Origin of the sequence: Oceanibacterium hippocampi, from assembly GCF_900172325.1 — a bacterium.
Taxonomy (GTDB): Bacteria; Pseudomonadota; Alphaproteobacteria; order Sneathiellales; family Sneathiellaceae; genus Oceanibacterium; species Oceanibacterium hippocampi.
Window position 1 is genome coordinate 514,238 of record NZ_FWFR01000003.1, and the last position, 222,283, is coordinate 736,520.

Below are 222,283 nucleotides of genomic sequence, written 5' to 3' on the forward strand. Positions count from 1 at the left end.
GCCGGCCAGACCGCAGCGCAGTTGTCCGCCCCGGCCCGAGGCCTGGAAAGCCACGAGTTCGGTCTTGCCGAGACGTTCCGCCCAGTAGGGCGTGAGCGCACAATGGGCGGAGCCGGTCACCGGGTCTTCGTCGATGCCGTCGCCGGGGGCGAAGAAGCGGGAGACAAAATCGAATTCCGGCTCGCCTGGCGCGGTCGCGATCACCGCCTGCTTCGTCGCCGCCAGCAAGGCCCGGAAATCGGGCCGGAGGGCGCGGACTGCCGTGGCATTGTCATAGACGGCCATGAGGTCGCGGCCGCAGTCGCGGACCTCGCGCGGCGCGATGCCGAGCGCCGCGGCAAGGCCTTCGGGCGCTTCAATCGCGCGCCCCGGCCAGGCCGGGAAGTCCATTCGCAGCCAGTCGCCATCGCGACTCACGACCAGTCGCCCGCTCTGCGTCTCGAAGCGGATTTCCTGCGCCGCATGGCCGAGTTCGGTGAACAGGATGAAGGCCGAGGCAAGCGTCGCATGTCCGCAAAGATCGATCTCGCAGGCCGGGGTGAACCAGCGCAGCCGGAAGCCCGCGCCTTCGGGCGCGAAATAGGCGGTTTCCGATAGATTGTTCTCGGCCGCGATCGCCTGCAGAACCGAGTCCGCCGGCCACGCGTCGAGCGGGCAGACGGCGGCCGGGTTGCCGCTGAACAGCCGATCGGTGAAGGCATCGACCTGATAGATCGGGATGGTCATCGCGAACACTCCATCAGGCTTGCCAGAAGGGCTTTCTCGCCTCGCGCTCCACGTCGGCGGCGGACAGCCCGATATCGCGCAAGGCACGCGCATCGAGGCTGCTCAGATGAACCCGTTCCGAGGCCCGGGTCTGCCAGAGATAGAACAGCGAGAAGAGGCCGGCCACAACACGGCGAACACTCCCGGGATGGAAGACCGGACGACCCAGCGGGGACATTGACCCCCTCAAACGCCATGCATCGAACATGATTGAACCCCTTTTGGATAGTGTCGCGGCCAATTGAACGATGACATTGACAATTGACCCTCCACTATGGGAATAAGATTGGAACTCATAAGTTTCAATCGGTATATTGTCACAATGACAATTTGGCAGCCCACGCACATCCCCGACATCTCGCCCCGCTATCGCGCAATCGCCGAGGCGGTCATCGATGCCGTCGCACGCGGCGAACTGCCGGGCGGCAGCCAGTTGCCGCCGCAACGCCAGCTTGCGTGGAAACTCGGGGTAACGGTCGGCACGATCAGCCGGGCCTATTCACTGCTGCAGGAACTCGGCATGCTGAGCGGCGAGGTCGGCCGCGGCAGTTTCATCCGCGACGAAGCCGCACGAGCCGAGAGCGCCCGCCTGGCGCCAGCCGAGGACGGCCTGATCGACCTTACCCGCGCCGTGCCCATTCTCGAACAGCAAGGCCCGCTGTTGGCCAAGACCCTTCGGCGGATTGCCGACCAGCCCGACCTGGCCGCCATGCTTGCCTATCCGCCCGGCGACGGGCATCGGCCCTTCCGCGAGGCCGGTGCTGCCTGGATGAAACGGGTCGGCGTCGATGCCGAGCCCGATCTGATGGCGCTCGCCAACGGCAACCAGCAGGGCTTCTCCGTTGCGATCGGCATGCTGGCGCGTCCCGGCGACACGATTCTCAGTGAAGGCATGACCTGGCCGGGCTTCGCCGGTGCGGCACGGATGTTCGGTGTCCGCCTTGGCGGCGTCGATTTCGACGAACATGGCATGCGCCCGGATGCGCTGGAACGTGCCGTATCGCGGACCGGCGCCCGTGTCGTCGTCGTCGTCCCGGCCCTGCATAACCCCACCTCGGCCGTGATGCCGGAAGAGCGTCGCCGCGCCATCGTCGAGGTTGCCCGCCGTCATGACCTGATGCTGATCGAGGACGCGGTCTATGCCCACCAGATCGCCGAGCCGGTGGTCGCCCTGGCCTCCCTGGCCCCGGAGCGGACGGTCTACCTGTCATCGCTTTCCAAATCGATCAGCGGCGGTCTGCGGGTGGCCTGGGTCAAGGCGCCGGAGCAACTGCGCGGCGCCCTGACCGACGCCGTCCATTCGCTCTACATCCAGCCACCCCCGCTGACCTTCCAGGTCGCCCGCCAGTGGATCGACGACGGCACGGCCGACCGGCTCTGCGCCGACCAGCGACGCGCCGCCGAACGACGCCAGCGGATCGCCCGCGAACTCCTCGACGGGCTCGACTATCTCGCCCATCCGCAAAGCTTCAACATACTGCTGTCGCTGCCGCAGGCCTGGCGGGCCGAGGACTTCGTTCGCGCCGCGCGGTCGCGCGGCGTTTCCATCCTGGCGGCGGAGGAATTCGTCGTCGGAGGCTATCGCCCCCCGGAAGCGGTCCGGATCTCGGTCAGCGGCGCCCGCGACGACATGCTGGCCCGGCGTGGGATCGGCATCGTCGCCGGCCTTGCCCGCGAGATACCGCCGTCCCGCGGCACGGTGATCTGAGCCGTCCCCTCGGTCAGGCCCTGCGGACGGCCAGCCGATCGGTCCGGGGATAGGGCGGTATCGCGTGGCCGTGGGCAAGCGGCCCGTGCCCCTTGCCGAGCGCCGGCGCCTGGCGGATGCCCTCGGTCACATACTCGATGCCGCGCAGCACCGCGTCGCGCAGCGTCAGGCCCTGGGCGATCCCGGTGGCGATCGCCGAGGCAAGCGTGCAGCCGGTGCCGTGCGTGTTGCCGTGGCTGAAGCGCTCATGCTCGATCAATTCCATGCCATCATGGTCGAACAGCATGTCGACGACATGTTCGTCCGCCATGTGGCCGCCCTTGAGCAGCACCGCCTCCGGCCCGAGATCGAGCAGGATACCTGCCGCGACCTTCATGCTGTCGAGATCGGTGATCCGCATCCCCGTCAGCATCTCGGCCTCCGGGATGTTCGGCGTCAGCACGGTCGCGAGGCCGGGCAGCAGGCGGGTCTTGAGCGCCTCGTTGGCCTCGGGCGAGAGCAGCGCCGAGCCACCCTTCGAGACCATCACCGGGTCGACGACCAGCGGCGCCCGCGGGTGCGCCTCCTCGAGCACCTCGACGACCGCCTCGATGACACGGCCGTTGCTGAGCATCCCGGTCTTCACGCAATCGACACCGATATCGTCGATGCAAACCCGCATCTGCTGCTGGATGAAGTCGAGGGGTACCTCGTGGATGGCATGTACCCGGACGGTATCCTGCGCGGTCAGCGCGGTGATCGCCGTCATCGCATAGCCGCCCAGGGCGGTAACCGTCTTGATGTCCGCCTGAATGCCGGCGCCGCCGCCGGAATCCGAACCGGCGACGATCAGTACTCTTCCTGCCACGTCGAACTCCGTCGCTGGGGTCTCAGATCGCCGCGACCCGCGCGATCTCGCCGGCAATATCGCCCACCACCTGGTTGACCAGTCCCGAATCCAGGCCCTCGCCCATCACCCGGATCAGCGGCTCGGTTCCGGACGGGCGTATGACCAGCCGCCCCTCCTTGCCAAGACGAATGCGGCCGTCCTCGATGATCTGGCGGACGGTCGGCTGTTCGAGCGGCGAACCGTTGCTGTAGCGGACATTCTGCAGGACCTGCGGGTAGGGCTCGAAGCAGCGGCAGACCTCGCTGACCGGCTTTCCCGTCTCGACGATGACGGCGAGGACCTGCAGCGCCGCGATCAGCCCGTCACCGGTCGTGACATAGTCGCTCAGGATCACGTGACCGGACTGCTCGCCGCCGACATTGAAGCCGTGCTGGCGCATGTGCTCAAGCACGTAGCGGTCGCCGACACTGGTCCGCGCCAGCGACAGCCCCTGGCCCTCGAGATAGCGCTCCAGGCCGAGGTTGGACATCACCGTCGCGACGATCCCGTCGCCGCGCAACCGACCCTGGCGTTTCCAGCTCTGCCCGATCAGGGCCATCAGCTGGTCACCGTCGACGATCTGCCCCTTCTCGTCGCAGATCAGCACCCGGTCGGCGTCGCCATCCAGCGCAATGCCGAGATCGGCGCCCTGCTTCACGACTTCCCGGCGGAGCGTGTCCGTCGCGGTCGAGCCGCAATCCTTATTGATGTTGAAGCCATCCGGCGTGACCCCGATCGGGATCACTTCGGCTTCGAGTTCCCACAGGACCGTCGGCGCCACCTGGTAGGCGGCACCATTGGCGCAATCGATGACGATCTTGAGCCCGCCGAGACGCAGATGCTTCGGGAAGGTACTCTTGGCCGCTTCGATATAGCGGCCCCGGGCATCCTCGAAGCGTTTCGCGCGGCCGAGCTTCGCCGGCCCGGCGAGCGGGACGTCGTCATGCTCCAGCAGGGCCTCTATGTCATGCTCGACGCTGTCGGACAGCTTGAAGCCATCCGGGCCGAACAGCTTGATGCCGTTGTCCTCGAAATGATTGTGCGACGCCGAGATCATCACGCCGAGGTCGGCGCGCAGCGAGCGCGTCAGCATGGCCACCGCCGGCGTCGGCATCGGCCCGACCAGCATCACGTCCATGCCGACCGAGAGGAACCCGGCGGTGAGCGCGTTCTCGATCATGTAGCCGGACAGGCGCGTATCCTTGCCGATGACGACACGGTGCCGATGGTTGCCGCGCGTGAAGATATGACCGGCGGCCTTGCCGACCTTGAGCGCCGTGCCGGCCGTCATCGGCTCGGAATTCGCGGCGCCCCGTATGCCATCTGTCCCGAAATACTTGCGGGTCATCCCGTTCCCTCAATGACTGCCATGTAGCGTGCCGGAATTCTAAACCCGGCTCCCTTTCCGTGATCCTAACATATGCGCCCGCCTGTCCGCTGCTCTCACGCATCGGCCGGGCGGGCGGCGTCGACCGCCCGCCAGACCTGCAATGCCTGGCGGGTTTCCGAAACGTCATGCACACGAATGACGCGGGCGCCGTGAGCGGCACACCACAAGGCCCCGGCGAGCGAGCCCCCGAGGCGCTCGCCGGCGTCGGTCGCGCCGGAGAGCCGGCCGATGAACGACTTTCGCGAGAGCCCGACGAGTATCGGGACGCCCAGCCCGGCGAAAGCGTCGAGCCGTGCCAGCAGTTCCAGGTTGTGGGCGACGGTCTTGCCGAAGCCGATTCCCGGATCGGCGATCAGGCGGTCACGCGCGATGCCGGCAGCCACCGCCACATCGATCCGGGCGGCGAGATAATCGCGCACCTCGGCAACGACATCGTCATAGGCCGGGGCATCCTGCATCGTCCGCGGATCGCCAAGGGCATGCATCAGCACCACGGGCACGCCGAGACCGGCGGCGGTCGCGAGGCTGTCCGGGGAATGGGAAAGCGCGCTGATATCGTTGATCCAGGCCGCCCCGGCGGCGACGGCCGCCCGCATCACCTCCGGGTTGCGGGTGTCGATCGAGATCGTCGCGCCGGAATCCGCCAGCGCCTCGATGACCGGCAGGACGCGATCCAGTTCTTCCGCGACCGACACCGGCTCGGCCCCCGGCCGGGTCGATTCCCCACCGATATCGAGGATGTCCGCCCCGGCATCGACCAGACGCCGGCCGTGGGCAAGCGCATCCGCGAGCCGGAAATGCCGGCCGCCGTCGGAAAAGCTGTCGGGGGTGGTGTTGAGGATTCCCATGATCGCCGGGCGATCCGCCGGCAGGCCAAGGGGCGGCCCGAGAGCCGCCCCTGTGTCCATGTCGGATTCTGGCGTCACCATCATCGTCCGGGCCCTGCGGCCGGCCGTTCGGGCACCCGGATCAGGCGCCCGGCTGCGGTTCCGGTTCGATACCGCCGGCGGACGGCCCACCCTTGGGCTTGCGCCCGTCGGTCGTCGGCACGGCCGAGGTCGGGCCGCTGTTGGTCGGCGGCTCTTCCGTCGGACGATGGATCGCCTCGCCACGCAGGATCGCCTTGATCTCCTCGCCGGAGAGCGTCTCGTATTCGAGCAGCGCGGCGGCAAGCTTGTGCAGGCCGTCGATATTCTCGGTGATGATCCGCCGTGCCTCGGCCTCGGCGCCCTCGACGATGCGGCGGATCTCCTGGTCGATCATCTGCGCCGTCGATTCGGACATGTTCTTCTGCTGCGAGACTGAATGCCCGAGGAAGACTTCCTCCTGATTGGATTCGTAGGCGAGCGGACCGAGTTTCTCGCTCAGACCCCATTGCGTGACCATGCGGCGCGCAAGCTGGGTCGCCTGCTGGATATCGTTGGACGCGCCGGTCGTCACGGCGTCATGGCCGAAGACCTCCTCTTCCGCGACCCGGCCGCCCATGGCAACCGCCAGATGGGCGTCGATCTGGTCACGACGGAGCGACAGCTGGTCCCGCTCCGGCAGGCGCATCACCATGCCGAGCGCGCGACCGCGCGGTATGATCGTCGCCTTGTGGATCGGATCCGAGGCAGCCATGTGCAAGGCGACAAGCGCGTGCCCGCCCTCGTGATAGGCGGTCAGACGCTTCTCGTCCTCGCTCATCACCATGGATCGCCGCTCGGCGCCCATCATGACCTTGTCCTTGGCGGCCTCGAACTCGGTCATGCTCACGACCCGGCGCGACATGCGCGCGGCGAGCAGGGCAGCTTCGTTCACCAGGTTGGCGAGATCCGCGCCGGAGAAGCCGGGAGTCCCGCGGGCCAGCACCCGGACGTCGACGTCGGGACCGAGCGGGATCTTCCGCATATGGACCTTCAGGATCCGCTCGCGGCCGACGATATCGGGATTCGGCACCACGACCTGGCGGTCGAAGCGGCCGGGCCGGAGCAGCGCCGGATCAAGCACGTCGGGACGGTTCGTCGCGGCGATCAGGATCACGCCTTCGTTCGCCTCGAAGCCGTCCATCTCGACCAGCAACTGGTTCAGAGTCTGCTCGCGCTCATCGTTGCCGCCGCCGAGGCCGGCGCCACGGTGACGGCCAACCGCGTCGATTTCATCGATGAAGATGATGCAGGGCGCATTCTTCTTGCCCTGCTCGAACATGTCACGCACCCGGCTGGCGCCCACGCCGACGAACATCTCGACGAAGTCCGAGCCGGAAATCGTGAAGAAGGGAACGTTCGCCTCGCCGGCGATCGCCCGCGCCAGCAAGGTCTTGCCGGTACCCGGGGGGCCGACGAGCAGAACGCCCTTCGGAATCTTGCCGCCAAGGCGCTGGTATTTCTGCGGGTCGCGCAGGAATTCGACGACTTCCTGCAGCTCTTCCTTCGCCTCGTCGACGCCGGCGACGTCCTCGAACGTGACGCGGCCCTGACGCTCGGTCAGCAGCTTTGCCTTCGACTTGCCGAACCCCATCGCCTTGCCGCCACCGGACTGCATCTGGCGCATGAAGAAGATCCAGACGCCGATCAGCAGCAGCATCGGGAACCACGAGACGAAGATGCTGAACAGCGGATTGCCCTCGTCCTCGGGCGCGGCGATGATGCGCACGCCGCGCTGGCGCAGCAACTCGACCAGATTCACATCGTCAGGCGCATAGGTCGAGAAGCTCGATCCGTCGATCTTGCTGCCGGCAATGTCCTTGCCCTTGATCGTGACGCTCGAAATCTGCCCGGAATCGACCTCCGACAGGAACTCCGAATAGGCGAGCGTGGTGCCCCCTCCCCGCTGCGACGGGGTCTGGAACAGATTGAAGAGCGCCACCACCAGCAATGCGATGATGACCCACAGGGCAATATTTCTGCCAAACAAGTTCACTGATCAGCCTCTCTCGAGCTTCCGGTCCGGGCGCAGCAGCAACAGGCGGAGCGCGCACCGTCCGACCATCGTTCGCCTTGCTCTTTAAGATAGTGTCAACTTGCGGTGAAGCAACGCGCAAAAAGCGGCGTTTTCCGCGGCGTATCCGAATTCGGGCATGTAGATTGCGCGAATTCCGCTCGTCGCGCGAAAACCGGGGAGCACGGGAACCTCGACAAGCCGCCCGGCCCGCCAGATCCCGGGAAGGCCCTGGCCGACGACCGCCGGGAGGCCGCGCGCCGCCCGGTCGTCCGTCCCCCGACGGGCCTCTGCCCAGCCTGCGCGCCCCAGGCGTCGAACGGTCCATTGGTCCCGTTCGCCCGGCGCCGTAGCGAAGCCAGGCGGAATCGCGATCCGGAAACGGCCGTCCCAGCGGAGCGCCCGTTCCCGGTCATCCTTCTCGCCGCCGACCGGATCGCCGGCCGCGGCCGTACAATCGATCTCGTCGGTAATCCGGCCCGCTTCCCGGCAGAGCATGAGACGGCCGCGCCACGGCACGAGCCGGGCGCCCCCGATGGTCGCGCCACGGAACGCGGGCCAGTCCGCGAGTCCGCCCAGCAAGGCCTCGACCTGCCCGGCCGCCGACGGATAGGTGGCCCCGGAAACGATCTGCAGAAGGCGGCGAAGCGTCAGCAGCGTCGCCGGCGGCGGCGCGGAAAGCAGGGCCCCGGGGCGGACGATCAGCCAGCCCTCCGGCCGGGCCGTGACCGAACTGGCGATCAGCAGGGCCGCCGCCCGGTAGAGCGCGGCGCGCGCGACAACGGCCCGGCCCGCCAGCGCCGTCAGCGGTTCGTCAAGCGGAGCCCCGGCCGGCCCGAGCAGGGCAGCCTCCGCCCAGGTCCGGCTGAATGCCTCCGAACGGTTGCTCGGATCCTCGATCCACGCCTGCCCGCGAGCCCGCAGGAAGTCGCGGAGCCGGGCCGGGTCGACATCGAGAAGGGGGCGGAGCAGACGCAGGCCGTGAACGCTCGCGACCGGGGCGAGTGCCGCCAGTCCCTCCACTCCGCTCCGGCGGGCATGGCGCATGACGGCTGTCGCCGCGACATCGCCCCGATGATGGGCGACCAGCAGATGCAACGCCCCCTCGGCGCGGGCCGCCCGGGCCAGCAGCCGGTAACGGGCTCGGCGCGCCTGGGCCTGGAGATTGCCGCGGCCCGGGCCTGCCGTCCAACGGAGTGTGCGATGCGCGATGCCCTGCGCGGCGCACCAGCGAGCGACCGTGCGGGCCTCGTCGGCCGCTTCTGCGCGCAGGCCGTGATCGACCGTGAGCGCGAACGCCGCGCCGCCACGTTGCCGGGCCCAGCGATCGGCGAGTATCAGCAGCGCCATGCTGTCCGGCCCGCCGGAAACCGCCACGGCCAGCAGCGGCTCGGGCTCGAACGGCCCGAGCGGCGACATCAGGTCCGCGAATTCCCCCGCCTGCAACGGGGTGTCCTCAGGAGCAGCCAGCCTTGCCGCGCTCGCGGGTCGCCAGTTGCTTCAGCCCGCCGGGGGCATCGGGGAACTCGGCGCGGAACTGGTCAAAGACGACGCAGGACTGTTCGCGCTCGCCCATCAGATTGAGCGTCATCGCCAGCTTCAGCAGGCTTGCAGACGCCTTCGGGCTGTCCGGATAGTTCTGGTGCCCGGCCAGGAACGCGGCGGCGGCGTTCGGATAGTCCTGCCGCACATAATAGGTTTCGCCGAGCCAGTATTGCGCGTTGCCGGCCAGTTCGCCCTCCCGGTTGTTCGCCAGGAAATCGTTGAGCGCGACCTCCGCCCGGTCGTAATCGCCGCGCTTGAGCAGCGAAAGCGCCTGCTGATACTGCTCTTCGGGCGTGCCACCGGAAAGATTGGCGACCGTCGACTGGGCGCCCGACAACGGCGTGCTCTCGGCAGATTCACGCGGCGCGGCCCGGCCGGCATCCGGGTTTTCGAGCTGTCCCGGCGAAATCGTGCCGAGCGTTCCCGGCGCCGAGCCTTGCTGGCCGCTGGCGGTACCGCCCACAGCGCCCATGCCGCCACCGCCACCGGCCGCCATGTTCCGTTCGATCGCCGTCAGCCGGAAATCGACGTCCTCGACCAGCTTGTCGACCCGCGTCGTCACCTGTGACAGCCGGAAGCTGTTCTCCTCGACGCGCCCGGTCAGGTCGCGGATCAGTTGCTCGAGCACGTCGAGCCGCTGGGAAAGCATCGCCCCCGCCGGCAATTGCCCGCCGCCGCTCGCGGTCAGACCGCTGGGCGCCGGGGCCGTTACCTGCGACGAGGCCGGCGGCGGATTGCCGCCATACAGCTGCCGCTGCACGTCGGCCAGATCGCGGTCAAGCCGGTTCAGTCGATCGGTCAGCGCCCGCAACTCGCTCGACTGCGCAGCGGCCGGACTGATCTGGCCGTCGACGACGACGGCCAGCGCGAAGGCCAGTAGAAGTGCAAGAATCCGGATCGGGCGATTTCGTGCCGACAAGGTGCGACAAGGCATCGGCAGGCTCCTTCACGGCGTCAGGGACGTGTTGGCGGTGGCTCGGCATCCTTGGCCGGGAAGGTGGCGGAAATATGATGGCGACCACCCCGCCCGGCGGAAAAGGAAAAGCCGCCCGCAGTTACGCCGGAGAATATCCGGCGGCTGAACGGGCGGCTTCCGGCCTCGGGTAACGTAATCGTGTTTAGTTGACGACCGCCACGCCACGACGGTTCTGGGCCCAGGCGGCTTCGTTCGAGCCCAGCGCCACCGGACGCTCCTTACCGTAGGAGATCGTCGAGAGACGGGCCGGGTCGACGCCCAGGTTCACGAGGTAGTTCTTGACAGACGTGGCCCGGCGATCACCCAGCGCGAGGTTGTACTCGCGCGTGCCGCGCTCGTCGGCATGGCCTTCGACAGTCAGCGTGACCTGCGGGTTGGCAGCAAGCCAGGCAGCCTGCCGCTGAAGCGTGTCGCGTGCTTCCGGCGTCAGGTCGTAACGGTCGAGATCGAAGAAAACACGATCGCCGACGTTCAGAACCAGATCTTCCTGGGTGCCCGGCCGCGGGCCAGCCGGCTCGGTCGCCGTGGTAGTGGTGGACTGCGTCGCGGTACCCGAACCTTGCGTCGAGGCCCCCTCGCCCGATGCACCGGCGGAGTCCGTCGGAGCGGTTTCGCAGGCAGCCACAAGTAGCAGCGCTGCGACCGCCCCAATGATTTTGATGCCTAAGTCGAGGCGCATAAACTTGACTCCCATTTGCGGAGAACTTTCATCTTGAGGCGTAACTAGACGCCGCTCTTTGACTTGCCATAGTGTCCGGCAAAGTATTGCCGAAACTCGCCCGGATCACCCGTTTTTTAACGCGTGGGAATATACTGGCCTTACTATTGCAATTCAAGGGCTTCGCGGAGACCACGCGGGGTCCGACGCGTCCATCGGCGTCACCATCATCCGTTCGTTGTGCCCGGTGAGGTCGACTGACCACAGGCGCGCGTCGCCGCCCTTGCCCCCCGCGGTGAAGGGTGTCTGGCGGAAGAACATCAGCACCCGGCCGTTCGGCGCCCAGGTCGGCCCCTCGTCCAGGTAGCTCTCGGTGAGCAGTCTTTCACCCGACCCGTCGGGTCGCACCACGCCGATGTAGAACTTGCCTTTCCAGATCTTCGTGAAAGCGATCAGGTCGCCGCGCGGCGACCAGACCGGGGTCGCGTAACGTCCCTCGCCGAAGCTGATACGGCGCACGTTTCCGCCATCGGCGTCCATCACATAGAGCTGCTGGGTGCCGCCCCTGTCCGAGTTGAAAACGATGGAACGGCCGTCGGGAGAAAAGCAGGGCGAGGTGTCGATCGCCGGGTGATCGGTGAGCCGCTTGCTGACCCGGGTCCGCAGATCGAGCACGTAGACATCGCTGTTCCCGTTCGTGGCCAGGCTCATCGCGACCCGGTTCCCGGTTGGCGAGAAGCGCGGCGCGAAAGTCATGCCGGGGAATTCGCCGAGCACTTCCTGCTGTCCGGTATCGATGTTGTAGAGATAGACCCTGGGCTTGTCGTTGAAGTAGGAGAGATAGGTGATTTCCTGCTGCGTCGGCGAGAAGCGCGGCGTCAGCACGAGACTGGACCCGTTCGTCAGGAACCGGTGATTGGCGCCGTCCTGGTCCATGATCGCCAGCCGCTTGACGCGCCGGTCACCCGGTCCGGATTCGGCGATATAGACGATCCGGGTATCGAAATAACCCTCCTCGCCGGTCATCCGCTTGTAGATCGCGTCGGCAATCTTGTGCGCGATCCGGCGCCAGTTGTCGGGCGTCGTGGTGATCCGCAGACCGACCATGTGCTGTTCGGCGAAGACGTCCCAGAGCCGGAAGTTGGCCTGCAGGCGGCCATCCGGCAGCAGCGAGGTCTGGCCGCTGACCAGCGCCTGGGCATCGAGAATCCGCCAGTCGCCGAAACGGGGAATGTTGACCAAATCGGCCGGCTTCTGGATGAAGGCGCGCGGATCGATCGGCCGGAACAGGCCGGAGCGCTCCAGATCCGCCCGGATCACGCCGGCGATCTCCTGCCCGGTCTGGCGCATTGTGTCGCTGTCGCCGTGAAAATCGGAAACGGCGATCGGCAACGGGTCCACATTACCCTGGGTGATATCGATTTCCAGCACCGCATGGGCCGGAATCGCGGAAACGGCGACGGCCAGGAAGGCGATGAGCCCGCCCAGCGCGCGCGTAACGCCACTGAATCGCTTCTCGGTCATCCGCCAAGCATCTCCTTTGGGTTGAACGTCATCTCGATGTCCCGCCAGCGGTCGTATTTTTCCGCCGGCAGTTTGAATGGCTGGCATTTCAATACCGCGCGCAGCGCGCTCTCGGCCGCGATGCGGTGGAACTCGTCCTGCAGATCGCCCAGGTTCGCGATGGACGGCGAACCGCGCACGCTGCCGTCCGGGTTGAGCGAGAAGCGGATCTTCACGATCAGATTCTCCGCATCGCGGGCCCCGGCGGGGACGATCCAGCAGCGCTGCACCTGCTGGCGCAGGGCATCGATCTCGCTGATCGTCATGCGCTGCGGCATCTGGTTCGACTGAGAGGAACTCGCCTCCAGATGCTTTTGCACGGTGTCCTCGACCGAGCGCTTCTTCGGCTGCTCCTTGAGCTTCTTGTCGAGCAGCGCGGCAAGCTGGCCGGGATCGAATTTCTTCTTGTCCGGCACCGGCTTCGGCGCGGGCTGCGGCTTTGCTGCCGGCTTCGGCTTCGGCGCGGGCAGCGGCGCGGGCTTCGGCGGCACCGCGGCAACCTCGGGCTTCTCCGGCTCGGCCGGCTTCGATTCGACGGTCTCGGGCTTCAGCGCGGGCGCCGGAACCGGGACGGGCGGCGGAGCTTCGGCGGCCGGCACGGGCTCGGGCGGCGTTTCCGGCTGAACGGCGGGCTTCGCGGCAGGGACCGGTTCGGACGGCGGCTCGGGCGGCAGGGCGGCGACAGTCGTCGGTGCCGGGTCCGGCTCGGCCGGTGCCGGCTCGCTCGGCGCGGGCTCGACCTGGGTCGGCTCGGGCTGGGTCGCGGCCTCGGGCGCGGAGGCGGTTTCCGCCGGCGCGACTTCCTCCTCGGACTGCTCGGGCGGCGGCAGGTTGGTGACGTCCTCGATCGGCACGACGATGTCGAGCTGGATCACCGGCGGAGATTCGAGAAGCTCGGGGTCGGAAAAGATCGGCAGCCCCGAATAGAGCAGCACCACGACAGCGGCGTGCAGCACCCCGGACAACAGCAATGGCAGCCGCATTCCGTGCACGCCACTTCCCCTTAGCGAGCCGCCGCGGCGGGCGACTTGGCGTCCGGGTCGCGGGCAACCAGCGCGACGCGCGTATAGCCGGCGGCGGTGATCAGGCCCATCACGTCGAGAACCCGGCCATAATTGATCTGGGAATCGCCGCGAACGAAGATCCGCGCCGTCGTCGAGGCCTGGGTGATCGCCTGCAGTCGCGGAACCAGTTCCTCGCGCGTCACCGGCGTGTCCTGGATATACAGCCCGCCTGCCTTGTCGATGGTGATCGCAAGCGGCTCGTCGGTGCCGGGCAGCGCCGGCGCCTTGCTCTTCGGCAAGTCGACCTGCACGCCGACCGTCAGGAGCGGTGCCGTGACCATGAACACGATGAGCAGCACCAGCATGACGTCGACGAACGGCGTCACGTTGATTTCAGCCATACGGGCGTAGCGGGCCTTGACCCCGCTCCGATAGTTGCCGCCTGCCTTGATGGCCATGATCAGTCATCCTCGAGCTGGCGGGACATGATCGCCGAGAACTCGTTGGCGAAGCCTTCCAGCCGGGTCGCGTAGCGTCCCAGATCGTTGGAGAACTTGTTGTAGGCGACGACCGCCGGGATCGCCGCGACAAGGCCGAGCGCGGTCGCGAACAGCGCCTCGGCGATGCCGGGCGCGACCACGGCAAGGCTGGTGCTCTTGGTCGCGGCAATCGACTGGAAGCTGTTCATGATGCCCCAGACCGTGCCGAACAGGCCGACGAACGGCGCGGTCGAGCCGACCGTCGCGAGGAACCCCATGTAACGCTCGAGACGCTCGAGCTCGCGGTCGATGGTAACCCGCATGACCTGGTTGATCCGGGTCTGCAGGCCGGCGAACCCGCCGCGGCGGACACCCTTGTCAGTCGACCGGCGCCATTCGCGCATCGCCGAGGAGAACAGCAGCGCCATCGGATGGGTCGGTTCCAGCGAAACCGATTCATAGAGATCGTCGAGATTGCCGCCCGACCAGAACTCGTTCTCGAAATCGTCCGCCTGGGCGGTGAGCCGGCGGAATCGCCGCAGCTTCTCGATGATGATCGCCCAGCACCACAACGATGCCACCAGAAGCGCGATCATGACGAGCTGCACGACGATGTCGGCGCGCAGGAAAAGGCTCAACATCGACAGATCGTGCACGCCTGTCCCGAGCGTTTCGGCAATCACTTGGCTTTGCTGTTCCATTTCAGGCAGTCCCGACCCTCTTCGGTTGCATCAGTCCGCTCAGACCGTCGCGGATGGCATCTGGTAGCCGGCGCGGTCGTCCCCCACGATCGACGCAGGCGATCCGTACCTGGCTGCGAACGAGTTCCTCGGCCCCGCGCCGGACGATCTGCTCCGCCCGGACCGTGGCGCCGCCGACCTCGAGAACGCGGGAATGCACCGCAATCCCGTCGTCGAGCCGGGCCGGCTTCAGATATTCGATCGCGCAGTCACGGACAACGAGCGCGAGCCCGGTTCGTTCCAGCATTTCCCGCTGGTCGATCCCCAGCCCGCGCAGCAGGTCGCTCCGGCCACGCTCGCAGAACTTTAGATAGTTGGCGAAATAGACGATGCCACCGCCATCGGTGTCTTCCCAGTAGACAACGAGAGGCAAGACATGGACGTCGCCGCATATTTCGCCCTGCATGCCGGCAATCCCGCTCATGCGTCGTCGCCCTCGTCGAACAGCGGCACCTCGCCCGAAGTTGCCGGGCGAACGAGACCGATATGATCGAACGCGGCGCCGGTCAGCATGCGGCCGCGCGGGGTCCGCTGAAGCAGTCCCTGCTGTATCAGGAACGGCTCGATGATGTCCTCGATCGCGTCACGCGGCTCCGACAGGGCGGCCGCCATGGTCTCGACGCCGACCGGGCCGCCACCGTAATTCCGGGCGATGCAATCGAGATAGCGCCGGTCCATGGCATCGAGACCCAGGCCGTCGACTTCCAGCCGCTGCAAGGCCGCGTCGGCCTGGATACGGTCCACGGTCGTCGCGCCCGCGACCGCCGCGAAGTCGCGTACGCGGCGGAGCAGACGGCCCGCGACGCGCGGCGTCCCCCGGCTGCGACGGGCGATTTCGAAGGCGCCGTCGGCGGTCAGCGCGAAGTCGAACAGCCGGGCGCCGCGGCGGACCACCTCGACCAGTTCCTCGGCCGCGTAGAAATTGAGCCGCAGCGGAATGCCGAAGCGATCGCGAAGCGGCGTCGTGATCAGTCCGGAACGGGTTGTCGCCCCGATCAGTGTGAAGGGCGGAAGGTCGATACGGACCGAACGGGCGGCCGGTCCCTCGCCGATGATCAGGTCGAGCTGGAAATCCTCCATCGCCGGATAGAGGATTTCCTCGACCGCCGGGTTCAGGCGATGGATCTCGTCGATAAACAGGACGTCGCGGGGTTCCAGGTTGGTCAGCAACGCGGCCAGATCGCCGGCCTTCGCGACCACCGGTCCCGACGTGGCCCGAAAGCCGACGCCGAGTTCGCGGGAAACGATCTGCGCCAGCGTCGTCTTGCCGAGCCCCGGGGGACCGAACAGCAGCACGTGATCGAGCGCCTCGCCGCGCCGGCTTGCCGCCTTCACGAAAACCTCGAGGTTCTCGCAGACCTGGCGCTGGCCGATGAAATCGGCGAGGCGTTGCGGCCGGAGCTGGTTCTCGATCATGTCGCCGACGGCGAGGTCGGCTGCGACCACCCGCTCGTGCCCGGTGCCGCTCATCGGGCAAGCTCCTTCAGGCTGCGGGTGATCAGCGCCTCAACCGTGGCGTTGCTGCCGAGAGCGCGGGCGGCGGCGGCAACCGCACCATGCGCGTCAGTCGGGCGATAGCCGAGATTGCCGAGCGCCGACAGCGCATCCTGAACCGCGCCGCCGGTTTGCCAGTCGGCGGAAAGTGGCGCCTCGGCGCCGGCCGCCCCGACCCGGCCGAGAGCCAGCGCGCCGGCCTTGTCCTTCAGTTCGCTCGCGATCCGCGTGGCGAGACGCGGGCCGACGCCGTTGGCACGACCGAGCGCCGCCTTGTCGCCGGCAGCCAGCACCGCGATCAGTTCGTCGGGCGCGAGGATCGAGAGGATGGCCAGAGCGACCCGCGCGCCGACCCCCTGCACGCCCTGAAGGATGCGGAACCATTCGCGTTCCGACCCGTCGCCGAAGCCGTAGAGATGGATATGATCCTCGCGGACATGGGTATCGACGAGCAGCGACGCATCGCCGCCCCGCTCGGGGAGCGAGCGCAGCGTCCGGCTCGAACAGAAAACCAGGTACCCGACGCCGCCGACATCCAGCACCACGTGGTCGTCCCCGATCCCGTCGACGATGCCGCGAAGCTTGGCGATCATCGGAGCGCCGCCGCGAGACCGGCCGCAGCCACCTGGCGCGGGCCGCGATGATGGGCATGGCAGATCGCGACCGCGAGCGCGTCGGCCGCGTGTTCGTTGTCGATCCGCGCGCCGGGCAGGAGGACCGCCATCATCGCGCGGATCTGCTCCTTGCCGGCGTGACCGCTGCCGACCACGGTCTTCTTGATGAGGTTCGGCGCATACTCGGCGACCGGCAGGCCGGCAGCCGCCGGCACCAGGAGGGCGATGCCGCGCGCCTGGCCGAGTTTCAGCGTCGATACCGGGTTCTTGTTCACGAACGTCTCTTCCACCGCCGCCTGGTCGGGGGACCAAGCCTCCACAACCTCGACCAGGCCCCGGTAAAGCTGCAGGAGGCGCTGGGCGAGTTCATCGTTGCCGTCCGAACCGACGACCCCGTGCCCGAGATGCCGCAGACGATAACCGTCCGTCTCGATCACGCCCCAGCCGGTATGGCGAAGGCCCGGGTCGAGGCCCAGTACACGCTGCACTCCTGCCATTCGGCCTTGGCTCCCGCCGGTGCTAGAGGTCGAGCTGCTGCATGATGTCGTCGGCGATGTCGAAATTCGCCGACACCCGCTGCACATCGTCATTGTCGTCGAGGGCGTCGAGCAGCTTGAGAAGCGAACCCGCCTTGTCGGCGTCGTCGACCGCGACGGTGTTCTGCGGTTTCCAGACGAGGCCGGAGGAACGCGGCTCGCCGAAACGCTCCTCGAGCGCCTCGCGGACCTCGTGGAACGATTCGACCGCACAGGTGATCTCGTGCGTCTCGTCGCCGGATTCGACATTCTCCGCACCGGCCTCCAGCGCCGCCTCGAACATGTCGCCCTCGTCCGCAACGGAGGCTTCGTAGATGATCTGGCCGACGCGATCGAACATGAAGGCGACCGAGCCGGTTTCGCCGAGCGATCCGCCGTGCTTGGTGAAGGCCGAACGGATGTCGCCCGCGGTCCGGTTGCGATTGTCGGTCAGTGTCTCCACGATCACCGCAATGCCGCTCGGCCCGTAGCCCTCGTAACGGATCTCCTCGAAGTTGGCCGCGCCGTCGGCACCGGTCGCCCGCTTGATCGCCCGGTCGATATTGTCCTTCGGCATGTTCGCCTGGCGTGCCGCCGCGATGGCGCTGCGCAGGCGCGGATTCATGGCCGGGTCGGGCAAGCCGCTGCGTGCCGCGACCATCAGTTCCTTGATCAGCTTCGTGAAGACCTTGGCCCGCTTGGCGTCCTGTGCGCCCTTGCGGTACATGATGTTCTTGAATTGTGAATGGCCCGCCATAGACGCGTCTCTTGTCTTCCCTAGTGACTGCAATTAGAAGTAGGTACCACATCTTGTGGTAGGCCGCAGCCTATATCGCTAACCTGCAATTACGGCGATATTTTGGCGCGGCCGGTCGCTCGCGCGGCTTTATAACGCCAGAGGCAGGCAGGGGGAAACCCCCGTCGGGCGGGGGATGCAATCAGGCGGCGGAATCCGGCCCGATCGGGCGTCAGGAGGCGTCGATCTTGGCGGCGGCCAGCAGGCCCTGGAATTCCTTCAGGCCCTGGGCCATTGCCGCCTCGCCGTCGTAGCTGCCCATCAGGCCAGACAGGAAGCCCGGTTTCTTCAGATAGACGAGCGTGCGCTGCTTGGCCATCCGCTTGGCATTGCCGTCGGTCAACAGGCCGGAGGCGCAGAACCGGAGCAGCGCGAGCCCGGTCTCGACGAAATTGTCGCCCTTGCCCTCGAGCCGCGCGAGCAGCTTCTCGCTTGCGAGGATCTTGACGGCGATCTCGTCGAGCCGATCGCACAGATGGCGACGGTTCAGTTCGTCGAAACCGGAATCGACCACCGCGGCCTCGGCCCGGCACAGCCAACGCAGCCGGTCGAAAACGTTGCCGTTCTCCTTGACGAAGAAGATCTCGTTGTCGGCCGAACCGATCAGCGGCTTGATATAGCCCGCCAGCGTCCGCTTGTTCGTGCCGCCGACGATCCCGGGCTCGATCTGCAGCAGGCGCTCGGCCCGCTGCGCCGGATTCTCGCATTCGCCGAGCAGCCGTTCGATGGCGAAAGCGGTGATCAGCCGTTCGGAGCGCTCCTTGAGCACCTCCATGAGCTTCTCGCCGCCGGCATACTCGCCGTCGTCGAGGCGGAGGCGGTCGAGCATCTCGGAATTGAACAGGATGTCGTCGACGACGCCGGCGCGCATTTCCTTTTTGCCCCGGAGAGCCGCATAGACGCGCCCGAGCAGGGCATCACGGGTATGGTTCATGCCGCCATCGGCGATCCGCTCGGCGAGCTGGGTGATGCCGGGAAGCATCTCACCGCCACCCTCGTCGGTCCGCCCCTTGCCGATCGCGATATCCGCCAGGCCAAGGACCGCGGTACCGAGTTCCCCTTCCTGGCCGAACAGTTCCGACAGGTTCGACATGCCGTCGAAGAACTCGGCCAGCAACATGTCGAAGAACGGATAGGCTTCCTTCCGGTCACACCGGGCGAAGAGGGAGAGCACCCGGTTCAGCTTCGTCCTGACGCCCTTGATCTCGAACAGCTCGATCGCCATCGCGCACTGGAACAGGTAGCCGCGCCGGCTGTCGCCCGCCAGGGCATCGACGAGGCCGTTGATGTCGTCGCCCTGGAGCTTCTTCAGGTCGCCCTTCTTGAAATCCTTGCGCAGGATGTCGGCGGCCGCGTTGATGAGATTGTAGATCTCGAGCATGCGCTTGCGCAGATCCTGGCCCGACTCGCGGGCCTGAGCGATCGCCGCCCGCTGTACGGCGCCCTGCATGATGGTGCCGGTATCCTCGAGACGTTCGAAATGCTCGATATGATGCAGCAGCTCGAGCGGGATGATGCCCCAGCGGTCGAGCGACTCCTTCAGGTAGCGGCGGATCGAATCGCGGCCGGTGATGGAATAGAAGTCGTCGGGCTTCCAGCAGGCGACGCCGGCATCCTCATCGTCGTGCTTGGAGGCCTTGCGCTTGTCGCCCTCGAAGAAGACCTCGGTCTCCTTGAAGATGTTCTCGGTCTCGTCGAAACTCGTCTTGACGACCCGGACGGCCTTGAAACGGCCCTGGGTACGGCGCGCCTTCGCGTCGGCGATCGCCGCTTCCTTGTCTCGTAGCGTATTGACGAGCGTCCAGTTCGTACCGCTCTGCGCCAACACCTCGAAGCTGAATTTCTGACTCGACAATGCTACCACCGTTTTCGTGCGTCGACATTCGGGCTGCTGGTCCGAAACTAGGGCGAAAACGGTTAAAAATGTATGCACCCGGGCGCGCCGCGCCGCAGACGCGCGCCATTACAAGAATTGCGCGAACTCTTCGGTAACGATGCAATCCAGCGCGATATCGTGGGATTCCGCCGGCAGCGCGGGGAACATCTGGGCGCTGTAGGCGAGACCGACCGCCATGACAGGGGCGGTCGCCCGTAGGTGTTCGAGCGTGCGATCGTAGAAGCCGCCGCCATAGCCGAGACGATGTCCCGCCGGATCGAATGCCAGCAGCGGCAACACAACGATCGCGGGTATCACTTCGGGGGCGGATGGCGGCGGTTCGAGAATCCCCCAGCGTCCCGGCATCATCCCGGTTTCCGGCGACCAGCGACGGAACACCAGGGGCGCCTGCGGGGCGACGACAACCGGCAGGGCGACCACCGCCCCCGCAGCCAGCAACGCGTCGCGAAGCGGGCCGGTATCGAGTTCACCCCGGAAACTGGAAAAGACCGAGACCACCGTCCCGGGCGGAATGGCGATCGCCGCCATGAAATTCCGCGCCGCCGCTTCCGCGGCAGCCCGTGCGGCCGCCGGGTCGCCGCCGGCAATCGCATCCCGTCGCGCCCGCGCTTCGGCGCGGAGCATCGCCTTGTTCGGCGCGGCTGTCATGACGCAGGTCGGACGGCGTTCGCGGTCCGGTCTGTCGGGGTCTTGAGGGGGAAGTTGGCGGGACCACCAGAGCCGTGGAAATGAAATGAACCTCTGTGGCCTGACAAAGTCAGGTGGGCACCGTGTGTCCGGAACCAGGGTTCCGGCCAGGGACAGCTCCCTAGGTTCTCTTTATTGGCCCCAGGGTCATGATTTCTCACGCGATCGGCAGTACCCGCCAGCCCTATAGTTAGGCGCGCTCGAGCCGGGCCGCAATAGCGTCGATGCGCCGGGCGACATCGTCGATGAGCGCCGCGTCGAACGGTTCGGCCGTGATCGGGTCGGGATCGTTCGCCCGGCTCTTCTCGAGTTCTTCGTAGGCGTCGGCCAGATCGTCCGAGACCAGCAACGCCGCCATCAGCAGGAGTTGCGCCTCGCCCACGTTGCCGACCCCGCGGGCCAGACTCGTCACACGCTCGTCGAGATAACGCGCGAGATAGGAGACATGCTCCTCCTCGCCATCGTCACAGCCAAGCGTGTAGCTCCGGTTATTGATGGAAACGGTGACGCGCGCCATTTATTGCCCCATCGCGAGCTTGATTCTGTCGATCGTCCCGTCCAGCCGGTCGGACACGACCTCGGTGGCGGCACGCAGACGGGCGATTTCCTCGTCGCGCTCCCTGACCCGACGTTCGAGTTCCCGCCGCGCCAGGCGCTGCATCTCGACTTCCTCGGTCAGCTCGTCGCGCTCGCGTCGCAACTCCTCGAGCTCGGCGATGTCATCGTCTTCGACACCGGCCGATGCCCGGCTTTCCACCGCACGCTCCAGGCGCCGCAATGCAGCGGTCAACCTTTCGCGGGCCGATTCCCCATCCGTCATGCGTTCACTGTTCCTCGACGCTACACGCCGGTTCTCTGTTCGCCAAACCGGGACAGTATGGCGGGCGGTAAAAATCCGTCAACCGCAACCTGATCGCCCGCCCAACGCCCTCAATAGACCATTTCGGCGTAAAGAAGCGGTTGACGTTCAGGGGATTGACCGGCATTTTCCGCCCCGGATCGGCCAGCGTCCTCGGGTTCGATATCCAAGCAGCATTGCGCCAGCAACCCTGATCCAGGGGCCGGCCCCGTCGGGCGACGGCCAAGGGGCGCCAGCGCGCATGTCCGGTTACGGCGCGCGGGACCGACAAGACGATGTCGGCACCGGAGGGCGCGGCCAGCATTCTAAGTGAGTTGAAGTCATGAACGACACTGGCGTCGCGGCCGTGGCCGACGAGATCACCGAGCAGGATATGGCCAACGCCATCCGGGCCCTGGCCATGGACGCGGTCCAGAAGGCCAACTCCGGCCATCCCGGCATGCCGATGGGCATGGCGGACGTGGCCACGGTCCTGTTCAACCGGTTCCTGAAATTCGACCCGGCGGAGCCCGGCTGGGCCGACCGCGACCGTTTCGTGCTCTCCGCCGGGCACGGCTCGATGCTGCTCTACAGCCTGCTGCACCTGACCGGCTACGAGGCGGTGACGCTCGACCAGCTCCGGAATTTCCGCCAACTCGGCAGCCTCACCCCCGGCCATCCGGAATACGGCCATACGCCGGGCGTCGAGACCACGACCGGCCCGCTCGGCCAGGGTCTCACGACCGCGGTCGGCATGGCGCTCGGCGAGCGGCTGCTCAACGCCCGCTTCGGCGACCTCGTCGATCACCGCACCTATGTGATTGCCGGCGACGGCTGCCTGATGGAAGGGATCAGCCACGAGGCGATCTCGCTCGCCGGGCATCTCAGGCTCGGCAAGCTGATCGTCCTCTGGGACGACAACGAGATTACCATCGACGGCGGCACCGACCTCTCGGTCTCCGACAACCAGGGCGACCGCTTCGCGGCCCAGGGCTGGCATGTCCAGCGCGTCGACGGCCATGATCCGGAAGCGATCGCGGTCGCGATCGAACTGGCCCAGGCGAGCGAGGAGCCGTCGCTGATCGCCTGCCGCACGGTGATCGGCTACGGCGCCCCCAACAAGCAGGGCACCTCGGCGACCCACGGCGCGCCGCTCGGCGATGCCGAGATCGCCGCCGCCCGCGAGACGCTCGGCTGGCCCTACCCGCCGTTCGAGATTCCGCAGCCGATCCGCAAGCTCTGGCTGAAAGCCGGCCGCAAGGGTGCCAGGGCACGGGCGGCCTGGGAGAAGGCCCTCGGCGAGGCGCCGGCGGCGACCCGCACCGCCTTCGAGGCCGCGCTCTCCGGCAAGCTTCCGGCAGCCTTCGCCGAACAGATGGCCGCCTACAAGGCCGAACTCGCGGCCAAGGCGCCGCGAGTGGCGACCCGCAAGGCCTCGCAGATGGCGCTCGAGGTAATCAACGGCGCAATCGTCGAAACCGTCGGCGGCTCGGCCGACCTGACCGGCTCGAACAACACCAAGACCTCGCAGACCCTGCCCGTCACGGCCGACGACTTCAGCGGCCGCTACATTTACTACGGCGTGCGCGAGCATGGCATGGCGGCGGTCATGAACGGGCTGGCGCTGCACGGCGGCGTCATTCCCTACGGCGGCACCTTCCTGGTCTTTACCGACTATGCCCGGCCGGCGATCCGGCTGTCGGCGCTGATGGGCCTGCGCGTGATCTACGTGATGACGCACGATTCGATCGGTCTCGGCGAGGACGGCCCGACCCACCAGCCGGTCGAGCATCTTGCCGCGCTCCGCGCCATCCCCAACCTCGCGGTCTACCGTCCGGCCGACGCGATGGAGACCGCGGAATGCTGGGAAGCGGCATTGCAGAGCGATTCCATGCCGTCGGTGATCGCGCTCAGCCGCCAGGACCTGACCGCCTACCGTACCGAGGTCCCGACCGAGAATCTCTGCGCCCGCGGCGCCTATGAACTGCGCGCCGCCGACGGCGACGCGAAGGTGACGCTGATCGCCAGCGGCTCGGAAGTCGAACTGGTCTGCGAAGCCCGTGATCGCCTGCAGCAGGCCGGGATCCCGACGCGCGTCGTCTCGATGCCGTCCTGGGAGGCGTTCGAGCGGCAGAGCGACGCCTATCGTCGCGACACGCTCCGTCCCGACACCCTGCGGATCGCGGTCGAGGCTGCAACCATGCTGGGCTGGGAGCGTTATGTGGGTGACACGGGCGTGACCATCGGCATGACCGCTTTCGGTGCCTCGGCACCCTATAAGGAACTCTATAACCATTTCGGCCTGACTGTGGAGGCGATCGTCGAAGCGGCGAAATCGCGCCTCGGCTGAGTCGGAAAACAAGCAACAGGGCCGCACGGGCGGCCGCAGGATAGGAGTTTGACGAGATGACGGTTCGCGTTGCCATCAACGGTTTTGGTCGGATCGGGCGGTTGGTGCTGCGCGCCATTCACGAGCAGGGGCGCGACGACATCGAGGTCGTGGCTATCAACGACCTCGGCTCGGTCGAAACCAACGCCCACCTGCTGCGCTACGATTCGGTCCATGGTCGCTTCAACGGCACCGTCACCGTCGGAGACAACAGCATGGATATCGGCCGCGGCCCGATGCGGGTCACCGCCGAGCGCGATCCTGCGAAACTGCCCTGGCGCGAACTGAACGTCGATGTCGCGCTCGAATGCACCGGCTTCTTCGCCAGCAAGGAAGCCGCGTCGAAGCATCTCGAAGCGGGCGCCAAACGCGTCCTGGTCTCGGCCCCGGCGAGCGGCGCCGACATGACCGTCGTCTTTGGCGTCAACCACGACAAGCTGACGGCCGATCACAGGGTGGTCTCGAACGCCTCCTGCACGACCAACTGCCTGGCGCCGGTCGCCAAGGTGCTGAACGACGCGATCGGCATCGATCGCGGTTTCATGACCACGGTGCATTCCTATACCGGCGACCAGCCGGTGCTGGACACGCTGCACAAGGACCTGCGCCGAGCCCGCGCCGCGGCGACCTCGATGATCCCGACCTCGACGGGCGCCGCCCGCGCCGTCGCCCTCGTCCTGCCGGAACTCGACGGCAAGCTCGACGGCACGTCGATCCGGGTCCCGACCCCGAACGTCTCGCTGATCGACCTCACCTTCTCGGCCAAGCGCGCGACCACGGTCGAGGAAGTGAACGAGGCGATCAGGAAGGCCAGCCAGGGCAACAGCCCGCTGGCCGGCATCTTGATGACCAACGACCAGCCGCTGGTTTCCACCGACTTTAACCACAATGCCGCCAGCTCGACCTTCGACCTCACCCAGACCCAGGTGATCGACGGCACCTTCGTCCGCGTGCTCTCGTGGTACGATAACGAATGGGGCTTCTCGAACAGGATGTCGGATACGGCGGTGGCGATGGGCAAGCTCGGCTGAGCGGCCGGGGTTCCCGTCACAATGGCTGACTTCCGGACTCTCGACGACGCGGCGGTCAAGGGCCGCCGCGTTCTCGTCCGCGTCGATCTGAACGTTCCCATGAAGGACGGCCGCGTCACCGACGCGACCCGGATCGACCGCATCCTGCCGACCCTGCGGGAACTTGCCGCCTCTGGCGCGCGGATCGGCATTCTTGCCCATTTCGGCCGCCCGAAGGGCGAGCCCGTGCCGGAGATGTCGCTTCGGCCGGTGGTCGGACCGCTCGCCGAACGGCTCGGCGTGCCGGTCGCCTTCGCCGACGATTGCATCGGCGACGAGGCCGAGGCCGCGATGGCGGCGCTCGGCGACGGCCAGGCAGTGCTTCTCGAGAATACCCGCTTCCACAAGGGAGAGGAGAGGAACGACCCGGATTTCGTCGCCCGACTGGCGAAACTCGGCGAGATCTACGTCAACGACGCCTTTTCCTGCGCCCACCGCGCGCACGCCTCGTCCGAGGGGCTGGCCCACCGGTTGCCGGCCTACGCGGGTCGGAACATGGAAGCCGAACTGAAGGCGCTCGGCAACGCGCTCGAACGGCCTGAACGGCCGCTCACGGCAATCGTCGGCGGCGCCAAAGTCTCGACCAAGCTGGCGCTGCTCGGTAATCTCGTGACCAGGGTCGACAACCTGATCATCGGCGGCGGAATGGCCAATACCTTCCTGCACGCGCAGGGCATCAAGGTCGGCGCCTCGCTCTGCGAACCCGACCTGGCCGACACGGCACGCGAAATCCTCGCCAAGGCCGACAAGGCGGGGTGCCGGATCGTGCTGCCGACGGACGCCATCGTCGCCCGGGAGTTCGCCGCCAACGCGGCCCACCGCGCGGTCTCGATCGACGCCGTTGCCGACGACGACATGATTCTCGATGTCGGACCGGAGAGCGTCATGGCGGTGAACACGCTGCTCGAGGTCAGCAAGACCCTGGTCTGGAACGGCCCGCTCGGCGCCTTCGAGACGCCGCCCTTCGAGGCCGGGACCGTTGCCGTCGCCGATCATGCGGCAAATCTCTGCGCGGACGGCCGTCTGCTCGCCGTTGGCGGCGGAGGCGATACGGTCGCGGCGCTGGCGATGGCCAACGCGGCCGACCGCTTCACCTATGTATCGACCGCCGGCGGTGCCTTTCTCGAATGGATCGAGGGACGCGAACTGCCCGGGGTCAAGGCATTGTCAACAACTGTCTGTTAGAGAGCCTCGACCCTGGAGAGGTTTTCACGAACTGGAGATGAGAAATATGGCGTCGCACGACATGGCTAGCATCGCGCAGGCGTTGGTCGCGAAGAGCAAGGGCATCCTGGCCGCCGACGAAAGCACGGGCACGATCGCCAAGCGCCTGACACTGATCGGCATGCCCTCGACCGAGGAGAATCGCCGCGACTGGCGGGAGCTTCTGTTCACCGCCGACGGCTTCGCCGACTATATCAGCGGCGTGATCCTCTACGACGAGACGATCCGCCAGAAAGCGAAGGACGGCACGCCGTTCGTCGACCTCCTGAACAAGGCCGGCGTCATCCCGGGCATCAAGGTCGACATGGGCGCGAAGCCGCTTGCCGGTTCCCCGGACGAGAAGGTCACCGAAGGCCTGGACGGGTTGCGCGAAAGGCTGGCCGAGTACCGCAAGATCGGCGCCCGCTTCGCGAAATGGCGGGCGGTCATCGACATCGCCGCCGACCAGCCGAGTAACTATTGCCTCGACGTCAACGCCCATGCGCTGGCCCGCTACGCGGCGCTCTGCCAGGAAGCGGACATCGTGCCGATCGTCGAGCCGGAAGTGCTGATGGACGGCGACCACGACATCGACCGCTGCTACGAGGTCACGAGTGCCGCGCTCAGGACCGTCTTCGCGGCCCTCGATACCCAGCGCGTCGTTCTGGAAGAGATGCTGCTGAAGCCGAACATGGTGATTTCCGGGAAGAAGTGCCCGACCCAGGCGAGCGCCGCCGAGATCGCCGAGAAGACCGTCCGCTGCTTCCGCAATACCGTTCCAGCGGCGGTGCCCGGCATCGTCTTCCTGTCGGGCGGGCAGTCGGACGAGGACGCGACGGCCAATCTCGACGCCATCAACCGGATCGGCAACCTGCCATGGGAAGTGAGCTATTCCTACGGCCGGGCGCTGCAGCATGGCGCCCTGATGGCCTGGGGCGGCAAGCCGGGGAATGTCGGCGCCGGCCAGCGTGCCTTCGCCCATCGTGCGCGGCTTGTTTCCGCCGCCCGCGACGGCCGTTACAGCGCGAAGATGGAAAGCGAGGCCGCCTGAAGCCGAAGGCGATGACGACGGCGCCTGCCCCACCGGGGTGCGCCGTCGTCTTCCACGATCTAGACGAGGCCCGGACGATCCTCGCTGCCGGCCTCCGGGCCGACCGCCCGGTCCTCCTGGTGACGCCGAAGAACGCCACCGCTATGGTCGGCGCGCTGCCGTTCCAGGAGATCTTCGCCGAGGCCAGCAGGACGCATCCCGGGGCCCGGGCGCGCCTGCTGATCGATTGCGGCGACGATGCCGCATTGGCGCACGCGCTCATTGCCAACGACGCCACGGACATCGTATTCAGCGGACCGGACGGCCAGTTGCGGCGGCTGCGGAACCTTGCCGCCGCGCGCGGCGACGCCACGTCGATCGCGACCTGCCGGCCCGCGGCCTGGTCGGCGGCGGCCGGCGCGCTCGACGAGGAAAGACTGGTCCGCCGCTTTGCCGCGACGCCGGCCTGAGATCATGGAACAATCCGGACCGCCCGCCCCGGCGCGCGGCCACTTTCGAGGATGACGACCCCAGCATGAGCAACGACAAGGGCAAGAACGACACGCAGCCGCGCTGCCGCGTCTATCTGTTGACGCCGCCGGCAATCTCGCTCGACCGGTTCGGCGACGATCTTGCCCGCGCGCTCGACGGCGGCGATGTCGCCTGCATGCAGCTCCGCCTGAAGGACGCGCCGGACGACGACGTCCGTCGCGCCTGCGAGACCCTGATGCCCATCGCCATCGCGCGCGACGTCGCTTTCCTGGTCAACGACCGGCCCGACCTGGCGCATGAAATGGGCGCCGACGGCTGCCACGTGGGGCAGGACGATATGCCCTATCGCCAGGCCCGGGCCCTGATGGGACCGGAGGCGATCGTCGGCGTGACCTGCCATGCCTCCCGCCATCTCGCCATGACGGCGGCGGATGCCGGCGCGGACTATGTCGCTTTCGGTGCCTTCTACGACACCGCGACCAAGACGCCGAAGGACCGCGCCGAACCGGAGATACTGGAATGGTGGTCCGGCCTGATGGAGATTCCCTGTGTCGCGATCGGCGGCATCAACGCCGCGAATGCCGCCCCGCTGGTCGCCGCGGGCGCCGATTTCATCTGCGTTTCGGCCGGCATCTGGTCCGCCCCGGAAGGGCCGGCGGCGGCGGTCGCGGCATTGAACGAGGCGATTGATCGCGCCGGATCAAGCTGCTAGGTTCCGCGCGCGTTTGCGAACCATCCCAACAATGCAGTTCAGATCATGAAAATCAGCGGTAACGCCATCCGCCCGGGGAACGTGGTGGAGCACAAGGGCGGCCTTTGGGTCGCGGTGCGAATCCAGCATACCCAGCCCGGCAAGGGCGGCGCCTATCTTCAGGTCGAACTGAAGAATCTGCGCGACGGCTCGAAACTCAACGAACGCTTCCGGTCGGCGGAAACCGTCGAACGCGTTCGCCTGGAACAGAAGCCGTACCAGTTCCTGTTCGACAATGACGGCCTGCTCACCTTCATGAACAACGAGAATTACGAGCAGGTCGAGATCAACCGCGAGCTTGTTGGCGACCAGGCGATCTTCCTGCAGGACGGCATGGAAGTAACGATCGAGTTCCACGAGGAGTCGCCGCTCGCCGTGGTCCTGCCGGAGCACGTGACCCTCGAGGTCGTCGAGACCGAGCCGACCGTGAAGGGCCAGACCGCCTCGTCGTCCTACAAACCGGCAACCATGAGCAACGGCATGCGGCTGATGGTCCCGCCGTTCATTTCGTCCGGCGAGAAGGTCGTCGTCTCGACGGCCGAATCAACCTATGTGAAGCGTACCGACTGACCCGGCCCGACCGGATCGATCAGCGCAGCCGTAACCCGCAAGGCCGCCCGTGCAAACGGACGGAGCCAGGTCATGAACAGAAAGTCCGCCCTCATCAATGTCATGGAAGCGGCGGCGCGCCGTGCGTCGCGCGCCCTGCTTCGCGACTTTAACGAGGTCGAACATCTCCAGGTCTCCCGGAAGGGGCCGGCCGATTTCGTGAGCGCCGCCGATCTCCGGGCCGAGGAGACGCTGCGCCGCGAGCTCGGTAAGGCGCGCCCGTCGTTCGGCTTCCGCGGCGAGGAAGGCGAGGACGTCGCGGCGCCGGACGGCCAGAGCTACTGGATCGTCGATCCCCTCGACGGCACGACCAACTTCCTGCACGGCATCCCCCATTTCGCGATCTCGATCGGTGTCGAGGTCCGGGGCGAGATCGTCGCCGGCCTGATCCTCGAGCCGACGCGGGACGAACTGTTCTTCGCCGAAAAGGGCCAAGGCGCCTTCATGAACGGCCGCCGGCTGCGGGTTTCGGCCCGCGCCAAGCTGCCGGAGGCCCTGCTCGCCACAGGCATCCCCTTTCTCGGCCGCGACGGTCATGACCGCTTTTCCGCCGAACTGAACCACGTCATGGACAAGGTCGCCGGCATTCGCCGCTTCGGCTCCGCCGCGCTCGACCTCGCCTATGTCGCGGCCGGACGCTACGAGGCATTCTGGGAGCGCGGCCTGTCCCCTTGGGACATCGCCGCCGGCATCATCCTGGTACGCGAGGCGGGCGGCATGGTGAGCCAGCTCGACGGCGGCGAGAAGATGATGGAAAAGGGCGACATCCTCGCCGCCAATTCCGAACTCTACGATTCCGTCGCCCGCCTGCTCCGGGAAGCACGGAAGTCGTGACCCGCGGGCCTGGGGCGCGCGCCCGCGGGCTTGTTCGCGTTCCACCCGTTGGTTATTGTGAGCGCCGAAAAACCATCTGGTTCGTAAACCCTGATACAGCGAGGTTCGCCGGCGTGGCGACACGGCTTGGCAACGCAATCGGCATACTCCGAATCGCCGGATATTCGGTTCTTTCGCTCGGGGTTTTGTCCGCCGTGGCGGTCGAGCGGGCATCGGCCCAGGACACCGTGGTCATCGGCGGCAGCGGACAGCCGTCCGTCGAGGTGAATCTCGACGCCGTCGAACACTCAGGATCGCTGGGCCGTGGCCCGGGCCTGCCCGGCGGCTCGGGTGTCGGACCGATCAACGATCCCGCCGGCGGGATCACGCTGCGTCCGCCCGCCGGCGTCGCCGGCAACCCGGTCGCGATCCCGGGTACGGCGCCGTCACCGGCCGCCGTTGGCACGCTGAGGCCGCCCGTACCGGCGCAACGCCCGATGGTCGCGACGACACCGGCGCCCGCCCCGGCACCTGTCGCAACGGCGAAGACGACCCCGACGGCAACACCCACCGGCACGGTAGCAACCGCCCGTCCGGCGGTTCCGGTTCCCCCGGCGCCGAAGATACCCGCCAAGCCCAGCGAGAATGCGACCGTCGCGCCGAAGCCGCCGGCCCCGAAGCCCGCCACCGGGATGTCCGCTCCCGCGACCGGCACCGGAACGGCGCCCACGCCCACTGCCCCGCCGGCGCCGACACCGGCCCCCGTCGTTACGGCGCCGTCCGCCCCCGAACCGGCCCCGGCACCGGCCAGGCCCGAGACCGCCCCGGCCACCTTGGCGAAAGCCGATCCCGGCTCCGCCGCAATCGCCAGCGCGCGGCCAGCGGCGCCGATCGGCGAGGCGGTCACGATTGCCTTCGCGGGCGACGCGGTCGAACTCGGCTCTGACGCCCGTGCCGCACTGGATGGTGTCGTCGGCGCGCTCAAGGACAACGACCAGCGTGTCCAGCTCAAGGCCTTCGCCGCCGACACCGGCGAGGGCGCGAATTCCGCCCGCCGGGTCTCGCTCAGCCGCGCGCTCGCGGTCCGCGCCTACATGATCGACGGCGGCGTCCGCTCGACCCGGATCGACGTCCGCGCCCTCGGCGATGCCGACGACGGCGGCGATGCCGACCGCGTCGATATCGTGATGTTGCAGCAATGAGGGCGGAAGCGCAGGGAGAAGGCCGCCGCAGCGCCGCGTCCGAGATGACGCGGCCGAGGCGCTATATCGTCCGGATGTCGCTGTTCGTCGCCGCGGTGCTGATCGTCGCCGGGGTTCTTGCCGGGCCGATCCAGATGGCGTTCATGAGCAATCCCTGGCTCAACGGGATCATCATCGGCGTCGCCCTGATCGGCTGCCTCTACACCTTCCGCCAGGTCCTCATCCTCGGCCCGGAAGTGCGCTGGATGGAAAGCATGCGGCGGAACGATCCGTCGCTCTCGGTACAGCGGCCGCCGATCCTGCTTGCCCCGATCGCCAAGATCCTCGGTGACCGCAGCAAGCCACTCCGGCTATCGACCCTGTCGCTCAGTTCGCTGCTCGATTCGATCAGCCTGCGGCTCGACGAGGGGCACGAGATCTCCCGTTACATGATCAACCTGCTGATCTTTCTCGGGCTGCTCGGAACCTTTTACGGCCTGCTCATCACGATCGGCTCGGTCGGCGCCGCGATCAACGCGCTCAGCGTCGCGAGCGGCGATTTCACGACTATCTTCGACGACCTGAAGACCGGTCTCGAGGGGCCGCTCGACGGCATGGGCACGGCCTTTTCCTCGTCATTGTTCGGCCTCGCCGGCTCACTCGTCCTCGGCTTCCTCGACCTGCAGGCCAACCAGGCGCAGAACCGCTTCTATCGCGACCTCGAGGAATGGCTGACCTCGGTCACCAAGTTCTCGTCCGGCTCGGCCATGGGCGACGGCGACCAGTCGGTCCCCGCTTACGTCCAGGCCCTGCTGGAACAGACTGCCGACAGTCTCGACAACCTGCAGCGCACGCTGTCGCGTTCCGAGGAGGGGCGCGGCTCCGCCCAGGCCGGCATGTACCGGCTGATCGAGCGGCTGACGACCCTGACCGACCAGATGCGGAGCGAGCAGGAGCTGATGGTGAAACTGGCGGAGAACCAGATGGAGCTCCGGCCGGTCCTGCAACGGCTGAACAGCAGCCTGGACGAGATGGGCCTCGATCAGGCCTCGCGCAACCATATCCGCAATCTCGACGTCTACGTGATGCGCATCCTGGAAGAATCCGCGGCCGGCCGTGAGCAGTTGGTGCAGGAAGTGCGGAGCGAGATCAAGCTCCTCGCCCGCACCATCGCCGCGATCGCCGAGGACGACCGGCGCGGCTGAGGGGCCCGCCGATGGCTCGGAAGCGCGCCCGCAATTCGCACAGTTCGAGCGAGATCTGGCCGGGCTTCGTCGATGCGCTGTCCTCGCTCCTGCTCGTCATCATCTTCCTGCTCGTCGTCTTCGTCCTGGCGCAGTTCTTCCTGTCGCAGGCGCTGTCCGGCCGTGACGAGGCGCTCGCCCGGCTCAGCCAGCAGGTTGACGAGCTTGCCGATCTGCTGGCGCTCGAACGACGCGCCAATTCGGAACTGCGCGGCAATGTCGCCGAACTGTCGGCCTCGCTCCAGACATCCAACCGGGAACGCGATTCGCTGATCATCCGGCTCGACGAGCTGAGCCAGCGCGTCGAGGTGGCGGAGAGCGAACGCGACAGGCTTGTCCTGCAATTGCAGCGGGCCGACGCCGACCGGAAGGAACTGGAAGAGAAGATCGCCGCCGCGGAGAATGCCGCCGAGGCCGACAAGGAGACGATCCGCGTCTACCTCTCCGAGGCGGAGAGCCTGCGCCGCGACATCGCGACGCTCAAGGAAACCCGGGCCAGGCTCGAAAGCGATCTCGCCGACCTGCTCGCCACGCTCAAGGCGGCGCAGGAGAAGGTCGCGGATCTCGATCGGCAATACAGCGAGAGCGAGAAGGCCCGCGCCGCGCTCAGCGAAACCCTGGCGAGGCGCGAGGCCCGGATCGAGGATCTCGCCGCCGCCCTGCTGGCAGAGCAGGAGAAGGCCGGCAAGCAGGAAGCGGACATCGCCGAACTCCTCGACGACGCGGAGAAGCGCAAGGCGCTGCTGGCCGAGCTGCGGGCCAGCCTCGCCGACAGGGAGAACGATCTCGGGGCGCTTCGCGACCGCTCGAAGGAGCTCGAGGCGAAGCTCGCGGACGAGCAGGAGCGGACACAGCTCGCGCAGAAGGAGATCGCCGACCGGAAGGTCGAGCTTTCGGAACTGCAGGCGCTTTATTTCCAGACCGAGGAATCGCTGAACCGCGAGGAGAAGGCGAGCGCCGCGGCGAACGCGCAGGTGACCGCACTGAACGTCCAGATCGCGGCCTTGCGCGGGCAACTCGCCAGCCTGCAGGAGGCCCTCGACGCGGCCGAGGCGCGCGACAAGGACCAGAAGGTCCAGATTGCCGACCTCGGCAAGCGGCTCAACCAGGCGCTCGCCCAGAAGGTCCAGGAACTGCAGCGCTACCGTTCCGAATTCTTCGGCCGCCTGCGCGCCGTTCTGCAGAATCGCCCCGGCATTACCGTGGTCGGCGACCGTTTCGTCTTCCAGTCCGAGATCCTGTTCGCCCAGGGCAGCGCGGTGCTCGGCGAACTGGGCCAGGACCAGATGCAGCGCTTCGCCGAAACCCTGCTCGAGATCGCCGCCGACATTCCGCCGGATATCGACTGGATCCTGCGTGTCGATGGCCATACCGACGCCTTGCCGATCTCGACGGCGCAATTCCCCTCCAACTGGGAACTGTCGACCGCGCGCGCCGTCTCGGTAGTCAAGTTCCTGGTCGCACAGGGCGTGCCGGCGCGCCGCCTCGCGGCCACCGGATTCGGCCAGTTCCAGCCGCTCGATTCCGGATCGGACGAGATCGCCTTCCGCCGCAACCGGCGGATCGAGCTCAAGCTTACCGAACGCTAGGGCGACATCCGACCGGGCCGAACCGCCCGCTCAGGGCAGACGACAGTCGAGGAACCGCGTTTCGAAGACCGCGCCGACCAGCAGCCGCGTCCCGTCGCGGACCGCGACCGAGGCGCCGGAAAGCCGGTCGCCGGCATCGAGGAAGACCTGGTCCCTGACGAAGGCGCCGCTTGCCCCCTTCTTCAGTTCCAGGATCTCGCTCGGCGACAGCTTGTTGCCGTTGAAGGAATGGCCGACGAAGCTCAGCAACTGCGGATGACCGGCGACCCAGAGCGCACCGTCCGAATCGACGCTGATATTGTCGACGCCGGTGCCAGCGTCATATTCGCGGGCGGGCCGCAGGCCGCCATCGGCAAGGCGCCGGTAGACGTTGATCTTGCGCCCGACGGTGGCCGCCACGTAAACCTCTGCCCCGTCCTTCGACAGCGCGATGCCGTTCGCGTAGGCAAGGTCGTCTGCGACGATCCGGAAGGTGCCGTGGTCATAACGCACGACGTTCGACAGGGGCAGCTGCAGATACTCCTCCGCCAGCCGCAGCAGCCCCATTGGGTTGCCATGGTCGTTGGTCGCGTAGAAGCTCTCCGGCCCGGTTGCGGCAATGTCGTTGGGGCTGATCAGGGACGGCCCGGTGATCGTCTTCAGATGGCGAAGCTTCCGGTCCTCGAAGGCAAACAGCTCGACCGTATGGCGATAACCGGTGCCTTCGGCGCCGGCCTCGGGATGGTTGACCACGAACAGCCGGGCCTTGCCGTCGGGTCCGACCCAGAGGTCGATGCCATGCGGATGGAAGTCGTCGCCGAGCCCGTCGTCCAGCCGTATCGGCTCGGCATTCGGCTGGTCGAGGGCATAGAGATAGAGACCGCCCTTGATCGCCTCGCCGCGCATCTGCGCGCGGCGATCGTCACCGGAAATGATCGCGACCTCGCCGCCCGGCGCGATGACGATATCCTCGGCCCCGGTTATGCCCTGGACCGCCCGGCAGACACCGGCGAAATGCGGTTCGATGGTGCGGAACTGGCCGGCCGACCAGAAGGTGTAGATCACGAAGCCGACCGCCAGAGCGATCAGGGTGACGCAAATGACGAACAGCGAGCGGATCAAGCCCCGCCTCCTTCAGCGACGGGGCCGGATCATTGCGCGGCCTCCCCGGACAGTCCCGCCATGCCGTTCTCGAACTGCAGCTTGGCCAGCCGGGCATAGAGGCCGCCGCCGCGCATCAGCTCGTCATGCCTGCCGAGCGCGACAACGCGACCATTCTCAATCACCGCGATCCGGTCGGCCTTGAGCACGGTCGCCAGCCGGTGGGCGATGACGAGCGTCGTGCGGCCCTCGCGGAGCCGGTCGAGGGCGCCCTGCACCAGCCTCTCGCTTTCCGCGTCGAGCGCCGAGGTCGCCTCGTCGAGCAGCAGGACCGAGGGATTCCGCAGAACCGCCCTGGCGATCGCCACGCGCTGCTTCTGGCCGCCGGACAGGCGCACGCCGCGCTCGCCGAGCTCGCTCTGGAACCCCTCCGGCATGGCGTCGATGAAATCCGCCGCGGCAGCCGCATCGGCGGCCGCGCGCACGGCCCGGTCGTCGGCCTCGGGCCGCCCGTAGCGAATGTTCTCCAGCGCCGTCGCGGCGAACATCACCGGCTCCTGCGGCACCAGTCCGAAGACCTGCCGCAGCGCTTCCGGTTCCGTCTCGTCGATCGGCACGTCGTCGAGCGTGATCCGCCCCGACTGCGGATCGTAGAAGCGGAGCAGGGTCTGGAACACCGTCGTCTTGCCGGCGCCCGACGGGCCGACCAGGGCAACCGTCTCGCCGGGCTCGACGGTCAGAGAGAAGCCGTTCAGCGCGGCGACGTCCGGGCGTGTCGGATAGTGAAAGGTGACGTTGTCGAAGACGATCCGGCCGGCGGTCGGACTGGGCAGCGCGGCCGGCACCTCCGGCGCGCGAATGTCCGGCTCGGCCGCGAGCAGTTCGAGCAGCCGTTCTGCGGCGCCCGCCGCGCGTTGCAACTCGCCCCAGACCTCGCTCAGCGCGCCGACCGCGCCGGCGACGAAGACCGCGTAGAGCACGAAGGCACTCAGCACGCCTCCCGACATCTCGCCCGCGACCACCGCACGCGCGCCGATCCAGAGAACCAGCACGACGGATCCGAAGATCAGGCTGATGACGATCCCGGTCAGCCAAGAGCGGGCACGGATCCGCAGCAGCGCCGCCTCGAAGGCCGCCTCGACGGTTCCGCCGAAACGGCTTTGTTCGAATCGCTCGTGGGTGAATGCCTGGACCGTCTGGATGGCGCCCAGTACCTCGCCGGCTCGCGCGCTCAGGTCGGCGACCCGGTCCTGGCTGTCGCGGCTCAGGCGACGGACCCGGCGGCCGAAAAAGACGATCGGGACGACGACGAAAGGGACCACCAGGCAGACAGTGCCGGCAAGCTTCGGGCTCGTCACCACCATCATTGCCAGCCCGCCGATCAGCAGCAGGATGTTGCGGAGCGCGATCGAGATCGACGAGCCGACCACCGTCTGGATCACCGTCGTGTCGGTGGTCAGGCGGGAAAGCACCTCGCCGGTCCGGGTCGTCTCGAAAAATGCCGGGTTCAGCGTGACGATATGGTCGAACACCGCCTTGCGGATATCGGCGATGACCCGTTCGCCAAGCCAGGTGACAAGGTAGAAGCGGGCGACCGTCGCCGCGGCCAGAATCAGCGCGACACCGAGCAAGGCGAGGAAATAGAGGTCGACGAATCCGCCGTCGTCGCCGGAAAACCCGTGGTCGATCACCCGGCGAAGCGCCTGCGGAATGGCGAGCGTCGCCCCTGCCGCGACTACCAGCGCCACGCCGGCGCCGGCGATCACCCCGCGATAGGGCAAGGCGAAAATCATGAGTCGGCGCAGCTTCGCCAGGTCGCGGCTTTTCGGCCGTTCGTCCGTCGCGCCCGCCCCGGCGTTGCTGTTTTTCTCGCTCACCCCGATCGACCCGTCTCGCCTACAATGACACCCTGCTCGACGCGTTTGCGCGAGAGCCGGGTATAACAGGCGGCCCGATCCACAACAAGGCCGAGGGGCGCCGCCGGAAGGTCAGGCCCGCGCTGGCGATTCCCGACTTGCGCCGCGACCGGCAAATGACTATAAGACCGGCTCGCCGACTAGGAGATGCGAGATGAAGAAGGACATTCACCCCGACTATCACGAGATCGTCGTCGAGATGACCGACGGCACGACCTACAAGACGCGGTCGACGTGGGGCAAGGAGGGCGACGTTCTGAAGCTGGATATCGACAGCAAGAGCCACCCGGCATGGACCGGCGGGTCGCAGCGCGTCCGCGACGCTGGTCAGGTCGCGAAGTTCAACAAGCGTTTCGCCAGTTTCGGCCTCAAGTAATCGCTGCACCCGTCCGCTTCGGCGGATCGGAAAAAGGCGCCCGTACGGGCGCCTTTTTTGTTGGCCGGATGCTGTGCCGCGCGCGGACTAGCCGGGCATCGTATAGAGATCGGCCTCTTCACGGATCATCGCGTCGAGACGGGCAAGCCGGCGATAGAGCAACTCGCTCCGACGCAGCAGCTCGCGCATCTGGCGCGGCAGCTTCTCATGGTCGATCAGGGGCTCGGCAAGACACGTCTCGTCGTTGCCCAGCCGGTATTCCTCGGTGAACAGGAATTCCGCGTCGAGCGTGCCCTCGTGCCGGGCCCGAAGTATCGTCAGCCAGGCCATCGCCTCGGTCAGAAGCGTGGTCAGCTTCAACGTCTCGGCGCTGTAGGCCAGGCTGTCGACCGGTTCTAGCGTAGCCGTGAAGCCAGCGCCGGGGCCTTCGAAATACTCGCGCGCATCCTCGACCAGGCTGACCGCTTCGTCATAGGTCTTCGTGAAAAATACTGAGCCTTGCACCACACACCTCTGTCCGCCCCGCCGGGCGGGATGATCGATCCCTCCCGCTACAAATCGGGATGACCGACCCTAGATCCAAGATGCTAAGAATTGGTGAGGGCGAACTGTCGGCGCATGTTTCGTTATCGCTCAGCCATCCTGCAACGCCCGTTGCTCGAACGCCTCGATCCGGCGCACCAGTCCGGCCGGCACCGGCACCGTCTTGCGGGTCGTCTGGTCGGTGTTCACCCAGACGATCTCTCCCGTGGCCAGCAGCGTCTCGCCGCCCTTCGGATAGACGCCGAGCAGGAACTGGATCGACGAGCGGCCGATCCGCCCGGTCCGGCAGCAGCAGTCGATTTCGTCATCGAAGCGGATCGGTGCCTTGTACTCGACAAGCGAGCGGACGAGGTGGAAATCCGTTCCCGTCTCCTCCGGCATCGTCTGGTAGGAAAAGCCGAGCGCCCGGAGATACTCGGTGATCGCGGTATCGTAATAGGTCAGGTAGTGGGCATTGAAGACCACGCCCTGGCCGTCGATCTCGGAATAGCGGACGCGAAGCGGAAACGAGAAGCGGTAGTCGGACCTCGACATTTTTCCCCCTGGGACAATCACGGGCGGTGCAGCAGACCTTCCAGATAGCGGCCATAGGCGGAGTTCGCCATCGCGCGTGCCAGTGTGGCAAGCGCCGCGTCATCGACATAGCCGAGGCGCCAGGCGATTTCTTCCGGGCAGGCGATCTTGAGACCCTGGCGAACCTCGACGGTCTCGATGAACTCGGCCGCCCGCAGCAGGCTTTCCGGCGTTCCCGTATCGAGCCAGGCGACGCCGCGCCCGAGGATCTCGACCGTCAGCCCGCGCTCCGCCAGGTAGGCGTTGTTGACGTCGGTGATCTCGAGTTCCCCGCGGGCCGAAGGCTTCAGGCCGCGGGCGATCCCGACGACCGATGAATCGTAGAAATAGAGCCCGGTGACCGCATAGTTCGACGGCGGTTTCTTCGCCTTCTCGACGATCCCCCGCACGCTGCCGTCGGCGGCGAAATCGACGACGCCGTATCGCTCCGGGTCGGCGACCCAGTAGGCGAAGATGCGGGCGCCCTTGCCGGTAAAATCGGCGACGGAAAAATCCGGACCATGAAAGACATTGTCGCCGAGCACGAGGGCGACCGGCTCGTCAGCGATGAAGTCCTCGGCAATCAGGAAGGCCTGCGCGATCCCTTCCGGCGCCGGCTGGACGTCGTAGCGGAGCGTGAGCCCCCATTGCCCGCCATCGCCGAGCAGCGCCTCGAAAAGCGGCCGGTCGCCCGGCGTCGAGATCACCAGGATCTCGCGGATCCCGGCCGCCATGAGCGTCGCCAGCGGGTAATAGATCAGCGGCTTGTCGTAGACCGGCAGGAGCTGCTTGCTGACCACGCGGGTCATCGGATGCATCCGGGTGCCGGTCCCGCCGGCCAGAATGATGCCCTTCATGCGCCGTTGTCCGCCCCTGCCCCGCCGCCGATCGCCTGCTGCGCGAGGAGCGCCGCAAGGGCCACCCGCCAGTCGGGACGGACGATACCAAAGACCTCCCGGATATGCGAGCAGTCGAGCCGCGAATTGGCCGGCCGGGCCGCCGCCGAGGGCCATTCCGCGCTGCCGATCGGACGGATCCGGGGGCCGGCGACATGGCGGAAGATCTCGCGCGCGAAACCGCACCAGGTAACGTCCGGCGCGCCGGAGAAATGATAGATGCCGAAATCGGCGAAGTCAGCCGCCGCCGCCTGCCGGGCCATCGCGACCAGCACCTCGCCGAGCGCGGCGGCCGGCGTCGGCCCGCCGGTCTGATCATCGACGACGCCGATCTCCCCGCGCCAGCGCAGGCTCAGCATCGCGGACAGGAAATTGCCCTCGCCGGGACCGAAAAGCCAGGAACTGCGCACGATCAGGTGACGCCGCGCGATTGTCGCGACTGCCGCCTCTCCGGCCGCCTTGCTTTCGCCGTAGCGATTGACCGGGGCGACCGGGTCGCCCTCGACATAGGGCCCGGCCTCGACGCCGTCGAACACGTAATCGGTCGAGAGGTGCAGCAGGAGTGCATTCCCGGCGGCGGCCGCGCGGGCGACATTCGCCGCTCCGTCCCGATTCACCGCGAAGGCGCGTCCGGGATCCGCCTCGGCCCCGTCGACGTCCGCATCGGCGGCAGCGTTGACGATCGCCGCGGGCTTCAGCCGGGCGACCGCGGCCGTCAGCCGGTCGGCATCGGTGATGTCGAGCGTCCGCCGGTCGAAGGCCCGGCAGGGCACGCCGGCTGCAGCGGCGGCACGGACCGTCGCCCGGCCGACCTGTCCGCCCGCCCCCAGCACCATCAGCGTCACGAGGAGGCCCGCTGCGCGAGACCGAGCCGCTCCTGCCGGTAGCGCCGCTGGGCGCCGGCAATCCATTCGTCCCGATCGAGGTACCAATCGACGGTGGCGGCGAGCCCCGTCGCGAGATCGTGGCGGGGCCGCCAGCCGAGCTCGCGTTCCAGCGCGTCGGGCGCCAGCGCATAGCGGCGGTCGTGGCCCGGCCGGTCGGCGACGAACTCGATCAGCTTCTCGTGCGGCGCCCCGGCCGGCAGACGCGCGTCGAGCAGCCGGCAGATCGCCCCGACAATGTCGCGGTTGCTTCGTTCGGTCCGGCTGCCGACCAGGTAGCGCCGGCCCGGCTCCCCCGCTTCGGCGATCCGCCGCAGGGCGGCCGCATGATCGTCGACATGGATCCAGTCCCGCACGTTGGCGCCGTCGCCATAGACCGGCAGGGGCCTTCCGGCGGCGCCGCGCAGGATCATCAGGGGAATGAGCTTCTCGGGAAACTGGTAGGGGCCGTAGGTGTTCGAGCCGTTGCTGACCAGCACCGGCAGCCCGTAGGTCCGGTGGAAGGCGCGGGCCAGATGATCGCCCGCCGCCTTGCTGGCGGCATAGGGCGACGAGGGATCGCTCGGGCTGTCCTCCGTGAAGGTCCCGTCGGGACCGAGCGAGCCGAACACCTCGTCGGTCGAGACCTGCAGGAAGCGGAACCGTGCCGCCGCGGCAAAGTCGAGCGCCCGCCAGTATTCGAGGGCCGCCTCCAGAAGCACCTCCGTGCCGACGACATTCGTCCGGACGAAGACCGCCGGGCCGTCGATCGAGCGGTCCACATGGCTCTCCGCCGCCAGGTGATAGACCACGGATGGCCGTTCCTCGGCGAACAGCGCGGCCATCGCTGCGCTGTCGGTGATGTCGGCGACCGCCAGCCGATGGCGCGGGTTGCCCTCGACCGCTGCCAGGTTGGCCGGGTTGCCCGCATAGGTCAGGCTGTCGATGGTGACCACCCGTCCGGCCCCATCGTCGATCAAGGAACGGACCAGCGCCGAGCCGATGAAGCCGGCCCCGCCGGTAACGAATGCCGTCATCAGGTCGGGCCCGGTTCGAATAGTCGCGTCTGTTCGGCCAGTGGCGGCAATGCCCGGTCACGGCCGGAGATCTCGGCCCAGGCCGCGCCGACCGGCCAGTCGATGGCGAGCGCCGCGTCGTTCCAGAGAATCCCGGCCTCGTCGTCGGGGCTGTAGAAGTCGGTCACCTTGTAGAGCAACTCGCAATCATCCTCGAGCGTGCAATAGCCATGCGCGAAACCGGGCGGGATCCAGAGCTGGTTTCCCTCCGCGGCGTCGAGCGTCGCGGCCACGTGGCGGCCGAAATCGGGCGAGCCCCGTCGGACATCGACGGCAACATCGTAGACCCGGCCGCGCACGACCCGGACCAGTTTTCCCTGGGCGCGCGGCGGCAACTGGTAATGCAGGCCGCGCACCGTGCCGGCGCGTCGGCTGAGCGCATGATTGTCCTGCACGAAGGGTCCGGGAATGCCGGCCTCGGCGAACCGGTCCTGGCGCCAGACCTCGGCGAAATAGCCGCGCTCGTCCTCGTGCCGCTGGGGCGTCAGGATCTTGATCCCGGGAATGGCGGTGTCGGCGATACGCATCGCCCGCGAGCATATCCAGACTACCGATCACCAACAAGTCGCGACACTGGCGGCGACCGGACGGCCCGCCTATAGTGGCCACGTTCCCGGGGCCGCTGGCCCGCGTCGCTTATCCGGTTGCTCCGTGACTTTCCGAACCCAGACTCACTGGCCCACCGTCGTCCTCGCCGTCGGCGCCGGCATCGTCGCCTCGATGCAGGTCGGCAAGGTTGCCGCGGCACTCCCCCAGATTCGCCCGGAACTCGGCGTTTCGCTGGTCGTCGCAGGCCTGATCGCCTCGATCTTCAACGCCAACAGCGCCGCGCTCGGCGTCGCGACGGGGATCGTCACCGATCGCGCGGGCCATGTCCGCATGATCACCGCCGGTCTGATCCTGATGGCGGCCGGCGGTCTGGCCGGGGCGTTTGCCGCCGATGGCGCCGTGCTGCTGGCGTGCCGTTTCGTCGAGGGGCTCGGTTTCGTCGCCACGGTGATCGCCGCGCCCTCGATCATCGCCGGCGCGACGGCGACCGGCGACCTCCGCCTCGCGCTCGGTCTCTGGAGCACCTACATGCCGACCGGCTTCGCGATCATGCTGGTGGCGAGCGCGCCGCTGCTCTCGCTGATCGGCTGGCGCGGAATCTGGATCGCCAACGGCCTGTTGACGCTTGTACTGGCCGCCTTCTTCGTTGCCTTCCGTCAACGGCTCGACGTCCATGCGATCGCCGGCCAACGCTCCTGGGCCGGCATGCGCCGGGCGCTCGCCCTGCCCGGCCCGTGGCTGCTCGCAGCCTGCTTCGCCACCTATACCGTGCAGTGGTTCGCGGTGATGGCGTGGCTCCCGACCTTCCTGACCGAGGCGCTCGGCTACAGCGCCGCGGCCGCGGTCACCATCGCCGGGCTCGTCGTCTTCGCCAATGCGCCGGGCAACATGTTCGGCGGCTGGCTACTCCATCGGGGTGCGCCGCGCTGGCTGTTGATGGCGACCGCGCAGGCCTCGATGGCGATCTTCGGCCTCGGGATCTTCGCCGCCGGCGTGCCCGATCTCGCCAAGATAGCACTCGCGATCTGCTTCTCGCTGGTCGCCGGGTTGCTGCCCTCATCGGCGCTGGCCGGCGCCCCGGCACACAGCCCGAGCCCGGGCGAGATCGGCATCGTCAACGGCATTATCGTGCAGGGTTCGAACCTCGGCGTCCTGGTCGGCCCGCCGCTGGTCGCCGCCTCCATCGCGGTTCACGGCGACTGGCAGGATGCGACGCCGATCCTGCTCGCCGCCGCCATCGCCGGCATCGCCATCGCCTTCGGCATCCGCTGGGTCGAGCGCCATCGCCTCACGGGCGGGGCACAATGAAGAAACTCAAGGTCGACCCCGGCGATTTCCTGCTGTTCGTGACCACTGTCGTCTGGGGCGTGAGCTTCCCTCTCGGCAAGATCGTGCTCGCCGAGATGGGGCCGCTCGGCTACAGCTCGAGCCGTTTCCTGATCGCCGGGCTGCTCCTGGCGCTCTGGTCTCGACTCCGGGAGGGACCGATCCGCCTGCCCCGCAAGGATCTCCTGACGACCATCGGCCTCGGAATCATGGGCTATTTCTTCTTCACCGGGATCTGGGCGGTCGGCCTGACGATGACGACCTCGGCGAAGGCCTCGATCCTGATCTCGACCTCGCCCGTCTTCGCGCTGCTGATGTCGGCGATCATCGGAAAGAGCCCCAAGCCGCTTGCCTGGCTCGGCGTCGGCATCTCGTTTCTCGGCACCTACCTGCTGATCACCGGCGCGGCTGCGGCGGAAGGGCTTTCCGGCGGCTCGCTGATCGGCGACCTGATATTCCTCGTCGCGGCGCTTTGCTGGGCGCTCTACAACATGATTTCGGTGCCGCTGATCGCCCGCCACGGCCCGCTCAAACCGACCGCGGTTGCGATGATCATCGGATCGACGCTGCTGCTCATACCGGGATTTGGCGAGATCGTCGCCGTTCCCTACGCGGATCTCGACGCGGAGATTTACGGGGCCTATTTCATCACCGCCGTCATCGGAGGCACCTTCGGCTTCGTCTGGTGGCTCGCCGGCATCGGCCGGCTCGGCGTTGCCCGGGCAATCCCCTACATGTACCTGGTTCCGGTTTTCGGCGTGCTCGGCGGGATCTATCTGCTCGACGAGCACCTGACCCTGGTGCAACTCGGCGGTGCGGCGATCACGCTGGTCGGCGTCGCATTGGCGAGGCGCGGATGACGAAAAGCCGCTATTTCGAGGATTTCACCCTCGGCGACCGCTTCGAGACGGTCGCCATGACGGTGACGGAGGCGGAGATCCTCGGCTTCGCCCTGAAATACGATCCGCAATACTTCCATCTCGACGCCGCGCGCGCCGCCGATGGCCCGTTCGGCGGGCTGATCGCCTCCGGCTTCCAGACGCTGTCGCTTTCCTTCAGCCTGTTCCTGCGCCAGGGCTGGGTCGAGGAGGCCAATCTCGGTTCGCCCGGCCTCGACGCGACACGCTGGCTGCGCCCGCTGCGACCCGGCGACACCATCCGTGTGACGGCAACGGTGACCGAACTGAAACCCAGCGTCTCGAAGCCGGACCGCGGCATCGTCCGCATGCTGCACGAGACCTGGAACCAGCATCAGGCGGTCATCATGACCGTCGACTGCATGCATATGCTCAGGCGTCGTCCGGACTCGGCGGGCTGAACCGCTGAATGGCGGCCGCGAACTCGTCCGCGCGGGCGTCGAGCGGGTTGAGCGCGATGTTGATCCGTGACTGCCCGCGCCGGGCGTTCGCGCGATAGAACATCCGGTCGATGAAGCCCGGCTCGACGAGGAAGCGCTCCGGCTGCTCGACATCGAGACCGATGAAGGCGTCCCGCTTGACGTGATGCAGATCGATGCCGTCGATCGCCGCCCAGGGAATCGTCGCCGGCCCGAGGCGGCGGTCGGAGATCCCCTCCGGACCGATCCGGACGACCGGACGTTGATCGCGAAGCTCGCCGATCCCCTTCAGCGCCACGGCGCCGAACAGCGCCGCGAGCGCGGCACCGATCAGGCGCGCCGCGATCGGCTGGCTGGCCTCGACCGGCTGGCCGACCAGCAGCACCACCCCGACCCCGGCGAAGACAAGGGCGCCCGCCGTGACGAACAGCATCCGGCCGCGGCGATAGCGGAACAACGCCTCGCCGTCGTCGCCGTGCCGGTCGCTGGAGGCCTCGGCCATGCGCGTCCTCAGCGGCTGATCGGCTTGTAGCGGATGCGATGAGGCTCGGTCGCCTCGGCGCCCAGCCGGCGACGCTTGTCTTCCTCGTAGTCCTGGAAGTTGCCCTCGAACCATTCGACGTGGCTGTCGCCCTCGAAGGACAGGATATGGGTCGCGATCCGGTCGAGGAACCAGCGGTCATGGCTGATCACCACGGCGCAGCCGGCAAAGTCGAGCAGGGCCTCCTCGAGCGCGCGCAGGGTATCGACGTCCAGATCGTTGGTCGGTTCGTCGAGCAGCAGCACGTTGGCGCCGGATTTCAGCAGCTTGGCCAGGTTGACCCGGTTCCGCTCGCCACCGGAAAGCTGGCCGACGCGCTTCTGCTGGTCCGCGCCCTTGAAGTTGAAGTCCGAGACATAGGCCCGGCTCGGCACTTCGCGCTTGCCCAGCAGGATGACCTCGTTGCCCTCGGAGATCTCCTCCCAGACGGTCTTCTTCGGATCGAGCGTCTCGCGCGACTGGTCGACATGGCCGATCTGCACCGTCGGGCCGATCTTGAGGCTGCCGGCGTCGGGCGTCTCGTCACCGGTCAGCATGCGGAACAGCGTCGTCTTGCCGGCGCCGTTCGGGCCGATCACGCCGACGATGCCGCCGGGCGGCAGGCGGAAGTTGAGATCGTCGATCAGCAGCCGCTCGCCGAACCCCTTGCTCAGATGCTCGGCCTCGATCACCAGGTCGCCGAGCCGCTGCCCGGCCGGAATGACGATCTGGGCCCGTTCGTCTCGCTTCTCCGCATCCTGGGAGAGCAGGTCCTCGTAAGCCGAGATGCGCGCCTTCGACTTGGCCTGGCGGGCTCGCGGCGACTGCTGGATCCATTCAAGCTCGCGCTTGAGGGTCCGGCGCCGCGCGTCTTCCTGGCGTCCCTCCGCCTCGAGCCGCTTCTCCTTCTGGTCCAGCCAGGACGAGTAATTGCCCTTCCACGGAATGCCGTGGCCGCGGTCGAGTTCGAGAATCCAGCCGGCAACATTGTCGAGGAAGTAGCGGTCATGGGTGACCGCCACGACCGTGCCCTTGTAGTCGCGCAGGAAGCGTTCGAGCCAGGCGACGCTTTCCGCGTCGAGATGGTTGGTCGGTTCGTCGAGCAGCAGCATGTCCGGCTGTTCGAGGAGCAGGCGGCAGAGCGCCACCCGACGCTTCTCGCCGCCCGACAGCTTGGCGACCTCGGCATCGCCGGGCGGGCAGCGGAGCGCGTCCATGGCGATTTCCACTTTGCGGTCGAGATCCCAGAGATCCTGGTTGTCGATCTGCTCCTGCAACTCGCCTTGCTCGGCGATCAGCTCGTTCATCTCGTCGTCGGTCAGTTCCTCGCCGAAACGGGCCGAGACCTCGTTGAACCGGTCGAGGATCGCCTTCTTCTTGCCCACGCCGAGCACGACGTTGCCGAACACGTCGAGCGAGGGATCGAGTTCCGGCTCCTGCGACAGGTAGCCGACGCGGACGCCCGGCGCGGCGAAGGCCTCGCCGTTGTATTCCGTCACCTCGCCCGCCATGACCCGGAGCAGCGTCGACTTGCCGGCCCCATTCAGGCCGAGCACGCCGATCTTGGCGCCGGGCAGGAAATGCAGCGTGATGTCCTTCAGGACCTGCTTGCCACCGGGATAAACCTTGTTCAACCCGATCATCGAATAGATGTATTCGGCCATGACCTGCTTCATTGTTGATGGAGACACACACACGAGCGGGGCCTTTGTAGCCAATGCACAGCGGCGCCGCAATGGCGCTCCGGCGGGGCCGGGCGCGCATAGCAGCGATGCCGGTCGCGGACTGGCGCAACCGCCCAGCCGCCCCTAGACTGCCGGCCTGATCGAACGGGGAATTCGGGGTCCGGAATGCCGACAGCGGCGATGATACTGGCGGTCTTCTTCTGGGCCTCGTCGCTCAACGCCAACAAGGCGCTGGTCGCCACCCTCTCGGTCACCGAGGTCGCCGGCACCCGCTTCGCGCTCGGCGCCCTGGTCATTTGGTCGCTGGTGCTGATCACCCGGCAGCGGGTCAACATCCGCAGCCTCGACAAACGGATCCTGCTGATGGGCTTTCTCGAGCCCGGCCTGGTCTCGGTGCTGGTGATCTGGGGCGTGACGCTGACCACGGCGACGCACGCCATCATCCTCTGGAGCATGATGCCGATCATCCAGCCGGTGCTCGGCAGGCTGGTCCTCGGCGAGCCGATGAGCCGGGTCGTGGTCATCGCCTCGCTGATCGCGCTGGCCGGCAGCCTGATCCTGGTGAGCGGCAGCCTGTCAAGCCCGGCCGCCAGCATCGAGGGCGACCTGCTCTGCCTCGCCGGCGTGCTGTGCGCCTGCCTGAACCAGCTTGCCGCCCGGCGGGTCGCGACCGGCGGCACGTCCAATCCGTTCGTCATCACCGCCTTCCAGCTCACGCTGGCACTGATCTTCATTCTCGGCGTGATGGTCTTCATCGAGCGCCCGGACATCACCCTCGACCAGCAGGGCGATACCGCCTACATGCTGCTCGCCTATGCCGGGCTGGCCGGCAGCGCCGGGCCGTTCCTGCTCTACAACTACGCGCTCCGGCACATGACGGTCGGACGGATCAGCCTGTTCATCCCGCTGACCGCGCCGATCGGCGCCGCCATCGCCTGGGCGCTGCTCGGCGAGGAGCTGCAATGGTTCGAGTTCGTCGGCCTTGCCGTGATCGTCACCGCAGTCTTCCTGCCGCTGCTGTCCGAGCAGCGCCGGCGGCAGGCAAGGCGGCTTGCCTAGGGCGCGCTATTCCGCCGCCGCACGGGCTTCACCGGTCTCGCCGCGGAAGGCGGCGCGCAGCGCCGCTTCCTTCTCCGCCGCTTTGGCGATCGCCGCTTCCTTGACATGGCCGAAGCCGCGGATCTCCAGCGGCAACGAGGCGAGCGCCACCGCCGCGCCGTGGTTGCCGGCATCGAGGCCGCCGACCAGTTCGCCAACGAGGGCCTCGTAGTCGCGGATCGCCCGGCGCTCGGCCCGGCGCTCGTCGGTCCGGCCGAACGGGTCGAGGAAGGTTCCGCGCAACCCGCGCAGGCGGGCGAGCAGTCGGAAGGCACGCATCATCGAGGGGCCGAATTCCTGCTTCACCAGGTGCCCGGTCAGCGGATCGCGCTTGGCGAACAGCGGCGGGGCAAGGTGGAATTTCAGCTTGTAGTCGCCCTCGAAGGTGGCGCCGAGGCGCTTCTCGAACTCGCCCGAGGCATAGAGCCGGGCGACCTCGTACTCGTCCTTGTAGGCGAGAAGCTTGTGATAGCCCCTGGCAACCGCCTCGGCGAGACCGTTCCTGCCGGGCGTGCGCTCCGCCTCGGCGGCGCGCACCTTCTCGACCAGTGCCGCGTAGCGGCGGCCGAGCCGGGCATTCTGGTAGCCGGTGAGGAAGTCCCGCCGGCGGGCGACGATGTCGTCGAGCGTCTCGGCGAAGGCCGGCGCCTCGACCGCTTTCAGGGCCGGACGCGCGGCGCTCTCGACGGCCTCCAGGTCGGCGGCCGCCCGCCGGCCCCAGTCGAAGGTCTTGCGGTTGGCCTCGACGGCGACGCCGTTGAGCGCGATCGCCTCCTCGAAGGCGGCGACGGATAGCGGGATCAGGCCCCTCTGGAAGGCGAAGCCGACAAGGAAAAGGTTGGCGGCGATGGAATTGCCGAGCAGCGCTGTCGCAAGCCGTGTCGCGTTGACGAAATCGGCCTGCTCGCCACCGACCGCCTCGGCGATCAGGGCCTCGACCTCGGCCGCGTCCAGCTTCATGTCCGGCTGCAGCGCGAACGAGGCGACCGGCACCAGGTGGCGGTTGATCACCGCGCGCGTCCGTCCGGGCGCGTAGGTTGCCAGCGCCTCGGCCCCGGCGGCGACCACCATGTCGCAGCCGAGCACCAGGTCGGCCTGGCGGCTCGGAATCCGCGTCGAGCCGGCGGCGCCGCCCTCGCTCATGATCCGCACATGACTGGTCACGGCGCCGTTCTTCTGGGCGAGACCGGTCTGGTCGAGCACGGTGACGCCCTTGCCCTCGATATGGGCCGCCATGCCGAGCAGCGCGCCGACGGTAACAACGCCGGTCCCGCCGATGCCGGTGACCAGGATGTTGAAGCTCTGGCCGATCGGCGCGGGCGTCGGCTCCGGCAGGCCGGCGGCCGGCTCGGTCTGCGCCGTGGCGGCGGCGGGCTCGGGCCTGGCCGGCTTCTTCAGCGCGCCGCCCTCGACCGTCACGAAGCTCGGGCAGAAGCCCTTCACGCAGGAGAAGTCCTTGTTGCAGTTCGACTGGTCGATCTGCCGCTTGCGGCCGAACTCGGTCTCCAGCGGCAGCACCGCGACGCAGTTCGAGACGACGCCGCAATCGCCGCAGCCCTCGCAGACCGCCTCGTTGATGAAGGCCCGCTTGGCCGGGTCCGGGAAGGTGCCGCGCTTCCGCCGGCGGCGCTTCTCGGCGGCGCAGGTCTGGTCGTAAATCAGGATGGTGACGCCCTCGACCTCGCGCAACTCGCGCTGAACCTGCTCCAGTTCATCGCGGTGCCGGATCGTTGTGCCCGGCGCCCAGTCGGTGCCGGCGACGTATTTCTCCGGCTCGTCGGTGACGACGACGATGCGCTTGACGCCCTCGGCATGGACCTGGCGCGAGATTTGCCAGGGGGTGAGCTGGCCGTCGTGGCGCTGTCCGCCGGTCATGGCGACGGCATCGTTGAAGAGGATCTTGTAGGTGATGTTCACGCCGGACGCGGCGGCTGCCCGGATCGCCATCTTGCCGGAATGGAAATAGGTCCCGTCGCCGAGATTCTGGAAGACGTGCTTTTCCTTCGCGAACGGCGCCTGGCCGATCCAGTTGGCGCCCTCGCCGCCCATGTGGGTATAGGTCGCGGTGCGCCGGTTCGGCATGTAGACCGCCATGGTGTGGCAGCCGATGCCGGCCATGGCGCGGCTTCCCTCCGGCACCTTGGTCGAGCTGTTGTGCGGGCAGCCGGCGCAGAACCACGGCGCCCGGTTGAGCGTCGAGGCAGGCATCCGGTTGCCGTCCTCGCGCCGGTCGGCGAGCGCCAGCTGGTCCCGGATGTCGGTCGGGATGTCGAGCGCGGCGAGGCGGGCGGCAAGCGCATGGCCGACCGAGCGCGCCGACAGGTCGCCGTCCTCGGACAGCAGCGGGCTGCCGTCCGGCGCGGTCTTGCCGACCAGTCGCGGCCGGCGCTCCATGTCGAACAGGATCCGGGCGATCTGGTCCTCCATGACCGCGCGCTTCTCCTCGACCACGATGATTTCCTCGAGCCCCTCGGCAAAGGCGCGCAGGCCCTCGGGCTCCATCGGCCAGGGCATGCCGACCTTGTAGACCGTGATGCCGAGCGACGCGCAGGTCGCCTCGTCGAGGCCGAGTTCATGCAGCGCCTGGCAGACGTCGAGCCAGGCCTTGCCGGTCGAGACGATGCCGAAGCGCGGCTTCGGCGCCGCGTGGCTGACCCGGTCGATGCGATTGGCCTTCGCGAAGGCGCGCACCGCCGGCAGCTTGTAGCGCAGCAGGCGCTCTTCCTGCGGGCGGGCGGAATCCGGCCAGCGGATATGCACGCCGTCGTCCGGCATCGGCGCATCGGTCGGAATGACGATCTCGGGGCGCATCGGATCGACCGCGACCGAGGCCGTGCTCTCGATCGTGTCGGTGAGGCACTTCATCGCGACCCAGCAGCCGGAATAGCGGCTCATGGCGAAGCCGATCAGGCCGAAATCGAGATATTCCTGCACCGTCGAGGGGTTCAGAACCGGGATCATGGCGGCGATCAGCGCCTGCTCCGACTGGTGCGCCGTGGTCGAGGATTTCGCCGTGTGATCGTCGCCGGCGAGCACCAGCACGCCGCCGTTCGGCGCGGTGCCGGCCAGGTTGCCGTGCTTCAGCGCGTCGCCGGACCGATCGACGCCCGGGCCCTTGCCGTACCAGATGCCGAAGACGCCGTCATAGTCGCTGCCGCCGAACAGGTTGAGCTGCTGGGTGCCCCAGACGGAGGTCGCCGCGAGGTCCTCGTTCACACCGGGCTGGAAGTGGATGTCGTTGTTGCCGAGGAAAGGTGCCGCCTGCCAGAGCGCCTGGTCGTAGCCGCCGAGCGGCGAGCCGCGATAGCCGGAGATGAAGCCGCCGGTGCGGAGGCCCGCCGCCGCGTCGCGCTGGCGCTGCATGATCGGCAGGCGGACCAGTGCCTGCGTTCCGGTCACATAGATGCGCCCACTTTCGAGGACATACTTGTCCTCCAGCGAAATCCTGGCCACGGCCATGGCTACCACTCCTCAACGTTACGGCGTCAGACCTCGAGCCATTCCCGGCGGATCTGCTCGTTCGCGCGCAATTCGTCCGGCGTTCCCTCGTAGACGATGCGCCCGTGCCCCATAACGTATACGCGATGAGAGATACTGAGGGCGATGGCCAGTTTTTGCTCCACCAGCAAAATAGATATGCCCCTGGCCGCGATCGCCTCGAGCAGCGTGCCGACCTGGGTCACGACGCGCGGCGCCAGCCCTTCGGTGGGCTCGTCGACGATCACCAGGTCGGGATCGCCCATCAGCGTCCGGCACATGGTCAGCATCTGCTGCTCCCCGCCCGACAGGACCCCGCCCGGCACGTCGGCCCGCTCGCGCAGGTTCGGGAACAGGTCGAACATGTCCTCCATGCTCCAGCGTCCGCTCTTGCCGGCCTTCTTCTGGCCGAGCAGCAGGTTCTGCCGGGCCGTGAGCGCCGGGAAGATGTCGCGGTTCTCGGGCACGTAACCGAGCCCGCGCTGGGCGATCTGGTGCGGCTTGAGACCGGCTATCTCCTCGCCCTTGAAGACGATCGACCCGTTCGGCGGGACATCGCCCATGATCGCCTTCGCCGTCGTCGACCGGCCGACGCCGTTGCGCCCGAGCAGGCTGACGATCTCGCCGTCGCCGATCTCGAAATTGACGCCCTGGAGAATATGACTCTTGCCGTAATAGGCGTGCAGGTCGCGTACCTCAAGCATCCGCCATTTCCTCCGCTTCCTCGGCGGTGCCGAGATAGGCCTCCTGCACGGCCTTGTTGCCGCGGATCCGCTCCGGCGTGTCGGTGGCGATCAGTTCGCCGTAGACCAGCACCGAGATCTTGTCGGCAAGGTCGAAGACGACGCCCATGTCATGTTCGACCATGACCAGCGTCTTGCCCTCCGAAATGCGGCGGATGAGTTCGACCGCCTGGTCGGTTTCGCTCCTGCTCATGCCCGCAGTCGGCTCGTCGAGCATGATCACGTCGGCGCCGCCGGCGATCGTGATGCCGATTTCCAGCGCCCGCTGCTCGGCATAGGTCAGCACGCCGGCCGGGATGTCCCGCCGGTCGGCGAGGCCGATCTCCTCGAGGATCCGCTCGCTTTCCTCGGTCAGGTCCCGGAGCTGGTCGACAAGACGCCAGAAGGCGTAGCGGTAGCCCGCCGACCACAGCATGCCGCAGCGGACATTCTCGAACACGCTCATGCGCGGGAAGATGTTGGTGACCTGGAAGCTGCGGCTCAGCCCCTGGCGGTTGATCTCGAAAGGCAGCTTCCCGGAAATATCCTCGCCATGCAGGAAGATCTGCCCGCCGGACGGCTCGTACTTGCCGCTGATCAGGTGGAACAGGGTCGATTTCCCGGCGCCGTTCGGGCCGATGATGGCATGGCGGGTGCCCTTGCCGATCTCCAGGTCGACACCCCGGATGATCTCGGTGCGACCGAAATTCTTCCGCAGATCGCGAAGGCGGATGGCCGGCTCGGTCATGCTGAACTCCCCTTCGCGTCATAACTGGTCGCCGCCTGGAAGCTGGCGGCGACGGCCGGCGCCAGGCGCCGCGTCAGGTACCCGCCGGCGAGTGTCAGGGCCGTGAACACCGCCCATGGCAGCGGCGAGGTGAAGTCGACGGTGACGTAGAAGACCGTCATCTCGACCTCGCCGGTCGGCGCGCCGTTCCGGTAATGGAACATCTCGAGCAGGCCGACCAGGCCGCAGAACAGCATCGCGACCGGGATCACCATCGTCAGGTAGGGCACCACGAGGCTTCGCAGCCGGCCGAGGCGCCAGGCCGGCACATGCATCATCATGATGCCGGTCAGGCCGGTCGGGACGTAAAGCACCGTGGCCAGGAAGACGAGGCCGACATAGAGCACCCAGAGATCCGTGTAGCCGCTCAGCACGGTCTGCAGCAGGGTGAAGATCACGGCCCCCACGATCGGCCCGATGAAGTAGCCGATGCCGCCGATATAGGCCATCAGGAGCACGCCGCCCGAGGTCGTCGCGTTCAGGTTCTGCTCGGTCAGGATCTCGTAGTTGATGGCGAACAGCCCGCCGGCGATGCCGGCGAAGAAGCCGGCCGCGCAGAACGAGATCAGCCGCACCGTGCGCTGGCTGTAGCCGACGAACTCGGCCCGCTCCGGATTGTCGCGCACGGCGTTCGCCATCCGCCCGGCCGGGGTGCGCGAGAACAGGTACATGAACAGCACCGCCACCAGGACCCAGACGGCGATCAGGTAATAGACCTCGATGTCCTGCAGGAAATTGAAGCCGAAGATGCCGGGCCCGGTGGTCCGGTCGCCGCTCACCCCTTCCTCGCCGCCGAAGAAGACGACAAGGATCAGCGACAGTGCCGCGACCAGTTCGCCGATGCCGAGCGAGATCATGGCGAAGACGGTGCCGGCGCGGCGGGTCGAGAAACTGCCGATCACCAGCGCCATGAACAGGCCGAACAGGCCGCCCATGAACGGCGTCAGGTAAATCGGAAAGACGAAGAGCTGCTGGTCGACCCAGTCGATCATGTGCATGGCGAAGAAACCGCCGAGACCGAAATAGACCGCGTGGCCGAAGGACAGCATGCCGCCCTGCCCGAGCATCATGTTGTAGGAGAGCGCGAAGACGATCGCGATCCCCATCTGGTTCATCACGGTGACGGCCAGCCCCGAGGTGAAGATCTGCGGCAGGATCAGCAGGACCGCCGCCGAGACGAGCCAGACGGCGAGCCGGCGAAAGGTCGCGCGCCTCGTCGTCGCGGCCCCTGTTGTCGCGATCACGCTCATGACTCACGTTTCCCCATGAGGCCCTGCGGGCGGAAAATCAGCATCAGCACCAGCATCAGGTACGGAATGATCGGCGCGATCTGCGGCAGGGTGATGGTCCACACGTCGACCAGGAAATCGTCCGGACTGAAGCTCATTCCGAAGAGCCCGAAGAAATCCGATACCGAAACGTCGAGGGCGACGGCGACGGTCTGGATCAGTCCGATCATGATCGAGGCGACGAAGGCGCCGGACAGCGATCCGAGCCCGCCGAAAACGACGACAACGAAGACGATCGTGCCCAGTTCGAAGGCCATCGCCGGACCCGTGCCGAGAACCGGCCCGGCGATCACGCCGGCGATCGCGGCAAGCGCCGAGCCGACCCCGAAGGTCGCCATGAAGATGAACGGCACGTTGTGGCCGAGCATGGCGACGATGTTCGGGTGGGTGATCGCCGCCTGGATGATCATGCCGACACGGGACCGGGTGAGGACCGCGAAGAGGAGCACGAAGATCGCGATCGAGACCAGCAGCATGAACGCCTTGTAGGCCGGGAAGGCGTTGCCGAACATCTCGAAGAAAGTGAAGTCGAGCACCTCCGGCACGCGGTAGTCCTGGAGCTGTTTGCCCCAGAAGAACTGGACGACCTCCTCGATCAGGAAAGCAAGGCCGAAGGTGAAGATCAGTTCCGCCACGTGGCCGTAGCGATGCACGTGGCGGAGGCCGTAGCGTTCGACGAGGGCGCCGAGCAGGCCGGCGATGATCGGCGCGATGATCAGGGCCGGGAAGAAGCCGATGTAGCCGCTCATCGTGAAGGCGAAATAGGCCCCGAGCATGTAGAAGCTCGCATGGGCGAAATTGAGCACGCCCATCATGCTGAAGATCAGCGTGAGCCCGCTCGAGAGCATGAACAGGAGCAGTCCGTAAACCAGCCCGTTCAGGATCGAAAACAGAATGAGTTCAAACATGATCCGCCTGACATTGCCGCCGGCCGGGACCGTTGACCGGGCAGGGAAAGGACGGCGACAACCGTTCGCCACGCCTCATTCGGGCGACGCCGCAGCAGAAACGGACATCAACGCGGGCAATCCGGTTGTCGCGGATGGCCCCGCCGGCGACACGGTCACCGGCGGGACGTCCGTCTGTCAGCGCCCTGTCGTCAGGACGGCCTTTTCATCTTGCAGGTCGTCGGAAGCTCGACGGCCGACACTGGCACTGCACGTTCCTCGACGAGACCGAAGCCGGAATTGTCCATGTCGAACTCAACATTCTCGTCGGTATGGACGAAGATCCGGATCGGCATCGCGAGCTGGTGGTCGGAGGCCCGCATGATCACGCGGTCGCCGGCGATGGTGGTGAATTCCATGCCTTCCAGGGCCCGGGCGATATCGTCGACGTTGGTGTTGCCGGCCTTGTCGATCGCCCTGGCGAGCATCTGGACGGTATTGATGATCCGGAACTGGGTGATGTTCTCGTTCTCGTACTTCGCCTCGTAGGCCGTCGTGTAGGCCCGGAAAGCATCCGTGTGGGCCGGGTTGGCCGCGCCCTCGGTGACCAGCATGATCCGGCCCTTGCCGGCGGCGCCGAGCGTCGCGGTGATACCGTTACCTGCCGCGTAATAGGTGTAGAACGGAACATCGAGGCCGATGTCGTTCGCCGCCTTGGCGAGGTTCACCATGTCCGCGCCCCAGTTGCCGGTGATCACGGCCTTCGCGCCGGAAGCCTTGATCTTGGTGACGTAGGGGGTGAAGTCCTTGACCTTGCCGATCGGGTGCAGCTCGTTGCCGACGATCTCGAGATCGGGGCGCTTCTTCCCGAGCATGTCGACCGCGGCGGCCGCGACCGCCTTGCCGAACGAGTAGTCCTGGCCGATGACGTAGACCTTGTCGATGTCGGCGCGGGCTTTGATGTCGTCCGTCAGCGCCTCCATCTTCATGTCGGCGTTGGCGTCGAAGCGGAAATGCCAGAAATTGCATTTCTCGTTGGTCAGCGCCGGGTCGACGGCCGAGTAGTTGAGATAGAGAATCCGCTGGTCCGGGTTGCGGGTGTTGTGCTTCTCGACCGCATCGGTAAGCGCGTTGGCCACGCCCGAACTGTTGCCCTGGACGATCACCTTGACGCCGTCGCCGATCGCCTTCTTGAGCTGGATGAGGGCTTCCTTGGCGCTGACCTGGTTGTCGTACCCGGTGACCTCCAGCATCGTGCCGCCGAGCACCCCGCCTTTCTTGTTGACGAGTTCGTCGGCTGCGAAGGTGAACTGCTTGAGGCCGCTCTGGCCGACCGCAGCAAAGGGTCCCGACAGCGGGTCGATGAAACCGATCTTGATGGTGTCGGCGGCCTGCGCCTGGCCGACAGCGATCCCGGCGGTCATTGCCAACGCAACGACGAGCCCGGCAAATCTGGATGTTTGCATCATCACTCCCTTGTGCCTCGTGGCGCATGCAATGCAATGCACCTATTGATTGTTGGTTTTTCCCTGTAGGCGCATGATGGCGGAGGCTCGGTCAACTGTCCATATTTTATGGGGAGCGCCAAGCAACCGGCGGGACATGCTCAGCGCCAGCAGCCGACCCGCACGATAAAGGGCCGCGACTCGCCGAATACACTGTCCCGGGTCCGTTCCGCCCGCTCCGTCCCGGCCTGCAGACGATGCGCCGAGACGCCGTTCTCGGCGAGGAACTCGAGGACCGGCCGGGCGGCGATCGCGATCCCGACATCGGTCACCAGATTGCCGGACTTTCGATAGATCTCGGGCGTGTTCGCTTTCGCGAAGACGACCCCGACGACTGCCCCCCGGGCGTCGAGTACCGGGCCCCCGCTGTTGCCCGGACGGACATCGCCGCGCACCAGGAAGAAGGCCGGCAGTACGTCGCCCGGCATGACCGGCCGGAGCACCACCGCATTCGTCATGCTCGGCAGGATCGGCGCGACCCCCTGGGTCGGATAGCCGATGAGGTCGGCCCTGCCGCTCGCCTGCAGGACCGCACCCGGATCGAAGACAGCTACAGCCGGCGCCGCTGCGTCGGTCGTCAGCAGGGCGAGGTCGAGGGTCATGTGGCTGGCGACAAGGTGAGCCGTACGGCGTTCGCCGCCGGTCGTCTCCACCGACAGCGCGGAGCAGTTGCGCACGACATGGACGTTGGTGAGCACCTGTCCGCCGTCGGCGACGAAGAAGCCGGTGCCGATCCCGGTCAGCCGTCGACCGGGTTCGACCGGCTTCGGGCCGGAAAATCCCTGCTGCATGCGCTCGATCCGCCGCTGGCGCACCGTCTCCGCCATCTCGTCGCTGACGATCTCGCCCGCGCATTTGGCGGCGAAGGTACGGCTGACCATCTCGCGCGCCTTGTCGTAGCAGTTGACCACCGCGGCTTGTTCGGCGCGCACGGCCGACGCACCGGCGCTTGCCGCGACCGACAGGATGATGGCGAACAGTATTCCCCGGGTCATGCAAGTCCTTTCCGCCTGTCCCGGCACGACTCAGGAGCGCCACGGCGACAGGCGGAAACCAGTCTAGCGGCGCGCCCGGACATTGTCCCCTCCTTCGCTGGGCCGCCCCGTCACAACCGCCGCCCGCCACGCGTCCTCAGTCGGGATAGCAGGCGAAACCGAACTGACGGACCTCGAGCCAATGGCGAAAACAGCACGGATCCTGTCCATCGACGGCGGGGGCATCCGGGGGATCATCCCGGCACTCGTCCTGAAGAAACTGGAAGGCCAACTCGGCCATGGCATCGCGGAATCCTTCCACATGATCGCCGGCACCTCGACCGGCGCCCTGATCGCCGCCGGATTGTCACGCCCGCGGCCGGAGCCGCTGAGCGCGAACGAACTCGCCCGGCTCTACGTGGAGGACGGTCCGAAGATCTTTCAGCGCTCGCTCTGGCACGGGGTTTCCTCGCTCGGCGGCCTGACCGACCAGCGCTACGACGCCGCGCCGCTCGAGCGGATACTCGATATGACCTTCGGCAACACGCTGATGTCGGAGGCCGCGACCGACCTGCTGGTTCCGGCCTACGAGATCGAACGCAGCAGCGGCGGCCGGCGCGAGAAGGGTCCGCATTTCTTCAAGAGCTGGCACGCCCGCGGACACCGCAATGAAAAGCCAGACTCGCACGACTTCTATGTCCGCGACGTGGTGCGCGCCTCGACCGCGGCGCCGACCTATTTCGAGGCGGCCGACATCCTCGACCGGGCTGGCGACGAGCGCTACCTGATCGACGGCGGCGTCGTGGCGAACAACCCGGCGCTCTGCGCGCTCGCCTCGGCGCGCCGTCTCTATCCGGCCGCGGATTCCTTTCTGCTCGTCTCGCTCGGAACCGGCGACCTCGGCCGCCCGATCGAGTTCGACGCGGCCCGGCACTGGGGAATCTCCGGCTGGGCGCGGCCGTTGCTGAGCGTGATTTTCGGCGGCGGGTCCGAAAGCGTCGACTATCAGCTCGGCCAGTTGCTGACGCCGGGGCGCTCCTTTTTCCGCTTCCAGACCGACCTGCTGCCGTTCGCCGACGGGCTGCAGGGGCCGAACGACGACTTCGACGACGCCTCGCCCGACAACCTGCTGAAGCTGCAACGGAAAGCCACCGAGCTGGTCGAGGCCCGCGCCGACGACATCGTTGCCCTGGTCAAGCTGCTGCAATCCGACATGGCGCCGCGCGAGGCGCTCACCGGCGAGGACCGGCCCGCCGCGCCGCCGCGCCCGGCCGCGCGGCCGGAGCCGCGACCGGTATCCGCCACCCCGTCGGTCCCGCCGCAGGCCAGGCCGCCGATCGTCGAGCTTGACGAGGAGGATGGCGGGAAAGCGGACACGGCCCCGGGAGAGCCGGCGGCGCCCGCCGAGGCAGTCGCCGGGCCGGCGGAGGGCGACGTCGGCCGGCCGAACGAAGCCGGCGACGACGCGCCCGGGGGCGTCGGCGCGCCGTCGACCCAGGTGACGATGGACCCGGCGCAACCGGCGACCCCGGACGACACGGCGGAAGGGCCCGACGAGGATACGGCGAGCGCCGACACCGGCGGCGGGGACCCGGCCGGCCCCCAGGGTTAGACCGGATCGGATGACGCCGCGTCGCCGAAGCGTTCGGCGAGCCAGTCCCGAAACGGCGCAACACGCGGATCGTCCCCTGCCCCAGCGGAGGTGACGAAGAAATAGGCCAGCGGCTCGTCGAGCGCCGGCTGAAACAGGATGCGAAGACGGCCGGTCGCCAAGTCATCGCGTGCCAGCGCCGTCTTGCCGAGCGCCACGCCGGCGCCTGCGACCGCTGCGTTCAGGACGTCGGCCGAACTGTCGAAATGCAGCCCGGATCGCAGATCGATGGTATCCCCGCCGCCCGCCGCGCCAAGGTAGCGCGCCCAGTCATAGAGGCCGCTTTCGGCTTCAAGCGCGCCGGAATCATGCAGCAGGGTGAGACCCGCTAGATCGCGGATACTGTCGATCCTGCCGTGACGGGCGATGAAGTCCGGGCTTGCCATCGGCGCCACCTGGTTGCCCGCGAGGCGGACAGAGAGGCATCCCGGCACCATGCCGAGGCCATAGTGAATCGCGCAGGCCGCCGCGCCGGCGCCGAGATCCGGCACCTCGCGGTCGGTCCTTATCGCGATCGGAATCGCGGGATAGGCGGCGCGGAACTCGTCGAGATGGGGCACCAGCCACTTGACCACGACCGACGGTGACGCGGAAACGACGAATGGATCGCCCGGAAGCGGCGTCGGCCGGAGCGCATCGAGGCCGGCATGAAAGCTTGCCAGCCCATCGGCCACCGCGGGCGCCAGCCGTCGTCCCGCCTCGGTCAGCCCGACGCCCTTGCCTTCGCGGCGGAACAGCGCGATGCCGAGCGCTTCCTCCAGCGCGCGGATCCGGTGGCTGACCGCAGACGGGGTGACGCCCAGTTCGGCCGCCGCGGCGGCGAAGTGGCGGTGCCGGGCAGCCGCCTCGAAAACCCTCAGGAAATCCAGTGGCGGCAACCGGCCGGCGCCAGCCGGGTGATGAGGTCCACTCATTGCATTATTGAGAAAGATTCACTGGTTGTCGCAGCCGGGTTCCGAGAATATTGAACAACACCAGCCGACGGAAAGAGTTCTTTTCATCAATCGGACGATCATGGCCGATCTCTGGATCCCGATAACCCTGTTCGCCGCGCTGATGCAGGCGGTCCGCACGGCGTTGCAGAAGCACATGACGGCATCGCTGTCGACGGCGGCGGTCAGCCTCGCGCGCTATCTCTACGGACTGCCCTTCGCGCTCGCCTATCTCGCGCTGCTCGCCGTATGGAGCAGCGACGGCGGCCCGCGGCTGACGCCGGCCTTCCTCGTCGACGGCGCCGTGGCCGGTGCCGCCCAGGTCATCGCGAGCGCCCTGATGGTCGCCCTGTTCCGGTACCGGAATTTCGCCGTCGGCATCACCTATTCCAAGACCGAGGCAATCCAGACGGCGGTCCTGTCGAGCCTGCTGCTGGGTGAATCCCTCGACGCGGTCGCCTCCTTCTCGGTCGCGATCGGCGCCGTCGGCATCATGGTGATCTCGACCACCGGCCAGCAGTACGGCGTCGGCGCGCTGGCCAAGGCGCTGACTGCCCGTCCGGCCCTCATGGGCCTGGCCTCCGGCCTCGGTTTCGCCGTCGCCTCGGTCTATATCCGCTCGGCAGCCCATGCCCTCGACGGCGGCGACGACATCATTCGCGCCGCCGCGACGCTTGCCTATGTCGTATCGCTGCAGACGATCATGCTCGCCGCCTACATGGCCGTCCGGGAACGCGCCGCGCTGGCGGCCCTGATCCGCGCCTGGCGGCCGGCCGGACTGGTCGGCCTGACCTCCGTGCTCGGCTCGGCCGGCTGGTTCACCGCGATGACCCTGCAGCACGCCGCGCTCGTCAAGACGCTCGGACAAATAGAGATCGTCGCCACGTTGGCAATATCTCACTATATTTTTCGCGAACCGCCGACAAAACGTGAATTGTTCGGAATGGCGCTGGTTTTCGCGGCTGTCATCACGTTATTTCGACGGTAATGACGTTATCCTATTTTTCAACACGTTGTTTTTATTGAATTATTTACTCCCTCTAATCCTATTTTTGCATATTTGGGAAGCACTCGCGCGCAGAGTCGCGAAACAAAAGGAATTGTCAGCCCCACGATTCCGTCCCATTATTATCGGACAAGAAACAAGGGCAACGGCGACCGTGCCTGTCACGGCGACCGAGACCGCAGGGAGAGATATGTCGGGGCGCAGGTGTTATTCCGCCCCGCAGTTGCCAGGCCGGATAGCGGCGTTGGCAGCGGGCGGGTGCGTGCATGTCCGGTAGTTTGGCCGAACGAAGCGAACCGGATCCGCGCACGGCGTCGGGACCGCTTCTCGACGTCAGTGGCATCAAGTTGAGTTTCGGCGGCATCAAGGCGCTGGACGATGTCAGTTTTACCGTCGACAGCGGGCAGATCGTCGGCCTCATCGGGCCGAACGGCGCCGGCAAGACCACGATGTTCAACTGCCTGAGCCGGGTCTATGTGCCGAACGAGGGCCAGATCCGCTTCAAGGGCCAGCCGATCCTCAAGGAACCGACGCACCGGATCGCCGATATCGGCATCGGTCGCACCTTCCAGAACCTGGCGCTGTTCAAGACCATGACCGTTCTGCAGAACGTCATGGTCGGCGGACATTGCACGACCGCCAGCGGCTTCATCGGCAATGCCCTGAGGCTGCCGTCGGTCCGCCGGGAGGAAGACGAACTGGTCGGCCGGGCGTGGAGCCTGATCAGCTATCTCGGTCTGGAAAGCGTTGCCCACGCACGGGTCTCCGACCTCCCTTTCGGCACCCAGAAGCGGGTCGAGATCGGCCGCGCACTGGCCAGCAAGCCGACCCTGCTGCTGATGGACGAACCGGCCGGGGGCCTCAACCATGAGGAAATCGGCGGCCTGGGCGACCTGATCCGCCAGATCCGAGACGAACGCGACATAACGGTGCTGATCGTGGAACATCACATGAGCCTCGTGATGGCGATATCCGACAAGGTCGTCGCCCTCGATTTCGGGCGCAAGCTTGCCGAGGGCACGCCGGCGGAGGTCCAGAAGGACCCTGAAGTCATTCGCGCCTATCTCGGGACCAACGACTGATGGCGACACTTCTCGAAGTCCGCAATCTCGAAGCCTTCTACGGCCAGACGCAGGCCCTGCACGGCATCGACTTCTCGCTCGAGGACGGCGGCATCACAACGCTTCTCGGGGCCAACGGCGCCGGCAAGACGACGACCCTCCGGGCCATCTGCGGCATGATCACGACCAGCGGGGAAGTCAATTTCGCCGGCACCCCCGTCATGGGCCGCAAGACCGAGGACATCGTCCGCCAGGGCATCGCGCATGTCCCGGAGGGGCGCGGCACCTTCGATCGCATCACGACCGAGGAAAACCTCCGCCTCGGCGCCTATACCCGGCGGGACTCGGCGGCGGTGGCCGAGGATATGGAGACGGTCTTCAGCTATTTCCCGCGCCTGCGGGAACGGCGCAACCAGCAGGCGGGCACGATGTCCGGCGGCGAGCAGCAGATGCTCGCGGTCGGGCGCGCCCTGATGCTGCGGCCGCGCCTGATGCTGCTGGACGAGCCCTCCTTCGGTCTCGCCCCGCTGATCGTGCAGGAACTGTTCGAGATCCTGCGCACGATCAACCGCGAGCAGAATGTCAGCATGTTGCTGGTCGAACAGAATGCCTCGCTGGCGCTCAGTCTCGCCGATCACGCATATCTTCTGGAGACCGGCCGGGTCGTCATGTCGGGCACCTCGGAGGAAATTGCCTCGGACGAGAGCGTCCGCCAGGCGTATCTCGGTTACTAGGGAGCAGCCGGCATGGATCTCTTCCTGCAGCAACTATTCGGCGGACTGGCGACCGGCGCGATCTACGCCAGCATCGCGCTCGCCGTGGTCATGATCTACCAGGCCATCGACCACTTCAATTTCGCCCAGGGCGAGATGGCGATGTTCTCGACCTTCATCGCCTGGCAGCTCCTCGACTGGGGTTTTCCCTACTGGGCCGCCTTCTTCGCCTGCATCGTGATCTCCTTCCTCGGCGGCGTGGCGATCGAGCGGATCGTCTTCAAGCCGATCCACAACGCGCCGGTGCTCAGCCATATCATCGTCTTCATCGCGCTGTTCTCGATCTTCAACAGCGTCGCCGGGTTCATCTGGGACTACACGATCAAGGCCTACCCGAGCCCCTTCCCGTCCGAGACGCCGTTCGAGACGACGCTGATCGGCATGCACCAGCTCGGCATGATCGCGATCGTCCTGGCCATGCTGGGGGCAATTTACGTCTTCTTCCGCTTCACATCGGTCGGACTGGCCATGCGGGCGGCGGCCGCCAACCCGGTGTCGGCACGGCTCGTCGGGGTCAGCGTCGACTGGATGCTGGCGCTCGGCTGGGGTCTCGCGGCCGCCATCGGCGCCGTCGCGGGCATGCTGATCGCGCCGATCGTCTTCCTCGAGCCCAACATGATGCTCGGCATCCTGCTCTACGGTTTCGCCGGCGCCGTGGTCGGCGGCCTGACCAGCCCCGGCGGTGCGGTCGTCGGCGGCTTCCTGGTGGGCGTGATCGAGAATCTCGCGAGCCTGGTGCCGTTCATCGGCAGCGAGCTCAAGCTGACGGTCGCCCTGGTGCTGATCGTCGGCGTGCTGTTGGTACGTCCGTTCGGCCTGTTCGGCCGCGTCGTCGTGAACCGGGTATAGCGCAATGGCAACCGATACAGACCGATACGCCGGCGCGCCGCGCGCCATGCCGACCCGGAACCCGGCCGACATGCTCCAGATCGCCGGGATCGAGATGGTCTCCTGGCGACGGATCTGGCTTGTCGCCGGCCTCGTGATCGCAATCGCCCTGCCCTTCCTGTTCGAAGGCTTCACCGTCTTCCAGCTGACCCGGGCGCTGATCTACGCGATCGCGATCCTCGGCCTCAACCTGCTGACCGGCTTCAACGGCCAGTTCTCGCTCGGCCACAGCGCCTTCTTCGCGATCGGCGCCTATACGACCGCGATCATGATGGACCGCTGGGAGGTCGCCTATTACTGGACCATCCTGCCGGCCGCGGCGGTCTGTTTCGTGGCGGGCTTCCTGTTCGGCCTGCCGGCGCTCCGCCTGGAAGGGCTCTATCTGGCCCTGGCCACCTTCGCGCTCGCCACGGCGACCCCGCAGATCCTGAAATACGAGCCGGTCGCCAAGTTCACCGGCGGCGTGCAGGGTCTTGACGTGTTTCCCGACGATTCACCGGTTTCGTTCCTCTCGAACGATCAGTGGTGGTACTATTTCACACTCGTCGTCGCGCTGATCGCCTTCCTGGTCGCCTGGAACCTGGTGCGGGGCCGTACCGGCCGGGCGATGATCGCGATCCGCGACAATCCCATTGCCTCGAAAACGATGGGCATCAACACCGCGCTCTACAAGTCGCTCACTTTCGGCGTCAGCGCCGCCTTCACCGGCGTCGCCGGCGCGCTGGAGGCGATCGTGATCCAGTTCGTTGCACCGGACAGCTTCACCTTCCTGCTCGCGGTGAGCTTCCTCGTCGGCCTCGTGGTCGGCGGCATCGGCTCGATCCCGGGCGCGATCTTCGGCGGCCTGTTCATCCTCTTGATACCGAACTGGGCCGACCAGATTTCCCAGGGCCTGTCCTGGGCGATTTACGGACTGTTCCTGATCGGGGCAGTCTACGTGATGCCTGCCGGGGCGGCAGGTCTCGTCCGACTGGTGACGATGCGGCTCGCCAAGAAGCCATCCGGTTGAAGCGGCACGGGCGGACGACAGGGAACAAGTAAGGGATAAAACTGGAGATCGAACTCCACAACGCAAGGAGGAAAGCGTCATGAGTACCTACTCGAAATATCTGGCCCTCGCCGCGGCTGCGGCGCTGGGTGGCATGGTGGCCAGTCAGGCCATCGCCGCCGACAAGATGTACGGCCCGGGCGTGACCGACACCTCGATCAAGATCGGCCACATCAATCCATACAGCGGCCCGGCATCGGCCTACGGCACGATCGGCAAGGCGATTGCCGCCTACTTCAAGAAGGTCAACGACGAGGGCGGCGTGAACGGCCGCATGATCGACCTGGTCTCGGTCGACGACGGCTACAGCCCGCCGAAGACCAAGGAGCAGGCCCGCAAGCTCATCGAGAGCGACGGCGTCCTGCTGATCTTCCAGTCGCTCGGCACGCCGACCAATTCGGCCATCCACACCTACATGAACAAGAAGGAAGTGCCGCAGCTCTTCGTCGCCACCGGCGCCGCGAAATGGGGCGATCCGCAGAACTTCCCCTGGACCATGGGCTGGCAGCCGAACTACCAGACCGAAGGCGCGATCTACGCCAACTGGCTGCTGAAGAACCACCCGGACTCCAAGGTCGCGATCCTTTTCCAGAACGACGATTACGGTAAGGATTACCTGCACGGCTTCGAGGCCGCGCTCGGCGACAAGGCGAAGACGATGATCGTCGCCAAGGAGAGCTACGAGGTCACCGATCCGACGATCGATTCACAGGTCGTGGCCCTGAAGGCGAGCGGCGCCGACACCTTCTTCAACGTCACGACCCCGAAGTTCGCAGCCCAGGCGATCAAGAAGGTCGCGGAAATCGGCTGGAAGCCGATCCATCTCCTGAACAACGTCTCGGCCTCGGTTTCCGCCGTTCTGAAGCCGGCCGGTCTTGAAAACAGCGTCGGTGTCATCACCACGCAGTACCACATGGATCCGACCGATCCGACGTGGAAGGACAATGCCGAGATGAAGGAATGGAACGCCTGGATGGACAAGTACCAGCCGGACGGAGACAAGGCGAGCAGCTTCAACGCCTATGGCTACGCGGTCGCGCAGACCATGGAGCAGGTCCTGAAGCAGGCCGGCGACAACCTGACGCGCGAGAACGTCATGAAGGAAGCCGCCAACCTCCGCCAGTTCCACGCCAAGCTGCTTCTGCCAGGCGTCGAGATCACCACCAGCCCGACGGACTTCTTCCCGATCGAGTCGATGCAGATGGTGCGTTTCAACGGCACGACGTGGGAGCTCTTCGGCGACGTGGTGAAGGCCGAGAGCAGCTGACCCTTCGCGTCTCCTGATACAGGCGGCCGCCGGTTCCGACCGGCGGCCGTTCCTTTTACCCCGACCAAGGCCAACGCGACCGAGAGAGCCCGATCATGGACGTTCGCACCCTGATGCGCCGCGCCGCGCTCTACAATGCCGACCGCGAGGCGATCGTCTGGCGCGACCGGCGCCTGACCTTCCGTGACGCCTGGGCGCGCGGTCTCCGCCTTGCCAATGCCCTGCGATCGCTCGGCCTGCAACCCGGCGACCGCATCGCCTCGCTGGAGGACAACACGGTCGAAGCCGCCGACCTGCTGCTCGGCGCGGCCGCCGCCAACCTCGTCCGGGTACCGCTTTATCCGCGCAATGCACGCGCCTCCCATCTCCACATGATCGGCAATACCGGCTGCCGGGCGATCGTCGTCGCCGCCCGCTACGTGCACGAGATCGAGGGCCTGCGGGACGAGCTTCCGGCGCTCGAACATGTGCTGATCCGCGATGACGGCTACGAGGACTGGCTCGCATCCTGGCCGGCCGACGATCCCGACGTCGCGATCGCGCCGGACGACTATTTCATCATCCGCCATACCGGCGGCACGACCGGCCTGCCGAAGGGCGTCGCCTACACGCACCGCGCCTGGCTCGCCGCCGGACGGGACTGGTTCTATCTCTACCCGCCGCTGGAACCGGGCGACAAATGCCTGCATTGCGGGCCGATCAGCCACGGCGCCGGTTACCTGTTCGTGCCGACCTGGCTCGGCGGCGGCTGCAACGTGCTGCTCGACCAGTTCGATCCGAAGGGTACGGTCGAGCTGATCGAACGCGAGGGCATCGGCTACACCTTCATGGTGCCGACGATGCTGAACGCGATCCTGCACGAGCCGTCCGCCGCCGGGCGCGACTGGTCACGGCTGAAATGCCTGCTGATCTCGGCCGCGCCGATCGCCGACGACACCGCCCGCCGCGCGCACGAGTTGCTCGGCGACGTGCTCTACCAGGGCTACGGCCAGACCGAGGTCCTGCCGGTCGCGATGATGGGGCCGCGCCAGTGGTTCGCGGAAATCGAGGGCTCGAAGCCTCTGCGTGCCTGCGGCATCCCCCTGCCCTTTGCCGAACTGCAGATCTGGGATGCCGAGAACCGTCCGCTGCCGACCGGCGAGGCCGGCGAGATCGTCGCCCGGACAGACGGCCAGATGACCGGTTTCTGGAACGACCCGGTCGGCACCGCCGAGCGGATCGTCGACGGCTGGGTCAAGACCGGCGATGTCGGGATGATGGACGAGAACGGCTATCTCTACCTGCTCGACCGGGCCGGCGACATGATCATCTCGGGCGGCTATAACATCTACCCGGCCGAGCTCGAGAACGTGCTCAACGACCACCCGGCGGTGATCGAGGCGGCGGTTTTCGGCATCCCCCACGACCGCTGGGGCGAGACTCCGATGGCGGTCGTCGTGACCGCGGAACCGGGGGCGGTGAGCGAGGACGAGCTGATCCGGCTCTGCGGCGACCGCCTCGGCTCCTACAAGAAACCCTCCGCCATCGTCGTCCGGCAGGAGCCGCTGCCCAAGAGTCCGGTCGGCAAGATCAAGCGCAAGGATCTCCGCGAACCCTACTGGGAAGGCCGCGACCGCCGGGTCGGCGGCGGCTGACGCCCGGCTTTCGTCCCATACGATAATTCGCTATTGTAGTCTTTCCTAATCTATGGAGGGGACTGCCATGGCGGGAGTGGGGGCGGCTGGCGCGACCGGCGGCGGGATCTTCCATTTCGTGATGATCAAGCCGACGCATTACCATTCCGACGGTTATCCCATCATGTGGTACCGCTCGGCGATCCCGTCCAACACGCTGGCGGTGATCAACGCGCTGGCGCTCGAGGCCCGGGACCAGAAGATCCTCGGCCCGGATGTCGATATCCGGCTCCATACCTTCGACGAGACCAACCAGCGGATCCCGGTCAGGAAACTCGTCCGGATGATCGAACGCGACGGCGGCAAGGGCCTGATCGCGCTTCTCGGCGTGCAGTCGAACCAGTTCCCGCGCAGCATGGATCTCGCCCGCCGCTTCCGCGCCGCCGCCATCGACGTGGCGATCGGCGGCTTCCATGTCTCCGGCTGTCTCGCCATGCTGAAAGACATCCCGCCCGACATCCAGGAAGCGATCGACCTGGGCTGCAGCCTGTTTGCCGGCGAGGCCGAGGACGGCCGTCTCGGCCGCGTCATCCGCGATGCCTGGGATGGCCGGCTGGAGTCCGTCTACAACTACATGAACGACCTGCCGGGCCTTGACGGTGCACCGGTGCCCTATCTGCCGGCCGAGCACCTGAAACGAACGGCCGGCACCCATTCGTCGTTCGATTGCGGGCGCGGCTGCCCCTATCAATGCTCGTTCTGCACGATCATCAACGTGCAGGGGCGAAAATCCCGTTCGCGCACACCGGAGGATATCGAACGCCTGATCCGCGAGAATTACGCCCAGGGCGTCGACCGCTTCATCCTGACCGACGACAATTTCGCCCGCAACAAGGACTGGGAACCGATCCTCGACCGGATCATCCATCTGCGCGAGGTCGAGAAATACGACCTGAAATTCTTCATCCAGGTCGACACACTCTGCCACCGCATCCCGGGCTTCATCGAGAAATGCGGCCGCGCTGGCATCCGCCGCGTCTATATCGGTCTGGAAAACATCAATCCCGACAATCTCGCGGTAGTGAAGAAGCGCCAGAACCGGATCGTCGAATACCGGACGATGCTGCAGGAATGGAAGAAGATCGGGGCGCTGATCTATGTCGGCTACATCATCGGCTTCCCGAACGACACGCCGGAACGGATCCTGCACGACATCGAGATCGTGAAGCGCGAGCTGCCGGTCGATCTCATGGAGATCATGATGCTGACGCCCCTGCCCGGCTCGGAGGACCACAAGGTCCTGCACGAGAAGGGCGTCTGGATGCATCCCGACATGAATCGCTACGACCTCTATCACTGGACGGTCGAACATCCGCTGATGTCGCGCGCCGACTACGAGGCGGTCTACTGGGAGGCCTGGAAGGCGTTCCACACCCAGGAGCAGATGGAGACGATCATGCGGCGGAACGCCGCCTACGGGATCAGTCTCGGCAAGACGCTGCTGCTGCTGATGTGGTTCTACACCTCGGCCCTGATCGAGGACGTCCACCCGGTGGAAAGCGGCTATCTCCGCCTCAAGTACCGGACCGAACGGCGCCCGGACATGCCGCGCGAGAGCATGCTCGCCTTCTACCCGAAGTACGCCTGGGAAACCCTCTCGAAACATGTCCGGCTGGTCGCCATGATTGCCCGCATGGGGCTGATCTACCGGCGGCTGAAGCGCGACCCGAACCGCAGGGCTTACAGCGACATGGCGATCACGCCTGCAACCGACGCCGAACTGGACGAATTGGGGCTGTTCCACGAGACCCGTGGCGGCGAGGCGGCGGTGGCGAAGAAGCGCAAGGCGGACAAGGCCCGCGATGCGACGCATCCGGCGGTCGCCGCGGAGTAGCCTGGCGCGAAAGGCCGCTCAGACCCGTCCGGGATCCGGCCGGCGTTGCCGCAGGGCGAGCACGAGAATGAGTGCGGCGAAGCCGAACAGCCCGCCGAGGGCCGGTTCCGGAACCGCCGCATTCATCTGGTAACTGATCGCCGCGATGGCAAAGCTGTCCTTCTTGGTACTCCCGGTCCCGTCGGAGAAGGTGAACACCGATCCGGTGCCGAGCGCCGACAGGTCGACCTCGCATTCCTTCTTGCCGCAATCGCCGATCGACCGGAAACGATCCGAACCGAACAGCGCGAACAGGTCCTTCTCGACCCCGTCAACGAAGACAGAAAAGGACTCTTCGTCCTTCTTGATATCGCTGAAGACCCAGGAACCGAGCGTCACCGGTACCGAAAATGAAAAGAGCAGGAACTCCGACCGCTCGCTGCCGTTCTTGCCGGTCTTGTCGTCAAGCACGTTGTCCTTGACGCCCAGGCCATATGACTTCGACTGGTTGACTTCCTCGGCCGAGCCGAACCGTGTCGCGGTGATCGTCAGATCCGCCAGCGACAACGACTGGACCTTCTGGTTCCGGTCGTTCCGGAAATCGGTCATCACCGTCGCCTCGGCGGGCGGCGCGGCGACCAGCAGGCCGGCGGCGAATCCGGCCAGGATGGCAATCAGGACGACGGATCGGGACATCACAACCACTGCTTCCATTTGCTCCGGAAGCTGATGTCACGCCCCGACGCGGGGCATGCCTCCCGGATCATCGGCCGATCCTGCGCGCGCAATGATGAAGATTGCCTGAGCAAGCGTGGTTAACGCGCGCTCCGCCCGGCGCCCGAACAGGCGTTAGCAACACCCCGGGTGGAACCATTCGCCGCTGGACTGCGTTTTCTCTCAAACCGGCGCGCGAAACCGTTCCCGAAAAGAATTCCCGCCGCGCCGACGTTCGGCCGCTGGTAGTAGCCGCTGCCCGGCCCATTTCACTGATCACTTCACCCGCCGGGAACACGGCCCCCAGGCCTGACGGCATATCCGCCGACACCCGGCGCCGCACAAGGAGAGACCGACATGGCCGACGCAGCCGCGCGCAAGGATACCGAGGAACTGAGGGAGCAGATGGAAGCGCTTCGCGCCGATGTCAGCGCGCTGACCGAGAGCCTCGTGCGGGTCACCGGCAACCGCGCCCATGACGGCGCCGAGGCGGTCAGGAACGCCGCGCATGAAGGCGCCGACGCGGTCAGGAACGCCGCCCGGGCCGGCCAGGCGCGCGCCGAGGATGCCGCCGCCACCGCGCAGGATTATGTCCGCGAGCGGCCGCTGGCCAGCGTGCTCGTGGCGCTCGCCGTCGGTTTCACCATCGGCAAGCTGCTGGAGCGGCGCTAGGGCCGGCCGAGGGGGCGCAGCGCGATGGACAGGATCTTTCGCCTGCTCGCCATGCGCGCCTCGCTGGCGCTCGGCACGGTCATCGTTGCCGCGGTCACGGCGGTTGTCGGCGTCTGTTTTCTGCTCGCCGCCGGCTACATGTTCCTCTGCACGTTGATGGAACCGGCCCTTGCTGCCCTGTCGATCGGCATCGCGACGTTGGTCATTTCCTTCGTGACCGCGACGATCGGCTGGCGCCTCGCGGCCGGCCCGGACCCGGCGCTTGCCCCGTCGGAAAGCGGGGGTACCGCCCCGCCGCCGGGAGCACGCCCCACGCCCGACCCGATGCAACTGGCCGACGCGGCGAGCCGCTTCACCCGGGAGAATCCGGGTATGGCGACCTTCGGCGCCCTGGCTGTCGGGGTCATGCTCGGCATCAGCCGGACGTCGCGCCGGGCAGCGAGCGACCTGCTGCACGAGGTGAGCACGACCAGGCAGCCGCCGCGCTGATTCCCTGAACCACGAGGAAGGCGAATGGCCGACCCGGAACGCCCATCGGCAGCCGCCGCCCGACCGCCGGTGCGGGCCGGCCTGTTGCGGAACGACAGTCGAGCGATCGCCCTGTCGCTCCTCGTGCTGGCGACGCTGGCCTGCTTCGCCGCGCTCTATTTCGCCGCCGACCTGTTCCGCCCGCTGGCGATGGCGTTGATGCTGAACGTGCTGTTGTCGCCGCTGGTCCGTGGCCTTGGGCGATGGCGCGTGCCAAGTGGCGTCTCGGCCGCGCTGATCGTCTTCATGCTGCTCGGCGGCGCAGCGGGAACGATCGCCTTGCTGTCGGAACCGGCGGCCCAGTGGATCGACGAGGCGCCGTCGATCAGTCGCGAGATCAAGCAGAAGGCCGGCGCCCTGCTGCGCCCGGTCCGGAACGTGAAGGAAGCGTCGGAGGAGGTCGAGAAGCTCGCCGACACGACCCCCGGCAAGAGCCCCGAGAAGGTCGTCGTCAAGTCGGCCGGCCCGCTGGAGCGGCTGATCGCGTCGCTACAGGATATCGGCGTCGAACTCGCGATCGCCCTCGTGCTGCTCTTCTTCCTGCTCTCCTCGGGCGACGCGATGGCGGAGCGCGTCGTCGCGATGACATCGGATAACGAGCGACGGGCCCGGTATCTCAACGCGTTGCGGACAATCCAGCGCGATGCCTCCACCTATTTCCTGACCATCTCGGCGATCAATCTCGGCCTCGGCGTGGCGGTCGGCGCCGCGCTCTATCTCGTCGGCCTGCCGAACGCGATCCTCTGGGGCGCGCTCGCGACGGTGCTGAACTACATGCCCTATCTCGGCGCGGCGATCGGAATCGGGCTGGTCGCCATCGTTGCCCTGATCACCCAGGAGACGATCGGCGCAGCAATGCTGGCGCCGGCTGTCTACGCGGCGCTGACCATTCTGGAGGGCCAGTTCATCACGCCGTCGATCCTCGGCCGGCGGCTGACGATGAGCCCGATCAATGTCTTCCTCGCCGTGGTTTTCTGGGGCTGGCTGTGGGGCATTCCCGGCGCGCTGATGGCGGTGCCGATCCTGGTGATCGTCCGGGCGCTCGCCGACAATGTGGCGCCCCTGCACCCGCTGTCAGAGCTGCTCAGGCCGCTAGGCGACCGGGGCGGGCCTGGCCGAGGTCCGGTCGAAGACAATCCGCGGAACAAGCAAAGGAGCGCATGATGGATTTTTCCCTCTCTGAAATGCTGAACCTGCGCGAGATGGTCATTCCGCTGCATGAGGTCGCGTTCAGACTCACCCTTGCCCTTCTTTTCGGCATGATCATCGGCCTCGATCGCGAATTCCGGAAGCGGCCAGCCGGGCTCCGGACGCACATGCTGGTCGCCCTCGCCGCCTCGGTCTTCACCGTCATCACCTTCGAGCTGTTCCACGAGGTCAGCGAGATGACCGGGTCGGTCAATGCCGACCCGATCCGCGTCATCGAGGCGGTCACCGCGGGTGTCGCCTTTCTCGCCGCCGGAACGATCGTCCAGTCGCGCGGCAACGTGCGCGGCCTGACGACCGGGGCCAGCATGTGGCTGGCCGGCGCCACCGGCATGGCCTGCGGCGGCGGCTATTACGCGATCGCTGTGCTGATTGTCGCCCTCACCCTGCCGACGCTGCTTCTGCTCGGCATCGCCGAGCACCGTCTCGGGAAGTCGAAATCCGACGACTGACCGGCGGATGATGGCGGACAGCAGAACGGGCGCTGCATCGCAGCGCCCGTTCTCCCGAAGGCAGTCGCATCAATCAGATCGAGGCGACCGGTATCACTTCGGACCGGCGACCAGCCAAGCGATCAGACCGATCACCGGCAGGAGCAGGATGACGAGGATCCAGATGACTTTCGCACCGGTCGAGGCGGAACTTCCAAGGACCTTGACGATCGCCCAGATGTCCGCGATCAGGATTATGAGGCCAAAAATGCCCCCCACTTCGACGCCCATTGTTCTCTCCCTCTCTTGCGACGCCAAGGGCGCCCGATGCGAGGTAAACGGAGTGGTACGCCTTTTGGTTCCCCTTCGCCGGCAGAGCCTGCGAGCCGGCAGTCGTCAGCCGCCCGCCTGCTCGGCGATCAGCCTGGCGATGCGCGACGCCTCGTTCTCGGGCAGCGTCGAGACGAGCACGAAGAAATGCGTCCCCGTCTGCCACAGGACGGCCCTGGTGTTGCCACGCACGATCGAATAGCCGTCGAAATCCTCGGCCCTGGCCATCGGAAAACCCGGAACATCCGGCGGTTGCGCAGGCCTGTCCGCGCGGCGGGCGAAAAGCATCAGCCGCCGCCCGGCCGTATCGGCGTAATCCGCCTCGAAAGCGTCGCCGGCGATACCGCTCATGCGGCGCCCGCCCCTGAAGGCGAAGCCCGCCGAGTCGAGCCGGGGCGGCACGATCGCGATCGAGCCGTCCCTGCCGCCGAGACCCCGGATCGAACCCGGCAGGCGGGCGGTAACGCCGTCCGAAAAGGACGCGATCGCCTGCCCCACGAACTGACGCTGGGCCAACCGTTCCCAGTTCGCCGCCTCGATCTCACCGCGCACCAGCCAGGCAGCGAGCGCGCTCACCGCGGCAATGGCGAATGCCGCCGCGAGGAGCGCAATGGAATGCAGCGTCGAATACGGCCAGTAGCGGGAAATCGGCAGAAGCCCGGAGCGCCGGGACGCGGCCGGATCGTCTTCGCTCGCCCCGTCGCCATTGTTCCCGGCTGACTTCGCCTCGCCGGCGCGCCTGAGCGCCTCCAAGAAACGCTCGGGAACGGCCTCGTTCAGTACATCGTCGTCCAGTTCCGACAGGGCCGCGTTCTGCCGCCGATAGGACGCCACGATCGCGGCGTCATTGGCGTCGGTCAGCAAGTGACGCTCGACCTCCAGACGCGCTCGCGTATCAAGCCTGCCATCGACATAATCCTGCAGGGTCTTCAGATCGTAGTTCGAACGCCAGTTGAACTTCATAACAACCACTCACGGTACGGCTTCGGTTCAGGCTTCTTTCCTGTCTGATCGCGGATCCCGGAGATCGGGCTGTGACAGAAACGAGGCAGACCCGCCATCGGGATGTCGCTCCCTTGGCCAGTTCCCCGCGTATCGGCTGCCGCCCGGCCAGCCGGATGACAACGCCTTTTCATCGATCATCCCCGGCGGCCCCCGGCCGCAATCCGGACAAAACATCCATCGCGGACGCAACCCGTGCCCATCCGTGGACGTTGTCTCGATGGATCTCGCGTCTGCTCACCATTCTCCCGGGTCCTGCACTGGAACGCCTGAACAGAAGGTAAGTTCCCATCCGGTAACGCTTATTCGGCCAGTCGAGTGGCCAAGCCCGAGCCACCGGACAAGCCCTATGAGTAAGTTACTAAGTTTGCGCACCAGTCTCAACAAACGTCAAATGAACAACAAACAGAATAGACGTTTCATGTACACATTGACCTATTTGACGCAGTTCGGCAATAGCCACCCAATCATCAACACCCACATTATCTGTGTCCTTTGTATGACACGTAAGCCATTCATGAAATTTCGTTTGAAATCGTCGTAATCAATTCTCATTCTCTTGTCATCGTAACCGACAACCTTTGGGGGGTTACCGTGACAATTAATACCGATGAGCTCATTCAGTACATCCCGCACCTCCGGCGCTTCGCTCGCGCGCTGACGCGCAGCGCAACGGAAGCCGACGACCTCGTGCAGGATTGCCTGGAACGGGCCGTTGCGCGGATCGAGCAATTTCAGGACGGCACCAATCTCCGGGCATGGCTGTTCAAGATCATGCACAGCATCCACATCAACGGCTGCCGTCGCCGCGCCCGGCGCGGCACCGAGGTCGAGCTGGAGGAATGGCGGGACGGCGACCAGTGCGCCCCCGTGCAGGAACTTCGCCTCGAGATCCGCGACTTCCAGCGCGCACTGAAGCAATTGCCGCGTGACAGCCAGGTCATCCTCATCCTGGTCGGCGCCCAGGGCGCGACTTACGAGGAGGCATCGGAAATCCTCGACCTGCCGATCGGGACCGTCCGTTCGCGACTGTCCCGGGCTCGCGAGAGCCTGCGCAAGTTGCAGGAGCAGACTTCCGCCGCCCCCTCCGCCAGGAAAGAGAAGCGGCGGCGGGCCCCTGCCACCGCGACCAGTTTCGCCTGAACGGGAGGTGCATCATGCGCATCGTTGCCAGGCTCATGTCCCGCGACATTCTCCGCGCCTATGACGCCGGGGAACTCACGGAGGCTGAATGCGAGGGGGTCGAGGCCTATCTTCTCGACCATCCGGAAACACGGGCGCAAATCGCCGATGATCGGCGACACGCGCCGGCGAATTCGAACCAGCGGCGGGACAACGTCAATAACCGCTGACCCTGATCGGATTCCGTCTTTCACTATTCACGACAGAACCGCGAACAGGTTTTCCTCGTAACACGACAGTTCTTTCCATTTCTCTTTCATGGCGCGGGTCATTTCGCGGAACTGTTCAGTGACGACAGCGTTTCCTGTTCGCACTTCAACGAAAGTAAGGAAAAGCCATGCTGAAGCACATTCTGATGACCACCGCCCTGACCGCTGCGATCGCCACGCCGGCGTTCGCCGATTCGGCAACCCCGACGACGAAAGCCAACGATGACAGCGCCGTCGTTGGCGCGGTCACGATCGACTATGTCCTGAGCGCGGACCGGATCATCGGAGAGGATGTCCGCAATGCCCAGGGCGAGACGCTCGGTTCCGTCGAGGACCTGATCGTCACCCGCGACGACCGCGTCGCCATGGCGATCCTGTCTGTCGGCGGCTTCCTCGGCATCGGCGACAAGCTGGTCGCGGTACGCTACGACGAACTGCGCCCGACCAAGGACGGCTTCATCATGTATGACGTCTCCAAGGACCAGCTCGAGAAGGCCGCCAGCTTCAGCTACGAGGAAGACGCGACTGCTGCCCGCGATCGTTATCTCCGTTCCGTCGACCGGCAGATGGACGAGTGGAACGAACGGGTGGACCGTTATTACGATCAGGCCAAGGACAGCGCCAAGGACACCACGGCCGAGGCGAAGGGCGACCTGAAGGAGACCTGGATCGCCACCAAGCAGAAGTTCGCGGAGATGAAGAACGCGACCGGCGAGGCCTGGGACGATGCCCGAGCCTCCTTCGAGGAGGCGATGGAGGATCTGAAGCGGTCCTGGGACAACGCGAGGTCCTGACCGGCGGTCGCGGGACCACACAGCGGTCGCCGCAAGAAAACATGACGAAGAGAGCGGGCAGCAATGCCCGCTCTTTTTTGTGCACGAACGTCAGGGGAGAAATGTCGCGAACTGCATATTGTGATCGCCGCAAATAAATTTCTCAGGGAATCGGATCACAACTTACTGGCGATACCGAGAGCCGAAACGATGACGGCGCCGACCGTGGTGGATCCATTCCCCCCCGACGCTCGACGCCGTCTCGGTATGCAGCGATCAGGATGCGCGACCGCTGTCAGGCAGCCGGCGGACGGCGCCCCCGCACCACGTGCATGATCAAGGACACCACCAACAGAACGAGAAACACGAAGAACAGGATCTTCGCGATTTCGGCCGTCGCCGCAGCCACGCCGCCAAACCCGAGGACGCCGGCGACGATCGCGACGACAAAAAACACCAATGCCCAGTAAAGCATGTGAAATCTCCTTTCTGTCCATAGACCCGCCGGGACTCACTCCGCGACCTCCGGGCCGACAGGCGCCTGCGTGCCGCGACTCCGGTAGCGGGCGCCCTCGCTGCTCGTAAACGCCGCGATTGAACAAGGGTTCCGAGCGCGCCCGCCGCCACCGCCCCTGACGGCAGGGCCCCCTCTCCCTACATGCAATTTCTGTGGCGCAGGCTTGGATTACCTGTAAATTATTCTTACTTCGGTACTCTCGGGAGCGTGTCTCCCCCAGCAGTGAAGAAGATATTCATGAAGCGGACCGACCGTATACAGTTGATGCTCAACGCCGAAGAGCTTGACGCGTTGGACGAATGGCGGTTCGAAATGAGGATGCCGAGCCGGGCCGCCGCGATGCGGGCCCTGATGCGCCTCGGCCTCAAGCTGGACCTCGAGCGCGAGGACCTGAACATGGATCCGCGGACGGTTTCGTCGAGCCGGATCGGCGTCGTTGACGATGTCTCGGGCCAGTCCTCGTTCGCCGACGGGATCAATGCCCTGCCGCTGGATGCGAAAACCGCGGCATTGGCCAAGGAACTGGCAGAACTTCGAGGATCGAAACCGACCGATGCCGTGCATGAGGCCTGTGCAATGGCCCTCGAAGCCTGGCGGGAAAAGCCCGCCGCGCGACAGGGGCGTCTCAGGGTCGTCGACGACAACTGAGCAGCCTCTGCGGCTTCCATCACGTCTGAACTGCCGACCGTCGCGGAACCAACGGTGACGAACCGGCGTTGGTGATCGTATTCGACATCAATGTCAGGAGAGAAACCATGTCCCGCCAGCCGCGCAAGTCGCCCATCAAGATCGCCACCATCGCCGCCCTTGCCGGGCTTTCGGTCCTTTCCTTCTCGCTCGCCGCCTGCGACGACGGGCCGGCCGAGGAGATCGGCGAGAATATCGACGACGCTGTCGAGGACGGCGCCGATGCGGTCAAGGACGCGACCAACTGAGTCGGACTGTCCCCATGAAACGCCTCGCAAGCAGCGGCGCGGTGGCCCTGGCGCTCGCCGGCATGGTCACCGCCTGCGAAACCACGCCGGTCACCGACCGGTCCCAGCTCGTGCTCATTTCCGAGGATCAGGCGACGGCGCTCGGCGCCGATGCCTATCGTCAGATCCTGGCCGAGAAGCAGATCTCCGACGATCCCGGGAAGAACGAGATGGTCAACCGTATCGGTCGCAGGATCGCGGCCGTCTCGGATGATCCCGGTTATGACTGGGAATTCAACGTGCTGGTCGACCCGACCGCCAACGCCTTCGCATTGCCGGGCGGCAAGGTCGCGGTCAACACCGGCCTGTTCGACGTAGCCCGGACCGAGGGGCAACTCGCCGCCGTGATGGCCCATGAAGTGGGGCATGCGGTGGCCCGCCATTCGGCCGAGCGACTTTCCCGGCAAATGGTCATCGAGACAGGGCTCGGCGCTGCCGGGATGACCTCGCAGACTGCGGCGCAGTTCAGCGGCCTGCTGGCTCAGGCCGCGACCCTCGGCCTTGTCCTTCCGTTTAGCCGCAAGCAGGAGGCGGAAGCCGACGAGATCGGCCTCATCTACATGGCCCGGGCCGGCTACGACCCGCGGGAGGCGGTCGAGCTGTGGCGGAATATTGACGCACAGGCCGGCCAGCGGGCCCCGGAATTCCTCTCGACCCATCCGGCGCCGGGCAACCGGATCGAGCATCTGCAATCGATCATGCCGAAGGCGCTCGCGATTTATCGCCAGCAGAACGGCTAGAGCAGCAACCGGCCGCGCCAGGCGGCTCGCGTTGAAGCCTCTCCGGCTGCCTGCCAGAAGGCTGCCGGACCCGCCTCCGTGAAAGAACGCCCCCATGGATTACGAGATCGCCCGCTGGATCGCCTCGATCAGCGCCGTCGTCGCGGCGAGCGTGGTAGCCGCCCGCCTGGCCCCGCGAATCACCGGATGGGGGTTCGTGATCTTCACCGTATCGTCGCTGCTCTGGGTGACGATCGGGGCGCTCGAGGGCGAACACGCGCTCGCCTTCCAGAACGTCGTGCTTACCGCGATCAATCTGTACGGGGTCTGGCGCTGGCTACTGCGCGACGCCTGAACGCCGCGCCCCTGTTGCGCCCTCCCGATCCTTCAAAACCGGTCGCAGCTTCGCTAGTCGGCCGAATCCTGCGACCGGACGGTCGGCTTCGGTGCAATCACCTTCGACGGCGCCGGATCGGCCGAGGATCCTTCGGCAGCGCCGCCGGCCCCCTTTCCTTCCGCTTCCTTGGTAAGCTTCCGGCAGTCGGCGTTCTCCGAATCGCTGCCGGCCTCGATGAACGGCAAGAGCGCCGCCAGGGGCGTCAGCAAGGCGCCGAGCGCCACCGCCGCGGCGCCCTGTGCCGCCGCTTGCGCCGTGAGAACCGAGACCGTCGGCCGGGCCAGATAACCGCGAACCCGGACGGGAGCGTGCAGCACGCCGATGCTCAGATCCTTCGGTTTGCCCCGGAACTCCAGGTCGAGCTTCTCGCTTCCGAGGTTGATGGTGCCCTCGCCCCGGATCGTCGAATCACGGGTCTCCAGAAGGATCAGGCGGGCGGTCAGGATCCCGTCCGCCGCCTCGAAGCCGGCAACGCCGCAGGAAACCGGCAGCCGCTCGTCGCCCTCAACCACGAGCGCCAGGCTTTCCATCAGATCGAGGCCGACCAGTTCGACGGCGAGAGCGCTGATCTCGCCGGACTGCAGGATCAGCGCGACATCACCGTTCGCCGTGCCGAGCGCCTTGCGGATGCTGTTTCCGCTCATCGAGAGTTTCACGCGCCCCCGGATATTGCCCCGGGCCGCTTCGGGCTGACCGTAGTCGGCGACGATCCGGGCCAGATCGACGGCCTCCAGTCGCGCGTCGACGCTGGTCTGGACCGGCTCCACCGCCCCGTTGACCTCGACATCGGCGTCCAGGTCGCCGTTCCCGACGCCAAAGCGTATCGGCTTCAGGGAAAGACGCTGACCCTTGATCGTGACCCGGGCCTTCATGTCGTCCAGCGGCAGGTTCGGCGCGATGACTTTCTTGCCCGTCACCTCGATTTCCGCATCGAGGCGCTTGAGCGCCGCGACATTCAGGGTCGCGTCGGGAAAGACACGCACAGGCGCGTCGTCTGAATCGGTCGCGCCTTCGGCCGGTCGGGCGGCTCCGCTCCGGTCGCCGATGGTGCGTGGCAGGCCGATCAGGGGGCCGAGATCGGCGATGTCCAGCCGTTCGGAATCGAGCTTTCCCTCGACGAAAACCGGATCCCTGTTGCCGTCGATGCGAAGCGTTCCGCCCATATCGCTGTCGCCGATCCGGCCGGTGATACCCTCGAACGACCAGACCCCGCGATCCTCGGCGAAATCTGCCGCCAGTTCGTAGTCGCGGGTCGCGAGGGCATCGATCCCGAAGAGCTGGAGGACCAGCGCGACATTCGGACCCGAGATATTGAACCTGCCGCGAACCCCGTCGATCGTGCGGGGATCGGTGATCGCGCCATCGAAGGCGGCGCGGGTCTCGCCGAAAGCCAGTTTCAGCCGCAGGGGCCACGGATCGCCGTCGCGCAACGCCTCGAACGAACCGCCGTCACCTTCGACGGTGAAATCCTCGCCGCGGAGCGTGCCGCCGCCCCTCACCGCAACACCTTCCGCTCCGCCCTCCACCTCGCGCGCGGTCATGTCGAAGTTGGCGTCGATTGCCAGGTCCTGGGCCGGGTCGCGGTACGACACCCTCCCGTCGCGGATCGTCAGCCGCTCGACACGCGGAATGTCGGCGCGCTCCTCTGAAGAGGCGACATCCGGCTCTGCAATGTGCCAGTTGCCCTGGCCGTCTTCGGAAACGGCGAGCGCCAGACGGGGGCGCTCGAGCCGGACTTCCGGGAACACGAGGTCGAAGGTCAGGAGGTCCTTGAGGACGATAACAAGCTCCAGGCGATCGATTTTCAGCATCGCCTTCTCGCCCCCCCAATCGGCATCGGCGACGGCGATGTCGTCGATGCGAATGCGGGGCTGGAGAGACAGATCGACCGAGATCGCGCCCGCGATTCGGGCCTCCCGCCCCAGCCGTTCGCTCGCCATCGTTTCCAGCGGCCCGCGAAACCAGTTCCAGTCCCACACGAGGACGAGCGCCCCGAGCGTGGCGACAAGGGCGAGAAGGACGCCGGTGCTCCAGGCGGCAAATCGCTTATGGGTCATCCAATCCTCCGGTCCGCCCCCCGCACCGGCTGCCGGGGAAGCCGTCGGGCCGCCTCGGCCCGCGATCCAGGTCTTCCTGCCAACGATCTGGGACGGAAATCCGTTCCCGACAGGGGCTCTGGTGCCGATGCTCCGGTCCCGTGCGACGGAACTCGATGTGCGGCGCCGCGTTTATCGGGCAATGGCTTCACCATCGACACGAGCCGCGCCGCATGGCGCGGCGTCAAACCGGATACAGAGGGCATTATGACATTCGAACTTCCCGATCTCCCCTATTCGAAGGACGCGCTGGCACCGCACATGTCGGCCGAGACACTGTCCTTCCATCACGACAAGCATCAGAAGAGTTACGTCGAGAAACTCAACAGCGCGGTGAACGGCACCGAATTCGCCGGCAAGTCGCTGGAAGAGATCATTCGCGCGACCGCGGGAAAGTCCGGGGAAAGCGGTATCTTCAACAACGCCGCGCAGACCTGGAACCACACCTTCTTCTGGCATTCGATGAGCCCGAAAGGAGGCGGCGCGCCCGATGGCGCCCTGGCCCGGCAGATCGACCGGGACTTCGGCGGCTTCGACAAGTTCCGGAGCGAGTTCCTGGAGAAGGGCAAGGGTCAGTTCGGCAGCGGCTGGGTCTGGCTGGTGCTGGCGAACGGCAAGCTGGAGGTCGTGTCCACCGGCAACGCCGACACGCCGATCGCCCATGACAGCCAGCCTTTGCTGACCTGCGACGTCTGGGAGCATGCCTACTATCTCGACTACCAGAACCGTCGGCCGGACTATCTGGAGAGTTTCCTCGACAATCTCGCCAACTGGGCCTTCGCGGCCGAGGAGTTCGCCAACCAGGGCGAGGGCAGCCGGACCGCCGCGCGCCGCTACCAGGATGCGCAGGCCGACTATGCCCGGAGCGGCAAGGCTGACGACGCCGGCCGGGCGGCGCAGCAGGCGCTCGACGGCAGCGAAGGCAAGAGCCTCGAGGAAGCGCGTCGGAAGACCGCCGGCAGCTCGGGCTGAGCCTCCCCTCGAAAGGCACGAGCCGCCAACTTGGGCGGGATGCCAGGCATCCCGCCATTTCTTTGCCTGCCCGCGTTCGCGTCCACAAGTCGTCAGGAGATTTCTGTTCCTGCCGCATGCGCATACGCGGAACTCATCGAAGAACTCGACGTTGATCTTCGTAAGGCGCGGCGACGCGCCAGAGAGTTCACCGGCGCCAAGGCGCTACAGACATGAAGGGATCAACGAAATGCTCAGGAACAAGAAGACCCGACTTGCCGCAACCATGATCTTTCTCTTCGTCGGCGCCAACATGGCGTCGGGTTGCGCCGCCCTTGTCGGCGCGGCCGCCGGTGGCGCCGCCGCCTACGTGGTGACGCAGGAAAACAACGACTAACAACTCCGAACCCCATATCGCGCCGGTCGCGCGTCGACCCCCCCGAACCCTCAAGTCGCACGCGCAGCCCCTCCCCCTCAACCGGCGCGGTTGTGGCGCCCCGCTCCCCCCCGGGCGGGGCGCTTTCTTTTCCGCCCGTCGCGCCAACCGATGCACGGGAACCCTGGCCCGCGAGCCGCGTTCTACCGGCAAGGGCCGTCAGCGGCCGCCATTGCCTGCCCGACTGAACCGCAAGCAGACCGCGGCGCCGGGCACGCATGAATCTCGACCCATCCCGTCAATTTCCGACTCAAAGGAGCCCTTCGATGGCCAATATCAGCGAAGCACGCGTTCTGATCGTCTCCGCCAACGGCTTCGAGCAATCCGAGCTCGAAATCCCCCGCGACAAGCTGCGTGGCGCCGGCGCCACGGTGCAAGTGGCGAGCCCCGGAGGATCCACGATCACCGGCTGGGACAAGGACGACTGGGGCAGGCCGGCGACCGTCGACCTGTCGATCGCCGACGCCAAGGTCGACGACTACGAAGCGCTCGTCCTGCCCGGCGGCCAGATCAATCCCGACCTTTTGCGGATCGACAACCGGGCCATGAGCCTGATCCGGGCCTTTCTCGACAGCGGCAAGCCGGTCGCGGCCGTTTGCCATGCGCCCTGGCTGCTGATCGAGGCCGGCGCCGTGAAGGGCCGGGAGGCGACCTCCTATCCCTCGATCCGGACCGACATGGAGAATGCCGGGGCAATCTGGAAGGACGAGGAAGTCGTCGTTTCGGACGGCATCATCACCTCGCGCAATCCCGGCGACCTCGATGCCTTCGTCGACAAGATCATCGAGGAGATCGAGGAAGGTCGCCATCGTCGCGCCGCCTGATTGTTTGGAACCGTCCCCGCAGCGCGTCGTTAACCCTTTCGATGAATACGCCACACATTCCCCTCACAGGAGACAGACATGAACTGGGACCAGATCGAAGGCAAATGGAAGCAGCTCACCGGCGACGTCCAGGCGCGCTGGGGCAAGCTTACCAATGACGACATCGATGTCGTCGAGGGCAACCGCGAGAAACTCGTCGGCAAGATCCAGGAACGCTACGGCGTCGCGAAAAGCGAGGCTGAAAAAGAGGTCGACGAGTGGTCGGCCCGTCACTAGGGCCGCACGTTCCCGAAACCCCTCTTCATTTCATCACCAGGAGAACGACATGAAACATCTCTTCGCTTCAGTCGCCGTTGTCGCAATCGTCGCCGGCACGTCGTCAGTCGCCCTTGCCGACTGCGAGATCGTCGATGCGGACTTCGAGAAGACCCTGATGGAGCAACCCGAGAAGCGCGCCGGCTACGCCGGCACGACAGTCCGGGACCTGCGCGCCCTCCGCGACGCCGCCATGACGCTTGCGGCCTATGGCAAGGAAGATGCCTGCGAGGAAGTCGCGACGGCCATCCGCGAGATCTCGGAGGATCCCGACAAGGCCTACGAGGACAGGCGTGCGAGCAACGGGGGCGGTGACAAGATGGCCCCGTTGGCCGAGCGGGAGAAGGCTGACTACAAGAACGCGGTCCCGGTCGCGCAGATGAGTGGCCAGCTCCGCGCTGACAAGTTGCTTGGCGCGGATGTGCGGGGCGTCAACAACGAGACGATCGGCGAGGTCACCGATATCATCCTCGATCCGACGGGGAAGCCCGGCTACGCGGTCATCTCCTACGGCGGCTTCCTTGGCCTTGGCGAAGAAGTTTCCGCAGTGCCCTTCGACCGCATGAAGGTCTCGAAGCAGGGCAGCGTGTTCTACCTTGCCATGACGGAGGAACAGCTTGAACAGGCACCGCGTTTCGAGCGCGGCAAGTTCGACTGGATCCAGGATGAGAACTGGCGGAAGAAGAACGATAGTTACTACGGATCGATGAAGTCCGGCGCCAACGCTGACTGATCAGCGGTTGGTGTTCCCCCGGCGCCCCACGGCGCCGGGGGGCTCGCTTGACAATCCTGCGCGAAATAATCGAGCCGCTGGCGGTCCCGTCAGCGGCCATTTTTCTGGGCGACCGCGGAGGCCGACCCGCGGGTACGGGGAACGTACGTAGGACAGTTGACCGCACACAGCAAAGGGGCCCGCCGGTCTCCCGGCAGGCCCCACGCCTGTTGCCGATGACGGGCCGAAGCCCGTCCGGAACTTCCCGGCTCCCTAGGCCCGGGAGTGGGCGAGATCACGGCCGGAGGGACCGAAGATCAGCCACAGGATGAAACCGAGCACCGGCAGGAACAGGATCACCAGGGTCCAGATGACCTTGCCCAGGACGGACGCACCGGAGCCCAGAATCTTGACGATCGCGTAGATGTCGAGCGCCAGAATGATCAGTCCGAATATGCCTCCAAATTCAACCATCGCTCTTTCCTTTCCTGGTTTCGGTGAATGCTGGATCGGTCGTCTCGTGCGGCCGGCCGCTCCCGTCGGGAACGGCGCCCGCGCCGCCCGGCCGGCGCGCGACATCGTTGCGTCGAATGCGTTCGGCCCGGCGTTTCGCACGAACCTTCTCATCCTCGTCGCGGCCGGCGGCGGCGACCAGCGCCGCCCGTTTCGCGGCGGCTCGGCTGCGCCCCGGCGTGCCTGCCGCGCCGGACGCGGGCGCCGTCGCGTTGTGACGGGTACGATCGTCGTCGTCCTTCATCTCGGTTCCTTTGCGCTTGGGGATCGGTCGGTTGGCGTCAGTCAGCTAGGCCGGACTGGCCCGCCTCGCCCGGTTCGGGCGGCAGGATCGGCGTCGTGACGCCGGATTGCTGGGCAGTGCCGGTGCCCTCGCCCGCGGTACCGGGTTCGTCGGTCGTCGTGACCGCGACCATGTAGACGGCGAGGAACACCACGACGAGCACCAGCCCGCCGACGAGTACGTAAAGGATCGGGCGATCCAGGTTGCCCTGGCGGGCATTGACCGGATCGAATTTCTTGCGTGGCATGCGTCCTCCGTTTCCGGGGCAGTTGTCATGACCTCCTGCCGCAACCAACACCCTCCGCCGCCGTGAAGTTCCGCCTGGTGCGGGGCCGGACTAGAGAAGGAAGTAGCCGGCGAGGGCGAACGAGGCCCCGGATATGGCAAGGCCGACCGCAAGCAGCAGGCCGTCGAAGGCCGAGATGCCGAGGCTGAGAATGGCAATCGCGAGCGCCGGCACGGCCGCACCGCCGGGCACTAACGCCAGCGGATACATCAGCATCGCCAGCACCACGCATATCAGCGCCACGACCCGGCGCGACGGGCCTTCCAGCAAAGCCGGCCAGCGCGGCCGGATGATCCGGTCGACCCGCGCGAGCCAGGGCTTGATCCGCCCGATCGCCCGCCGCGCCCGTTCGCTGGCGACCTCGATCCTGAGAAGCCGCCCGGGTATCCAGGGCGTCTGCCGGCCAAGCAGAACCTGCCCGGCCACGAGGATGATCAGCGCGCCGAGCAGTATCGTGGCGCCGGGAATGGCGCCGACCGGCGACAGCGCGATCAGCGAGAAGACCAGCAGAAGCGGGCCGAACGCGCGCTTGCCGACCGCCCCGATCATCGCGTCAACCGAGACATGCTCGCCCTCGGACGCCTCGGAAACCCGGTCGGCGACGTCGATCAACCCGACCGGTCGGGTCTCGTCAGTCTCGCCGCCTATGACGCGTGATCCAGGTCGGCGGGGGTCAGCACGATCGTTTCCTCGCCCGTGCTCTCCCCGGCTTCCAGCTTTCCGGCCGCGGCGGCTTCGAGCGCAGCCCGATGCTGCAGCAGCGCCGACCAGTATTCGTGGAAGTCGCCGCTGGCGGTGGTGCCGAAGCTCTCCTCGAAGACCTCGCGCTCGATCACGACGACATAATCGTCCTGATCATGCTTGGCCCGGACCTGAAGCTGGCCCTCGGTGAAGTCGTAGCGGCCTTCGATATCGAATTGCATGGCTGGCTCCTTGGCTGTGTCTTCCGTCAACGCCGCGCGGCGGGGCCGGTTCCCGGCCGGGCGAGACGGGGCCGCGGTTGGAACCAATGGACCCGGCGGGCGTTTGTCCTGTCACACGCACCGTGACGGTGCCCGTTCAACGAGGGAGAACCACCATGACGTCCCTGCTCAGCCGCGATACCGCCAAGCTCTGCCTTGCCTTCCTGCTGCTCGGCATGACCAGCGTCGCGCTGCCCGCCTGCAACACGGTCGAGGGCGCGGGACAGGACATCGAGGCCGCCGGCGACTCGATCAGCGACACCGCCCGCGATGCCGAGGCCGAGCTGTCAGACTAGGGCGGCGCCACGGCGCCCCCTCTCCACCCTTGAGCCGCCAGCGGTTTCACTTACTGTGATATCGTGGCCGGCGGGCGACCGCCGGCCGGGCGGACAGGGCTGCCGCACGATGCGAAACGGTCCCATGCGCCGGGCCTCGCGTCCCAGCCTGCGGAAGGGACATGTCGAACGCATCGCGCAAGACCAGTTTCCGGACGACGCTGACGCGCAGCCACCTGCTGGTGCTTCTGCAGCAGATCACGCGCGGCTTCTTCTTCATTCCGACCCTGCTCGCGGTTCTCGGCGTCATCCTCGCCATCGTTGCCGTGTGGATCGACCGGAATGCCACCGTCGAATCGCTGATTCCCTTTCTCAGCATCCAGGTAAGCGGCGCCCGCTCGGTGCTGTCGACCATCGCCGGCGCGATGATCACGGTGATCAGCCTTGTCTATTCGCTGACACTGGTGGTCTTCACGCTCGCGGCCAGCAATATCGGCCCCCGCATTCTCGAGACCTTCACCAGCAACCGGGTCAACCAGACGACCATCGGCCTGCTCGGCGCCACCTTCCTCTATGCGCTGATCGTGCTCTATCTCGTCGGCGACGACGAGGTACCGAACATCTCCGTCGTGCTTGCAATATTCCTTTCGGCGACGAGTTTCTTCTGGCTGATCTATTTCGTTCACGATGTCGCCCGCCGGATCATGGTCGACAACGAGATCGGCCGCACGCAGCGCGCCCTGCGAAGAGCAGTCGACCGCCTGCTCGCGGATGACCCGCCGGAACGGCTGGATCGCGCGGAGGTCCTGCCCGACAGCGAGTGGCGACCCGTCCGGGCGCCCCGCGCCGGATACGTGACCTCGGTCGATGCCGACGGTCTTGTCGCTCTTGCCCGCGCCAACAACGGGTTCATCGAGATGATCGCCGTGCCGGGAAGCTTCGTCGTCGAAGGGGCGCTCGTCGCCAGGCTCTACGGCGATGCCCGGAACTGCGAAGACGCCGATGTCACCGCCGGGGTGTTGATCGCCGACGCGCGCGCCCCGGAAGGGGATATCCAGTTCAACGTGCATCTGAACGTCGAGATCGCGCTTCGCGCCCTGTCACCGGGCGTCAACGATTCCTATACCGCGATCAGCGCCATAGACCATCTTTCCGGCTCGTTCGCCAGGATCCTGCAGCGGGGAGCGCCCTCGCCGCTTCGTGTCGATACGGACGAGACGCCCCGCCTCTGGCTGCAGCTGATCGGCGTCAGCGATATCGTCGGCACCGCGCTCCATCCGCTCCGTCAGGCCGCCCGGGAGAACGTCTTCGTTACCCTGCACCTGATCCGGGCACTTGGCCGGATCTGGGAAGTCGTGCCGGACGAACACTCCAGCCTGATCCGGAAGCATCTCCGGCTGATCGCAACCGACACGGAACGGACGAACGGCAGTCGCGACGACAGACGCGAGATCGCCATGGCGATCCGCGCCGCGCGGCGCTTCCGGCAGAACCGTTCGTGACGGCGCGCGAGGATGCCAGGATCAGGCCATATCCTCTGTACCGCGCCCAACCACGCCACCGCGCACAACCGGCCGTGCGGAGGGATACTTGAACGAGGCGTAGCGCAGGACGAGCACCGAGATCGCCAGCATCATGATGCCGCCGGTCACCACGAGGAGCCCGAGATGGGGGTGCTGAATCGCTTCCATCAGGTCGACATGCTCAAGGTTGACCATGCCGATCAGCAGCCGGGTCATCGCCGTCAGTGCCACGTATATCAGGAAGCGGACCGGCATGTGGTTGGTCGAGAAGTAGATCCCGACCATGGCGCCGAGTTCGAGAAAGATGAACAGCAGCAGGATGTCCTCGACCGTCGCATGACCCTTGCCAAACATCTTCAGGAACTCGAACCCGGCGGCCCAGACGATGGTCGCGCCGATCGCGAAGAGCGCCAGCACGTGGAACCCGTTCACCAGCACCGTCCCGACCTTGTCGGCCAGGCTATGTGCCCGACCCAGCCGTTCCTCGATGCCGTTCAGCTTCTCCGCCATCCCCCATCCCCCTCTGATGCCGTCCTTCCCGAGACGTCATGATGGGCGCGCCTCGGGACACGTCAAGCGCGCAGAACGATGAACTCCGGCACGCGCAAACCGGACCAACCAGCGGAAGGAGACGACCGATGTTTGAAATCCTGGCGGAATCGACGCCGGACATTCTCGCGATCCGCATCAGCGGCAAGCTCGACAAGTCGGACTACGACCGCCTGCATCCCTGGCTGGACCAGCGCCTGCATGAACAGCCGCGTCCGGCCATGCTCATCGTCATGGAGGATTTCAGAGGCTGGGACAGCCTCGGCGCCGTCGTCGAGGACATCAAGCTGGACATGGCGCATCACGACGACCTGCGACGAATTGCCATGGTCGGGGACCAGGCCTGGCAGAAATGGATGGCCATGATCGCCGTTCCGTTCGTCAGTGCCGAGATTCGCTATTTCGACGCGAACGAGATCGATCTCGCGCGGATCTGGCTGCGCGGCAGCGGGAACGGAAACGGCTGATGCGATACCCGATCGACCGTAGACGGCTCTAGCGCGCCGCCGCCGCACAGGGCGAGGCGGCCGCGCATGGGGCCGCGGCAGCGCAGGGCGACACGGCGGCGCAGGGTGATGCTGCCGCACAAGGTGACGCAGCCGCACAAGGAGATGCTGCCGCGCATGGCGACGCAGCCGCACAAGGCGAGGCGGCCGCGCATGGCGACGCAGCCGCGCAGGGTGATGCCGCAGCACAGGGCGATGCGGCGGCGCAGGGTGATGCCGCAGCACAGGGCGATGCGGCGGCGCAGGGTGATGCCGCAGCACAGGGCGATGCGGCGGCGCAGGGTGACGCAGCGCCACAGGGGGAGCCCGCCGCACAAGGCGCAGCCGACGAAAAGACCGCCGGCACCGGCTTCGGCCGGGTGAAGCTGTAATGATCCACCGCGACCGCCGCGCCCACCAGGGCCAGGGCTGTCCCGAACAGGAACGTGTTGCGCTCGCTCATTTCTTCCTGAACCCGTCGAGGCCGAACAGGGGGCGTATCGCCACGCCGCCGATGCTGCCGGCGAAGGCCGCCGCGAACCAGAGCCAGCCATGCAGGCTGCCCGAGGCGATGCCGCTGAACAGCGCGCCGATATTGCAGCCGAAGGCGAGCCTGGCGCCATAGCCCATCAGGACGCCGCCGAGGGCGGCCGCGAGGAACGAGGCGAACGGCACCTTCACCTTCGGCGCGAACTTGCCGGCGAGCGCCGCCGCGAGGGCCGCGCCGAGGATGATGCCGAAGTTCATCACCGAGGTGACGTCGGCGAGCACGCTCGATCCGAGTGCCCTGGCCGGGCCCGGCCAGGTCCAGAATGCCCAGGTCTCGACCGGCACGCCCATGGCCTGGATCGCCTTGGCGCCCCAAAGGCCGAAGCCGAAGGTCACAGACCAGGGATGGCCGGCAATGAGCAGGGTCGCGACGTTGAGGGCGGCGAGCGCCAGCCCCGCGCCGACCAGCGGCCATGGACCGTGCAGCATCCGGGCAAGACCGCGACGCGGCGCCGGCTTGAGCGTCTCGAGCCCGCCATGGGCGCGACGCTCGATCAGGATGGTCACGACGCTTACCGCTGCCAGGCCGGCAAGCGTGACGATGACGCCGAAGGTCGCGCCGAACGTCCGGCCAAGACTGATTTCCGGCAACGAGGGCTGAGTGAGCCACCAGGGAAGATGCGCCGAGCCCAGCACCGCGCCGGCGATGAAGAAGATCAGCGTGACCAGCATGCGGGCGCTGCCGCCGCCGACGGTGAACAGGGTGCCCGAGCCGCAACCGCCGCCGAGCTGCATGCCGATCCCGAACATCGCGGCCCCGACCAGCACCGAGACGCCAACCGGCGCCAGCGCGCCGGCCAGCGGCTGGCCGTTGACGCTGCCCAGCGCGAGCAGCGGGATGAAGGCGACGGTCGCGGCCGCGATCATCAGCATCTGGGCGCGGATCGCGCGGCCCCGCCGCTCGACGACGAAGCGCCGCCAGCCGCCGGTGAAGCCGAACGAGCCGTGGTAGAGCGCCAGTCCCAGCAGGCTGCCGATGAGGAACAGCCCGGCCTGGCGGGCGTCGATCGCCTCGCCGATCGCGAGCGCCCCGAGGAGAAGAGTCAGACCGGCGACAATGACCGGGGCCTTGTCGGGATAGACAGGGGCAACCGGGGTTGCCGCGGTGGCGTTGCTCAAGGTCATTTCATCATGGTCGCAGAAACGGGGCCGCAGGCGGCCGGGTCAGTTCGAGGGAGGATGCCCGACACCCGGCCGGGCACCCTCCGCTCACGTTCGGATCGGCGATCAGGAACCGGGCTCGACCGGGCGGGCCGGATCGGCGGTCCATTCGGCCATCGAACCATCATACATCTTGGTCCGCTTGTTGCCCTGGACCTCGCTCAGGCCGAACCAGATCACCGAAGCCCAGTGGCCGGTATTGCAGAACGCGATATTCTCCTTGTCGGCGTCGACATCCACGCCCTTGGCGAGGCTGGCAACCGTCTCCTTCGAGACGAAGCTCGCGTTCTCGGCGTCGTAGAGCTTGGCATTCTCGATATTGACCGCGCTCGGGATGGTACCGGCGACGCGGGCCACCGGGCTCTTGCTCTCGCCCTTGTACTGCGCGGCCGGACGACCGTCGATCAGCCGGGTGCCGTCGGCACGGGCCTTCTCGACATCGGCGGCGGTGGCCAGGAGTTCACTGCGGAGGGTCCCGGTGAAGCTGGCGGCCACGGGCTTGACCGCGTCGGTCGAGACCTCGCCGCCGGCGGCGACCCAGGCGCGCTCGCCGCCGTTCAGGATCGACACGGCATCATGTCCGAGCACCTTGAAGGTCCAGTAGATGCGGGTCGCGATACCGAACTCGGACGAATTGGTCCCGTTCGGCACGATGACGACATGGCTGTCGTTGCTTACGCCGAGGGAACCGATGACCTTCTCGATCTGCTCAACCGGCGGCAGCATGCCGGGGACGCCGTTCACATTGGCGCGCCAGCCGGTGGTCGAATAGGGCGCGCTGATCGCACCCGGGACATGGCCCTTGTCATAAGGGTTGCCGTCATTGGCCGCGTCGCGGACGTCGAGCACGACGAGGCTCTCGTTGCCGAGATGGGACTTGAGCCAGGCAGCGTCGACGAGCGGCTGGTCGGTCAGTCGTTCGGCCTGGGCGGCGCCGGCAATGGCGAGGCCGGCGGCAAGCACGGCCGCGAGAAGAGGAGTGCGCATTTATTACCCCATTTAATAGTGTGAAACAGAAAATTCAACTCGACGACAATGTGGTGAAATGCTGTCCGAAAAGCAAATGCAGGATAATCGTTGTATTTCATAACAGCCATGCGGAATCGACGGCGAGATGACCCGGCGTGCAGGCTCGGCAGGCTGCCGCCCATCGGAGAAGCACGGACCGGTCACGGGGAATAGGGGCATTGTCGGAGGGGCCGCGCCAGAGCCCCGTCCGGGCCAGGGCTGCGGCCAAGGCAACGGGGCGGAGTGGTGGTGCTTGCAGTCACGAGCGAACCCGTCTCTGCCGCTACCAGCGCGTTAACAGGGAAAATACAGGGAATTCACCGCCATTTTAAGCGTGATCGCACTCAATCGCCCGAAATACACGCACATTTTCAACGACATGGAGGAATTTCCCTGCAGGATGGAACAGGGAATTCGACTCAAGGGATCAGGGAGTTCGGTGGCGAATAACAGGGAACACCAGGGCAGGATCAGAGTTTGAGTTCGGGGACGCCGCCCGTCCCTCGACGGGACGAGCGGTGTCTCCTGCGTTCGCAATCCTAAGTTCCTGCGGCGCGGAGATCCGTTACAAATTGCTATGACCGGTGTTTCTTGGTGGGATCGGATAATCACGTCACGGCATAGGACAATGGCCGGCAAGATAGGCTCGTGATTGCGTTCGGAGGCGCGGCTCTCGGAGATTACCGGTCGCGGAGTCGTCTACGGGAACCAGACACTCGAAGAGGCCTATGTCTCGCGCACCGGCTTCGGCGCCTCGAAATTCGAGCTGGACGGCCGGGTCACCAGCTACGGCGCCATCGCCACCGGCGAATTCGAGATGCTGAGCGACACCGTCGAGCGCTTCGCCGGCCGCCCGCCGATGACCCTGCGGACGTTCCTCGAAAGCGCGCGCTGATCGCGATCAGCGCGATCGTGCGCCGGCGCGGGTGGCATTCAGCGCGACGGCTGCCTGTATGAGAGCCTTCAGGGCCGCCTCGTCGATCGCATCGCCCTCGCGGAAGTCGATGGCGCGCCTGGTGTTGCCGTCGAGGCTCGCGTTGAAGAGGCCCGAAGGGTCGTCGAGTGAGGCGCCCCTGGCGAAGGTCATTTTCACGACCGCCTTGTAGGTCTCGCCTGTGCAGATCATGCCATCGTGGTACCAGACCGGCACGCCGCGCCATTTCCATTCCTCGACGGCCTCGGGGTCGGCCTCCCGGATCAGGGTGCGGATCCGCGCGAGCATTTCGCCCCGCCAGTCGCCGAGCGCCTCGATCTTCGCGTCGATCATCCGGGATGGCGACACGTCGGGCTGCGCCTCGCTATTCTCCATGATGGTTCTCTCTTGCCGTCCGTCCCTTGTCGTGGCGGCGATGCAACCCGCCGCGGGAGCCTCGCCCAACCCGGCACCTAATCGCACCGGCCGGCCGGATCAAGAATGGGAGCGGAGTGCCCGGTCACGCATAGCGCCGGGCGAAGGCGACGCAGACCACGATCAGCGCCGTTGCCGCGACCATCGTCCAGGCGACCGGTTCGCCCAGCAGCAGGCCGGCGAGCGCGAGACCGAAGAACGGCTGCAGCAGTTGCAACTGGCCGACGCTGGGGTGGAGGTGACCTTGCCCCCCTGAACCCCCACCGATTTGAAGTTAGGGTCTGCTTCCGATTGAAGGAATTAGACGATGAAGCGCAGCAGGTTCACGGAAAAACAGATCATCGGGATATTGAAGGAGCATCAGGTAGGTCTGTCTGCGACTGATCTTTGCCGGAAGCATGGCATCAGCGATGCGACGTTTTACAACTGGCGTTCAAAGTATGGCGGTATGGACGTGTCGGATGCGAAGAAGCTGAAGGCGCTGGAGGCAGAGAACGCGAAGCTGAAGAAGCTTCTCGCTGAATCGGTAATGGATGTGTCTACGCTGAAAGAGATACTCGGAAAAAAACTTCTGCCGCCGGGTTCGACGAGAAGCGCCGTGTACTGGGCGATCGACGACAAGGGCTACTCGCAGCGGCGGGCCTGTTCCCTGGTGGGGCTGGACCGGAAGACCTGCCGCTATGCATCGAGACGGCCTGCGGATGAGGCGATCCGCCCGCGACTGCGGGAGCTGGCGTCAGAGCGCCGCCGGTTCGGCTATCGCCGGCTGCATATCCTGCTCCGGCGCGAGGGGATAAAGGTGAACCACAAGAAGCTGTAGCGGCTCTACAAAGAGGAGCGCCTGACTGTGAGGAAGCGCGGCGGGCGCAAACGGGCGCTGGGCACGCGGGCGCCGATGGCGACCCCGCAGGGTTCGAACCAGCGCTGGTCTCTCGACCTCGACTCGGATTCCCTAGTCGACGGCCGGCGGTTCCATATTCAATGCGTGATCGACGACTTCTTACGCGAATGCCTGGCAATGGTGGCGGACAACTCGATCTCGGGCGTCCGTGTTGCGCGGGAACTTGACCGTATCGCCTCCCTGCGCGGCTATCCCGACCAGGTGGTCAGCGACAACGGCACCGAGTTGACGTCGAACGCCATGCTGCAATGGCAGGAAGAGCGTGGTGTCGGCTGGCATTACATCGCGCGGGGCAAGCCGATGCAGAACGGCTTCGTCGAGTCCTTCAACGGTCGTCTGCGGGCCGAGTGTCTGAACGCCCACTGGTTCCTGAGCCTTGCGGACGCAACGGAAAAGCTGGAGGCTTGGCGTAGAGACTACAATGAGGAACGGCCACACAGCGCGATCGGCAACAAGGTCCCGGCAGCGCTTATGAAATCAGCACGCGCAGCCAGCCCGTGGCGCTGAAACAAGGCGGAAAACTCTAACGCCCGCCGAGGGTAGGTTGGGGAGCGCACCATCGGTCCGAAAAACTCAACGCGCTGCCGAGGGTGCGTTGGGGAGCACTGCAATCAACCCAAGGACTCTCCCTTAAACCGGAGGGAAAACGGATCTCAGGTCATGGCGAGTAAACGCTCCGTCGGGATTGAGGGGCTCCGCGAGGTTGGCGCGGGCTTGGACTGGAGACGCCATGCGCCGATCTCGTTGGCGGCATCAGGATCATGCCGCCCGAAATAATAACTTCTGCGATGGACGGGCTATCTTTCCCAGGGCGCAAGATCAACCAAGCATCGGGACACTCCCACCTTGCGTCACGGTGGTGAAAGGTCCGGGCCATCGGCGTGGCGGTTGTTCTGCCGGGACGGCTACGTGGCTCGCCCGCAGTGCATTATCTTGGACGAGAATAAGAAAACGAACGATCAGATCGCTGAGCGCCGAAGGCTGCCTGACACGTCTCAGCCTTCGGCCAACCGCCGTATTATTGTGGGCGCGGCAGAGGACAGCTGCCGCGCCTTGCAGCCCCCACTGACGCAAGGCCTAGGCAGGATGCCACATTTAGCGAACTGTCGGCCGGAAGCAAGCGAGGTCGGCAGTTTATCTTGAATGATTGGCACCTCCTGTCTCGATGAGCCGAAACACCTTTGGATTGATCCTCGTCGTCTCCACCGAACGCCGGAACGAAACATTCCATTGCAGGATCAACCTTCCGGTGTCGACCCACGATCAGCCTCGCCGGGAGCAACCCCTTTCGTCCATTTTTATCTTATTGCCGCCCTATCTCTCCCCATGCCGCAATCCACGGTTGGACGTTTTCCGCGGCCATAGGCTTGGAAATGAAGTAACCCTGAACGAGATCCACGCCTACGTTGTGCAGCATGTCCCAGTCTTCCTGAGTTTCGACGCCCTCGGCAACTATGCTCAGTCCCAACCGCCGCGCCAGTTCCACGCTTGCTTCCAAGATGGCCTTGGCCTTCACGTTTTTGGCAGCGCCACGCACAAAAGCTCGGTCGACCTTCATCTCAGAAAAGGGGACTTGGGATAATTGTTCCATGGAGGAATAGCCCGTGCCAAAATCGTCGATAGACAACGGGAACCCTTTCATGTGCAGGCGGGCGAGGATATCCAGGGCATTCGCGGTATCCTGGAATAATCCCGATTCCGTGATTTCCAAGACTATCTGCCGTGGTTCTATTCCGAACTGTGTGGCTTCTTTGGCTAAGCGATCCGGAAAATCGGTATTTACCAACATATAGGCAGACAGGTTGACACAGACTTTCGTGACCAGGCCCGCCTTGGCCCACTCGGCGCATTGCCTCAGGGCCAGCCTCACGGTCCGTTCCGTCAATGCGCCGATCAGTCCATGTTTCTCGGCTGCCGCCACGAACTCGATTGGTGGGATCATGCCACGGTCGGGGTGTTGCCAACGTGCAAGTGCCTCGAACCCATCCAAGGCGCCGTCGGCGAGCGCGACCTTGGGTTGGAAATGCATCAGGAACTGGTCTGCTTCCAGTGCGATCGATAAATCCATGGGAGTAATGTCGGGCACCACCCTGTCGCCGCCATAAGCCATTGGTACGGCACCCTCGAATCGCGCCAGAAGATCAACGGTCGCGGCAACTGTTAGGGGCTTCTCGATCGTGCCCAGGACGCGCAGGCCTCGAGCCCTCGCGGTATTCTCGACGGTGTTTAATAGCGAGGCGCCGGCGCCGCTGACAAACACAAACGCCGGCTTTATTGGTAGGGTTGACACATGCCGAACGAATTCGACACCGTCCATGTCCGGCATCATCAGATCGCAGAAGACGATATCGATGGATTGGTCCTTCTGGCGAAGCAGATCGAGCGCCTCTTGACCGTTCGATGCTTCCTGGATTGCAGTCAGGCCGGCTGTCTTGAGAATCCGCATGCCGACGCTGCGAGCGAAGGCTTTGTCATCCACCAGCAAAGCACGAAACTTGCCGTTTGCGTTCTTGGTCATCTGTCTAGGTCCATGTATGAGACTTATGGCTATCCCGCCACCGCGTCATGCTTCAGTCTTCGAAATCACCAACAATCAACTGCGCTTTCAAGGCGCTTTCTTTTGTAATCTCGCACAAACGACCGAGCAGAGCCTCGCTTAACACCGTTCCGGAAGCCAAAAGCAAAAATCCCTTCTCGGTGAATATATCCTCAGCAAGTACCTTGCCATCCGGAATAGAAGTGATGTCCATGCATATCAAATTCACTACCTCGCGCTCATTGTCCGCGCGATAGCCCGCTTTTTCAGTAGCGATTGCTCGAATTTTCTCGAGCCGATCGCCCCGATTCGCCGGCACCTCCCCACCCATCTCGGACCAGAGAACCCACGGCAGGGTTCGCTTCGCGGACTTGTCGGAGGTACCTTCCGGAAGGTCCACGCATCCAATCGAGTCATAAACGACCTTGGGTTTCAGGATCACCGGTCTGGCAAAAGCCCTGTCGATAGCCTCAACCAGCTTAGCCATCGAAACGGGCTTTACCATGTATCCGTTGGCGTCCAAGGCAAGAGCGGTCTTCACTAAATGCTCGTCGGCATGGCCCGTAAGCATGATGACGCACAGGTCCCGCGGCGTATTGTATATCCTCCCCGAGCGGATGGAGCGGAGCACCTCTAGTCCGTCTACTGGCCGCATATTCCAGTCGCATAGAACGCAGTCGATGCTCTCGGAATTTCGCGCCAGGGCCTTCACTGCCTCGGTGCCGTTCGACGCACGCTCGATCCGCCCTGCTTGGCAAAGCATGAGCATGCTCTGGACGATTCCGCGCAGGAACGCCTTGTCGTCGACGATTAGAAATCCATGATCCGAGTAATCGGTTGTTTTCTCCCTCATGCTGTCGAGACCTTCACCTGTCGCCGAATAAAATCCTCGACCCGGTGGACTTCCATGACGGCGCGTTCCTCAAGCTCATTCAGTTCACTGATGTCACCGCCTCTAGCCAGGCGTTCCATTTCCTCGTACAACTTTGCGAGCGATCCAGCGGCGACACCTTGTGCTTCGCCTTTGGCGCCGTGGGCGGCGGCGGCTATGTTATTTGCATCGCTTGTCGAGATGGCCGCTTTTACATCCGCGAGAGAAGCTCTGGCGGCCGGCAGAAATTCAGACAAGATCTCGTGGAGTTCCGTCACTTCGCTGGTCGCCATGATTTCGGCCAATAGATTCACGTCAATCGAAGACAATTTCACAGGGGCATCCGTGGAACCCTCGGCTGGGGCTTTCGGCGCCGATCGTCCGTCGCCAATCCATTTGCCCAGAACCGCGGCAATGCGGCCCAAAGTCTCCGGCTTGCTGATGAAGTCGTCCATACCGGCCTCCAAACACTCCTCCGCGTCCTCACGGAAAGCGTTCGCCGTCAAGGCTATGACCGGAATGCGACGGCCGCCCCCTGCCGCGTTCTCCTTGCGACGCAAGGCGCGCGTGAAGTCGAAGCCGTTCATCTCGGGCATCGAGCAATCGCAAAGTATCAGGTCGAAGTCATCGTTCTCCAATACTTCCAGGCCCTCGATCCCGTTTGAGACAAGCCTGCAGGTAACGCCGAGCGCCCGCAATTGTTTCCGAATGATGGCCTGGTTGACCAGGCGATCCTCAAGGACCAGAACACGCTTCCGTTGCAGCGCCGGATCGAATGGCGGGCGAGATACGATCCGATCCGCCTGCCTCCAACGGTCAATCGGTGTGCCGCCCATAAGCTGCATGATGTTGAGGTCCAGATACTCGGCATTCTGGCCCTTCGGAATTACTGCAACGAAACCCGCTCGCATTGCGAGGCGCTGATTTTGGGGTGATGGCTCGGGGCCGTAGATCACGGGGAGCCGATGTTGCGTTTCCTGTTGCCGCACGGTCTCCGGACCATGGCCTTGTGTAATGTCTGAAATGACAGTGGCGTTTCGGAAACTATCCTGTTCTCGCTCCCCTTTGCATGTGATGGTTAGAATACTATCAGGCAGGTCTTGCATCGACGTGACGTTTGCACCACGCGTCCTGAAATAGTCTTTTAGCCACCTTGCGGCGCCAGTAGGGTCCCCTTCAATCAGTATCGTTCGGTCCGATAGATCGAGGGTGGCCGGGGGCGTGGCCGAGGTCACCACAGCCGCGGGCAGGGTGAACCAGAAAGTGGCCCCTTCGCCCGGGATGCTGTTGCAGCCTATGGTTCCTCCAAAGTTCTCCAGCAAAGTGCGGGATATCGACAATCCGAGGCCAGTGCCCTCGTTGTGCCAATTGTCGGTATCATCTTGGACGAATGGATCAAACAGTCCCGACGCCATTGAATTGTCAAATCCCTTTCCGGAATCGTTGATCACGAACCGCAACTCGCACAAGTCTTTACCCCTGTCGGTCACGCTAAGGTTTACGTGCACACCCCCCTTTTCGGTGAACTTGACCGCGTTCCCGATAAGATTGAGCAATATTTGGCGAATACGAGGACCATCACAATGTACTATTTTCGGAACATCGCATTCCGCCGTCAAGGTTAATGAAATTCCTTTCTGTACGGCCCTGCTGCGCAGAACTATCACCGCGTCTTTCAGGATAGCGACGATATCGACGTCGGTCGTTTCATGTATCCAATTCCCCGCCTCGATTTTAGAAAAATCCAGAATGTTTCCGATTAAGGCCAGCAGCGACTTACTGGCAGAAGTAGCAGCGTCAATCATTTCCACTTGCTCGTCGTCAACTTCGCCCATCTGCAACAACTCGAGGTTTCCGACGATCGCGTTCAATGGTGTCCGGATCTCATGGCTCATACTGGCGAGGAACTGGGACTTGGCCTTGTTGGCGGTTTCGGCGTCGTCCTTGGCGGCGCGCAATTCACACTCGATAGCCTGACGGACTTCGATCTCCCCGGACAGTTGGGAAGTGCGATCACTGACCTCGCGGGTAATGGCAATCGCGCGCCCAGCATTGGCCAGCGTGAACACGACAATCAACAGAACGACACCGACCGAAATCGGCAGGAACAGGGGCGATTGCCCGCTGAGTCCGTGCAGCCAATGCTCGTCAACCAAACCCACTTCCAGACGCCACTGACGCCCGCCAAACTCGAGGGGCTCAGACCAGTCAACCGAAACCGGATGGTCGCCATCATGGCCGGCTTCGATCAATGTCTGCGCAGGCGCGCCTGCCGGAATGTCGAGAACGCGGATGTGGAGTTTCTTGCTTTGCGCGATTTCCAAGAGGCTGGACGCCAGCGATCGCATGTTCAACACCGCAACAACAAAGCCGCGAAGGTTCTCACGTCTCGCCGCCGACGTGGCGGATATCGTATCGAACCGAGCGTGATAAACAGCCCGGATTAGGATCACGCCCATCTCGCCGGACTGGACGAGCTCTATCGGTTCACTGGCTACCGTGTCGCCGGTATCGCGCGCGCGTTTCATGGCATTCAGGCGATATTTCTGACTGCTCATATCAAATCCGAGAGCCGGTCGGTTGGATGCCAGCGGTTCGACGAAAAAGATCGGGAAATACTCGGCGCGCGTTCCGGCGCGAACAAGACGCCCTTGCGAGTCCCACTCATTGATCTGAAATTCCCCGAATCCCTCGCGTCGGGCTGCCCTCTCAACTGCTGCACGTTGCGCTTGCGGCACACGTGGTACCCACTGCATAGCCTGAAACTCTGGTTGTCGGGCAGTTCGGCTTGCGAACGTGGAAAATTCATCACGAGTGACCGATACGGACGAGGCGAACAACCGCTCAAGCATGCGGACTTCCTCGGCGTAGACCGGCAAATGAGAGGTCACTATGCGACGGACTTCCTCGCCCTTCTCATCTGCATAATACTTCGCCGTGAGCTCTGCATTGCGCTCCAGCCAGATAATGACTACGGAGAACAGCAATGCCGTCGTGAGTAGCGGCGTGACTATATGCGCCAAACGATCGCGCCAGATGCCCCGCGATTCCGGCAGTCCCAGAAGTACCAATGGCGCGAATAACATCACGCCGATACTGTCACCGCCCCACCAGTTGAACCAATAGATAAAAAAATCATGCCCCGAAACAACGCGCCCAGCCAGCCACGGCGCGACGACGCCCAGTGTTGGTGATATCGTGCAAACCAGTGGGCCGACGAGCACCAGAAACCAGAACACGTCGCCCTCGCGCACCAGTACATTCGGCGATCGCCAGACGCGTCGCGCCAGTTGGGCCCCAATTGCCGCCTGCAAAGCCGCCCCGGTGGCGATGATCGGTGCCATGTACGCCGCAGTGCCCAAACCAGGCAATCCCGACTGGTGAAGCTCCAACAGGAAACTGAACACAAAAGAGCCGAGCCAGACGCCCGGCCAGTAGCGCCAGCCCCATACCAACAAGACACCGACCGCCAATCCCGCCGCCGGCCAAAAGGGCGATCCGTAACCGCCGGAACTCGCCACTAACCAACCGATACCCGATAACGCCAGATAGGCCACAGCCAGCCACAACGTGCGCGTCAAGACGCCGGCGACTCCGATTGCTGCAGGCGCCGCGGAGATCGTCTCCGTATTCTCCACGCCATCTTGTGCGGCGGCGCGCCCGAGGCTCGGCAATTCAATCGAGATACCAAGATAGCCGATGACGTTGGCATGATCGTCGCGAATGGCCGTGACGCTGAGCAACGCGCGAAAACACGTGCCGTTCTTGCGGACGCAGGTCCATTCGCGCCTCTCACTCTTACCCCGTTGCGCGTTGACGATGAAAACATCGCGCCCTGGCCTAATCGAACGCCCGAACTCCCGCGTCAATTCCTTCGCGCGAACGGCGATTTCGGCTTCGTCGTGGAAACCGAGGTTGGAATACTGTTCGCCGATTACCTCATCCGAGGAGTAGCCGAACATCTGCTCGGCGCCGGGATTGAAATGGGTGATCGCGCCATCCGGTGTCGTCACGATAATGGACGAGCCTGCATTGTTCAGAAGAGCCTTCTGAAGACTTTCATTCGCATCTAATAGGTGGTTTTTCTTTCTTAGTTCGAGTTTCTCGACAACTTGCCTCGCCGACCGGACGAGCGCGTCCCTTTGTTCTGCCGTCAACAGGCGCGGCACGCGGTCAATAACTGCGAGAGTGCCGATGTTGTGGCCATCTGGCGTCGTCAGTGGCACTCCGGCATAGAAACGAAAATTAGGCTCGCCGACCACCAGGGGATTGTCGTGGAAGCGTTTGTCCTCAAGGGCGTCGGGGATCTCGAGTATTTCCCGGCCTAGAATTGTGTGGCCGCAGAAAGATGTGTCGCGCGGCAATTCGCTTACGCCCAGACCGAACCTGCTCTTGAACCATTGCCGCTCTGCGTCGACCAGTGTGATCAACGATACGGGAACCTCACAGACCGTTGCCACATGCAGTGTCACGTCATCGAATGCCCTTTCGGTCCCGGTATCAAGGATATTGTAGCCGCGTAATACAGCTAACCGGGCCGGCTCATCCGATGGAATGGACGCTGATATCATGATAAAACGCCGCGCAACATGCGGACTTCCAAGGTAACAAATTCAATAAGCCAATCATAACCTCCCCTAAATCGGTTAATAACATATTAAATTTCGATACTTCATATCATTGAATTTTCAGACAACATCAGAGACACACGATCCGAATAACTCGTTATTACTAAACAGATTTTCTCACTATACCGACGAATCTCGTTGATACAGTGTCGATAATTGAGTTCCTCCCCGGCAATCGGACAGTGACTTAAGCTCCTGAGTTGATGTCTCCTGATCTTCAACGCAAGGAGAGCAGCGGTGACGAAACGGAAGCAGCACAAGTCGGATTTCATGGCGCATGTGGCATTAGAAGCCGTGATGGGCGAACAGACAGTTGCCGATCTGGTGAGTCGGTTCGGCGTTCACGCGACGATGACCCATCAGTGCGAGAAGGCCTTGCTCGAAGAGGCGTCGGCGATCTTCCGGCGTAGCCGCGCTTCTGTGGAGTCGGAGGTGAATCCTGTTCGGATCAAGCAACTACATGCTAAGATTGCCGAGCTGACGGTGGGACAGGATTTTTTGGAACATGGGCTGCGTCTACTCCCCGGCGGGAGCGCATGGCGATGATTCAGCCCGACCATCCCACCCTGTCGATTGTCCGACAGTGCCGGCTAGCATCGATTGGCCATTCGACTTTCTATCACGTGCCAAGACGTGAGAGCGCCTAGAACCTCGCCCTGATGGCCAAGATCGACCCGCAGTTCCTGGAGACGCCGTTTTACAGCGCGCAGCAGATGACGTGGTACCTGCGGGCCGAAGGGCATCCGGTGAAAATACAACGGGTGCGCCGACTGATGACGCTTGTGGGTCTGATGCCGATTAACCGGCAGCCGCGGACCGGCACACCGGTCAAGGTGCACAAGGTTTACCTGTATCTGCTGCGGGGCGTCAGTATCGAACGACCCAACTAGGTGTGGCACGCCGACTTCACGTACATCCCATTGGCGAAGGGGTTCCTGTATCTGGTGACCTGCTCCCCAGAGAGTCCGCGTTTATAGGTTAGCGCTGTTCAGGTTTTGGTCCTCTCTTGACCTTTGGTGATACTCCCGCGGGGTGAGCCCGTCGAGGCTCGTGTGGGGGCGATGATTGTTGTAGTCGTCGCGCCATGCCGCAATCAAATGGCGGGCATGGCGCAGGTTCGGGAAGAGGTGCTCGTTGAGGCATTCGTCCCGCAGGCGGCCATTGAAACTTTCCACCAGGCCGTTCTGCATCGGTTTGCCTGGCGCGATGTAGTGCCACTCGACCTGACGGTCCTCCTGCCATGTGAGCATGGCGTTCGATGTCAGCTCGGTGCCGTTGTCGCTGACCACCATGCATGGGAAGCCCCGCATATCGGCGATCCGGTCCAGTTCGCGGGCGACGCGGTGTCCCGACAGCGAAGTGTCGACCACGGTCGCCGGGCATTCCCGGCTGAAGTCGTCGATCACGCAGAGGATGCGGAACCGACGGCCATCAGCGAGCGCGTCCGACACGAAGTCGAGCGACCATCGCTGGTTCGGGCCTTGGGGGATCGCCATTGGGGCTCTCGTGCCGATTGCGCGCTTGCGTCCGCCCCGCTTGCGAACGGTCAACCCTTCCTCGCGGTAGAGCCGGTAGAGCTTCTTCCAGTTCACCTCCCAGCCCTCCCGCTTCAGCAGGATGTGCAGACGCCGATAGCCGAACCGCCTCCGTTCCGAGGCCAGCTCCTTCATCCTGGCACGCAGCCCGGTGCCTTTCGGTCGCTTCGACCTGCGCCGATAGACCCGTGGATCGATCCCGGCCAGCGCACAGGCGCACCGCTGTAAGTAGCTCTTCTCTGTGAACAGGCGTGCAATTTTGGCCCCGTAGAGGGGTGATCGGCGTCCAAAAATGACCCCCTTACACTGATGTGGATGATGCCCCCGAGGTCATCGGGGAGCACAGTGTGGGATGTTGGTCGTGGAGACGATAGCGAAGATCCGGCGGGCATATTTTCAGGACAAGAAGTCGATCAAGCAAATCTGCCGGGAGTTGCGGGTGTCGCGGAACACGGTGCGCAAGGTGATCCGCTCTGGCGCGACGGAGCTCACCTACGAGCGGACCATTCAGCCGCTGCCGAAGATCGGGCCCTGGAGAGACATGCTCGACGAGATGCTGACGGTGAACGCGCGGAAGCCCAAGCGCGAGCGACTGACCCGCATCCGCATTTTCGAGGAACTCCGGGCTCGAGGGTATGATGGTGGTTATGATGCGGTCCGGCGATACGCGGCGACGTGGTCCAAGGAGGAAGAGGTGGCATCTGCCGCCGCCTACGTGCCGCTAAGCTTCGATCCGGGCGAGGCCTACCAGTTCGACTGGAGCCACGAGATTGTGGTGATCGATGGCGCGACGACCACGGTGAAGGTGGCGCACGTCCGGCTTTGCCACAGCCGGATGCTCTTCGTGCGGGCCTATCCGCGTGAGTCGCAGGAGATGGTCTTCGACGCTCACGACAAGGCCTTTGCCTTCTTCGGTGGGGCCTGCGCGCGGGGCATCTACGACAACATGAAGACGGCGGTGGATACGATCTTCGTCGGCCGAGACCGCGCCTACAACCGCCGGTTCCAGCAGATGTGCGGGCATTACCTCGTCGATCCCGTTGCCTGCACCCCGGCATCCGGCTGGGAGAAGGGACAGGTCGAGAACCAGGTCGGTGTTGTCCGACGGCGGTTCTTCGTGCCCAGGCCGAAGTTCAAGAGCTACGCCGAGCTCAACGCTTGGCTCGAGGATCGCTGTGTTGCCTGGGCTAAGGCCAATCCGCATCAGGAGCTTCGGGATCGAACGATCTGGGATGTGTTCCAGGACGAGCGCGCGAGTCTTGTGCCCTATGTCGGTCCGTTCGACGGCTTCCATGCCGTGCCGGCGTCGGTCTCGAAGACCTGTCTCGTCCGGTTCGACAAGAACCGCTACTCCGTGGATGGCCGCGCCGTTGGCCGCCCTGTCGAGATCCGTGCCTATGCCGAGCGGGTCGAGTTCTGGCAGGACGGCAAGATCGTGGGGCAGCACGCCCGAGCCTTCGGGCGCGACAAGGCCATCTACGACCCGTTGCACTACATTCCGGTTCTGGCTCGCAAGCCCGGTGCCCTCCGGAATGGCGCACCCTTCAAGGACTGGGACCTGCCGCCAGCGATCAGGCGCGTGCAGCGCAAGCTTGGCAAGGCCCCGAACGGCGACCGGCAGATGGTCCAGATCCTCAGCATGATCCCGATCGACGGGCTGGATGCGGTGGACGCTGCCTGTGCCGAGGCTCTGAACGAAGGCGTTCCCGCGGCCTCAGTCGTCATCAACATCCTGGCCCGACATCGGGAGCCGACCCCGCCACTGACCATCGATACGCCGGCCGCACTGCGACTGACCTGCGAGCCGGTGGCCGATTGCAAACGCTACGACAGCCTCAGGAGACCCAACCATGGAAAGATCACAGGTGCTGGACGCGATGAGCCTGCTGAAGCTCTACGGCATGAAGGCCGCCTACGATGAGATCATCACCACGGCGGTGAAGCGTCAGCACGAGCCGCAACAGATCGTTGGCGACCTGCTGAATGCCGAGATCAGCGAGAAGCAGGCGCGCTCGATCAAATACCAGATGACGATCGCCAAACTGCCCTTGGCGAAAGAGGTCGACGAGTTCAGCTTTGAGGAAACGCCCGTCAACGAGACGCTGGTGCGCGATCTGGCCACCGGGGAGTTCCTCGAACAGCAGCGCAATGTCGTGCTCATCGGTGGCACCGGGACCGGCAAATCCCACCTTGCCGTGAGCATCGCCCGGGCCTGCATCCGGCGCGGCAAACGGGGGCGCTTCTTCAATGTCGTGGACCTGGTGAACAAGCTCGATGCCGAAGCCCGTGCCGACCGACAGGGGCGCACGGCAGACCTACTTTGCCGTCTCGACTTCCTGATCCTCGATGAGCTCGGCTATCTCCCCTTCGCGCAAACCGGCGGGCAGCTGCTGTTCCATCTCATCAGCCGCCTCTACGAGCGCACCTCGATCATCGCGACGACCAATCTCGACTTCGGGGAATGGCCTTCGGTCTTCGGCGACGCGAAGATGACCACTGCACTGCTCGACCGGCTGACCCATCACTGCGACATCGTCGAAACCGGCAACGAGAGCTGGCGCTTCAAGACCCGTGAATGACCAGGACCCCGCTGGCCCGATACGGCTGCGCTGTATGGGGGCTACGCCGCATCGGGCCAGCTGCCCGTGCGCTCCATGGGGGTCATTTTTGGATGCCGATAGGGGGTCAAGATTGCGTGCCGATTGACACTCGAGGACGACCTGGCCGACATGCAGGAGGAACTGGCGAAGACGAAGGATCCGAAGATCAGGAAGGTCGCCAGGGAGGAAATCCGGCGGCTCGAGAGCATGCTGGCCAGGTTCCGGAAAGTCATCCCGGGGTGAGGGTCAACGCTTCATCAATGTCGCAGATGATGTCCCATTGACAATTACCGATTTTCAATAGAAACGCGATCACGATAATAAGTTATCAATTCATTCAATTTTTATCCACAACTAGAGATTGTCCGCCCAAATCAACCGAGATGTCATCGGCGACCGCGCGAAGGCGGCGCCCGAGCGAAGGAGCTTCGTCGTGCAGCATCTGGGAACTAAACCCAACTGCGCATAGCCCTGCGCGGACCTGCCTATCTGCCGCCAAGATCGGGGCCGCAATGGCCGTATTCGCCGCATAGTACTCTTCACGGCTGATTGCGTAACCTAAGCGACGAACGTCCTCCATCGCAGCCTCGATATCTTCGCGCCGCGTGAGCGTTGCGGTCGTAAAATGAGGCGTACCGTATCGCGTGAAGAACTGATTAACGACCTTTTGCGTCTGCCAAGCCAGAATAGCACGCATCATGACAGGAGCCTGTGGCGGGAAACGCTGGCCGACATCGATCGTAACCTTGATGGCCCTCGGACTTTCGAGGGCCGCCGTGACGAGGTATTCGTCGTTCGGCATCCACTCGAAGACAACACAAGTGAGTCCGGTTTCACGGACGAATGAGCCAATATGCTTCTTGCTGATTTCGACGAGGTCGCGATTAAGTGCTGCGCGTGCGCCGAGTCCAATCAGGGACGGGCCAAGTCGGTAGGTCCGACGATCGTCGTCGTAATCGGCGAAACCCGTGGCGACAAGCGTCTTGAGTATGCCGCTGCATGTGCTCTTGTTGATCGCTACGGCCTTCGCGATTGCTGATAGAGAAGCATCGGACCGATCAAGATCCGTTTCGAGGTAACGCAGGATATCGACCGCTCGACCAACGGCGGGCACGAGCTTCACATCTGCTGGAGCGATTTTAGACATATTCCCTATCAGACCGTTTTTCTCAACAAATATTCGGAATAATTCATGTACGTCGTTCGGACTTTCAAGCCCAGTTGGATTCAGCCGCCCATGTAAATTCGCCGCACTTCTTCGCTTTGGCTCAATTCTCCAGCCTCGCCGCTGAGTCGGATCTGACCGAGTTCGAGGACGTAACCGCGTTGCGCTACACCGAGCGCAATTTCGGCATTCTGCTCGACAATGATCATGGTCTTTCCCTCGTCACTCAGCCGTGCCACGACTTGGTAGATTTGCTCGATGATGAGCGGCGCGAGCCCGGCTGATGGCTCGTCCAGAAACAACAAACGCGGATCCGACATGAGAGCACGACCGATCGCCAGCATCTGTTGTTCTCCACCACTCATACTTCCAGCGCGTTGGGTTCGGCGTTCCGCGAGCCTTGGAAAGAGATCGAGAACAAACTCAAGTTGCTGTCGTTGCGCGGTCCGGCTCTGGTCAGCGGCGGAAAGGGAGCCAAGCTCCAAATTTTCCATGACCGTGAATGGCGGGAAAAGCTGCCTGCCTTCGGGCACAAGGGCGATCCCCATCCGCGCTATTTGCCACGCCGGCAAACCATCCAACCTCTTGCCGTCAAAGTTGACTTGCCCCGAGCTCGGGCGATGCAGGCCAGCCAGCGATCGCATGAGTGTGGACTTCCCAGCACCATTCGGGCCGAGGAAGACGATAACCTCGCCCTCAGCGAGATCGAATGATATGTCCAGGAGGGCTTGGATCTCCCCGTAATAGGCATTCAAGCCCGATACCTCCATCAACATCGTCAACCCACCCTCCCCAGATACGCTTCTCTGACAGCCTCATCACGGGACACTTCTGCAGGAGTTCCTTCCGACAGGTTTTGGCCGAAGTTGAGTACGACTATTCGATCACAGACTTCCATAACCAAGCTCATCTTGTGCTCTACCAAGAGCACCCCTATGCCAGCAGCCGCGAGATCCCTTAGGATTGTTTTGAGTTGCCGGGCTTCGTTGTCATTCAGTCCGGCTGCGGGCTCGTCAAGGAGCAGGATTTTTGGCCGCGTGGCCAGAGCTCGAGCGATCTCGACCAACCGACGCTGGCCGAATGGCACGTTCGCCGCCTTCTCATACTTCAGACGAGCAAGATCAAGAGACTGCAGGAGCGCTATTGCCTCACGTTTAGCGTCAGCCTCCTCCCGGCGATAGGCAGGAAAAGGGAGAAGGCGGGCTACGAGACGCGCCAATCCGCGTCTTCCGTTCATGCCGACAAGAACATTCTCGAGAACGGTCAAATCTTCGAAGAGCTGTGGAGTCTGGAACGTTCTTGCGACCCCCTTTCGCACTACCTTGTCCGGTCGCAGCCCGGAAATCCGTTCGTGGCCAAGATCCACTTTTCCGCTAGTCGGCGCCAAAACGCCGGTGATCAGATTGATAGCTGTGCTTTTTCCCGCACCGTTCGGTCCAATCAGACCAACAACCTCACCCGACGATACACGCATCGAGAGGTCGCTAACGGCCATCAGACCGCCAAAAGACTTGGAGACCTGGACGACATTCAAGAATGGAGCGCTCGTATTCGCCCCCCCCTGAACAAAGCGGGAGGGTGCCCCGAACCCAGACCGGGCAATCGGTTCCAATTCATCTGGCCCAACTTCGATCGCATCTGTCGCCGTGGAGCCGCGAAGGTGAAACACCCTCAAAACAATGTCGGAAATCAGTCCCGCGATCCCGCGCGGCAAAAAATACAGGACGAGGATCAGCACGACACTATACCCCCAAAGCTGATAGTCGCCGAGGGAGCGGAGCATTTCCGGTACGATGACGGTCAACACTCCAGCCAGAATAGCACCGAGGTGACTGCCTAGCCCCGCGATGACAAGAACGGCCAGAAACAGGATCGAGTGGCCCGCTGTAAATGAGTTGGGGTGGATGTAACCGTTGAGGGTGGCGTATCCGGCACCCGCGGCACCGGCCAGTGCCGTCGAGAACGCAAAGGCCAAAAGCTTGTGCCCTGATATGTTCACGCCGAGCGATCGTGCCGCGTTCTCGTTCTCTCGAATAGCCCTCAGGTTCCGCCCATAGGCCGATCGGCTGATCAAGTCGGTGAACCAGAACGCAGCCAGGAATAATACGAGTGAGAAATAGTAAAAGTGGTGATCCTCAAACAGCTCGAACCCCAGCACGTAGGGCCGCGGGATGCTGATAAGTCCCGTCTGGCCACCCGTCAATGCTATCCAGCGCCCGAGCAATACGTGGACAATCACGGCGAATCCGAGTGTCGCAACTGCAAGATAGAAATCCCGCAATCGGAGAGCGGGAAGTCCCACAAGTACGCCGATAGCTGCCGTCACCAACATCGCGATGAGTAGGGCCAACCAGAACGACATTCCATAGTCGACCATGAGGATGCCGGCCGCATAGGCCCCTATCCCATAGAACGACAGATGGCCAAGCGAAATTTGCCCCGCATAACCGAAGATGATGTTCAAAGCGAAAGCGAGAACCGCAACAATCAGGGCCCAGTTGATCAGCCGCATATAATATGTGCTATCGACGAACCCGGGTATGGCGAGTGCGCCGACGCCGAGCGCAAGGTACGTGAATCTATTCATGAATTTGTGCCTCGCTTGTGAGCCGGCCGTCAGGCGTAGCGTTCACGGAATGACTGCGCAGAGCCTGCAATCCCGGCGGGGCGAATGACCAAGACAAGCATCATGATCAAAAACGCGATCGCGTCGCGATACTCCGCCGAGAGGTAGGTGGCTCCGAGCAACTCAAGGATGGCAATCAGAAACCCACCCACCACTGCCCCGGTCGGATTCCCGAGCCCGCCAACAATCGCTGCTGCAATGCCTTTAAGGCCAAGGCTCATGCCCATGTACGGCGTGGCGTAGCTTAACGGGCTGAACAACACTCCGGCGGCGGCGCTCAAGGAACCGCTGACGGCAAAAGCGACGATTGTTGCGCGGTTCGGATCGACGCCGATCAGGCTTGCCGCTTCGCGATTGATCGCGACAGCCTGGAAGCTCCGTCCGATGCGCGTCCGCTGATAGAAATACCAGGTTGCGGCCAGGGCGAGGAGCGTTGTCCCCAAGATGACGAAATGTTGAGGATCGAAATTGATCGCGCCTATGGCAACGAGATCTCCCCCGAAAGGCGACGCGAAAAACCTTTCGCTTTTCCCCCAAACGAGCGCAGCGCCATGCTGAAGAAACAGCGCTGTGGCGATCGTCAATACGACGATGACGCTCATGGAAGCACGCCGTTCGAGCAGAGGCTGCACCATGAATCGCCCGAAAAAGCCGGCGCCCGCTCCAACAGTGGCGATGGTAACCAGGAAGGCAATCGGATAAGGAAGGTTTGTGTCAACGAGAGTTACGCCAAGCAAGCCCCCCAACATCACCAGTTCGCCCTGGGCAAAATTCATGATGCGGCTAGCTGCATAGATGATCGTGAAGGCGAGGCCGATAAGTGCGTAAATGCTCCCCATGCTCAGGGCGGCCGCGATTAGCTGAAGGTCGTCCATCCTTGCTTTCCCTTCCACGCAAGTGAGTTCTGCGGGCTTTCGGCGATGGTCTGGCCGGAGGGCGTTGTGTTCGCCCGTCCGGCACAGCCCATTCTTCAGTTTTTCGCCGGGACCATTTTCCCACCGAGAAACACTTTCAAGACCATGTCGCCAGCTCCGAGGCCATCATGATCGTCGGGTCCGTAGGAAATCGTCGCACCGGACTTGCCGTTTACGCCCTCGTAGCCAGTCGTCGACTCGACGGCATCCCGCAGTTTCATGCGATCTGCACCTGACCTGTTGAGCGCCTGGACAATAATCATGACCGAGTCGTAGCCGGCCGCGGGGAAGAAGTTGAAGGGTTGCTCACCTTGCCGAGCTTGGTAAGCGGCATTGAATTTGACCACCGAACTCTTCGTCGAATCGATTCCATCGAGGACGATCGTCCCGTCGGCGTCGTCACGAGCGAGTTTTGGAAAGCTCTCCATCGTGAGGCCAGGATGGCCAATGACGGCCGGCTTGTAGGCTAGTTGTTTCATTGCCCTCAACGCCTGCGCTGCGTCCGCGCCTTGCGCTTGCACGATGACGGCGTCGACATCCGCCTTCTTGAAATTGAGGATCTGCGGAGTGAGATCCTGCGTGCTGATGTCGAACGCTTCAGTATCGACAGGCTCCTTGTTGATTTTCCTCAAGGCAGAAACGATCCTGTCCTTGCCTCCGTCGCCCCAAGGGGTCGTTTCGTACAAGATGCCGATTCGACCGTATTCCGCAGCAAGGCTGGCGATTACCGTTGCGACATCCCTATCTCGCACCCAGGTCCGGAAGAAGTATGGATTCACTGGATCTGTCAGCCGATCCATGGTCGAGATCGGTGAAATCTGGACGACCTGAGCCCGACGGGTGATTGCTGACGTCGCAAGCGCGTAAGCCGAATGGGGAGGACCGATAATCGCCCATACGTCATCCAGATCGATCAATTTACGAGCCGCAGTGACGGCCTTTTGGGCATCGTTCTCATCGTCCTCCTTGATCAGCTTCAGCTTCCGACCATGAACGCCACCAGCGGCATTGACTTCGTCAATCGCGATTTCAACGCCCCGCAAAGTGTCCTCGCCGAGTACTGCATTGAATCCTGTCAATGTCCCAATGAAGCCAATCGGGATCGCGTCTTCTTCTGCAGTTGCAGGAAGAATGACTGCAAACGACAGGGCGGCAGTCACTAAAGCAACAGCGGATGACACCCGATTAAACATATGCATCCATCGCTTTTTAATCATTTATCCCTCCCATTTTTTGTTACTTCTGGCAGTGTAATTCAGGCATTACATATCTGAAGTGCAGTCAGCGCATATATCTTTGCTGCTTTCACCATGTCCGAAATCAGGAAGAACTCGTTGCCACCGCCAGCGCCTGCGCCGCAACCGTATGTGAGTGCGGGAATTCCCAATTCGTTGTAGGGGTTCGTATCCCGCCACATGCTGCATTCGGGGGAGCCCACCGCCTCGGACGGAGACCCAAGAATGCGCCGGTGGGAAGACTCGATCACTTCTGAAAGAGGCTCGATGCCTTCCGCCTCGAAACCGCGGCGATAGACGAATGGTTCGATCTTGGCTTCAACGCCCATATCACGGGCGACCCGCCGAATCTCATCGATCACCTGCTTGGGCCGTGTATCGGGATTCAGGCGCACGTCGATATAGATCGAACAGTGCTCGGGATACCGATAAATCTTGTAGGGGACCCCACCGCGAATTGCACCGATCGAAGCCTTGGGAACGACCGTGCCGCCCTTGTACTGACGGGTGTAGCGGCTCTCATAGTCCGCCGCCCAGGCCTCGATTCCTTCCACCAGCCTGGCCATCCGGACAATAGCGTTGGCGTTGTCGCCGATGCGATCAGGATGCTCGACATAAGGCGTATAGCGCGACGGACCAGCGATCGCTGTAACTTTCAGGAAGACCTTGCCCGCCTCGACCCAGGCCATCTTGAAATTCGTCGCTTCTGCGACGACTGCGTAGTCGGCGAGCGCGCCGTGAGTTATCGCATACCGGGCACCGATATCCTCGGCGAGATAATCGTGGCCCTGGAATTCGTCGACCGGATCACAATCGATCTCGCCACAAACTGCGGTCAGGACCAGATCTCCCTTGAGTTTGGCCTCCGACTCCTTGAGCGCCTTGGCTGCCATCAGCCAACACGTCATGGGCCCTTTGCAGTTGACGACATTGTATCCGAAGATCTTTCCGTCACGGAGCCAGGCCTCGTGATAGATCGGGTTCTCTGCATCCGAGAAGCGTGCGATGTCGTCGCGAGCCATGATCGTATCAAGGTGGCTGTTGAAGGCGAGATCCTTGCCGCCGCCGGTCCCTCGCAGCCAGCCGACAACATTGAATCGATCTTCGAACACACCGACCCGTTGCGGCGCAAACCCTTCTGACTTCATCCAGTCGTAGACGAAATCTCCCGCCGGCCCCTCTCTGCCAGTCGGTGACTCGATATTCCCGATATCGAGGGCGAACTGGGTTAGCTCGGCCTCCATCTTATCGATCCGGCCCAGCACACGTGCAACGTCGGTATCGTTCATTGTGGTCATCGGACGCTTCCTCGTTCTCTTGTCGAAATTCGGTTCTCTTGAATGAACTTTGTAAAGCCTAGATCACATTCTCAAGCGATGTCAATTCGGAACACCGAATGACATGAGCTCGCCATTTTCGGCGCAATATGGCGGATCTATATCAAAAGATATGGAATGAACTTCTCAGTGGCCGGTGACAGGGTCCCGGTTGACAGAACGATGAAGACTCGATCAATATGTACTCTCTGTTGATCGATGTTCTTTCTATAAAACGTTTTGCCGAATGAAAGAGACTCGACGCCACCCCGCTCCGGTCCATCGACAGGACCACGAGCATCACGACCGGCCCTCTCAAAGCAGGGCCTGGTACTCACAAGCAAGAGGAGAAGCGCGATGAAGTGGACCAATGAAAGCGGCTACCCCTGGTGCCGAATTACCCCCGCCGAAAGTTTCTTCGATCACGTCGTCCAGCACGACACCCGTCCGGGTAACTGGAGATGGAAAGATGTGGTCGCAGGGCTTCATAAGCTCGACGAGGATCCGCGAATGGACTCGGAGCGTCGCTACGTCGCCATCGTGAATGACGACGCCGGCTTGGGAGAAACCCCGGGCATCGGTATCACCCCGACCCTGTTTTGCGGTTGCCAGCTCATTCATCCGGGCGAGCGCGTGACTTCCCACCGACATAATTCAGTGGCGCTCTACTTCATCGTTCAGGGCACCGGGGAACTAGAGGTCGAGGGCGTCACCGAGCGGTACGAACCGTTCTCGATCATGACCTGCCCCGCCTGGCACTACCACGAATGGCGTGCAGACGGGGACGCGGACACGTTGATGTACGTTATTCACGACATGGCGCTACACGCCTACACGCGGAGCCTTTTCTGGGAGGAGCCAAAAGGCCAGGAAAACATTCGGCACGTCGTCAAGGGCGCTTCGCATACCTGGACTGCCACGAAACCCCTCGAACAATCCAAAACGGAAGCCGCCAAACAGATGCGCGATCAGGGCGTGCCTGCAAAGTAACGTATTGACTGCCAGAGGGGGTCCGGCGCCACGAGCAAGCCCCGGACCCCCTCCTAATTATTGGACGCTGTCTTGGATGATCACTGGGCCTTGTTGGCGACCGTCGACGATATTCCCATCGGCGAGATGCGCTCATACCTCATGGACGGCGGAGTGGTCGCCGTCGCCAATGTAAATGCAGCTTTCTATGCCTTCGCCGACAAGTGTGAACACATGGGTGTCGCCCTTTCCGACGGCGCTCTCGAGAACGACGTCGTGGTCTGCACCTTGCACAAATGGCGCTACTGCCTTCGAACCGCGGCACTTGAGCACCCGAAACCCGGCAAGCCCTTCACGACATTCCCGGTGAAAATCGAGGGTAGGAATATCTGGGTTCGCCGCTGGCCAAAGACAGTCTACGAGCGCCAAGGCACGCGCTGACGGACTTTCCACGCTTGCCCAATACGAGGACCATCATGGACCAGAAAACCGCCACCAAGACGACCAGGCACGTCGCAAGCGGCAAAGTCGATATCGCTTGCCATTTCCTGCCGTCGCGAACGCAGGATACCGGCGCGTCAATCATCGTCATGCCCACGGTACACGGAATAAACGACTACATTCTTGATACCGCGGCGCTCCTTTCCGACCAAGGATACGACGCATGGGTCATCGACATTTATTCGCGCGCCGGAGGCAAGCCGGATCTCACCACGCCTGACGCCATCAAGGACGCAGTCGCCGGTCTCTCAGACCCCGAAATTGTGAATGACATCGGCGCTGTCGCAACTGCTATCCGCGATGAGAAGCCCGGCACAGACAGGCGTCTCGGTGTTCTCGGATTCTGTATTGGTGGCGCCCACGCCCTCATTGCCGCCGCGACAATACCGAAACTGGACGCGTGCGTAGGTTTCTATGGCCTCGTTGCCTACAGTGAGCTCACCGATACGAAACCGAAATCGCCCATCGACTATGTCGCCGATCTCGACACGCCGTTCCTCTACCATGTCGGCGATCAGGATGTCTGGGTACCCGATCATCTCCGCTCCGCCTTCAAGGCGCGCCTGAGAGAGAGCGGGAAAGCTCACGAAATCCGTGTCTATGACGGTGCGGGGCATGGTTTTCACGAACATCATCGGCCGCACTACCGGCCGGTGGCAGCGATGGATGCCTGGTCCCGCACAATGGTGTTCCTCGACTGGTACCTGAGACGCGCGCCACGGTGATTTCCGGACATTCGCTATTTGACCCGAAAGAGAATCATGAACATGAAATATGCCGTTCCCGCGGCGGTGAGGCCGCACGTGGCCATCGCCCGCAGCGAGCAAGTGTTTCCAGTACGCAGGATCTATTGCGTTGGCCGCAACTACGCAGCCCACGCCCGCGAGATGGGGGCGGACCCCGACCGCGAACCACCCTTCTTCTTCCTCAAGCCGGCCGATGCCGTGGTCGCGAGTGGGACGACCGTGCCCTATCCGCAGGCAACCGAGAACTACCAGCATGAGATCGAACTGGTCGCAGCGATCGGAAAGGCAGGGCACGATATTTCCGCCGCCGCGGCACTCGATCACGTCTTTGGCTATGCCGTGGGCCTAGACATGACGCGCCGCGACTTGCAGATGCAGGCCCGCGAGAAGGGCCGTCCGTGGGACATGGGCAAGGGTTTCGACCAGTCTGCGCCGTGCGGCGCCATCCACCGAATATCCGATGTCGGCCACATCGGGAAGGGAGCGATCTGGGTCGAAGTCAACGGCGAGAAGCGCCAGGTCGCGGACGTTTCGCAACTGATCTGGAATGTTGCCGAGACGATAGCTCATCTGTCACGGATGGTCGGACTGGCGCCTGGCGACTTCATCTATACCGGCACCCCCGAAGGGGTATCCAGTATCGGCCCGGGCGACCACATGGTCGGCCATGTGGACGGACTTAGCGATCTTGAGATCTCGATTTCCTGATGCATTTCCGGCCTGCCCTGTGTCGAGGGAATGTATCTGCGCAATGGGCGCAGGCGCTCTCGACGTTGCCGCAGCGATGGGCGAGCGCCCGGCTCACTGCCTCGCCGGGCACGACTATTCCATTTTTCAGTATGATGTGCTTCCCGGAAATGCCCCCGATCTGAGTTAGAGTTTTCCGCGTTTTTGCCGGCTGGGAGAAGGAGCGGAGAACGATGAAAGCATCACAGTTCACGGACGCCCAGAAGGCGTTCATCATCAAGCAGAGCGACGATGGAACGCCTGTCGCGGAGGTCTGCCGCAAGGCGGGGATCAGCCAGGCAACGTACTTCAACTGGAAGAAGAAGTACGCCGGCCTGATGCCGTCGGAGATGAGGCGCTTGCGCGAGCTCGAGCAGGAGAATGCGCGGCTGAAGAAGATCGTTGCGGACCTGTCGCTGGACAAGGTGAATAGCCCCTAGATTCGTAGACGCCTCCTTCCCCAATTTTGAGGCAAGGAGGCCATGATGGGCAAAGTCAATTTCACCGAGGATTTCAAACGGGACGCGGTGGCGCAGATCACCGAGCGGGGCTATCCGGTGGCGGAGGTTTCGCAGCGGCTGGGCGTGAGCCAGCATTCGGTTTACGCCTGGAAGCGGAAGTGCGTGCAGCCACTTGGTGGCGATGACAGAGACGCCGAGATCAGGCGTCTGAAGGGCGAGCTGGTGAGGGTCACCGAGGAGCGCGACATCTTAAAAAAAGCCACCGCGTATTTCGCCAGGGATGCAAAGTGAGATACGCGTTCATCGCCGAGCATCGCCCGCTGTTCTCGGTACGGGCGATGTGCCGCTGCCTGCGCCTTCATCCGAGCGGCTTCTATGCGTGGCTCAAGAACCCGCTGAGCAAGCGGGCACGCGAAGATGCCTGCCAGACCGAACTGATACGGAAGGCGTGGAAGGAGAGCGGCAGGATCTACGGCTATCGCAAGCTTCACGATGACCTGCTGGACCAGGGCGAGACGTGCTGCCCGAACCGTGTCGCACGCCTGGCGCTGCTCGCCGGCATCGAGGCCCAGATCGGCTACAGGCGCCGTCCCGGCACCTATAGCGGCAAGCCGTCAGTGGTGGTCGACAACACGCTGGATCGGCAGTTCGATGTGGACGCGGCTGACAGGGTCTGGGTCACCGACATCACCTATATCAGGACGCTGGAAGGCTTTGCCTATCTGGCCATCGTGATCGATCTCTACTCCCGCCGTGTGGTCGGCTGGTCGATGCAGAGCCGGAGGCCGCCCTCCGCGCCGTCACTCGCAACGAAATTAGTTGCAGCCAACTGTCCGACAGCCAAAAGCAGGACATCCTTGCTGCCTGGCGGTACGCCGGATCACTGGATCGGGACGACCGTCCGGAGCGGTAGCGGATCAAGGCAAGTGCGGAGTGTGATAAAATTGGCAGCCGATGAACGACGATGAATTGATACAGCCCGTTTACAAGACCATCGTTGCCAACGGGGCAATTCTTCTTGGTCGGTCGTCGCTTGGCATGAGCGCACAGGGGCAAGGCTTCACCGCACCCGTTGAGGCAAGCCTCAGATTCCAGCCCTCCATTCGCCTTGTCCTGGAAGCTGACCTATCCAGCCAGCCGGTAGTCGCCATGCAACTGGCCACCGGACAGCGCGAAATACAAATTCAGTATGGACCGTACTCAGCGCCAACAAACGCAGTTCTGCTGGGCTGCAATATGAGTGGTGGGAAAGGTGTGGTGACAACTAGTACCGCCACCTTTATGCCGAACCCCGAGCGTTTGGTCATCTGCCCCGATAGACGGAAGCGCCTCAGCTCGGTGACTTTCCACGTTCTGAATTTCCCAATGTTTTTCTCATCTTGCAGTGCTTCCGCTGATCTACGTCAGGAGAATGCTTCAGGCGGAATGCAAAGGCTGGGCAGGACCATCCTGAAGTACGAGCAGTGGCAGGTCGAACTGCAAACCCTTCCCCACGCCAAAGACCTGACCAAGCAACTTGATGCCGAGGGCGGATACGCCATCACCCATGTCGGTCGACTCACAAGGCAGGACGGCCGCAGCTTCCGGATATCGCACGGCGATCGGGTTCTGGCGGACCTTCACTACTTCCTGTCCTTTGCGCGCGGATTATCGACGACGCCCGTCCTGCCTGTCGGCTTTGATGCCGCTGGCAGTCGCATCTTCGAGGAGTGGGGCATGCGTCTGGTCACGGCATGGGAGCCTCGCCGAAGCTGGTTCGACACGATGCACGGCCAATGTCTTGCCGACCTCTATCCCGGCTTTATGGACCTCCTGCGCGATGCCGACCTCGGAGATTCCGTGAGAACGGCCTTGTACTGGTACCTTCGCAGCAACCGTGCCGGCGAGGGCGCCGGAGTGGACAGCGGCGTGATTCTCAGTCAAGCGGCTCTGGAGCGACTGGCTTCGGCCTACCTGCCCTTTAGCAGGCTTCCGACCGTGGGCTCGGTTCATGAGCGATTGCGCCGGGCGTTCAAGCACATGAAGCTTCCGGTGGCCATCCCAAACGAGATGCGAGCTATTGCCAAGGGGAAACGCAACAAGGACTGGAAGGACTTGCCCCAAGCCCTGACCAAGGTCCGCAACGAGCTGACGCACCCACAGGCCCGCCTGAAGGTCAAGCTTGGTGATGTGGTGGCGGACGTATGGGATATCGCCCAATGGTATGTTGAGCTGAGCATCCTTCGGCTGTGCGGCTACAACGGCGTCTACTCCAACCGTTTGCGGGCCCGATGGGTGGGGCAGGTTGAAGAGGTGCCCTGGCAACGCCGCAAGGCACGAAAACGCTAGTCGCTACCCGCCACACTTTGCGCATGCCCTGTCTGCTTGGCTCCTGAAACAGCAACCCACCGGTTCTGCCCCGTCAGCCACGCATTGAACAGGGGGCGGTCGACATAGAACTTGCCGTGGCGGCCGAGGGTCTTGATGATGACAGCTTGGTCAAGGCCGGTGACCTGACGGTACTTCGCGAGCTTGCATCGGAGCGTCGGCGGGTCGGCTATCGCCGGCTGCACATTCTGCCGCGGCGCGAAGGCTTCGAGGTAAACCACAAGAAGCTGTACCGGCTGCACAGGGAAGAGCGGCTGACGGTCAGGAAACGCGGCGGTCGCAAACGGTCGCTGGTAGTCGGGCGCCGATTGCGTTCCCGCAGGATGGGTGGAGCCTCGACTTCGTGTTGGACGCTCTAATGGACAGCCGCCGGTTCCGCATCCTCTGCGTGATCGACGACTTCAGCCAGGAGTGCCTGTGACCTGCCACGGGATTTTTCCTCCACCGCCGATTAGAGTCCGACCGAACTTGGTGCGCTCCCCAACGTACCCTCGGCGGGCGTTAGAGTTTTCCGCCTTGTGGTGCGCTCCCCAACGTACCCTCGGCGGGCGTTAGAGTTTTCCGCCTTGTTTCAGCGCCACGGGCTGGCTGCGCGTGCTGATTTCATAAGCGCTGCCGGGACCTTGTTGCCGATCGCGCTGTGTGGCCGTTCCTCATTGTAGTCTCTACGCCAAGCCTCCAGCTTTTCCGTTGCGTCCGCAAGGCTCAGGAACCAGTGGGCGTTCAGACACTCGGTCCGCAGACGACCGTTGAATGACTCGACGAAGCCGTTCTGCATCGGCTTGCCCGGTGCGATGTAGTGCCATTCGACGGCGCGCTCCTGCTACCACCGGAGCATCACGTTGGCCGTCAGTTCGGTGCCGTTGTCACTGACGATCATGCAGGGATAGCCGCGCTGTCCGGCGATCGCGTCGAGTTCGCGCGCAACACGCTCGCCCGGGATCGAGTTGTCGACCACCGTCGCCAGGCACTCGCGGCTGAAGTCTTCGATCACGCACAGGATGCGGAAGCGCCGACCGTCGACCAAGTGCGTCCAACACGAAGTCGAGCGACCAGCGCTGGTTGGCATCCTGCGGGATCGCCATCGGTGCCCGCGTGCCCAGTGCCCGCTTGCGGCCGCCGTGCTTGAGCACGGTGAGCCGCTCCTCCTTAGAGCTTCATGCGGTTCACCCACACGCCCTCGCGCGTCAGCAGGATACGCAGCCGGCGGTAGCCGAAGCGACGGCGCTCGGTGGCCAGTTCACGTAGCCGCTCCGCGAAAGCTCTGGACTTCGCGTGCAAAGGAAGCATTGCTGTGGACGTCTCCGGCCCGCCAGGTGCGGGCTTCAGGTGGTGACAGCGGCTTGTGCCGGCTGTCTTGAACACAAGGAGATCGACATGACCCAAATCAGCACGAAACCTGAATCGGTAAGCACTTCAACGCAGGACTCCGCCACGAGCACGGCGAAGTCGACGAAGACGACTGCGCTTCTCAAGCTCCTCCGGTCGAAACGCGGCGCATCTCTCGAGCAACTGCAGAAGGCGAGCGGCTGGCAGGCCCATTCCGTGCGCGGCTTCCTCTCCGGAACCGTCAGGAAGAAACTCGGGCACACGCTTGTGAAAGAGGCCGGCAAGGACGGTCGCAAGCGCTATCGCATCGAGGGGAGTGCGGCGATCAAATGACCGGTCCGGTCGCGACCGACAAGCTCCGGCGGAAGATCGCTGAACTGGACGATCTCTCCCGCCCGGAGCTTGTTCAGCGGTGGCAGAAGGCGCATGGCTGCCTGCCACCGAAGGGAATCAAGCGCGGCCTGCTCCTTCGCTCGGCCGCCTGGCATCTCCAGGCGAGGCATCTGGGTGGCCTCAAGGGGGACGTCAAACGCGCGCTTCGGAAACTGATAAAGGCGGAGGTGCCCACGCGCGACAAGAGTCGCGCCGCGGGTTCCTCTCCTGACGTCACGCGAATCGGGGAATCCCCGGCGCGGTTGCGGCGCCGGCTCGTGCCGGGCACGCGACTGGTCCGCGAGTGGCAGGGGCGCCTGCATGTGGTCGAAGTGGTGGAGGACGGTTTCCTGCATGACGGGAAGACCTACCGATCGCTGTCCGCAGTAGCCCGGCGGATCACCGGCGCGCAATGGTCCGGCCCGAGGTTCTTCGGCCAATGAGCAAGGGCAAGCGTCTGTGTTGCGCGATCTATACGCGCACATCCTCGGACGAGAACCTTGACCAGGCATTCAACTCCCTCCACGCCCAGCGGGAGGCCTGCGAGGCCTTCATTCGCTCACAGGCCAGCGAAGGCTGGCACTTGCTTTCGGACGGTTACGATGACGGCGGCTTCTCCGGCGGGACGATGGACCGCCCGGCCCTCAAGCGGCTGCTGGATCAGGTACAGGAGAACCGGATCGACATTGTCGTGGTCTACAAGATCGATCGCCTGACAAGATCGCTGACGGATTTCGCCCGGATCGTCGAGATATTCGATGCCCAAGATGTCTCCTTCGTCTCGGTAACACAGGCCTTCAACACCACGACCTCGATGGGCCGGCTCACTCTCAACGTGCTTCTATCCTTTGCCCAGTTCGAGCGTGAGGTCACGGCAGAGCGCATCCGTGACAAGATCGCGGCGTCCAAGAAGAAGGGCATGTGGATGGGCGGCAATGTTCCGTTGGGCTACCGGGTGGAAAAGAGGAAGCTCCTGATCGAGGAATCGGAAGCCGGGACCGTCCGCTTCCTGTTCCGGCGCTATCTCGAAGTGAAGTCGCTCCGCAGGCTGGCAGAAGAGATCAATGGCTCAGATAGAGTTATCCGACGAGGGCGCCCGAGGAACGGTATCAGCCACATCACAGACCCCTTCCAGGCCGGCAGCTTGCGGCACCTGCTTGCCAATCCGATCTATGCCGGCCGGATTCGTCATCGTGACAAGAGCTATGAGGGTGAACATGCGGGCATTATCGATCCCGAACTCTTCGAACGGGTTCAGGCACAGCTGAAGGAACAGGCCCCCAGACGGCAGCATGCGACGAACACGAAGGATCTCCATCTGTTGACCGGGATGCTCTTCGACGAAACCGGTGACCGGCTGACACCGACGCAGTGCCGCAATCATGGCAAACGGTATCGCTACTATGTGTCGAAGCGGATCATCCACCGGGGCAGAGTCGGGGCCCGGCTCCATAACGGCTGGCGCGTCCGCGCGCAAGATATCGAAACCATCGTCGAAAACACGCTGCTCGAAATCCTCCGGAACCCGAGCCGGCTCCATGAATGGTTCAGAGGTCGTCTGAGCGGAGAGAAGGTCCGTCAACTCGCCGCCTCTGCGGCAGCACGATGCAAGGCGTGGCCCGTCGCGTTGCCGGACCGGAAGCAAGCGCACCTGCGGCGTCTGCTTCGAAGGATCACCCTTCGTCCCGGCTGGATCCGGTTCGAGCTGGACCGGAACTCGCTCCTGGCCTGGCTGATGGATGAGCCGCCGGACGCGGAACAGGAGCCATCAATCGTCACGATCGAACAGCCCATGTCCATCCGGCGACACGGCGTCGAAAGCCGGATGATCCTCGCGAATGGAACCGCCCCGACCTGCCAGCCCGATGCGGCGCTGATCGACCTGGTCGTTCGAGCCAATCGCTACCTCGGCACGCTGACAGACGGATCTGCGAAGAGCATTTCCGAGGTTGCAGAAGAGCATGGCGCGAACGCCTCCGAGGTCAGCCGGCTCCTACCTTTCGCCTTCCTCTCGCCACACCTGGTCGAGGGAATTCTCGCGGGCACGCAGCCGGCCGGGCTAGGCGCGCAACGCTTGTCGCGCATCGATCTGCCCTGCGACTGGAGCCAGCAGGCAAAGATACTCGGCTTCTGAGCGGCCAAATCGGCCACTATCGCGACGATACGTTACCATCGCCAAGCCAAACACCTGGACGCCGAAACGGGCGAACAGAGACAGATAGCTGGCGTCCACAGAATTTGAGCAGACTGAGCAGCAAAAGCGTCGCCTGGCACCGAGACGAGCGGATATCCCCCTGAAATCACGGCACTATTCAGAGACCCACAGGAGCCCTTGGTTTCCTTAAAGAAAGTGGTGGGCCCGGCAGGACTCGAACCTGCAACCAGACCGTTATGAGCGGCCGGCTCTAACCAATTGAGCTACAGGCCCACCGGGGCCGGGCCCGCTCGGGGCGCGACCGTCGTTCGCTATAGCCAATGACGGGGGATCGGTAAAGGGCCGACGGCAGCCGCCGGCCCGCAACGCCTCGAATGGCGTTCAGGTATCGAGGAAGCTGCGCAGCTTCCGGCTCCGGCTCGGATGCTTCAGCTTGCGGAGCGCCTTCGCCTCGATCTGCCGGATGCGTTCGCGCGTGACCGAGAACTGCTGGCCGACCTCTTCCAGGGTGTGGTCGGTGTTCATGCCGATGCCGAAACGCATCCGCAGCACCCGTTCCTCGCGTGCGGTCAGCGAGGCGAGCACGCGCGTCGTGGTCTCCCGCAGGTTCGACTGGATCGCCGCGTCGAGCGGCAGGACCGCGTTCTTGTCCTCGATGAAATCGCCGAGATGGCTGTCCTCCTCGTCGCCGATCGGCGTCTCGAGGCTGATCGGCTCCTTGGCGATCTTCAGGACCTTGCGGACCTTCTCGGCCGGCATGCCGAGCTTCTCGGCCAGTTCCTCCGGCGTCGGCTCGCGGCCGATCTCGTGCAACATCTGGCGCGAGGTGCGGACCAGCTTGTTGATCGTCTCGATCATGTGGACCGGGATGCGGATGGTCCGCGCCTGGTCGGCGATCGAGCGGGTGATCGCCTGGCGGATCCACCATGTGGCGTAAGTCGAGAACTTGTAGCCACGGCGATACTCGAACTTGTCGACCGCCTTCATCAGGCCGATGTTGCCTTCCTGGATCAGGTCGAGGAACTGCAGGCCGCGGTTGGTGTATTTCTTGGCGATCGAGATCACCAGCCGGAGATTGGCCTCGACCATCTCCTTCTTGGCGCGGCTCGCCTCGCGCTCGCCCTCCTGCACCGTGGAGACGATGCGGCGGAATTCGCCGATCGGCAGGCCGAAGGCCGTCGAGACCTCGGCGATGCCGGCGCGCAGCATCTTGATGTCCTTCGCCTCGTTCTTGGTGAAGTCCTTCCAGCCCTTCGACTTGAGCTGGCAGACGCGGCGCAGCCAGTTCGGGTCGAGCTCGCTGCCGTAATAGTTCTCGAGGAAGACCTCGCGACTGACCTTGTAGTTCTGGGCGAGCCGGAGAAGCTTGCCCTCATAGGCCATCAGCGCCCGGTTGAGGCCGTAGAGGTCCTCGACCAGCGCCTCGATCCGGTTGTTGTTGAGATGCACGTCTTCCATGAGGTCGACGAGCTCGGCGCGCAGTTTCTCGTATTTCTTTTCCTGCGCGGCCGGAACCGGCTGATGCTCGAGTGCGAGCTGCAGGCGCTGTTCCTGCAGCTTGTGGAGCTTCATGTAGGTCTTGGCGATATTGTCGAAGGTCTCGAGCACCCGCGGCTTCAACGCCTCCTCCAGCGCGGCGAGCGAGAGGGAGGCTTCCTCTTCCTCCTCCTCGTCATCCTCGCGAGTGGCGGTTTCCTCGCCGGAATCGTCGTCGTCGGACGCTTCCGGCGCAGCCTGCTTGGCCCCGCCCGCGCCATTGGCGCCGGCGGCCGGAGCCGTGTCGGCGCTGTCGTCCGCGGTGGCATCGTCGCCTTCCGCATTCTCGCCCGCCGCGGCGCCATTGCCGTTCGCGGCCGAATTGCCGGCCGCGGCCGCCGCTTCGGGTCCGCCGCCATAGGTCGCGTCGAGATCGATGATATCACGCAGCAGCGCCGAGCCGTCCAGCAGTCGCTCCCGCCAGTCGATGATCGCGCGGATGGTGAAGGGGCTCTCGCAGATCGCCCCGATCATCTTCTCGCGCCCGGCCTCGATGCGCTTCGCGATGGCGATCTCGCCCTCGCGCGACAGCAGTTCGACCGAGCCCATCTCGCGGAGATACATGCGCACCGGGTCGTCGGTGCGCTCAAGCTCGGTGGCTGCCGGTGCGGCCGGGGCCTCGTCGTCCTTGCTCGCGGCCTCTCCCTTGGCCTTGCCGTCGCCGCTCGCGTCCTCGACGTTTTCCTCGTTGTCGACGACCGTGATGCCCATCTCGGACAGCAGCGACATCGTGTCCTCGATCTGCTCCGAGGACATCTGGTCCTGGGGCAGGACCTCGTTCAGTTCGTCGAACGTGACGTAGCCACGCTCCTTCGCCTTCGCGAGCATCTTCTTGACTGCGCCGGCGGCAGCGGAATCCAGCAACGGGCTGTCGCTGCCCTCTTCGCGGCCTTCGCTCTGCTCTGCGGATTCAGCGGACTTACTTGCCATGCAACCGTTACTCCTGCGATAGACGATAGGAGCCGGCCACGCGACGCCGACCAACGCCGCGACCTCAGGCTCCCAAACGTTCTAAGGTCGTTCCTCGCGCCCGGAGGCGCGCCCAAATCCTTCCAGTTCCGCCTCGCTTCCCTCGGCGGCTTCGAGGCGACGCTTGACCGCCAGAAAACGCCCCAGGGTCTCGTCGGTCATGTTTTCGGCGAGTTCCGCCTCGGCCACCCGCAACTCCGCGAGCAACCCATCACGCCGGTGCCTGGCCAGAACATGTTTCCAGCCGCGTTCCGCGTCATCCAGATGGGCCTCTGCCATGGCGAACCATTCGACCGCCCCCAATTCTCCCCCGAGCAGTCTCTTCGCGATCGTATCGTGACCGCCAACAGCTAGTTGGCTCTTTAGCTTTTGGCTGTCAAGCCCTGGACAGAAAGAGGCGATATCTATTATCCCCACACGCAGCCTGTCAAGTTCAGGTCGCTCGAACTCGATCTCGGCCAGTTCCTCCAGGTAGCGCTCGATCAGTTCCGGATGGGTCAGCAGGGTTGCCAGAAGCTGCACCTCGCGACGGGCGCCGGTTTCCGGCATGCGGGTCGGGCCGAGCCCCGGCCGCGGCCGCGGCCGTTCCGCGCCGCGACGATAGTCGCCCTGACCGCCCCGGTCACGCCGGTCGGACTGGCGGCGCCAGTCGAAAGCCTCGGACAGACGGCGGCGGAACTCCTCCTGATAATAGCCCTGGACGGTGGCATCGCGGATCGACCCGGCGAGCTGGAACAGCTCCTGGCGCAACGCCGCCCGTCGCTCCGGGGTATCGAGATCGCGGTCGCCGGTCGCCTTCCGCCAGAGCAGCTCGGCAAAGGGCAGCGCCGCGTCGAGCACCGCCTGCATTGCCGGCGGGCCGCCGGCGCGGATCAGGTCATCCGGGTCCTGGCCCTCCGGCAGGATCGCGAAGCGCAGCGAATGGCCCGGCTTCAGCAGCGGCAGCGCGCGCTCCGCCGTCCGCACCGCCGCATTCAGGCCCGCCTGATCGCCGTCGAGGCAGATGATCGGCTCCGGCGCCATGCGCCAGAGCAGTTCGATCTGCTCCTCGGTGACCGCCGTGCCGAGCGGCGCGACTGCATGTGCGAAGCCGGCCTGCGACAGGGCGATCACGTCCATGTAGCCCTCGGCGACCAGGACCGTGCCGGCTGCCCGCACCGCCTCGCGCGCGCCGGCGAGATTGTAGAGCGCGCGGCCCTTGTGGAAGAGCGGCGTCTCGGGCGAGTTCAGGTATTTCGCCCGGGCCTCGCCGAGCGCCCGGCCGCCGAAGGCGATGACCCGTCCCTGGCGGTCGGTGATCGGAAAGATCAGGCGGTCGCGAAAGCGATCGAAGGCTTCCCCGCCGCCCTCGGGGCGGGCGATCAGGCCGGCCTCGACCATCTGCTCCTCGGTGATGTTCCGGGCCGCCAGCGCCTCGGCCAGCGCCCGCCGCCGGCCCGGCGCGAGACCGAGACGGAACCGCGCGATACTGGCCTGCCCGACGCCGCGCCCGGACAGATAATCGCGCGCACGGCCGCCGGCCTCGCCCTTCAACTGGCTTTCGAACCAGGCGGCCGCGGCCTCCAGAACCTCGTGCAGGCCCGCCGCTTTCTCGCGACGCGCATGGGCTTCCGGGCTCTCTTCCGGGACCGTCATGCCGGCATCGGCGGCCAGCTGTCGAACCGCCTCGATAAAGCTCAGGCCGTCCTGCTCGCGCAGGAAGTCGAGCGCATCGCCATGCACGCCGCAGCCGAAGCAGTGGTAGAAGCCGCGTTCCTCGTTGACGCCGAACGATGGCGATTTCTCGTTATGGAATGGACAGAGTCCGACCATCCGGCGGCCCTGGCGGATCAGCTTCACCCGCCGGCCGACGATCGCGGTGATCGAGGTCCGTTCCCTGAGTTCGTCGAGGAATGAGGCCGGTACAGACATCAGTGCGTCGATCTCTCCCGCCGTGGCGCGCGCCGTTCATGCTTCCCCGGCCCGCCGGGGTCGACCGGCCGATGTGCCCTACTCGGCCTGGGCGGCAAGCTCCGACTTCACCCGGGCGCTGGCCGTCCCGAAGTCCATGCGGCCCGGATAGCGGGATTTCAGGACCGCCATCGTGCGCCCCATGTCCTTGAGGCCGGCGGCGCCAATCTCGGCAATCGCCTCGCGGATCGCGGCGACGACCTCCTCCTCCGTGAGCTGCGTGGGCAGGAAATCCTCGATGATCGAGATTTCCTCCTGCTCGGCTTCGGCCAGGTCGATTCGCCCGCCCTGTTCGTAGGCGGCGATCGATTCGCGGCGCTGGCGGATCATCGTCGCCAGCATGCGCAGGACCTCGTCGTCGGAAATGCCGTTCGAATCGCCCTCCGACCGCTTGGCGATATCGCGATCCTTGAGGGTCGCGATGATCAGCCGAAGCGTCGATACGCGGCGCGCATTCTTTGCCCGCATCGCGTCTTTCAGGCTTTCGCTCAGTCGTTCTCGCAGCATCGAGCACCACTTGTAGACCTTGAACAAGCCGACATCATACTGCAACCGGGCCGGCTTGGCAAACGCCGATACAGAACTAAGTCTTTGAAATAACAGGATTAATTCAGACAGGAGAAGGGTTGACGACGGCATGCTATTTGCTTATCGTCCGGCCCGTCGAACCGGTTGGAACTCAAGCGCCGGGCCCGGAAAACCGCTCCGGCGGTCTGTATTCGCGCGGGGCCCGCGCCGCACCCAGGAGACCCTGTAAGATGTCGCTGACAAGCGCCACCCCTGAAACGGGGGGGACCGCGCCGCGGAAGTCGGCTGTCCTCGTCCTTGACGACGGGACGGTCTATCACGGTGCCGGGATCGGCGCCGTCGGCGATGCCGTCGGCGAGGTCTGCTTCAACACCTCGATGACCGGCTACCAGGAGATCCTCACCGATCCGTCCTATGCCGGGCAGATCATCACCTTCACCTTCCCCCATATCGGCAATGTCGGCGCCAATCCGGAGGACGTCGAAACGACGACGTCGGCGGCACGCGGCCTGGTCCTGCGTTGCGACATCACCGAGCCGTCGAACTGGCGCGCCAGCCGCGACCTCGACGACTGGCTGAAAGCGCGCGACCTGATCGGCATCAGCGGCCTCGACACGCGCGCCCTGACCCGGCGAATTCGCGACCGCGGTGCCCCGAAAGGCGTCGTCGCGCACGCCCCCGACGGTCGCTTCGACCTGGACGCGCTGACGGCCAAGGCGCGCGACTGGCCCGGACTGGAAGGCATGGACCTGGCGCGTACCGTAAGCGCGACGCAAACCTACAGCTGGGACGAGACGACCTGGACCCTGGGCCGGGGCTATGGCCGCCAGGAGGCGCCGACCCGCCATGTCGTGGCCGTCGATTACGGCGTGAAGCGGAATATCCTGCGCTGCCTCGCCGCCGCCGGCTGCCGGGTCACCGTGGTGCCCGCGACGGCGACGTTCGATGACATCATGCGGCACGAACCGGACGGCGTCTTTCTGTCCAACGGCCCGGGCGACCCGGTCGCGACAGGCGAATACGCGGTGCCGGTGATCCGCCGGATCATGGACCGCGGCGTGCCGACGTTCGGTATCTGCCTCGGCCACCAGATGCTGGCCCTGGCGGCCGGCGCGAAGACCCGGAAGATGCATCTCGGCCATCGCGGCGCCAACCAGCCGGTCAAGGATCTCGCGACAGGCAAGGTCGAGATCACCAGCCAGAATCACGGCTTTGTCGTCGAGAGCGAAGGCCTGCCGGCCGGCGTCACGGTGAGCCATGTCTCGCTGTTCGACGGCTCGCTGGAGGGCCTGCGCTTCGAAGGCAAGCCGATCTTCTCGGTTCAGTATCACCCGGAGGCCAGCCCCGGGCCCGAGGACAGCCATTATCTCTTCCAGCGGTTCATGGAGTTGATCGACAGCGATGCCTAAGCGCGACGACATCAAGTCGATCATGATCATCGGCGCCGGGCCGATCGTGATCGGCCAGGCCTGCGAGTTCGACTATTCGGGCACCCAGGCCTGCCAGGCGCTGCGCGCCGAGGGTTACCGGATCATCCTGGTGAACTCGAACCCGGCGACGATCATGACCGATCCGGAGATCGCCGACGCGACCTATGTCGAGCCGATCGTGCCGGATGTCATCGAGAGCATCATCGCCAAGGAACGGCCGGACGCGATCCTGCCGACCATGGGCGGCCAGACGGCCCTCAACGTCGCCCTGAAGCTGGCCGAGCGCGGCACGCTGGCGAAATACGGCGTCGAGCTGATCGGCGCCCGGCGCGAGGCGATCGAGATGGCCGAGGATCGTGGCCTGTTCCGTGCCGCGATGGACCGGATCGGCCTCGAAAGCCCGCGGAGCCGGGTCGTGCACGACCAGAACGAGGCACGCGAGGCGCTGGCGGATGTCGGGCTTCCTGCGATCATCCGGCCGTCCTACACGCTGGGCGGCACCGGCGGCGGCATTGCCTACAACCGCGAGGAATACGAGCAGATCATCGCCTCCGGCCTCGACGCCTCGCCGGTCAACGAGGTGCTGGTCGAGGAATCCGTCCTCGGCTGGAAAGAGTTCGAAATGGAGGTCGTCCGCGACAAGGCGGACAACTGCATCATCATCTGCTCGATCGAGAACATCGACCCGATGGGCGTGCATACGGGCGATTCGATCACCGTCGCCCCGGCCCTGACACTGACCGACAAGGAATACCAGCTCATGCGCAACGCCTCGATGGCGGTGTTGCGCGAGATCGGCGTCGAGACCGGCGGCTCGAACGTCCAGTTCGCCGTCAACCCGGTCGACGGACGGCTGGTCGTGATCGAGATGAACCCGCGGGTCTCGCGGTCGAGCGCGCTGGCCTCGAAGGCGACCGGCTTCCCGATCGCCAAGGTCGCCGCGAAGCTTGCGGTGGGCTACACCCTCGACGAGCTCGACAACGACATCACCGGGGTCACGCCCGCATCGTTCGAGCCGACCATCGATTACGTCGTGACCAAGGTGCCGCGGTTCACCTTCGAGAAATTCCAGGGCACCGACGCGCTGCTGACGACGGCGATGAAATCGGTCGGCGAGGCGATGGCGGTCGGCCGGAATTTCGCCGAGTCGCTGCAGAAGGCGCTGCGCTCGCTGGAAACCGGGCTGACCGGCCTCGACCCGGTCGAGATCCCGAAGACCGGCGAGAAACTGGAGAAGCCGGAGATCGTCGCCGCGCTCAGCCGCCCGACCGACTACCGGATCCGGACCATCGCGCAAGCCTTCCGCGAGGGCCTGACGGTCGCCGAGATCCACGACGCCTGCCGCTACGACCCGTGGTTCCTGCGCGAGATCGAGAAGATCGTCGATGCCGAACGCGGCGTTACCGCAAACGGCCTGCCGGCCGATCGCGAAGGCTTCGCGCGCCTGAAGCGGCTCGGCTTCGGCGATGCCCGCCTGGCCCAGCTTGCCGGCCTCGAGGAACCCGAGGTGACGGCGCGGCGGCTCGACCTGGACCTGCGACCGGTCTTCAAGCGGATCGACACCTGCGCCGGCGAATTCCCGTCGCGCACGCCCTACATGTATTCGACCTACGAGGCGACGGATACCGACAACGGCGAATGCGAGGCCGAGCCCACCGACCGCCAGAAGATCGTCATCCTCGGCGGCGGCCCGAACCGGATCGGCCAGGGTATCGAGTTCGACTATTGCTGCGTCCATGCCGCCTACGCGCTCAGCGAGGCCGGCTACGAGACCATCATGGTCAACTGCAACCCGGAAACGGTCTCGACCGACTATGACACCTCCGACCGGCTCTATTTCGAGCCGCTGACCGTCGAGACGGTGCTCGATATCATCCGCCTCGAGCAATCCCGGGGCGAGCTGCTGGGCGTGGTCGTCCAGTTCGGCGGTCAGACGCCGCTCAGGCTGGCGGCCGGCCTCGAGGCCGCGAACGTGCCGATCCTCGGCACCGCGCCCGATGCGATCGACCTCGCCGAGGATCGCGAACGCTTCCAGCAACTGCTGGAACGAATCGGCCTTCGCCAGCCGCCGAACGGCATCGCGCGCGCGCTCGAGGACGCCCATGAAACGGCCCGGAAGATCGGCTTCCCGGTGGTCGTCCGGCCGTCCTACGTGCTGGGCGGTCGGGCCATGGAGATCGTCCGCGACGCCCAGAGCCTCGATCGCTACATGCGCGAGGCCGTGCAGGTCTCTGGCAAGAACCCGGTACTGGTCGACGGCTATCTGCAGAACGCGATCGAAGTCGACGTAGATTGCCTGTCCGACGGCGAGACGGCGTTCGTCGCCGGGATCATGGAGCATATCGAAGAGGCCGGCATCCATTCGGGCGATTCCGCCTGCGTCCTGCCGCCGCACACGCTGTCGCCGGAAACGCTCGCCGAGATCACCAAGCAGACGGAGACGCTCGCCCGTTCGCTGAACGTCGTCGGCCTGATGAACGTGCAATATGCCATCCAGAAGGGCGAGGTCTTCATCCTCGAGGTCAATCCGCGCGCCAGCCGGACCGTGCCCTTCGTCGCCAAGGCGATCGCGATCCCGATCGCCAAGATCGCCGCGCGCCTGATGGCGGGCGAGAAGCTCGCAAGTTTCGGCCTCGAGAAGCGGCCACAGCGCCATATCGCCGTGAAGGAGGCCGTCTTCCCATTCGCCCGCTTCCCCGGCGTCGACACCATTCTCGGACCGGAGATGCGTTCGACCGGCGAGGTCATGGGCATCGATACCGATTTCGGCAGCGCCTTCCTGAAGTCGCAGCTTGCCGCGGGCGTCGTGCTGCCGCAGGACGGCCGGGTCTTCATCTCGGTGCGCGACGACGACAAGCCGGCGATGGCCGATGCGGCCCGCCGCCTGGTCGAGCTCGGCTTCCGGATCGTCAGCACCGCGGGCACCGCCGGCTACCTGCGCGAACACGGGATCGCCGTCGAACAGGTCAACAAGGTGCTCGAGGGCCGTCCGCATATCGTCGACGCGATGAAGAACGGCGAGATCGCGCTGGTTTTCAACACCACCGAGGGCTCGCAGGCGCTTCAGGACAGTTTCACGCTCCGCCGCACCGCGCTGACCAGCCGCATTCCCTACTACACGACGGTGGCGGGATCGCTTGCGGCCGTCGAGGCTTTGGCCCGTCTGTCGCGCGGCACCCTTGATGTCTCGTCCCTTCAATCCTACTCTAAATAACCAATTCCCCGAGAACGTCGGATAGTCCCCGTAGTGACGATCGCCGTTGCTGCTCCGGGAGACTTAGTATGGATGGGACGTATGGAGCGAATACCGATTACGCCGCATGGCTACAAGCGCCTCGAGGCCGAACTCCGTCAGCTCAAGACGGTTGAGCGACAACAGGTGATCCGTGCGATCTCGGAAGCTCGCGAGCATGGCGACCTTTCCGAGAACGCGGAATACCACGCCGCGAAGGAACGCCAGGGCATGATCGAGGCCCGGGTGATGGAGCTCGAGGACAAGCTTGGGCGCGCCGAGATCATCGACGTCAGCGAACTGTCCGGTTCGCGCGTCAAGTTCGGCGCGACCGTCCTGCTTGTCGACGAGGATACCGACGAGGAGATCACCTACCAGATCGTCGGTGCCGACGAGGCCGATATCCGCAACGGCCTGCTGTCCGTCACGGCGCCGCTCGCGCGCGCGCTGATCGGCAAGGAGGCGGGGGACTCCGTCGAAGTCATCACGCCTGGCGGCCAGTCCGCCTATGAAATCCTGAAGGTCAGCTTCAACTGAAGCACGCGGCCACGCGGCCGGCATGTCATTGCCGGCCGCGGCTCAGGCCTTGCCGCCGGCATAGCCGACTGTCTTCAGAACCGTTTCGATCTCGCCCAGAACCGCCGGGTCGTCGATCGTTGCCGGCATCCGCCATTCCTCGGAATCGGCGATCTTGCGCATCGTCGCACGCAGAATCTTGCCGGAACGGGTCTTCGGCAGGCGCTTGACCACGGTCACCGTCTTGAAGGCCGCGACCGGGCCGATCTTCTCGCGAACAAGACCGACGAGTTCGCGTGTCACCTCGGCCTCCGGACGGTCGACCCCGGCGCTCAGGACCACGAAGCCGACAGGAACCTGGCCCTTCAGGCTGTCGCCGACGCCGATCACGGCGCATTCGGCGACGTCCGGATGGCTGGCCAGGACCTCTTCCATCCCGCCGGTCGAAAGGCGATGGCCCGCGACATTGATGATGTCGTCGGTGCGGGCCATGATGAAGAGATAGCCGTCCTCGTCGATATAGCCCGCGTCACCGGTGTTGTAGTAACCGGGATAGGCGTTGAGATAGGCCTTCAGGAAGCCCTCATCGTTGTTCCACAGCGTCGGCAGGCTGCCCGGCGGCAGCGGCAGACGGATCGCGATCGCGCCAATATCGCCGCGCGGCAGTTCCCTGCCCTCTGCATCGAGCACCTGGATATCGTAGCCCGGTACCGCCTTTGTCGGGCTGCCATACTTGATCGGCTCGAGGCCGAGGCCAACACAGTTGGCGCCGATCGCCCAGCCGGTTTCGGTTTGCCACCAGTGATCGAGAACCGGCACCTCGAGCTGGCGCTCGGCCCACTGGATGGTGTCGGGGTCGGCCCGCTCGCCGGCCAGAAACAGCATGCGGAAATTGCTCAGGTCGTACTTGCGCAGGAACTCGCCGGCCGGGTCCTGCTGGCGGATCGCCCGGAACGCGGTCGGCGCGGTGAACAGCGCGACCACCTTGTGCTGCTCGATCACGCGCCAGAAAACCCCCGCATCGGGTGTGCCGACCGGCTTGCCTTCGAACAGGATGGTCGTGCAGCCATGCAGCAGCGGCGCATAGACGATGTAGGAATGACCGACCACCCAGCCGACATCGGAGGCCGCCCAGTAGACCTCGCCGGGCTCGATGCCATAGACGTAGCGCATCGACCATTTCAACGCCACGGCATGGCCGCCGTTGTCGCGGACGACGCCCTTCGGGATCCCGGTCGTGCCGGAGGTGTAGAGGACATAAAGCGGATCGGTCGCCTTGACCGGCACGCAATCGGCGGGGCGGGCGGCCGCGACCGCCTCGGCCCAGTCGACATCGCGACCTTCGACCATCGGGGCCTTCGCCATCGGCCGCTGCAGCACGATCGACGACGCGGGCTTGTGCTCGGAAAGCTCCAGCGCCTTGTCGACCAGCGGCTTGTACTCGATCACCCGGCTGGGTTCGATACCGCAACTCGCCGAGACGATGCAGACCGGCTTGGCGTCGTTGATCCGGGTTGCCAGTTCCTGCGGGGCGAAGCCGCCGAAGACCACCGAATGAATGGCGCCGATGCGGGCGCAGGCGAGCATCGCCACCGCCGCCTCGGGGATCATCGGCATGTAGATGAGAACCCGGTCGCCCTTCGTCACGCCCTGGTCGCCGAGCGCGCCGGCGAAGGTCGCGACGGTGTCGCGCAGCTCGGCATAGGTGAATTGCCTGACCTGGCCGGTGACCGGGCTGTCGTAGATCAGCGCCGCCTGGTCGCCGCGGCCCTCATCGACATGACGGTCCACCGCGTTGTAGCAGGTGTTCAGTTCACCGCCGGCGAACCAGCGGGTGAACGGCGGGTTGCTGTCGTCACGAACGCGGTCCCATCGTCGGGTCCAGACGATATCCTCGGCCGCTTCCGCCCAGAAACCTTCCGGATCGGCCATTGAGCGCGCGAAGGCCTCGTCATAGCGACTGTTCATGACAACCACGTTCCTTCCCTTGAAACCCCCGGGTTCTGGCGCTCTAGCGGCTCCTCGACCCGTCGCAGATCAGACAATACCTCGCTGCGGCCGGTTGCCGCGTTCCCCGCTCCGTCTCCGGCGCGGCTTCGTCTACAGGTGGCTACTGGCCCCAGCCTTCCGGCAGCGAAGGTTCGCGCTCTACCGCTTCCTTCTCGCCCCCGGTGGCTTCCGAGAGCACCCGTTCGGCCCGTTCGCGGGCTTCACGCGCCTCTTTCTCGCCGAGCCGCCTCTGGGCCTTCGTCACCGCCTCGTCCAGTTCACCCTGGGTGCAGATGCCGAGCCCGACCGGGTCATGCGGCCGGATATTGCTCATGTTCCAGTGCGTCCGGTCGCGGACCGCGTTGATCGTGTGCTTGGTCGTGCCGAGAAGCTTCTGGATCTGAGCGTCGGTGATTTCCGGGTGAAACTTGAGGATCCAGGCGATCGCGTCCGGCCGGTCGCCACGCTTCGAGACCGGGGTATAGCGGCCGCCGCGGCGCTTCGGCATGTCGACCTGGACCTTCGGGTCGGCAAGCTTCAGCCGGAAACTCCTGTCGGCCTGGCACCGGTCGATCTCCTCGCGCGTCAACTGGCCGTTGGCGATCGGATCCTGTCCGACGATCCCGATCTGCACCTCGTCATCGGCGATGCCTTTCACCTCGAGTTCATGCAGACCGCAGAAGTCGGCGATCTGCTCGAATGTCAGCGAAGTATTGTCGATCAGCCAAACCGCCGTAGCCTTGGGCATGAGGGGCAGAGCCATATGTCCTCCTTTGCGACGCCGGCGAACATGCCGGACGACGCCGTTTCAGAAACCAACCATCGTCGATTGACTTGTATATAAGGGCGAATTCGATTGTCCGTCAAAGCCCGCGGTCACGTCACGAGAACGATCTTGCCAACATGCGCGGAATCGTCGATGCGCCGGTGCGCCGCCGCAGCCTCGGCGAGCGGAAATGTCGAATCCATTACCGGTCGTATGCTGCCCGCCTCGATAAGCGGCCAGACCGAGGCCTTGAGCGATATCGCGATGGCGCCCTTCTCGGCGATGCTGCGCGGCCGCAACGTCGAACCGGTGATGGTCAGCCGCTTCATCATGACGGGAGCGAAATTCACCTCCTGCGACGCACCGCGCAGGAAGGCGATGAAGACGATTCGCCCTTCCGGCGCGGCGAGCGCGATGTTGCGCGGTATATAGTCGCCGCCGACCATGTCGAGAATGACGTCGACACCGCGTCCGCCGGACGCCTCGCGGATGATCTCGACATAATCCTCGCTGCGGTAGTTGATCGCGCGCTCGGCGCCGAGCCCTTCGCAGGCCCGGCATTTCTCGTCATCGCCGGCGGTCGCGAAAACCCGCGCGCCGAGCGCCCGGGCAAGCTGGATCGCGGTCGTGCCGATGCCGCTCGCCCCGCCGTGAACGAGAAAGGTCTCGCCTTTCCGGAGCCGCCCGCGATCGAAGACATTGGTCCAGACCGTGAAGAAGGTTTCCGGCAGCACCGCCGCTTCCGCCATCTCGAGGCCGCTCGGTACCGGCAGGCATTGCGGCGCCGGCGCGATGCAATATTCCGCGTAGCCACCGCCGGCGACGAGCGCGCAGACCTGCTGGCCGACCGCCCAGTCGGTCACATCCTCGCCCACGGCAACGATCTCGCCCGCGACCTCGAGGCCCGGCAGATCGCTTGCGCCCGGCGGCGGCGCATAATTGCCCATGCGCTGCAGCACGTCCGGCCGGTTGACACCGGCGGCAGCGACCCTGATCAGCACCTCGCCCCTGTCCGGCGACGGCACCGGGCGCCGTCCCGGGCGCAGAACTTCCGGTCCGCCGAAACCCGAAATCTCGATCGCCGTCATCTCCTGCGGCAGGTCCACCATCTCAAACGCCTCCGGCCCGTTTTATTTCTCAAGCGCCAAGGGTCTATTATGAGCGGTCATCCGTGGCAAGGAGCGCAAGAGGGGCATGGCAAATGTTTGATGACGAGAATGTGAAGCGGACGCTGCCGGAACGGCCTGTTCTCGACACCTGGTCGATCGCCGAACTCGAGGAGCGGATCATCGAACTGCAGGCGGAAATCGAGCGGACGCGCGCCACGATACGCCAGAAATCCGGCGCGGCCAGCGCCGCCGACGCCGTCTTCAAGCGCTAGCCGCATGGCACCGGGACGGCGGAAGGGCCGCCATGCCGGCCATGCAGGCCGATGGGGCAGGACCGCATTGATGCGGAACTTTGTACTTTGATTAATGTTAATTTAAGATCTCTACTGTAATTACGGTTGAGTGCGGCCCCTCCCGGGGTCGCGGGCTGGATCCCGATCCAGCCAGTTTGATGCCTCCCTGTTGACTTGAGCCGCCGTGATCCGGCGGCTCTTTTTTTGACGCTATCGACCGAGCGGCGTACGACATCCCTTTGACACACGCTTGACTCATCGACCGATTCGAGTCGTAATCCCCCGGGCAAAAAAGCAAGTCAAACAGGTTGAGGCATCTGTCCGATATGGGGGCGAACCAGTGGTTCGCCCCCATGTTTTTCGGGCTTGTCCGGCCGGCGCTTTACGTCGCCTGCCCGGTCCGCTAGCGTGCGCGGCATTGCGCCCAACGCGAGAGATCGGCCATGAGCAACAAGAGTTTCCCCCGCTTCGACACCTTGTCGCTCCATGGCGGCCAGCGCCCGGACCCGACGACCGGCGCGCGGGCGGTGCCGATCTACCAGACGACGTCCTACGTCTTCGAGAGCTCGGCGCATGCCGCCGAACTCTTCAACATGGAAACGCCGGGCCATATCTACTCGCGCATTTCCAACCCGACCAACGCGGTGCTGGAGGAACGGATCGCCGGCCTCGAGGGCGGCGTTGGCGCGGTCGCCACCGCCTCGGGCCAGGCCGCCTTCCATCTCGCGGTCGCGACGCTGATGGGGGCCGGCGGCCATATCGTGGCATCGGCCTCGATTTACGGCGGCACCCACAACATGCTCACCCACACGCTGCCCCGCTTCGGGATCGAGACGACCTTCGTCGATCCGCGCGACCCGGCCGCGTTTCGCGCCGCGATCCGCCCGGAAACCCGCCTCGTCTTCGGCGAGACGCTTGGCAATCCGGGGCTTGAGGTGCTCGACATCCCGGCGGTCTCGGCGGTCGCCCACGAGGCCGGCCTGCCGCTGATGGTCGATTCCACGTTCACCACCCCGTGGCTGATGCGGCCCTTCGAGCTTGGTGCCGATATCGTCATGCATTCGGCGACCAAGTTCCTCGGCGGCCACGGCATCGCCATCGGCGGGCTGCTGGTCGACGGCGGCGTCTTCGACTGGCGGGCGAGCGGCCGCTTCCCGACCCTGACCGAACCCTACGCCGGTTATCACGGGCTCAATTTCGCCGAGGAGTACGGCCCCGCCGCCTTCATCATGCGGGCCCGTGCGGAGGGTCTGCGCGATTTCGGCGCCTGCATGAGCCCGACCAACGCCTTCCAGATCCTGCAGGGCGTCGAGACACTGCCGGTCCGCATGCAGCGCCATGTCGAGAACACCCGGGCGGTCATCGCCTTCCTCGAAACCCAGAAGATGGTCGAGCGGGTGATCTATCCCGAATGCCCCGGCCATCCCGACCATGCACTGGCCGGGACGCTGCTGCCGCGCGGCTGCGGCGCGATCTTCTGCTTCGACATCGGCGGCGGCAGGGAGGCCGGGCGTGCCTTCATCGACGCGCTGCAGCTTTTCTCGCACCTGGCCAATGTCGGCGACGCCAAGAGCCTGGTGATCCACCCGGCCTCGACCACGCACCAGCAGATGAGCGCCGAGGCGCTCGGCGCCGCGGGCATCGGCGAGGGCATGATCCGGCTCTCGGTCGGGCTGGAGGATCCGGCCGACCTGATCGAGGACCTGGCCCGCGGCCTGCGCCAGGCGGAGAAAGCCCTGCCGGCCCGCGCCGCCGAATAGACATCGACACGAATGATACCGGGAGCAACGTGATGGAGTTCAAGGCAGGCGGACGGCGACTGTTCGCGGCAACCGGCGGCCAGGCCTTCGAGCCGTCGCGCCCGACGATGCTGTTCATCCACGGCGCCGCCATGGATCATTCGGCCTGGGCGCTGCAGAGCCGCTTCATCGCCCATCACGGCTGCAACGTGCTGGCCGTCGATCTGCCGGGCCACGGCCTGAGCGAGGGTCCCGTGCCGACCGGCGTCGACGAGCATGCGGCGATCATGGCCGAACTGCTCGACGCGGCCGGTGTCGAGCGGGCGATCGTGGCCGGCCACAGCCTCGGCGCGCTGATCGCCATCGCGCTTGCCGGGCAGGCCCCGGACCGGGTCTCGGCCCTCGGGCTGCTGGGCGTCGCCCTGCCGATGGCCGTCGGCAAGCCGTTCCTCGACGCGGCCAGGGACGATTCCCGGACGGCGATCGACATGATGATGAGCTGGTCGCACGCGGCGCCGGCCCAGATCGGCGGCGCGGCGAGCCCGGGAAGCTGGATCGTCGGCGGCAACCGCCGGCTTGTCGAGCGGGCGAGCCCCGGGACGCTGCACACCGACCTGCTGGCCTGTAACGACTACGCTGGTGGCGACGCGGCGGTCGCCCGGATCACCTGTCCGACCCTGCTGATCCTCGGCGCCGCCGACCGCATGGCCCCGGTGCGGGCAGCCGCGCCGCTGCTCGATGCGATCCCCGGCGCCCGCCAGCTGGTCATCCCGGATTGCGGCCACATGATGATGGCCGAGGCGCCGCGCGCGGTGCAGCGCGCCCTGCTTTCCCTCGTCGACGGCGCGGCCCGGCGGGCGGCCTGAGCCGCCGGCCGGTTTCGCGGCCCGGCCCCGCGTCTCAGAGGGCGCGGGCCTTGTCGCGCAGGACGAACTTCTGGACCTTGCCGGTCGAGGTTTTGGGCAGATCGCCGAAGACCACGGTGCGCGGGCATTTGTAATGCGCCAGGTTATCGCGGCAGAAGGCGATGATCTCTTCCGCCGTGGCCGTGCCGTTCGGCTTCAGGGTGACGAAGGCGCAGGGCGTCTCGCCCCATTTCTGGTCGGGCCGGGCGACCACGGCGGCCTCGAGGACCGCCGGATGCTTGTAGAGCACGCCCTCGACCTCGATCGTCGAGATATTCTCGCCGCCGGAGATGATGATGTCCTTCGAACGGTCGCGGATCTCGACGTAGCCGTCCGGGTGCATGACCGCGAGGTCGCCGGAATGGAACCAGCCGCCCTCGAAGGCCTCGGCGGTCGCCTTCGGGTTCTTCAGGTAGCCCTTCATGACGATATTGCCGCGCATCATGATCTCGCCCATGGTTGCGCCGTCGGCCGGCACATCCTCCATGGTCGCGGGGTCCTTGACCGTGATCCCCTCGAGGACCTGGTAGCGGACGCCCTGGCGCGATTTCAGCCGGGCCCGCTCGTCCAGCGGCCGGTCGTCCCATTCGCCCTTCCATTCGCAGACCACGGCGGGGCCGTAAGTCTCGGTCAGGCCGTAGACATGGGTGACGTCGAAGCCCATCTCCTCCATCGCGGCGAGCACCGGGGGCGGCGGCGCGGCGGCGGCGGTCATGATCTTGACGCCGGGCCGGGCCTTGGCCTTCAACTCGTCCGATGCATTGATCAACAGGCTCAGCACCACCGGCGCGCCCGAGAAATGGGTCACGCCATGGGCCTCGATCGCCTCGAAGATCGGTTTCGCCTCGACCCGGCGCAGGCAGACATGGGTGCCGGCGAGCGCCACGATGGTCCAGGGGAAACACCAGCCGTTGCAGTGGAACATCGGCAGCGTCCAGAGATAGGTCGCATGGCGGCCGATTCCCCAGGTGACGGCGTTGCCGAGCGCATTCAGATAGGCGCCGCGATGGTGATAGACGACGCCCTTCGGATTGCCGGTCGTGCCCGAGGTATAGTTGAGCGAGATCGCCCGCCACTCGTCGTCGGTCGGCCGCCAGTCGTAGTCGGGGTCGCCACCGGCGATGAAGCTCTCGTAATCGGTCGCGCCGAGCTGATCGCCGCCCGGCCCCTGCGGGTCGACGACATCGATGACGAGGATATCGCGCTCGGCGATCTCAAGGGCCTCCCGGATCACCGGCGAGAACTCGGTATCGGTGATCAATACCTTCGCATCGGCGTGATTGAGGATGAACCCGAGTATCTTCGCATCGAGCCGGGTGTTCAGCGTGTTCAGCACCGCGCCGCACATCGGAACGCCGAAATGCACCTCGACCATCTGCGGCACGTTCGGCAGCATGATCGCGACCGTGTCGTCACGGCCGATACCATGCGCCGCAAGCGCGCTCGCCAGACGACGCGCGCGGGCGTAGGTTTCGCGGTAGGTATAGCGTTCGGGGCCGTGAATGACGGCAACCCGGTCGGGAAAGACGGCGGCCGAACGTTTCAGGAAGGTCAGCGGTGAAAGCGGCTCGTAGTTGGCCGGATTCTGGCCAAGATCGGTTTCATAGGCGCTGGCGGTCATTGTCGCTCCATCCTCGGCTTTCGGCACTTCCCCGGCTCTGCTAATCCTTGTTTCCGTCGGACGCAAGCTCGATCGGAACGCCCGGCAGATACTTGGAATTGCGAATTCCGAGCGAGGTTTTCACATGGCCGACATTCGGCGCCGCGGTCAGCGTATGGGTCAGGAATTGCTGATAGATATCCCAGTCACGGGCGACCACCTTGAGCAGGAAATCGCTCTCGCCGGCCAGCATGTAGCATTCCCGGACCAGCGGCCAGGTATGGACAAGTTCCTCGAAGGCCACGAGGTCCGCCTCGGCCTGGCTCTGCAGGCCGACGAGGGCGAAGACCGTGACGCCGAAACCGAGCAGTTCCGAGTTCAGACGGGCGTGGTACCCCAGAATATGGCCGCTTTCCTCGAGCGCCCGCACCCGGCGCAGGCAGGGCGGCGCGGAAATTCCGACCCGACTGGCCAGTTCCACGTTGGTGATTCGTCCGTTGTCCTGCAAATCGTTGAGAATTCTTCGATCGATCTGATCGAGGCGTACGCGCTGCATATATGTCTCCCGCGGCGGGCGTTTGCGCAACAATATTACACGGAACGCCGAACGCAAAGCCGCTTCGGCGTCGGCCGGCACAATGTCGCCGATCAGCCCGCGGGGCCTTCGGCAGCACGCCGGGCGACGGGCCGCTCGGATGCCTAGACTGGTCTGCTGGGTGATATCGGAAGGCCGGCCGGGCATCGAGAACCAGTGTCTCGGACTGGCCGAGGCACTGGCCCGCACGGCGCCCGCCGGAACCGGGCTGGAGATCGTCACCAAGCGGATCCGGATCGCGCCGCCCTGGCGCTGGCTGCCGCACCGGTTCTGGCCCGAACCGCTGCGATGCCTCGGACCGCAAGGTGATCGGCTTGCCCCGCCCTGGCCGGATCTCCTGATCTGCGCCGGCCGGGTCAGCGTCGCGCCGAGCCTTGCCGTGAAGGCGGCCTCGGGCGGGCTCTGTCAGGCGATCCGGCTCGAACGGCCCTATGGCAGCGGAGCGGCCTTCGATCTCGTGGTGACGCCGGCGCACGACCGCTACGAGGGTTCCAACGTGCTGCACAGCAGCGGCGCGCTGAACCGCGTCCGCCCGGACCTGCTGAGCGCTGCCGCGCGCGAATTCGCGGCACTTGCGGAATCGCTGCCCACGCCCCTGACCGCGGTCCTGATCGGTGGCGACAGCAAGGCCTACCGGATGACGCCGGAGAGCCTGCGCGACCTTGCCGCTGGCCTGCGGGCCGCCTGCGAGGCGAACGGCGGCGGACTCCTGATAACCGGATCCCGGCGTACCCCGCCCGCCGCCATGGCTGCGTTCCGCGAGGCGATCGGCGGCCTGCCCCATTATCTCTGGGACGGCTCCGGGGCCAATCCCTATTACGGCTTTCTCGGCCTGGCCGAGACCATCGTGACGACCTGCGATTCCGTCTCGATGCTGTCCGAAGCCTGCGCGACCGGGAAACCCGTGTATGTGCACGAATTGCCGGGTCGGGGCGGCAAGCTGCGTGCCTTCCTCGACCGTCTTTATGCCGAGAACCGGGCACGCCGCTTTGCCGGGCGCCTCGAACACTGGCGCTGCGAACCGCTCGACGACGCGACGGCGATCGCCCGGGCGATCTGGCTGCGGCAACCGGGACAGCCGGCAACGGTTTCGTGAACAGGCGCTGGACCCCTGCGGCATTCCCGGAGCTTGCGGCCAAGCCCTGCACGTAATACATAACGATGGCGCGCCCAGCCGCCGGCGGCCGTTGGCCGCGATCAATCAGCCAGCCCCTGTGGAGCCCGATCATGGCCGCGACCCATCACAGCAAGTTCCTGGTTCTCGGATCCGGCCCGGCCGGTGCGACGGCCGCGATTTACGCCGCGCGCGCGGCCCTGGAGCCGATCATGGTGCATGGTCTGCAGCCCGGCGGCCAGCTCACCATCACGACCGATGTCGAGAACTACCCCGGCTTCGCCGACCCGATCCAGGGCCCGTGGCTGATGGAGCAGATGGAGGCCCAGGCCCGCAATGTCGGAACGCGGATCTTCAACGACGTGATCGTCGATGTCGATCTGACGAAGCGCCCCTTCGTGCTGACCGGCGATTCCGGCGACCGTTACACGGCCGACGCGCTCGCCATCGCGACCGGCGCGCAGGCCCGCTGGCTCGGGCTCGACGACGAGCAGAAGTTCCAGGGCTTCGGCGTTTCCGCCTGCGCCACCTGTGACGGCTTCTTCTTCCGCGGCAAGGAGGTTCTGGTGGTCGGCGGCGGCAATACCGCGGTCGAGGAGGCGCTCTACCTGACCCACCACGCGTCGAAGGTGACGATCGTCCATCGCCGTGACAGCTTCCGCGCCGAGAAGATCCTGCAGCAGCGCCTGTTCGCGAACGACAAGATCGAGGTCGTCTGGAACCATGTTCTGGAAAAGATCCTTGGCGACGAGGACCCGCTCGGCGTGACCGGCGTCCGGCTCCGCAACGTGCAGGACGGCACGATGCAGGAGCGCAAGCTCGACGGGGTGTTCATCGCCATCGGTCACGCGCCGACGACCGAGATCTTCAAGGGCAAGCTCACCATGGACAGGGAGGGCTACATCGTCACCGCCCCCGACTCGACGGCAACGAGCGTTCCCGGCGTATTCGCCTGCGGCGATGTCCAGGACAAGATCTTCCGCCAGGCCGTGACCGCCGCCGGGACCGGCTGCATGGCCGCCCTGGAAGCGGAGAAGTATCTTGCCGCCCTCGAGCTCAGCGACGAACGCGAAGCCTCGCTCAGCGAAGCGATCTAGGCGGGGACCGCCGGAACGTCATGGATTGGGACAAGCTGCGCATCTTTCACGCGGTCGCCGAGGCCGGCAGCTTTACCCGGGCCGGCGACATCCTGCATCTCAGCCAGTCGGCTGTGAGCCGGCAGATCTCGTCGCTCGAGGAGAGCCTGGCGACGAAGCTGTTCCATCGTCATGCCCGCGGCCTGATTCTCACGGAGCAGGGCGAGCTCCTGTTCCGCACCGCCCATGACGTCTTTGCCAAGCTCGCGACCGTCGAAGGCCAGCTCAAGGACGCCAAGGAGAAGCCCTCCGGCGAACTCAAGGTGACAACGACGGTCGGGCTCGGCTCGAGCTGGCTGACGCCCCGGATCCGGGAGTTCCTCGAACTCTATCCCGATATCACCGTCAACCTGATCCTTGCCGACCGCGAGCTCGACCTGTCGATGCGCGAAGCCGACGTGGCGATCCGGCTGCGCCAGCCGGTCCAGGCCGACCTGATCCAGCGCCGCCTGCTGACCGTGCATTACCGGATCTACGGCTCGCCCGATTATCTCAAGCGCTACGGCATGCCGATGACCCCGGACGAGATCGGCGGCCACAGGCTGATCGTCTATGGCGAGGAAGCCCCTTCCGTGATCTCCGACGTCAACTGGCTGCTCGATGTCGGCACCGACCGGCCCGGCGCCCGGCGCCCGGTCCTCAAGGTCAACAACATTTACGGCCTGCTGCTGGCCGTCGAGAGCGGACTCGGCATCGGCGCGCTGCCGGACTATATCGTCCACGGCAACAGCAATCTCGTGCAGGTGCTGCCCGATGTGCCGGCACCCAGTTTCGACGCCTTCTTCGTCTATCCGGAAGAGCTGCGGAACTCGAAGCGGGTCACGATCTTTCGCGATTTCCTCATCCGCAAGGTCTCGGAATGGCGTTTCTGATGCGCCGGACGGGTGCCTCCTGCATCTCCGAAAAACGCTGAAACTCAACGGAAATTGCCCTCAGTCGGGCAGCCTGCCCATGTTTTTTGCACAGCAATTTCGATGGTATATGCGCAAATCGCATAGCTGCGTTGCTCACATGAGTCTGGCCGAATACAGCGCCCATCCCTAAGTATAACGGCATGGTTACGGCATCTGCCGGCAACCAGATCGTCCGGTCTCCCCGGACGATGGCTTTCGGATCCTCCCATTCTCCGAGAGCCGTTCACGTCGATGACGTGAAGCCTCCCTGTTAGACTTGCCGGCCTTATAGGCCGGTTTTTTTTGCGCCGCAGCAATTCGCCCACGATCTATACCCATCGGTAGGCATGCGTTTTCTGCATACGGGGTCTGCTCACTTCTTGGTCGACGGCAGCCCCTCCGGTGACTACATAGAGGGCATCGGATGTTGCGACGCAGCATCCCTTCAGCGCCGGGCTTCGGCCTGGCGCCGGGGTCTACCGCCCTCCTCCCTGCGGTAGACCTTTCACGTCTCCCTGACGTGAAGCCTCCCTGTATTGACTTGCCGGCCCCTTCGGGGGCCGGCCTTTTTTTGCCTCGCAGCAATGGCATGAACCGGCACGGAAACCCGAACGCCGGCATGCAACCGTTGCATGGTTCCGCGTCCATCCACCGCCGCGATGGTCGTCTGCAGCAGGATCGATCCGTCTTTATGTTGCAGCGCAAAGTCGAACTAACGCATCCCCTGACCGGCCACAGAAGGCGTGTCGTGCGGAGGGAGCCGGATCACCGGCCGAGCAATACCGGCAACTGGCGCAGGTCATCGAAGGGTTCGCCACCGGCGGCCCGCAGCCGTGCCGGCGCGACATGGCCACCACCGGTGAAGGCAAGAACCCGCATCCCGGCGGCGCGCCCGGCCTCGATCCCCGGCAGGCTGTCCTCGACGACAATGCAGGCATCGGTCGCGAAGCCGAGCCGGGCGGCGGCATGCAGGAACAGGTCCGGCGCCGGCTTGCCGCGAGCGACCTCTTCGGCACTGAATGTCCGTGCCTCGAAGAAACCGTCCAGCCCGGTCAGGCGAAGCGACAGTCGGATCTTCTCGATGCTCGACGAGGAAGCGAGGCAAAAGGGCTCGGCGAGACCGGCGAGGAGTTCCGCCGCGTGCGGGATGGGGCGGAGCCCGGTTTCGTAGGCCGCATAGGTCTCCCGCTGCAGGTCGTGCAGGAACTCGTCGCCCAGCGGGACGCCGTAGAGTTCGTGAACCATGCGCAGGCAATCGCGGATCGGCCGCCCGACGAAGCGCTCGACCGTATCCTCGTAGGAGATCGGGACTCCCACTCCGCGGAGCGCGCGATGCAGGACGGCGTTCGCGATCGGTTCGGAATCGACCAGCGTGCCGTCCATGTCGAAGATGATGAGCCTGTCCCTGTCTGCCATGGACAGGCTTTTAGCGCCGCCGGCGCGGATGGCAAGCGGTCAGCGCGCGTTTCGGGGACGGCGCGGGACGCGCTACATGAACAGACGTTCGCCCGACATGCCCTCGTAAAGGCCGGCGACATATTCGCCGTAACCGTTGTAGATCTGCGTCGGCAGGCTTTCGTTGGTGCCGATGTCACGCTCCGTCGCCTGTGACCAGCGCCGATGGGGAACCTCCGGATTGACGTTGGCCCAGAAGCCGTATTCGTTGCCCAGGATGGTCTCCCAGTAGCTCTTCGGCCGCTCGGTCGTGAAGGATATGCGGACGATCGATTTGATCTGCTTGAAACCGTATTTCCACGGCGTCGCGAGGCGAAGCGGCGCGCCGTTCTGCTTCGGCAGCGGCTTGCCGTAGAGGCCGGTCACCATGAAGGCGAGTTCGTTCGTCGCCTCGGCCATGGTCAGCCCCTCGATATAGGGCCAGGGATACCAGAACTCCTTCTGGCCCGGCGCGACGTCCTTGTTCTGGAAGGTCTCGAAAACGATGTACTTCGCTTCCGGCTTCGGATCGGCGAGCTTGACCAGCGCGGCAAGCGGGAACCCGCTCCACGGCACGACCATCGACCAGCGTTCCACGCAGCGGTGACGGTAGACCCGCTCTTCCAGCGGCATCTGTTTCAGCAAGTCGTCGATGGCAATCCGCTTCGGCTCGGCGACGAGGCCGTCGATGGCGATCTCCCAGGGCCGGATCGGAAGTTTCTGGGCAAGCTTCCAGATCCCCTTGTGCGAGCCGAACTCGTAGAAGTTGTTGTAGGTCGAGGCGGTCTCGAAAGGCGTGAGCGGACGGCTGAACTTGTAACGGAGATTGCGCTGTACCGGGTAAAGCCCGGCCGACGGGTCGGGCGTTTCGGCCGCGGCGGCAGCTCCGAGTAACGGACCGGCCCCGGCCAGCAATCCACCGGCGGCAAGCCCCCGGAGCACCGAGCGGCGATCACGGAAGATCGCCTCGGGCGTTGCCGTGGCCTCGGGCAACTCCCAACCCTTGCGAATCCTGATGAGCATCGTCACCTCCTACTTGACCAAACACGGAAATACACACCGTCCGGGAACGGTGAGGCAAGTCACGTCCCCGTGACGTCCCCGTGATGACCCAGGCTCATGTGAAGCTGAAGCGGATCTCGCCCAGCCCGCCGAAATCGGCCCGGACGACGTCTCCGGCCTCCGCCATGTAGACGGTCGTGCAGGTTCCGGTGGTGACGAAATCGCCGGCCTTGAGCGACAGACCCTGTTGCGTGAGGACGTTGGCCAGCCAGGTCAGCGCGTTGATCGGATCGCCAAGGACCGCGCGGCCGTCGCCCTCGGCCATCACTTCGTCGCCACGATAGAGAACGACGGGGGTGTCGAGAAGGTCATGGTCGGTCGGCCAGGCGAATTCGCGACCCCGCACCCAGGCACCATGAACGCCGTTGTCGGCGACCAGCCCCACGGCGCCGACCGACGGCGATTTCCAGTCGCGATAGCGTGAATCGACGATCTCGATCCCGGGAATCACCGCGGCAATCGCCGCCGACACGGCGGCCGGATCGTACGGCGCCGCCGCGGCCGGCAGATCCTCGGCCATCCGGAAGGCATATTCCGGCTCCACCACCCGCATGCGGAAGGCGGAGGCCGGCAGTTCCAGCGGCGATTCGAAGGTCGTCCGCGCATGCATCCGGCCGAAGAACGGCTCGTCGATGCCGAGGGTCTTCTGGACCGCCGGGTTGGTGCAGCCGATCTTGTAGCCGATCGCCGGGCCTTCCAGCGCCGCCGAGTGGAACGCCTGTACGCGGTAGGCCAGCGCCATGTCGTCTGTCGGCGCACGCTCGACCGGCGGCGCGCCGTTCCGCACGGCAAGAAGGCTTGCCGCCATCACTTCCGGATTCGAGGTCATGTTGCCGCCTGTACTCCCTGTTGCTCTATCGCCTGATCGGCCAGCCGGCCGCTCAGTTCCTGAAGGTGATCGAATTCCATCGTGAAGCTGCCGGCGCCAAGCGTGACCGAGCGAAGCTCGACGATCAGGTCCTGAAGTTCCGCTTGCGGAAGCATCGCCGAGACCACGTCCCAGCCGTCCCAGCCGGGGCGCGCGTCGAAGCCGAGGATCTGGCCGCGCCGGGAAGACAGGATCCCGTTGACCTTCGAGGTCGCGGCCTGGGGCGAGGCAACCTCGACCTTGTAGATTGGCTCCAGCAGCACCGGCGAGCATTTCGGCATGCCTTCGCTCATCGCCAGCCGGCCCGCGGTCTTGAAGGACATTTCCGAGGAATCGACGGTATGGAACTGGCCATCGACCAGGGTTACCGCCAGATCGACCACGGGGAAGCCGAGCGGGCCGCGCGACAGGTAGTCGCGGACCCCGGCCTCGACCGCCGGAATGAACTGCCGCGGAACCGCGCCGCCGACGATCTTGTCCTCGAAGACGAAACCTGAGCCGCGCGGCAGCGGGCGGATTTCCAGGTGAACGTCGCCGAATTGGCCATGTCCGCCGGTCTGGCGCTTGTAGCGACCGTGCTGCTTCACCGGCTTGCGGATCGCCTCCTTGTAGGCAACGCGCGGTCGTTCCGAATCGACCGAGATGCCGTGCTTGCTGGCGAGCCGGTCGAAGGAGACCTTGAGATGCATCTCGCCCTGCCCCCAGAGGATCATCTGGTGGACGTCCGGATCGTGGTGGAGCCGCAGGGACGGGTCCTCGTCGAGAAGCTTGCCGAGCGCCCCGGACAGCTTGACCTCGTCGTTCCGGTTGCTGGCGTTGATGGCGAGCCCGTAGACAGGCTCGAGCGAAGGTGCGCGCGGCAGGCGGATATCCCCGGCCTCGCTCAGCGTGTCGCCGGTCCTGGCCCCGTCGAGCCGGCCGAGCGCGACAATCTCGCCGGCGCCGGCCGATGGAACCTTCTCCTGCTGGTTGCCGAACAGCCGGAACATGCCACCGACCCGTTCGCCGTTAAGCGTCACGCCGTCCTTCAGCGAGCCCGACCAGACCCGCACGAGCGAGAGCTTGCCGCCGTGCTGGGTCATGTAATTCTTGAGAACCTGCGCGCATGCCGGATCTTCCGGCGCGCCCATCCGCCGCGCCGCGACCGAGGCTTCCGGAACCTCGTGCCGGAGCGCCTTCAGAAGCCGGTGGATGCCGTTGTCATGTTCGGCCGAGCCGAGGAACACCGGATAGATGACCGCCCGCTCGAGATCGCTCGCCAGCTGTTCGTAGACCTCGTCGCGGCTCGGTTCGATATCCTCGAGAAGTTCCTCCATCAGGTGGTCGTCGAAGTCGGCGAGCTGTTCCAGCATCGCGAAGCGGTGTTCGCCCTTCTCTTCCGCCATTTCCGGCGGCAGGTCGACGATCTGGGAGGCATTGCCCTCCTTGTAGACATAGGAGCGTTCGGAGGCGAGATCGACATAACCGGTGACGATGCCGTTCCGGAGAATCGGCACCTGGCGAAGCACCAGAGGGCGGCCGCAGGCTTCCTGCAGCGCGCTGTGCAGCTCGCGGACGAGCCCGCTCGCCTTGTCGATCTTGTTGACGAAGATGAAGGCCGGAACACCGGCGTCCTCGAGATACTTGAACAGCGGCATCATCGCGATCGTCTTGTCCGGTTCCGGCTCGCAAACCAGAATCGCGGCGTCGACGCCGACCAGCACGTTGAGCGATTCCTGCAGGAATTCGACCGAGCCCGGACAATCGAGAAAGGTCAGGCTGTCACCGAGATATTCCGTCGTTGCGACATTGACCTCGACACCCATCTGGCGGGCGCGCGCTTCGACCGCGCTGTCGCCGACGCTGTTCCCACCGGTGACCGAGCCCTTTCGGTCAATCTTGCCGGTCGCGAAAAGGATGCTTTCGAGGAGGGTAGTCTTGCCGCTGGTGTAAGGCCCAATGATGGCCACGTTTCGTGGGCCGCCCGGCTTCTGATTCCCCATGCTGACGTTCCTCCCTGATTTTCAGAGTATTCTGCGCCAACCATGTTCAACAAGGCCGGCGAGGGGGCGCAACAAAAAACGGTGGCTCCGCAATGCGGGCGTCATGCGGATCGGCCGGAAACGAAAAAGGGCGGCCCACCGGGCCGCCCTTCTCGCATATCGCTCTGCCGACGCGCTATTTCAGGGCTTCGCAGGCCCTGATGATCCGGGTGCAGGCCTCCCGCAGGACGTCGAGCGAGGTCGCGTAGGAAACGCGGAAATGCGGGGACAGGCCGAACGCCTCGCCGTGCACGGCTGCCACGCCCTCGGCCTCGAGAACGTAGCTCACGAAGTCGAAATCGTTCTCGATCACCTTGCCGTCCGGCGTCTTCTTGCCGATCGTGCCGGCGCAGGACGGATAGACGTAAAAGGCGCCCTCAGGCTTCGCGCAATGCAGCCCCGGCGCCCGGTTCAGCATGTCGACCACGAGGTCGCGACGCTCGCGGAACGCCTCCGCCCGGGTCGGCAGGAAGTCCTGCGGCCCGTTCAGGGCCTCGACCGCGGCGGCCTGGCTGATCGAGCTCGGGTTGGAGGTGCTTTGCGACTGCACCTTGGCCATCGCCTTGATCAGCTGCTGCGGGCCGCCCGCGTAGCCGATCCGCCAGCCGGTCATCGCATAGGCCTTCGACACGCCGTTGATCGTCAGCGTGCGCTCGTACAGGCCGGGTTCGACCTGAGCCGGGGTGACGAACTCGAAGTCGTCATAGACCAGGTGCTCGTACATGTCGTCGGTCATGATCCAGACATGCGGATGGCGCAGCAGCACGTCGGTCAGCGCCTTCAGCTCCTCGCGGCTGTAGGCGGCGCCGGTCGGGTTCGAGGGCGAGTTGAAGATCAGCCACTTGGTCTTCGGCGTGATCGCGCGCTCCAGATCCTCCGGCATGACCTTGAAGCTGTTGTTCGCGGCCGTGCCGAGGACCACCGGCTTGCCGCCGCCGATCAATACCATGTCCGGGTAGGAAACCCAGTAGGGCGCCGGAATGAGCACCTCGTCACCCGGATTGAGCGTCGCCAGCAGGGCGTTGAAGATGACCTGCTTGCCGCCGGTGCCGACGGTGATCTGGTCGAGACCGTAGACGAGGCCGTTCTCGCGCTTGAACTTGGCGGCGATCGCCGCCTTCAGTTCCGGCGTGCCGTCGACCGCGGTGTATTTGGTCTTGCCGTCGTCGATCGCCTTCTTGGCCGCCGCCTTGATATTGTCGGGAGTGTCGAAGTCGGGCTCGCCGGCCCCGAGGCCGATGACGTCACGTCCCAGCGCCCGCAATTCGGCGGCCTTCGTCGTCACTGCGATCGTCGCCGAGGGCTTTACGCGGCTCAGCGATTCGGCAAGGAAACTCATTCCCTCACTCCTCTTCTCACCCGCCCCTCGCGGGTTCTGCGCCGCAGAAGCTACGCCGCGTCATGGGCGCTTTCAACCGTCAACGGCGATTGTCCGGGCAATTACCGCCCGCCCCGTCATTTGCCCCGGTCGATTTACAAAGTCTTTACCAGCGCATTTCTAGAATCGCGTCGTGTCGGGCGCGGAGGCCCGCCACAGGCATGGCGACAAAGGGCGCAAGATGATCACGACACCGTCCGATTCGGCGCGGCAAGCAGTCGACCACCTGGCCGACGGCGACGTCGACCAGGCATTCCAGCGTCTCGAGGCGCTCGCCTACGCGGTCGAAGCCGAGACCCAGGAGCGGACCTATGTGGCGCTCCAGGCTCTCGAAGCCTGCCCCGAAGTCGCGCTCGCCATGCCGCGCCATCTGCCGGCGGCTGCCGCCCGGCTGAAGGAACTCGCCGCCGAGAAGGCGGCCGCGCATGCCCGTATCCGCGAAACGATCGGCCTGATCCGCGCCAACCGTCGCTGACGCCACGCGACTTCGGCGACGCGCCCGCGTCGTCCGGAGCGCCGCCTCATTTTGCGGATGCTCATAATCCATTTTAGGAATATAAGCAGACGAGCCGCGGCCCTGCGCGAACGTCCGCCGGGTTATACTCGCCTCCGTTGATCGCAGCCGATCGCGACATTGTAAGCCGCGTCCTTTCCGGGTTTGGGTCCTTGTGGCATGAGGAGGATGTCATGGCCGAGATTCACAAGGGAACTTGCTTCTGTGGTGCCGTGGAGATTGAGGCGACCGGCGAGCCGGTCGGCATGGGTTACTGTCATTGCGAGAGTTGCCGCCATTGGTCGGCGGGCCCGGTAAATACCTTCACCCTGTGGGAGCCGGAAAAGGTTCGGGTGACCAGGGGTGCCGACCATCTGGGCCAGTACAACAAGACCCCGAACAGCGACCGAAAATGGTGCAGGAAGTGCGGCGGTCACGTCATGACCGGACATCCGGGGCTCAAGCTCGTCGACATTTTCGCGGCCATTCTGCCCGACGTTGCCTTCAAGCCGGGCGTGCACGTGAACTATGCCGAGACCGTGCTGCCCATGAAGGACGGATTGCCGAAACAGAGGGACTTCCCGGCCGAGTTCGGCGGTTCGGGAGAACTCGTGCCGGAATAAGCGGACGGACCCGGTTAGCCGCCGCCGACAGCCTGTTGCATACTGCCGCGACATATCGCGGACGCTGGTGATTTTTTGCCTTGCGCCGGCAGCGCGCTCGCGGATCATCCCTGCTGGGAATTGCAGGGGACACACGACGATGCGGCTCTATGACTTTTACGATTCCGGGAACGGCTACAAGATCAGGTTGCTGCTCGCCGGCCTCGGCCAGCCATATGAATATGTCGAGATCGACATCCTGAAAGGGGAGAGCCGGACACCGCAATTCCTCGCCCGCAATCCGACCGGGCGGGTTCCGGTTCTCGAACTCGACGACGGCCGACACCTCGCCGAATCCAACGCCATCCTCTGGTACCTCGCACGCGGAAGCCGGTTCATCCCGGACGACCCGTACCGGCAGGCCCAGGTCCTGCAATGGCTGTTCTTCGAGCAGTATCAACTCGAACCGAATATCGCCGTCGCGCGTTACTGGATGCGGCACGGTCTGGCGGAAGCGAAGCGCGACCGCCTGCCCGAGAAGCACGCAGGCGGCGCGGCGGCGCTCGCCGTCCTCGAACAGCGGCTGCGCGATCACGACTGGCTGGTCGGCGAAACCTACGGGATCGCCGATATCGCGCTTTACGGCTATACCCATGCCGCCGCCGACGGCGGTTTCGACCTCGCGTCCTGGCCTGCGGTTACCGCCTGGATCGACCGTGTCGCCGCTCGACCCGGCCATGTCAGGATGGACGACGTCCCGCCGGCCAACTGAGCCGGCCGGTCAGCGAACGGCGATCGGCACGGTCGCGTCGTTGTCGCGATCGCGCTGCGCCTCCGACAGGATCCATTCCCGGAAGGCCGCGATCTTGGGCTGCTCGGCGGTCGTCTCTGGCGATACGACGTAGTAGGCGAACGTCGAGGCGATCTCGATCTCGAAGGGCTTGACCAGCCGCCCCGCCTCCAGGTCGTCGGCGGCCAGGGCACTGCGGCCGAGGGCCACGCCATGGCCCTCGACGGCGGCCTGTAGCACCATGGAGGAATCGGTATAGGCCGGGCCGCGCTTCGGATCGACGCCCTGCACGCCCGCCGCGGTCAGCCACATTGCCCAGTCCACCTTCATGTCGTCGTGCAGCAGGGTATGGAAGGCGAGATCCTCGGGCCGTTGCAGCGGCCGGGCGCCGGCAAGCAGGGCCGGACTGCAGACCGGATAAAGATATTCCTCCTCCAGGAAGCGGACCGAGTGCAATCCGGGATAGTGGCCGGTGCCGTAGCGAATGGCGATATCGACGTCTTCGCGCGCGAAATCGACCAGGTGATCGGAGGTCGTCAGGCGGACGTCGATGTCGGGATAGCGTTCCTGGAAACGGCGGAGCCTCGGCACAAGCCAGCGCGAGGCGATCGAGGAGAGCGTCGAGATCGTGAGCACCCCCGAACTTTCGACCGTCTGAAGGCGCACGGTCGCGTCATAGAGCTTCTGGAAACCCTCGCGAATGCCGGGCAGATAGGCCTGTCCCGCGTCGGTCAGCATGACCACGCGGTTGAGCCGCCTGAACAGCTTGACGCCGAGAAAATCCTCGAGCCCCTTGATCTGGTGGCTGATCGCCGCCGGGGTCACGTTCAGCTCTGATGCCGCTTTCGAAAAACTCAAGTTTCTGGCGGCCGCCTCGAACGACCGCAAAGCGTTGAGCGGAGGTAAACGCACCATTCATCAGCCTCCAGGCCGCGCCGCTGTCAGATTAGATTTTCTAACAAAATACCTGAAAAAGGATCGTTTGCAAGTAACCGGCTGGCGACGCCATATGAGGTCACAGAGCAACGGGAACGACCCCGTTTCACCGGCCCAAGGAGGTTACCATGACGATGATCCGTGAGACCTATCAAGGCGGCCGGCCGGAATTCAGGATCCGGGCCGCCGGCAACACGATCTACAACGCAGGTCGCGACCTGCTGTCGCTGATTGCCCGCTGGCAGGAACGCCATGAGCAGCGCCGCCAGCTCGCCCGGCTGGATGCCCACCAGCTCCATGACATCGGCCTCACCCGCGGCGAGGTCGAGCACGAGATCGAGAAGCGTTTCTGGCAGGCCTGATCCTGTTCGGCCCGCCTGGCAAGGCTGCCGGTGTCGTATGCCCCGAAACGGCACCGGCAGTCTTCCGCCCCATCGTCCGCTCGATGGCGGCAAATTGCGGCGAAAGCGGAAAAGCGACCGGCGCTCTCTTGTCCGGCCCCGTCTTCGCCCCTAATGAATAACCCATGACACTCTTCCCGAACTTCGACAGCGGCGAACTGCTGATCCCGCCGAAGCCGGATCGCCCGCCAAAAAGCGAGGGCGGCCGCACCCTACGCATCGAATCGGACTATGCCCCGGCCGGCGACCAGCCGCAGGCGATCCGCGAACTCGTCCAGGGCTTGCGAGCCGAGGAACGCAATCAAGTGCTGATGGGCGTCACCGGCTCGGGCAAGACCTTCACCATGGCCCATGTCATCCAGGAATTGCAGCGACCCGCGCTCATCCTGGCCCAGAACAAGACCCTTGCCGCCCAGCTTTACGGCGAGATGAAGTCGTTCTTTCCGAACAACGCGGTCGAGTATTTCGTCTCCTACTACGACTATTACCAGCCGGAGGCCTACGTCCCGCGCACCGACACCTATATCGAGAAGGACGCGGCGATCAACGAGCAGATCGACCGCATGCGGCACTCGGCCACGCGGTCTCTGCTGGAGCGGGACGACGTGATCATCGTCGCCTCGGTGTCGTGCATCTACGGTATCGGCTCGGTCGAGACCTATTCGGAGATGACCGAGATCATCAAGGTCGGCGCCCGGGTCAGCCGCGACGACCTGCTGCGCCGCCTGGTCGAGATCCAGTATCGCCGCAACGACAGCAACTTCACGCGCGGCGCCTTCCGCGCCCGCGGCGACGTGATCGAGATCTATCCGTCGCACTACGAGGATCGGGCCTGGCGGATCTCGCTGTTCGGCGACGAGGTCGAGACGATCCATGAATTCGACCCGCTGACCGGCGAGAAGGGCGAGAGCCTGCCGGAGATCAAGCTTTACGCCAACAGCCACTATGTCACGCCGAAGCCGACGCTTCGCCAGGCGGCGCAGCATATCAGGCGCGAACTCGGCCTGCGGCTCGACGAACTCAACCGGGCCGGCAAGCTGCTCGAGGCGCAGCGGCTCGAGCAGCGCACGATGTTCGACCTGGAGATGATGGAGGCGACCGGTTCCTGCGCCGGCATCGAGAATTACTCGCGCTACCTGACCGGCCGTCCGCCCGGCGCACCGCCGCCGACGCTGTTCGAGTATCTGCCCGACAACGCCATACTGATCGTCGACGAGAGTCACGTCACGGTTCCGCAGATCGGCGGCATGTTCCGGGGCGACTTCCGCCGAAAGTCGACGCTCGCCGAGTTCGGCTTCCGGCTGCCTTCCTGTATCGACAACCGGCCGCTTCGCTTCCAGGAGTGGGACGTGATGCGGCCGCAGTCGGTCTTCGTGTCGGCCACACCCGGTTCGTGGGAACTGGAACAGACCGGCGGCGCCTTCGTCGAACAGCTGATCCGCCCGACCGGCCTCGTCGATCCGGTCTGCCAGATCCGCCCGGTCGAGAACCAGGTCGACGACCTGATGGCCGAATGTCGCAAGGTCGCCGAACAGGGCCACCGGGTGCTGGTCACGACGCTGACCAAGCGCATGTCGGAAGACCTGACGGAATACATGCACGAGGCCGGCATCCGTGTCCGCTACCTGCATTCCGATATCGATACCCTGGAGCGAATCGAGATCATTCGCGACCTCCGGCTGGGCGCCTATGACGTGCTGATCGGCATCAACCTGCTGCGCGAGGGGCTCGACATCCCGGAATGCGCCCTGGTCGCGATCCTCGACGCCGACAAGGAGGGCTTCCTGCGTTCGGAGACCTCTCTGGTGCAGACGATCGGCCGGGCAGCGCGAAATCTCGACGGCCGGGTCATACTTTACGCCGACCGCATGACCAACAGCCTGGAACGCGCGCTCGGGGAGACAGAGCGACGGCGAAACCGGCAACTCGCCTACAACGCCGAGCACGGCATCACGCCGGAGAGCGTGCGCAAGAATATCGGCGATATCATGAAGAGCGTCTTCGAAAGCGACCATGTCACCGTCGATGCGGGTGACGATGCCCAGCACCTGGTGGGCCACAATCTGCGCCAGCATATCGTCGAACTGGAACAGAAGATGCGGACCGCCGCCGGCGACCTGGAATTCGAGGAGGCGGCGCGGCTCCGCGACGAGATCCGCAAGCTCGAGGCGGTCGAACTCGAGATCGCCGCCGATCCCATGAGCCGGACGACCTCGGCGAACATCGGCGCCGCCGGCGCCCGCTCGAAGGCGGGCCGCGCCGGCCGCTCGAAGATTTTCCGTTCGAAGAAGTCCGGCGGCCGCTGAACCGGCCAGCGGTCAGTCGGCGAGCGTGAAACCGAGTTCGCGATATATCGCCCGCGCTGCCGCACCCTGCAGGAAGGTGGCGAGACGCTCGGCCGCTTCGCGCCGGTTGCCGTCGCCGAGCGGTAGCAGCCAGTAGCCGATATCCGGCTGCGCCGACTGCGGCGGATCGAGCGCCAGAACGACGTCGTCCGACAACCTGAGATCGCTGTAGTAGACGATGCCCAGCGGCGCCTCGCCGCTGGAGACGAGCGCCAGCGCGGCGCGGACGTTGGCGGCCCGGGCGAGCCGGGGCGCGAGTACATCCCAGGCACCGAGCCGGCCAAGCATGGCCCGCGCATAGAGCCCGGCCGGGACATGGGCGGGATCGCCGACCGCAAGCCGGCCGTCGCCGAGCGCCCTGAGAATCGAGGCCGCCGAGGGTTCGAGACCGGTCGGCGGGTTGTCAGAGGGAGCGATGAAGACGAGGCGATTGCCGAACAGCCGGACCGGCGGGGCGGCACCATGGCCGCTTCCGGCGACATTGTCGATCCAGCGCCGGTTGGCCGACAGGAACAGGTCCGCCGGGGCGCCCTGGAGGACCTGCCGGGCAAGCGCCGAACTGGCGGCAAAGGACATCACGACCTTCTGCCCGCTCGCGGCCTCGAACGCCGCGATCGCACGCTCCATCGCCTCGGTGGTGCTGGATGCGGCGAAGAGCACGATCGGCTCCGCACCCATCGCCCGCGACGGCAGAACGGCGATGCCGGCCAGCAGGCACAGGATGGCCAACCGCATGGTGGAAAAGATCCGCTCCGAGCGGACCGGGCTCGAAGCCTTGCCCCGGAGCCCGCGCCCGGGGGTTTCAACGGGCAATGACGACATCTATATACACACGAAGTTTCCGCCTACGCCCGGCTTCGCCGCGTCGAGGTACGGCGGCCACGAATGCCTAGAAGGCTGACATACACAAACGGCGCGGAAATGGCCAAGTATACATGTTGATATTCCTGCATCTGGCAGGCGGTCTGATCATCCTTCTGATTGGCGGCGAGTTCCTGGTTCGCGGAGCGGTCGCGATCTCGGAGCGGTTCGGCGTTTCGAAGATGATGATCGGCCTGACTGTTGTCGCGATCGGCACCTCCCTGCCGGAGCTTGTGGTCTGTGTTCTCGCGGCGCTCGACGACGCGCCGGGCATTGCCGTCGGCAATGTCGTCGGCAGCAACATCGCCAACGTCCTGCTCGTTCTGGGCGCGCCGGCCCTGATCATGCCGCTTGTCTGCGACCATCGCGCGGCCCAACGGGACGGGCTTTACCTGTTCGGCGCGACCCTGCTGTTCGCGATCGTCTGCGCGACCGGCCAGATCGATCGCTGGGCCGGGTTCGGCTTCCTCGCCATCCTTGCCGGGATCCTGATCCTCAGTTATCGCCGCGCGGTGAAAAGCAACGACAATTCCCTGGCCCAGGCGACCGAGGAATTCGAGGCGGTGATGCCACGCAGCCTGCTCAGCAGCCTCGCCTCGGTCGGCACCGGCGTGGTCGGCCTCGTTCTCGGATCGAAGCTGCTTGTCGACGGGGCTATCGACCTCGCGCATATCGCCGGGGTATCGGAGGAGGTAATCGGCCTCACCCTCGTCGCGCTTGGCACGTCGCTGCCGGAGCTTGCGACCTCGGTCGTCGCCGCGCTCCGACGCCATGCCGACGTCGCGATGGGCAACGTGATCGGCAGCAACCTGTTCAACACGCTCGGCATCATGGGCGCGACGACGATCGTCCAGCCGGTTCCGATCCCGCGGAGCATCATGAGTTTCGACATCTGGGTGATGATCGGCGTCACGCTGCTGCTGCTGCCGATGCTGTTCCGCAACTGGCCGATCGGACGCGGCCTGGGCATCGTGCTGTGCGGCGGTTACGTGCTCTACGTCTTCGCCCAGTTCCAGGGATTCTCGGGGATCGCCAATGCCGCAGGCTGACAGGTCGCCGCGCCCCGACGCGGGAAACGTTCTGGTGACCGGCGGTGCCGCGCGGATCGGTCGCGCCATCGCGATCGCGCTGGCCGCCGACGGCTGGTCGGTCGCCCTGCATTGCAATCGCTCGCGCGCCGCCGCCGAGGCAACCGTGGCCGAGATCGAGAAGTCGGGCGGGCGGGCCGCGGTGGTGCTCGCCGACCTGGCCGATCCGGGCGCCCTCGCCGGGCTGGTTCCCGCCGCCGCCCGGGCGATCGGCCCGCTGACGGCGCTGGTCAACAATGCGTCGGTCTTCGAACGCGACGAGATCGACGACCTGACCGAGGAATCCTGGCAGCGGCATATCGACGTCAACCTGAAGGCGCCGCTGTTTCTCGCCCAGGCCTTCGCGGCCCAGCGCCCGGCCGGCCGGCCCGGCAATATCATCAACCTCACCGATCAGCGGGTCTTCCGCCTGACCCCGCATTTCGTTTCCTATACCGTCAGCAAGGTCGGTCTTCATGCGCTGACGCAGACCCTCGCCATGGCCCTTGCCCCGGACATTCGCGTCAATGCGATCGCGCCGGGACCGACATTGGCCAGCACGCGACAGAGCGCGGCGCAATTCGAGAAGCAGCGCCGATCCACACCGCTAAGACGGGGAGCAGACCCGGAGGACATCGCCGCAGGCATACGCTACATCCTTGCCGCTGGCAGCATGACCGGCCAGACGATCGCCCTCGACGGTGGCCAGCACCTGCCCTGGCCGCCACCGAACGGACAGGAGGCGCATGATGAATAAGCCGACCCCGAAGGAAGCCTCGGTGCATCCGCTGCATCTGGCGAGCGCCGAGGCCAATCTCCGGCATGTCTTCGTCCACGATCTGCTGCTTGACGCCTCCATCGGGGTCTATGCGCACGAGAAACAGGGCACGCAACCGATCCGCATCAACGTCGATCTGACGGTGGCCGAATCCGGAGCGCCACTCGGCGACGACCTTGCCAACGTGGTCTGCTACGAGCGGATCACCGACCGGATCCGCGAGATCGTCGCGCGCGGTCATCTTCAGCTTGTCGAAACCCTGGCCGAACATATCGCCGAAAGCTGCCTCGGCGACCCCCGCGTGCAGAGCGCCCGGGTGCGGGTCGAAAAGCTCCGCGCGGTTCCCGACGCGGCCAGCGTTGGCGTTGAAATCGAACGCCTTAGACGGGGAATCGGGCCTCTGGCCTGAACTCCGGCGGGATTCCGGGCCCCAGTTTTGCACAGCGCGAACAAAGACTGGCCGATCTACCCCTGCGCCGAAAAGAACAAAGCAATAACCGCAATTCGCTTTATTGACTTCTGAAAAATCTCTATTTTTCAATGGTTTATCATTTATGCCTATTTTTTGTGCAATGATGTCCGACTCTAGGACTTCTCTGCCATTCGCGCCCTTCCCACTCTATTATGCACAACTTTTTCCACAGGAACGGTGGATACTGTGACGGGCGAATGACCGAAATATGTCAGCCCCCGATTCCCGCCGCCGGGACGCTGAGATCTCCTTGACGACCCGTTCCGGGAAAGCAGAATGACGCCATGGCGAAATCCGAAGAAGTGAGTGAACGGGCGACCGGAACGGGCGCGCCGGAAGCGCCCGCGCCGATCGGCGCGGAGGTCATCCGGAAGGCGCTCCGGACCCTGCCGTCGGGCCCGGGGGTCTATCGCATGCTGGATCGCCAGGGCAGCCCGCTTTACGTGGGCAAGGCGAAGAACCTGAAGAAGCGGGTTGCCAGCTACGTCAAGCCGACCGGACAGAGCACGCGCATCCTCCGCATGGTGGCGATGACGCACGCGCTGGAGATCATCTCGACCGGGACCGAGGTCGAGGCGCTTCTGCTCGAAGCCAACCTGATCAAGAAGCTCAAGCCGCGCTACAACATCGTTCTCCGGGACGACAAGTCGTTCCCCTACATCCTGCTGCGCGGCGATCACGACTGGCCGCAGATTGCCAAGCACCGCGGAGCGCGGTCCCGTGAAGGGGAGTATTTCGGGCCGTTCGCCTCGGCCGGCGCGGTCAACCAGACCATCGGCGCGCTGCAGCGGGCCTTCCCGCTCCGCTCCTGCTCGGACAGCGATTTCGAAAGCCGCACCCGGCCCTGCCTGCAGTACCAGATCAAGCGCTGCACGGCACCCTGCGTCGACCGGATCGATCGCGCCGGCTATCTCGCGATCGTCGACGACGTCCGGGACTTCCTTTCCGGACGCAGCTCTGACTTGCAGAAGTCGCTTTCCGCCAAGATGGAGAAGGCGGCCGAGGCGCTCGACTTCGAAACCGCGACCGTCTATCGCGACCGGCTCCGGGCGCTTTCCCATATTCTCAGCCGCCAGGGCATCAATCTCGCGGGCGTCGGCGAGGCCGACGTGTTCGCCGCTTTCCAGGAGGGGGGCGCGACCTGCATCCAGGTCTTCTTCTTCCGGGCCGGACAGAATTTCGGCAACCGGGCCTATTATCCGAGCCACGATTCCGAGCATGACGCGGCCGCCGTGCTCGGCGCCTTCGTCGGCCAGTTCTACGACGACCGGCCGGCGCCGAAGCTCATCCTGACCAGCGAGGCCCTGGCCGAGGCCGAACTGATCGGCGAAGCGCTGTCGACGCGTACCGGGCGCAAGGTGACGGTGACGGCCCCGCAACGGGGCGTGAAGCGGGAAGCGGTCGAGCATGCACTCGTCAATGCCCGCGAAGCGCTGGCCCGGAAGCTTTCCGACCAGGCGACGCAAACCCGGCTGCTCGCACGAGTCGGCGAGATTTTCGGCCTCGATGCACCGCCGTCGCGGATCGAGGTTTACGACAACAGCCACATTTCCGGGGAGAACGCGGTCGGGGCGATGATCGTCGCCGGCCCCGACGGGCTCCAGAAGGCGGCCTATCGCAAGTTCAACATCAAGAGCACGACGCTGACGCCCGGCGATGACTACGGCATGATGCGTGAAGTGTTGGCCCGGCGGCTCGCGCGGATCGCGAAGGACCCGGCGGAAAGCAGCGACACCAGCGCGATCCGTCCCGACCTGCTGCTGATCGACGGCGGAAAGGGCCAGCTCAGCGCCGCACTCGAAACCCTGCGCGAACTCGGCGTCGAGGACATACCGCTGGCCTCGATCGCCAAGGGCCCCGACCGTGACGCCGGCCGCGAGCGGTTCTTCATTCCCGGCCGCGAGCCGTTCAGCCTGCGCGACCGCGATCCGGCACTCTATTTCCTGCAGCGGCTTCGCGACGAGGCGCACCGGTTCGCCATCGGCGCCCACCGCACCCGGCGCTCGAAGGCGATCCAGCGCTCACCGCTCGACGAGATCCCCGGCATCGGTCCGCGGCGCAAGAAGGCGCTGCTCACCCATTTCGGCTCGGCCCGCGACATCGCCGGCGCCTCGCTCGCCGATCTGGAAAAGGTCGAAGGGGTCTCGACGACGATGGCGCGGACGATCCACGATCATTTTCGCGGCGACTGACGCAGGACCGCCAGCCCCTCAGTTCCCCTTGAAGACCGGCTTCTGCTTGGCGAGGAAGGCCGCGATGCCAGCGGGCCCGTCGTGGGTCCGCATCATGCCGGCAATCGAGCGTGTCTCGCGGTCGAGCTGCGTCTCCATGCCGTCCGAATAGGCCGTATCCAGCAGCCGTTTCACCCCGCCGAACGCCCGCGTGGGTCCGGCCGCGAAACGTTCCGCCATGGCCCGGGCCTCGTCCATCACTGCCTCCGGCGCGACGACCTTGTTGACGATGCCCCAGTCGAGCGCCTCGGCGGCCGTCAGCACCCGGTTGGTCAGCAGCAGTTCCTTCGCGCGCATCAGGCCGACATGCTTGGCAAGATGGTAGGTCGACGAGCCGTCCGGTGTCAGGCCGGACGCGGTATAGGCCGAGACGAACTTCGCCTTGTCGGAGGCGATGACGTAATCGGCCGACAAGGCCAGCGAAAAGCCGCCGCCGCCGGCCGTGCCGTTCACCGCCATCACCACCGGGGCGTCGATACGGGCGAACCCGGTGAGACCGGCATGCAGCAGTGTCGCCATGCGGGTCAGGTGGGCGTGCTTGTCTTCCGCGGCGTCCATCTCCGCCAGATCGCCGCCGCCGCAGAACATCTTGCCCACGGCGGTGACGATCACCGCCCGCACGTCAGTCGCGCCGCAGCGCACGCTGACATCGAACAGTTCCTCGGCCATCCGTGCATTCAGCGCGTTGGCCGGGTTGTCCTTCCGCTCGAGGGTGACCGTGGCCAGCCCGTCGGCGATCTCGAGTCGAAGTGTCCGGTATTCCATCACCCGCGCCCTCAGGCCGCTGCCGCGGCGGCGTCGGGGAGCATCCCCGCCAGCCGCGTCCGGATCATCGTCTCGGCCTCGGCCATGATCCGGTCGATCAGTTCCTTGCAGGTCGGCACGTCGTGGATCAGGCCCGCAACCATGCCACAGGACCAGGCGCCGGCATCCATGTCGCCCTCGATCATCACTCTCGGATAGATGCCCGCGACCTCCTCGATGATATCCTCGAATTTCAGCGCGGCGCCGAGCGTGCGCTCCTTCTCCAGCAGCCGTTCGACAGCCGGGTTGGTCAGCACGCGTTCGGTATTGCGCAAGGGGCGCATGACCAGGCGGGTGTCGAGTTCGGTCGCGGCGACGATGGCCTGCTTGACCTTCTCATGGATCGGAGCTTCCCGCACCGCCATGAAGCGGGTGCCCATGTTCATGCCCTCGGCGCCCATCGCCAGGGCCGCGACGAGACTGCGCGCATCCGCCATGCCGCCCGATGCGACGAAGGGGATTTCCAGTTCGTCCGCGCAACGCGGCAGAAGGATCATGTTGGGGATGTCGTCCTCGCCGGGATGGCCGCCGCATTCGAAGCCGTCGACGCTGACCGCGTCGCAGCCGATTTTCTGGGCCTTCAGGCTGTGCCGGACCGAGGTGCATTTGTGGATCACCTTGATGCCCGCATCCTTCAGATAGGGCATCACCTGCTCGGGGTTGCGTCCGGCTGTCTCCACCACCTTCACGCCGCCAGCGATGATTGCCTTCACGTAACCGGGATAGTCAGGCGCGCTCACGGTCGGGAGAAAGGTCAGGTTCACCGCGAACGGCTTGTCCGTCATGTCCCTGCACCTGGCGATCTCGTTGGCGAGATCGGCCGGGGTTTTCTGCGTCAGTCCGGTGATCGTGCCGAGCCCGCCCGCGTTCGAGACCGCGGCGGCAAGCTCGGCGAAGCCGACATAGTGCATGCCGCCCTGGATGATCGGGTATTCGATGCCGAAAAGTTCGGTGATGCGCGTTTTCATGAATGGCTCCTCGCGGCCTGGCGCTCGTTGTGAAAGGTCCGGGATAGGCGGGGCTCGGCGTCGCGGGCATCCATGGGGACGCCGCATTCCGGGCAGGTCATGTGGGGCCGCGTGACGTGGCCGCAGGCCTTGTGCACGATCTCGACCGGGTCAACGCCGTCGCCCAGCCAGCGGTCGCCCCACTGTTTCATGGCGATGACGACGGGCCAGAGCCCGCGCCCCTTCGCGGTCAGGCGATAGTCGTGGCGGGGCGGACGCTCGGAATAAGCCTCGCGACGGATCACGCCTTCCGCCTCGAGCTTCTTCAGGCGCCGGGAGAGAAGATGCGAAGACATCCCCGTCTGATGAAGGAAGTCGTCGAAGCGGCGGGTCCCCAGGAACATCTCGCGCAGGATCATCATGGTCCATTCGTCGCCGACCAGCGCGATCGCGCGGGCGATGGTGCAGGTCTTCGTGGCGAGATCGGCGCGGCTCATGGCGGCTTCCCCAGAACTCCGGATCCGGTAACTTCTAAATTTGAAGTCACTGGATGTCAAAGCCCTCCCGCGGAATGGCGAGAGATGCCCTTGCTGCGCTCGGATTCGCGCACCGGACTAATGACTCGGTGACATGGTCGCACGGGGTGCGTGCCCCGAGAGCCGATGCTATAGTCCGCCGAATCCCTCAGCCCGAGCACCCGACCGACATGCTGACCGACCTGCCCAATGTGCTGACCCTGTCGCGTATCGTCATTATCCCGGCGCTCGTGGCGGCGTTCTACCTGCCCTTCCCGCTCGCGAACTGGGTCGGATTCGGCCTGTTCGTCGCCGCCGGCGTGACCGATTTCTTCGACGGCTATGTCGCCCGCCTGCGCGGCCAGCAATCGCCCTTCGGCCGCTTTCTCGACCCGATCGCGGACAAGCTGCTGGTCGCCGCGACGATCGTCATGCTGGTCGCCGAGGACCGGATCGAGGACTGGGCGATGCTGCCCGCGCTGGTCATCCTGTGCCGGGAAATCCTCGTCTCGGGCCTGCGCGAGTTTCTCGCCGAGCTGAATGTCGGCATGCCGGTGAGCCGGCTTGCGAAATGGAAGACGACGGTGCAGATCATCGCCATCTGCATGTTGCTGGTGGGCGATGCCGCACCGCAGCCGATTCCCGGCCAACTGCTTGGCATCGCCCTGCTCTGGCTCGCCGGGGCACTCACGCTCTGGACCGGGATCGACTACCTGCGCGCCGGTCTCGGCCACATGCTGCCGCCAGCCAAGAGCGACGCCGCGAAGACGCGCGAGCGCGCGGGCTGAATGCCGTGCGCGTTCTCGGCATTTCCGGCTGGAGCGGCAGCGGCAAGACGACCCTCGTCAGCCGGCTGATACCCGTCCTCACGGCTACCGGCCTCAGGGTCTCCACCATCAAGCACGCCCATCACGGCTTCGACGTCGACAGGCCCGGCAAGGATTCCTGGCGCCACCGGGAAGCCGGCGCGACCGAGGTCATGGTCAGTTCCGCGAAACGCTGGGCGCTGATGCACGAGCATCGCGAGGAGACGGAAGCCGACCTCGCCGAACTGCTGCGCCACATGAGCCCGGTCGACCTGGTGCTCGTCGAAGGCTTCAAGCACGAGAACCATCCGAAGATCGAGATCTGGCGCGCGGAAACCGGGCAGAGTCCGCTCGCCGTCGCGGACGCGAGCTTCATCGCCTTCGCCACGGATGCCGCACCGGCGGATGTTCCCGCCGGCGTGACGGCCCCGAGGATCGACCTCAACGATGTCGACGCGGTTGCCCGCTTCATTCTCGACTTCATCGGCACGCCCGCGGCGGTCGCGGAGGCGCGCGGATGACGCAGCTCACCGACGACTGCTTCGCCTTCGGCGGCGCCCTTCTGCCGGCCGACACCGCGCTCGCGCGGATGACCGAGAAGCTGAGGGTGGTCGTCGACAGCGAGGAGGTAGCCCTCGACGATGCGCTCGGACGGGCCCTCGCCGTCGACCTGGTATCCGGGATCGACGTGCCGCCGCACGCCAATGCCGCGGTCGACGGCTACGCGCTGCGCTTCGCCGATCTCGCCGCCGACGGCGACAGCAGGCTAAGGGTCGCCGGCCGGGCTGCCGCCGGCCAGCCGTTCGACGGCGCCTGCGGGCCGGGCGAGGCGATCCGGATCTTCACCGGCGCCTGGCTGCCGGCGGGCTCTGACAGTGTCGTCATGCAGGAAGACGTGCGGCGCGACGGCGATGTCGTCATCGTGCCGCCGGGCCTGCGCGAAGGGTCGAACCGGCGCCGGGCCGGCGAGGACATCCAGCGTGACGCCGTCATTCTCGCCCGCGGGCAGATTCTCCGGCCCCAGGATCTCGGTCTCGCCGCGAGCATCGGTCAGGCCCGCCTCACCGTCTATCGCGCGCTCCGCGTCGCCCTGTTCTCGACCGGCGACGAACTGCGCGAGCCCGGCGCGGCGCTTGCCCCGGGGGCGATCTACGACAGCAATCGCCATATCCTGAAGGGCCTGCTCGCGCGGGCCGGGGCGGCGGTGACCGATCTCGGCATCCTGGCCGACCGCGCCGACGCGGTCCGTGCCGCCCTCGCCGCTGCCGCCGAAAGCCACGATCTGCTGATCACCTCGGGCGGCGTCTCGACCGGCGAAACGGACCATGTGCGGGCTGCCGTCGAGGCGCTCGGCCGGATCGATTCCTGGCGTGTCGCGATCAAGCCCGGACGGCCGATCGCGCTCGGACATGTCGCCGGCACGGCCTTCGTCGGCCTGCCGGGCAACCCGGTCGCGGCGATGATCTGCTTCATGCGCTTCGCGCGCCCGATCATTGCCGGGCTTGGCGGCGCGACGCTGCCGCCGCCCCTGCTGCTGCCGGTCGCCGCCGGCTTCGCCATGCAGAAGAAGGCCGGACGGCGCGAATGGATCCGCGCCCGGATCGAACGCGACGGGGCCGGCAGGGCGGTCGCGCGGAGCTTTCCCCGGCAGGGTTCCGGCATCCTGACATCGATGGTCGCTTCCGACGGGCTGGTGGAACTGCTCGAGGAGACCACCGACATCCACGAGGGCGATACCGTACCCTTTCTGCCATTCAGCGAGGTCTTGCGATGAAGCTGCTCTATTTCGCCTGGATCCGGGAGAAGATCGGCAAGGCCGAGGAAGAGATCGTTCTGCCGGCCGGGGTGACCACGGTGTCGGGCCTGATCGACTGGCTGACCGCGCGCGCGCCGGGCTATGCCGCCGCCTTCGCCGATCGCGACATTGTGCGGACCGCCGTGAACATGGAATATGTTCGTGGCGAGCATCCGTTGAGCGAGAGCGACGAGGTCGCTTTCTTCCCGCCGGTGACCGGCGGGTGAGGAAAAGCCGATGATCCGCGTGCAGCGAGAGACATTCGATATCGGCCGGGAGGCGGCGGCCCTGACCGCCGGCAAGCCCGGTATCGGTGCGCTCGTCACCTTCACGGGCCTGGTCCGCGACGACAATCTCGGGCGCGGCGTGACCGCCCTGACGCTGGAGCATTATCCGGCAATGACCGAACGCGCGCTCGCCCGGATCGAGCAGGAGGCACTGTCGCGCTGGCCGTTGCAGGCCTCGCTTGTCATTCATCGCTTCGGCCGGATGCTGCCGGGCGAACCGATCGTCGGGGTCGCGACCGCCGCCGCCCATCGCGGCGACGCTTTCCAGGCCGCGGAGTTCCTGATGGACTGGCTGAAGACCCAGGCACCGTTCTGGAAGCTGGAAACCGACGGCGAGGCGGAGCAATGGGTCGATGCGCGCTCGAGCGACGAGGCGGCCGCCGATCGCTGGCGGCAGCCCGGGTGACGGCAATCGCCCGAAAAAAAACGGGCCCCGAGGGACCCGCTTTTTCGGTTCCGATATCGTCTGCCGCGGCGCGCGGCCGATCGTCAGGCGGCGGCGCGCGGCCGCACCAGCCCGTCGAAGTCCTGGATCAGCTGCTTGCAGACCGTACCCGGCGTGAAGCGATAGTCGCCGATCTCTGCCACCGGCGTGATCTCCGCCGCCGTGCCCGTCAGGAAGCACTCGTCGAACCCGGCCATCTCCTCAGGCATGATTGCCCGCTCGACGACCTCGTAGCCGCGGGCCCGGGCGAGCTTGATCACCTCGCGCCGCGTGATGCCGTCCAGGAAGCAGTCCGGCGTCGGGGTATGCAGCGTCTTGCCCTTGGCGAAGAAGACATTCGCGCCGGTCGCCTCGGCCACCTGGCCGCGATAGTCGAGCATCAGGGCGTCATGATAGCCCGCCGCTTCCGCCTTGTGCTTCGACAGCGTGCAGATCATGTAGAGGCCGGCCGCCTTGGCGTGAACCGGCGCGGTGTTCGGCGCCGGGCGACGCCAGTCGGAAAGTGCCAGGCGGATACCCTTGAGACGCGCGGCCGGATCGAAATAGCTCGGCCAGACCCAGCTCGCGAAAGCCAGGTGAATGGTGTTCTGCTGCGCCGACACGCCCATCATCTCGCTGCCGCGCCAGGCGACCGGGCGAACATAGCCATCGACGATCCGGTTGGCGGCGACCACATCGCGCGTTGCCTGGTCGATCTCGGCCACGCTATAGGGGATCTTGAAGCCCATCGTCTCGGCCGACTTGACCAGCCGTTCGCTGTGTTCGGTCAGGCGGAAAACCTCGCCGTCATAGACCCGTTCGCCCTCGAACACACTGCTGGCATAATGCAGGGCGTGCGTCAGAACATGCACGCGCGCGTCACGCCACGGAATCAGCTTGCCGTCGTACCAGATAAGGCCGTCGCGATCATCAAAGGAGCCCTGTGCCATCGAATCGTCCCTCGAGTCAGAAATATGCCGAAACCCCGGCATAAACGTTCAAATGTTTCGTAGTTGCTGCCCAACAGGTAACATTCGCAATCAGATATGTCAACATGACTGACTTAAAATCCGCACCGAGCCCGCTCTTTCTGCGTGAGGAGGAACTGCGGCAGGGCATCGAGCTGATGTTCTTCGCCTATCGCTATTTCACCTCCGACCCGGACGCGATCCTGAAGCGCTACCAGTTCGGCCGGGCCCATCACCGGGTGGTGCATTTCGTCGGGCGGAACCCGGGTATCACGGTGGCCGAACTGCTCTCCATCCTGAGCATCACCAAGCAGAGCCTGAGCCGGGTGCTCTCGACGCTCGTCGAACAGGGCTTCATCGAACAGCGACCGGGCACGAAGGACCGCCGCCAGCGGCTCTTGTCGCTGACCGAGAAGGGCCAGGCGCTGGAGGACGAACTGGCGTCGCCGCAGAAGGGCCGCGTCGCCCGCGCCTATCGCGAAGCCGGCGCCGAGGCGGTCGAGGGCTATCGCAAGGTACTGCTCGGTCTGATCGATGCCGAGGACAGGGAGGAAATCCTGTCCCGGATCATCAAACCCTGAAGGTCGCCGATGACGGATTCCCCGGGCCACATCCTTGTCGTCGATGACGACGTGCGGCTGGCCGCGCTCCTGCGCCGTTTCCTGAGCGAGCACGGCTATCGGGTGACCGTCGCGACCGGGGCCGAGGACGCCCGCCAGAAGCGCGCCGGGCTGATCTTCGACCTGCTGGTCGTCGACCGCATGATGCCGGGCGAAAGCGGCACCGATTTCGTGCGCAGTGTCCGCGAGACGGAAGGGGACGACCCGGCGACGCCGATCATGATGCTGACCGCGCTCGGCGAATCCGAGGATCGCATCGCCGGCCTCGAGGCCGGCGTCGACGACTACCTGACCAAGCCGTTCGAGCCGCGCGAACTGCTGCTCCGGATCGAGGCGATCCTGCGCCGCACCCGGCCGCGCCCCCAGGGACTGGTCCAGTTCGGCCGCTTCAGTTTCGATCTGGAAAAGGGCAAGCTGTTCGAGAATGACGAGGAAATCTACCTGACCTCGGGCGAGATCGCGCTGCTCAGGGCGCTTACCCGCAATCCCGGCGTCGCGGTCAGTCGCGAGAAGCTGTCGACATCCGGCGAAGGCCAGGGCCGGGCCGTCGACGTGCAGATCACCCGGCTCCGCAAGAAGATCGAGGACGACCCGCGAACGCCCCGCTTCCTGCAGACGGTAAGGGGCGAAGGCTATGTCCTCTGGACAGATTAGCGACGGGCAACGGCCGGATCGCGCCCGGCCGGGCGTGAACCGCCGATTCGCCCGGGCCCTCGCCTATCTGTGGGACAGCCTCGCCATCGGGCTCAAGCACCTGATGCCGCGCTCGCTGTTCGGCCGCTCGCTGATCATCGTCGCGGCCCCGGTCGTGCTTCTGCAGGTGATCGCGACCTATGTCTTCTACGAGCGACACTGGGACAACGTGACCCGCCGCCTCGCGAACAGCGTCGCCGGCGAGATCGCGACCGTGATCGGCGGCCTCGAAGGGTTCGACAGCGATGACGACAAGGTCCGCCTGATCGCGATGGCGCAAAAGCAGATGGGACTGAAGATCTCCTACCTTCCGGGCCAGACCCTGTCCGGAACCGCCCCGCCGCTCAGCCGCTTCTCGATCCTCGACGGGAACCTGAAATCCGCGCTCCGGCAAAGCTTCGCCGACAAGCCATTCCAGATCGACATGCAGACCCAGCCCGACTATGTCGAGATCCAGGTCCAGCTCGACGGCGGCGTCCTCCGGGTGCTGACCCGCGACAAGCGGCTCTTCGCCAGCACCAGCTATCTGTTCATCCTCTGGATGGTCGGGCTCTCGCTCGTCCTGCTCACAATCGCGATCATCTTCCTGCGTAACCAGGTGCGCCCCGTTCGCCAGCTCGCCATCGCCTCGGAAATGTTCGGCAAGGGCCATGACGTCGCCGATTTCCGCCCGGCCGGTGCGGCCGAGGTGCGGCAGGCGGCGTCCGCCTTCCTCGAGATGAAGGACCGGATCCAGCGCCAGATCGGCCAGCGGACGGAAATGCTCGCCGGGGTCAGTCACGATTTGCGCACGCCGCTGACCCGGATGAAGCTGCAACTCGCCATGCTCGGCGAAAGTCCCGAAATCGCCGATCTTCGGGCCGACGTGGTCGAAATGGAGAACATGGTGAACGGCTATCTCACCTTCGCCCGCGGACTGGGCAGCGAGGTTGCCGCCGAAGCAAATATCGGCGAGATCGTCGAATCCGTCGCGATGCTCGCGCGGCGGCACGGGGCTGATATCGGCGTTGAGCTTTACGGCGATCTGGCCGCCCATGTGCGGCCGAACGCGGTCAAGCGCTGCATCACCAATCTGGTCGAGAATGCCCGCCGCTACAGCTCGCGGATCGACGTCACCGCTTCGCGCGAGCCGCGCATGATCCGCATCCAGGTCGACGACAACGGTCCGGGCATACCGCCCGAGCGCCGGGAGGAGGTCTTCCGCCCGTTCCACCGACTGGACGTGTCGCGCAACCTGGAGACCGGCGGCAGCGGCCTCGGCCTGACCATCGCCCGCGACATCGTCCGCAGCCACGGCGGCGACATCACGCTCGACGAGTCGCCCGCCGGCGGCCTTCGGGTCCAGATCAGGCTGCCGATCTGAGCGCCCGGCGGCCGGCGCGGATCAGGGCTTGAGCTTCTCGCCGATCGATCTGGCGCTCGCGGTAACCGCCGAGACCGTCTGCTCCGCCGCCGCGACAACCGCCTTGTCGGAAGCCTCGGCGCTGGTCTCGGGAAGCGGCGTCAGGCTCGCTTCCGTGCTCTGGCCGAGTGTCAGTGCGGCTTGTCCGAAACCCAACACCACCGGGATGACGGCAAGCGCCTGTTCCGGGGACTTGACGGTCATCGCCGCGGCGATGGCGCCCTGCACGTCGGCGCCGAGCGGTGTCGCGAGTGCGCCGACGCCATTCATGACGGCTTGATCGCTCTCAAGCGGCGGCTTGATGGCGTCGGTCATCGCGGACAATCCGTCCCGATGCCGGGCCACCATGTCGGCAATGCTGGCCGTGAATTCGTCGGGCGAGATCATCGCCGGATGATACTCGCAATAGTTGCATTTAGCAAACTCGGGGCGAGATCAGTAGAGCCGTCCGCCGAGCGGTACGTCCTGTCCGGGGCCGATCAGGCAGACATTGCCGGCGCCATCCGGCACGCCGAGCACCAGGACCTCGGACATGAACTTGCCGATCTGGCGCGGCGGAAAATTGACGACCGCAAGCACCTCCCGGCCGATGAGATCCGCCTTCTCGTAAAGCACGGTGATCTGCGCCGAACTCTTGCGAATGCCGATCTCGGGACCGAAGTCGACGCGCAGGCGATAGGCCGGCTTGCGGGCCTCCGGGAAGTCCTCGACCTCGACGATCCGCCCGACGCGGATGTCGACTTTCATGAAATCGTCGAACGTGATGGTGCTCATGACGGACCGGGTTACTCGTTGCGGTGGATGCTCGGGCATTCGGCCGGCAACGCTAGCACCGCCCGGCGGCAACGCTCAACCGTCGTCTGTCGCCTTTCCGCTGCCGCCGGAACCGCCACCGTCCGGGCCGCCACTGATATCCTTGACGATCTGCTGCGCGGCCTCGGTGACCTGCTGCATCTCGGCGGCGGCCGTCTTGCCGATATCCTGGAACGCCTGGTTCTGCGCCGCCGACGCCTGCTCGGTCATCTGCTGCAGGGCCTTGAGCGACGCCTCGAAGGCCGCCCGGCCGGCTGTCGCGGCCGCGGTCATCTCGGCCAGCATCGCCTGGGGTGGGCCGCTCGTCGCCATCGCCGCCGTCATGCTCGCCTGCAGGGCCGCCATCGCCTTGGCAAGTTCCTGGCTCTGCTCGACCGCGGACTTCTCGACGGTACCGGCGGCGTCCCTGGTCGACGCGATGATCTTCTGGTAGGCGGCCTGCTGTTCCTTCATGAGCGCGGCGATCGCCGCGGTCGATGACTCCGCGGCGGCGGCGGCGCGAGACGACGGCGTGCTCCCGCCGCTGGTCCCATCGCTGCCGTCCGGTTTGTCGCCGCTCATGCCCTCGACCTTCGTGCGTTGCCGCTCGCGGCAACCGTTCTGCATCTTATAGTTGCATACTACGGGACAATTTTCAAGCAGGCTGAGGCTCCGACGCCGTGCTGTCGTTCCGCCGCGTCCGTCGGCAACCGGGCATCGCGCCCAGCATCGCCTCGGCACGCTTCAACGCCTTGTCGAGGGTCGACATCGTGCGGCCGAGATCCTCGCTCTCGTCGTCGAGCCAGACCGTCAGGGTCCTGAGATAGACCACGCCAAGGCCGCGAGCGCGGACCATCCCGGCCAGTCCGCCGGTGCCGATCCCGGCCGCGGCCAGCATCCAGGTCATCGAGCGCAGGAAGGACGGCCCGCCGGACAAGGCGGTCAACGGGTGACGGCGGGCCTCGGCGGCCAAGCGCCGAATCGCCTCCTTGTGGGGAGCCAGGGCATCGAACCGCCGCATCAGGACGTCGAAAAGCCGATCCCGCGCCGGCTCGTCCGCGTCGAAATGCCCGCCGGCCAGCACCGCCTCGTCGACATGCCGGGCGAAGGCCTCGAGGATGGCCGGACGGCTGCGGAAATGCCGCCGGATCTCGGCAAGCCCGACGCCGGAGCGATCGGCAATGCGATTGAGCGTCGTCGCCGACCACCCCTCCTCGCCAACCAGCGCCATCGTCGCTTCGACGACCTTGCGTTCGATATCGGGCTGCCCGCCGTCACCGGCGCCAGCGCCCCTCTGTGCCTTTCGGGCCATCTGAGCCGCTCCCTGTTCCGGATTCCTGCACTAGACATGGGAACGAAGACAGGGAAACCAAAGCCCCTGGTGAAAGGTGCCCGTCAGGCGAGTTCGCGCGAGCGTTTCGCGGCCGCCGCGATTGCCGCTGTCATCAGCCGCTCCAGGCCGTCCTCGGCCATCAGGACGTCGAGCGCCGCGGCGGTGGTGCCGCCGGGGCTGGTGACGTTGCGCCGGAGCGCGGACGCTTCTTCCGGCGACTGGCGGAGCAACTCGCCTGCGCCGGACACCGTGGTCCGGGCCAGTTGCATCGCGACCTCTGCCGGCAGACCGGCGGCCTCGCCCGCCTTTGCCATGCATTCGACGAGATGGAAGACATAGGCCGGGCCCGAGCCGGAAAGCGCGGTGACCGCGTCCATCAACTCCTCGTCCTCGATCCAGACGATGTCGCCCACGGCAGCGCAGAGACGCTCGGCAGCGGCGCGCTGTCCGGCATCGGCATGGGCATTGGCGGTGAGCACGATCATGCCGCGCTTGATCGCCGCCGGGGTATTCGGCATGGCGCGGACGATCGCCGTGCCGGACCCGAGAACCGTCTCGAATCCATCGATCCGCTTGCCGGCCGCGATCGAGAGAAAACAGGCATGGCCGGCATGGGCAACGAGCCCGGCGACAACCCCGTCCATGACCTGCGGCTTGACCGCCAGGATGACGATGTCGGGCCGGAAATCGGCCGGCACCTCGTCGGTCGCGGCCACCGTCCGGACGCCGAGCCGGGCGATCGCCGCCGCCTGCCCGGCACCGGGTTCGATGACCACCACGTCGTCCGGGGCGGTTCCGGAAGCGAGCCAGCCCTCCAGCATCGCCCCGCCCATCTTTCCGCAGCCCACCAGAAGCAGGCGACCGTTCGTCGTCACGCCTCGCCCACCGTCTCCAGCATGGCGGCGGCCAGCGCGTCCTCGGGCGAATGACCGCCCCACAGACAGAACTGGATCGCCGGGTAGAATCGCTCGCATTCGGTGATCGCGGTCTCGACGATATCGACGACCTGCTCGGTCGTCGGCCCGTTCGCACCGCGCAGGGGCAGCGAATGGCGGAACATCAGCAGCCCCTCCTCGCCCCAGAGGTCGAAATGGCCGACCCACATGCGCTCGTTGCAATTGACCAGGAGCTTGCAGAGCTCGCCGCGCTTGTTCTTCGCGACCTTCATGTCGAAGGCGCAGGAGAGATGCAGCGCGCAGAGCTCCTCCCGCCACGAGAACCACAGGTGATACTCGCACCAGGAACCACTGACCCCGACCGTCAGTTCCTCGTCGCCCTGCCGGTCGAACGGCCATTCGTGGCTCGCCACCACCTGCTCGACGAGATCGAGCGGGTGATAGCTCCGGGTTTCTTCCTGTGAGAGGTATAGGGACATCTAATGAGGCTCCCCCTGCCTTCGAAACATCAATCCGGGAGTTCCCGGCATGACAGGCGCAAAGGCTGCGCCAGACAACAAACACCATACATCTTGGTGCATCGAGCGATATCACACCATAAATGTAGCGCGATCAAGGGAAGATTCCGGAAACCGGCGGCGACCTGACGGGCCGGAATGAAGCCCCGCCGACGGGCACCGAGACCCGGATCAGGGCTTGTCCGGCGCCTTTGCGGCGGCGCCCCCGGACGCCTTGCCCTTCGCGGTCGCGGCTTTCCGTGCCTTCGGCGTGGCGGCGGCCGCGGCCTCGAGCGCCTCGAGCCGCCTGGCGAGCTGTTCGTTCTCCAGCCGGGCGGCCTGCGCCATTTCCTTCACGACCTCGAATTCCTCGCGCGGCACGAGGTCCATGTCGTTCAGGATGCGCTGGAGCTGCTGGCGGAACATCCCCTCGATCTCCTGGCGCGCCGCCTGGAACGAGCCAAGCGCGCCCCCTGCCACGCGGGCCAGATCGTCGAAGAATCGGTTGTCGGTCTGCATCGGCTCGCCTTTCTCGGTTGCCGGGAATATGGGCGGCTTCGGCGGCCGGTGCAACCGTGTCGCGGCGCTTGCGGTGGGACGGGGCCGACTGCTATCACCCGCGCATGCTTACCTTGCCGGCGATCCCCTTCCCCGTCATCGACCCGATCCTCCTGCAGATCGGGCCGTTCGCGATTCGCTGGTACGCGCTCGCCTATATCGCCGGGCTCGTCCTCGGCTGGCGCTACCTGCTGTGGTTCGCCCGGCGTGACTGGACCCCGTTCCAGGACAAGGACGTCGACGACTTCCTGGTCTGGGCAACGCTCGGCGTCGTGCTCGGCGGGCGCACGGGCTACGTGCTGTTCTACAACTTCGGGTACTACCTGCAGAATCCCGGCGACATCCTGATGGTCTGGCAAGGCGGGATGTCGTTCCACGGCGGCCTGATCGGTGTCGTGCTGGCAGTCGTGCTGTTCACCCGCCTGCGCGGCATACCGACGCTCTCCTTCGGCGATTACGTCGCCTGCGTCGCCCCGATCGGCCTGTTTTTCGGCCGAATCGCCAATTTCATCAACGCAGAGCTCTATGGCCGGGTCTCGGACGCACCCTGGGCGATGGTGTTCCCCGGCGGCGGCCCGTTACCGCGTCACCCGAGCCAGCTCTACGAGGCGCTTCTGGAAGGCGCGCTGCTCTTCCTCCTGCTGCTCCTCGCCTCCCGGACCCCGAGGATCCGCCAGACGCCGGGCGCGATGCTCGGCATCCTGCTCGCCGGTTACGCCGCCGCGCGCATGTTCATCGAGCTGTTCCGCGAACCGGATCCGCAGATCGGCTTCCTCTGGTCGGGCATCACCATGGGCCAGTTGCTGTCGCTGCCGATGCTGCTGATCGGCCTCTGGTTCTTCCTGCGAGCCTACCGGCGGTGACATCGCTGCTCGCCGCGCTGGCAGCGGAGATCAGGCAGGACGGCCCGATCACGGTGGACGCCTTCATGGCGCGTTGCCTCGGCGACCCTGATGAGGGCTATTACATGCGCCGGGACCCGTTCGGGGCCGAGGGCGACTTCATCACCGCGCCGGAAACGAGCCAGATGTTTGGCGAACTGCTCGGACTCTGGTGCGTCGATCTGTGGCAGCGCATGGGCAGGCCCGCTCCCTTCCTGCTGGCCGAACTCGGCCCCGGCCGCGGATTGCTGATCGCCGACGCGCTGCGCGCGGCGCGGGTCATGCCCGACTTCCTCGCCGCCGCCCGGCTCCGCCTGGTCGAGACCAGTCCGAGGTTGCGCGCGGCACAGGCGGAGGCCCTCGCCGGCGCCGGCATCGCGCCGGAATGGTGCGACCGCGTCGAGGACCTGCCGGCGCTTCCCTCCCTCGTCCTCGCCAACGAATTCTTCGATGCCCTGCCGATCCGGCAGTTCCGCAGAACCGCCAACGGTTGGGCCGAGCGACGCATCGGCCTCGACGCAGACGCGCAGCTCTGTTTCGTCGACGGCGCGACCGATCCCGCCCTGGCCTCTCTCCTTCCCGCCGCCATGCTGGCGGCGCCGGAAGGCGCGATCGCGGAAATCTGTGAACCGGCCCGGGCCATTGCCCGCCATCTCGCCGGCCGTTTCGCCGAGCGCGCCGGCGCGGCGCTGATCGTCGATTACGGGCCGATGCGGTCAGCCCCCGGCGACAGCCTGCAGGCGGTGAGGAACCATCAGCCGCATCCGGTGCTGGCCAAGCCGGGCAGTGCCGACCTGACCGCCCATGTCGATTTCGAAACTCTGGCCAGGGTTGCCGTCGAGGCCGGCGCCGCGGCGCATGGCCCGATCGCCCAGGGCGACCTGCTTGCCCGGCTCGGAATCGAGGCCCGGGCAAGGCGGCTTGCGGCGGCGATGGACGAGGCCGGCCGCGCCGTGCTGGCACGCGCGCTGAGGCGATTGACCGCCGGCGACCAGATGGGCAGTCTGTTCAAGGCGCTGGCCATCGCCAGCCCCGATCTTGGCCCCCCTGCCGCCTTCGAGCCGCCCCGATGCTGACCAGCCCGAATCTCGCCCTCGACGGAATCGCGCACGGCTTCCTGACGCGCCGGGGCGGGGTGTCGGACGGGATCTACGGCTCGCTCAACTGCGGACCCGGCTCGGCCGACACGGCGGAGGCGGTCGCCGAGAATCGCCGTCGCGCGGTCGCCCGGATCGGCCTCGCGTCGGCAGGTCTCGCGACGCTCTACCAGGTCCATGGCGCCGTCGCGGTCACGGTCGAGGAAGCGTTTGCCCATGACGCCCGCCCGAAGGCCGACGCCATGGTGACCGACCGGCCGGGACTTGCGCTCGGCATCCTGACCGCCGATTGCGCGCCGCTCCTGTTCGCCGATCCGGAGGCAGGTGTCGTCGGCGCCGCCCATGCCGGCTGGCAGGGCGCGCTTGCCGGCGTGGCCCAGGCGACCGTCGCGGCGATGGAGAAGCTCGGCGCCCGTCGCCATGCCATCCGCGCCGCCGTCGGGCCGGCCATTGCCCAGTCCTCCTACGAGGTCGGGCCGGAGTTCGCCGCCCGTTTCCGCGACGCCGACCCCGGCTTCATGAGCTATTTCCGGCCCAGCCGGAAGCCCGGCAGCGACCGTCTGCATTTCGACCTGACCGGTTTCGTCGGGCTGATGCTGCGCCGCGCCGGGATCGCCGCGCCGTCGCTCCTGCGACATGACACCTATGGCGAGGCCGACCGCTTCTTCAGTTATCGCCGGACCACCCATGCGGGCGAGCCGGACTATGGACGGCAGATCTCGCTGATCGCCCTCAAGCAAGGAAGCCAATGATGATTCCGGTGCTGCATTTCGAGCGGACCGAGCTTGCCGCCCGCCAGGACGCCACCTGCCGGGCGATGCGCGCGCAGGGCCTCGACGCCCTGCTGCTGTTCCGCCAGGAAAGCCTCTTCTACCTGACCGGCTTCGACACCTTCGGCTACGTCTATTTCCAGTGCATTGTGCTGACCGCCGACGGGTCGATGACCCTGCTGACGCGCGCGCCCGACCTGCGCCAGGCGCGCCATACCTCGGTGATCGAGGATATCCGCATCTGGGAAGACCGGGCGGGCAGCGACCCGGCCGGCGCGCTTCAAGCGATCCTCGCCGAGAAGGGCCTGAAGGGAGCGCGCGTCGGAATCGAGCTCGAGGCCTATGGCCTGACGGGGCGGAACTGGGAAGCGGTTCGCACCCGGCTCGACGGCTTCTGCCGTCTCGAGGATGCGTCCGACCTGGTAAGCCGCCTGCGGCTCGTCAAGAGCCCCGCCGAGATCGCCTACGTCCGGCGCGCCGCGGAACTGGCCGACCGGGCCTACGACCGGGCGGTCGAACTGGCCGCGCCGGGCGCCGACGAGGGCACGATCCTCGCCGCCATGCAGGGCGCGGTCTTCGAAGGCGGCGGCGATTATCCGGGCAACGAGTTCATCATCGGCTCCGGAGAGGGGGCGCTGCTCTGCCGCTATTTCACCGGCCGCCGGAAGCTCGATCCCAAGGACCAGCTCACCCTCGAATGGGCCGGCGTCTACCGTCGCTATCACGCCGCCATGATGCGAACGGTCCTGGTCGGCAAGGCAAGCCAGCGGCAGCGCGACATGCACGCCGCCTGCGCCGAGGCGCTGGAGGCCTGCGAAGCGGCGCTTCGCCCCGGCCGCCCGATCGGCGAGGTCTTCGACGCCCATGCCCGGGTGCTCGACGGCCGTGGATACCGTGCCCATCGCCTGAATGCCTGCGGCTACGCGATGGGCACGACCTTCGCGCCGAACTGGATGGACTGGCCGATGTTCTATACCGGCAACCCGGAACCGGCGGCTCCCGGCATGGCGTTCTTCCTGCACATGATCCTGATGGACAGCGACCATGGCGAGGCAATGACCCTGGGCCATTCGGTGCTGGTGACGGAAAGCGGAACCGAGCGCCTGTCGCGGTCCTCACTCGAACTGGTCGTTGCCTGAGGGCGGCACGATGCCCTACCTGATAATGTTCCTCGTCTTCATGCTCCTCGGACTGCTGGCAACCTGTGCCATCTAGAACCTTCCTGATCCCGCTGTTCGTCGCGCTCGCCGCCATTCTCCTGGCCTGCCAGCCGATCCCGCAGCCGTTCCGGCCCGACGGCAAGCCGGTGTACCGGGCGACGCCCGGGCCGCGCACCCTGCTGGTCGTCGATCCGATCGTCGATTCGCCGTCCGGCTTCCATGCCCGGCTGGCGGAGGCCCTGCAGAAGCGGGAGATCCCTGCGGTCAGTTCGGGCGAGGTGGCGAACCGCTATCACGTCCGCGGCCGGATCGTCGCCGCACCGCCGACGCGGCCCGACAGCGAACTCGTCATCGTCTGGACACTGTTCGACGGCCAGGGGCAGGAGGTCGTCACGCGCGACAGCCGCTACCTTGTCGACGGCGTGGGCTGGGTGACCGCCGAGGGAAACGAACTGGAAAAGGTCGCGCGACGCGCCGCCTACGAGATCGACAGCCTGATCGGCGGCGGTGAGGCACCGGCCCGGGCGGAGGATTACGAGATCGTCGTGACCGATGTCGCGGGTGCCCCCGGCGACGGCGACCGCGCGCTCGCCCATGCCATGACGCTGCACCTGCGCCGTCTCGGTCTGACGGTTGTCGACAGCGCGGCGGCCGAGTCGATGAAGGTCGCCGCCGACGTCACCGTGGCGCCGTTCCGCAAGGGCTACGAACGGGTCCAGATCGTCTGGCGCCTGAACGACGAGAACGGGCGCGAGCTTGGCGTCGTCCGGCAGGACAATGTCCTGCCGGCGGGAACGCTGGACGGCGCATGGGGCGATATCGCCTTCGCCGCGGCGGAGGGCGGCGCGGAGGGAATCGCCGACCTGATCCGCACCGCGGCGGCCGGCAACAGCGGGCAATAGACGCCGCGGCCGGCGGTGGCCGAGCTGTCGGACCGCGACCGGAATCGGGCCCAGTTACCCGGCAACCGCGGTCGACAGCACCTCGCCGGTACATAAAGTTACCGCAACCGCGAAGATTCGGGCCGTAATACCGTTGCCATAACCCCAACGGGCTTGATACATTCCGCCGCGATTTCGGCCCACGCCATGTCGATTGGCTGATCCTCGCGTCGGCGTTCTGTGACCCGGAAGAATACGTGCTCACCCGTCACCAGTCAGAGGGCGCCCCTCAATGAAAGTGCTCGCCGGCAATAGCAATCGGCCCCTCGCCGACGCGATCGCCGCCTATCTCAACGTTCCGCTCACCAAGGCATCCGTCCGCCGCTTCTCGGACATGGAATGCTTCGTCGAAGTGCATGAGAATGTTCGCGGCGAGGATGTCTTCGTGATTCAGTCGACGTCCTATCCGGCGAACGACAACCTGATGGAGCTGCTGGTCTGCATCGACGCGCTCAAGCGCGCATCGGCCCGGCGGATCACGGCGGTGCTGCCCTATTTCGGATATGCCCGGCAGGACCGGAAGCCCGGGCCCCGGACCCCGATCTCGGCGAAGCTGGTTGCCAACCTGATCACCACGGCCGGCGCCAACCGGGTTCTGACCCTTGACCTTCACGCGGGACAGATCCAGGGCTTCTTCGACATTCCGACGGACAACCTTTTCTCCGCGCCGGTCATGGTGCCGGACATCCGCAAGATCTTCGACAACGGCAACCTGACGATCGTCTCGCCGGATGTCGGCGGCGTGGTGCGCGCCCGCGCGGTCGCCAAGAGGCTTGACGCCGATTTGGCAATTGTGGATAAGCGCCGCGAACGTGCCGGCGTCTCCGAAGTGATGAACATCATCGGCGACGTCGACGGACAGGATTGCATCCTCGTCGACGACATCGTCGATTCGGCGGGAACGCTCTGCAATGCGGCGGCGGCGCTGATCGAGCAGGGCGCCAAGTCGGTGTCCGCCTATGTGACGCATGGTGTGTTGTCGGGCGGCGCGGTGGCCCGTGTCGCCGCATCGTCGATCGATACGCTGGTCACGACGGACAGCATCTGCGCGACCGAGGCGGTACGGGTCTGCAGCAATATCCGGCAGATCTCGATCGCCCCGCTGATCGGTGAAGCGATGCGGCGCATTTCGGAAGAGACCTCGGTTTCCAGTCTCTTCAACTGAACCGCCGCACGGCTTTTTTGAGTTTCGGCCCGCACCCCTGGAGGCGGGCCATAGCCGGCCCCGGCAACAACCGGGGCCATCGTTCGTAAGGAGAGAGAAATGAGCGAGACAGAAACGCTGCTCGCACTGCCGCGTGACCGGGTTGGTAAGGGGTCCTCCCGTGCATTGCGTCGTGACGGGCGGGTACCGGCGGTGGTTTACGGCTCGAAGAAGGAGCCGGAAGCGGTTTCCCTGGAGCGCCGTGTGATCGACAAGGTCGTGTCGACCGGCCACTTCCTGAACACGGTCTACGAGCTGGAATGCGACGGCAACAAGCAGCGCGTGCTGCCGCGTGACCTGCAACTCCACCCGGTCAGCGATGCGGTCGTCCATATCGACTTCCTGCGCGTCGACGCCAATGCCGTGGTGACGATCGACATCCCCGTTCACTTCACGAACGAGGAAGAGAGCCCGGGTCTCGCCCGCGGCGGCGTGCTCAACGTCGTCCGCCACGAGATCGAGATGCATTGCCGCATCGACGCAATGGTCGAGCAGATCGAGATCGATCTCACCGGCTACGAGATCGGCGATTCGATCCATATCTCCAACGTCGCGCTTCCCGACGGCGTCTCGCCGACGATCACCGACCGTGACTTCACGATCGCCACGATCGCCGCGCCGACCGTCGACCTGACGCCGGCGGAGGATGAAGAGGAAGAAATGCCCGAGACCGAGGTCATCCGCGGCAAGGGCGACAAAGACGAGGACGACGCCTGACGGCGTAGTTTCGAGTTCATGCTGTTACTCGTCGGGCTGGGAAATCCCGGCCCCGAGCATGCGCGTGACCGGCACAATCTGGGGTTCATGGCGGTCGAGACGATCATCGACCGCCATGACTTCGGACCGGCCCGCAGCCGCTTCCGGGGCCTCGTCGCAGAGGGCCGGCTCGGCAACGAGCGGGTGCTGGCGCTGTGCCCGTTGACCTACATGAACAACAGCGGCGAATCGGTCGGCGAGGCGATGCGGTTCTACAAGCTCGCCCCCGAACAGCTTGTCGTGATCTATGACGAGCTTGACCTGGCACTTGGCAAGATCCGGATGAAGACCGGCGGCGGCAGCGCCGGCCACAACGGCATCCGTTCCATCACCGCCCATGTCAACGGCGACTATCGCCGGCTGCGGCTGGGTATCGGCCATCCCGGCGACCGCGCCCGGGTCATCGCCCACGTGCTGAAGCCGTTCTCGGGCGAGGAGCGGCCGATCATCGACGACATGCTGGATTGCGTCGCCGAGGCCGCCCCGAAACTCGGCGACGGCGACGATCCCGGATTCATGACACTTGCCGCGCGCCTCATGCACGAGCGCCGCGCAGCCAGTCCCGAGAGGACCTGAAATGGGCTTCAGATGCGGCATCGTCGGCCTGCCGAACGTCGGCAAATCGACCCTGTTCAACGCGCTGACCGAAAGCGCGCAGGCGCAGGCGGAAAACTACCGCTTCTGCACGATCGAACCGAATGTCGGCCGGGTTCCGGTTCCCGACCCCAGGCTCGACCGGCTGGCGTCGCTCGCGAAATCGCGCTCGGTCGTGCCGACCCAGCTTACCTTCGTCGATATCGCCGGCCTGGTCCGGGGCGCCTCGAAGGGCGAGGGGCTGGGAAACAAGTTCCTCGGCCATATCCGCGAAGTGGACGCCATCGTCCATGTGCTGCGCTGTTTCGACGACGACGACATCAGTCGTGACGAAGGCCCGGTCGACCCGGTGTCGGACGCCGAGATCGTCGAGACCGAGCTCATGCTGGCCGACATGGAAAGCCTGGAAAAGCGCCGCGAGGGCCTGCTGAAACGGACCCGCGCCGCCGGCAAGGAAGGCGAGGAAGCGAAGAAGCGGGTCGCCCTGGTCGATCGCATTGCCGCCGAGCTGCGTGAGGGGCGGCCGGCGCGCACGCTCGCTATCGACGAGAGCGAGCGGGCGATGTTCCGCGAGCTTCAGCTGCTGACCTCCAAGCCGATCCTCTATCTCTGCAACGTCGAGGAATCGGCCGCCGCAACCGGGAACGCCTATTCCGCCGCCGCCGAGGCGATGGCGGAACGAAGCGGCGCCGCCGCCGTCGTCATCTCGGCCGCGATCGAGGCGGAGATCGTGCAACTGCCGCCGGAGGAGCGCGAGCTCTTCCTCGCCGAGCTCGGTCTCGAGGAAACCGGCCTGACGCGGGTCATCCAGGCCGGCTACCGCCTGCTGAACCTCGTTACCTATTTCACCGTCGGCCCGAAGGAAGCGCGCGCCTGGACGATCACCTCCGGGACGCGGGCGCCGCAGGCCGCGGGTGTCATCCATACCGATTTCGAGAAGGGCTTCATCCGCGCCGAAACCACCGCCTACGACGACTATGTCGGCAAGGGTGGCGAGACCGGCGCCAAGGAAGCCGGCCTGATGCGCCTGGAAGGCAAGGACTACGTCGTCCGCGATGGCGACGTGCTACTGTTCCGCTTCGCGGTCTGAGAGGGGGAGGACAGCGCGATGACTCTCGCCTATTGGGAAGACGTGGTACCTGGCACCGTCACCGAGTATGGCGGCTATACGGTCAGCGAGGAGGAGATCATCGCTTTCGCGACCGAGTTCGATCCGCAGTCCTTCCATATCGACCGGGACGCCGCGAAATCGCATTTCTACGGCGGCATCATCGCCAGCGGCTGGCACACCGCCGCGCTGCTGATGCGGATGATGGTCGACAACAGGCTGAGCGGGATGAAATCGCAGGGCTCGCCCGGCGTCTCCGAGCTGCGCTGGCTGAAGCCGGTGCGCCCGGGAGACACCCTCCGCGTCCGCCAGGAAATCCTGGGCACCCGCCCGCTGAAGAGCCGGCCCGGCATCGGCGCCGTGGAGAACGAGTTCACCGTGCTCAACCAGCATGACGAGCCGGTGCTGCGGATGCGCTCGACCGGCTTCTTCGGGCGCCGCCCGGACGATGCCGCCACGGAGTCCTGAGACGATGAGCGACAAGGACACGAAGACCTACCTGGAAGATGTGCCGGTCGGCGTCGCGCGAATCTACGGCCCGAAGACCGTCACCCGCGACGAGATCATCGCCTTCGCCACCAAGTTCGACCCGCAACCCTTCCATGTCGACGAGGAGGCGGCGAAGGACAGCATCTTCGGCGGCCTCGTCGCATCCGGGTGGCATACCGCGTCCATCGCCATGCGGCTGCTGGTCGACGGTTCGGTCAAGAACAACGCCGGCCTCGGATCGCCGGGTTTCGACGACCTGCGCTGGTTGAAGCCGGTTCGCCCCGGCGACGCGCTTCGCGTCCGTTCGACCTGCATCGAGATCAAGCCCTCGCGGTCCAAACCGCACATGGGATCGGCGCGCTTCAAGACAGAGGTCCTGAACCAGAACGACGAGGTCGTGCTCGACTTCTATTCGACCGGACTGATGCTGCGCCGGCCGGATCGCGACCGGACCGCCGACTGAATATTCCGCCGAGATTAAGTTCTCCCCTCCGGATTGCACTGACGCTAAACTTCCCCACCGGGAATGGGGGCAGGGCCGACCGCGACCGCGCGACAAGCGCGCCGGAACCGGTGGCGGCATCATGTAACAGACGCTGCGGGCGTCAGAACATACAGGCACAGGGGGCTCGTTCAGGAACATGGAAGTCGTAAACGGATTCGGCGTCTTCGTCATCGTCGTCGTGGTGCTGGCCCTCATCATCGTCTTCATGGGCGTCACCACCGTGCCGCAGGGGCATGCCTATACCGTCGAACGGTTCGGCCGTTACACGCGAACCCTGTTCCCCGGCCTCAATCTGATCGTTCCCTTCGTCGACCGGATCGGCGCCAAGCTGAACATGATGGAACAGGTCCTCGACGTTCCGCAGCAGGAAGTCATCTCCCGCGACAACGCGATGGTGACGGTCGACGGGGTCGTCTTCTACCAGGTCCTCGATGCCGCAAAGGCGGCCTACGAGGTCCGTGACCTCACGCTGGCGATCCTCAACCTCACGATGACCAACCTGCGCACCGTCCTGGGCTCGCTCGACCTCGACGAGGCGCTCGCCCAGCGTGACCAGATCAACGCCCGCCTGCTGACCGTCATCGACCTCGCCACCAATCCCTGGGGCATCAAGGTGACGCGCGTCGAGATCAAGGATATCGAGCCGCCCGCAGATCTCGTCCAGGCAATGGGCCGGCAGATGAAGGCGGAACGCGAGAAGCGGGCAACCATCCTGCAGGCCGAGGGCGCCCGGCAAGGCGAGATCCTGCGCGCCGAGGGCGAGAAGCAGGCCGCGATCCTCGAGGCCGAGGGCCGGCTCGAGGCCGCGAACCGCGACGCCAAGGCGCGCGAGCGACTGGCCGAGGCGGAAGCCCGCGCGACCGCCATGGTTTCGGCCGCGATCGCCGAGGGCGACGTGCAGGCGATCAACTATTTCGTCGCCCAGCGCTACGTCGAGGCGATGAAGGAAATCGGCGCGGCCCCGAACTCGAAGCTGGTCCTCATGCCGATGGAGGCGACCGGCCTGATCGGCTCGCTCGGCGGAATCGGCGAGCTGACGCGGGAGATCTTCGGCAAGGGTGGCGGCAGCAGCGGCCCGGCCCCGAGCCGTACGCCGCCGTCGCGTCCGCGGACCCGCGCGACCACCACCGCAACCGCGCCGACCAGCACCGTGACTGCCCCGACCAGCGCCGCCGTGCATGGCATTCCAGGGGTATCGGCGGTCACCGCCAGCGTGCCTAGCGTCGGAGGCCGGCAGGGCGCCTGACGATGGATCCGATCCTTCAGTATTTCGTCGAACTCGGTTACTGGGGCTGGTTCATCCTGGGCGGCCTGCTGCTGATCCTCGAGATCTTCGCCCCCGGCACGATCTTCCTCTGGCTCGGTGTGTCGGCGGGAATCACCGGCTTCCTCGCGCTGTTCTGGCCGGACGCGAACTGGGAAACGCAGTGGCTCACCTTCGCGGTGCTGTCGGTCGTCAGCATCGCGTTGTCGCGTTACTACCTGCGGCGACATCCGATCGAGAGCGACGACAACAATCTCAACCAGCGGGGCACGGCGCTGATTGGCAAGAAGCTGACCCTCGTGACCGCGATCAGCGCCGGACGCGGCCGCGCACAGGTCGACGATTCGACCTGGACCGTGGAAGGTCCCGATCTGCCGGCCGGAACGGTCGTCGTCGTCAAGGCGGCGCAGGGGACCATTCTCGAGGTCGCCCCCCTCGACGGCGAAAAACCTGCGAGCAGCCCCGCCGCCTGACAAGCCCGGGCCACGGCCCCCTTGCAAGGCGCAGGCGCATGCCTAGACTGCCGCTCAGGACAAACCGGGGAGATCGGCATGGGCGAATTCGTGCAACTGACGGCGGCGGACGGGCATCGCCTGCAGGCATACAAGGCGGTGCCAGGCGGCACGGTTGAAGGCGCGATCGTCGTCATTCAGGAGATTTTCGGCGTCAACAGCCATATCCGGAGCGTCTGCGACGGTTTCGCCGGCGACGGCTACCTCGCGATCGCACCGGCCCTCTTCGACCGCACCGAGCGCGACATCGAACTCGGCTACGCGGCCGACGACATCGCTCGCGGGCGTGCCCTGAAGGGCGAAGTCGGATACGACGAGGCCCTGCTCGACACCGCCGCCGCCATCGCCGCGCTGGGCGACCGGCACCGGGTCGGCATCGTCGGTTACTGCTGGGGCGGCTCGGTCGCCTATCTCGCCGCCTGCCGCCTGGACGGCCTGTCCGCGGCGGTCGGCTATTACGGCGGACAGATAGCGGACTTCGCGGCCGAGACACCGAAGGTCCCGACCATGCTGCATTTCGGGCGCAGCGACGCCTCGATCCCGATGGCGGCCGTGGAGAAGGTCCGGGCCGCGCAGCCGGGCGTGGAATGCCACCTCTACGATGCCGGCCACGGCTTCAACTGCGACCAGCGGGGCTCCTACGACAAGACATCGGCGGCGGTTGCGCGGGAGCGCACGCTCTCCCATTTCCTCCAGCATCTGAGGGGCTGAGCGGCCTCAGACGAAGTCGAGCGTCACGCCGCAGGCATCCGCCGGCGCGACGCGGATTCCGGTCGCCGTGTCCCGATGGGGCACCCCGTTCCGGGCCAGGACGTCACGCGCGGCCGCCGGGCCGCCGCAATCGATCTCGAGTCCGACCAGCGCCTCGTCCGACCCACCGGCATCCGGATAGTCCGCGGCGGCACGCGCCGGTGAGAGGAAGCGGATCGTCGTGCCGCCGAGATCGAGACGCAATTCGTCCGCGTCGTCGTGCCGGACCGCGTCCGGCCCAAGCAGCCGGACATAGGCGACGGCCAGCGAGGCGGGCGCCACATGGCGGGCGACGATGGCACTGACCCGACGCGCCCCGTTCGCATGGACGAGCCATTCCCGTCGCCGCATCAGTTCCGGCGTGAGATGCTGGACGATGAACAGCCGGAGTCCCGGAACCTCCTCGGCCGGCAGGTGGACGAGAGCGAAGCGGGGCTCGACGTCGCCTTCCCGCAGCTCGAGCTTTCGCGACAGGTCGCGCAACGGCGACGGCGCAAGTCCGCCTGCCGAGAGCTGCTGCCGAGTCGCGGGCGCGTCGCCACTGGCCAGCGCCAGTCCCAGGAGTCCTTCGCCCCGGGCCTCGAGGAATCTGTCGAGACCGTTCGATTCCCCGCCTGCCTCGACGATCCCGAGCAGCTCGAGATAGTCGTTCTCGAACATGATGCAGTAGTTCGCCGTTGCCCAGCCGGTGTGCCGGCCGCGGGGCGTCATGGTGAAGCCCAGGCGCTCGTAAACGGCGCGCGCCGCCTCAAGGCCCGCGACACCGATCAGAACATGGTCAAGGCCGGTGATCCCGTGGGCGAGCCGCGACGGCGCGGCGGGCGTCGGCCGGGACACGGTCAGTCGCCCTCGAACTGGCAGAGCGAGCGGACCCGGATCCCGAGGGTGTCGAGCCGCTCGCGGCCGCCCAGCGCCGGCAGTTCGACGATGAACGCGGCGCCGACGATCTCGCCGGCCATCCGGCGGATCAGCTTGACCGCCGCTTCCGCCGTGCCGCCGGTCGCCAGCAGGTCATCGACAATCAGCACGTTCTCGCCGGCCACGATCGCATCCTGGTGGATCTCCATCACGTCCGTGCCGTATTCCAGCTCGTATTCCTGCTGCTCCGTCTGCCAGGGCAGCTTGCCCTTCTTGCGAACGGGCACGAACCCGACACTGAGCTGGTGCGCGACCGCGCCGCCGAGAATGAAGCCACGCGCCTCGATCCCGACCACCTTGTCGATCCGGTCGCCGGCATAGGGCCAGACCAGTTCGTCGACCGCCCGGCGAAAGCCGCGCGCGTCCTGCCAGAGCGTGGTGATGTCGCGAAAAATGATCCCCGGCTTCGGATAATTCGGAATCGAGCGAATCAGCGATTTGACGTCCATTCGGCGATGGCTCCCGTCAGGCTTTGAGAAGGCGGCCGGCGACCGCATCGAGGCGCCGGAGCAAATCCGGGTCGCGCGCATCCGGCGCGGTGATCAGGGCATTGTCGAGGGCATGATGACAACCCTGCCCGCAGGGCCCGCGGCGTCCGGCGAGCACCGGCGCCGTGCGACGCACCAGATCGCGTGCCTTGTCGGCGTTCGACAGCAGGACCTCGATGATCGCCGAGACCTCGACATGATCGTGGTCGGGATGCCAGCAATCGAAATCGGTCACCATCGCAACGGTGGCGTAGCAGAGTTCGGCTTCCCGGGCGAGCTTGGCCTCCGGCATGTTGGTCATACCGATGACGTCGCAGTTCCAGCTCCGGTAAAGCTCAGATTCAGCGCGCGAGGAGAATTGCGGCCCCTCCATCGCCAGGTAGGTGCCGCCGCGAACAACCGGGATATCGCCGGCCCGCGCCGCCGTCTCGAGCGCATCGCCGAGCCGCCCGCAGGTCGGGTGGGCCATCGACACGTGGGCAACGAGGCCCCTGCCGAAGAAGCTCTTCTGGCGCGCGAAGGTGCGGTCGATGAACTGGTCGACCAGCACGAAGGTACCGGGCGGCAGGTCATCGCGGAACGAGCCCACGGCGCTGAGCGAGAGAATCTCGGTGACGCCGGCCCGTTTCATGCAGTCGATGTTGGCGCGGAAGTTGATGTCGCTCGGACCGAGCGGATGGCCGCGCCCGTGACGTGGCAGGAAAACCAGTTGGACGTCGCCAAGGCGACCGAAGAAGAGCGCGTCGGAGGGCTCGCCGAACGGCGATTCCACCCGCTCCCAGCGGGTGTCCTCGAGGCCCTCGATATCGTAGACGCCGCTGCCGCCGATGATGCCGATGACCGGCGTCGTCTCGCCGTCGCCCATTGCCTGTCACTCCCTGTTACGAAGCCATCGCAGTCTGCCCCGCCCCCCGGGCCCGATCAAGCGGGCCGGTCGCCGCCGCGATTGCAAGGAAAAGGGCCGCGACAGGGGCCGCGGCCCTTTGGCCGATTCAGTTCGTCAGTCCCGTGCCTGTCCGAGCGCGGGCTCAGTGCAAGTCGGACCAGACCTTGCGCTTCACGGCATAGAGAAGCCCGGTCAGCACGATGAGGAAGATGATCACGCCGATGCCGGTCTGCTTGCGCGCTTCCATCTTCGGCTCGGCCGCCCAGGCGAGAAAGACGGTGACGTCCTTCGCCATCTGGTCGACGGTCGCCGGCGTGCCGTCGGAATATTCGACCTGATCGTCGAACAGCGGCGGCGGCATGCCGATCCCGCCACCCGGGAAGTACTTGTTGTAGTGCATGCCTTCGCGCAGCTCGACATCGGCCGGCGGCTCGCTGTAGCCCGCCAGGATGGCGTGGATGTAATCCTCGTGCCCTTCCCGCGCCTTGACGATCAGCGAAAGATCCGGCGGCAGGGCGCCGCCGTTCGCCGCCCGCGCCGCCTTGTCGTTGTCGAACGGGCTCGGGAAACGATCGGCCGGGATGCCCGGACGCTCGAACATGTCGCCGGCGTCGTCGGGACCGTCGGTCACCTCGTATTCGGCGGCGAAGGACTTCACCTGGTCCGCCGAATAGCCGAGATCGGTCAGGTTCCGGAAGGACACCAGCCGGAGCGAATGGCAGGACGAGCAGACTTCCTTGTAGACCTGCATGCCCCGTTGCGCCGCCGCCCGGTCGTAGGTGCCGAACGGACCGCTGTGGTGCCATTCCAACTCGGGCGGCTCGGGGGTCCCTTCGGACGCGGCCAGTGCCGCGACGCTGAAGCCGAGGGTGAGGGCGATTCCGGCTCCGGCCAGACGAAGTGCCTTGAGCATCATGCTTTCTCCTTGGCCGGAGTGGATGCCTGGCCATTGCCGAGAACCGATTCCGCGATGCTCTTGGGCAACGGCTTCGGCTGCTCGAACCAGCCGACCAGCGGCATGATGACCAGGAAGTGCAGGAAGTAGTACGCGGTCGCGACGCGGCCGAAGACGATGAACCAGCCTTCCGGCGGCTTGCCGCCGATGTAGGTCAGCGCGACCACGTCGATCACCAGCAGCCAGAACAGCTGCTTGTAGATCGGCCGGAACCGTGCCGAGCGCACCCGCGAGGTGTCGAGCCAGGGCAGGACAAACAGGATCAGGATCGCCGCGAACATCGCGATCACCCCGCCGAGCTTGTCCGGAATGGCCCGCAGGATCGCGTAGAACGGCAGGAAGTACCATTCCGGCACGATATGCGGCGGCGTCACCAGCGGATCGGCCGGCGTGTAGTTGTCCGGATGTCCGAGCATGTCCGGGCTGTAGAACACGAACAGGCAGAAGATGATCAGGAACACGCCGATCCCGAACAGATCCTTCACCGTGTAGTAGGGATGGAACGGGATCTGGTCCGCCCGACTTTTCATGTCGAGGCCGGTCGGGTTGTTCGAGCCGTGCTCGTGAAGCGCCCAGATATGCAGGATGACCACGCCGACGAGCACGAACGGCAGCAGGTAATGCAGGCTGAAGAACCGGTTCAGCGTCGGATTGCCGACCGAGAAACCGCCCCAGAGCCAGGTCACGATGCTTTCGCCGACCCCCGGTATGGCCGAGAACAGGTTGGTGATGACCGTCGCGCCCCAGAAGCTCATTTGGCCCCAGGGAAGCACGTAGCCCATGAAGGCGGTCGCCATCATCAGCAGCAGGATCACCAGGCCGAGCCACCAGAGGATCTCGCGCGGAGCCTTGTAGGAACCGTAATAGAGACCGCGGAAGATATGGATATAGACCGCGATGAAGAAGAAGGACGCGCCGTTGGAATGCAGGTAGCGGATCAGCCAGCCGTAATTCACGTCGCGCATGATGCGCTCGACGCTCAGGAAGGCCAGATCCGCGTGCGGCGTGTAATGCATGGCCAGCACGATGCCGGTCACGATCTGCAGAACCAGCATCATCCCGGCGAGGCTGCCGAAATTCCACCAGTAGTTCAGATTGCGCGGCGCCGGATAGGCGACCAGCGTGCCATGCACGAGAGAGAAGATTGGAAGCCTGTACTCGACCCACTTGACGATCGGGTTCTTGGGCTCAAAAGGCGTCATCGACGACATGCTGCTGTCCCCTTACCCGATCTTGATGCGGTCATCGCTGATGAACTCGTACTCCGGCACGACCAGATTGGCCGGCGCCGGGCCCCGGCGGATCCGGCCCGAGGTGTCGTAGTGCGAGCCATGGCACGGGCAGAACCAGCCGTGGTAGTCGCCCGCATAGCCGAGCGGGATGCAGCCCAGATGGGTGCAGACGCCGACGAGGACGAGCCACTGCGCCTCGCCTTCCTTGACGCGCGCGGAATCGGCCTGCGGATCGGGCAGGTCATCGAGCGGAACCGCCTCGGCCTCCTCGATCTCGGCCGCCGTGCGATGGCGGATGAAGACCGGCTTGCCGCGCCATTCCACGGTAATCGCCGAGCCTTCCGCGACACCGGAGATATCGACCTCGATCGAGGCCAGCGCCAGCGTGTCGGCGGCCGGGTTCATCTGCGCGACAAACGGCCAGACCGCTGCACCCGCACCAACGACGCCAAAGGCGCCCGCAGCGATATAGAGGAAGTCGCGGCGTTTTACGCCGTCGTCACCGGCGCTCACTTCCGGGCTTGCGGTCGTCATTCGGGTCCCTCAATTTACCTCGTGAATGCGGCACCCTGTCCGTGCCACGACAACGATTCCGGCCCCCTCAACAGAGCCTTGTCAATGGTCCGCGACACCATGGGGAGTCAGCTACCACCGGCGGCTTCGTCTAGCACAATACTTTTTCACTGGCAAACGCTAGCAGGTGCCTGATGCGGCTGGCCCTTTTCGAACCGGACATTCCACAGAACGTGGGCGCCGCGATCCGGCTCGCCGCCTGTCTCGGCGTTGCCCTCGATATCGTCGGACCCTGCGGCTTTCCGCTCGGCGACCGCGACCTCAGGCGCGTGGCCATGGATTACGGCGCACTGGCGGACGTCACGCGGCACGTTTCCTGGGCGAGTTTCACGGCGACCCGCGCCGAGGGCCGGCTGGTCGTGCTGTCGACCGGCGCCGAGACCGCCTACACGGAATTCCGGTTCGCCGCCTCCGACATACTGCTTATGGGCCGAGAAAGCGCGGGCCTGCCCGCGCCGGTCCAGGCCGGCGCCGACGCGCGCCTCACGATCCCGATGGCGCCGGGCGCGCGCTCCCTGAATGTCGTGGTCGCGGCCGCGATGGTGCTTGGCGAGGCGCTCCGCCAGGATCGCGCCCGGAACGGCTGAGTGGCGCACGCGGCTTCCGAAAGCCCGCCGCCTGTGCTAGCCAGCCCCGATCGGATCGGCGAGACAAGCGGAGCGGCAAACGATGACGGATGTAACCACGGCAACGGTCGAGGCGCGGAAGAAACAGGCATCCGACTGGTTTCGCGAGCTCCGGGACCGGATCTGCGCGGCTTTCGAGGCGATCGAGGAGGCCTCCGACGGACCGCTTGCCGAGGCGCCGGCCGGCCGTTTCGAGCGGAAGCCGTGGGAGCGGCCGGAAGGCGGCGGCGGCGAGATGTCGGTCATGCGCGGCCGCGTCTTCGAGAAGGTCGGGGTCAACATCTCGACCGTCCATGGCCGCTTCTCCGAGGAGTTCCGCAAGTCGATCCCCGGCGCCGCCGACGACGGCCGGTTCTGGGCGTCCGGCGTCTCGCTGGTCGCGCACATGCAGTCGCCGCGCGTCCCGGCGGTACATATGAACACGCGACATATTGTCACGAGCAAGGCCTGGTTCGGCGGCGGTGGCGACCTGACCCCGATGCTGCCGAACGATGCCGACCGCGAGATCTTCCATGCCGCCTTCAAGGCGGCCTGCGACAAGCACGATCCGGAGTATTACCCGCGCTTCAAGAAGTGGTGCGACGAGTATTTCTACCTGCCGCACCGGCAGGAGCCGCGCGGCGTCGGCGGCATCTTCTATGACTATCTGGAGAACGACTGGGAGGCGGATTTCGCCTTCACCCGCGATGTCGGACTGGCTTTCCTGGACGTCTATCCGAAGATCGTCCGCGCCCACATGAATGAAGGCTGGACCGAGGCGGAACGGGAAACCCAGCTGGTCAAGCGCGGCCGCTACGTCGAATTCAACCTGATCTACGATCGCGGGACGCTGTTCGGACTGAAGACCGGCGGCAACATCGACGCGATCCTGATGTCGATGCCGCCGACCGCGAAATGGCCGTGAGCCGGGAACGGCCCTGACCGTGCCGCTGGCGGCGGGCTAAAGGCTTCGCTAAAGTGCCGCCTGCCTGACAACGAGGAGGAACCTCCCTTGCAACCGAGCCGGCTTGCGGCACGCCTTGTCGCCACCTTCATGCTGATCTCCCTCGCCGCCCTTTCGGGCGCCGGCCGCGCCTCGGCCGCCGACCTGAAGATCGGCGCCTTCGTCGGCAGCTGGCAGGGCAGCGCGATTTCGGAAAGCGAGATCAGCGTCAACTTCCAGATCACCGCGCGCGATCTCGATGTCGTCCTTCGTACCGATGACGACGGCGGCTTCACCATCACCTGGTCGACCGTGCTGCGCCAGAAGGGCGACCCGGGCAAGCCGGCCGAGGTCCTGAAGCAGACCACACGAAGCTTCCTGCCGAGTGCGAGGCCGGGCGTCTGGTCTGGCGGCGGCGACGCGCTTCTCGATCCGCCGTACATCTGGGCGCGGATCGCCGGCAACAGCCTCCGCATCTACTCGCTGGCGGTTTCCGACAGCGGCGCCTACGAGATGCAGGTCTACGACCGGACCCTGAGCGGCCTTGGCATGGAACTGGAATTCCGCCGCATCATCGACGGCGAGACGGCGCGAACCGCCAGGGGCCGCCTGATCAAGGTCGCGGACTAGTCCGCCCGGCCGTTCGCGAGGACGCGAGCGCGTCTGTCCCGTCGAGTAGGCCTGCTCCCCTGCACCGGCTCCCGTCGGCCATCGAGCATCCCTTTCGAGTCGACCTGTTTCTGCGCGCCGCGCGCCGCCGCGCCGCCTCGCCGCGCATCCTCGCCGGTCGCGATTCTTCGCGATAGACCAACGGTTCGAAGGTGGCCAGGGTATCCGGAGAACGAAAAACAAGAAAAACCCGGGACAAATGGAGGCGACCGATGAACATCCAATCGACGAGCGTTCTCAGTGACGACGAGCAGCGTATCCTGAGCCGGATTGCGCACTATGGAATAACGGATCAGTACATCGATACTGACGAATCCCTGTGGCATCCCTTCGTGGGTGACGAGCTGATGCTCAAACCCCTGCGCTTCGACCTTAGGAATTCCTTGTATGTCTGCATATTGTGGGCAAAGCAGCCCGGCGTCCTGGGTCGTCATCGTCATCGCAGCCCCGTCACGGGATTTACTCTCGAAGGCGGATGGCGCTACGCTGAGTATGATTGGGTGGCCAAGCCTGGCGATCTGGTTCAGGAGAATCCTGGCGCGATCCATACCCTGATCGCCGAGAAGGGCATGAAGACCTTGTTTTTCGTCAATGGCTCGCTGGAATTCTACGATGAGCATGACGTGTTGCAGGACACCATGGACGTCTTCTCCTTCCTGGATCTCTACGTGTCGCATTGCGATGCGAACGGCCTGCCCGTGAACGAGCGTCTGATCTTCTGACAATGTCCCGATAGGGACTTTGCGCAGGGCGTTCCAATGGAGGCTGCTATGGGGAATGGCGGTTCCACAGGGAAACGAAGCGACAATGCGCCGAGTGCCGCGGAAGCGCAGCTGTCGGTTCAGCGTGAATTGCGTCGGAACATCCTCGACGACGCTTCCGGGCCGCAATGGGCGCAGGCTCGCGACCTGGCCGCCCACATGCTGCTGCATCTCGATTCTCCTCTCGACTGCTCACGAATTGCCAGTCGATGGATCAGGGAGGCGTTCCGCTGCGATCGCGCGGATATCGGCCTGGGCAGCCCTTCCGATCAGTTTTACGCGCCGGGCTTCGCGGAATCACGGTCGCCCGACGATGAAATCGTCTCGATCGCCGGATTGTCCGTCAACAATCGGGACAAGGGTGTACGCGCGCTGTGGTTCTCGGAACGACCGCTCGTCTATGCGGATCTTTCCCAGGAGTCCCGTTTCGGAACGGAATTGCGGCGCTGGTTCCTGAAGAACGGCGTGCGATCGAAGCTCGCCTGGTCGATTTCCAATCGAGGCGCGCCGCTCGGCTTGATCTGCATCGACTGGATCGAGCAACCGTTACCCTGGAGCAGCGCCCTCGTCGATCGTTTCCAGGATGTCTGCGACGGAATACTGAACCCGATCATCGGATCCAGTTTCGCCCTGAACGCAGCATACGGTTGCGGAGATGCTTCTGATTCCGGCCTCAGGTCGGCAGACGGATCGGTCCACGACGCGGACATTACCTGCCTGTTGAAGCATCTCTCGGACGCGGAACTCAGGGTAGCGCAACTCGCCGCCTGCGGATTGAGATACAAGGAAATCGCTTTTGCACTGGATCGATCGTTTTCGACCATCGATCATCAGTTGCGCAGCGTCAGAACGAAACTGAATGTGCGCAACCAGGCCGAGCTCGTGGGGCTACTGGCGCGTTACGCGCCGAAATTCAAGCAACGGCAAGGGGTGAACTAGCCTCTCTGAAGCCAGCCTGTTGAGCGTCGACGGCCGGAACCGCGTCCGATCCGCCCGAACCCCGGTTCGGGCGGATCGGCTTTCGTTCGGACATTCAGTCAATCTCGTCCAGGTCGTAGACCCGCATCGCAGTGCCGCGGAACAGGCGCTCCTGCTCGTCCTCGGAGAAACCGGCGGCAATCTTCTTGAAGGCATTCCAGAGCACCGCGTAGGAAACCGAGAGCCGGTCGACCGGGAAATTGCTCTCGAACATGCAGCGGTCCGGTCCGAACAGATCGATGCAATGCAGGTAGATGTCGCGATGCGCGGCGACGACCTCGTCCGAGCTCGCCGGCCGCTCGCGCTTGTGCCAGTCGTAGCCGTTGATCGGCATGGCCAGCCCGCCTAGCTTCACCGAGACATTGGTGCAGGTCGCGAGTTCCGCCATGTCCCGGCGCCAGCCGGCCAGCAGCTCGTCGCGCTTGCCCGCGTAGGGGCCGATGCCGACATGGCCGCCGACATGGTTGAGGATGATCCCGGTATCGGGGAAGGCGCGCGCCAGGTCGGTCAGTTCCGGGATCTGCGGATGATAGAGCCAGGCCTCGAAGGTCAGGCCCATCGGCGCAAGTTCCGCGAAGCCGGCGCGAAACTGCTCGGAAAGCAGCATCTCGCGCGGCGGATTGTGATGGCCGTTGTGGATCTCCTCGCTCGGATCCCACGAGGCGGCATGACGGATACCGCGGAAGTATCCCTTGCCCACCTCCAGATGCGCGGCAAGGACATCGGCGACCCTGGCGCCGAGCAGCAGATCCGCGTGACCGACGATCCCGCCGATCCGGGTCGTCGCGTCCGGGCGACGGGCCGATTCCTCGGCCATCGCCGCGACATACTCCGTTTCGCCGAGCGGCCGCATCTCCTCCGGGCCGTCGGTCCGGTAGTCGGACGTGCAATCGATGAACACGGTCTGTTCGATACGGTGGCCGCTGCCCGTGTCGGCGAAGAGATCGTCGAGATCGTACGTTCCCCACCTTGGCGATCCGGGCACCCTCCAGAGATGATGGTGCGGATCGACGATCGCCCGTGACGGGTCGATCACCGGCTCGATCACCTGGTCGAGCCAGGCCTGATGGGTCGCGTCGCGGGTCATCTGAACTCCTTAGCGTTGCACTCAGCGGGTTCCGAACAGACGGTCCCCGGCATCGCCGAGACCGGGTACGATATAGGCCTTCTCGTTGAGCTTCTCGTCGAGCGAGGCGACGAAGATCTGCAGCCCCGGATGGGCGTCCTGCACGACCTGCACCCCCTCCGGCGCCGCGACCAGCGCCATGAAGCGGATGCTCTCGTCCGGCACGCCATGCTCGTTCAGCAGGTCGACCGCGGCGGCCGCCGAATAGCCGGTCGCCAGCATCGGATCGACGGCGATGAAGATCCGCCCGGTCGGGTCCGGCAGCTTGTTCAGGTAATGCACCGGCCGCTTGGTGACAGGATCCCGGTACATGCCGAGATGGCCGACCCGGGCAGACGGCATGAGGTCGAGCAGGCCGTCCGCCATGCCGAGGCCGGCGCGCAGGATCGGCACGATCGCGACCTTCTTGCCTTCCAGCACGGGCGCCTCCATCGCGCAGATCGGCGTCTCGATCGTCTCGGTCGTCAGCGGCAGCTCGCGGGTGATCTCGTAGCCCATCAGCAGCGCGATCTCGCGCAGCAGATGGCGGAAGGTCTTGGTCGACGTCTCAGCGTTTCGCATGTGGCTGAGCTTGTGCAGGATCAGCGGGTGATCGAGGATGTGCAGCTTGGGGAAGCGCGGATCGAAGGCCATGGGCGGGTTACCTGATCGTGGGCGGAGATCGCCAATGTAGCGACCGCATCCGGCCGGCGGAAGTCCTCGCGGCACGCCTATTGCCGGCGGGCCGTCGGGACATTGCCGACCATGTCGCCTGTCCGCTGAACGGATGAGCCGCGCGGGGCAGCATTCAGCGGGCGGTGATACGCCCCTCCACCACGGGCGCAACCGTGCCCTGGCCGGCGATCCGGTCGGCGACCGCGCCGGCCATCAGCGGGCCGGCATTGCCGTCGACCAGCACCTCGCCCTCGAGAAAGGCCACATAGCCGTCGCCGCCACGGGCGAGGAAATCGTTGGTGGCGAGCCTGTAGCGCGCGGCCGGATCGAGCGGCGCATTGCCGACCGTCACCGAGACCACGCGGTCGCCCGCGGGCCTTGCCGGGTCATAGACGACGCGCATGCCGGAGACCTGCGGGAAGCGCCCGGCCCGGTCGGCGATGGCGGAGAAGCCGTTCTCCAGCGCCGCACGCAAGGCCGCACCGGAAATCCGCAGCAACACGAGCCGATTGCCGAATGGCAGTTCGCCCAGCACGTCGCGGCGGCTGAGCGTGCTGCCGGACGCATAGAGGCGGTCGCCCCGGATGCCGCCGCCGTTGGTCAGGGCGATATCGGCGCGCATCGTGTCGCGCATGGCGTCGGCGATCAGGTTGCCGATCGCCGCCTCTCGCTCGCGCACGGTCGAGCGGCGACTGTCGAGCTCGACCCGGGTCACCCCGACCGCATGGCCGAGTTCCGTGTCGAGCCGTGCCTCCATCGCCCCGGTCAGGGCAGCGATCGCGGGCGAGGGCTCGATCCCGTCGGTCGCCGTCATCCGCCAGCTCGGCGTGATGACAAGCCGCGGGCCGTCCCGTCCATCCACGGAATCGAGGACAACGTCGACGACGGCCGCGTAGCGGCCTTGCGAGCCCGGCTTCAGGATGAAGGCGTCTCCGTCATAGAAGGTGATCGGTTCGTGATCGTGACCGCCCAGGATGACGTCGATCTCCGGCACCTCGCGAGCCAGTCGCCGGTCGTCGGCCAGGTCCTGGTGGGTCAGCGCGACGATCACCACGGCACCTGCCGCCTTCAGCGCCGCGACTGCCTGTTGTGCCGCGGCGACCGGGTCGGCGAAGGCGACCGTCGCGCCGGGGCTGGAGACATCCGGCGTGGTCGTCGTGGTGAGCCCGAGGAAACCGATCGTATGGTCACCGACCATTCGGGTCGCGGTCGGAACCGCCCCGCCGATCGGTGCGCCCTCCTCCGTCACGTTGGCCGAAAGCCACTGGAACTCAGCCTCGGCCATGCGCGCCTTCAGGATCGCCGGCCCGAAATCGAACTCGTGGTTGCCGAGGGTCATCAGATCGAGGCCCATCGCGTTCATCAGCGCCACCATGTGCGCGCCCTTGTCGATCGAGGCGAGCAGCGACGGCGAGACCAGGTCGCCGCCATGGGTGAAGAAGACCGGCGGCCCGGCGCGGCGTTCCCGTTCCAGCACGGTCATGATCGCGGCCAGGCCACCCCGCCCGTCCGGATCGGCGAACTGGTCGACGTCGGCAACATGGACAATGGTGAAGCGCGCGCTGTCCGCCGCCTGCGCCGGGAGGCCCGGAACCGCGATTGCCAACGTCAGCGCAAGGAACAACCAGATGCGGTGAAGGAACATCGGAACATCTCCCGTTGCGTGTCCTGACCAATTGGACAAGAATCCCTTTCGCGCCGATTTCATGGCGGATATGATAGCCTGATAAGCGATATAAATTGCAGGGAGCAATGGGATGAAACGAATTGTGCTTGCCGCTCTCGCGGCGGCGGGAATGACGATGGGCGCCTCGGCATTTGCCGCCGACTTCACGCCTGCGATCGTCTTCGACATGGGCGGGAAGTTCGACAAGTCGTTCAACGAAGCCGCCTATCACGGCGCCGAGGCCTTCAAGAAGGACAGCGGCGTCGATTATCTCGAGTTCGAGGTGACGCAGGCGTCGCAGCGCGAGCAGGCGATGATGCGGATGGCCAAGAAGGGCGCCAACATCATCGTGGCGATGGGCTTCGCCCAGGCCGGCGCGGTCGAGAAGGCGGCCAAGGAATATCCGGACACCAAATTCACCATCATCGACATGGTGGTCGACCTGCCGAACGTGCAGTCGATCGTCTTCAAGGAGCATGAGGGCTCCTTCCTGGTCGGCATGGCGGCGGCCCTGGCCTCGAAGACCGGCAAGGTCGGCTTCGTTGGCGGCATGGACATTCCGCTGATCCGCAAGTTCGCGCAGGGCTATGTCGAGGGCGCCAAATACGCCAACCCGGATGTCGAGGTGTTCCAGAACATGACCGGCACCACGCCGGCCGCATGGAACGACCCGACCAAGGGCGGCGAGCTCGCGCGCAGCCAGTTCGACCGCGGCGCCGACGTGGTCTACGCGGCCGCCGGCGGCACCGGCATCGGCGTCTACCAGGCGGCCAAGGATGCCGGCAAGCTCGCCATCGGCGTCGACAGCAACCAGAACTACCTGCATCCGGGCACCATGCTGACCTCGATGATCAAGCGCGTCGACGTCGCCGTGGAGGAAGCCTTCACGTCGGCCAAGAACGGCACCTGGAAGCCCGGCATCCAGGTTCTCGGCCTTGCCGAGGGTGGCGTCGGCTGGGCGCTCGACGAGTACAACGAGAAGCTCGTCACCGACGACATGAAGGCGAAGGTCGAGGCGGCGAAGGCCGACATCATCGCCGGCAAGATCAAGGTGACCGACTACATGATGCAGAACTAGCCGGTTCGGGTACCCGCAACGGGAGACGATTGATGTCTCTACCGGCGCTGGAACTGCGTCAGATCAACAAGTGGTTCGGCCCGGTCCACGCAAACAGGGATGTTTCCTTTCGCGTGGACCGTGGCACGATCCACGGCATCATCGGCGAGAACGGGGCCGGCAAGTCGACCTTGATGAGCATCGTCTACGGCTATTACCAGGCCGACGGCGGGACCATCCTGGTGAACGACAAGCCCTGCCCCATCGAAACGCCGGAAGATGCGATCGACGCCGGGATCGGCATGGTCCACCAGCATTTCATGCTCGTCGATACCTTCACCGTCCTGGAGAATGTCATCCTCGGCGTCGAGGGCGGACCGGTCCTCAGATCGGGCATGGCGGCGGCGCGCAAGGAACTCGACCGCCTCGAGCGGGATTACGCGCTGCAGGTCGACATCGATTCCATGGTCGGCGACCTGCCTGTCGGGCTTCGCCAGCGGGTCGAGATCCTGAAGGCGCTCTATCGCGGCGCCGAGATCCTGATCCTTGACGAGCCGACCGGCGTGCTGACACCGCAGGAGGCCGACCACCTGTTCCGCATCCTCGCCAACCTGAAGGAACAGGGCAAGACGGTCATCCTGATCACCCACAAGCTGCGCGAGATCATGGCCATCACCGACAATGTCACGGTGATGCGCCAGGGCGCGGTCGTCGCCAACGTGCCGACGGCGGACACGACGCGCGAGAAGCTGGCCGAACTGATGGTCGGGCGCAGCGTCCTGCTGCGCGTCGAGAAGAAACCCGTCACGCCGGGCGAGGTGGTCCTCTCGGTGCGCGGGCTCAAGGTCACCGACGGAGCCGGCGTTCACCGGGTCAAGGACGTCTCCTTCGATGTCCGGGCCGGCGAGATCGTCGGCATCGCCGGCGTGTCCGGCAACGGGCAGTCGGAACTCCTCGAGGCGCTTGCCGGGATGCGGCCGATCAGCGGCGGCGAGATCGTCTACAAGGGGAAAAGCATCGCCGCCTCCGGCAAGATCGGCTCGCCCAGGGACCTGCGCCGGATCGGCATGGCGCACGTGCCGGAGGATCGGCACCGGGCCGGGCTGGTGCTGAGTTTCTCCGCCAACGAATGCACGATCCTCGGCTATCACGACGACGTGGCCTATAACGGCGGGCTGTTCCTCGACAACAAGGCGATGGTCAGGGAATGCGCCCGGCAGGAAGAAGCCTACGACGTCCGGCCGCAGAATCCGATGCTGTCGGCGTCCGGCTTCTCCGGCGGCAACCAGCAGAAACTGGTGCTGGCCCGCGAGATGGAACGCGATCCCGATCTGCTGCTGGTCGGGCAGCCGACGCGCGGCGTCGATATCGGTGCCATCGAGTTCATTCACCGGCGGCTGATCGAGATGCGCGATGCCGGCAAGGCGGTACTGCTGGTCTCGGTCGAGCTCGACGAGATCATGTCGCTGTCGGACAGGATCATCGTCATGTTCGATGGCGGCATCGTCGGGGAAGTTGACCAGGTCGGCGCCGAGGAAGCGACCATCGGCCTGATGATGGCGGGCGAACGGGTGGCGGCGTGAGCGTCGTCGGCAGCGCGCCGCAGAACGTCCCGCGCTTCGTCACCCTCGGACTTATTCCGCTCGCCAACCTGGCGGCCGCCTTCATCATATCCGGCCTCGTCGTCGTCATCGTCGGCGACGACCCGCTTCAGGCCCTGGAGGTGATGCTCTACGGCGCCTTCGGATCGGCCGAATCCTGGGGCTTCACGCTCTATTACGCGACCAACTTCGTGTTCACCGGCCTCGCCGTCGCAATCGCCTTCCATTGCGGGCTGTTCAATATCGGCGGCGAGGGACAGGCCATGCTTGGCGGTCTCGGCGTCGGCCTGGTCTGTCTCGGCTTCGACGACTGGCCGTTCGTCGTCGTGTTCCCGCTCGCCATCGTCGCCTGCGCCCTGTTCGGCGCCGCCTGGGCGTTCGTCCCGGGCTACCTGCAGGCCAAGCGCGGCAGCCACGTGGTCATCACCACGATCATGTTCAATTTCCTGGCCTCGGCGCTAATGACCTATCTGCTGGTCGAGGTCCTGATCGCACCCGGCCAGCAATCGCCGGAAAGCCGGGAGTTCGCGCCCGGCGCCTGGCTGCCCTATATGCACGACATGCTGCGCGCGATCGGCATCTCGATGCCGGAAACGCCGCTCAACCTCGCCTTCGTCGTGGCGCTAGCGGCCAGCGTGTTCGTCTATTACTTCGTCTGGCGGACCCGCTGGGGCTACGAGATCCGCACCGTCGGGCAAAACGAGACCGCTGCCGTCTATGCCGGCATCTCTCCGTCGAAGAACATCATTCTCGCGATGGCCATATCCGGGGCGCTGGCCGGTTTCGTCGGCCTGAACGAGATCATGGGCGTCCAGCATCGGCTGATCCTCGACTTCTCCGGCGGTTACGGTTTCGTCGGCATCGCCGTGGCCCTGATGGGTCGCAATCATCCGGTCGGGATCGCGCTCTCGGCACTGCTGTTCGGCGCGCTCTACCAGGGCGGCACCGAGCTTGCGTTCGAGATGGACAAGATCACCCGCGAGATGGTCGTCGTCATCCAGGGCTTCGTCATCCTTTTTGCCGGCGCGCTGGAGCACATGTTCAGGCCGCAGCTCGAGAGCCTGTTCACGCGCCGCTCGAACGCCGCCGCGCCGGCGGGGGAATAGCCGATGGCCGACGCCTTCCTTTACGTGCTCCTGATCCTCGACGCGACCTTCCGCGTGGCGACGCCGCTGGTGCTCGCCGCCCTGGCCGGGATGTTCTCGGAACGCTCGGGCGTCATCGATATCGGCCTCGAGGGCAAGATGCTGGGCTCGGCTTTCGCCGCCGCGGCCTGCGCCTCGGTCACCGGCTCGGCCTGGGCCGGCCTGCTGGTCGGCGTTGCCGCGGCCATCGCGCTCTCCATGCTGCACGGCTTCGCCTGCATCACCCATCGCGGCAACCAGGTGGTGTCCGGGATGGCAATCAACATCGTCGTCGCCGGACTCGCGCCGACCCTCGGTTTCGCCTGGTTCCACCAGGGTGGACAGACCCCGCCGCTCAGTGGCGATGCACGCTTCGCCTCGCTGACCCTGCCCTTCGCCGACGCGACCGCCGACTGGCCGATCATCGGGCCGCTCTATTCGGAACTGATCTCGGGCCACAACATCATCGTCTACATGGCCGCGGCTGCGGTGCCGATCGCCGCCTGGATCCTGTTCCGGACACGCTTCGGGCTGCGCATCCGGGCGGTCGGGGAAAACCCGCACGCGGTCGATACGGCCGGCATCTCGGTCGTCGCGATCCGTTACCGGGCCCTGATCGTCACCGGCATCCTCTGTGGCATCGCCGGTTCCTACCTGTCGATCGCGCACGGCGCCGGCTTCGCCCGCGACATGACGGCCGGCAAGGGCTACCTGGCACTGGCGGCGCTGGTCTTCGGCAAGTGGAAGCCGGTGCCGACGCTCTTCGCCTGCCTGCTCTTCGCCTTCACCGACGCGCTGCAGGCCCGGCTCCAGGGCGCCGACATCCCAGGCATCGGCGTCATCCCGGTCCAGTTCATCCAGGCGCTCCCCTATATCCTGACCGTCCTGCTGCTCGCCGGCTTCGTCGGCCGTGCCATTCCGCCGAAAGCAATCGGCCAGCCCTATGTGAAGGAACGCTGAGATGGCCGCACACGACGAAGCGGCGGCGCTGGTATCGGCGCGGGCCGGCGCGTTCCGCCCCCGGCTCGGGCTGGTCCTCGGCTCCGGCCTGAACGCGATCGCCGAGGCGATCGAGACGGTCGCGCGCATACCCTATGCCGAGCTTGCCGGTTTCCCCCCGTCGCGGGTTGCCGGTCACGCCGGGATGCTGGTGCTGGGCCGGCTCGGCGGCGTCGATGTCGCCTGCCTGCAGGGCCGCGCCCATCTCTACGAGGGCCACGATCCTTCGGTGCTGCGGGTCCCCGTGCGCCTTCTCAGGGCTATCGGCTGCGAGGCGCTGCTGCTGACCAACGCCGCCGGCTCGCTCCGCCCGGAAGCCGGGCCGGGCAGCCTGATGATGATCACCGACCATATCAACATGACCGGCGCCAATCCGCTCGTCGGCATCAACGACGACGATGTCGGGCCACGTTTTCCCGACATGGTCGACGCGTATGATCCGGCGCTCTGCAGCATGCTCGACCATGCCGCAGCCGCCAGCGGTGTGACCTTGCATCGCGGCGTCTACATGGCCATGCTCGGGCCGACCTTCGAGACTCCGGCGGAGATCCGGGCCGCCGCCGTGCTCGGTGCCGACGCGGTCGGCATGTCGACCGTGCCGGAAGCCATCGTTGCCCGTCATTGCGGGCTCCGGGTCGCCGCCGTCTCGCTGATCACCAACCTGGCCGCCGGGATGAGCCAGGACCATTTGAGTCACGAACAGACGCTGGCCGCGGCCGGTGCCGCGGCGGGGCGCATGGAGGCGCTGATCATCGCCTTCCTGCGGCGCTTCGCGGAATCGGCCCGCGCCTGATCCTGGAGGGACCGACCATGGCAGAGGCAACGCTGGTCAACCTGGACCGCAAGCACAAGCGCAACCCCGGGACCGCGCTCCATCTCGACTGGCTGGATGACGTCCGCGTCAACCTGAGCGCCGTCGAGCGTCGGACGGCGACCCTGCTGACCCGGCGCACGGTGAAGAAGGAATGGCAGGCCGCCTGGCATCTCAAGGCGATCAGCTGCATCGACCTGACGACGCTGTCCGGCGACGATACCGCCGGCCGGGTCCGGCGGCTCTGCGCCAAGGCGCGCAACCCGGTCAGCCCGGAGATCCTCGAGGCGATCGGCTTCTCCGGTCGCACGCTCCATTGCGGGGCGGTCTGCGTCTACCACGAGATGGTCCCGGTCGCGGTCGAGGCGCTGACGGGCACCGGCATACCGGTCGCCGCCGTCTCGACCGGCTTCCCCGCCGGCCTGTCGCCGCTCGCGACCCGGCTCGCCGAGATCGAGGCCTCGGTCGCCGCCGGTGCCGCCGAGATCGACATCGTGATCAACCGCGGCCATGTCCTGACCCGGAACTGGCAGGCGCTCTACGACGAGGTCAGGGCCTTCCGCGCCGCCTGCGGGCCGGCCCACATGAAGGCGATCCTCGGCACCGGCGATCTTCAGACCCTGCGCAATGTCGCCCGCGCGAGCCTCGTGGCGATGATGGCCGGCGCCGATTTCATCAAGACATCGACAGGCAAGGAAGGCGTCAACGCGACCCTTCCGGTGGCCCTGGTCATGGCCCGGATGATCCGCGATTACCGGGAGAGGACCGGGATCGAGATCGGCTTCAAGCCGGCCGGCGGCATCAGCACTGCCAAGGTCGTCACCGGGTTCCAGATCCTGATGAAGGAGGAACTCGGCAATCGCTGGCTGCAACCGGACCTGTTCCGGATCGGCGCCTCCAGCCTGCTCGGCGATCTGGAACGCCAGCTTTCGCACTTCGCGACCGGTCGCTACGCGGCCGCTCACCGCCAGCCGCTGGCCTGAGGAGGACAAGGTGAACATCCAGGAAGCCTTCGACCGGATGGACTACGGCCCGGCGCCCGAGAGCGACGGCCCGGCGCGCGAATGGATCGCCCGGCACGGCCCGAAGCTCCGCCACTTCATCGACGGCGGCTGGCAGGCGCCGAAGAGCCGGAAATGGTTCGAGAGCGTCAACCCGGCCGACGGCAAGACGCTTTGCGAGATCGCCGACGGCGGCCAGAAGGATGTCGACGCGGCGGTTGCCGCCGCACGCGCCGCGCAGGGCGCCTGGGCGAAGCTGTCGGGGCATCGGCGTGCCCGCCATCTCTACGCCCTGGCCCGCATGGTGCAGCGACATTCACGGCTGCTCGCGGTCCTTGAAAGCATCGACAATGGCAAGCCGATCCGGGAGACCCGCGATATCGACGTGCCGCTCGTCGCCCGCCATTTCTACCATCACGCCGGCTGGGCCCAGCTCGCCGCGAGCGAGTTCCCGGGCCACGGCCCGCTCGGCGTGGTCGGCCAGATCATCCCCTGGAACTTCCCGCTGCTGATGCTTGCCTGGAAGGTCGCGCCGGCGCTGGCCGCCGGCAACACGGTGGTTCTCAAACCGGCGGAGTTCACCTCGCTGACAGCGCTTGCCTTCGCCGAGTTCGCGCATGCGGCGGGATTGCCCGCCGGCGTGCTCAACGTCGTTACCGGCGGCGGCGAGACCGGCGAGGCGATCGTCCGCCACGGCGACGTCGACAAGATCGCCTTCACCGGCTCGACCGAGATCGGCCGCCGGATCCGCGCGCTCACCGCCGGCAGCGGCAAGCACCTGACGCTCGAACTCGGCGGCAAGTCGCCCTTCATCGTCTTCGACGACGCCGATCTCGACGGCGCGGTCGAAGGCATCGTCGACGCGATCTGGTTCAACCAGGGGCAGGTCTGCTGCGCCGGGTCGCGGCTCCTCGTCCAGGAAGGGATCGCCGAGCGACTGATCGCCCGCCTCCGCGCCCGCATGGACACGCTCCGGGTCGGCGCGCCGCTCGACAAGTCGATCGACATCGGGGCCATCGTCGCCCCGGTCCAGCTGGCGCGCATCCGCAAGCTGGTCGAGATCGGCCGAGCCGAAGGAGCCGAGATGTATCAGCCCGAGGGCGCCGCGCCGCGGGAAGGCTGCTTCTATCCGCCGACACTGTTCACCAACGTGCATCCGGCCTCGACCATCGCGCGCGAGGAGATCTTCGGCCCGGTGCTCGTGACCATGACCTTCCGCACCCCCGACGAGGCGGTGGCGCTCGCCAACAACACCGCCTACGGGCTCGCCGCCAGCGTCTGGAGCGAGAATGTCAATCTCACCCTCGACGTCGCGCCGAAACTGAAATGCGGGGTGGTCTGGATCAATTCGACCAACCAGTTCGACGCCGCGGCGGGCTTTGGCGGTTACCGCGAATCCGGCTATGGCCGCGAGGGCGGACGCGAGGGGATGTACGAGTATCTCGCGCCAGTCTGGGCGCACAAGCTGCCGCCGGTCGCCGCGCCGGCCATTGCGCCGGCGACCGGCGAGGCGTCCGTTTCCGCTGTCGAGACCATCGACCGCACCGCCAAGCTCTATGTCGGCGGCAAGCAGGCACGCCCGGATTCGGGCTACAGCCGGCGCGTCTTCGCTCCGGATGGCCGCCCGGTGGGCGAGGTCGGCGAGGGCAACCGGAAGGACATCCGGAACGCGGTCGAGGTGGCCCGGAAGGCCGGCGGCTGGAGCAGCGCCACGGCCCATAACCGCGCCCAGGTCCTCTACTACATGGCCGAGAACCTGGACGCCCGGACGAACGAGTTCGCCCGGCGGATCATGGCCCAGACCGGCGCCAGCCTGGCCCGCGCACGGCGCGAGGTCACGGCCGCGACGACCCGGCTGTTCACCTATGCCGCCTGGGCCGACAAGTACGACGGGGCGGTGCACAGCGCACCGGTCCGCGACGTCACGCTCGCGATGAACGAGCCGCTCGGGGTGATCGGCATCGCCTGCCCGGACGAGGCGCCGTTGCTCGGCTTCCTGTCGCTGGCCGCGCCGGCGATCGCCATGGGCAACCGGGTGGTCGCGATCCCCTCGCCGTCGGCGCCGCTCGCCGCCACCGATTTCTACCAGGTGCTCGATACCTCCGACCTGCCGGGCGGCGTGCTGAACATCGTCACCGGCGACCGGAACGGTCTCGCGACCGTGCTGGCCGAGCATGACGATGTCGAGGCGGTCTGGTACTTCGGCGATGCGGAGGGCTCCGCCGCCGTCGAACGGGCCTCGACCGGCAACCTGAAGCGGACCTGGGTCAATAACGGGCGGGCCCGCGACTGGTACAATCCGGAACAGGCAGAGGGGCACGAATTCCTCCGCCAGGCGACGCAGGTCAAGAACATCTGGGTTCCTTATGGCGAATGAAGTCTTCTTCCCGCAGGAAATCATCCGCAAGAAGCGTGACGGCGGCGGTCTGAGCGAGGCCGAGATCGGCTTCATGGTGCGCGGATTGTCCGACGGCAGCCTGAGCGAGGGGCAGGCTGCGGCCTTCGCGATGTCGGTCTTCTTCCGCGACATGACGATGGACGAGCGCATCGCCCTGACGCGTGCCATGACCCGATCCGGAACGGTGCTCGACTGGTCGGGCGAAAACCTGCCCGGACCGGTCGTCGACAAGCATTCGACCGGCGGCGTCGGCGACAAGGTCAGCCTGATGCTGGCGCCGATCGTCGCCGCGGCCGGCGGCTCGGTGCCGATGATCTCCGGCCGCGGGCTCGGCCATACCGGCGGCACACTCGACAAGCTGGACAGCATTCCGGGCTACAACACCGCGCCTGACCTGCCGCTGTTTCGCCGCGTGGTGCGCGAGGCCGGATGCGCAATCATCGGCCAGACGGCGGAACTCGCGCCCGCCGACCGGCGTCTCTACGCGATCCGTGATATCACCGCGACCGTCGAATCGATCGCGCTCATCACCGCGTCGATCCTGTCGAAGAAACTCGCCGCCGGGCTCGACGCGCTGGTGATGGACGTGAAGTTCGGCTCGGGCGCGTTCATGACCGGGTTCGACGATGCCCAGGCGCTTGCCGAGAGCATCGTCGCGGTCGGCAACGGCGCCGGCATGCCGACCCGGGCGCTGCTCACCGACATGAACGAGGTGCTGGGATACACCGCCGGCAATGCGCTCGAGGTCCGCGAGACGATCGATTTCCTGACCGGGCGGGCGCGCGAGCCGCGCCTTGCCGCCGTCGTCGGCGCGCTGGCCGCGGAAATGCTGGTGCTGGCCGGGATCACCGACGCGACGACGGCACCCCACATGGTGGCGGGCGCGCTGACCTCGGGTACAGCGGCGGAACGCTTCGGCCAGATGACGGCCCTGCTCGGCGGACCGGCGGACCTGCTCGAAAATCCCGACAGCTACCTGCCCCGCGCCGCCGTCACGCTCGACGTTATCCCGGATCGGCGCGGCTATGTCGCGGCACAGGACACCCGTGCCTATGGCCTCGCCGTGATGGCCCTCGGCGGCGGCCGCAGGCGGGCCGAGGACGCCATCGACCACGCGGTGGGTCTGAGCCGGATCAGCGCCATCGGCAGCAAGGTCGGCCCGCGAGTGCCGCTCGCCCGCATCCATGCCCGCGACCAGGCGTCGGCGGAGGCTGTTGCCCGTGCGATCCGCGCGGCGACCCGGATCGACGACGCGGCGCCGGCGGATCGTCCGGTGATCCGCGCCCGGGTCGGGAACTGACGATGACTCGCGCGATCCTCCTCGTCATGGACTCCTTCGGCATCGGCGCCGCCCCGGACGCCGCCGAGTTCGGCGACGCGGGCGCCGATACCTACGGCCATATCGCGGCGGCGACAGCCAGCGGCAAGGCTGACGGCGAGGGCCGCAAGGGACCGCTTCGGCTTCCGAACCTGCATCGGCTCGGCCTTGACGGGGCGCATGCTCTGGCTGCCGGAAACGGCAGCGAGCACCTGCCACCGGTTACCATTGAAGGGCTTTACGGCGCCGCCGCCGAGCGGAGCCGCGGCAAGGACACACCGTCCGGCCATTGGGAGATGGCGGGCGTACCGGTCACCTTCGAATGGGGCTATTTCCCGCCCGAGGCCCCGTCCTTCCCGAAAGTGCTGACCGACGCGCTGATCGATCGGGCGAAGCTGCCCGGGCTGCTCGGCAATCGCCATGCCTCGGGCACGACGATCATCGAGGAACTGGGCGACCTGCATGTCGCGACCGGCAAGCCGATCGTCTACACCTCCGCCGACAGCGTCTTCCAGATCGCCGCGCACGAGAGCCATTTCGGCCTCGAACGGCTATACGACGTCTGCGCGATCGCCCGCCGGCTGGTCGACGACTACGACATCGGCCGGGTCATCGCGCGGCCCTTCACGGGCGAGAGCGGACATTACGTGCGAACCGCGAACCGCCGCGACCTGGCCGTGCCGCCGCCCGAACCGACCCTCCTCGACCGGCTGGAGGCAGCCGGGCGCGAAGTCGTCTCGATCGGCAAGATCGGCGATATCTTCGCCCACAAGGGGACCGGACGGATCGTCAAGGCGGACGGCAACATGGCGCTCTTCGAGGCGACGCTGGCGGCCCTCGACAAGCTCGACGACGGCGGCCTGCTGTTCACGAATTTCGTCGATTTCGACATGCTTTACGGCCACCGCCGCAACGTCGCGGGCTACGCCGCGGCGCTCGAGGCCTTCGACCGGCGGCTGCCCGAACTGGAGGCCCGCCTCCGCCCCGGTGACCTCGTCGTGATCAGCGCCGACCATGGCTGCGACCCGACCACGTCAGGCAGCGACCACACCCGGGAGTTCGTACCGATCCTGGGTTTCGGCCCGGCGGTGACGGCAGGCCGGTCGGTCGGCCGGCGGGACAGTTTCGCCGATATCGGCCAGAGCCTCGCCGGCCATCTGGGGATCGCGCCGCTGGCACACGGGGAGAGCTTCCTGTGACCGCGTCGCTGCCCAAGGCGGAACTGCACCTGCATCTGGAGGGCAGCGTTCGCCCGGACCTGATCCGGGAACTCGCGGCCGGTCACGGCATCACGCTGGACCCGGCCCTGTTCACCGCCGATGGCGACTTTGCCTGGACCGATTTTGTCGATTTCCTCAGGGTATACGACGCCACCAGCGTCGTCGTCCGGACCCGCGACGATTATCGCCGGATCGCCTACGACTACCTGGCGCGCTCCGCCACCGAAGGGGCGATCTATGTCGAGATGATCGTATCCTCGCACCACGCGGCGATGGCCGGGCTGCCCTATCCGGAGCAGCTCGACGGCATCGTCGAGGGGATCGAGTCGGCACGTGCGCAATTCGGCATCGAGGCGCGAATCCTCGCGACCTGCGTGCGACACGAGGGGCCGGAGGCGGCGATCCGCTCGGCCCGCGAGGCAGCCGCCCATCCGCATCCGCTGGTGACCGGCTTCCACATGGGCGGCAACGAGAATCTCTACCACCCGCGCGATTTTGCCCCGGCCTACCGGATCGCGGCGGAGGCCGGCCTGCGGCTGTCGGCCCATGCTGGCGAGGCGGCGGGGGCGGAAAGCGTGCGCGCAGCACTCGACCACCTGCCGATCGAGCGGGTCGGCCACGGTGTCCGCGCGGTCGAGGATGCCACCCTTCTGGCCGAACTGGCCTCGCGCGGCCTGCCGCTCGAGGTCTGCCCGAACAGCAACATCGCGACCCGGGTCTACCCGAGTCTTGCCGCGCATCCCCTGCCGGCGCTCAGGCAGGCCGGCTGCCGGGTGACCCTGAATTCCGACGATCCGCCCTATTTCGGAACCTCGATCGGCCACGAATACGCGACGGCCGCAGAGGCCTTCGGACTGGACGACCGGGCCCTGGTCGCGATCACCCGGACCGCGATCGATGCCGCCTTCTGCGACGAGGATACCCGGGCGGCGCTGCATCGCCGGATCGACGGCTGGCCGACGCTCTGAAGCACGGCGCGGCCGCTCCGGCCCGTCAGTTGGTCTTTTCGGGCACCGCGTCGAAGTTGATATCGACCTTCGGCAGCACCTCGTTCAGCTTCTCGATGACGAGATCGGTGAGGTTCAGTTCCTCGACGAACAGCATCAGCGCCGCCCGGTCGATGGCGATGTTAGCACCCTGCTTGTGGCTCACGTCGGCGACGACCTTGGTGATGACCGGCATCATCTTCTGACGGACCTGAATATCCGCCTGGTTCAGCGTCATTGTCCGCCCCTGCGCCTCCTTCTGGAGCGTCTCGGCCTTGGTGCGGAACTCCCGAACCCGCTGCTGCCAGACATCGGGGGCCAGGATCGCCTTCTGGCGATCGAGCTGTTCCTTCTCGGTCTTGAGCGCTTCACGCTGGGCGTCGAACTCCTTTTGGAAGACCTCCTGCTGGGCGCGAATCTGCTCACGCGCGCTCTTGCCGGCCTCCGATTCGCGCAGCACGCGCTCGGTATCGACGATCGCGACCGTCGCCTTCGGCAGGTTCTTCGCCGGCGCGGTCGCCGTCGCGGCGATCAGCATGACGGTCGCCAGCATCGCGGCGCCGGCGACGCGGCGCGCGGCCGCAAGGATTCGTTCGGCTAGATGGTGTGACATGAATCTCCCCACATACCTGTCGGTCTGGGTACTGCTCAGTTGATGATCAGGCTGGTCACAGGACTAATACACGATAGCCGGCGCGCGGGAAATGGACCGCGACGTCGCCGATACGCGGATCGGAACGGCGGATGACGATGCGGTCACTGCCGGAGGCGGCCAGAACGCCCTCGACCGGGACCCGCCCGGTATCGTCCGGCGACACCGATACCCGGGCACCGGGCTTCAGGCAGCGCGGATCGCCCGCATCGGTCGACTCGCTCGCCACCGGTTCGGAATCGCGCGCGATCTCCAGCGCATCCCCGCTGGAGATCACGGACATGTCACCGTGACCGATCGCAGCGACCCGCCCCGACCAGTCGGCGATCCGCTTGAAGTCGTCGAGGAAACCCCGGACGTCCTCGGCGGCGCGCTGCAGGAACCATACGTTGAAATAGACATTCAGGTCCGCAAGGCCCGGCGTATCACCGAGCAGGAACTTTCGGCCGTCGGCAAGACCCGTCTCGACCCATTCGAGGGCGGCACGCACCTGGTCCTGGGCGTTCGGCACGGCCGCCTTCATCCGTTCGATATCGAACGGCGCGCCGCGGAACTCGGCCCGGTCCTTCAGGAAGGCTTCCGGCATCTGCTCGCCGATCGAGCCGAACACCAGCGCGCCGACATCGCGGAACAGGGTCTTGTCGGTCCAGAAACTGAGCCCGAGAGAGACCGCCTCGCTGCCATGCGGATACAGCGTCGGTGCCGGATGACGCCGCTCCAGTTCGCGGGCGATCAGCACCGTGTCGCAATAGATGTCGGCGCCGATCTGCATCACCGGGGTTTTACGGTAACCGCCGGTGAGCGGCATCAGGTCCGGCTTCGGCATCACCATCGGGATCTTGACCGACTTCCAGGCGAGGCCTTTCAGGCCGAAGATCAGGCGGATTTTCTCGGCGAAGGGTGAAGCCGGGTAGTGGTGAAGAATGATGTCGCTCATGGCGCTCTGCTCCCCTGTTATCGTTATTGTCGCGACCCGCCGCGTCAGGCGCCGGTCCAGTATTCCACGAATTCAGCCGGATCCGGCCGTTCGGGCGCGGCCTCGCCCTTCGGCGTGCCGAGATAGAGATAGCCGACGATCGCCTCGGCGCCGTTGACCGAGAGCGCGCGCCGTACCGTCTCGTCGTAGGCGGGCGCGCCGGTCCGCCACATCGCGCCCCAGCCGAGTGCATGGGCAGCGAGAAGCATGTTCTGCGCGGCCGCGCCGGCCGAGAGCACCTGTTCGACGGCAGGGATCTTCCCGTTCTCCTGAACCTTCGCGATTACCGCGATCACGACCGGGGCACGAAGCGGCTTGCCGCGCGCCTTCTCCACCGCGGCCGGCAGCGCGTCCGGATCCCGCGCTGCGTGGGCCTCGGCAAAGATATCGCCCAGGCGCACCAGTCCCTCGCCGCGAAACACCAGGAACCGCCAGGGACGAAGCCGGCCATGGTCCGGCGCGGTCATGGCCGCGCCGAGGATGGTCGAAAGCGCGTCGTCGTCCGGACCTGGTTCGGTCAGGCGCGAATGCGAGGCGCGGGTCATCAGGGCCGTGATGGCATCCATGTCTAGCTCCGGGGGATCGATCGGTTACTGCGAATGACTCCTAGATGGGCAATCCTGCCGTCGTCGGCAATCGAAAACCCGCCCGGCCGAATGGATAATCCCTTTTTCATTTCAACGCACGACGGCAACGACGAAGGTTCGCGACTCGCCGTCCGATTCCCGGATTGAAAGATACTCGCCGACCGCAAAACGATGACTGTCGAGCTTGAACAGCGGCTCGTCATCCTCCGGTTCGGTACCGTCGTAGTGGAAGGCCCAGACCCCGGTCGGCCCGCCCGACTTGTGCACCAGGTGGCCGATCTCGTCGCCCTCATGGCCCCAGAAGCGCCGGACCGTGCAGGTCTCGCGGTGGTCGCGCCAGCGACCGGCGTCGAGATGGCCTTCCGACGTGAGCGGCGCATAGAGCTCGTAGCCATGCTCCGCGCTGCCTTCCGGGTACTCCTTGCAGCGGGCGAGCTCCAGACGGATATGCTTCAGGGCCATCGATCCTACTCCTTCGGTTCAGACATGCCGCGCCTGCCGGTCACGACATCATCCCGACAGCCAAGCGTGCCGGTCGGCCGGCGGCATTGACATCGATCAACCCGCCGCGGCCCGCGCTTTTCCGGCAATACCGGCCCAGTCGCCGGCATCGACCAGAGCGTCGGGGGCAATCCAGGAGCCGCCGACACAGACAACGTTGGCAAGCGCCAGGTAATCCCGGAAATTCTCGCCGTTGAGCCCGCCGGTCGGACAGAAGCGCAGGTCAGGGAACGGCCCGGCCAGCGCCTTCAGCATCGGAATGCCGCCGGCCGCCGTGGCCGGATAGAATTTCAGGTACCGCAGACCGTGGCGAAGCGCCGCCATCGCCTCGCCCGCCGTCGCGATGCCGGGCAGAAAGGGCAAGCCGGCGCCTTCCGCAGCATCCGCCAGGTCGGCGGCGAATCCGGGGCTGACCGCGAAGCGCGCACCGGCATCGCGGGCGGCCCGGAAATCCGATGGCCGGGTCACCGTGCCGACACCGACGACCGCGCCCTCGACAGACGCCATCCGTTCGATCGCGCCAAGGGCCGCGTCACTGCGCAGGGTGACCTCGATCACCGGGAGACCGCCGTCGACAAGGGCACGGGCGAGCGGCGCCGCGTCCGCCTCCCGCGCGACCTTCAGCACCGGGATCACCGGCGCCAGCGCCAGGATCCCGGCCAGCCGTTCCGTGTCGTCACCAATCCCGTTCATGCCGCCTGCCGCTCCCGCTCCTGTCGTGCCAGATGGACCGCCGCGCCGCGCAGCCCCATGTGGTCTGCCGTCACCAGATAGGTGGGCACCGCCGCCATCATCGTGCTCAGCCGCCCCTTGCCTTCGAAACGGCGACGAAAGTCGCTGGCGACGAATGTCGACCCGAGCTGCGGGGCGATGCCGCCTGAAACATAGACTCCGCCGAAGGCGCCGAGCGTCAGCGCCAGGTCACCCGCCACCGATCCCAGGAAGGCACAGAACAGTGCCGTCGCCTCGCCCGCCAGCGGATCGCTCTCGCGGCGCGCCGGTGAGGTGATGGTCGCCGCGTCCGGACAGGGCCCGTCGATCCCGTCGAGCCGCGCCAGACAGGCATAAAGCCGCTCGATTCCGGGCCCCGACACAAGAAGCTCCGCCGAGACCCTCCCGAACTCGTCGATCAGCAACTGGTGGACGGCGGCCTCGCGCGGGCTCTCCGGGCTAAAGCCGACATGGCCGCCTTCGCTCCTGAGCGCGATCCATTCGCCGTGACAGGGTACCAGACCGGAGACGCCGAGTCCGGTGCCGGCGCCGATGACGCCGATCGGTGCGCCGTCCTCCGGTGCCCCGCCGCCGATCGGGATTCGCTCGCCGGTATCGAGACCGGTGACCGCGAGTGCCTGGGCGGAGAAGTCGTTCAACAGGTGAAGCGCGTCGAGCCCGAGCCGCTCGCGCGTTTCCGCGGCCGAGAATTCCCAGCCGCTGTTGGTCATCGTCACCCGGTCGCCGCGATCCGGGCTCGCGATCGACAGGCTGGCGACCCGCGGCCGGCCCGATTGCGTCGCAAGATAGGCCTCCGCCGCCGCCGCCGGATCCGCATAGTCGGCGCAGGCGAGGTTGCGCGGGTCCCTTATGCTGCCGTCCGCCTCGCGCCGCGCGAAGCGCGCGTTCGTGCCGCCCAGATCGCCGAGCAGCGCCCAGTTGTCAGCGGTCGCACCGCCCGCAGCCGTCATGCCGCCCAGCCGAAGCTCGCCGCGCCCTCGTCGGCCGGCGAGACGATGCTGCGCATTCCAGCGAAGAGTTCACGCCCGTAGCCGCTCGCCGAGCGGGACGGGTCATGGCCGACCAGCGGCCGGGCCTGCCATTCTTCGGCCGGGACCAGCGCTTCCAGGCGCCCGTTGTCGGCGTCGTAGCGGACGATATCGCCGTCGCGGAGACGGGCGAGGCCGCCGCCGGCACCGGCCTCGGGCGTCACATGAATCGCCGAGGGTACCTTGCCGGAAGCGCCCGACATCCGCCCGTCGGTGATCAGCGCGACGCGGTAGCCCAGATCCTGCAGCACGCCGAGCGGCGGCGTCAGCTTGTGCAGTTCCGGCATGCCGTTGACGCGCGGCCCCTGGAAGCGGACGACGGCGACGTGATCGCGATGCAGTTCGCCGCGCTTGAAGGCCGCGACCATCGCGTCCTGATCGTCGAAGATCACCGCCGGCGCCTCGACCAGCCTGTGCTCCGGCGCGACGGCCGAGGTCTTGGTAACGGCACGGCCGAGATTGCCCTGCATGAGCTTGATCCCGCCGTCCGGCGCGAAGGGATCCTCGAAGGTGCGGAGAATGGACGGGTCACGACTCGTTGCCGGACCCTGGCGCCAGGTCAGCAGGCCATCCTCGAGCACCGCCTCGCAGGTATAGGGCGCGAGGCCCGGACCGGCGACGGTCATCACGTCGTCATGGACGAAGCCGCCGCGCCGCAGCTCGGCGGTCAGCCAAGCGAGCCCGCCGGCCGCATGGAACTGGTTCACGTCGGCGCTGCCGTTCGGATAGACCCGGGCGAGCAGCGGCACGACCGCCGACAGCGCGTCGATATCCTCCCAGGTCAGCACGATGCCAGCGGCCCGGGCGATCGCCACGAGGTGCATGGTGTGATTGGTCGACCCGCCGGTCGCCAGCAGGCCGGCGACGCCGTTCACCACCGCGCGCTCGTCGACGATGCGACCGATCGGACGATAGTCGCCGGAATGCGCGGTCAGCGAGATGACCTGGCGGGCAGCGGCGCGCGTCAGGGCATCGCGCAGCGGCGTGCCCGGATTGACGAAGGACGAACCGGGAAGCTGCAGGCCCATCAGCTCCATCAGCATCTGGTTGCTGTTGGCGGTCCCGTAGAAGGTGCAGGTGCCCGGGCTGTGATAGGATGCCATCTCGGCGGCGAGCAGGCCGTCGCGGCCGATCTCGCCGGTCGCATGCTGCTCGCGCGCCCGCGCCTTCTCCTTGTTGGAGAGGCCGGACGGCATCGGTCCGGCCGGCACGAACAGGGTCGGCAGATGGCCGAAGGTGAGCGCGCCGATCAGCAGGCCCGGCACGATCTTGTCGCAGATCCCGAGGCAGAGGGCGCCGTCGAACATGTTGTGCGAGAGCGCCACCGCGGTCGCCTGGGCGATCACGTCACGGCTGAACAGCGAGAGCTCCATGCCGACCTGGCCCTGGGTCACGCCGTCGCACATTGCCGGCACGCCGCCGGCAAACTGCATCTCGGCCCCGACCTCGCGCACGGCGGCGCGGATCAGCGGCGGAAAGGCGAGATAGGGCTGGTGTGCCGAGAGCATCTCGTTATAGGCCGAGACGATACCGATATTCGCCGCCGGTTCCTTCGCCAGCCGGTTCTTGCCGGTCTGGTCGGAGGCGGCGCAGCCATGGGCGAGATTGCCGCAGGACAACCGCTCGCGCTGCGGCCCGTCACGGTGGCTGCGCTCCAGCCGTTCCAGATAGGCGCCGCGCCGGTCGGCGCTGCGGGCGATGATGCGGTCGGTCACGTCGCGAACTACGTCATGCATTGCGGAGCCTCTTGTCGTTCCGGTCGGTCACGGCGCCCAATAGACGTCAAGCGGTCGGGTCCGCTGTCGGAAAAGCGCCCGTGCAGGCAGCCCGTCGACCGCGCCCGAGGTCCGCGCCGCTTCCATGATGCGCCACTTCTCCTCACCCTGGATATGGAGAACGAACCGCCGGCAGTCGAGGAGCGATCGCAGGGTCTGGCTGATCCGGGGCTCGCGGCCGGCCAGCCCCGGCACGGCAACGAGGCGGTTCGGGGCATCCAGTGCAAGCGCCGCCTCCAGTCCCTCCATCGCCGGGAACAACGAGGCGAAATGGCCGTCCGTGCCCATGCCGAGGACGACCGCCGCGGCCGGCCACGACAAGTCGCCGAGCGCCGCCTCGGCGGCCGCGAGGCCGGCCTCCGGATCGGCGTCGTTCCGTTCCAGCGGCACCAGGCGCGCGGCGGCGGCACGCTCGACCAGCAGGGTCCGGCGCACCATGGCGGCATTGCTCGCGGGGTCGGAAGCAGGCACGCGCCGTTCATCGGCAAGGGTCACGTCGACGCGGCTCCAGTCGAGGTCGGCGCTGGCGAGCAGGCCAAGCATCTCGCGCGGCGTCGAGCCGCCGGAGACCACCAGCGTCGCCCGTTCGGCCTCGGCAAGGCGGGCACGGATCGCCCCGGCCAGATCGGCGGCCAACCCCCAGTCGAGGCTCATCCGGTCCTCGAAACGATGCTCGATCGGCACCGGTCCTGCCGCGCTCTCAGCCTTCATCTTCATGCCAGGTTCGCGCATCGCGTTCGATCAGTGCGATCGCCGCGGACGGCCCCCAGGTGCCGGCCGAGTAGTTCTTCGGCTTCTCGTCGATAGTTTCCCAGGCGGCGAGCACGGAATCGGTCCAGATCCAGGCCGCCTCGACCTCGTCAGCCCGCATAAACAACGTCGGGTTGCCGCGCACCGTGTCGAGCAGCAGGCGCTCGTAGGCGCCGGGGCTGCGGGTTCGGAACGTCTCGGCGAAGCTCAGGTTGAGCGGCGCCTCGCGGAACTTCAGGCCGCCCGGGCCGGGAACCTTGTTCATCATGTGAAATTTGATGCCCTCGTCCGGCTGCAGCCGGATGACCAGCCGGTTCGCGATCGGCGCGCCAGCCTCGGACGGGAAGATGTGATGCGGCACCGGGCGGAACTGCACGACGATCTCCGACCAGCGTTCGGGCAGCCGCTTGCCGGTCCGCAGATAGAAGGGGACGCCGGCCCATCGCCAGTTCTCGAGCTCCGCCTTGATGGCGACGAAGGTCTCGGTCCGGCTGTCCTTGCTGTCGAGCTCGTCCAGGTAGCCCGGCACCGCGGCCCCGTTGGCAATGCCGCGCGTGTACTGGCCACGCACGGTCTTCTTCGCCGCCTCGGCCTCGGTCAGCGGCTTGAGCGCCCGCAGCACCTTGACCTTCTCGTCGCGGACCGCATCCGGATCGAGATTGGCGGGCGGCTCCATCGCCACCATGCAAAGGAGTTGCAGAAGATGGTTCTGCATCATGTCGCGGAGCGCGCCGGCCTTGTCGTAGAAACCGCCACGACCCTCGACGCCGACCGTCTCGGCCACCGTGATCTGCACGTGATCGATGAACTCGCGCCGCCAGAGCGGTTCGAACAGCGTGTTGGCGAAGCGCAGCACCAGCAGGTTCTGCACCGTCTCCTTTCCCAGATAATGGTCGATCCGGTAGATCCGGCCCTCGTCGAAGACCTCGCGAACCGCATCGTTGACGGCGCAGGCCGAGCGGAGGTCGTTGCCGAGCGGCTTTTCCAGAACCACGCGGGACGTCTCGGTGACCAGTCCGGCGGCGTTCAGGCGATGGCAGATGTCACCGAACACGTCCGAATGGGTGGCCAGATAGAAGACACGGATGCGATCGCCGCGCGGCTCCAGAAGGCGCCTCAGCGCCGCGTAGGGCTCGGCCGCCATCTCGTCGATACAGGCATATTCGATCCGCCCGGCGAACCGGTCCCAGACCTCGTCGCCCGGCGAGTCCGCCTCGGCATTGGCCTGGCAGGCGGCAGCCACGCGCTCGACGTAGGCCTCCCGCGTGAGGTCGGTCCGGCCGACGCCGATGACGTTGCTCTCCGCCGGAAGCCGGCCGTCGCCCTCGCTGTACAGCAAGGCCGGCATGAGCTTGCGCATGGCGAGGTCGCCGGTGCCGCCGAACACCACGAGGTCGAAGGGGCCAACGCCCGGAGCCAGTGTCATATTGAACCGATCGCGCGGTAAATCGCGATTCCCCTGATCATGGTATGGTGCAATGGATGCGGTGAGGTCCGGCCAATGTCAACGTTCGACCGGCCGCAGCCGTTCCGCGAACAAGGCTTCGAACCACGGCCGGCATTCAGCCGCCAACGGTTCCAGGTCGGGCGGCAGTTCCCGGCTTGATGGGGTAAAGGGCAGGAACCC

224 protein-coding genes, 1 tRNA gene, 1 other RNA gene and 7 pseudogenes (2 of these 233 cut by a window edge) are annotated in these 222,283 nt (G+C 65.6%); 119 read left to right on the plus strand and 114 right to left on the minus strand.

The genetic code is table 11. The features are described from left to right. Positions 1-726, minus strand: the 5' portion of a protein-coding gene (locus tag OCH7691_RS17720) for a PhzF family phenazine biosynthesis protein (RefSeq protein ID WP_085885152.1). 63 nt of this gene lie to the left of the window's left edge; only the first 726 of its 789 coding nucleotides appear in the window; the start codon lies at positions 724-726; the stop codon falls past the left edge of the window. A gap of 13 nt (positions 727-739) precedes the next feature. After that, positions 740-892: a DUF1127 domain-containing protein gene (locus tag OCH7691_RS17725; RefSeq protein ID WP_217808123.1), complete on the minus strand. Its 153-nt coding sequence runs from the start codon at positions 890-892 to the stop codon at positions 740-742. A 195-nt stretch (positions 893-1,087) separates the two neighbouring features. Between OCH7691_RS17725 and OCH7691_RS17730 the strand changes: the two genes are divergently transcribed. Further along, complete coding sequence (locus OCH7691_RS17730) at positions 1,088-2,473, plus strand: aminotransferase-like domain-containing protein (protein ID WP_176245145.1); 1,386 nt, start codon at positions 1,088-1,090, stop codon at positions 2,471-2,473. Positions 2,474-2,486: 13 nt separating this feature from the next. Here OCH7691_RS17730 and thiD read toward each other — a convergent pair whose 3' ends face one another. The 21 genes from thiD to OCH7691_RS17835 all read right to left on the minus strand — a co-directional run bounded on the left by thiD (position 2,487) and on the right by OCH7691_RS17835 (position 21,438). Continuing rightward, positions 2,487-3,320 (minus strand): bifunctional hydroxymethylpyrimidine kinase/phosphomethylpyrimidine kinase, encoded by an 834-nt coding sequence (gene thiD, locus OCH7691_RS17735; RefSeq protein WP_085884916.1) that lies wholly within the window; start codon positions 3,318-3,320, stop codon positions 2,487-2,489. A 22-nt stretch (positions 3,321-3,342) separates the two neighbouring features. Next, positions 3,343-4,689, minus strand: coding sequence for a phosphoglucosamine mutase (gene glmM / locus OCH7691_RS17740; protein WP_085884917.1), 1,347 nt, complete (start codon positions 4,687-4,689; stop codon positions 3,343-3,345). 95 nt (positions 4,690-4,784) lie between these two features. Then, positions 4,785-5,639, minus strand: a complete 855-nt coding sequence (gene folP, locus OCH7691_RS17745) for a dihydropteroate synthase (protein ID WP_085884918.1) — start codon at positions 5,637-5,639, stop codon at positions 4,785-4,787. A 61-nt stretch (positions 5,640-5,700) separates the two neighbouring features. After that, positions 5,701-7,632 (minus strand): ATP-dependent zinc metalloprotease FtsH, encoded by a 1,932-nt coding sequence (gene ftsH / locus OCH7691_RS17750; RefSeq protein ID WP_085884919.1) that lies wholly within the window; start codon positions 7,630-7,632, stop codon positions 5,701-5,703. Positions 7,633-7,716: 84 nt separating this feature from the next. Beyond that, the gene (tilS, locus tag OCH7691_RS17755) at positions 7,717-9,096 is read right to left on the minus strand and encodes a tRNA lysidine(34) synthetase TilS (RefSeq protein WP_139839769.1); all 1,380 of its coding nucleotides are present in this window, start codon (positions 9,094-9,096) and stop codon (positions 7,717-7,719) included. Positions 9,097-9,106: 10 nt separating this feature from the next. Beyond that, a complete protein-coding gene (ybgF, locus tag OCH7691_RS17760; RefSeq protein WP_085884921.1) occupies positions 9,107-10,129 on the minus strand; it encodes a tol-pal system protein YbgF in 1,023 nt (340 codons plus the stop codon). A 184-nt stretch (positions 10,130-10,313) separates the two neighbouring features. Next, positions 10,314-10,850 (minus strand): peptidoglycan-associated lipoprotein Pal, encoded by a 537-nt coding sequence (gene pal / locus OCH7691_RS17765; RefSeq protein WP_085884922.1) that lies wholly within the window; start codon positions 10,848-10,850, stop codon positions 10,314-10,316. A gap of 153 nt (positions 10,851-11,003) precedes the next feature. Further along, entirely contained in the window at positions 11,004-12,353 is a 1,350-nt protein-coding gene (gene tolB / locus OCH7691_RS17770) for a Tol-Pal system beta propeller repeat protein TolB (protein WP_085884923.1), read from the minus strand. After that, positions 12,350-13,375, minus strand: coding sequence for a cell envelope integrity protein TolA (tolA, locus tag OCH7691_RS17775; protein ID WP_085884924.1), 1,026 nt, complete (start codon positions 13,373-13,375; stop codon positions 12,350-12,352). Before tolA ends, tolB begins: the two co-directional genes overlap by 4 nt. Before the next feature lie 20 nt (positions 13,376-13,395). After that, entirely contained in the window at positions 13,396-13,854 is a 459-nt protein-coding gene (locus OCH7691_RS17780; protein ID WP_085884925.1) for an ExbD/TolR family protein, read from the minus strand. 2 nt (positions 13,855-13,856) lie between these two features. Beyond that, entirely contained in the window at positions 13,857-14,576 is a 720-nt protein-coding gene (tolQ, locus tag OCH7691_RS17785; RefSeq protein WP_085884926.1) for a protein TolQ, read from the minus strand. A 1-nt stretch (position 14,577) separates the two neighbouring features. After that, the gene (ybgC, locus tag OCH7691_RS17790; RefSeq protein ID WP_281251932.1) at positions 14,578-15,039 is read right to left on the minus strand and encodes a tol-pal system-associated acyl-CoA thioesterase; all 462 of its coding nucleotides are present in this window, start codon (positions 15,037-15,039) and stop codon (positions 14,578-14,580) included. Continuing rightward, complete coding sequence (gene ruvB / locus OCH7691_RS17795) at positions 15,036-16,031, minus strand: Holliday junction branch migration DNA helicase RuvB (protein ID WP_370853125.1); 996 nt, start codon at positions 16,029-16,031, stop codon at positions 15,036-15,038. Before ruvB ends, ybgC begins: the two co-directional genes overlap by 4 nt. A 50-nt stretch (positions 16,032-16,081) precedes the next feature. Continuing rightward, a complete protein-coding gene (ruvA, locus tag OCH7691_RS17800; RefSeq protein WP_085884929.1) occupies positions 16,082-16,702 on the minus strand; it encodes a Holliday junction branch migration protein RuvA in 621 nt (206 codons plus the stop codon). Beyond that, a complete protein-coding gene (gene ruvC / locus OCH7691_RS17805) occupies positions 16,699-17,220 on the minus strand; it encodes a crossover junction endodeoxyribonuclease RuvC (RefSeq protein WP_085884930.1) in 522 nt (173 codons plus the stop codon). Before ruvC ends, ruvA begins: the two co-directional genes overlap by 4 nt. Positions 17,221-17,242: 22 nt before the next feature. Next, positions 17,243-17,995, minus strand: coding sequence for a YebC/PmpR family DNA-binding transcriptional regulator (locus OCH7691_RS17810; protein ID WP_085884931.1), 753 nt, complete (start codon positions 17,993-17,995; stop codon positions 17,243-17,245). Between the two features lie 211 nt (positions 17,996-18,206). Beyond that, the gene (locus tag OCH7691_RS17815) at positions 18,207-19,889 is read right to left on the minus strand and encodes a hypothetical protein (RefSeq protein WP_085884932.1); all 1,683 of its coding nucleotides are present in this window, start codon (positions 19,887-19,889) and stop codon (positions 18,207-18,209) included. Positions 19,890-19,997: 108 nt separating this feature from the next. Continuing rightward, on the minus strand, positions 19,998-20,579 hold the full coding sequence (locus OCH7691_RS17820; protein ID WP_085884933.1) for a 5-formyltetrahydrofolate cyclo-ligase: 582 nt from the start codon (positions 20,577-20,579) through the stop codon (positions 19,998-20,000). A 56-nt stretch (positions 20,580-20,635) separates the two neighbouring features. Beyond that, positions 20,636-20,796, minus strand: a non-coding RNA gene (gene ssrS, locus OCH7691_RS17825) — 6S RNA. A gap of 12 nt (positions 20,797-20,808) precedes the next feature. Next, entirely contained in the window at positions 20,809-21,135 is a 327-nt protein-coding gene (gene zapA, locus OCH7691_RS17830; RefSeq protein ID WP_085884934.1) for a cell division protein ZapA, read from the minus strand. After that, positions 21,136-21,438, minus strand: a complete 303-nt coding sequence (locus tag OCH7691_RS17835; RefSeq protein WP_139839771.1) for a hypothetical protein — start codon at positions 21,436-21,438, stop codon at positions 21,136-21,138. It abuts the gene before it with no gap. 385 nt (positions 21,439-21,823) lie between these two features. Here OCH7691_RS17835 and tkt point away from each other — a divergent pair, with 385 nt between their 5' ends. The 11 genes from tkt (at position 21,824) to OCH7691_RS17890 (ending at position 33,827) form a co-directional block, all read left to right on the plus strand. Next, a complete protein-coding gene (tkt, locus tag OCH7691_RS17840; protein ID WP_370853126.1) occupies positions 21,824-23,806 on the plus strand; it encodes a transketolase in 1,983 nt (660 codons plus the stop codon). A 56-nt stretch (positions 23,807-23,862) separates the two neighbouring features. Next, complete coding sequence (gene gap, locus OCH7691_RS17845) at positions 23,863-24,876, plus strand: type I glyceraldehyde-3-phosphate dehydrogenase (RefSeq protein WP_085884937.1); 1,014 nt, start codon at positions 23,863-23,865, stop codon at positions 24,874-24,876. A 21-nt stretch (positions 24,877-24,897) separates the two neighbouring features. Further along, positions 24,898-26,100 carry a phosphoglycerate kinase gene (locus OCH7691_RS17850; RefSeq protein ID WP_085884938.1) on the plus strand — a complete coding sequence of 401 codons (1,203 nt, stop codon included), beginning with the start codon at positions 24,898-24,900 and terminating at the stop codon, positions 26,098-26,100. A 61-nt stretch (positions 26,101-26,161) separates the two neighbouring features. Then, positions 26,162-27,169, plus strand: coding sequence for a class I fructose-bisphosphate aldolase (locus tag OCH7691_RS17855; RefSeq protein WP_217808125.1), 1,008 nt, complete (start codon positions 26,162-26,164; stop codon positions 27,167-27,169). Positions 27,170-27,180: 11 nt separating this feature from the next. After that, the gene (locus OCH7691_RS23385; protein ID WP_085884940.1) at positions 27,181-27,618 is read left to right on the plus strand and encodes a hypothetical protein; all 438 of its coding nucleotides are present in this window, start codon (positions 27,181-27,183) and stop codon (positions 27,616-27,618) included. A gap of 65 nt (positions 27,619-27,683) precedes the next feature. Further along, positions 27,684-28,352: a thiamine phosphate synthase gene (thiE, locus tag OCH7691_RS17865; protein ID WP_085884941.1), complete on the plus strand. Its 669-nt coding sequence runs from the start codon at positions 27,684-27,686 to the stop codon at positions 28,350-28,352. 45 nt (positions 28,353-28,397) lie between these two features. Continuing rightward, a complete protein-coding gene (efp, locus tag OCH7691_RS17870) occupies positions 28,398-28,961 on the plus strand; it encodes an elongation factor P (RefSeq protein ID WP_085884942.1) in 564 nt (187 codons plus the stop codon). Positions 28,962-29,033: 72 nt separating this feature from the next. Further along, positions 29,034-29,834, plus strand: a complete 801-nt coding sequence (locus OCH7691_RS17875; protein ID WP_085884943.1) for an inositol monophosphatase family protein — start codon at positions 29,034-29,036, stop codon at positions 29,832-29,834. A gap of 113 nt (positions 29,835-29,947) precedes the next feature. After that, complete coding sequence (locus OCH7691_RS17880; protein WP_085884944.1) at positions 29,948-31,015, plus strand: OmpA family protein; 1,068 nt, start codon at positions 29,948-29,950, stop codon at positions 31,013-31,015. A 44-nt stretch (positions 31,016-31,059) separates the two neighbouring features. After that, positions 31,060-32,199, plus strand: coding sequence for a flagellar motor protein MotA (locus tag OCH7691_RS17885; protein WP_085885153.1), 1,140 nt, complete (start codon positions 31,060-31,062; stop codon positions 32,197-32,199). A gap of 11 nt (positions 32,200-32,210) precedes the next feature. Next, positions 32,211-33,827 (plus strand): peptidoglycan -binding protein, encoded by a 1,617-nt coding sequence (locus OCH7691_RS17890; protein ID WP_085884945.1) that lies wholly within the window; start codon positions 32,211-32,213, stop codon positions 33,825-33,827. A 30-nt stretch (positions 33,828-33,857) separates the two neighbouring features. On the opposite strand, the gene OCH7691_RS17895 is transcribed toward OCH7691_RS17890, so the two are convergent. Together OCH7691_RS17895 and OCH7691_RS17900 are read right to left on the minus strand one after the other, a co-directional pair. Then, positions 33,858-34,928 (minus strand): SMP-30/gluconolactonase/LRE family protein, encoded by a 1,071-nt coding sequence (locus OCH7691_RS17895; RefSeq protein ID WP_085884946.1) that lies wholly within the window; start codon positions 34,926-34,928, stop codon positions 33,858-33,860. Positions 34,929-34,957: 29 nt separating this feature from the next. Beyond that, on the minus strand, positions 34,958-36,784 hold the full coding sequence (locus OCH7691_RS17900) for an ABC transporter transmembrane domain-containing protein (RefSeq protein WP_217808126.1): 1,827 nt from the start codon (positions 36,782-36,784) through the stop codon (positions 34,958-34,960). Between the two features lie 193 nt (positions 36,785-36,977). Here OCH7691_RS17900 and rpmE point away from each other — a divergent pair, with 193 nt between their 5' ends. Further along, positions 36,978-37,199 carry a 50S ribosomal protein L31 gene (gene rpmE / locus OCH7691_RS17905; protein ID WP_085884947.1) on the plus strand — a complete coding sequence of 74 codons (222 nt, stop codon included), beginning with the start codon at positions 36,978-36,980 and terminating at the stop codon, positions 37,197-37,199. 87 nt (positions 37,200-37,286) lie between these two features. On the opposite strand, the gene OCH7691_RS17910 is transcribed toward rpmE, so the two are convergent. From OCH7691_RS17910 to rfbC, 6 genes are all read right to left on the minus strand, one after another. Continuing rightward, positions 37,287-37,703, minus strand: coding sequence for a DUF1465 family protein (locus OCH7691_RS17910; RefSeq protein ID WP_176245146.1), 417 nt, complete (start codon positions 37,701-37,703; stop codon positions 37,287-37,289). 129 nt (positions 37,704-37,832) lie between these two features. Beyond that, the gene (locus tag OCH7691_RS17915) at positions 37,833-38,276 is read right to left on the minus strand and encodes an acyl-CoA thioesterase (protein WP_085884949.1); all 444 of its coding nucleotides are present in this window, start codon (positions 38,274-38,276) and stop codon (positions 37,833-37,835) included. A gap of 17 nt (positions 38,277-38,293) precedes the next feature. Further along, positions 38,294-39,151: a glucose-1-phosphate thymidylyltransferase RfbA gene (gene rfbA, locus OCH7691_RS17920; RefSeq protein WP_085884950.1), complete on the minus strand. Its 858-nt coding sequence runs from the start codon at positions 39,149-39,151 to the stop codon at positions 38,294-38,296. Continuing rightward, entirely contained in the window at positions 39,148-40,026 is an 879-nt protein-coding gene (rfbD, locus tag OCH7691_RS17925; RefSeq protein ID WP_217808127.1) for a dTDP-4-dehydrorhamnose reductase, read from the minus strand. The genes rfbA and rfbD overlap by 4 nt, the downstream gene beginning before the upstream one ends. 5 nt (positions 40,027-40,031) lie before the next feature. Beyond that, the gene (rfbB, locus tag OCH7691_RS17930; protein WP_085884952.1) at positions 40,032-41,090 is read right to left on the minus strand and encodes a dTDP-glucose 4,6-dehydratase; all 1,059 of its coding nucleotides are present in this window, start codon (positions 41,088-41,090) and stop codon (positions 40,032-40,034) included. Next, a complete protein-coding gene (rfbC, locus tag OCH7691_RS17935; RefSeq protein WP_085884953.1) occupies positions 41,090-41,656 on the minus strand; it encodes a dTDP-4-dehydrorhamnose 3,5-epimerase in 567 nt (188 codons plus the stop codon). The genes rfbB and rfbC overlap by 1 nt, the downstream gene beginning before the upstream one ends. Before the next feature lie 124 nt (positions 41,657-41,780). On the opposite strand from rfbC, the gene OCH7691_RS17940 reads away from it, so the two are divergent. From OCH7691_RS17940 to OCH7691_RS17950, 3 genes are read left to right on the plus strand one after another with little or no spacing between them, the layout of a single operon-like run. Then, positions 41,781-42,986, plus strand: a complete 1,206-nt coding sequence (locus OCH7691_RS17940) for an MFS transporter (protein WP_176245148.1) — start codon at positions 41,781-41,783, stop codon at positions 42,984-42,986. Further along, positions 42,983-43,864: a DMT family transporter gene (locus OCH7691_RS17945; protein ID WP_085884955.1), complete on the plus strand. Its 882-nt coding sequence runs from the start codon at positions 42,983-42,985 to the stop codon at positions 43,862-43,864. The genes OCH7691_RS17940 and OCH7691_RS17945 overlap by 4 nt, the downstream gene beginning before the upstream one ends. Continuing rightward, positions 43,861-44,322, plus strand: a complete 462-nt coding sequence (locus OCH7691_RS17950) for a MaoC family dehydratase (RefSeq protein WP_085884956.1) — start codon at positions 43,861-43,863, stop codon at positions 44,320-44,322. The genes OCH7691_RS17945 and OCH7691_RS17950 overlap by 4 nt, the downstream gene beginning before the upstream one ends. Here OCH7691_RS17950 and OCH7691_RS17955 read toward each other — a convergent pair. Further along, complete coding sequence (locus OCH7691_RS17955) at positions 44,294-44,842, minus strand: STM3941 family protein (RefSeq protein ID WP_085884957.1); 549 nt, start codon at positions 44,840-44,842, stop codon at positions 44,294-44,296. The two genes, OCH7691_RS17950 and OCH7691_RS17955, sit on opposite strands and share 29 nt — an antisense overlap. 8 nt (positions 44,843-44,850) lie before the next feature. Next, complete coding sequence (ettA, locus tag OCH7691_RS17960) at positions 44,851-46,524, minus strand: energy-dependent translational throttle protein EttA (RefSeq protein WP_217808128.1); 1,674 nt, start codon at positions 46,522-46,524, stop codon at positions 44,851-44,853. 186 nt (positions 46,525-46,710) lie between these two features. Here ettA and OCH7691_RS17965 point away from each other — a divergent pair, with 186 nt between their 5' ends. Next, positions 46,711-47,604 carry a DMT family transporter gene (locus OCH7691_RS17965; protein ID WP_085884959.1) on the plus strand — a complete coding sequence of 298 codons (894 nt, stop codon included), beginning with the start codon at positions 46,711-46,713 and terminating at the stop codon, positions 47,602-47,604. Positions 47,605-47,610: 6 nt separating this feature from the next. Here OCH7691_RS17965 and OCH7691_RS17970 read toward each other — a convergent pair whose 3' ends face one another. From OCH7691_RS17970 to OCH7691_RS18000, 7 genes are all read right to left on the minus strand, one after another. Continuing rightward, positions 47,611-51,102: an indolepyruvate ferredoxin oxidoreductase family protein gene (locus tag OCH7691_RS17970; protein ID WP_085884960.1), complete on the minus strand. Its 3,492-nt coding sequence runs from the start codon at positions 51,100-51,102 to the stop codon at positions 47,611-47,613. 26 nt (positions 51,103-51,128) lie between these two features. Further along, on the minus strand, positions 51,129-51,824 hold the full coding sequence (locus OCH7691_RS17975; RefSeq protein ID WP_085884961.1) for an ABC transporter ATP-binding protein: 696 nt from the start codon (positions 51,822-51,824) through the stop codon (positions 51,129-51,131). Beyond that, positions 51,817-52,590, minus strand: coding sequence for an ABC transporter ATP-binding protein (locus tag OCH7691_RS17980; RefSeq protein ID WP_085884962.1), 774 nt, complete (start codon positions 52,588-52,590; stop codon positions 51,817-51,819). The genes OCH7691_RS17975 and OCH7691_RS17980 overlap by 8 nt, the downstream gene beginning before the upstream one ends. Then, positions 52,587-53,879, minus strand: a complete 1,293-nt coding sequence (locus OCH7691_RS17985) for a branched-chain amino acid ABC transporter permease (RefSeq protein ID WP_085884963.1) — start codon at positions 53,877-53,879, stop codon at positions 52,587-52,589. The genes OCH7691_RS17980 and OCH7691_RS17985 overlap by 4 nt, the downstream gene beginning before the upstream one ends. Then, positions 53,876-54,826: a branched-chain amino acid ABC transporter permease gene (locus OCH7691_RS17990; RefSeq protein WP_085884964.1), complete on the minus strand. Its 951-nt coding sequence runs from the start codon at positions 54,824-54,826 to the stop codon at positions 53,876-53,878. The genes OCH7691_RS17985 and OCH7691_RS17990 overlap by 4 nt, the downstream gene beginning before the upstream one ends. 191 nt (positions 54,827-55,017) lie before the next feature. Next, positions 55,018-56,271, minus strand: a complete 1,254-nt coding sequence (locus OCH7691_RS17995) for a branched-chain amino acid ABC transporter substrate-binding protein (RefSeq protein WP_085885155.1) — start codon at positions 56,269-56,271, stop codon at positions 55,018-55,020. Positions 56,272-56,411: 140 nt separating this feature from the next. Then, positions 56,412-57,305 (minus strand): S1 family peptidase, encoded by an 894-nt coding sequence (locus OCH7691_RS18000; RefSeq protein ID WP_085884965.1) that lies wholly within the window; start codon positions 57,303-57,305, stop codon positions 56,412-56,414. Between the two features lie 181 nt (positions 57,306-57,486). On the opposite strand from OCH7691_RS18000, the gene OCH7691_RS18005 reads away from it, so the two are divergent. Then, positions 57,487-58,896, plus strand: coding sequence for a patatin-like phospholipase family protein (locus tag OCH7691_RS18005; protein WP_139839773.1), 1,410 nt, complete (start codon positions 57,487-57,489; stop codon positions 58,894-58,896). Here the strand turns inward: OCH7691_RS18005 and OCH7691_RS18010 are convergent. Further along, entirely contained in the window at positions 58,893-59,849 is a 957-nt protein-coding gene (locus OCH7691_RS18010; protein ID WP_085884966.1) for a LysR substrate-binding domain-containing protein, read from the minus strand. The two genes, OCH7691_RS18005 and OCH7691_RS18010, sit on opposite strands and share 4 nt — an antisense overlap. A 100-nt stretch (positions 59,850-59,949) precedes the next feature. Between OCH7691_RS18010 and OCH7691_RS18015 the strand changes: the two genes are divergently transcribed. The 8 genes from OCH7691_RS18015 (at position 59,950) to OCH7691_RS18050 (ending at position 69,417) form a co-directional block, all read left to right on the plus strand. Continuing rightward, entirely contained in the window at positions 59,950-60,855 is a 906-nt protein-coding gene (locus OCH7691_RS18015) for an EamA family transporter (protein ID WP_139839774.1), read from the plus strand. Between the two features lie 284 nt (positions 60,856-61,139). Further along, on the plus strand, positions 61,140-61,955 hold the full coding sequence (locus OCH7691_RS18020) for an ABC transporter ATP-binding protein (protein ID WP_085884968.1): 816 nt from the start codon (positions 61,140-61,142) through the stop codon (positions 61,953-61,955). After that, the gene (locus tag OCH7691_RS18025; RefSeq protein ID WP_085884969.1) at positions 61,955-62,668 is read left to right on the plus strand and encodes an ABC transporter ATP-binding protein; all 714 of its coding nucleotides are present in this window, start codon (positions 61,955-61,957) and stop codon (positions 62,666-62,668) included. The genes OCH7691_RS18020 and OCH7691_RS18025 overlap by 1 nt, the downstream gene beginning before the upstream one ends. Before the next feature lie 12 nt (positions 62,669-62,680). Further along, positions 62,681-63,556 (plus strand): branched-chain amino acid ABC transporter permease, encoded by an 876-nt coding sequence (locus OCH7691_RS18030; protein WP_085884970.1) that lies wholly within the window; start codon positions 62,681-62,683, stop codon positions 63,554-63,556. Positions 63,557-63,560: 4 nt separating this feature from the next. Then, positions 63,561-64,604: a branched-chain amino acid ABC transporter permease gene (locus OCH7691_RS18035; protein WP_217808129.1), complete on the plus strand. Its 1,044-nt coding sequence runs from the start codon at positions 63,561-63,563 to the stop codon at positions 64,602-64,604. Positions 64,605-64,683: 79 nt separating this feature from the next. Further along, complete coding sequence (locus tag OCH7691_RS18040) at positions 64,684-65,910, plus strand: ABC transporter substrate-binding protein (protein WP_085884971.1); 1,227 nt, start codon at positions 64,684-64,686, stop codon at positions 65,908-65,910. 95 nt (positions 65,911-66,005) lie between these two features. Beyond that, on the plus strand, positions 66,006-67,544 hold the full coding sequence (locus OCH7691_RS18045; RefSeq protein WP_085884972.1) for a class I adenylate-forming enzyme family protein: 1,539 nt from the start codon (positions 66,006-66,008) through the stop codon (positions 67,542-67,544). Positions 67,545-67,611: 67 nt separating this feature from the next. Continuing rightward, positions 67,612-69,417: a B12-binding domain-containing radical SAM protein gene (locus OCH7691_RS18050; protein WP_217808130.1), complete on the plus strand. Its 1,806-nt coding sequence runs from the start codon at positions 67,612-67,614 to the stop codon at positions 69,415-69,417. An 18-nt stretch (positions 69,418-69,435) separates the two neighbouring features. Here the strand turns inward: OCH7691_RS18050 and OCH7691_RS18055 are convergent, their stop codons facing one another. Then, on the minus strand, positions 69,436-70,092 hold the full coding sequence (locus OCH7691_RS18055; protein ID WP_085884973.1) for a hypothetical protein: 657 nt from the start codon (positions 70,090-70,092) through the stop codon (positions 69,436-69,438). A 375-nt stretch (positions 70,093-70,467) separates the two neighbouring features. Between OCH7691_RS18055 and OCH7691_RS18060 the strand changes: the two genes are divergently transcribed. From OCH7691_RS18060 to OCH7691_RS18075, 4 genes are read left to right on the plus strand one after another with little or no spacing between them, the layout of a single operon-like run. Beyond that, the gene (locus OCH7691_RS18060; protein ID WP_085884974.1) at positions 70,468-70,782 is read left to right on the plus strand and encodes an ElaB/YgaM/YqjD family protein; all 315 of its coding nucleotides are present in this window, start codon (positions 70,468-70,470) and stop codon (positions 70,780-70,782) included. A 24-nt stretch (positions 70,783-70,806) separates the two neighbouring features. Next, a complete protein-coding gene (locus OCH7691_RS18065; RefSeq protein WP_139839775.1) occupies positions 70,807-71,271 on the plus strand; it encodes a hypothetical protein in 465 nt (154 codons plus the stop codon). 24 nt (positions 71,272-71,295) lie between these two features. Then, positions 71,296-72,474 carry an AI-2E family transporter gene (locus tag OCH7691_RS18070; RefSeq protein ID WP_085884976.1) on the plus strand — a complete coding sequence of 393 codons (1,179 nt, stop codon included), beginning with the start codon at positions 71,296-71,298 and terminating at the stop codon, positions 72,472-72,474. After that, positions 72,474-72,968: an MgtC/SapB family protein gene (locus OCH7691_RS18075; RefSeq protein ID WP_217808131.1), complete on the plus strand. Its 495-nt coding sequence runs from the start codon at positions 72,474-72,476 to the stop codon at positions 72,966-72,968. Before OCH7691_RS18070 ends, OCH7691_RS18075 begins: the two co-directional genes overlap by 1 nt. Positions 72,969-73,061: 93 nt before the next feature. On the opposite strand, the gene OCH7691_RS18080 is transcribed toward OCH7691_RS18075, so the two are convergent. Continuing rightward, positions 73,062-73,238: a PLDc N-terminal domain-containing protein gene (locus OCH7691_RS18080; protein WP_085884978.1), complete on the minus strand. Its 177-nt coding sequence runs from the start codon at positions 73,236-73,238 to the stop codon at positions 73,062-73,064. A gap of 105 nt (positions 73,239-73,343) precedes the next feature. Beyond that, the gene (locus OCH7691_RS18085; RefSeq protein WP_085884979.1) at positions 73,344-74,240 is read right to left on the minus strand and encodes an anti-sigma factor family protein; all 897 of its coding nucleotides are present in this window, start codon (positions 74,238-74,240) and stop codon (positions 73,344-73,346) included. Between the two features lie 633 nt (positions 74,241-74,873). Between OCH7691_RS18085 and OCH7691_RS18090 the strand changes: the two genes are divergently transcribed. The 3 genes from OCH7691_RS18090 to OCH7691_RS18100 all read left to right on the plus strand — a co-directional run bounded on the left by OCH7691_RS18090 (position 74,874) and on the right by OCH7691_RS18100 (position 76,464). Beyond that, positions 74,874-75,422, plus strand: a complete 549-nt coding sequence (locus OCH7691_RS18090) for a sigma-70 family RNA polymerase sigma factor (protein WP_085884980.1) — start codon at positions 74,874-74,876, stop codon at positions 75,420-75,422. A 14-nt stretch (positions 75,423-75,436) separates the two neighbouring features. Beyond that, positions 75,437-75,631 (plus strand): hypothetical protein, encoded by a 195-nt coding sequence (locus OCH7691_RS18095; protein ID WP_085884981.1) that lies wholly within the window; start codon positions 75,437-75,439, stop codon positions 75,629-75,631. 167 nt (positions 75,632-75,798) lie between these two features. Beyond that, the gene (locus tag OCH7691_RS18100; protein WP_085884982.1) at positions 75,799-76,464 is read left to right on the plus strand and encodes a PRC-barrel domain-containing protein; all 666 of its coding nucleotides are present in this window, start codon (positions 75,799-75,801) and stop codon (positions 76,462-76,464) included. Between the two features lie 274 nt (positions 76,465-76,738). Here the strand turns inward: OCH7691_RS18100 and OCH7691_RS18105 are convergent, their stop codons facing one another. Next, positions 76,739-76,918: a DUF1328 domain-containing protein gene (locus OCH7691_RS18105; protein ID WP_085884983.1), complete on the minus strand. Its 180-nt coding sequence runs from the start codon at positions 76,916-76,918 to the stop codon at positions 76,739-76,741. Between the two features lie 183 nt (positions 76,919-77,101). On the opposite strand from OCH7691_RS18105, the gene OCH7691_RS23020 reads away from it, so the two are divergent. The 4 genes from OCH7691_RS23020 (at position 77,102) to OCH7691_RS18125 (ending at position 79,008) form a co-directional block, all read left to right on the plus strand. After that, positions 77,102-77,608, plus strand: a complete 507-nt coding sequence (locus OCH7691_RS23020; protein ID WP_139839776.1) for a hypothetical protein — start codon at positions 77,102-77,104, stop codon at positions 77,606-77,608. Between the two features lie 107 nt (positions 77,609-77,715). Beyond that, positions 77,716-77,895, plus strand: coding sequence for a hypothetical protein (locus OCH7691_RS18115; RefSeq protein WP_139839777.1), 180 nt, complete (start codon positions 77,716-77,718; stop codon positions 77,893-77,895). A 14-nt stretch (positions 77,896-77,909) separates the two neighbouring features. Then, positions 77,910-78,674, plus strand: coding sequence for a M48 family metallopeptidase (locus OCH7691_RS18120; RefSeq protein WP_085884985.1), 765 nt, complete (start codon positions 77,910-77,912; stop codon positions 78,672-78,674). 94 nt (positions 78,675-78,768) lie between these two features. Next, positions 78,769-79,008, plus strand: a complete 240-nt coding sequence (locus tag OCH7691_RS18125) for a hypothetical protein (RefSeq protein ID WP_085884986.1) — start codon at positions 78,769-78,771, stop codon at positions 79,006-79,008. A 53-nt stretch (positions 79,009-79,061) separates the two neighbouring features. Here the strand turns inward: OCH7691_RS18125 and OCH7691_RS18130 are convergent, their stop codons facing one another. After that, complete coding sequence (locus OCH7691_RS18130) at positions 79,062-81,107, minus strand: AsmA family protein (protein WP_085884987.1); 2,046 nt, start codon at positions 81,105-81,107, stop codon at positions 79,062-79,064. Positions 81,108-81,353: 246 nt separating this feature from the next. Between OCH7691_RS18130 and OCH7691_RS18135 the strand changes: the two genes are divergently transcribed. From OCH7691_RS18135 to OCH7691_RS18150, 5 genes are all read left to right on the plus strand, one after another. Then, the gene (locus OCH7691_RS18135) at positions 81,354-82,118 is read left to right on the plus strand and encodes a superoxide dismutase (protein ID WP_085884988.1); all 765 of its coding nucleotides are present in this window, start codon (positions 81,354-81,356) and stop codon (positions 82,116-82,118) included. A gap of 229 nt (positions 82,119-82,347) precedes the next feature. Beyond that, complete coding sequence (locus OCH7691_RS23390) at positions 82,348-82,494, plus strand: hypothetical protein (protein ID WP_176245149.1); 147 nt, start codon at positions 82,348-82,350, stop codon at positions 82,492-82,494. Between the two features lie 305 nt (positions 82,495-82,799). Then, the gene (locus OCH7691_RS18140; protein WP_085884989.1) at positions 82,800-83,357 is read left to right on the plus strand and encodes a type 1 glutamine amidotransferase domain-containing protein; all 558 of its coding nucleotides are present in this window, start codon (positions 82,800-82,802) and stop codon (positions 83,355-83,357) included. Between the two features lie 78 nt (positions 83,358-83,435). Beyond that, entirely contained in the window at positions 83,436-83,633 is a 198-nt protein-coding gene (locus tag OCH7691_RS18145) for a CsbD family protein (protein ID WP_085884990.1), read from the plus strand. 49 nt (positions 83,634-83,682) lie between these two features. After that, positions 83,683-84,405 (plus strand): PRC-barrel domain-containing protein, encoded by a 723-nt coding sequence (locus OCH7691_RS18150; protein WP_176245150.1) that lies wholly within the window; start codon positions 83,683-83,685, stop codon positions 84,403-84,405. Between the two features lie 252 nt (positions 84,406-84,657). On the opposite strand, the gene OCH7691_RS18155 is transcribed toward OCH7691_RS18150, so the two are convergent. The 5 genes from OCH7691_RS18155 to OCH7691_RS23025 form a co-directional block, all read right to left on the minus strand. Continuing rightward, positions 84,658-84,858, minus strand: a complete 201-nt coding sequence (locus OCH7691_RS18155; RefSeq protein ID WP_085884992.1) for a PLD nuclease N-terminal domain-containing protein — start codon at positions 84,856-84,858, stop codon at positions 84,658-84,660. Beyond that, entirely contained in the window at positions 84,851-85,141 is a 291-nt protein-coding gene (locus OCH7691_RS18160) for a hypothetical protein (protein ID WP_085884993.1), read from the minus strand. The genes OCH7691_RS18155 and OCH7691_RS18160 overlap by 8 nt, the downstream gene beginning before the upstream one ends. Before the next feature lie 37 nt (positions 85,142-85,178). Continuing rightward, positions 85,179-85,427 carry a hypothetical protein gene (locus OCH7691_RS18165; protein ID WP_085884994.1) on the minus strand — a complete coding sequence of 83 codons (249 nt, stop codon included), beginning with the start codon at positions 85,425-85,427 and terminating at the stop codon, positions 85,179-85,181. Between the two features lie 90 nt (positions 85,428-85,517). Beyond that, positions 85,518-86,078 carry an exopolysaccharide biosynthesis protein gene (locus OCH7691_RS18170; protein WP_176245151.1) on the minus strand — a complete coding sequence of 187 codons (561 nt, stop codon included), beginning with the start codon at positions 86,076-86,078 and terminating at the stop codon, positions 85,518-85,520. A gap of 32 nt (positions 86,079-86,110) precedes the next feature. Then, a complete protein-coding gene (locus tag OCH7691_RS23025; protein WP_139839779.1) occupies positions 86,111-86,389 on the minus strand; it encodes a DUF1488 family protein in 279 nt (92 codons plus the stop codon). Positions 86,390-86,544: 155 nt separating this feature from the next. Here OCH7691_RS23025 and OCH7691_RS18175 point away from each other — a divergent pair, with 155 nt between their 5' ends. Further along, entirely contained in the window at positions 86,545-86,724 is a 180-nt protein-coding gene (locus OCH7691_RS18175) for an entericidin A/B family lipoprotein (protein ID WP_085884996.1), read from the plus strand. Between the two features lie 161 nt (positions 86,725-86,885). Then, positions 86,886-88,205, plus strand: a complete 1,320-nt coding sequence (locus OCH7691_RS18180) for a DUF2254 domain-containing protein (RefSeq protein ID WP_085884997.1) — start codon at positions 86,886-86,888, stop codon at positions 88,203-88,205. Positions 88,206-88,226: 21 nt separating this feature from the next. Here OCH7691_RS18180 and OCH7691_RS18185 read toward each other — a convergent pair whose 3' ends face one another. Next, a complete protein-coding gene (locus OCH7691_RS18185; RefSeq protein ID WP_085884998.1) occupies positions 88,227-88,736 on the minus strand; it encodes a phosphate-starvation-inducible protein PsiE in 510 nt (169 codons plus the stop codon). A gap of 128 nt (positions 88,737-88,864) precedes the next feature. Here OCH7691_RS18185 and OCH7691_RS18190 point away from each other — a divergent pair, with 128 nt between their 5' ends. Together OCH7691_RS18190 and OCH7691_RS18195 are read left to right on the plus strand one after the other, a co-directional pair. Next, complete coding sequence (locus tag OCH7691_RS18190; RefSeq protein WP_176245152.1) at positions 88,865-89,242, plus strand: SpoIIAA family protein; 378 nt, start codon at positions 88,865-88,867, stop codon at positions 89,240-89,242. Between the two features lie 66 nt (positions 89,243-89,308). After that, positions 89,309-89,644 (plus strand): hypothetical protein, encoded by a 336-nt coding sequence (locus OCH7691_RS18195; protein ID WP_139839780.1) that lies wholly within the window; start codon positions 89,309-89,311, stop codon positions 89,642-89,644. 75 nt (positions 89,645-89,719) lie between these two features. Here the strand turns inward: OCH7691_RS18195 and OCH7691_RS18200 are convergent, their stop codons facing one another. Beyond that, positions 89,720-90,934, minus strand: coding sequence for a YeeE/YedE family protein (locus OCH7691_RS18200; protein ID WP_085885001.1), 1,215 nt, complete (start codon positions 90,932-90,934; stop codon positions 89,720-89,722). Between the two features lie 102 nt (positions 90,935-91,036). Further along, entirely contained in the window at positions 91,037-91,957 is a 921-nt protein-coding gene (locus OCH7691_RS18205; protein WP_085885002.1) for a sulfurtransferase, read from the minus strand. Between the two features lie 673 nt (positions 91,958-92,630). Between OCH7691_RS18205 and OCH7691_RS18210 the strand changes: the two genes are divergently transcribed. Further along, complete coding sequence (locus tag OCH7691_RS18210; protein WP_085885003.1) at positions 92,631-92,873, plus strand: Rossmann-fold NAD(P)-binding domain-containing protein; 243 nt, start codon at positions 92,631-92,633, stop codon at positions 92,871-92,873. Positions 92,874-92,879: 6 nt separating this feature from the next. Here the strand turns inward: OCH7691_RS18210 and OCH7691_RS18215 are convergent, their stop codons facing one another. After that, positions 92,880-93,287: a DUF1801 domain-containing protein gene (locus OCH7691_RS18215; protein WP_085885004.1), complete on the minus strand. Its 408-nt coding sequence runs from the start codon at positions 93,285-93,287 to the stop codon at positions 92,880-92,882. Between the two features lie 124 nt (positions 93,288-93,411). Continuing rightward, positions 93,412-93,552, minus strand: a pseudogene (locus OCH7691_RS23785) (EamA/RhaT family transporter); the annotation flags it as partial. A gap of 81 nt (positions 93,553-93,633) precedes the next feature. Here OCH7691_RS23785 and OCH7691_RS18220 point away from each other — a divergent pair. Further along, positions 93,634-94,734: pseudogene (locus tag OCH7691_RS18220) on the plus strand (IS3 family transposase). A gap of 796 nt (positions 94,735-95,530) precedes the next feature. Here OCH7691_RS18220 and OCH7691_RS18225 read toward each other — a convergent pair. The 3 genes from OCH7691_RS18225 to OCH7691_RS18235 are packed head-to-tail and all read right to left on the minus strand — an operon-like array spanning position 95,531 to position 102,205. Beyond that, a complete protein-coding gene (locus OCH7691_RS18225) occupies positions 95,531-96,745 on the minus strand; it encodes an EAL domain-containing response regulator (protein ID WP_085885005.1) in 1,215 nt (404 codons plus the stop codon). 52 nt (positions 96,746-96,797) lie between these two features. Continuing rightward, positions 96,798-97,616: a response regulator gene (locus OCH7691_RS18230; protein WP_085885006.1), complete on the minus strand. Its 819-nt coding sequence runs from the start codon at positions 97,614-97,616 to the stop codon at positions 96,798-96,800. After that, positions 97,613-102,205, minus strand: a complete 4,593-nt coding sequence (locus OCH7691_RS18235) for a CHASE domain-containing protein (RefSeq protein WP_085885007.1) — start codon at positions 102,203-102,205, stop codon at positions 97,613-97,615. Before OCH7691_RS18235 ends, OCH7691_RS18230 begins: the two co-directional genes overlap by 4 nt. Before the next feature lie 294 nt (positions 102,206-102,499). Here OCH7691_RS18235 and OCH7691_RS18240 point away from each other — a divergent pair, with 294 nt between their 5' ends. Beyond that, positions 102,500-102,808: a hypothetical protein gene (locus OCH7691_RS18240; protein WP_085885008.1), complete on the plus strand. Its 309-nt coding sequence runs from the start codon at positions 102,500-102,502 to the stop codon at positions 102,806-102,808. 113 nt (positions 102,809-102,921) lie between these two features. Continuing rightward, positions 102,922-103,152: a hypothetical protein gene (locus tag OCH7691_RS18245; RefSeq protein ID WP_085885009.1), complete on the plus strand. Its 231-nt coding sequence runs from the start codon at positions 102,922-102,924 to the stop codon at positions 103,150-103,152. Between the two features lie 81 nt (positions 103,153-103,233). On the opposite strand, the pseudogene OCH7691_RS18250 reads toward OCH7691_RS18245, so the two are convergent. Then, positions 103,234-104,034, minus strand: a pseudogene (locus OCH7691_RS18250) (IS3 family transposase); the annotation flags it as partial. A gap of 115 nt (positions 104,035-104,149) precedes the next feature. Here OCH7691_RS18250 and istA point away from each other — a divergent pair. The 3 genes from istA (at position 104,150) to OCH7691_RS23395 (ending at position 106,640) form a co-directional block, all read left to right on the plus strand. Then, positions 104,150-105,718: an IS21 family transposase gene (gene istA / locus OCH7691_RS18255; protein ID WP_085885010.1), complete on the plus strand. Its 1,569-nt coding sequence runs from the start codon at positions 104,150-104,152 to the stop codon at positions 105,716-105,718. Beyond that, positions 105,648-106,376 (plus strand): IS21-like element ISPkr1 family helper ATPase IstB, encoded by a 729-nt coding sequence (gene istB, locus OCH7691_RS18260; RefSeq protein ID WP_085885011.1) that lies wholly within the window; start codon positions 105,648-105,650, stop codon positions 106,374-106,376. The genes istA and istB overlap by 71 nt, the downstream gene beginning before the upstream one ends. A 123-nt stretch (positions 106,377-106,499) precedes the next feature. Continuing rightward, on the plus strand, positions 106,500-106,640 hold the full coding sequence (locus tag OCH7691_RS23395) for a hypothetical protein (RefSeq protein ID WP_176245153.1): 141 nt from the start codon (positions 106,500-106,502) through the stop codon (positions 106,638-106,640). Between the two features lie 94 nt (positions 106,641-106,734). On the opposite strand, the gene OCH7691_RS18265 is transcribed toward OCH7691_RS23395, so the two are convergent. The 6 genes from OCH7691_RS18265 to OCH7691_RS18290 all read right to left on the minus strand — a co-directional run bounded on the left by OCH7691_RS18265 (position 106,735) and on the right by OCH7691_RS18290 (position 113,635). Continuing rightward, the gene (locus tag OCH7691_RS18265; RefSeq protein WP_085885012.1) at positions 106,735-107,544 is read right to left on the minus strand and encodes an IclR family transcriptional regulator; all 810 of its coding nucleotides are present in this window, start codon (positions 107,542-107,544) and stop codon (positions 106,735-106,737) included. A gap of 80 nt (positions 107,545-107,624) precedes the next feature. Beyond that, positions 107,625-108,335 (minus strand): ABC transporter ATP-binding protein, encoded by a 711-nt coding sequence (locus OCH7691_RS18270; RefSeq protein ID WP_085885158.1) that lies wholly within the window; start codon positions 108,333-108,335, stop codon positions 107,625-107,627. Positions 108,336-108,340: 5 nt separating this feature from the next. Then, on the minus strand, positions 108,341-110,149 hold the full coding sequence (locus tag OCH7691_RS18275; protein WP_085885013.1) for a branched-chain amino acid ABC transporter ATP-binding protein/permease: 1,809 nt from the start codon (positions 110,147-110,149) through the stop codon (positions 108,341-108,343). A 29-nt stretch (positions 110,150-110,178) separates the two neighbouring features. Further along, positions 110,179-111,063 (minus strand): branched-chain amino acid ABC transporter permease, encoded by an 885-nt coding sequence (locus OCH7691_RS18280; protein ID WP_085885014.1) that lies wholly within the window; start codon positions 111,061-111,063, stop codon positions 110,179-110,181. Positions 111,064-111,158: 95 nt separating this feature from the next. After that, positions 111,159-112,319 carry an ABC transporter substrate-binding protein gene (locus tag OCH7691_RS18285; RefSeq protein ID WP_085885015.1) on the minus strand — a complete coding sequence of 387 codons (1,161 nt, stop codon included), beginning with the start codon at positions 112,317-112,319 and terminating at the stop codon, positions 111,159-111,161. A 38-nt stretch (positions 112,320-112,357) separates the two neighbouring features. Then, positions 112,358-113,635 (minus strand): M20/M25/M40 family metallo-hydrolase, encoded by a 1,278-nt coding sequence (locus OCH7691_RS18290; RefSeq protein ID WP_085885016.1) that lies wholly within the window; start codon positions 113,633-113,635, stop codon positions 112,358-112,360. A 375-nt stretch (positions 113,636-114,010) separates the two neighbouring features. On the opposite strand from OCH7691_RS18290, the gene OCH7691_RS18295 reads away from it, so the two are divergent. The 7 genes and pseudogenes from OCH7691_RS18295 to OCH7691_RS18325 all read left to right on the plus strand — a co-directional run bounded on the left by OCH7691_RS18295 (position 114,011) and on the right by OCH7691_RS18325 (position 119,384). Next, complete coding sequence (locus OCH7691_RS18295) at positions 114,011-114,643, plus strand: cupin domain-containing protein (RefSeq protein WP_085885017.1); 633 nt, start codon at positions 114,011-114,013, stop codon at positions 114,641-114,643. A gap of 72 nt (positions 114,644-114,715) precedes the next feature. Further along, positions 114,716-115,063 (plus strand): Rieske (2Fe-2S) protein, encoded by a 348-nt coding sequence (locus tag OCH7691_RS18300; protein ID WP_139839781.1) that lies wholly within the window; start codon positions 114,716-114,718, stop codon positions 115,061-115,063. Between the two features lie 35 nt (positions 115,064-115,098). Beyond that, entirely contained in the window at positions 115,099-115,848 is a 750-nt protein-coding gene (locus tag OCH7691_RS18305; RefSeq protein ID WP_085885019.1) for a dienelactone hydrolase family protein, read from the plus strand. Positions 115,849-115,890: 42 nt separating this feature from the next. Further along, complete coding sequence (locus OCH7691_RS18310) at positions 115,891-116,577, plus strand: fumarylacetoacetate hydrolase family protein (RefSeq protein WP_085885159.1); 687 nt, start codon at positions 115,891-115,893, stop codon at positions 116,575-116,577. Between the two features lie 212 nt (positions 116,578-116,789). After that, positions 116,790-117,020 (plus strand): annotated as a pseudogene (locus OCH7691_RS18315) (transposase); the annotation flags it as partial. A 60-nt stretch (positions 117,021-117,080) separates the two neighbouring features. Then, positions 117,081-117,841, plus strand: a pseudogene (locus OCH7691_RS18320) (IS3 family transposase); the annotation flags it as partial. 169 nt (positions 117,842-118,010) lie between these two features. Next, positions 118,011-119,384: a YopA family protein gene (locus OCH7691_RS18325; RefSeq protein ID WP_139839782.1), complete on the plus strand. Its 1,374-nt coding sequence runs from the start codon at positions 118,011-118,013 to the stop codon at positions 119,382-119,384. Here OCH7691_RS18325 and OCH7691_RS23400 read toward each other — a convergent pair. Continuing rightward, positions 119,381-119,644 carry a hypothetical protein gene (locus tag OCH7691_RS23400; protein ID WP_176245088.1) on the minus strand — a complete coding sequence of 88 codons (264 nt, stop codon included), beginning with the start codon at positions 119,642-119,644 and terminating at the stop codon, positions 119,381-119,383. The two genes, OCH7691_RS18325 and OCH7691_RS23400, sit on opposite strands and share 4 nt — an antisense overlap. Between OCH7691_RS23400 and OCH7691_RS23035 the strand changes: the two are divergent. Beyond that, a pseudogene (locus OCH7691_RS23035) lies at positions 119,558-119,841 on the plus strand (IS3 family transposase); the annotation flags it as partial. The gene OCH7691_RS23400 and the pseudogene OCH7691_RS23035 sit on opposite strands and share 87 nt — an antisense overlap. Positions 119,842-119,994: 153 nt before the next feature. On the opposite strand, the pseudogene OCH7691_RS18335 reads toward OCH7691_RS23035, so the two are convergent. Next, a pseudogene (locus tag OCH7691_RS18335) lies at positions 119,995-120,674 on the minus strand (IS3 family transposase); the annotation flags it as partial. Positions 120,675-120,800: 126 nt separating this feature from the next. Between OCH7691_RS18335 and OCH7691_RS18340 the strand changes: the two are divergent. Genes OCH7691_RS18340 through OCH7691_RS18350 form a run of 3 tightly spaced genes read left to right on the plus strand, consistent with a single transcriptional unit; the run spans position 120,801 to position 123,258 of the window. After that, on the plus strand, positions 120,801-121,085 hold the full coding sequence (locus OCH7691_RS18340; protein ID WP_085885022.1) for a DUF3489 domain-containing protein: 285 nt from the start codon (positions 120,801-120,803) through the stop codon (positions 121,083-121,085). Beyond that, the gene (locus OCH7691_RS18345; RefSeq protein WP_085885023.1) at positions 121,082-121,567 is read left to right on the plus strand and encodes a DUF2924 domain-containing protein; all 486 of its coding nucleotides are present in this window, start codon (positions 121,082-121,084) and stop codon (positions 121,565-121,567) included. Before OCH7691_RS18340 ends, OCH7691_RS18345 begins: the two co-directional genes overlap by 4 nt. Then, the gene (locus OCH7691_RS18350) at positions 121,564-123,258 is read left to right on the plus strand and encodes a recombinase family protein (RefSeq protein WP_085885024.1); all 1,695 of its coding nucleotides are present in this window, start codon (positions 121,564-121,566) and stop codon (positions 123,256-123,258) included. The genes OCH7691_RS18345 and OCH7691_RS18350 overlap by 4 nt, the downstream gene beginning before the upstream one ends. Positions 123,259-123,475: 217 nt before the next feature. On the opposite strand, the gene OCH7691_RS18355 is transcribed toward OCH7691_RS18350, so the two are convergent. From OCH7691_RS18355 to OCH7691_RS18370, 4 genes are all read right to left on the minus strand, one after another. Beyond that, positions 123,476-123,552: transfer RNA gene (locus tag OCH7691_RS18355), tRNA-Ile, on the minus strand. Positions 123,553-123,660: 108 nt separating this feature from the next. Beyond that, positions 123,661-125,745 carry an RNA polymerase sigma factor RpoD gene (gene rpoD, locus OCH7691_RS18360; protein ID WP_085885025.1) on the minus strand — a complete coding sequence of 695 codons (2,085 nt, stop codon included), beginning with the start codon at positions 125,743-125,745 and terminating at the stop codon, positions 123,661-123,663. 81 nt (positions 125,746-125,826) lie between these two features. After that, positions 125,827-127,695 (minus strand): DNA primase, encoded by a 1,869-nt coding sequence (gene dnaG, locus OCH7691_RS18365; protein ID WP_085885026.1) that lies wholly within the window; start codon positions 127,693-127,695, stop codon positions 125,827-125,829. 78 nt (positions 127,696-127,773) lie between these two features. Then, positions 127,774-128,241 carry a GatB/YqeY domain-containing protein gene (locus tag OCH7691_RS18370; RefSeq protein WP_085885160.1) on the minus strand — a complete coding sequence of 156 codons (468 nt, stop codon included), beginning with the start codon at positions 128,239-128,241 and terminating at the stop codon, positions 127,774-127,776. A gap of 251 nt (positions 128,242-128,492) precedes the next feature. On the opposite strand from OCH7691_RS18370, the gene carA reads away from it, so the two are divergent. From carA to greA, 3 genes are all read left to right on the plus strand, one after another. Further along, the gene (carA, locus tag OCH7691_RS18375; RefSeq protein ID WP_085885027.1) at positions 128,493-129,671 is read left to right on the plus strand and encodes a glutamine-hydrolyzing carbamoyl-phosphate synthase small subunit; all 1,179 of its coding nucleotides are present in this window, start codon (positions 128,493-128,495) and stop codon (positions 129,669-129,671) included. Continuing rightward, positions 129,664-132,906: a carbamoyl-phosphate synthase large subunit gene (carB, locus tag OCH7691_RS18380; protein ID WP_085885028.1), complete on the plus strand. Its 3,243-nt coding sequence runs from the start codon at positions 129,664-129,666 to the stop codon at positions 132,904-132,906. Before carA ends, carB begins: the two co-directional genes overlap by 8 nt. A gap of 81 nt (positions 132,907-132,987) precedes the next feature. Then, positions 132,988-133,461 (plus strand): transcription elongation factor GreA, encoded by a 474-nt coding sequence (gene greA, locus OCH7691_RS18385; RefSeq protein WP_085885029.1) that lies wholly within the window; start codon positions 132,988-132,990, stop codon positions 133,459-133,461. A gap of 42 nt (positions 133,462-133,503) precedes the next feature. Here the strand turns inward: greA and OCH7691_RS18390 are convergent, their stop codons facing one another. The 3 genes from OCH7691_RS18390 to OCH7691_RS18400 all read right to left on the minus strand — a co-directional run bounded on the left by OCH7691_RS18390 (position 133,504) and on the right by OCH7691_RS18400 (position 137,304). Continuing rightward, on the minus strand, positions 133,504-135,408 hold the full coding sequence (locus OCH7691_RS18390) for a propionyl-CoA synthetase (protein WP_085885030.1): 1,905 nt from the start codon (positions 135,406-135,408) through the stop codon (positions 133,504-133,506). Positions 135,409-135,550: 142 nt separating this feature from the next. After that, on the minus strand, positions 135,551-136,192 hold the full coding sequence (locus OCH7691_RS18395; protein ID WP_085885031.1) for a DUF1013 domain-containing protein: 642 nt from the start codon (positions 136,190-136,192) through the stop codon (positions 135,551-135,553). 113 nt (positions 136,193-136,305) lie between these two features. Next, positions 136,306-137,304 (minus strand): NAD(P)H-quinone oxidoreductase, encoded by a 999-nt coding sequence (locus tag OCH7691_RS18400; protein ID WP_176245154.1) that lies wholly within the window; start codon positions 137,302-137,304, stop codon positions 136,306-136,308. 92 nt (positions 137,305-137,396) lie between these two features. Here OCH7691_RS18400 and OCH7691_RS18405 point away from each other — a divergent pair, with 92 nt between their 5' ends. The 3 genes from OCH7691_RS18405 to OCH7691_RS18415 all read left to right on the plus strand — a co-directional run bounded on the left by OCH7691_RS18405 (position 137,397) and on the right by OCH7691_RS18415 (position 140,202). Further along, entirely contained in the window at positions 137,397-137,576 is a 180-nt protein-coding gene (locus tag OCH7691_RS18405; protein ID WP_085885032.1) for a DUF1192 domain-containing protein, read from the plus strand. Between the two features lie 464 nt (positions 137,577-138,040). Beyond that, positions 138,041-139,357, plus strand: a complete 1,317-nt coding sequence (locus OCH7691_RS18410) for an O-acetylhomoserine aminocarboxypropyltransferase (protein ID WP_085885033.1) — start codon at positions 138,041-138,043, stop codon at positions 139,355-139,357. A gap of 32 nt (positions 139,358-139,389) precedes the next feature. Then, entirely contained in the window at positions 139,390-140,202 is an 813-nt protein-coding gene (locus tag OCH7691_RS18415) for an alpha/beta fold hydrolase (protein ID WP_085885034.1), read from the plus strand. Between the two features lie 34 nt (positions 140,203-140,236). Here OCH7691_RS18415 and OCH7691_RS18420 read toward each other — a convergent pair whose 3' ends face one another. Both OCH7691_RS18420 and OCH7691_RS18425 read right to left on the minus strand, forming a co-directional pair. Continuing rightward, complete coding sequence (locus tag OCH7691_RS18420) at positions 140,237-141,862, minus strand: acyl-CoA synthetase (RefSeq protein ID WP_085885035.1); 1,626 nt, start codon at positions 141,860-141,862, stop codon at positions 140,237-140,239. A 40-nt stretch (positions 141,863-141,902) separates the two neighbouring features. Further along, positions 141,903-142,397, minus strand: coding sequence for an Lrp/AsnC family transcriptional regulator (locus OCH7691_RS18425; RefSeq protein ID WP_085885036.1), 495 nt, complete (start codon positions 142,395-142,397; stop codon positions 141,903-141,905). 139 nt (positions 142,398-142,536) lie between these two features. Between OCH7691_RS18425 and OCH7691_RS18430 the strand changes: the two genes are divergently transcribed. From OCH7691_RS18430 to OCH7691_RS18440, 3 genes are all read left to right on the plus strand, one after another. After that, entirely contained in the window at positions 142,537-143,532 is a 996-nt protein-coding gene (locus OCH7691_RS18430; protein ID WP_176245155.1) for a mitochondrial fission ELM1 family protein, read from the plus strand. A 131-nt stretch (positions 143,533-143,663) separates the two neighbouring features. Then, positions 143,664-144,647 (plus strand): thioredoxin-disulfide reductase, encoded by a 984-nt coding sequence (trxB, locus tag OCH7691_RS18435; RefSeq protein ID WP_085885038.1) that lies wholly within the window; start codon positions 143,664-143,666, stop codon positions 144,645-144,647. 20 nt (positions 144,648-144,667) lie between these two features. Continuing rightward, positions 144,668-145,558 carry a LysR family transcriptional regulator gene (locus OCH7691_RS18440; protein ID WP_085885039.1) on the plus strand — a complete coding sequence of 297 codons (891 nt, stop codon included), beginning with the start codon at positions 144,668-144,670 and terminating at the stop codon, positions 145,556-145,558. A gap of 786 nt (positions 145,559-146,344) precedes the next feature. On the opposite strand, the gene OCH7691_RS18445 is transcribed toward OCH7691_RS18440, so the two are convergent. From OCH7691_RS18445 to OCH7691_RS18465, 5 genes are all read right to left on the minus strand, one after another. Further along, positions 146,345-146,995, minus strand: a complete 651-nt coding sequence (locus OCH7691_RS18445) for an HAD family hydrolase (protein ID WP_085885040.1) — start codon at positions 146,993-146,995, stop codon at positions 146,345-146,347. 72 nt (positions 146,996-147,067) lie between these two features. Next, positions 147,068-148,036 (minus strand): protein-methionine-sulfoxide reductase catalytic subunit MsrP, encoded by a 969-nt coding sequence (msrP, locus tag OCH7691_RS18450; protein ID WP_085885041.1) that lies wholly within the window; start codon positions 148,034-148,036, stop codon positions 147,068-147,070. 94 nt (positions 148,037-148,130) lie between these two features. Continuing rightward, a complete protein-coding gene (locus OCH7691_RS18455; protein ID WP_085885042.1) occupies positions 148,131-148,904 on the minus strand; it encodes a 2-keto-4-pentenoate hydratase in 774 nt (257 codons plus the stop codon). Beyond that, positions 148,901-150,925: an elongation factor G gene (locus tag OCH7691_RS18460; protein ID WP_085885043.1), complete on the minus strand. Its 2,025-nt coding sequence runs from the start codon at positions 150,923-150,925 to the stop codon at positions 148,901-148,903. Before OCH7691_RS18460 ends, OCH7691_RS18455 begins: the two co-directional genes overlap by 4 nt. A 175-nt stretch (positions 150,926-151,100) precedes the next feature. After that, positions 151,101-152,303, minus strand: coding sequence for a pyridoxal phosphate-dependent aminotransferase (locus tag OCH7691_RS18465; RefSeq protein ID WP_085885044.1), 1,203 nt, complete (start codon positions 152,301-152,303; stop codon positions 151,101-151,103). 220 nt (positions 152,304-152,523) lie between these two features. Between OCH7691_RS18465 and OCH7691_RS18470 the strand changes: the two genes are divergently transcribed. The 3 genes from OCH7691_RS18470 to OCH7691_RS18480 all read left to right on the plus strand — a co-directional run bounded on the left by OCH7691_RS18470 (position 152,524) and on the right by OCH7691_RS18480 (position 154,209). Continuing rightward, the gene (locus OCH7691_RS18470) at positions 152,524-152,817 is read left to right on the plus strand and encodes a hypothetical protein (protein ID WP_139839783.1); all 294 of its coding nucleotides are present in this window, start codon (positions 152,524-152,526) and stop codon (positions 152,815-152,817) included. A gap of 212 nt (positions 152,818-153,029) precedes the next feature. Then, positions 153,030-153,458 carry a GFA family protein gene (locus tag OCH7691_RS18475; protein WP_085885046.1) on the plus strand — a complete coding sequence of 143 codons (429 nt, stop codon included), beginning with the start codon at positions 153,030-153,032 and terminating at the stop codon, positions 153,456-153,458. Between the two features lie 139 nt (positions 153,459-153,597). After that, positions 153,598-154,209 (plus strand): glutathione S-transferase family protein, encoded by a 612-nt coding sequence (locus OCH7691_RS18480; protein WP_085885047.1) that lies wholly within the window; start codon positions 153,598-153,600, stop codon positions 154,207-154,209. Between the two features lie 9 nt (positions 154,210-154,218). On the opposite strand, the gene OCH7691_RS18485 is transcribed toward OCH7691_RS18480, so the two are convergent. Beyond that, positions 154,219-155,142 carry a transcriptional regulator GcvA gene (locus OCH7691_RS18485; protein ID WP_085885048.1) on the minus strand — a complete coding sequence of 308 codons (924 nt, stop codon included), beginning with the start codon at positions 155,140-155,142 and terminating at the stop codon, positions 154,219-154,221. Positions 155,143-155,291: 149 nt separating this feature from the next. On the opposite strand from OCH7691_RS18485, the gene OCH7691_RS18490 reads away from it, so the two are divergent. Both OCH7691_RS18490 and uvrB read left to right on the plus strand, forming a co-directional pair. Next, entirely contained in the window at positions 155,292-155,525 is a 234-nt protein-coding gene (locus OCH7691_RS18490; protein ID WP_176245156.1) for a DUF1127 domain-containing protein, read from the plus strand. 164 nt (positions 155,526-155,689) lie between these two features. Then, entirely contained in the window at positions 155,690-157,870 is a 2,181-nt protein-coding gene (gene uvrB / locus OCH7691_RS18495; RefSeq protein ID WP_085885049.1) for an excinuclease ABC subunit UvrB, read from the plus strand. A gap of 12 nt (positions 157,871-157,882) precedes the next feature. On the opposite strand, the gene modA is transcribed toward uvrB, so the two are convergent. After that, a complete protein-coding gene (gene modA / locus OCH7691_RS18500) occupies positions 157,883-158,644 on the minus strand; it encodes a molybdate ABC transporter substrate-binding protein (RefSeq protein ID WP_176245157.1) in 762 nt (253 codons plus the stop codon). 200 nt (positions 158,645-158,844) lie between these two features. On the opposite strand from modA, the gene OCH7691_RS18505 reads away from it, so the two are divergent. The 4 genes from OCH7691_RS18505 to uvrC all read left to right on the plus strand — a co-directional run bounded on the left by OCH7691_RS18505 (position 158,845) and on the right by uvrC (position 163,279). Beyond that, positions 158,845-159,819, plus strand: coding sequence for a calcium/sodium antiporter (locus OCH7691_RS18505; protein WP_139839784.1), 975 nt, complete (start codon positions 158,845-158,847; stop codon positions 159,817-159,819). A gap of 34 nt (positions 159,820-159,853) precedes the next feature. Then, positions 159,854-160,594, plus strand: a complete 741-nt coding sequence (locus OCH7691_RS18510; protein ID WP_217808134.1) for an SDR family oxidoreductase — start codon at positions 159,854-159,856, stop codon at positions 160,592-160,594. Continuing rightward, positions 160,587-161,024: a dihydroneopterin aldolase gene (gene folB, locus OCH7691_RS18515; RefSeq protein ID WP_217808135.1), complete on the plus strand. Its 438-nt coding sequence runs from the start codon at positions 160,587-160,589 to the stop codon at positions 161,022-161,024. The genes OCH7691_RS18510 and folB overlap by 8 nt, the downstream gene beginning before the upstream one ends. Before the next feature lie 347 nt (positions 161,025-161,371). Continuing rightward, positions 161,372-163,279 (plus strand): excinuclease ABC subunit UvrC, encoded by a 1,908-nt coding sequence (uvrC, locus tag OCH7691_RS18520; protein WP_085885053.1) that lies wholly within the window; start codon positions 161,372-161,374, stop codon positions 163,277-163,279. 18 nt (positions 163,280-163,297) lie between these two features. On the opposite strand, the gene OCH7691_RS18525 is transcribed toward uvrC, so the two are convergent. Genes OCH7691_RS18525 through OCH7691_RS18535 form a run of 3 tightly spaced genes read right to left on the minus strand, consistent with a single transcriptional unit; the run spans position 163,298 to position 165,566 of the window. Then, complete coding sequence (locus OCH7691_RS18525) at positions 163,298-164,083, minus strand: enoyl-CoA hydratase/isomerase family protein (RefSeq protein ID WP_085885054.1); 786 nt, start codon at positions 164,081-164,083, stop codon at positions 163,298-163,300. Positions 164,084-164,094: 11 nt separating this feature from the next. Then, entirely contained in the window at positions 164,095-165,090 is a 996-nt protein-coding gene (locus OCH7691_RS18530) for an NAD(P)H-dependent flavin oxidoreductase (RefSeq protein WP_085885055.1), read from the minus strand. After that, on the minus strand, positions 165,087-165,566 hold the full coding sequence (locus OCH7691_RS18535) for a winged helix-turn-helix transcriptional regulator (protein ID WP_085885056.1): 480 nt from the start codon (positions 165,564-165,566) through the stop codon (positions 165,087-165,089). The genes OCH7691_RS18530 and OCH7691_RS18535 overlap by 4 nt, the downstream gene beginning before the upstream one ends. A 209-nt stretch (positions 165,567-165,775) precedes the next feature. On the opposite strand from OCH7691_RS18535, the gene pgsA reads away from it, so the two are divergent. The 5 genes from pgsA to moaE are packed head-to-tail and all read left to right on the plus strand — an operon-like array spanning position 165,776 to position 168,878. Then, positions 165,776-166,372, plus strand: coding sequence for a CDP-diacylglycerol--glycerol-3-phosphate 3-phosphatidyltransferase (gene pgsA, locus OCH7691_RS18540; RefSeq protein WP_085885057.1), 597 nt, complete (start codon positions 165,776-165,778; stop codon positions 166,370-166,372). A 5-nt stretch (positions 166,373-166,377) separates the two neighbouring features. Further along, complete coding sequence (gene mobB / locus OCH7691_RS18545) at positions 166,378-166,911, plus strand: molybdopterin-guanine dinucleotide biosynthesis protein B (RefSeq protein WP_085885058.1); 534 nt, start codon at positions 166,378-166,380, stop codon at positions 166,909-166,911. Beyond that, positions 166,908-168,164: a molybdopterin molybdotransferase MoeA gene (gene moeA / locus OCH7691_RS18550; RefSeq protein WP_085885059.1), complete on the plus strand. Its 1,257-nt coding sequence runs from the start codon at positions 166,908-166,910 to the stop codon at positions 168,162-168,164. Before mobB ends, moeA begins: the two co-directional genes overlap by 4 nt. Next, positions 168,161-168,412, plus strand: coding sequence for a molybdopterin converting factor subunit 1 (gene moaD / locus OCH7691_RS18555; RefSeq protein ID WP_085885060.1), 252 nt, complete (start codon positions 168,161-168,163; stop codon positions 168,410-168,412). The genes moeA and moaD overlap by 4 nt, the downstream gene beginning before the upstream one ends. Positions 168,413-168,422: 10 nt before the next feature. Then, complete coding sequence (gene moaE, locus OCH7691_RS18560) at positions 168,423-168,878, plus strand: molybdopterin synthase catalytic subunit MoaE (RefSeq protein ID WP_085885061.1); 456 nt, start codon at positions 168,423-168,425, stop codon at positions 168,876-168,878. Between the two features lie 83 nt (positions 168,879-168,961). On the opposite strand, the gene OCH7691_RS18565 is transcribed toward moaE, so the two are convergent. Continuing rightward, positions 168,962-169,846: a branched-chain amino acid aminotransferase gene (locus OCH7691_RS18565; RefSeq protein ID WP_085885062.1), complete on the minus strand. Its 885-nt coding sequence runs from the start codon at positions 169,844-169,846 to the stop codon at positions 168,962-168,964. A gap of 104 nt (positions 169,847-169,950) precedes the next feature. Between OCH7691_RS18565 and OCH7691_RS18570 the strand changes: the two genes are divergently transcribed. From OCH7691_RS18570 to OCH7691_RS18580, 3 genes are read left to right on the plus strand one after another with little or no spacing between them, the layout of a single operon-like run. Beyond that, positions 169,951-170,445, plus strand: coding sequence for a MarR family winged helix-turn-helix transcriptional regulator (locus OCH7691_RS18570; protein ID WP_085885063.1), 495 nt, complete (start codon positions 169,951-169,953; stop codon positions 170,443-170,445). A 9-nt stretch (positions 170,446-170,454) separates the two neighbouring features. Next, positions 170,455-171,138, plus strand: coding sequence for a response regulator (locus OCH7691_RS18575; RefSeq protein ID WP_085885064.1), 684 nt, complete (start codon positions 170,455-170,457; stop codon positions 171,136-171,138). A 34-nt stretch (positions 171,139-171,172) separates the two neighbouring features. Beyond that, the gene (locus OCH7691_RS18580; RefSeq protein ID WP_217808136.1) at positions 171,173-172,540 is read left to right on the plus strand and encodes an ATP-binding protein; all 1,368 of its coding nucleotides are present in this window, start codon (positions 171,173-171,175) and stop codon (positions 172,538-172,540) included. Between the two features lie 21 nt (positions 172,541-172,561). Here OCH7691_RS18580 and OCH7691_RS18585 read toward each other — a convergent pair whose 3' ends face one another. The 7 genes from OCH7691_RS18585 to OCH7691_RS18615 form a co-directional block, all read right to left on the minus strand. Then, complete coding sequence (locus OCH7691_RS18585) at positions 172,562-172,966, minus strand: hypothetical protein (protein WP_085885066.1); 405 nt, start codon at positions 172,964-172,966, stop codon at positions 172,562-172,564. 48 nt (positions 172,967-173,014) lie between these two features. After that, positions 173,015-173,353 carry a tRNA-binding protein gene (locus tag OCH7691_RS18590; RefSeq protein ID WP_085885067.1) on the minus strand — a complete coding sequence of 113 codons (339 nt, stop codon included), beginning with the start codon at positions 173,351-173,353 and terminating at the stop codon, positions 173,015-173,017. A 75-nt stretch (positions 173,354-173,428) separates the two neighbouring features. Continuing rightward, a complete protein-coding gene (locus tag OCH7691_RS18595) occupies positions 173,429-173,953 on the minus strand; it encodes a hypothetical protein (RefSeq protein ID WP_139839785.1) in 525 nt (174 codons plus the stop codon). A gap of 73 nt (positions 173,954-174,026) precedes the next feature. Next, entirely contained in the window at positions 174,027-174,683 is a 657-nt protein-coding gene (locus OCH7691_RS18600; RefSeq protein ID WP_085885069.1) for a TetR/AcrR family transcriptional regulator, read from the minus strand. Between the two features lie 83 nt (positions 174,684-174,766). Next, positions 174,767-175,579 (minus strand): pyrroline-5-carboxylate reductase, encoded by an 813-nt coding sequence (proC, locus tag OCH7691_RS18605; protein ID WP_217808137.1) that lies wholly within the window; start codon positions 175,577-175,579, stop codon positions 174,767-174,769. Next, positions 175,576-176,079 carry a type III secretion system chaperone family protein gene (locus OCH7691_RS18610; RefSeq protein WP_085885071.1) on the minus strand — a complete coding sequence of 168 codons (504 nt, stop codon included), beginning with the start codon at positions 176,077-176,079 and terminating at the stop codon, positions 175,576-175,578. Before OCH7691_RS18610 ends, proC begins: the two co-directional genes overlap by 4 nt. A 210-nt stretch (positions 176,080-176,289) precedes the next feature. Next, positions 176,290-176,616, minus strand: coding sequence for an accessory factor UbiK family protein (locus OCH7691_RS18615; RefSeq protein WP_085885072.1), 327 nt, complete (start codon positions 176,614-176,616; stop codon positions 176,290-176,292). Positions 176,617-176,720: 104 nt separating this feature from the next. On the opposite strand from OCH7691_RS18615, the gene lgt reads away from it, so the two are divergent. From lgt to OCH7691_RS18685, 14 genes are all read left to right on the plus strand, one after another. Next, positions 176,721-177,518, plus strand: coding sequence for a prolipoprotein diacylglyceryl transferase (gene lgt, locus OCH7691_RS18620; protein WP_085885073.1), 798 nt, complete (start codon positions 176,721-176,723; stop codon positions 177,516-177,518). After that, positions 177,515-178,612, plus strand: a complete 1,098-nt coding sequence (locus OCH7691_RS18625; RefSeq protein WP_217808139.1) for a class I SAM-dependent methyltransferase — start codon at positions 177,515-177,517, stop codon at positions 178,610-178,612. The genes lgt and OCH7691_RS18625 overlap by 4 nt, the downstream gene beginning before the upstream one ends. After that, positions 178,606-179,385 (plus strand): peptidoglycan editing factor PgeF, encoded by a 780-nt coding sequence (gene pgeF, locus OCH7691_RS18630; protein ID WP_085885074.1) that lies wholly within the window; start codon positions 178,606-178,608, stop codon positions 179,383-179,385. The genes OCH7691_RS18625 and pgeF overlap by 7 nt, the downstream gene beginning before the upstream one ends. Beyond that, on the plus strand, positions 179,382-180,542 hold the full coding sequence (locus OCH7691_RS18635) for a M24 family metallopeptidase (protein ID WP_217808140.1): 1,161 nt from the start codon (positions 179,382-179,384) through the stop codon (positions 180,540-180,542). Before pgeF ends, OCH7691_RS18635 begins: the two co-directional genes overlap by 4 nt. A 65-nt stretch (positions 180,543-180,607) precedes the next feature. Next, positions 180,608-181,465: a hypothetical protein gene (locus OCH7691_RS18640; protein WP_085885075.1), complete on the plus strand. Its 858-nt coding sequence runs from the start codon at positions 180,608-180,610 to the stop codon at positions 181,463-181,465. 271 nt (positions 181,466-181,736) lie between these two features. Beyond that, positions 181,737-182,669, plus strand: a complete 933-nt coding sequence (locus tag OCH7691_RS18645; RefSeq protein ID WP_085885076.1) for a ribose-phosphate pyrophosphokinase — start codon at positions 181,737-181,739, stop codon at positions 182,667-182,669. A gap of 99 nt (positions 182,670-182,768) precedes the next feature. Further along, positions 182,769-183,425 carry a 50S ribosomal protein L25/general stress protein Ctc gene (locus OCH7691_RS18650; protein ID WP_085885077.1) on the plus strand — a complete coding sequence of 219 codons (657 nt, stop codon included), beginning with the start codon at positions 182,769-182,771 and terminating at the stop codon, positions 183,423-183,425. 18 nt (positions 183,426-183,443) lie between these two features. Further along, positions 183,444-184,040, plus strand: coding sequence for an aminoacyl-tRNA hydrolase (pth, locus tag OCH7691_RS18655; protein ID WP_085885078.1), 597 nt, complete (start codon positions 183,444-183,446; stop codon positions 184,038-184,040). Between the two features lies 1 nt (position 184,041). Continuing rightward, a complete protein-coding gene (gene ychF / locus OCH7691_RS18660; RefSeq protein ID WP_085885079.1) occupies positions 184,042-185,148 on the plus strand; it encodes a redox-regulated ATPase YchF in 1,107 nt (368 codons plus the stop codon). An 18-nt stretch (positions 185,149-185,166) separates the two neighbouring features. After that, positions 185,167-185,634 (plus strand): MaoC family dehydratase, encoded by a 468-nt coding sequence (locus OCH7691_RS18665; RefSeq protein ID WP_085885080.1) that lies wholly within the window; start codon positions 185,167-185,169, stop codon positions 185,632-185,634. A gap of 4 nt (positions 185,635-185,638) precedes the next feature. Next, positions 185,639-186,118: a MaoC family dehydratase gene (locus OCH7691_RS18670; protein WP_085885081.1), complete on the plus strand. Its 480-nt coding sequence runs from the start codon at positions 185,639-185,641 to the stop codon at positions 186,116-186,118. Between the two features lie 178 nt (positions 186,119-186,296). Then, on the plus strand, positions 186,297-187,406 hold the full coding sequence (locus OCH7691_RS18675; RefSeq protein WP_085885082.1) for an SPFH domain-containing protein: 1,110 nt from the start codon (positions 186,297-186,299) through the stop codon (positions 187,404-187,406). Between the two features lie 2 nt (positions 187,407-187,408). Then, the gene (locus OCH7691_RS18680; protein WP_085885083.1) at positions 187,409-187,897 is read left to right on the plus strand and encodes an NfeD family protein; all 489 of its coding nucleotides are present in this window, start codon (positions 187,409-187,411) and stop codon (positions 187,895-187,897) included. A gap of 78 nt (positions 187,898-187,975) precedes the next feature. Beyond that, complete coding sequence (locus OCH7691_RS18685; protein ID WP_085885084.1) at positions 187,976-188,647, plus strand: dienelactone hydrolase family protein; 672 nt, start codon at positions 187,976-187,978, stop codon at positions 188,645-188,647. A gap of 6 nt (positions 188,648-188,653) precedes the next feature. On the opposite strand, the gene OCH7691_RS18690 is transcribed toward OCH7691_RS18685, so the two are convergent. The 6 genes from OCH7691_RS18690 to petA all read right to left on the minus strand — a co-directional run bounded on the left by OCH7691_RS18690 (position 188,654) and on the right by petA (position 193,699). Further along, a complete protein-coding gene (locus tag OCH7691_RS18690; protein ID WP_176245158.1) occupies positions 188,654-189,523 on the minus strand; it encodes a VOC family protein in 870 nt (289 codons plus the stop codon). Between the two features lie 2 nt (positions 189,524-189,525). Continuing rightward, complete coding sequence (locus OCH7691_RS18695; RefSeq protein ID WP_085885086.1) at positions 189,526-190,053, minus strand: adenine phosphoribosyltransferase; 528 nt, start codon at positions 190,051-190,053, stop codon at positions 189,526-189,528. 16 nt (positions 190,054-190,069) lie between these two features. Further along, entirely contained in the window at positions 190,070-190,957 is an 888-nt protein-coding gene (locus tag OCH7691_RS18700) for an S-methyl-5'-thioadenosine phosphorylase (RefSeq protein ID WP_085885087.1), read from the minus strand. A 163-nt stretch (positions 190,958-191,120) separates the two neighbouring features. After that, on the minus strand, positions 191,121-191,894 hold the full coding sequence (locus OCH7691_RS18705) for a cytochrome c1 (RefSeq protein WP_085885088.1): 774 nt from the start codon (positions 191,892-191,894) through the stop codon (positions 191,121-191,123). After that, entirely contained in the window at positions 191,891-193,144 is a 1,254-nt protein-coding gene (locus tag OCH7691_RS18710) for a cytochrome b (RefSeq protein WP_085885089.1), read from the minus strand. The genes OCH7691_RS18705 and OCH7691_RS18710 overlap by 4 nt, the downstream gene beginning before the upstream one ends. Before the next feature lie 12 nt (positions 193,145-193,156). Further along, positions 193,157-193,699 carry a ubiquinol-cytochrome c reductase iron-sulfur subunit gene (gene petA, locus OCH7691_RS18715; RefSeq protein WP_085885090.1) on the minus strand — a complete coding sequence of 181 codons (543 nt, stop codon included), beginning with the start codon at positions 193,697-193,699 and terminating at the stop codon, positions 193,157-193,159. Positions 193,700-193,872: 173 nt separating this feature from the next. Between petA and OCH7691_RS18720 the strand changes: the two genes are divergently transcribed. From OCH7691_RS18720 to OCH7691_RS18740, 5 genes are all read left to right on the plus strand, one after another. Next, positions 193,873-194,325: a tRNA (cytidine(34)-2'-O)-methyltransferase gene (locus tag OCH7691_RS18720; RefSeq protein ID WP_085885091.1), complete on the plus strand. Its 453-nt coding sequence runs from the start codon at positions 193,873-193,875 to the stop codon at positions 194,323-194,325. A gap of 82 nt (positions 194,326-194,407) precedes the next feature. Continuing rightward, positions 194,408-195,268, plus strand: a complete 861-nt coding sequence (hemF, locus tag OCH7691_RS18725) for an oxygen-dependent coproporphyrinogen oxidase (protein ID WP_085885092.1) — start codon at positions 194,408-194,410, stop codon at positions 195,266-195,268. Positions 195,269-195,355: 87 nt separating this feature from the next. After that, the gene (locus OCH7691_RS18730; protein WP_085885093.1) at positions 195,356-195,916 is read left to right on the plus strand and encodes a hypothetical protein; all 561 of its coding nucleotides are present in this window, start codon (positions 195,356-195,358) and stop codon (positions 195,914-195,916) included. A gap of 251 nt (positions 195,917-196,167) precedes the next feature. After that, the gene (locus tag OCH7691_RS18735) at positions 196,168-196,677 is read left to right on the plus strand and encodes a 2,4'-dihydroxyacetophenone dioxygenase family protein (RefSeq protein WP_085885094.1); all 510 of its coding nucleotides are present in this window, start codon (positions 196,168-196,170) and stop codon (positions 196,675-196,677) included. Positions 196,678-196,725: 48 nt separating this feature from the next. Next, a complete protein-coding gene (locus OCH7691_RS18740; RefSeq protein WP_176245159.1) occupies positions 196,726-197,655 on the plus strand; it encodes a LuxR C-terminal-related transcriptional regulator in 930 nt (309 codons plus the stop codon). Positions 197,656-197,749: 94 nt separating this feature from the next. Here the strand turns inward: OCH7691_RS18740 and OCH7691_RS18745 are convergent, their stop codons facing one another. From OCH7691_RS18745 to OCH7691_RS23040, 3 genes are all read right to left on the minus strand, one after another. Beyond that, positions 197,750-198,781, minus strand: a complete 1,032-nt coding sequence (locus tag OCH7691_RS18745) for an amidohydrolase family protein (RefSeq protein ID WP_085885096.1) — start codon at positions 198,779-198,781, stop codon at positions 197,750-197,752. 21 nt (positions 198,782-198,802) lie between these two features. After that, complete coding sequence (upp, locus tag OCH7691_RS18750) at positions 198,803-199,453, minus strand: uracil phosphoribosyltransferase (RefSeq protein WP_085885097.1); 651 nt, start codon at positions 199,451-199,453, stop codon at positions 198,803-198,805. A gap of 154 nt (positions 199,454-199,607) precedes the next feature. Next, on the minus strand, positions 199,608-201,119 hold the full coding sequence (locus tag OCH7691_RS23040) for a bifunctional metallophosphatase/5'-nucleotidase (RefSeq protein WP_176245160.1): 1,512 nt from the start codon (positions 201,117-201,119) through the stop codon (positions 199,608-199,610). Between the two features lie 112 nt (positions 201,120-201,231). Between OCH7691_RS23040 and OCH7691_RS18765 the strand changes: the two genes are divergently transcribed. From OCH7691_RS18765 to add, 10 genes are read left to right on the plus strand one after another with little or no spacing between them, the layout of a single operon-like run. Then, positions 201,232-202,218: a BMP family lipoprotein gene (locus OCH7691_RS18765; protein WP_085885098.1), complete on the plus strand. Its 987-nt coding sequence runs from the start codon at positions 201,232-201,234 to the stop codon at positions 202,216-202,218. A 32-nt stretch (positions 202,219-202,250) separates the two neighbouring features. After that, positions 202,251-203,780, plus strand: coding sequence for an ABC transporter ATP-binding protein (locus OCH7691_RS18770; RefSeq protein ID WP_085885099.1), 1,530 nt, complete (start codon positions 202,251-202,253; stop codon positions 203,778-203,780). Then, complete coding sequence (locus OCH7691_RS18775) at positions 203,777-204,904, plus strand: ABC transporter permease (RefSeq protein WP_085885100.1); 1,128 nt, start codon at positions 203,777-203,779, stop codon at positions 204,902-204,904. The genes OCH7691_RS18770 and OCH7691_RS18775 overlap by 4 nt, the downstream gene beginning before the upstream one ends. Positions 204,905-204,907: 3 nt before the next feature. Then, entirely contained in the window at positions 204,908-205,882 is a 975-nt protein-coding gene (locus OCH7691_RS18780; RefSeq protein ID WP_085885101.1) for an ABC transporter permease, read from the plus strand. Between the two features lies 1 nt (position 205,883). Then, complete coding sequence (locus OCH7691_RS18785) at positions 205,884-206,714, plus strand: purine-nucleoside phosphorylase (RefSeq protein ID WP_085885102.1); 831 nt, start codon at positions 205,884-205,886, stop codon at positions 206,712-206,714. A 17-nt stretch (positions 206,715-206,731) separates the two neighbouring features. Continuing rightward, complete coding sequence (deoC, locus tag OCH7691_RS18790) at positions 206,732-207,715, plus strand: deoxyribose-phosphate aldolase (protein ID WP_085885103.1); 984 nt, start codon at positions 206,732-206,734, stop codon at positions 207,713-207,715. A 37-nt stretch (positions 207,716-207,752) separates the two neighbouring features. Then, positions 207,753-210,110: an aldehyde dehydrogenase family protein gene (locus OCH7691_RS18795; RefSeq protein ID WP_370853127.1), complete on the plus strand. Its 2,358-nt coding sequence runs from the start codon at positions 207,753-207,755 to the stop codon at positions 210,108-210,110. Beyond that, complete coding sequence (gene deoA / locus OCH7691_RS18800; RefSeq protein ID WP_085885105.1) at positions 210,100-211,431, plus strand: thymidine phosphorylase; 1,332 nt, start codon at positions 210,100-210,102, stop codon at positions 211,429-211,431. The genes OCH7691_RS18795 and deoA overlap by 11 nt, the downstream gene beginning before the upstream one ends. A 2-nt stretch (positions 211,432-211,433) precedes the next feature. Continuing rightward, a complete protein-coding gene (locus tag OCH7691_RS18805) occupies positions 211,434-212,648 on the plus strand; it encodes a phosphopentomutase (RefSeq protein WP_085885106.1) in 1,215 nt (404 codons plus the stop codon). Next, complete coding sequence (gene add, locus OCH7691_RS18810) at positions 212,645-213,637, plus strand: adenosine deaminase (RefSeq protein WP_085885107.1); 993 nt, start codon at positions 212,645-212,647, stop codon at positions 213,635-213,637. The genes OCH7691_RS18805 and add overlap by 4 nt, the downstream gene beginning before the upstream one ends. Before the next feature lie 25 nt (positions 213,638-213,662). On the opposite strand, the gene OCH7691_RS18815 is transcribed toward add, so the two are convergent. The 10 genes from OCH7691_RS18815 to OCH7691_RS18860 form a co-directional block, all read right to left on the minus strand. Continuing rightward, positions 213,663-214,268, minus strand: coding sequence for an OmpH/Skp family outer membrane protein (locus tag OCH7691_RS18815; protein WP_085885108.1), 606 nt, complete (start codon positions 214,266-214,268; stop codon positions 213,663-213,665). A gap of 55 nt (positions 214,269-214,323) precedes the next feature. Further along, entirely contained in the window at positions 214,324-215,244 is a 921-nt protein-coding gene (locus OCH7691_RS18820) for a glutathione S-transferase family protein (RefSeq protein ID WP_085885109.1), read from the minus strand. Positions 215,245-215,288: 44 nt separating this feature from the next. Then, a complete protein-coding gene (locus OCH7691_RS18825; RefSeq protein ID WP_085885110.1) occupies positions 215,289-215,849 on the minus strand; it encodes an NAD(P)H nitroreductase in 561 nt (186 codons plus the stop codon). Between the two features lie 111 nt (positions 215,850-215,960). Next, the gene (locus tag OCH7691_RS18830) at positions 215,961-216,332 is read right to left on the minus strand and encodes a hypothetical protein (RefSeq protein WP_085885111.1); all 372 of its coding nucleotides are present in this window, start codon (positions 216,330-216,332) and stop codon (positions 215,961-215,963) included. A 96-nt stretch (positions 216,333-216,428) separates the two neighbouring features. Further along, positions 216,429-217,064, minus strand: coding sequence for a bifunctional 4-hydroxy-2-oxoglutarate aldolase/2-dehydro-3-deoxy-phosphogluconate aldolase (eda, locus tag OCH7691_RS18835; RefSeq protein ID WP_085885112.1), 636 nt, complete (start codon positions 217,062-217,064; stop codon positions 216,429-216,431). Beyond that, positions 217,061-218,053 carry a glucokinase gene (glk, locus tag OCH7691_RS18840; protein WP_139839787.1) on the minus strand — a complete coding sequence of 331 codons (993 nt, stop codon included), beginning with the start codon at positions 218,051-218,053 and terminating at the stop codon, positions 217,061-217,063. Before glk ends, eda begins: the two co-directional genes overlap by 4 nt. Further along, on the minus strand, positions 218,050-219,867 hold the full coding sequence (gene edd, locus OCH7691_RS18845; RefSeq protein ID WP_085885113.1) for a phosphogluconate dehydratase: 1,818 nt from the start codon (positions 219,865-219,867) through the stop codon (positions 218,050-218,052). Before edd ends, glk begins: the two co-directional genes overlap by 4 nt. A 27-nt stretch (positions 219,868-219,894) precedes the next feature. After that, positions 219,895-220,623: a 6-phosphogluconolactonase gene (gene pgl / locus OCH7691_RS18850; RefSeq protein WP_176245161.1), complete on the minus strand. Its 729-nt coding sequence runs from the start codon at positions 220,621-220,623 to the stop codon at positions 219,895-219,897. Continuing rightward, complete coding sequence (gene zwf / locus OCH7691_RS18855; protein WP_085885115.1) at positions 220,607-222,082, minus strand: glucose-6-phosphate dehydrogenase; 1,476 nt, start codon at positions 222,080-222,082, stop codon at positions 220,607-220,609. Before zwf ends, pgl begins: the two co-directional genes overlap by 17 nt. A 78-nt stretch (positions 222,083-222,160) precedes the next feature. Further along, positions 222,161-222,283, minus strand: partial view of a sulfotransferase-like domain-containing protein gene (locus OCH7691_RS18860; protein WP_217808141.1) — the final stretch only. Its footprint extends 621 nt past the window's final position; 123 of the gene's 744 nt are visible here — the last part of the coding sequence; its start codon lies beyond the right edge, outside the window; it ends in the stop codon at positions 222,161-222,163.

Coding starts and splice junctions, on each gene's coding strand:
- tolQ (WP_085884926.1), bottom strand. CDS start 14,576: ATGGAACAGCAAAGCCAAGTGATTGCCGAAACGCTCGGGACAGGCGTG.
- pgl (WP_176245161.1), bottom strand. CDS start 220,623: ATGAAGATGAAGGCTGAGAGCGCGGCAGGACCGGTGCCGATCGAGCAT.
- OCH7691_RS17855 (WP_217808125.1), top strand. CDS start 26,162: ATGGCTAGCATCGCGCAGGCGTTGGTCGCGAAGAGCAAGGGCATCCTG.
- OCH7691_RS18685 (WP_085885084.1), top strand. CDS start 187,976: ATGGGCGAATTCGTGCAACTGACGGCGGCGGACGGGCATCGCCTGCAG.
- OCH7691_RS18025 (WP_085884969.1), top strand. CDS start 61,955: ATGGCGACACTTCTCGAAGTCCGCAATCTCGAAGCCTTCTACGGCCAG.
- pgsA (WP_085885057.1), top strand. CDS start 165,776: ATGCTGACCGACCTGCCCAATGTGCTGACCCTGTCGCGTATCGTCATT.
- OCH7691_RS18045 (WP_085884972.1), top strand. CDS start 66,006: ATGGACGTTCGCACCCTGATGCGCCGCGCCGCGCTCTACAATGCCGAC.
- OCH7691_RS17885 (WP_085885153.1), top strand. CDS start 31,060: ATGACGCGGCCGAGGCGCTATATCGTCCGGATGTCGCTGTTCGTCGCC.
- istB (WP_085885011.1), top strand. CDS start 105,648: ATGGAAAGATCACAGGTGCTGGACGCGATGAGCCTGCTGAAGCTCTAC.
- OCH7691_RS18700 (WP_085885087.1), bottom strand. CDS start 190,957: ATGGGCGACGGCGAGACGACGCCGGTCATCGGCATCATCGGCGGCAGC.
- OCH7691_RS18225 (WP_085885005.1), bottom strand. CDS start 96,745: ATGACCAAGAACGCAAACGGCAAGTTTCGTGCTTTGCTGGTGGATGAC.
- OCH7691_RS18125 (WP_085884986.1), top strand. CDS start 78,769: ATGGATTACGAGATCGCCCGCTGGATCGCCTCGATCAGCGCCGTCGTC.
- glmM (WP_085884917.1), bottom strand. CDS start 4,689: ATGACCCGCAAGTATTTCGGGACAGATGGCATACGGGGCGCCGCGAAT.
- carB (WP_085885028.1), top strand. CDS start 129,664: ATGCCTAAGCGCGACGACATCAAGTCGATCATGATCATCGGCGCCGGG.
- OCH7691_RS17810 (WP_085884931.1), bottom strand. CDS start 17,995: ATGGCGGGCCATTCACAATTCAAGAACATCATGTACCGCAAGGGCGCA.
- OCH7691_RS18120 (WP_085884985.1), top strand. CDS start 77,910: ATGAAACGCCTCGCAAGCAGCGGCGCGGTGGCCCTGGCGCTCGCCGGC.
- OCH7691_RS18490 (WP_176245156.1), top strand. CDS start 155,292: ATGACGATGATCCGTGAGACCTATCAAGGCGGCCGGCCGGAATTCAGG.
- pgeF (WP_085885074.1), top strand. CDS start 178,606: ATGCTGACCAGCCCGAATCTCGCCCTCGACGGAATCGCGCACGGCTTC.
- deoC (WP_085885103.1), top strand. CDS start 206,732: ATGGCAGAGGCAACGCTGGTCAACCTGGACCGCAAGCACAAGCGCAAC.
- OCH7691_RS18565 (WP_085885062.1), bottom strand. CDS start 169,846: ATGGCACAGGGCTCCTTTGATGATCGCGACGGCCTTATCTGGTACGAC.
- OCH7691_RS17875 (WP_085884943.1), top strand. CDS start 29,034: ATGAACAGAAAGTCCGCCCTCATCAATGTCATGGAAGCGGCGGCGCGC.
- OCH7691_RS18350 (WP_085885024.1), top strand. CDS start 121,564: ATGAGCAAGGGCAAGCGTCTGTGTTGCGCGATCTATACGCGCACATCC.
- uvrC (WP_085885053.1), top strand. CDS start 161,372: ATGGCGAAATCCGAAGAAGTGAGTGAACGGGCGACCGGAACGGGCGCG.
- ychF (WP_085885079.1), top strand. CDS start 184,042: ATGGGCTTCAGATGCGGCATCGTCGGCCTGCCGAACGTCGGCAAATCG.
- OCH7691_RS18785 (WP_085885102.1), top strand. CDS start 205,884: ATGGCCGCACACGACGAAGCGGCGGCGCTGGTATCGGCGCGGGCCGGC.
- OCH7691_RS18130 (WP_085884987.1), bottom strand. CDS start 81,107: ATGACCCATAAGCGATTTGCCGCCTGGAGCACCGGCGTCCTTCTCGCC.
- ybgF (WP_085884921.1), bottom strand. CDS start 10,129: ATGCCTTGTCGCACCTTGTCGGCACGAAATCGCCCGATCCGGATTCTT.
- efp (WP_085884942.1), top strand. CDS start 28,398: ATGAAAATCAGCGGTAACGCCATCCGCCCGGGGAACGTGGTGGAGCAC.
- lgt (WP_085885073.1), top strand. CDS start 176,721: ATGCTTACCTTGCCGGCGATCCCCTTCCCCGTCATCGACCCGATCCTC.
- OCH7691_RS18615 (WP_085885072.1), bottom strand. CDS start 176,616: ATGCAGACCGACAACCGATTCTTCGACGATCTGGCCCGCGTGGCAGGG.
- ybgC (WP_281251932.1), bottom strand. CDS start 15,039: ATGAGCGGGATTGCCGGCATGCAGGGCGAAATATGCGGCGACGTCCAT.
- OCH7691_RS17835 (WP_139839771.1), bottom strand. CDS start 21,438: ATGACGGATGGGGAATCGGCCCGCGAAAGGTTGACCGCTGCATTGCGG.
- rpmE (WP_085884947.1), top strand. CDS start 36,978: ATGAAGAAGGACATTCACCCCGACTATCACGAGATCGTCGTCGAGATG.
- OCH7691_RS17730 (WP_176245145.1), top strand. CDS start 1,088: ATGACAATTTGGCAGCCCACGCACATCCCCGACATCTCGCCCCGCTAT.
- OCH7691_RS18825 (WP_085885110.1), bottom strand. CDS start 215,849: ATGGATGCCATCACGGCCCTGATGACCCGCGCCTCGCATTCGCGCCTG.
- OCH7691_RS18780 (WP_085885101.1), top strand. CDS start 204,908: ATGGCCGACGCCTTCCTTTACGTGCTCCTGATCCTCGACGCGACCTTC.
- OCH7691_RS18340 (WP_085885022.1), top strand. CDS start 120,801: ATGACCCAAATCAGCACGAAACCTGAATCGGTAAGCACTTCAACGCAG.
- OCH7691_RS18105 (WP_085884983.1), bottom strand. CDS start 76,918: ATGCTTTACTGGGCATTGGTGTTTTTTGTCGTCGCGATCGTCGCCGGC.
- OCH7691_RS18345 (WP_085885023.1), top strand. CDS start 121,082: ATGACCGGTCCGGTCGCGACCGACAAGCTCCGGCGGAAGATCGCTGAA.
- OCH7691_RS18165 (WP_085884994.1), bottom strand. CDS start 85,427: ATGCCACGCAAGAAATTCGATCCGGTCAATGCCCGCCAGGGCAACCTG.
- OCH7691_RS17970 (WP_085884960.1), bottom strand. CDS start 51,102: ATGGCCGTGGCCAGGATTTCGCTGGAGGACAAGTATGTCCTCGAAAGT.
- OCH7691_RS18190 (WP_176245152.1), top strand. CDS start 88,865: ATGTTTGAAATCCTGGCGGAATCGACGCCGGACATTCTCGCGATCCGC.
- OCH7691_RS18055 (WP_085884973.1), bottom strand. CDS start 70,092: ATGTCCCGATCCGTCGTCCTGATTGCCATCCTGGCCGGATTCGCCGCC.
- OCH7691_RS18215 (WP_085885004.1), bottom strand. CDS start 93,287: ATGGAGAATAGCGAGGCGCAGCCCGACGTGTCGCCATCCCGGATGATC.
- OCH7691_RS18525 (WP_085885054.1), bottom strand. CDS start 164,083: ATGGAATACCGGACACTTCGACTCGAGATCGCCGACGGGCTGGCCACG.
- OCH7691_RS18000 (WP_085884965.1), bottom strand. CDS start 57,305: ATGACCCGGGGAATACTGTTCGCCATCATCCTGTCGGTCGCGGCAAGC.
- rfbA (WP_085884950.1), bottom strand. CDS start 39,151: ATGAAGGGCATCATTCTGGCCGGCGGGACCGGCACCCGGATGCATCCG.
- OCH7691_RS17850 (WP_085884938.1), top strand. CDS start 24,898: ATGGCTGACTTCCGGACTCTCGACGACGCGGCGGTCAAGGGCCGCCGC.
- OCH7691_RS17990 (WP_085884964.1), bottom strand. CDS start 54,826: ATGTTTGAACTCATTCTGTTTTCGATCCTGAACGGGCTGGTTTACGGA.
- msrP (WP_085885041.1), bottom strand. CDS start 148,036: ATGCTCATCAGGATTCGCAAGGGTTGGGAGTTGCCCGAGGCCACGGCA.
- OCH7691_RS18830 (WP_085885111.1), bottom strand. CDS start 216,332: ATGGCCCTGAAGCATATCCGTCTGGAGCTCGCCCGCTGCAAGGAGTAC.
- rpoD (WP_085885025.1), bottom strand. CDS start 125,745: ATGGCAAGTAAGTCCGCTGAATCCGCAGAGCAGAGCGAAGGCCGCGAA.
- OCH7691_RS18285 (WP_085885015.1), bottom strand. CDS start 112,319: ATGATTAAAAAGCGATGGATGCATATGTTTAATCGGGTGTCATCCGCT.
- ettA (WP_217808128.1), bottom strand. CDS start 46,524: ATGGCCGAATACATCTATTCGATGATCGGGTTGAACAAGGTTTATCCC.
- OCH7691_RS18140 (WP_085884989.1), top strand. CDS start 82,800: ATGGCCAATATCAGCGAAGCACGCGTTCTGATCGTCTCCGCCAACGGC.
- OCH7691_RS18370 (WP_085885160.1), bottom strand. CDS start 128,241: ATGCTGCGAGAACGACTGAGCGAAAGCCTGAAAGACGCGATGCGGGCA.
- pth (WP_085885078.1), top strand. CDS start 183,444: ATGCTGTTACTCGTCGGGCTGGGAAATCCCGGCCCCGAGCATGCGCGT.
- OCH7691_RS18060 (WP_085884974.1), top strand. CDS start 70,468: ATGGCCGACGCAGCCGCGCGCAAGGATACCGAGGAACTGAGGGAGCAG.
- OCH7691_RS18610 (WP_085885071.1), bottom strand. CDS start 176,079: ATGTCCCTATACCTCTCACAGGAAGAAACCCGGAGCTATCACCCGCTC.
- OCH7691_RS18095 (WP_085884981.1), top strand. CDS start 75,437: ATGCGCATCGTTGCCAGGCTCATGTCCCGCGACATTCTCCGCGCCTAT.
- OCH7691_RS18035 (WP_217808129.1), top strand. CDS start 63,561: ATGGCAACCGATACAGACCGATACGCCGGCGCGCCGCGCGCCATGCCG.
- OCH7691_RS18695 (WP_085885086.1), bottom strand. CDS start 190,053: ATGGACGTCAAATCGCTGATTCGCTCGATTCCGAATTATCCGAAGCCG.
- OCH7691_RS18145 (WP_085884990.1), top strand. CDS start 83,436: ATGAACTGGGACCAGATCGAAGGCAAATGGAAGCAGCTCACCGGCGAC.
- OCH7691_RS18600 (WP_085885069.1), bottom strand. CDS start 174,683: ATGGCCCGAAAGGCACAGAGGGGCGCTGGCGCCGGTGACGGCGGGCAG.
- OCH7691_RS18705 (WP_085885088.1), bottom strand. CDS start 191,894: ATGATGCTCAAGGCACTTCGTCTGGCCGGAGCCGGAATCGCCCTCACC.
- hemF (WP_085885092.1), top strand. CDS start 194,408: ATGACGGATGTAACCACGGCAACGGTCGAGGCGCGGAAGAAACAGGCA.
- ruvB (WP_370853125.1), bottom strand. CDS start 16,031: ATGATCGAGAACCAGCTCCGGCCGCAACGCCTCGCCGATTTCATCGGC.
- OCH7691_RS18740 (WP_176245159.1), top strand. CDS start 196,726: ATGGGGAATGGCGGTTCCACAGGGAAACGAAGCGACAATGCGCCGAGT.
- OCH7691_RS18820 (WP_085885109.1), bottom strand. CDS start 215,244: ATGAGCGACATCATTCTTCACCACTACCCGGCTTCACCCTTCGCCGAG.
- OCH7691_RS18205 (WP_085885002.1), bottom strand. CDS start 91,957: ATGCGCACTCCTCTTCTCGCGGCCGTGCTTGCCGCCGGCCTCGCCATT.
- OCH7691_RS18290 (WP_085885016.1), bottom strand. CDS start 113,635: ATGACCACAATGAACGATACCGACGTTGCACGTGTGCTGGGCCGGATC.
- OCH7691_RS18415 (WP_085885034.1), top strand. CDS start 139,390: ATGGAGTTCAAGGCAGGCGGACGGCGACTGTTCGCGGCAACCGGCGGC.
- OCH7691_RS18080 (WP_085884978.1), bottom strand. CDS start 73,238: ATGGGCGTCGAAGTGGGGGGCATTTTTGGCCTCATAATCCTGATCGCG.
- OCH7691_RS18100 (WP_085884982.1), top strand. CDS start 75,799: ATGCTGAAGCACATTCTGATGACCACCGCCCTGACCGCTGCGATCGCC.
- OCH7691_RS23390 (WP_176245149.1), top strand. CDS start 82,348: ATGCTCAGGAACAAGAAGACCCGACTTGCCGCAACCATGATCTTTCTC.
- moaD (WP_085885060.1), top strand. CDS start 168,161: ATGAAGCTGCTCTATTTCGCCTGGATCCGGGAGAAGATCGGCAAGGCC.
- OCH7691_RS18815 (WP_085885108.1), bottom strand. CDS start 214,268: ATGTCACACCATCTAGCCGAACGAATCCTTGCGGCCGCGCGCCGCGTC.
- OCH7691_RS18010 (WP_085884966.1), bottom strand. CDS start 59,849: ATGAGTGGACCTCATCACCCGGCTGGCGCCGGCCGGTTGCCGCCACTG.
- tolB (WP_085884923.1), bottom strand. CDS start 12,353: ATGACCGAGAAGCGATTCAGTGGCGTTACGCGCGCGCTGGGCGGGCTC.
- OCH7691_RS18575 (WP_085885064.1), top strand. CDS start 170,455: ATGACGGATTCCCCGGGCCACATCCTTGTCGTCGATGACGACGTGCGG.
- petA (WP_085885090.1), bottom strand. CDS start 193,699: ATGACGACCGCAAGCCCGGAAGTGAGCGCCGGTGACGACGGCGTAAAA.
- OCH7691_RS18115 (WP_139839777.1), top strand. CDS start 77,716: ATGTCCCGCCAGCCGCGCAAGTCGCCCATCAAGATCGCCACCATCGCC.
- OCH7691_RS18455 (WP_085885042.1), bottom strand. CDS start 148,904: ATGACCTCGAATCCGGAAGTGATGGCGGCAAGCCTTCTTGCCGTGCGG.
- greA (WP_085885029.1), top strand. CDS start 132,988: ATGGAGCGAATACCGATTACGCCGCATGGCTACAAGCGCCTCGAGGCC.
- moeA (WP_085885059.1), top strand. CDS start 166,908: ATGACGCAGCTCACCGACGACTGCTTCGCCTTCGGCGGCGCCCTTCTG.
- ruvA (WP_085884929.1), bottom strand. CDS start 16,702: ATGATCGCCAAGCTTCGCGGCATCGTCGACGGGATCGGGGACGACCAC.
- dnaG (WP_085885026.1), bottom strand. CDS start 127,695: ATGTCTGTACCGGCCTCATTCCTCGACGAACTCAGGGAACGGACCTCG.
- pal (WP_085884922.1), bottom strand. CDS start 10,850: ATGCGCCTCGACTTAGGCATCAAAATCATTGGGGCGGTCGCAGCGCTG.
- OCH7691_RS18505 (WP_139839784.1), top strand. CDS start 158,845: ATGTTGATATTCCTGCATCTGGCAGGCGGTCTGATCATCCTTCTGATT.
- OCH7691_RS18570 (WP_085885063.1), top strand. CDS start 169,951: ATGACTGACTTAAAATCCGCACCGAGCCCGCTCTTTCTGCGTGAGGAG.
- OCH7691_RS18795 (WP_370853127.1), top strand. CDS start 207,753: ATGGACTACGGCCCGGCGCCCGAGAGCGACGGCCCGGCGCGCGAATGG.
- tolA (WP_085884924.1), bottom strand. CDS start 13,375: ATGCGGCTGCCATTGCTGTTGTCCGGGGTGCTGCACGCCGCTGTCGTG.
- OCH7691_RS18160 (WP_085884993.1), bottom strand. CDS start 85,141: ATGAAGGACGACGACGATCGTACCCGTCACAACGCGACGGCGCCCGCG.
- edd (WP_085885113.1), bottom strand. CDS start 219,867: ATGCATGACGTAGTTCGCGACGTGACCGACCGCATCATCGCCCGCAGC.
- OCH7691_RS17950 (WP_085884956.1), top strand. CDS start 43,861: ATGACGAAAAGCCGCTATTTCGAGGATTTCACCCTCGGCGACCGCTTC.
- OCH7691_RS18405 (WP_085885032.1), top strand. CDS start 137,397: ATGTTTGATGACGAGAATGTGAAGCGGACGCTGCCGGAACGGCCTGTT.
- OCH7691_RS23020 (WP_139839776.1), top strand. CDS start 77,102: ATGCAATTTCTGTGGCGCAGGCTTGGATTACCTGTAAATTATTCTTAC.
- OCH7691_RS18310 (WP_085885159.1), top strand. CDS start 115,891: ATGAAATATGCCGTTCCCGCGGCGGTGAGGCCGCACGTGGCCATCGCC.
- OCH7691_RS18195 (WP_139839780.1), top strand. CDS start 89,309: ATGGGGCCGCGGCAGCGCAGGGCGACACGGCGGCGCAGGGTGATGCTG.
- OCH7691_RS18245 (WP_085885009.1), top strand. CDS start 102,922: ATGGCCAAGATCGACCCGCAGTTCCTGGAGACGCCGTTTTACAGCGCG.
- OCH7691_RS18175 (WP_085884996.1), top strand. CDS start 86,545: ATGACGTCCCTGCTCAGCCGCGATACCGCCAAGCTCTGCCTTGCCTTC.
- OCH7691_RS17980 (WP_085884962.1), bottom strand. CDS start 52,590: ATGACCGAGCCGGCCATCCGCCTTCGCGATCTGCGGAAGAATTTCGGT.
- OCH7691_RS18280 (WP_085885014.1), bottom strand. CDS start 111,063: ATGGACGACCTTCAGCTAATCGCGGCCGCCCTGAGCATGGGGAGCATT.
- OCH7691_RS18710 (WP_085885089.1), bottom strand. CDS start 193,144: ATGTCGTCGATGACGCCTTTTGAGCCCAAGAACCCGATCGTCAAGTGG.
- OCH7691_RS18425 (WP_085885036.1), bottom strand. CDS start 142,397: ATGCAGCGCGTACGCCTCGATCAGATCGATCGAAGAATTCTCAACGAT.
- OCH7691_RS18470 (WP_139839783.1), top strand. CDS start 152,524: ATGATCACGACACCGTCCGATTCGGCGCGGCAAGCAGTCGACCACCTG.
- OCH7691_RS18015 (WP_139839774.1), top strand. CDS start 59,950: ATGGCCGATCTCTGGATCCCGATAACCCTGTTCGCCGCGCTGATGCAG.
- OCH7691_RS23385 (WP_085884940.1), top strand. CDS start 27,181: ATGACGACGGCGCCTGCCCCACCGGGGTGCGCCGTCGTCTTCCACGAT.
- OCH7691_RS18670 (WP_085885081.1), top strand. CDS start 185,639: ATGAGCGACAAGGACACGAAGACCTACCTGGAAGATGTGCCGGTCGGC.
- OCH7691_RS18465 (WP_085885044.1), bottom strand. CDS start 152,303: ATGAGTTTCCTTGCCGAATCGCTGAGCCGCGTAAAGCCCTCGGCGACG.
- OCH7691_RS17965 (WP_085884959.1), top strand. CDS start 46,711: ATGCCGACAGCGGCGATGATACTGGCGGTCTTCTTCTGGGCCTCGTCG.
- eda (WP_085885112.1), bottom strand. CDS start 217,064: ATGAACGGGATTGGTGACGACACGGAACGGCTGGCCGGGATCCTGGCG.
- OCH7691_RS18155 (WP_085884992.1), bottom strand. CDS start 84,858: ATGGTTGAATTTGGAGGCATATTCGGACTGATCATTCTGGCGCTCGAC.
- OCH7691_RS17820 (WP_085884933.1), bottom strand. CDS start 20,579: ATGACAGCCGCGCCGAACAAGGCGATGCTCCGCGCCGAAGCGCGGGCG.
- OCH7691_RS18200 (WP_085885001.1), bottom strand. CDS start 90,934: ATGACCTTGAGCAACGCCACCGCGGCAACCCCGGTTGCCCCTGTCTAT.
- OCH7691_RS18770 (WP_085885099.1), top strand. CDS start 202,251: ATGTCTCTACCGGCGCTGGAACTGCGTCAGATCAACAAGTGGTTCGGC.
- OCH7691_RS18065 (WP_139839775.1), top strand. CDS start 70,807: ATGGACAGGATCTTTCGCCTGCTCGCCATGCGCGCCTCGCTGGCGCTC.
- OCH7691_RS18410 (WP_085885033.1), top strand. CDS start 138,041: ATGAGCAACAAGAGTTTCCCCCGCTTCGACACCTTGTCGCTCCATGGC.
- OCH7691_RS18150 (WP_176245150.1), top strand. CDS start 83,683: ATGAAACATCTCTTCGCTTCAGTCGCCGTTGTCGCAATCGTCGCCGGC.
- OCH7691_RS18265 (WP_085885012.1), bottom strand. CDS start 107,544: ATGTCTAAAATCGCTCCAGCAGATGTGAAGCTCGTGCCCGCCGTTGGT.
- OCH7691_RS18480 (WP_085885047.1), top strand. CDS start 153,598: ATGCGGCTCTATGACTTTTACGATTCCGGGAACGGCTACAAGATCAGG.
- OCH7691_RS18585 (WP_085885066.1), bottom strand. CDS start 172,966: ATGATCTCGCCCGACGAATTCACGGCCAGCATTGCCGACATGGTGGCC.
- OCH7691_RS17985 (WP_085884963.1), bottom strand. CDS start 53,879: ATGAGCGTGATCGCGACAACAGGGGCCGCGACGACGAGGCGCGCGACC.
- OCH7691_RS18590 (WP_085885067.1), bottom strand. CDS start 173,353: ATGAGCACCATCACGTTCGACGATTTCATGAAAGTCGACATCCGCGTC.
- OCH7691_RS17890 (WP_085884945.1), top strand. CDS start 32,211: ATGGCTCGGAAGCGCGCCCGCAATTCGCACAGTTCGAGCGAGATCTGG.
- OCH7691_RS18805 (WP_085885106.1), top strand. CDS start 211,434: ATGACTCGCGCGATCCTCCTCGTCATGGACTCCTTCGGCATCGGCGCC.
- OCH7691_RS18745 (WP_085885096.1), bottom strand. CDS start 198,781: ATGACCCGCGACGCGACCCATCAGGCCTGGCTCGACCAGGTGATCGAG.
- OCH7691_RS18085 (WP_085884979.1), bottom strand. CDS start 74,240: ATGAAGTTCAACTGGCGTTCGAACTACGATCTGAAGACCCTGCAGGAT.
- OCH7691_RS18430 (WP_176245155.1), top strand. CDS start 142,537: ATGCCTAGACTGGTCTGCTGGGTGATATCGGAAGGCCGGCCGGGCATC.
- OCH7691_RS18230 (WP_085885006.1), bottom strand. CDS start 97,616: ATGAGGGAGAAAACAACCGATTACTCGGATCATGGATTTCTAATCGTC.
- OCH7691_RS18650 (WP_085885077.1), top strand. CDS start 182,769: ATGAGCGAGACAGAAACGCTGCTCGCACTGCCGCGTGACCGGGTTGGT.
- OCH7691_RS18460 (WP_085885043.1), bottom strand. CDS start 150,925: ATGGGGAATCAGAAGCCGGGCGGCCCACGAAACGTGGCCATCATTGGG.
- folB (WP_217808135.1), top strand. CDS start 160,587: ATGAATAAGCCGACCCCGAAGGAAGCCTCGGTGCATCCGCTGCATCTG.
- OCH7691_RS18680 (WP_085885083.1), top strand. CDS start 187,409: ATGGATCCGATCCTTCAGTATTTCGTCGAACTCGGTTACTGGGGCTGG.
- upp (WP_085885097.1), bottom strand. CDS start 199,453: ATGGCCTTCGATCCGCGCTTCCCCAAGCTGCACATCCTCGATCACCCG.
- OCH7691_RS18180 (WP_085884997.1), top strand. CDS start 86,886: ATGTCGAACGCATCGCGCAAGACCAGTTTCCGGACGACGCTGACGCGC.
- OCH7691_RS18275 (WP_085885013.1), bottom strand. CDS start 110,149: ATGAATAGATTCACGTACCTTGCGCTCGGCGTCGGCGCACTCGCCATA.
- OCH7691_RS18020 (WP_085884968.1), top strand. CDS start 61,140: ATGTCCGGTAGTTTGGCCGAACGAAGCGAACCGGATCCGCGCACGGCG.
- OCH7691_RS18645 (WP_085885076.1), top strand. CDS start 181,737: ATGAAAGTGCTCGCCGGCAATAGCAATCGGCCCCTCGCCGACGCGATC.
- OCH7691_RS18530 (WP_085885055.1), bottom strand. CDS start 165,090: ATGAAAACGCGCATCACCGAACTTTTCGGCATCGAATACCCGATCATC.
- OCH7691_RS17975 (WP_085884961.1), bottom strand. CDS start 51,824: ATGCTTGAGGTACGCGACCTGCACGCCTATTACGGCAAGAGTCATATT.
- OCH7691_RS17915 (WP_085884949.1), bottom strand. CDS start 38,276: ATGTCGAGGTCCGACTACCGCTTCTCGTTTCCGCTTCGCGTCCGCTAT.
- glk (WP_139839787.1), bottom strand. CDS start 218,053: ATGACGGCTGCGGGCGGTGCGACCGCTGACAACTGGGCGCTGCTCGGC.
- OCH7691_RS18135 (WP_085884988.1), top strand. CDS start 81,354: ATGACATTCGAACTTCCCGATCTCCCCTATTCGAAGGACGCGCTGGCA.
- OCH7691_RS18665 (WP_085885080.1), top strand. CDS start 185,167: ATGACTCTCGCCTATTGGGAAGACGTGGTACCTGGCACCGTCACCGAG.
- OCH7691_RS18070 (WP_085884976.1), top strand. CDS start 71,296: ATGGCCGACCCGGAACGCCCATCGGCAGCCGCCGCCCGACCGCCGGTG.
- zapA (WP_085884934.1), bottom strand. CDS start 21,135: ATGGCGCGCGTCACCGTTTCCATCAATAACCGGAGCTACACGCTTGGC.
- uvrB (WP_085885049.1), top strand. CDS start 155,690: ATGACACTCTTCCCGAACTTCGACAGCGGCGAACTGCTGATCCCGCCG.
- OCH7691_RS18235 (WP_085885007.1), bottom strand. CDS start 102,205: ATGATATCAGCGTCCATTCCATCGGATGAGCCGGCCCGGTTAGCTGTA.
- OCH7691_RS18295 (WP_085885017.1), top strand. CDS start 114,011: ATGAAGTGGACCAATGAAAGCGGCTACCCCTGGTGCCGAATTACCCCC.
- gap (WP_085884937.1), top strand. CDS start 23,863: ATGACGGTTCGCGTTGCCATCAACGGTTTTGGTCGGATCGGGCGGTTG.
- OCH7691_RS18305 (WP_085885019.1), top strand. CDS start 115,099: ATGGACCAGAAAACCGCCACCAAGACGACCAGGCACGTCGCAAGCGGC.
- rfbC (WP_085884953.1), bottom strand. CDS start 41,656: ATGCGTATCGCCGACACCGCCATTCCCGGGATCAAGATCCTGACGCCC.
- OCH7691_RS18325 (WP_139839782.1), top strand. CDS start 118,011: ATGAACGACGATGAATTGATACAGCCCGTTTACAAGACCATCGTTGCC.
- OCH7691_RS18040 (WP_085884971.1), top strand. CDS start 64,684: ATGAGTACCTACTCGAAATATCTGGCCCTCGCCGCGGCTGCGGCGCTG.
- OCH7691_RS18595 (WP_139839785.1), bottom strand. CDS start 173,953: ATGAGCGGCGACAAACCGGACGGCAGCGATGGGACCAGCGGCGGGAGC.
- folP (WP_085884918.1), bottom strand. CDS start 5,639: ATGGACACAGGGGCGGCTCTCGGGCCGCCCCTTGGCCTGCCGGCGGAT.
- modA (WP_176245157.1), bottom strand. CDS start 158,644: ATGCGGTTGGCCATCCTGTGCCTGCTGGCCGGCATCGCCGTTCTGCCG.
- OCH7691_RS18440 (WP_085885039.1), top strand. CDS start 144,668: ATGGATTGGGACAAGCTGCGCATCTTTCACGCGGTCGCCGAGGCCGGC.
- OCH7691_RS18445 (WP_085885040.1), bottom strand. CDS start 146,995: ATGGCAGACAGGGACAGGCTCATCATCTTCGACATGGACGGCACGCTG.
- thiE (WP_085884941.1), top strand. CDS start 27,684: ATGAGCAACGACAAGGGCAAGAACGACACGCAGCCGCGCTGCCGCGTC.
- OCH7691_RS17955 (WP_085884957.1), bottom strand. CDS start 44,842: ATGGCCGAGGCCTCCAGCGACCGGCACGGCGACGACGGCGAGGCGTTG.
- OCH7691_RS18675 (WP_085885082.1), top strand. CDS start 186,297: ATGGAAGTCGTAAACGGATTCGGCGTCTTCGTCATCGTCGTCGTGGTG.
- deoA (WP_085885105.1), top strand. CDS start 210,100: ATGGCGAATGAAGTCTTCTTCCCGCAGGAAATCATCCGCAAGAAGCGT.
- OCH7691_RS18720 (WP_085885091.1), top strand. CDS start 193,873: ATGCGGCTGGCCCTTTTCGAACCGGACATTCCACAGAACGTGGGCGCC.
- trxB (WP_085885038.1), top strand. CDS start 143,664: ATGGCCGCGACCCATCACAGCAAGTTCCTGGTTCTCGGATCCGGCCCG.
- OCH7691_RS18030 (WP_085884970.1), top strand. CDS start 62,681: ATGGATCTCTTCCTGCAGCAACTATTCGGCGGACTGGCGACCGGCGCG.
- OCH7691_RS17995 (WP_085885155.1), bottom strand. CDS start 56,271: ATGCAAACATCCAGATTTGCCGGGCTCGTCGTTGCGTTGGCAATGACC.
- OCH7691_RS17945 (WP_085884955.1), top strand. CDS start 42,983: ATGAAGAAACTCAAGGTCGACCCCGGCGATTTCCTGCTGTTCGTGACC.
- OCH7691_RS18475 (WP_085885046.1), top strand. CDS start 153,030: ATGGCCGAGATTCACAAGGGAACTTGCTTCTGTGGTGCCGTGGAGATT.
- moaE (WP_085885061.1), top strand. CDS start 168,423: ATGATCCGCGTGCAGCGAGAGACATTCGATATCGGCCGGGAGGCGGCG.
- OCH7691_RS18420 (WP_085885035.1), bottom strand. CDS start 141,862: ATGACCGCCAGCGCCTATGAAACCGATCTTGGCCAGAATCCGGCCAAC.
- ruvC (WP_085884930.1), bottom strand. CDS start 17,220: ATGGCAGGAGTGCAGCGTGTACTGGGCCTCGACCCGGGCCTTCGCCAT.
- OCH7691_RS18005 (WP_139839773.1), top strand. CDS start 57,487: ATGGCGAAAACAGCACGGATCCTGTCCATCGACGGCGGGGGCATCCGG.
- carA (WP_085885027.1), top strand. CDS start 128,493: ATGTCGCTGACAAGCGCCACCCCTGAAACGGGGGGGACCGCGCCGCGG.
- zwf (WP_085885115.1), bottom strand. CDS start 222,082: ATGACACTGGCTCCGGGCGTTGGCCCCTTCGACCTCGTGGTGTTCGGC.
- OCH7691_RS18485 (WP_085885048.1), bottom strand. CDS start 155,142: ATGGTGCGTTTACCTCCGCTCAACGCTTTGCGGTCGTTCGAGGCGGCC.
- OCH7691_RS18635 (WP_217808140.1), top strand. CDS start 179,382: ATGATGATTCCGGTGCTGCATTTCGAGCGGACCGAGCTTGCCGCCCGC.
- OCH7691_RS18395 (WP_085885031.1), bottom strand. CDS start 136,192: ATGGCTCTGCCCCTCATGCCCAAGGCTACGGCGGTTTGGCTGATCGAC.
- OCH7691_RS18735 (WP_085885094.1), top strand. CDS start 196,168: ATGAACATCCAATCGACGAGCGTTCTCAGTGACGACGAGCAGCGTATC.
- OCH7691_RS18765 (WP_085885098.1), top strand. CDS start 201,232: ATGAAACGAATTGTGCTTGCCGCTCTCGCGGCGGCGGGAATGACGATG.
- OCH7691_RS17780 (WP_085884925.1), bottom strand. CDS start 13,854: ATGGCCATCAAGGCAGGCGGCAACTATCGGAGCGGGGTCAAGGCCCGC.
- OCH7691_RS18400 (WP_176245154.1), bottom strand. CDS start 137,304: ATGGTGGACCTGCCGCAGGAGATGACGGCGATCGAGATTTCGGGTTTC.
- OCH7691_RS18390 (WP_085885030.1), bottom strand. CDS start 135,408: ATGAACAGTCGCTATGACGAGGCCTTCGCGCGCTCAATGGCCGATCCG.
- istA (WP_085885010.1), top strand. CDS start 104,150: ATGTTGGTCGTGGAGACGATAGCGAAGATCCGGCGGGCATATTTTCAG.
- OCH7691_RS23025 (WP_139839779.1), bottom strand. CDS start 86,389: ATGCAATTCGATATCGAAGGCCGCTACGACTTCACCGAGGGCCAGCTT.
- rfbB (WP_085884952.1), bottom strand. CDS start 41,090: ATGACGGCATTCGTTACCGGCGGGGCCGGCTTCATCGGCTCGGCGCTG.
- OCH7691_RS23040 (WP_176245160.1), bottom strand. CDS start 201,119: ATGTTCCTTCACCGCATCTGGTTGTTCCTTGCGCTGACGTTGGCAATC.
- OCH7691_RS18185 (WP_085884998.1), bottom strand. CDS start 88,736: ATGGCGGAGAAGCTGAACGGCATCGAGGAACGGCTGGGTCGGGCACAT.
- OCH7691_RS18050 (WP_217808130.1), top strand. CDS start 67,612: ATGGCGGGAGTGGGGGCGGCTGGCGCGACCGGCGGCGGGATCTTCCAT.
- rfbD (WP_217808127.1), bottom strand. CDS start 40,026: ATGGTGCTGGGGGCGGGCGGACAGGTCGGCCGGGCGACGGTCCGTGCC.
- OCH7691_RS18535 (WP_085885056.1), bottom strand. CDS start 165,566: ATGAGCCGCGCCGATCTCGCCACGAAGACCTGCACCATCGCCCGCGCG.
- OCH7691_RS18075 (WP_217808131.1), top strand. CDS start 72,474: ATGGATTTTTCCCTCTCTGAAATGCTGAACCTGCGCGAGATGGTCATT.